This is a genomic window from Allobosea sp. CCNWLY174, from assembly GCF_037120455.1.
Lineage (GTDB): Bacteria > Pseudomonadota > Alphaproteobacteria > Rhizobiales > Beijerinckiaceae > Allobosea > Allobosea lupini.
On the sequence record NZ_JBBBBQ010000001.1, the window covers coordinates 1121634 to 1343093 of the forward strand.

The 221460-nt window shown below is 67.3% G+C and carries 228 protein-coding genes, 1 tRNA gene and 2 pseudogenes (2 of these 231 running past the window's edge); 96 read left to right on the forward strand and 135 right to left on the reverse strand.

Translation table 11 applies throughout. From position 1 onward, the window contains the following. On the forward strand, positions 1–716 hold the 3' portion of the coding sequence (locus V7S63_RS05415) for an MFS transporter (protein ID WP_336529459.1). 610 nt of this gene lie to the left of the window's left edge; 716 of the gene's 1326 nt are visible here — the last part of the coding sequence; its start codon lies beyond the left edge, outside the window; it ends in the stop codon at positions 714–716. Between the two features lie 38 nt (positions 717–754). Here the strand turns inward: V7S63_RS05415 and gltX are convergent, their stop codons facing one another. Beyond that, positions 755–2095 (reverse strand): glutamate--tRNA ligase, encoded by a 1341-nt coding sequence (gene gltX, locus V7S63_RS05420; protein WP_336529460.1) that lies wholly within the window; start codon positions 2093–2095, stop codon positions 755–757. Between the two features lie 138 nt (positions 2096–2233). On the opposite strand from gltX, the gene V7S63_RS05425 reads away from it, so the two are divergent. Then, positions 2234–3013: a peptidoglycan-binding domain-containing protein gene (locus V7S63_RS05425; protein WP_336529461.1), complete on the forward strand. Its 780-nt coding sequence runs from the start codon at positions 2234–2236 to the stop codon at positions 3011–3013. A 161-nt stretch (positions 3014–3174) separates the two neighbouring features. On the opposite strand, the gene V7S63_RS05430 is transcribed toward V7S63_RS05425, so the two are convergent. Both V7S63_RS05430 and V7S63_RS05435 read right to left on the reverse strand, forming a co-directional pair. Next, positions 3175–4914 carry an NAD+ synthase gene (locus tag V7S63_RS05430; protein ID WP_336529462.1) on the reverse strand — a complete coding sequence of 580 codons (1740 nt, stop codon included), beginning with the start codon at positions 4912–4914 and terminating at the stop codon, positions 3175–3177. A 153-nt stretch (positions 4915–5067) separates the two neighbouring features. Continuing rightward, complete coding sequence (locus V7S63_RS05435; RefSeq protein ID WP_199777585.1) at positions 5068–5286, reverse strand: Dabb family protein; 219 nt, start codon at positions 5284–5286, stop codon at positions 5068–5070. Between the two features lie 163 nt (positions 5287–5449). On the opposite strand from V7S63_RS05435, the gene V7S63_RS05440 reads away from it, so the two are divergent. Beyond that, positions 5450–6322, forward strand: coding sequence for an outer membrane protein (locus tag V7S63_RS05440; RefSeq protein ID WP_336529463.1), 873 nt, complete (start codon positions 5450–5452; stop codon positions 6320–6322). Between the two features lie 72 nt (positions 6323–6394). On the opposite strand, the gene V7S63_RS05445 is transcribed toward V7S63_RS05440, so the two are convergent. The 3 genes from V7S63_RS05445 to V7S63_RS05455 form a co-directional block, all read right to left on the reverse strand. Beyond that, positions 6395–7780 carry a class II 3-deoxy-7-phosphoheptulonate synthase gene (locus V7S63_RS05445; protein WP_091830738.1) on the reverse strand — a complete coding sequence of 462 codons (1386 nt, stop codon included), beginning with the start codon at positions 7778–7780 and terminating at the stop codon, positions 6395–6397. Between the two features lie 264 nt (positions 7781–8044). After that, positions 8045–8449: a type II toxin-antitoxin system VapC family toxin gene (locus V7S63_RS05450; protein WP_336529464.1), complete on the reverse strand. Its 405-nt coding sequence runs from the start codon at positions 8447–8449 to the stop codon at positions 8045–8047. Further along, entirely contained in the window at positions 8446–8682 is a 237-nt protein-coding gene (locus tag V7S63_RS05455) for a type II toxin-antitoxin system VapB family antitoxin (RefSeq protein WP_336529465.1), read from the reverse strand. Before V7S63_RS05455 ends, V7S63_RS05450 begins: the two co-directional genes overlap by 4 nt. Positions 8683–8924: 242 nt before the next feature. Between V7S63_RS05455 and V7S63_RS05460 the strand changes: the two genes are divergently transcribed. Then, positions 8925–9962 (forward strand): alpha/beta hydrolase, encoded by a 1038-nt coding sequence (locus V7S63_RS05460; protein ID WP_336529466.1) that lies wholly within the window; start codon positions 8925–8927, stop codon positions 9960–9962. On the opposite strand, the gene V7S63_RS05465 is transcribed toward V7S63_RS05460, so the two are convergent. Then, the gene (locus V7S63_RS05465) at positions 9886–10857 is read right to left on the reverse strand and encodes a LysR family transcriptional regulator (protein ID WP_336529467.1); all 972 of its coding nucleotides are present in this window, start codon (positions 10855–10857) and stop codon (positions 9886–9888) included. The two genes, V7S63_RS05460 and V7S63_RS05465, sit on opposite strands and share 77 nt — an antisense overlap. Before the next feature lie 98 nt (positions 10858–10955). Between V7S63_RS05465 and V7S63_RS05470 the strand changes: the two genes are divergently transcribed. Then, complete coding sequence (locus V7S63_RS05470; RefSeq protein WP_336529468.1) at positions 10956–11171, forward strand: hypothetical protein; 216 nt, start codon at positions 10956–10958, stop codon at positions 11169–11171. A 6-nt stretch (positions 11172–11177) separates the two neighbouring features. On the opposite strand, the gene gor is transcribed toward V7S63_RS05470, so the two are convergent. Then, entirely contained in the window at positions 11178–12551 is a 1374-nt protein-coding gene (gor, locus tag V7S63_RS05475) for a glutathione-disulfide reductase (RefSeq protein ID WP_336529469.1), read from the reverse strand. Further along, positions 12544–13845, reverse strand: coding sequence for an O-antigen ligase family protein (locus tag V7S63_RS05480; RefSeq protein WP_336529470.1), 1302 nt, complete (start codon positions 13843–13845; stop codon positions 12544–12546). The genes gor and V7S63_RS05480 overlap by 8 nt, the downstream gene beginning before the upstream one ends. Positions 13846–14141: 296 nt before the next feature. Here V7S63_RS05480 and V7S63_RS05485 point away from each other — a divergent pair, with 296 nt between their 5' ends. The 4 genes from V7S63_RS05485 (at position 14142) to V7S63_RS05500 (ending at position 18750) form a co-directional block, all read left to right on the forward strand. Then, positions 14142–15104 (forward strand): Bug family tripartite tricarboxylate transporter substrate binding protein, encoded by a 963-nt coding sequence (locus V7S63_RS05485; protein WP_091830755.1) that lies wholly within the window; start codon positions 14142–14144, stop codon positions 15102–15104. 111 nt (positions 15105–15215) lie between these two features. Next, positions 15216–15695 (forward strand): tripartite tricarboxylate transporter TctB family protein, encoded by a 480-nt coding sequence (locus V7S63_RS05490; protein WP_091830757.1) that lies wholly within the window; start codon positions 15216–15218, stop codon positions 15693–15695. A gap of 19 nt (positions 15696–15714) precedes the next feature. Next, positions 15715–17214, forward strand: a complete 1500-nt coding sequence (locus V7S63_RS05495; protein ID WP_091830759.1) for a tripartite tricarboxylate transporter permease — start codon at positions 15715–15717, stop codon at positions 17212–17214. Positions 17215–17322: 108 nt separating this feature from the next. Further along, entirely contained in the window at positions 17323–18750 is a 1428-nt protein-coding gene (locus tag V7S63_RS05500) for an APC family permease (RefSeq protein WP_336529471.1), read from the forward strand. Here V7S63_RS05500 and V7S63_RS28730 read toward each other — a convergent pair. The 5 genes and pseudogenes from V7S63_RS28730 to V7S63_RS05520 all read right to left on the reverse strand — a co-directional run. Beyond that, a pseudogene (locus tag V7S63_RS28730) lies at positions 18735–18800 on the reverse strand (hypothetical protein); the annotation flags it as partial. The gene V7S63_RS05500 and the pseudogene V7S63_RS28730 overlap by 16 nt on opposite strands. 18 nt (positions 18801–18818) lie before the next feature. Then, positions 18819–19310 carry a DUF2059 domain-containing protein gene (locus tag V7S63_RS05505; protein ID WP_167561544.1) on the reverse strand — a complete coding sequence of 164 codons (492 nt, stop codon included), beginning with the start codon at positions 19308–19310 and terminating at the stop codon, positions 18819–18821. A gap of 157 nt (positions 19311–19467) precedes the next feature. Next, positions 19468–20178 carry a ribose-5-phosphate isomerase RpiA gene (rpiA, locus tag V7S63_RS05510; protein WP_336529472.1) on the reverse strand — a complete coding sequence of 237 codons (711 nt, stop codon included), beginning with the start codon at positions 20176–20178 and terminating at the stop codon, positions 19468–19470. After that, positions 20175–21626, reverse strand: coding sequence for an NAD-dependent succinate-semialdehyde dehydrogenase (locus V7S63_RS05515; RefSeq protein WP_336529473.1), 1452 nt, complete (start codon positions 21624–21626; stop codon positions 20175–20177). The genes rpiA and V7S63_RS05515 overlap by 4 nt, the downstream gene beginning before the upstream one ends. Positions 21627–21757: 131 nt before the next feature. Beyond that, positions 21758–22159, reverse strand: coding sequence for a hypothetical protein (locus V7S63_RS05520; RefSeq protein WP_442896415.1), 402 nt, complete (start codon positions 22157–22159; stop codon positions 21758–21760). Between the two features lie 165 nt (positions 22160–22324). Here V7S63_RS05520 and V7S63_RS05525 point away from each other — a divergent pair, with 165 nt between their 5' ends. The 4 genes from V7S63_RS05525 (at position 22325) to V7S63_RS05540 (ending at position 25252) form a co-directional block, all read left to right on the forward strand. Next, positions 22325–23023 (forward strand): HAD family hydrolase, encoded by a 699-nt coding sequence (locus V7S63_RS05525; protein WP_336529474.1) that lies wholly within the window; start codon positions 22325–22327, stop codon positions 23021–23023. Between the two features lie 36 nt (positions 23024–23059). Continuing rightward, positions 23060–23134: transfer RNA gene (locus tag V7S63_RS05530), tRNA-Val, on the forward strand. Positions 23135–23690: 556 nt separating this feature from the next. Then, positions 23691–24437 carry an alpha/beta hydrolase gene (locus V7S63_RS05535; RefSeq protein ID WP_336529475.1) on the forward strand — a complete coding sequence of 249 codons (747 nt, stop codon included), beginning with the start codon at positions 23691–23693 and terminating at the stop codon, positions 24435–24437. 131 nt (positions 24438–24568) lie between these two features. Continuing rightward, positions 24569–25252 (forward strand): lysophospholipid acyltransferase family protein, encoded by a 684-nt coding sequence (locus V7S63_RS05540; protein WP_336529476.1) that lies wholly within the window; start codon positions 24569–24571, stop codon positions 25250–25252. Positions 25253–25277: 25 nt separating this feature from the next. On the opposite strand, the gene V7S63_RS05545 is transcribed toward V7S63_RS05540, so the two are convergent. After that, the gene (locus V7S63_RS05545; protein WP_336529477.1) at positions 25278–25928 is read right to left on the reverse strand and encodes an EipA family protein; all 651 of its coding nucleotides are present in this window, start codon (positions 25926–25928) and stop codon (positions 25278–25280) included. 228 nt (positions 25929–26156) lie between these two features. On the opposite strand from V7S63_RS05545, the gene V7S63_RS05550 reads away from it, so the two are divergent. Next, positions 26157–27494: a HAMP domain-containing sensor histidine kinase gene (locus tag V7S63_RS05550; protein WP_336529478.1), complete on the forward strand. Its 1338-nt coding sequence runs from the start codon at positions 26157–26159 to the stop codon at positions 27492–27494. Positions 27495–27502: 8 nt separating this feature from the next. Here the strand turns inward: V7S63_RS05550 and V7S63_RS05555 are convergent, their stop codons facing one another. From V7S63_RS05555 to V7S63_RS05570, 4 genes are all read right to left on the reverse strand, one after another. Next, the gene (locus V7S63_RS05555; protein WP_336529479.1) at positions 27503–28186 is read right to left on the reverse strand and encodes a response regulator transcription factor; all 684 of its coding nucleotides are present in this window, start codon (positions 28184–28186) and stop codon (positions 27503–27505) included. 198 nt (positions 28187–28384) lie between these two features. Further along, a complete protein-coding gene (locus V7S63_RS05560) occupies positions 28385–29023 on the reverse strand; it encodes an outer membrane protein (RefSeq protein WP_336529480.1) in 639 nt (212 codons plus the stop codon). A 196-nt stretch (positions 29024–29219) separates the two neighbouring features. Beyond that, the gene (locus tag V7S63_RS05565; RefSeq protein ID WP_091830786.1) at positions 29220–29489 is read right to left on the reverse strand and encodes a hypothetical protein; all 270 of its coding nucleotides are present in this window, start codon (positions 29487–29489) and stop codon (positions 29220–29222) included. A gap of 117 nt (positions 29490–29606) precedes the next feature. Continuing rightward, positions 29607–29831, reverse strand: coding sequence for a hypothetical protein (locus tag V7S63_RS05570; protein ID WP_091830788.1), 225 nt, complete (start codon positions 29829–29831; stop codon positions 29607–29609). Between the two features lie 364 nt (positions 29832–30195). Between V7S63_RS05570 and V7S63_RS05575 the strand changes: the two genes are divergently transcribed. Beyond that, a complete protein-coding gene (locus tag V7S63_RS05575; RefSeq protein WP_091832287.1) occupies positions 30196–30774 on the forward strand; it encodes a L,D-transpeptidase in 579 nt (192 codons plus the stop codon). A gap of 182 nt (positions 30775–30956) precedes the next feature. Here V7S63_RS05575 and V7S63_RS05580 read toward each other — a convergent pair whose 3' ends face one another. Together V7S63_RS05580 and V7S63_RS05585 are read right to left on the reverse strand one after the other, a co-directional pair. Continuing rightward, entirely contained in the window at positions 30957–31514 is a 558-nt protein-coding gene (locus V7S63_RS05580; RefSeq protein ID WP_336529481.1) for a lipocalin family protein, read from the reverse strand. Positions 31515–31601: 87 nt separating this feature from the next. Beyond that, the gene (locus V7S63_RS05585) at positions 31602–31970 is read right to left on the reverse strand and encodes a gamma-butyrobetaine hydroxylase family protein (protein WP_091830792.1); all 369 of its coding nucleotides are present in this window, start codon (positions 31968–31970) and stop codon (positions 31602–31604) included. A gap of 277 nt (positions 31971–32247) precedes the next feature. Here V7S63_RS05585 and moaA point away from each other — a divergent pair, with 277 nt between their 5' ends. Next, positions 32248–33249, forward strand: a complete 1002-nt coding sequence (moaA, locus tag V7S63_RS05590; RefSeq protein ID WP_336529669.1) for a GTP 3',8-cyclase MoaA — start codon at positions 32248–32250, stop codon at positions 33247–33249. An 18-nt stretch (positions 33250–33267) separates the two neighbouring features. Here the strand turns inward: moaA and V7S63_RS05595 are convergent, their stop codons facing one another. From V7S63_RS05595 to V7S63_RS05610, 4 genes are read right to left on the reverse strand one after another with little or no spacing between them, the layout of a single operon-like run. Beyond that, a complete protein-coding gene (locus tag V7S63_RS05595; RefSeq protein ID WP_336529482.1) occupies positions 33268–33909 on the reverse strand; it encodes a CDP-alcohol phosphatidyltransferase family protein in 642 nt (213 codons plus the stop codon). After that, positions 33896–34279, reverse strand: a complete 384-nt coding sequence (locus tag V7S63_RS05600) for a hypothetical protein (protein ID WP_442896427.1) — start codon at positions 34277–34279, stop codon at positions 33896–33898. Before V7S63_RS05600 ends, V7S63_RS05595 begins: the two co-directional genes overlap by 14 nt. A gap of 20 nt (positions 34280–34299) precedes the next feature. Further along, positions 34300–35250, reverse strand: a complete 951-nt coding sequence (locus V7S63_RS05605) for a phosphatidate cytidylyltransferase (protein WP_336529484.1) — start codon at positions 35248–35250, stop codon at positions 34300–34302. Further along, positions 35247–35885 (reverse strand): lysophospholipid acyltransferase family protein, encoded by a 639-nt coding sequence (locus V7S63_RS05610; protein WP_100965270.1) that lies wholly within the window; start codon positions 35883–35885, stop codon positions 35247–35249. The genes V7S63_RS05605 and V7S63_RS05610 overlap by 4 nt, the downstream gene beginning before the upstream one ends. Positions 35886–36110: 225 nt before the next feature. Here V7S63_RS05610 and V7S63_RS05615 point away from each other — a divergent pair, with 225 nt between their 5' ends. From V7S63_RS05615 to V7S63_RS05625, 3 genes are read left to right on the forward strand one after another with little or no spacing between them, the layout of a single operon-like run. Next, positions 36111–37292 (forward strand): ABC transporter substrate-binding protein, encoded by a 1182-nt coding sequence (locus V7S63_RS05615; RefSeq protein ID WP_100965271.1) that lies wholly within the window; start codon positions 36111–36113, stop codon positions 37290–37292. Positions 37293–37306: 14 nt separating this feature from the next. Continuing rightward, positions 37307–38329 (forward strand): Gfo/Idh/MocA family protein, encoded by a 1023-nt coding sequence (locus tag V7S63_RS05620; RefSeq protein WP_336529485.1) that lies wholly within the window; start codon positions 37307–37309, stop codon positions 38327–38329. Then, positions 38326–39345: a Gfo/Idh/MocA family protein gene (locus V7S63_RS05625; RefSeq protein WP_336529486.1), complete on the forward strand. Its 1020-nt coding sequence runs from the start codon at positions 38326–38328 to the stop codon at positions 39343–39345. The genes V7S63_RS05620 and V7S63_RS05625 overlap by 4 nt, the downstream gene beginning before the upstream one ends. Here the strand turns inward: V7S63_RS05625 and V7S63_RS05630 are convergent. Next, entirely contained in the window at positions 39330–41090 is a 1761-nt protein-coding gene (locus V7S63_RS05630; protein ID WP_336529487.1) for a methyl-accepting chemotaxis protein, read from the reverse strand. The two genes, V7S63_RS05625 and V7S63_RS05630, sit on opposite strands and share 16 nt — an antisense overlap. A gap of 229 nt (positions 41091–41319) precedes the next feature. Here V7S63_RS05630 and solA point away from each other — a divergent pair, with 229 nt between their 5' ends. The 5 genes from solA to V7S63_RS05655 all read left to right on the forward strand — a co-directional run bounded on the left by solA (position 41320) and on the right by V7S63_RS05655 (position 47131). Next, the gene (gene solA / locus V7S63_RS05635) at positions 41320–42459 is read left to right on the forward strand and encodes an N-methyl-L-tryptophan oxidase (protein WP_336529488.1); all 1140 of its coding nucleotides are present in this window, start codon (positions 41320–41322) and stop codon (positions 42457–42459) included. Between the two features lie 80 nt (positions 42460–42539). Next, the gene (locus V7S63_RS05640) at positions 42540–43442 is read left to right on the forward strand and encodes a DMT family transporter (RefSeq protein WP_336529489.1); all 903 of its coding nucleotides are present in this window, start codon (positions 42540–42542) and stop codon (positions 43440–43442) included. Beyond that, positions 43439–44614, forward strand: a complete 1176-nt coding sequence (locus tag V7S63_RS05645; protein WP_336529490.1) for a multidrug effflux MFS transporter — start codon at positions 43439–43441, stop codon at positions 44612–44614. Before V7S63_RS05640 ends, V7S63_RS05645 begins: the two co-directional genes overlap by 4 nt. Before the next feature lie 109 nt (positions 44615–44723). Then, positions 44724–45323, forward strand: a complete 600-nt coding sequence (locus V7S63_RS05650) for a TRAP transporter small permease subunit (protein WP_167561550.1) — start codon at positions 44724–44726, stop codon at positions 45321–45323. A 143-nt stretch (positions 45324–45466) separates the two neighbouring features. Further along, positions 45467–47131 carry a TRAP transporter large permease gene (locus V7S63_RS05655; RefSeq protein WP_100965325.1) on the forward strand — a complete coding sequence of 555 codons (1665 nt, stop codon included), beginning with the start codon at positions 45467–45469 and terminating at the stop codon, positions 47129–47131. An 80-nt stretch (positions 47132–47211) separates the two neighbouring features. Here V7S63_RS05655 and V7S63_RS05660 read toward each other — a convergent pair whose 3' ends face one another. From V7S63_RS05660 to V7S63_RS05670, 3 genes are all read right to left on the reverse strand, one after another. Beyond that, the gene (locus V7S63_RS05660) at positions 47212–47601 is read right to left on the reverse strand and encodes a porin family protein (protein WP_336529491.1); all 390 of its coding nucleotides are present in this window, start codon (positions 47599–47601) and stop codon (positions 47212–47214) included. A 147-nt stretch (positions 47602–47748) separates the two neighbouring features. Beyond that, complete coding sequence (locus V7S63_RS05665) at positions 47749–48843, reverse strand: TRAP transporter substrate-binding protein (protein WP_091830816.1); 1095 nt, start codon at positions 48841–48843, stop codon at positions 47749–47751. 241 nt (positions 48844–49084) lie between these two features. Beyond that, on the reverse strand, positions 49085–50170 hold the full coding sequence (locus V7S63_RS05670; RefSeq protein ID WP_091830819.1) for a TRAP transporter substrate-binding protein: 1086 nt from the start codon (positions 50168–50170) through the stop codon (positions 49085–49087). Between the two features lie 312 nt (positions 50171–50482). Between V7S63_RS05670 and V7S63_RS05675 the strand changes: the two genes are divergently transcribed. Genes V7S63_RS05675 through V7S63_RS05690 form a run of 4 tightly spaced genes read left to right on the forward strand, consistent with a single transcriptional unit; the run spans position 50483 to position 54102 of the window. Continuing rightward, a complete protein-coding gene (locus V7S63_RS05675) occupies positions 50483–50902 on the forward strand; it encodes a thiol-disulfide oxidoreductase DCC family protein (protein WP_336529492.1) in 420 nt (139 codons plus the stop codon). Next, the gene (locus V7S63_RS05680; protein ID WP_336529493.1) at positions 50899–52581 is read left to right on the forward strand and encodes a DUF4166 domain-containing protein; all 1683 of its coding nucleotides are present in this window, start codon (positions 50899–50901) and stop codon (positions 52579–52581) included. Before V7S63_RS05675 ends, V7S63_RS05680 begins: the two co-directional genes overlap by 4 nt. Further along, positions 52568–53620 (forward strand): agmatinase, encoded by a 1053-nt coding sequence (gene speB, locus V7S63_RS05685; protein ID WP_336529494.1) that lies wholly within the window; start codon positions 52568–52570, stop codon positions 53618–53620. The genes V7S63_RS05680 and speB overlap by 14 nt, the downstream gene beginning before the upstream one ends. Continuing rightward, positions 53617–54102, forward strand: coding sequence for an Lrp/AsnC family transcriptional regulator (locus V7S63_RS05690; RefSeq protein WP_336529495.1), 486 nt, complete (start codon positions 53617–53619; stop codon positions 54100–54102). Before speB ends, V7S63_RS05690 begins: the two co-directional genes overlap by 4 nt. Positions 54103–54117: 15 nt before the next feature. Here the strand turns inward: V7S63_RS05690 and V7S63_RS05695 are convergent, their stop codons facing one another. Next, complete coding sequence (locus V7S63_RS05695; protein WP_336529496.1) at positions 54118–54741, reverse strand: TetR/AcrR family transcriptional regulator; 624 nt, start codon at positions 54739–54741, stop codon at positions 54118–54120. A gap of 74 nt (positions 54742–54815) precedes the next feature. On the opposite strand from V7S63_RS05695, the gene V7S63_RS05700 reads away from it, so the two are divergent. Continuing rightward, positions 54816–55409: an isochorismatase family protein gene (locus V7S63_RS05700; protein ID WP_336529497.1), complete on the forward strand. Its 594-nt coding sequence runs from the start codon at positions 54816–54818 to the stop codon at positions 55407–55409. Positions 55410–55560: 151 nt separating this feature from the next. Beyond that, positions 55561–56790 (forward strand): MFS transporter, encoded by a 1230-nt coding sequence (locus V7S63_RS05705; RefSeq protein WP_336529498.1) that lies wholly within the window; start codon positions 55561–55563, stop codon positions 56788–56790. Between the two features lie 2 nt (positions 56791–56792). Here the strand turns inward: V7S63_RS05705 and V7S63_RS05710 are convergent, their stop codons facing one another. After that, a complete protein-coding gene (locus V7S63_RS05710) occupies positions 56793–57395 on the reverse strand; it encodes a TetR/AcrR family transcriptional regulator (RefSeq protein WP_336529499.1) in 603 nt (200 codons plus the stop codon). 159 nt (positions 57396–57554) lie between these two features. Between V7S63_RS05710 and V7S63_RS05715 the strand changes: the two genes are divergently transcribed. The 4 genes from V7S63_RS05715 (at position 57555) to V7S63_RS05730 (ending at position 60496) form a co-directional block, all read left to right on the forward strand. After that, positions 57555–57761 (forward strand): hypothetical protein, encoded by a 207-nt coding sequence (locus V7S63_RS05715; RefSeq protein ID WP_336529500.1) that lies wholly within the window; start codon positions 57555–57557, stop codon positions 57759–57761. Positions 57762–58223: 462 nt separating this feature from the next. Continuing rightward, on the forward strand, positions 58224–58997 hold the full coding sequence (locus V7S63_RS05720) for a transporter substrate-binding domain-containing protein (RefSeq protein ID WP_336529501.1): 774 nt from the start codon (positions 58224–58226) through the stop codon (positions 58995–58997). A 75-nt stretch (positions 58998–59072) separates the two neighbouring features. After that, on the forward strand, positions 59073–59783 hold the full coding sequence (locus V7S63_RS05725; protein WP_091830844.1) for an ABC transporter permease: 711 nt from the start codon (positions 59073–59075) through the stop codon (positions 59781–59783). Next, positions 59780–60496 (forward strand): ABC transporter permease, encoded by a 717-nt coding sequence (locus tag V7S63_RS05730; protein ID WP_336529502.1) that lies wholly within the window; start codon positions 59780–59782, stop codon positions 60494–60496. The genes V7S63_RS05725 and V7S63_RS05730 overlap by 4 nt, the downstream gene beginning before the upstream one ends. Positions 60497–60508: 12 nt before the next feature. Here the strand turns inward: V7S63_RS05730 and map are convergent, their stop codons facing one another. Next, positions 60509–61261, reverse strand: coding sequence for a type I methionyl aminopeptidase (gene map / locus V7S63_RS05735; RefSeq protein ID WP_336529503.1), 753 nt, complete (start codon positions 61259–61261; stop codon positions 60509–60511). Between the two features lie 162 nt (positions 61262–61423). Here map and V7S63_RS05740 point away from each other — a divergent pair, with 162 nt between their 5' ends. Further along, positions 61424–62290, forward strand: coding sequence for an NAD(P)-dependent oxidoreductase (locus V7S63_RS05740; protein ID WP_336529504.1), 867 nt, complete (start codon positions 61424–61426; stop codon positions 62288–62290). Positions 62291–62293: 3 nt separating this feature from the next. Here V7S63_RS05740 and V7S63_RS05745 read toward each other — a convergent pair whose 3' ends face one another. From V7S63_RS05745 to V7S63_RS05765, 5 genes are read right to left on the reverse strand one after another with little or no spacing between them, the layout of a single operon-like run. After that, positions 62294–62935, reverse strand: a complete 642-nt coding sequence (locus V7S63_RS05745; RefSeq protein ID WP_336529505.1) for a uracil-DNA glycosylase family protein — start codon at positions 62933–62935, stop codon at positions 62294–62296. After that, entirely contained in the window at positions 62932–63396 is a 465-nt protein-coding gene (locus V7S63_RS05750) for a hypothetical protein (RefSeq protein WP_336529506.1), read from the reverse strand. The genes V7S63_RS05745 and V7S63_RS05750 overlap by 4 nt, the downstream gene beginning before the upstream one ends. Then, positions 63393–63866, reverse strand: a complete 474-nt coding sequence (locus tag V7S63_RS05755) for a hypothetical protein (protein WP_336529507.1) — start codon at positions 63864–63866, stop codon at positions 63393–63395. The genes V7S63_RS05750 and V7S63_RS05755 overlap by 4 nt, the downstream gene beginning before the upstream one ends. Continuing rightward, complete coding sequence (locus tag V7S63_RS05760) at positions 63863–64327, reverse strand: hypothetical protein (RefSeq protein ID WP_091830863.1); 465 nt, start codon at positions 64325–64327, stop codon at positions 63863–63865. Before V7S63_RS05760 ends, V7S63_RS05755 begins: the two co-directional genes overlap by 4 nt. Positions 64328–64329: 2 nt before the next feature. Further along, the gene (locus V7S63_RS05765; protein ID WP_091830865.1) at positions 64330–64941 is read right to left on the reverse strand and encodes a glutathione S-transferase family protein; all 612 of its coding nucleotides are present in this window, start codon (positions 64939–64941) and stop codon (positions 64330–64332) included. Positions 64942–65100: 159 nt separating this feature from the next. Between V7S63_RS05765 and V7S63_RS05770 the strand changes: the two genes are divergently transcribed. Then, positions 65101–65250 carry a hypothetical protein gene (locus V7S63_RS05770; RefSeq protein ID WP_158673627.1) on the forward strand — a complete coding sequence of 50 codons (150 nt, stop codon included), beginning with the start codon at positions 65101–65103 and terminating at the stop codon, positions 65248–65250. 16 nt (positions 65251–65266) lie between these two features. Here the strand turns inward: V7S63_RS05770 and V7S63_RS05775 are convergent, their stop codons facing one another. Together V7S63_RS05775 and V7S63_RS05780 are read right to left on the reverse strand one after the other, a co-directional pair. Further along, complete coding sequence (locus V7S63_RS05775) at positions 65267–66187, reverse strand: AEC family transporter (RefSeq protein WP_336529508.1); 921 nt, start codon at positions 66185–66187, stop codon at positions 65267–65269. A gap of 165 nt (positions 66188–66352) precedes the next feature. Next, positions 66353–66802: a thermonuclease family protein gene (locus V7S63_RS05780; RefSeq protein ID WP_336529509.1), complete on the reverse strand. Its 450-nt coding sequence runs from the start codon at positions 66800–66802 to the stop codon at positions 66353–66355. A 189-nt stretch (positions 66803–66991) separates the two neighbouring features. On the opposite strand from V7S63_RS05780, the gene V7S63_RS05785 reads away from it, so the two are divergent. Further along, a complete protein-coding gene (locus V7S63_RS05785) occupies positions 66992–68512 on the forward strand; it encodes a sensor histidine kinase (RefSeq protein ID WP_336529510.1) in 1521 nt (506 codons plus the stop codon). A 20-nt stretch (positions 68513–68532) separates the two neighbouring features. Here V7S63_RS05785 and V7S63_RS05790 read toward each other — a convergent pair whose 3' ends face one another. Further along, the gene (locus V7S63_RS05790; protein WP_336529511.1) at positions 68533–68880 is read right to left on the reverse strand and encodes a winged helix-turn-helix transcriptional regulator; all 348 of its coding nucleotides are present in this window, start codon (positions 68878–68880) and stop codon (positions 68533–68535) included. A 108-nt stretch (positions 68881–68988) separates the two neighbouring features. Between V7S63_RS05790 and V7S63_RS05795 the strand changes: the two genes are divergently transcribed. Further along, entirely contained in the window at positions 68989–69693 is a 705-nt protein-coding gene (locus tag V7S63_RS05795; protein WP_336529512.1) for a glutathione S-transferase family protein, read from the forward strand. Between the two features lie 45 nt (positions 69694–69738). Here V7S63_RS05795 and cobT read toward each other — a convergent pair whose 3' ends face one another. Further along, the gene (gene cobT / locus V7S63_RS05800) at positions 69739–70770 is read right to left on the reverse strand and encodes a nicotinate-nucleotide--dimethylbenzimidazole phosphoribosyltransferase (RefSeq protein ID WP_336529513.1); all 1032 of its coding nucleotides are present in this window, start codon (positions 70768–70770) and stop codon (positions 69739–69741) included. A gap of 107 nt (positions 70771–70877) precedes the next feature. On the opposite strand from cobT, the gene V7S63_RS05805 reads away from it, so the two are divergent. Further along, positions 70878–71726, forward strand: a complete 849-nt coding sequence (locus tag V7S63_RS05805) for an adenosylcobinamide-GDP ribazoletransferase (RefSeq protein ID WP_336529514.1) — start codon at positions 70878–70880, stop codon at positions 71724–71726. Beyond that, positions 71723–71923: a DUF1289 domain-containing protein gene (locus V7S63_RS05810; protein WP_336529515.1), complete on the forward strand. Its 201-nt coding sequence runs from the start codon at positions 71723–71725 to the stop codon at positions 71921–71923. The genes V7S63_RS05805 and V7S63_RS05810 overlap by 4 nt, the downstream gene beginning before the upstream one ends. On the opposite strand, the gene V7S63_RS05815 is transcribed toward V7S63_RS05810, so the two are convergent. From V7S63_RS05815 to dusA, 8 genes are all read right to left on the reverse strand, one after another. Beyond that, the gene (locus tag V7S63_RS05815; RefSeq protein ID WP_336529516.1) at positions 71880–72347 is read right to left on the reverse strand and encodes a GNAT family N-acetyltransferase; all 468 of its coding nucleotides are present in this window, start codon (positions 72345–72347) and stop codon (positions 71880–71882) included. The two genes, V7S63_RS05810 and V7S63_RS05815, sit on opposite strands and share 44 nt — an antisense overlap. 11 nt (positions 72348–72358) lie before the next feature. Continuing rightward, positions 72359–73192 (reverse strand): sulfite exporter TauE/SafE family protein, encoded by an 834-nt coding sequence (locus V7S63_RS05820; RefSeq protein ID WP_091832302.1) that lies wholly within the window; start codon positions 73190–73192, stop codon positions 72359–72361. 165 nt (positions 73193–73357) lie between these two features. Continuing rightward, entirely contained in the window at positions 73358–73864 is a 507-nt protein-coding gene (locus tag V7S63_RS05825) for a DsrE family protein (RefSeq protein WP_336529517.1), read from the reverse strand. 24 nt (positions 73865–73888) lie between these two features. Next, on the reverse strand, positions 73889–74518 hold the full coding sequence (locus V7S63_RS05830; RefSeq protein ID WP_336529518.1) for a hypothetical protein: 630 nt from the start codon (positions 74516–74518) through the stop codon (positions 73889–73891). Next, positions 74515–75549 (reverse strand): TAXI family TRAP transporter solute-binding subunit, encoded by a 1035-nt coding sequence (locus V7S63_RS05835; protein WP_336529519.1) that lies wholly within the window; start codon positions 75547–75549, stop codon positions 74515–74517. The genes V7S63_RS05830 and V7S63_RS05835 overlap by 4 nt, the downstream gene beginning before the upstream one ends. 51 nt (positions 75550–75600) lie before the next feature. Beyond that, a complete protein-coding gene (locus tag V7S63_RS05840; RefSeq protein ID WP_336529520.1) occupies positions 75601–77484 on the reverse strand; it encodes a coiled-coil domain-containing protein in 1884 nt (627 codons plus the stop codon). A gap of 224 nt (positions 77485–77708) precedes the next feature. Next, the gene (locus tag V7S63_RS05845) at positions 77709–78161 is read right to left on the reverse strand and encodes a PaaI family thioesterase (RefSeq protein WP_336529521.1); all 453 of its coding nucleotides are present in this window, start codon (positions 78159–78161) and stop codon (positions 77709–77711) included. 6 nt (positions 78162–78167) lie between these two features. After that, complete coding sequence (dusA, locus tag V7S63_RS05850; RefSeq protein ID WP_442896416.1) at positions 78168–79169, reverse strand: tRNA dihydrouridine(20/20a) synthase DusA; 1002 nt, start codon at positions 79167–79169, stop codon at positions 78168–78170. Between the two features lie 275 nt (positions 79170–79444). Between dusA and V7S63_RS05855 the strand changes: the two genes are divergently transcribed. After that, on the forward strand, positions 79445–79651 hold the full coding sequence (locus tag V7S63_RS05855) for a hypothetical protein (protein ID WP_336529523.1): 207 nt from the start codon (positions 79445–79447) through the stop codon (positions 79649–79651). A 29-nt stretch (positions 79652–79680) separates the two neighbouring features. Here V7S63_RS05855 and V7S63_RS05860 read toward each other — a convergent pair whose 3' ends face one another. After that, on the reverse strand, positions 79681–80070 hold the full coding sequence (locus V7S63_RS05860; protein ID WP_100965307.1) for a DoxX family protein: 390 nt from the start codon (positions 80068–80070) through the stop codon (positions 79681–79683). A gap of 188 nt (positions 80071–80258) precedes the next feature. On the opposite strand from V7S63_RS05860, the gene V7S63_RS05865 reads away from it, so the two are divergent. After that, entirely contained in the window at positions 80259–82319 is a 2061-nt protein-coding gene (locus tag V7S63_RS05865; RefSeq protein WP_336529524.1) for an ATP-dependent helicase, read from the forward strand. Between the two features lie 7 nt (positions 82320–82326). Here the strand turns inward: V7S63_RS05865 and V7S63_RS05870 are convergent, their stop codons facing one another. Genes V7S63_RS05870 through V7S63_RS05890 form a run of 5 tightly spaced genes read right to left on the reverse strand, consistent with a single transcriptional unit; the run spans position 82327 to position 86737 of the window. Then, the gene (locus V7S63_RS05870; protein WP_336529525.1) at positions 82327–83121 is read right to left on the reverse strand and encodes an amino acid ABC transporter ATP-binding protein; all 795 of its coding nucleotides are present in this window, start codon (positions 83119–83121) and stop codon (positions 82327–82329) included. Then, positions 83118–84029: an amino acid ABC transporter permease gene (locus V7S63_RS05875; protein ID WP_336529526.1), complete on the reverse strand. Its 912-nt coding sequence runs from the start codon at positions 84027–84029 to the stop codon at positions 83118–83120. The genes V7S63_RS05870 and V7S63_RS05875 overlap by 4 nt, the downstream gene beginning before the upstream one ends. Positions 84030–84040: 11 nt before the next feature. Then, entirely contained in the window at positions 84041–84931 is an 891-nt protein-coding gene (locus V7S63_RS05880; RefSeq protein ID WP_091830911.1) for an ABC transporter substrate-binding protein, read from the reverse strand. A 52-nt stretch (positions 84932–84983) separates the two neighbouring features. Then, on the reverse strand, positions 84984–85775 hold the full coding sequence (locus V7S63_RS05885) for a deaminated glutathione amidase (RefSeq protein WP_336529527.1): 792 nt from the start codon (positions 85773–85775) through the stop codon (positions 84984–84986). After that, the gene (locus tag V7S63_RS05890) at positions 85775–86737 is read right to left on the reverse strand and encodes a substrate-binding domain-containing protein (protein WP_336529670.1); all 963 of its coding nucleotides are present in this window, start codon (positions 86735–86737) and stop codon (positions 85775–85777) included. The genes V7S63_RS05885 and V7S63_RS05890 overlap by 1 nt, the downstream gene beginning before the upstream one ends. A 114-nt stretch (positions 86738–86851) precedes the next feature. Here V7S63_RS05890 and V7S63_RS05895 point away from each other — a divergent pair, with 114 nt between their 5' ends. Continuing rightward, positions 86852–88189, forward strand: a complete 1338-nt coding sequence (locus V7S63_RS05895) for an aminotransferase-like domain-containing protein (protein ID WP_336529528.1) — start codon at positions 86852–86854, stop codon at positions 88187–88189. Here V7S63_RS05895 and V7S63_RS05900 read toward each other — a convergent pair. The 8 genes from V7S63_RS05900 to V7S63_RS05935 form a co-directional block, all read right to left on the reverse strand. Continuing rightward, positions 88180–88896 (reverse strand): GntR family transcriptional regulator, encoded by a 717-nt coding sequence (locus V7S63_RS05900; protein ID WP_336529529.1) that lies wholly within the window; start codon positions 88894–88896, stop codon positions 88180–88182. The genes V7S63_RS05895 and V7S63_RS05900 overlap by 10 nt on opposite strands. 68 nt (positions 88897–88964) lie before the next feature. Beyond that, a complete protein-coding gene (cobF, locus tag V7S63_RS05905; RefSeq protein ID WP_336529530.1) occupies positions 88965–89726 on the reverse strand; it encodes a precorrin-6A synthase (deacetylating) in 762 nt (253 codons plus the stop codon). Between the two features lie 136 nt (positions 89727–89862). Continuing rightward, positions 89863–91008, reverse strand: a complete 1146-nt coding sequence (locus V7S63_RS05910; RefSeq protein WP_336529531.1) for an amidohydrolase — start codon at positions 91006–91008, stop codon at positions 89863–89865. A gap of 101 nt (positions 91009–91109) precedes the next feature. After that, on the reverse strand, positions 91110–92129 hold the full coding sequence (locus V7S63_RS05915) for a DNA topoisomerase IB (RefSeq protein ID WP_336529532.1): 1020 nt from the start codon (positions 92127–92129) through the stop codon (positions 91110–91112). A 214-nt stretch (positions 92130–92343) separates the two neighbouring features. After that, entirely contained in the window at positions 92344–93174 is an 831-nt protein-coding gene (locus tag V7S63_RS05920; protein WP_091830929.1) for an ABC transporter permease, read from the reverse strand. Positions 93175–93178: 4 nt separating this feature from the next. Then, positions 93179–94078 carry an ABC transporter permease gene (locus tag V7S63_RS05925; protein WP_091830931.1) on the reverse strand — a complete coding sequence of 300 codons (900 nt, stop codon included), beginning with the start codon at positions 94076–94078 and terminating at the stop codon, positions 93179–93181. After that, a complete protein-coding gene (locus tag V7S63_RS05930) occupies positions 94075–95148 on the reverse strand; it encodes an ABC transporter ATP-binding protein (RefSeq protein WP_091830933.1) in 1074 nt (357 codons plus the stop codon). Before V7S63_RS05930 ends, V7S63_RS05925 begins: the two co-directional genes overlap by 4 nt. Before the next feature lie 196 nt (positions 95149–95344). Then, complete coding sequence (locus V7S63_RS05935; protein WP_336529533.1) at positions 95345–96535, reverse strand: extracellular solute-binding protein; 1191 nt, start codon at positions 96533–96535, stop codon at positions 95345–95347. 163 nt (positions 96536–96698) lie between these two features. On the opposite strand from V7S63_RS05935, the gene V7S63_RS05940 reads away from it, so the two are divergent. Genes V7S63_RS05940 through V7S63_RS05950 form a run of 3 tightly spaced genes read left to right on the forward strand, consistent with a single transcriptional unit; the run spans position 96699 to position 99286 of the window. Then, the gene (locus V7S63_RS05940; protein WP_091830938.1) at positions 96699–97394 is read left to right on the forward strand and encodes a GntR family transcriptional regulator; all 696 of its coding nucleotides are present in this window, start codon (positions 96699–96701) and stop codon (positions 97392–97394) included. 38 nt (positions 97395–97432) lie between these two features. Continuing rightward, positions 97433–98629 (forward strand): mannonate dehydratase, encoded by a 1197-nt coding sequence (gene uxuA / locus V7S63_RS05945; protein ID WP_336529534.1) that lies wholly within the window; start codon positions 97433–97435, stop codon positions 98627–98629. A gap of 18 nt (positions 98630–98647) precedes the next feature. Next, positions 98648–99286: a VOC family protein gene (locus V7S63_RS05950; protein ID WP_336529535.1), complete on the forward strand. Its 639-nt coding sequence runs from the start codon at positions 98648–98650 to the stop codon at positions 99284–99286. 15 nt (positions 99287–99301) lie between these two features. On the opposite strand, the gene V7S63_RS05955 is transcribed toward V7S63_RS05950, so the two are convergent. After that, positions 99302–100549, reverse strand: a complete 1248-nt coding sequence (locus V7S63_RS05955; protein WP_336529536.1) for an MFS transporter — start codon at positions 100547–100549, stop codon at positions 99302–99304. 97 nt (positions 100550–100646) lie between these two features. Here V7S63_RS05955 and V7S63_RS05960 point away from each other — a divergent pair, with 97 nt between their 5' ends. Then, positions 100647–101498, forward strand: coding sequence for a LysR family transcriptional regulator (locus V7S63_RS05960; protein WP_336529537.1), 852 nt, complete (start codon positions 100647–100649; stop codon positions 101496–101498). A 9-nt stretch (positions 101499–101507) separates the two neighbouring features. On the opposite strand, the gene V7S63_RS05965 is transcribed toward V7S63_RS05960, so the two are convergent. From V7S63_RS05965 to V7S63_RS05995, 7 genes are all read right to left on the reverse strand, one after another. Continuing rightward, positions 101508–101900 (reverse strand): hypothetical protein, encoded by a 393-nt coding sequence (locus V7S63_RS05965; protein ID WP_336529538.1) that lies wholly within the window; start codon positions 101898–101900, stop codon positions 101508–101510. A gap of 68 nt (positions 101901–101968) precedes the next feature. Then, positions 101969–102121 carry a hypothetical protein gene (locus V7S63_RS05970; RefSeq protein WP_336529539.1) on the reverse strand — a complete coding sequence of 51 codons (153 nt, stop codon included), beginning with the start codon at positions 102119–102121 and terminating at the stop codon, positions 101969–101971. Then, positions 102099–102647 (reverse strand): HupE/UreJ family protein, encoded by a 549-nt coding sequence (locus tag V7S63_RS05975; protein ID WP_336529540.1) that lies wholly within the window; start codon positions 102645–102647, stop codon positions 102099–102101. Before V7S63_RS05975 ends, V7S63_RS05970 begins: the two co-directional genes overlap by 23 nt. Positions 102648–102691: 44 nt before the next feature. Continuing rightward, entirely contained in the window at positions 102692–102916 is a 225-nt protein-coding gene (locus V7S63_RS05980; protein WP_336529541.1) for a hypothetical protein, read from the reverse strand. A 3-nt stretch (positions 102917–102919) separates the two neighbouring features. Continuing rightward, a complete protein-coding gene (locus V7S63_RS05985; protein WP_336529542.1) occupies positions 102920–103357 on the reverse strand; it encodes a DUF3995 domain-containing protein in 438 nt (145 codons plus the stop codon). Between the two features lie 92 nt (positions 103358–103449). Next, positions 103450–104118 (reverse strand): urease accessory protein UreE, encoded by a 669-nt coding sequence (locus tag V7S63_RS05990; protein WP_336529543.1) that lies wholly within the window; start codon positions 104116–104118, stop codon positions 103450–103452. Between the two features lie 23 nt (positions 104119–104141). After that, the gene (locus tag V7S63_RS05995) at positions 104142–104450 is read right to left on the reverse strand and encodes a putative quinol monooxygenase (protein ID WP_100959729.1); all 309 of its coding nucleotides are present in this window, start codon (positions 104448–104450) and stop codon (positions 104142–104144) included. Between the two features lie 149 nt (positions 104451–104599). Here V7S63_RS05995 and V7S63_RS06000 point away from each other — a divergent pair, with 149 nt between their 5' ends. Next, the gene (locus tag V7S63_RS06000) at positions 104600–105643 is read left to right on the forward strand and encodes an amino acid ABC transporter substrate-binding protein (RefSeq protein ID WP_336529544.1); all 1044 of its coding nucleotides are present in this window, start codon (positions 104600–104602) and stop codon (positions 105641–105643) included. Between the two features lie 65 nt (positions 105644–105708). Here the strand turns inward: V7S63_RS06000 and V7S63_RS06005 are convergent, their stop codons facing one another. From V7S63_RS06005 to V7S63_RS06040, 8 genes are all read right to left on the reverse strand, one after another. Beyond that, a complete protein-coding gene (locus V7S63_RS06005; RefSeq protein ID WP_091832311.1) occupies positions 105709–106728 on the reverse strand; it encodes an ABC transporter substrate-binding protein in 1020 nt (339 codons plus the stop codon). 109 nt (positions 106729–106837) lie between these two features. Continuing rightward, positions 106838–107665: a DUF1003 domain-containing protein gene (locus V7S63_RS06010; protein ID WP_091830959.1), complete on the reverse strand. Its 828-nt coding sequence runs from the start codon at positions 107663–107665 to the stop codon at positions 106838–106840. 248 nt (positions 107666–107913) lie between these two features. Beyond that, positions 107914–108249, reverse strand: a complete 336-nt coding sequence (locus V7S63_RS06015; RefSeq protein WP_336529545.1) for a hypothetical protein — start codon at positions 108247–108249, stop codon at positions 107914–107916. Positions 108250–108373: 124 nt separating this feature from the next. Continuing rightward, on the reverse strand, positions 108374–109267 hold the full coding sequence (locus V7S63_RS06020) for a sugar kinase (RefSeq protein WP_336529546.1): 894 nt from the start codon (positions 109265–109267) through the stop codon (positions 108374–108376). A 271-nt stretch (positions 109268–109538) separates the two neighbouring features. Beyond that, positions 109539–110585, reverse strand: a complete 1047-nt coding sequence (locus tag V7S63_RS06025; RefSeq protein ID WP_336529547.1) for an aldose epimerase family protein — start codon at positions 110583–110585, stop codon at positions 109539–109541. A gap of 24 nt (positions 110586–110609) precedes the next feature. Then, complete coding sequence (locus tag V7S63_RS06030) at positions 110610–111020, reverse strand: type II toxin-antitoxin system VapC family toxin (protein WP_091830968.1); 411 nt, start codon at positions 111018–111020, stop codon at positions 110610–110612. After that, the gene (locus tag V7S63_RS06035; protein ID WP_091830970.1) at positions 111020–111265 is read right to left on the reverse strand and encodes a type II toxin-antitoxin system VapB family antitoxin; all 246 of its coding nucleotides are present in this window, start codon (positions 111263–111265) and stop codon (positions 111020–111022) included. The genes V7S63_RS06030 and V7S63_RS06035 overlap by 1 nt, the downstream gene beginning before the upstream one ends. Before the next feature lie 61 nt (positions 111266–111326). Beyond that, complete coding sequence (locus V7S63_RS06040) at positions 111327–111776, reverse strand: VOC family protein (RefSeq protein WP_091830972.1); 450 nt, start codon at positions 111774–111776, stop codon at positions 111327–111329. A 183-nt stretch (positions 111777–111959) separates the two neighbouring features. Between V7S63_RS06040 and V7S63_RS06045 the strand changes: the two genes are divergently transcribed. From V7S63_RS06045 to V7S63_RS06055, 3 genes are all read left to right on the forward strand, one after another. Continuing rightward, positions 111960–113417, forward strand: coding sequence for a cation diffusion facilitator family transporter (locus tag V7S63_RS06045; protein ID WP_336529548.1), 1458 nt, complete (start codon positions 111960–111962; stop codon positions 113415–113417). 60 nt (positions 113418–113477) lie between these two features. After that, the gene (pepN, locus tag V7S63_RS06050) at positions 113478–116117 is read left to right on the forward strand and encodes an aminopeptidase N (protein WP_336529549.1); all 2640 of its coding nucleotides are present in this window, start codon (positions 113478–113480) and stop codon (positions 116115–116117) included. A gap of 305 nt (positions 116118–116422) precedes the next feature. Then, entirely contained in the window at positions 116423–118693 is a 2271-nt protein-coding gene (locus tag V7S63_RS06055) for a PAS domain-containing sensor histidine kinase (protein ID WP_248307379.1), read from the forward strand. 16 nt (positions 118694–118709) lie between these two features. Here the strand turns inward: V7S63_RS06055 and V7S63_RS06060 are convergent, their stop codons facing one another. The 23 genes and pseudogenes from V7S63_RS06060 to V7S63_RS06165 form a co-directional block, all read right to left on the reverse strand. Then, positions 118710–121664 (reverse strand): bifunctional [glutamine synthetase] adenylyltransferase/[glutamine synthetase]-adenylyl-L-tyrosine phosphorylase, encoded by a 2955-nt coding sequence (locus tag V7S63_RS06060; protein WP_336529550.1) that lies wholly within the window; start codon positions 121662–121664, stop codon positions 118710–118712. Between the two features lie 43 nt (positions 121665–121707). After that, the gene (locus V7S63_RS06065; protein ID WP_336529671.1) at positions 121708–123171 is read right to left on the reverse strand and encodes a HAMP domain-containing sensor histidine kinase; all 1464 of its coding nucleotides are present in this window, start codon (positions 123169–123171) and stop codon (positions 121708–121710) included. A 37-nt stretch (positions 123172–123208) separates the two neighbouring features. After that, positions 123209–123892, reverse strand: a complete 684-nt coding sequence (locus V7S63_RS06070; RefSeq protein WP_100959707.1) for a response regulator transcription factor — start codon at positions 123890–123892, stop codon at positions 123209–123211. A 190-nt stretch (positions 123893–124082) separates the two neighbouring features. Beyond that, positions 124083–125321: a trypsin-like peptidase domain-containing protein gene (locus tag V7S63_RS06075; protein WP_100959705.1), complete on the reverse strand. Its 1239-nt coding sequence runs from the start codon at positions 125319–125321 to the stop codon at positions 124083–124085. Positions 125322–125438: 117 nt separating this feature from the next. Beyond that, a complete protein-coding gene (locus V7S63_RS06080) occupies positions 125439–125900 on the reverse strand; it encodes a cytochrome c-type biogenesis protein (protein ID WP_091830985.1) in 462 nt (153 codons plus the stop codon). Positions 125901–125905: 5 nt separating this feature from the next. Then, a complete protein-coding gene (locus tag V7S63_RS06085; RefSeq protein WP_336529551.1) occupies positions 125906–127888 on the reverse strand; it encodes a heme lyase CcmF/NrfE family subunit in 1983 nt (660 codons plus the stop codon). Between the two features lie 10 nt (positions 127889–127898). Continuing rightward, complete coding sequence (gene ccmE, locus V7S63_RS06090; protein ID WP_100959753.1) at positions 127899–128372, reverse strand: cytochrome c maturation protein CcmE; 474 nt, start codon at positions 128370–128372, stop codon at positions 127899–127901. 41 nt (positions 128373–128413) lie between these two features. Then, positions 128414–129517, reverse strand: a complete 1104-nt coding sequence (ccmI, locus tag V7S63_RS06095; RefSeq protein ID WP_336529552.1) for a c-type cytochrome biogenesis protein CcmI — start codon at positions 129515–129517, stop codon at positions 128414–128416. Positions 129518–129593: 76 nt separating this feature from the next. Further along, positions 129594–130970, reverse strand: coding sequence for a sensor histidine kinase (locus V7S63_RS06100; RefSeq protein WP_336529553.1), 1377 nt, complete (start codon positions 130968–130970; stop codon positions 129594–129596). Positions 130971–130977: 7 nt separating this feature from the next. Next, entirely contained in the window at positions 130978–131640 is a 663-nt protein-coding gene (locus tag V7S63_RS06105; RefSeq protein WP_091830995.1) for a response regulator transcription factor, read from the reverse strand. A 46-nt stretch (positions 131641–131686) separates the two neighbouring features. After that, positions 131687–132013 carry a PepSY domain-containing protein gene (locus V7S63_RS06110; RefSeq protein WP_091830998.1) on the reverse strand — a complete coding sequence of 109 codons (327 nt, stop codon included), beginning with the start codon at positions 132011–132013 and terminating at the stop codon, positions 131687–131689. A gap of 52 nt (positions 132014–132065) precedes the next feature. Continuing rightward, a complete protein-coding gene (locus V7S63_RS06115; protein WP_336529554.1) occupies positions 132066–132875 on the reverse strand; it encodes a GTA baseplate fiber-binding domain-containing protein in 810 nt (269 codons plus the stop codon). After that, positions 132838–133215: pseudogene (locus V7S63_RS28735) on the reverse strand (hypothetical protein); the annotation flags it as partial. The pseudogene V7S63_RS28735 and the gene V7S63_RS06115, both read right to left, overlap by 38 nt. Beyond that, a complete protein-coding gene (locus tag V7S63_RS06120; RefSeq protein WP_336529555.1) occupies positions 133215–133661 on the reverse strand; it encodes an NlpC/P60 family protein in 447 nt (148 codons plus the stop codon). The gene V7S63_RS06120 and the pseudogene V7S63_RS28735, both read right to left, overlap by 1 nt. Beyond that, on the reverse strand, positions 133658–134548 hold the full coding sequence (locus V7S63_RS06125) for a DUF2163 domain-containing protein (RefSeq protein ID WP_336529556.1): 891 nt from the start codon (positions 134546–134548) through the stop codon (positions 133658–133660). The genes V7S63_RS06120 and V7S63_RS06125 overlap by 4 nt, the downstream gene beginning before the upstream one ends. Positions 134549–134558: 10 nt before the next feature. Continuing rightward, the gene (locus V7S63_RS06130) at positions 134559–135200 is read right to left on the reverse strand and encodes a DUF2460 domain-containing protein (RefSeq protein WP_336529557.1); all 642 of its coding nucleotides are present in this window, start codon (positions 135198–135200) and stop codon (positions 134559–134561) included. 33 nt (positions 135201–135233) lie between these two features. Beyond that, the gene (locus tag V7S63_RS06135) at positions 135234–135839 is read right to left on the reverse strand and encodes a phage tail tape measure protein (protein ID WP_336529558.1); all 606 of its coding nucleotides are present in this window, start codon (positions 135837–135839) and stop codon (positions 135234–135236) included. A gap of 10 nt (positions 135840–135849) precedes the next feature. Then, on the reverse strand, positions 135850–136071 hold the full coding sequence (locus V7S63_RS06140; protein WP_336529559.1) for a phage tail assembly chaperone: 222 nt from the start codon (positions 136069–136071) through the stop codon (positions 135850–135852). Further along, positions 136068–136421 carry a gene transfer agent family protein gene (locus V7S63_RS06145; RefSeq protein WP_336529560.1) on the reverse strand — a complete coding sequence of 118 codons (354 nt, stop codon included), beginning with the start codon at positions 136419–136421 and terminating at the stop codon, positions 136068–136070. The genes V7S63_RS06140 and V7S63_RS06145 overlap by 4 nt, the downstream gene beginning before the upstream one ends. A gap of 11 nt (positions 136422–136432) precedes the next feature. Beyond that, positions 136433–136843, reverse strand: a complete 411-nt coding sequence (locus V7S63_RS06150; protein ID WP_336529561.1) for a phage major tail protein, TP901-1 family — start codon at positions 136841–136843, stop codon at positions 136433–136435. Positions 136844–136863: 20 nt separating this feature from the next. Continuing rightward, on the reverse strand, positions 136864–137274 hold the full coding sequence (locus V7S63_RS06155) for a DUF3168 domain-containing protein (RefSeq protein ID WP_336529562.1): 411 nt from the start codon (positions 137272–137274) through the stop codon (positions 136864–136866). Beyond that, positions 137271–137615, reverse strand: coding sequence for a phage head closure protein (locus V7S63_RS06160; RefSeq protein ID WP_336529563.1), 345 nt, complete (start codon positions 137613–137615; stop codon positions 137271–137273). Before V7S63_RS06160 ends, V7S63_RS06155 begins: the two co-directional genes overlap by 4 nt. Beyond that, on the reverse strand, positions 137615–138184 hold the full coding sequence (locus tag V7S63_RS06165; RefSeq protein ID WP_336529564.1) for a head-tail connector protein: 570 nt from the start codon (positions 138182–138184) through the stop codon (positions 137615–137617). The genes V7S63_RS06160 and V7S63_RS06165 overlap by 1 nt, the downstream gene beginning before the upstream one ends. Positions 138185–138259: 75 nt before the next feature. Here V7S63_RS06165 and V7S63_RS06170 point away from each other — a divergent pair, with 75 nt between their 5' ends. Together V7S63_RS06170 and V7S63_RS06175 are read left to right on the forward strand one after the other, a co-directional pair. Further along, on the forward strand, positions 138260–139033 hold the full coding sequence (locus tag V7S63_RS06170) for a S1 family peptidase (RefSeq protein ID WP_336529565.1): 774 nt from the start codon (positions 138260–138262) through the stop codon (positions 139031–139033). A 134-nt stretch (positions 139034–139167) separates the two neighbouring features. Then, a complete protein-coding gene (locus V7S63_RS06175; RefSeq protein ID WP_244543726.1) occupies positions 139168–139965 on the forward strand; it encodes a S1 family peptidase in 798 nt (265 codons plus the stop codon). Between the two features lie 18 nt (positions 139966–139983). Here V7S63_RS06175 and V7S63_RS06180 read toward each other — a convergent pair whose 3' ends face one another. From V7S63_RS06180 to V7S63_RS06230, 11 genes are all read right to left on the reverse strand, one after another. Further along, positions 139984–141225, reverse strand: coding sequence for a phage major capsid protein (locus V7S63_RS06180; RefSeq protein ID WP_336529566.1), 1242 nt, complete (start codon positions 141223–141225; stop codon positions 139984–139986). A gap of 37 nt (positions 141226–141262) precedes the next feature. Then, the gene (locus V7S63_RS06185) at positions 141263–141787 is read right to left on the reverse strand and encodes an HK97 family phage prohead protease (protein ID WP_336529567.1); all 525 of its coding nucleotides are present in this window, start codon (positions 141785–141787) and stop codon (positions 141263–141265) included. A gap of 163 nt (positions 141788–141950) precedes the next feature. Continuing rightward, positions 141951–142151, reverse strand: coding sequence for a hypothetical protein (locus V7S63_RS06190; RefSeq protein WP_091831026.1), 201 nt, complete (start codon positions 142149–142151; stop codon positions 141951–141953). After that, positions 142148–143320, reverse strand: a complete 1173-nt coding sequence (locus tag V7S63_RS06195) for a phage portal protein (RefSeq protein ID WP_336529568.1) — start codon at positions 143318–143320, stop codon at positions 142148–142150. The genes V7S63_RS06190 and V7S63_RS06195 overlap by 4 nt, the downstream gene beginning before the upstream one ends. A 32-nt stretch (positions 143321–143352) precedes the next feature. Continuing rightward, entirely contained in the window at positions 143353–144675 is a 1323-nt protein-coding gene (locus tag V7S63_RS06200) for a DNA-packaging protein (RefSeq protein WP_442896418.1), read from the reverse strand. Further along, positions 144578–144994, reverse strand: a complete 417-nt coding sequence (locus V7S63_RS06205) for a hypothetical protein (RefSeq protein ID WP_442896419.1) — start codon at positions 144992–144994, stop codon at positions 144578–144580. The genes V7S63_RS06200 and V7S63_RS06205 overlap by 98 nt, the downstream gene beginning before the upstream one ends. A gap of 151 nt (positions 144995–145145) precedes the next feature. Then, positions 145146–145727, reverse strand: a complete 582-nt coding sequence (locus V7S63_RS06210) for an LOG family protein (RefSeq protein WP_091831033.1) — start codon at positions 145725–145727, stop codon at positions 145146–145148. Continuing rightward, on the reverse strand, positions 145724–147106 hold the full coding sequence (locus V7S63_RS06215) for a M20/M25/M40 family metallo-hydrolase (protein ID WP_336529570.1): 1383 nt from the start codon (positions 147104–147106) through the stop codon (positions 145724–145726). Before V7S63_RS06215 ends, V7S63_RS06210 begins: the two co-directional genes overlap by 4 nt. A 99-nt stretch (positions 147107–147205) precedes the next feature. Next, positions 147206–147502: a type II toxin-antitoxin system RelE/ParE family toxin gene (locus V7S63_RS06220; RefSeq protein ID WP_100959690.1), complete on the reverse strand. Its 297-nt coding sequence runs from the start codon at positions 147500–147502 to the stop codon at positions 147206–147208. Then, positions 147499–147804, reverse strand: a complete 306-nt coding sequence (locus V7S63_RS06225; RefSeq protein ID WP_091831039.1) for a type II toxin-antitoxin system RelB/DinJ family antitoxin — start codon at positions 147802–147804, stop codon at positions 147499–147501. The genes V7S63_RS06220 and V7S63_RS06225 overlap by 4 nt, the downstream gene beginning before the upstream one ends. A gap of 71 nt (positions 147805–147875) precedes the next feature. After that, positions 147876–149411 (reverse strand): helicase HerA-like domain-containing protein, encoded by a 1536-nt coding sequence (locus V7S63_RS06230; protein WP_091831041.1) that lies wholly within the window; start codon positions 149409–149411, stop codon positions 147876–147878. A gap of 150 nt (positions 149412–149561) precedes the next feature. Between V7S63_RS06230 and V7S63_RS06235 the strand changes: the two genes are divergently transcribed. From V7S63_RS06235 to scpA, 4 genes are all read left to right on the forward strand, one after another. After that, on the forward strand, positions 149562–149948 hold the full coding sequence (locus V7S63_RS06235; protein ID WP_100959689.1) for a hypothetical protein: 387 nt from the start codon (positions 149562–149564) through the stop codon (positions 149946–149948). 246 nt (positions 149949–150194) lie between these two features. Further along, positions 150195–152120 (forward strand): methylmalonyl-CoA mutase subunit beta, encoded by a 1926-nt coding sequence (locus V7S63_RS06240; protein ID WP_336529571.1) that lies wholly within the window; start codon positions 150195–150197, stop codon positions 152118–152120. Positions 152121–152122: 2 nt separating this feature from the next. Then, on the forward strand, positions 152123–152944 hold the full coding sequence (gene thiD, locus V7S63_RS06245) for a bifunctional hydroxymethylpyrimidine kinase/phosphomethylpyrimidine kinase (RefSeq protein ID WP_336529572.1): 822 nt from the start codon (positions 152123–152125) through the stop codon (positions 152942–152944). After that, positions 152941–155106 (forward strand): methylmalonyl-CoA mutase, encoded by a 2166-nt coding sequence (scpA, locus tag V7S63_RS06250; RefSeq protein WP_336529573.1) that lies wholly within the window; start codon positions 152941–152943, stop codon positions 155104–155106. The genes thiD and scpA overlap by 4 nt, the downstream gene beginning before the upstream one ends. A gap of 28 nt (positions 155107–155134) precedes the next feature. Here scpA and V7S63_RS06255 read toward each other — a convergent pair whose 3' ends face one another. After that, complete coding sequence (locus V7S63_RS06255; protein WP_100959686.1) at positions 155135–155389, reverse strand: hypothetical protein; 255 nt, start codon at positions 155387–155389, stop codon at positions 155135–155137. Between the two features lie 182 nt (positions 155390–155571). Between V7S63_RS06255 and V7S63_RS06260 the strand changes: the two genes are divergently transcribed. Both V7S63_RS06260 and V7S63_RS06265 read left to right on the forward strand, forming a co-directional pair. Further along, a complete protein-coding gene (locus V7S63_RS06260; protein WP_167561556.1) occupies positions 155572–155865 on the forward strand; it encodes a nucleotidyltransferase domain-containing protein in 294 nt (97 codons plus the stop codon). Next, the gene (locus V7S63_RS06265) at positions 155865–156218 is read left to right on the forward strand and encodes a HepT-like ribonuclease domain-containing protein (protein ID WP_336529574.1); all 354 of its coding nucleotides are present in this window, start codon (positions 155865–155867) and stop codon (positions 156216–156218) included. Before V7S63_RS06260 ends, V7S63_RS06265 begins: the two co-directional genes overlap by 1 nt. A 3-nt stretch (positions 156219–156221) precedes the next feature. Here V7S63_RS06265 and V7S63_RS06270 read toward each other — a convergent pair whose 3' ends face one another. The 4 genes from V7S63_RS06270 to V7S63_RS06285 are packed head-to-tail and all read right to left on the reverse strand — an operon-like array spanning position 156222 to position 160169. Beyond that, the gene (locus V7S63_RS06270; protein ID WP_336529575.1) at positions 156222–157010 is read right to left on the reverse strand and encodes an ABC transporter permease; all 789 of its coding nucleotides are present in this window, start codon (positions 157008–157010) and stop codon (positions 156222–156224) included. After that, positions 157007–157909 carry an ABC transporter permease gene (locus tag V7S63_RS06275; protein WP_336529576.1) on the reverse strand — a complete coding sequence of 301 codons (903 nt, stop codon included), beginning with the start codon at positions 157907–157909 and terminating at the stop codon, positions 157007–157009. Before V7S63_RS06275 ends, V7S63_RS06270 begins: the two co-directional genes overlap by 4 nt. Then, positions 157906–159081 (reverse strand): ABC transporter ATP-binding protein, encoded by a 1176-nt coding sequence (locus V7S63_RS06280; protein ID WP_336529577.1) that lies wholly within the window; start codon positions 159079–159081, stop codon positions 157906–157908. Before V7S63_RS06280 ends, V7S63_RS06275 begins: the two co-directional genes overlap by 4 nt. Then, positions 159078–160169 (reverse strand): polyamine ABC transporter substrate-binding protein, encoded by a 1092-nt coding sequence (locus V7S63_RS06285; RefSeq protein ID WP_336529578.1) that lies wholly within the window; start codon positions 160167–160169, stop codon positions 159078–159080. Before V7S63_RS06285 ends, V7S63_RS06280 begins: the two co-directional genes overlap by 4 nt. Positions 160170–160321: 152 nt before the next feature. Here V7S63_RS06285 and V7S63_RS06290 point away from each other — a divergent pair, with 152 nt between their 5' ends. Beyond that, positions 160322–161059, forward strand: coding sequence for a DUF3750 domain-containing protein (locus tag V7S63_RS06290; RefSeq protein WP_336529579.1), 738 nt, complete (start codon positions 160322–160324; stop codon positions 161057–161059). A gap of 3 nt (positions 161060–161062) precedes the next feature. On the opposite strand, the gene V7S63_RS06295 is transcribed toward V7S63_RS06290, so the two are convergent. Together V7S63_RS06295 and V7S63_RS06300 are read right to left on the reverse strand one after the other, a co-directional pair. Beyond that, entirely contained in the window at positions 161063–161905 is an 843-nt protein-coding gene (locus tag V7S63_RS06295) for a lytic transglycosylase domain-containing protein (RefSeq protein ID WP_336529580.1), read from the reverse strand. Then, a complete protein-coding gene (locus V7S63_RS06300; RefSeq protein WP_336529581.1) occupies positions 161902–163185 on the reverse strand; it encodes a cystathionine gamma-synthase family protein in 1284 nt (427 codons plus the stop codon). The genes V7S63_RS06295 and V7S63_RS06300 overlap by 4 nt, the downstream gene beginning before the upstream one ends. Before the next feature lie 138 nt (positions 163186–163323). Here V7S63_RS06300 and V7S63_RS06305 point away from each other — a divergent pair, with 138 nt between their 5' ends. Further along, positions 163324–163782 (forward strand): Lrp/AsnC family transcriptional regulator, encoded by a 459-nt coding sequence (locus V7S63_RS06305; protein ID WP_336529582.1) that lies wholly within the window; start codon positions 163324–163326, stop codon positions 163780–163782. 144 nt (positions 163783–163926) lie between these two features. After that, positions 163927–166359 carry a penicillin acylase family protein gene (locus V7S63_RS06310; RefSeq protein ID WP_336529583.1) on the forward strand — a complete coding sequence of 811 codons (2433 nt, stop codon included), beginning with the start codon at positions 163927–163929 and terminating at the stop codon, positions 166357–166359. 39 nt (positions 166360–166398) lie between these two features. Here V7S63_RS06310 and V7S63_RS06315 read toward each other — a convergent pair whose 3' ends face one another. Together V7S63_RS06315 and V7S63_RS06320 are read right to left on the reverse strand one after the other, a co-directional pair. Beyond that, a complete protein-coding gene (locus V7S63_RS06315; RefSeq protein ID WP_336529584.1) occupies positions 166399–167400 on the reverse strand; it encodes an alpha/beta hydrolase in 1002 nt (333 codons plus the stop codon). An 82-nt stretch (positions 167401–167482) separates the two neighbouring features. Further along, the gene (locus V7S63_RS06320) at positions 167483–168589 is read right to left on the reverse strand and encodes an alpha/beta hydrolase (RefSeq protein ID WP_336529585.1); all 1107 of its coding nucleotides are present in this window, start codon (positions 168587–168589) and stop codon (positions 167483–167485) included. Positions 168590–168716: 127 nt separating this feature from the next. On the opposite strand from V7S63_RS06320, the gene meaB reads away from it, so the two are divergent. Next, entirely contained in the window at positions 168717–169691 is a 975-nt protein-coding gene (gene meaB / locus V7S63_RS06325) for a methylmalonyl Co-A mutase-associated GTPase MeaB (RefSeq protein WP_336529586.1), read from the forward strand. Between the two features lie 64 nt (positions 169692–169755). Then, positions 169756–171132, forward strand: a complete 1377-nt coding sequence (locus tag V7S63_RS06330; protein WP_336529587.1) for a TIGR03808 family TAT-translocated repetitive protein — start codon at positions 169756–169758, stop codon at positions 171130–171132. On the opposite strand, the gene V7S63_RS06335 is transcribed toward V7S63_RS06330, so the two are convergent. Further along, a complete protein-coding gene (locus V7S63_RS06335; protein WP_336529588.1) occupies positions 171125–172804 on the reverse strand; it encodes a SulP family inorganic anion transporter in 1680 nt (559 codons plus the stop codon). The two genes, V7S63_RS06330 and V7S63_RS06335, sit on opposite strands and share 8 nt — an antisense overlap. A gap of 51 nt (positions 172805–172855) precedes the next feature. Further along, positions 172856–173869, reverse strand: a complete 1014-nt coding sequence (locus V7S63_RS06340) for an asparaginase (RefSeq protein WP_336529589.1) — start codon at positions 173867–173869, stop codon at positions 172856–172858. A 144-nt stretch (positions 173870–174013) separates the two neighbouring features. Here V7S63_RS06340 and V7S63_RS06345 point away from each other — a divergent pair, with 144 nt between their 5' ends. Both V7S63_RS06345 and V7S63_RS06350 read left to right on the forward strand, forming a co-directional pair. Next, positions 174014–174841, forward strand: coding sequence for an alpha/beta hydrolase (locus V7S63_RS06345; protein ID WP_336529590.1), 828 nt, complete (start codon positions 174014–174016; stop codon positions 174839–174841). Between the two features lie 51 nt (positions 174842–174892). Continuing rightward, positions 174893–175129 carry an Lrp/AsnC ligand binding domain-containing protein gene (locus V7S63_RS06350; RefSeq protein ID WP_038361355.1) on the forward strand — a complete coding sequence of 79 codons (237 nt, stop codon included), beginning with the start codon at positions 174893–174895 and terminating at the stop codon, positions 175127–175129. Positions 175130–175132: 3 nt separating this feature from the next. Here V7S63_RS06350 and V7S63_RS06355 read toward each other — a convergent pair whose 3' ends face one another. Further along, the gene (locus tag V7S63_RS06355; protein ID WP_158673279.1) at positions 175133–176089 is read right to left on the reverse strand and encodes a LysR substrate-binding domain-containing protein; all 957 of its coding nucleotides are present in this window, start codon (positions 176087–176089) and stop codon (positions 175133–175135) included. 202 nt (positions 176090–176291) lie between these two features. Between V7S63_RS06355 and V7S63_RS06360 the strand changes: the two genes are divergently transcribed. From V7S63_RS06360 to V7S63_RS06380, 5 genes are all read left to right on the forward strand, one after another. Beyond that, entirely contained in the window at positions 176292–177893 is a 1602-nt protein-coding gene (locus V7S63_RS06360; protein ID WP_336529591.1) for an ABC transporter substrate-binding protein, read from the forward strand. A 146-nt stretch (positions 177894–178039) separates the two neighbouring features. Beyond that, positions 178040–179017: an ABC transporter permease gene (locus tag V7S63_RS06365; RefSeq protein WP_336529592.1), complete on the forward strand. Its 978-nt coding sequence runs from the start codon at positions 178040–178042 to the stop codon at positions 179015–179017. Continuing rightward, positions 179014–179934: an ABC transporter permease gene (locus V7S63_RS06370; RefSeq protein WP_336529593.1), complete on the forward strand. Its 921-nt coding sequence runs from the start codon at positions 179014–179016 to the stop codon at positions 179932–179934. Before V7S63_RS06365 ends, V7S63_RS06370 begins: the two co-directional genes overlap by 4 nt. A gap of 2 nt (positions 179935–179936) precedes the next feature. Further along, positions 179937–180920, forward strand: a complete 984-nt coding sequence (locus V7S63_RS06375; protein WP_336529594.1) for an ABC transporter ATP-binding protein — start codon at positions 179937–179939, stop codon at positions 180918–180920. Next, positions 180917–181933 carry an ABC transporter ATP-binding protein gene (locus V7S63_RS06380; protein ID WP_336529595.1) on the forward strand — a complete coding sequence of 339 codons (1017 nt, stop codon included), beginning with the start codon at positions 180917–180919 and terminating at the stop codon, positions 181931–181933. Before V7S63_RS06375 ends, V7S63_RS06380 begins: the two co-directional genes overlap by 4 nt. A gap of 9 nt (positions 181934–181942) precedes the next feature. Here the strand turns inward: V7S63_RS06380 and V7S63_RS06385 are convergent, their stop codons facing one another. From V7S63_RS06385 to V7S63_RS06395, 3 genes are read right to left on the reverse strand one after another with little or no spacing between them, the layout of a single operon-like run. Next, entirely contained in the window at positions 181943–182329 is a 387-nt protein-coding gene (locus V7S63_RS06385) for an LCCL domain-containing protein (RefSeq protein WP_091831099.1), read from the reverse strand. Next, the gene (locus tag V7S63_RS06390; RefSeq protein ID WP_336529596.1) at positions 182326–183585 is read right to left on the reverse strand and encodes a vWA domain-containing protein; all 1260 of its coding nucleotides are present in this window, start codon (positions 183583–183585) and stop codon (positions 182326–182328) included. Before V7S63_RS06390 ends, V7S63_RS06385 begins: the two co-directional genes overlap by 4 nt. Continuing rightward, positions 183582–184613, reverse strand: coding sequence for an AAA family ATPase (locus V7S63_RS06395; protein ID WP_336529597.1), 1032 nt, complete (start codon positions 184611–184613; stop codon positions 183582–183584). The genes V7S63_RS06390 and V7S63_RS06395 overlap by 4 nt, the downstream gene beginning before the upstream one ends. A gap of 281 nt (positions 184614–184894) precedes the next feature. On the opposite strand from V7S63_RS06395, the gene V7S63_RS06400 reads away from it, so the two are divergent. From V7S63_RS06400 to V7S63_RS06420, 5 genes are all read left to right on the forward strand, one after another. Continuing rightward, on the forward strand, positions 184895–187189 hold the full coding sequence (locus V7S63_RS06400; protein WP_336529598.1) for an NADP-dependent malic enzyme: 2295 nt from the start codon (positions 184895–184897) through the stop codon (positions 187187–187189). Positions 187190–187362: 173 nt separating this feature from the next. Further along, entirely contained in the window at positions 187363–188994 is a 1632-nt protein-coding gene (locus V7S63_RS06405; RefSeq protein ID WP_336529599.1) for a peptide ABC transporter substrate-binding protein, read from the forward strand. A 113-nt stretch (positions 188995–189107) separates the two neighbouring features. Next, entirely contained in the window at positions 189108–190028 is a 921-nt protein-coding gene (locus V7S63_RS06410; RefSeq protein WP_091831109.1) for an ABC transporter permease subunit, read from the forward strand. Between the two features lie 3 nt (positions 190029–190031). After that, positions 190032–191153 (forward strand): ABC transporter permease subunit, encoded by a 1122-nt coding sequence (locus tag V7S63_RS06415; protein WP_336529600.1) that lies wholly within the window; start codon positions 190032–190034, stop codon positions 191151–191153. Between the two features lies 1 nt (position 191154). Next, positions 191155–192750: an ABC transporter ATP-binding protein gene (locus V7S63_RS06420; protein WP_336529601.1), complete on the forward strand. Its 1596-nt coding sequence runs from the start codon at positions 191155–191157 to the stop codon at positions 192748–192750. A gap of 145 nt (positions 192751–192895) precedes the next feature. Here V7S63_RS06420 and V7S63_RS06425 read toward each other — a convergent pair whose 3' ends face one another. After that, the gene (locus V7S63_RS06425; RefSeq protein WP_100959659.1) at positions 192896–194011 is read right to left on the reverse strand and encodes a branched-chain amino acid ABC transporter substrate-binding protein; all 1116 of its coding nucleotides are present in this window, start codon (positions 194009–194011) and stop codon (positions 192896–192898) included. An 81-nt stretch (positions 194012–194092) separates the two neighbouring features. Here V7S63_RS06425 and V7S63_RS06430 point away from each other — a divergent pair, with 81 nt between their 5' ends. Together V7S63_RS06430 and V7S63_RS06435 are read left to right on the forward strand one after the other, a co-directional pair. Further along, complete coding sequence (locus tag V7S63_RS06430; RefSeq protein WP_336529602.1) at positions 194093–194740, forward strand: CGNR zinc finger domain-containing protein; 648 nt, start codon at positions 194093–194095, stop codon at positions 194738–194740. Between the two features lie 103 nt (positions 194741–194843). Then, positions 194844–195701: a D-amino-acid transaminase gene (locus tag V7S63_RS06435; RefSeq protein ID WP_336529603.1), complete on the forward strand. Its 858-nt coding sequence runs from the start codon at positions 194844–194846 to the stop codon at positions 195699–195701. A gap of 19 nt (positions 195702–195720) precedes the next feature. Here the strand turns inward: V7S63_RS06435 and V7S63_RS06440 are convergent, their stop codons facing one another. Both V7S63_RS06440 and guaD read right to left on the reverse strand, forming a co-directional pair. Then, positions 195721–196689 carry a nucleotidyltransferase family protein gene (locus V7S63_RS06440; RefSeq protein ID WP_336529604.1) on the reverse strand — a complete coding sequence of 323 codons (969 nt, stop codon included), beginning with the start codon at positions 196687–196689 and terminating at the stop codon, positions 195721–195723. Positions 196690–196797: 108 nt separating this feature from the next. Beyond that, on the reverse strand, positions 196798–198114 hold the full coding sequence (guaD, locus tag V7S63_RS06445) for a guanine deaminase (protein WP_336529605.1): 1317 nt from the start codon (positions 198112–198114) through the stop codon (positions 196798–196800). A gap of 132 nt (positions 198115–198246) precedes the next feature. Here guaD and xdhA point away from each other — a divergent pair, with 132 nt between their 5' ends. The 14 genes from xdhA (at position 198247) to V7S63_RS06515 (ending at position 213383) form a co-directional block, all read left to right on the forward strand. Then, the gene (gene xdhA, locus V7S63_RS06450) at positions 198247–199719 is read left to right on the forward strand and encodes a xanthine dehydrogenase small subunit (RefSeq protein ID WP_336529606.1); all 1473 of its coding nucleotides are present in this window, start codon (positions 198247–198249) and stop codon (positions 199717–199719) included. Beyond that, positions 199712–202060, forward strand: a complete 2349-nt coding sequence (gene xdhB, locus V7S63_RS06455; protein ID WP_442896421.1) for a xanthine dehydrogenase molybdopterin binding subunit — start codon at positions 199712–199714, stop codon at positions 202058–202060. The genes xdhA and xdhB overlap by 8 nt, the downstream gene beginning before the upstream one ends. Then, on the forward strand, positions 202057–202902 hold the full coding sequence (gene xdhC / locus V7S63_RS06460; RefSeq protein ID WP_336529607.1) for a xanthine dehydrogenase accessory protein XdhC: 846 nt from the start codon (positions 202057–202059) through the stop codon (positions 202900–202902). Before xdhB ends, xdhC begins: the two co-directional genes overlap by 4 nt. After that, positions 202886–204445 (forward strand): ABC transporter ATP-binding protein, encoded by a 1560-nt coding sequence (locus tag V7S63_RS06465; RefSeq protein WP_336529608.1) that lies wholly within the window; start codon positions 202886–202888, stop codon positions 204443–204445. Before xdhC ends, V7S63_RS06465 begins: the two co-directional genes overlap by 17 nt. Beyond that, on the forward strand, positions 204438–205514 hold the full coding sequence (locus V7S63_RS06470; protein WP_336529609.1) for an ABC transporter permease: 1077 nt from the start codon (positions 204438–204440) through the stop codon (positions 205512–205514). Before V7S63_RS06465 ends, V7S63_RS06470 begins: the two co-directional genes overlap by 8 nt. Further along, positions 205511–206434 (forward strand): ABC transporter permease, encoded by a 924-nt coding sequence (locus V7S63_RS06475; protein WP_336529610.1) that lies wholly within the window; start codon positions 205511–205513, stop codon positions 206432–206434. The genes V7S63_RS06470 and V7S63_RS06475 overlap by 4 nt, the downstream gene beginning before the upstream one ends. Positions 206435–206466: 32 nt before the next feature. Continuing rightward, the gene (locus tag V7S63_RS06480; protein WP_336529611.1) at positions 206467–207540 is read left to right on the forward strand and encodes a BMP family ABC transporter substrate-binding protein; all 1074 of its coding nucleotides are present in this window, start codon (positions 206467–206469) and stop codon (positions 207538–207540) included. A gap of 263 nt (positions 207541–207803) precedes the next feature. Further along, positions 207804–208973 (forward strand): ABC transporter substrate-binding protein, encoded by a 1170-nt coding sequence (locus V7S63_RS06485; protein ID WP_100959410.1) that lies wholly within the window; start codon positions 207804–207806, stop codon positions 208971–208973. Between the two features lie 98 nt (positions 208974–209071). Continuing rightward, positions 209072–209998: a branched-chain amino acid ABC transporter permease gene (locus V7S63_RS06490; RefSeq protein ID WP_091831142.1), complete on the forward strand. Its 927-nt coding sequence runs from the start codon at positions 209072–209074 to the stop codon at positions 209996–209998. Positions 209999–210056: 58 nt separating this feature from the next. Then, the gene (locus V7S63_RS06495; protein ID WP_336529612.1) at positions 210057–210986 is read left to right on the forward strand and encodes a branched-chain amino acid ABC transporter permease; all 930 of its coding nucleotides are present in this window, start codon (positions 210057–210059) and stop codon (positions 210984–210986) included. Further along, positions 210979–211728: an ABC transporter ATP-binding protein gene (locus V7S63_RS06500; protein ID WP_336529613.1), complete on the forward strand. Its 750-nt coding sequence runs from the start codon at positions 210979–210981 to the stop codon at positions 211726–211728. The genes V7S63_RS06495 and V7S63_RS06500 overlap by 8 nt, the downstream gene beginning before the upstream one ends. 3 nt (positions 211729–211731) lie before the next feature. Beyond that, the gene (locus V7S63_RS06505) at positions 211732–212430 is read left to right on the forward strand and encodes an ABC transporter ATP-binding protein (protein WP_336529614.1); all 699 of its coding nucleotides are present in this window, start codon (positions 211732–211734) and stop codon (positions 212428–212430) included. Between the two features lie 13 nt (positions 212431–212443). Further along, positions 212444–212902 (forward strand): cupin domain-containing protein, encoded by a 459-nt coding sequence (locus tag V7S63_RS06510; RefSeq protein WP_100959406.1) that lies wholly within the window; start codon positions 212444–212446, stop codon positions 212900–212902. A gap of 100 nt (positions 212903–213002) precedes the next feature. Continuing rightward, complete coding sequence (locus V7S63_RS06515) at positions 213003–213383, forward strand: PilZ domain-containing protein (protein ID WP_100959405.1); 381 nt, start codon at positions 213003–213005, stop codon at positions 213381–213383. Positions 213384–213389: 6 nt separating this feature from the next. Here V7S63_RS06515 and V7S63_RS06520 read toward each other — a convergent pair whose 3' ends face one another. Further along, the gene (locus V7S63_RS06520; RefSeq protein WP_336529615.1) at positions 213390–214631 is read right to left on the reverse strand and encodes a flavin-dependent oxidoreductase; all 1242 of its coding nucleotides are present in this window, start codon (positions 214629–214631) and stop codon (positions 213390–213392) included. Between the two features lie 281 nt (positions 214632–214912). Between V7S63_RS06520 and V7S63_RS06525 the strand changes: the two genes are divergently transcribed. The 3 genes from V7S63_RS06525 to V7S63_RS06535 all read left to right on the forward strand — a co-directional run bounded on the left by V7S63_RS06525 (position 214913) and on the right by V7S63_RS06535 (position 217203). Beyond that, the gene (locus V7S63_RS06525; RefSeq protein ID WP_066468590.1) at positions 214913–215185 is read left to right on the forward strand and encodes an HU family DNA-binding protein; all 273 of its coding nucleotides are present in this window, start codon (positions 214913–214915) and stop codon (positions 215183–215185) included. A gap of 139 nt (positions 215186–215324) precedes the next feature. Then, entirely contained in the window at positions 215325–216500 is a 1176-nt protein-coding gene (locus V7S63_RS06530) for a vWA domain-containing protein (protein WP_336529616.1), read from the forward strand. Positions 216501–216603: 103 nt separating this feature from the next. Continuing rightward, complete coding sequence (locus V7S63_RS06535) at positions 216604–217203, forward strand: hypothetical protein (RefSeq protein ID WP_336529617.1); 600 nt, start codon at positions 216604–216606, stop codon at positions 217201–217203. A gap of 6 nt (positions 217204–217209) precedes the next feature. On the opposite strand, the gene V7S63_RS06540 is transcribed toward V7S63_RS06535, so the two are convergent. The 3 genes from V7S63_RS06540 to V7S63_RS06550 form a co-directional block, all read right to left on the reverse strand. Then, positions 217210–217632, reverse strand: coding sequence for a universal stress protein (locus tag V7S63_RS06540; RefSeq protein ID WP_091831157.1), 423 nt, complete (start codon positions 217630–217632; stop codon positions 217210–217212). A 363-nt stretch (positions 217633–217995) separates the two neighbouring features. Next, positions 217996–218316 carry a 2Fe-2S iron-sulfur cluster-binding protein gene (locus V7S63_RS06545; protein ID WP_091832340.1) on the reverse strand — a complete coding sequence of 107 codons (321 nt, stop codon included), beginning with the start codon at positions 218314–218316 and terminating at the stop codon, positions 217996–217998. Positions 218317–218517: 201 nt separating this feature from the next. After that, entirely contained in the window at positions 218518–218853 is a 336-nt protein-coding gene (locus tag V7S63_RS06550) for an Hpt domain-containing protein (RefSeq protein ID WP_091831159.1), read from the reverse strand. A 261-nt stretch (positions 218854–219114) separates the two neighbouring features. Here V7S63_RS06550 and V7S63_RS06555 point away from each other — a divergent pair, with 261 nt between their 5' ends. Beyond that, on the forward strand, positions 219115–221460 hold the beginning of the coding sequence (locus V7S63_RS06555) for an apolipoprotein A-IV repeat region-like domain-containing protein (RefSeq protein WP_336529618.1). Its footprint extends 4104 nt past the window's final position; 2346 of the gene's 6450 nt are visible here — the first part of the coding sequence; it begins with the start codon at positions 219115–219117; the stop codon falls past the right edge of the window.

Here is a 221460-nt window from a genome sequence, read left to right on the forward strand (position 1 = left end):
TCGTGATCGGCGCGATGCTGGCCGTCACCGCCATGTTCATGCGCCGGCACATGCACGAGACGGAGGCCTTCGCCGAGGCCAACAAGATCAAGAAACAGGAAAGCTCGCTGCGCGGCCTGCTGAAATATCCGCGCGAGGTCGCGATCGTGGTCGGGCTAACGGCGGGCGGCACAGCCGCCTTCTACACCTTCACCACCTATATGCAGACCTTCGTGAAGCAGACCGTCGGCCTTTCCGACATCACCACCACCTATGTGATCGCGGGCTCGCTGATCTTCGCCTCGATCCTGCAGCCGATCTACGGGCTGATCTCCGACCGGATCGGCCGCAAGCCGCTGCTGATCTTCTTCGGCCTCGCCGGGACCCTGCTCACCGTGCCGATCCTGACGACGCTGGCGCAGACCAAGTCGCCATGGGTCGCCTTCCTGCTGATCTCCGGCGCCTGGCTCTTCGTCGCCGGCTACACCTCGATCAACGCGGTGGTGAAGGCGGAACTGTTCCCGACCTCGATCCGCGCCACCGGCGTCGCCGTGCCCTATGCCCTGACCGTCTCGATCTTCGGCGGCACCGCGCCGGCAATCGCCCTGTTCTTCAAGCAGCAGGGCCACGAGCAGTGGTTCTACTACTACCTCTCAGGCGTGATCTTCATCTCGCTGCTGGTCTATTCGACCATGCGCGACACCAAACACGAGACGGCGATGGACCGGCACGCGTGAGGGGCTCGGCTCACGAGCCTTCGCGATGGCGGTACAGCCTACGCCGCTTCGCCTGCGAGTCGCTTCAGCGCCTTTTCGCGCCCGATCAGCGGCAGCAGCGCCGCGAGTTCCGGGCCATGATCGCGGCCGGTCAGCGCCTGGCGTAGCGGCATGAACAGCGCCTTGCCCTTGGCGCCGGTCTCAGCCGCCACGGCCTGCGTCCAGCTCTTCCAGGTCGTGTGATCGAACGGTTCCGCCGGCAGCAGCGAAGCCGCAGCCGCAGCGAATGACGGATCGGCAATCTGCGTCTCGATCGGCCCCTCGATGATCGTCCACCAGTCCCTGGCGTCCGACAGCCGGGCGAGATTGCCGCGCACGGCGAGCCAGAACGGCTCGCTGGCGGGAATGCCGTGCTCTCTCAGCCGCTCCTCGACCGCGGCGAAGTCGAGCTGGTGCAGGGTGCGGGCGGACAGCGTCTCCAGCTCGTGCTCATCGAACTTGGCCGGCGCACGCGAGACATGGGCGAGATCCACCAGCCCGGCGAGTTCGTCGAGGCTCGACACCGGCCGGACCGCCTCCGACGAGCCTGTGAGCACCGCGAGCGCCGCCACCGCCAGCGATTCGATGCCGGATTCACGCAGGCCCCGCAGCGAGAGATGGCCGAGGCGCTTCGACAGCCCCTCGCCGCTCGCGGTGGTCAGCAGGTTGTGATGGCCGAAGGCCGGCAGCGCCCCGCCCAATGCCTGCATGATCTGGATCTGCACGGCCGTGTTGGTGACGTGGTCCTCGCCGCGGATGACATGGGTGATGCCCATGTCGAGATCGTCGACGACCGAGGGCAGCGTATAGGGATAGGTGCCGTCCTCGCGCACGAGCACGGGATCGGAGAGCGAGGCGCAATCGACATGCGAGGGGCCGCGGACGAGATCGTCCCAGCCGACCTCCTCCCAGTCGAGCAGGAAGCGCCAATGCGGCTTGCGGCCTTCCGCTTCGAGCCTGGCGCGCTCCTCGGCCGTCAGCTTCAGGCCGGCGCGGTCGTAGACGGGGGGCAGACCGCGGGCGAGCTGGCGCTTGCGCTTGCGATCGAGCTCGTCGGCGCTCTCATAGCAGGGGTAGAGGCGGCCGGCGGCGCGCAGCTTGTCTGCCGCGCCATCGTAGAGCGCGATCCGTTCAGACTGCTTGACGCTGGCGTCGGGAACGACGCCGAGCCAGGCTAGGTCCTCGGCGATGGCGTCAGCGAACTCCGGCTTCGAGCGCGCCTGGTCGGTATCGTCATAGCGCAGCAGGAAGCGCCCGACATGCCGCTTGGCGAACAGCCAGTTGAACATCAGCGAGCGGGCATTGCCGATGTGGAGATAGCCGGTCGGCGACGGGGCGGTGCGGACGAAAGGAGTGGTCATGACCGGCCGCTTGTCGCGCGGGAACGGCGCGAGGGCAAGGGCATCGCAGAAGCTGGGCTGAAGGAGATCGACAAGCGCCCAGATTGACGCAAGGTTAGATGGCGACGGGGATGTCGATCTCTGCGCTGGGAGGCGAGGATGAGCATCACGGCTTCAGTCGGTCTGGGAGGCAAGAACACCGTTGCGGATACGCGCCTGATCCAGGCGAGCATCAACCCGCATTTCAAGGCGCTGGGCATCGATCTGCTTGAGGTCGACGGCAAATGCGGGCCGCTCACCCGGGGCGCGATCAAGCGCTACCAGCAGGTCTTCCTCAAGATGACGAGCCCGGATTCGCGCGTCGACCCGGGCGGCAAGACTGTCCTGCACATGGCCAATAATCCGGCGCCGGCGGACGTGGTGGTCAGTGCCTCGCGCCTGCCGATCAAGCTCAAGGCCGGCGACTTCCTGCAGGTGCCGGTGGTGATGGACCCGGCCGACGGGACGGTGCAGGACGCCTACACCGCCTTCGAGTACGAGATTTTCGACAAGGGCGCCCGTATGGTCGGGACCGATTTTGCCTTCGGCGTGCCCAATGACATCGAAGTCTGGCCGAATGCGCAGGTCCGGATCGGCGTGACGCTGGACCCGGGCCTGCTCGCTCATGAGCAGTTCCACTACGATGTCGGCTTCGTCGTCTGCCGCGCGCTGGCGCACCAGCTCACCATCGCGCGCGCTCCGACGATCGGCGGGCTGATCACGCAGCTCAACAGCCTCGTCGACCTGCACATCAAGCGCCGCGTCAAGCTGATCCAGCGCCGTTACGACGTCGACACCCAGCATGGCGCCAATGCCAAATACCAGCGCATCTGGCTCGACCGGATGACGGCCTGCATCGCCAATCCGGCAGCGAACCAGATCGGTGGATTCTGGCTGTAGCGGCGAGCGCTCCTTCACTCCACAGCCCTCATCCTGAGGAGCGCTCCGCAGGAGCGCGTCTCGAAGGATGCTCCAGGAGGCTCTCGAACCATCTGGAGCATCCTTCGAGACGCAAGCTGCGCTTGCTCCTCAGGATGAGGGCTGAGGAGAGGCGCAGACTTTCAAAAATCAAAGCTCTCAGCCCCAGCCTTGCCGATGCCCTTGACCAGCGAGCGGTCCGGCTCATGCGCCGGCTCGCCCGGGTCGCGGAAACGGTTGACGATCGGATAGCGCCGATCGCGGCCGAAGTTCTTGCGGGTGACCTTGACGCCCGGCGCCGCCTGCCGGCGCTTGTATTCGGCGAGATAGAGCAGCCGCTCGACCTTCTGCACCGTCTCGAGGTCGTGGCCGCGGGCGACGATGTCGGACAGGCGCATCTCGTGCTCGATCAGGCCGGCGAGGATGTCGTCGAGCACGTCATAGGGCGGCAGCGAATCCTGATCTTTCTGGTTCTCGCGCAGCTCCGCCGAGGGCGGCTTGACGATGATGTTCTCGGGAATCACCTCGCCGTCCGGCCCGAGCGCGCCCGCCGGCTTCCAGCGATTGCGCAAGGCGCTCAGCCTGAAGACCTCGGTCTTGTAGAGGTCCTTGATCGGGTTGTAGCCGCCGTTCATGTCGCCATAGAGCGTGGCGTAGCCGCAGGACATCTCCGACTTGTTGCCGGTCGTCACTACCATCGGCCCGAACTTGTTTGAGATCGACATCAGGAGCGTGCCGCGCACCCGGCTCTGCAGGTTCTCCTCGGTGATGCCGCGATTGGTGCCGGCGAAGAGCTCGGCCAGCGCCGCCTCGAAACCCTCAACGGGATCGGCGATCGGCACGATCTCATAGCGTACGCCAAGCGCGTCGGCGCATGTCTTGGCGTCGTCGAGGCTCTCCTGCGAGGTGAAGCGATAGGGCATCATCACGCAGCGCACGCGCTCCGCGCCCAGCGCATCGACCGCCATGGCGGCGCAGATCGCGGAGTCGATGCCGCCGGAGAGGCCGAGCACGACGCCAGGAAAGCGGTTCTTCTCGACATAGTCGCGCAGGCCCAGCACGCACGCGGCGTAGTCGGCCTCGTCGCCGGCCTCGACCGGGGCGACCTCGCCCGGCAGGCAGCGCCAGCCATCGGGCCCGCGCTCCCAATCCGTGATGCGGATGGCTTCGCGGAAGGCTGGAAGCTGGTGGGCAAAGCTGCGGTCGGCATTGAGGACGAAGGAGGCGCCCTCGAAGACGAGCTCGTCCTGGCCGCCGAGCTGGTTGAGATAGACCATGGGCAGGCCGCTCTCGACGACGCGGGCGACGGCGACGTTGAGCCGCTCCTCGATCACGCCGCGACGGAAGGGCGAGCCATTCGGGACCAGCAGGATCTCGCCGCCGGTCTCGGCGATGCACTCGACGACCTCCTCGCCCCAGATGTCCTCGCAGATCGGAATGCCCAGGCGGACATGGTTGCGGAAGACGACCGGGCCGGGCAGCGGCCCCGGCTCGAACACGCGCTTCTCGTCGAAGACGCCGTAATTGGGCAGATCAACCTTGAAGCGCACCGACTGGATCAGGCCGCCGTCGAGCAGCGCATAGGCGTTGTAGAGCTTGCCGTCCTCGAGCCAGGGCAGTCCGACGAGCACGGCCGGGCCGCCATCGGCAGTCTCGCGGGCGAGGTCTTCGCAGGCCTTGCGGCAGGCGTCCTGGAAGGCCGGCTTCAGCACCAGGTCCTCCGGCGGATAGGCCGAGAGGAAGAGCTCCGGGAACATCACGAGCTCGGCGCCGCCGGCAGCCGCCTCGCGGCGGGCGGCGCGCACCTTCTGCGCATTGCCGGCGACGTCGCCGACGATCGGGTTGAGCTGGGCGAGCGCCAGGCGGAGAGAGGTCGCGGTCATGCTCTGGATGTAGCTTGCGGTCCGCGCGCCAGCAACGGGCCGGCGTCCTGCCCGCCCCTGCGTTTTCGCAAGGACGGGTCAGCTCGGCGCCGAGCGGAAATCGGCGGACCAGCGCCGTTCGCGCAAGGGGTGCACGGCTCGCGTCGTCTCGTCCTATGTCGGATGCGCCCTCCAGGCCGCGAGCGCGGCCTCGTCGGCGAACTCGCCGTAGACGACGATGTCGGCGGCATCGCCGATCGGATCGATCATGGCGTTGGCAGCGACCTCGAAGGCGAGCGCATGCGGGATTTCGCCCAGCCGGTTCAGCAGGCGCCTGGTCCTGTCGAGATCCTCGGCGTGCTTGACCGTGAAGAAAACGATATGCCGGATCATCCGTGCTCCTCCGGCTGCCCTGCCCGGCCTTCGACGCGGGCGATCGGTTTCAGAAGCTGGCGGGATCGGCAATCGCATTAACCCGACATTAGGGTTAACCGCGCATGAATTGTCTCCGGGCCGTTGCAACCGCTGCTTCGGCCGCTGCTCGGAGAGACACGCGATGCGTGCTGCATCAATCGCCGCCCTCGCCCCCGTCATCGCGATGGCCTGCACGCTGGCGCTGCCGCAGGCGGCGCTGGGCGCCGACTATCTCAGGGGCTCGCAGATCGAACAGCCAGTGGAAGCACCGCCGCTGTTCGGTGGAGGCCGCTTCGACTGGTCCGGCTTCTATTTTGGCGGTGGCGCGGGCGTGAGCGAGACCAAGTTCAAGCCGGGCGAAGGCCTGCGCGCCCTGGCGAATTCCGCCTTCCGCAACACCGATCTCGTCGCCGAACGCGACATGGGCTCGTTCATCAACGACCTGCCGGACAAGCGCGACAGCGGCACGCAGTTCTTCGGCATCGCCGGCTACAATTATCTCTTTGACGATGTCGTCCTCGGCCTCGAGGCGGACTACACCCGCTCGGGACACGAATACCGGGTGACCGACTACATCTCCCGGCGCAGCACCATGTCGAGCGGCCGCGTCTATGATTGGGCGATGGCGACCGACCAGGCGGCCAAGCTCAACGACTATGCCACGCTGCGCCTGCGCATGGGCTGGGCCTATGGCCGGATCATGCCTTTCGCGACGATCGGCGCGGCGCTCGGCCGTTTCAACACGACCTCGACGATCGACGCAGATATTCTGATCGTCAACAATGCCAACCAAGCCAATGAAACCCGCAACCGCGGCGACGGCTATCCGCTGCGCGTCGGGAGCGTCCGCAAGAACACCTACGCCTTCGGCCTGTCCGGCGGCGTCGGCGTCGACTGGGCCCTGACCGACAATCTGTTCCTGCGGGCCGAGTACCAGATCGTCCGCTTCGCCGAGGTCGAGGGCACGACGACGACGGTCAACACCGGCCGCATCGCCGCCGCGCTCAAGTTCTGACGGCCGCCATCCTCCACATGACAAGGGCCGCAGCGTTGCTGCGGCCCTCTTTCTTTGGCGGTGCTGCCGGAATCACTCGGCCGCTTCGACCTCGGGCCGGGCCCGGCCGGCGCGCTCGCGCTTGACCAGCTCGGCGACGAGGAAGGCGAGCTCCAGCGCCTGCTCGGCATTGAGGCGCGGATCGCAGACCGTGTGGTAGCGGTCGTTGAGATCGGCGTCGGTCATGCCGCGGGCGCCGCCGGTGCACTCGGTGACGTTCTTGCCGGTCATCTCGAGATGCAGGCCGCCGGCATGCGTGCCTTCAGCCTGATGGACGGCGAAGAAGTTCTTCACCTCGGTCAGGATCAGGTCGAACGGCCGGGTCTTGTAGCCGCTCGCCGCCTTGACCGTGTTGCCGTGCATCGGATCGCAGGACCAGACGACATTGCGCCCTTCCCGCTTGGTGGCGCGCACCAGAGCCGGCAGGTGGTCGAAGACCTTGTCGGCGCCGAAGCGGCCGATCAGGACGAGGCGGCCGGCCTGGTTCTGCGGATCGAGCGCGTCGATCAGCTTGAGCAGCTCGTCCGGCTTGAGCGACGGGCCGCATTTCAGGCCGATCGGGTTCTTGATGCCGCGGAAGTATTCGACATGGGCGTGGTCGAGCTGGCGGGTGCGGTCACCGATCCAGACCATGTGGCCGGAGGTGGCGTACCAGTCGCCGGTGGTCGAGTCGACGCGGGTCAGCGCCTGCTCGTAGCCGAGCAGCAGCGCCTCGTGGCTGGTGTAGAAATCCGTCGTGCGCATCTCGGGATGCGTCTCGGGATCGACGCCGATGGCGCGCATGAAGTCGAGCGACTCGGTGATACGGTCGCCCAGCTCCTGGTAGCGATGCGACTGAGGGCTGTCCTTGACGAAGCCGAGCATCCAGCGATGCGCGTTGTCGAGATTGGCGTAGCCGCCGGTGGCGAAGGCGCGGATCAGGTTGAGCGTCGCCGCAGACTGCCGGTAAGCCTCGATCTGCCGGCGCGGGTCGGGAATCCGCGACTCCGCCGTGAACTCGTTGTCGTTGATGATGTCGCCCTTGTAGCTCGGCAGTTCGACATCGCCGATCTTCTCGTTCGGGGCCGAGCGCGGCTTGGCGAACTGGCCGGCGATGCGGCCGACTTTCACCACCGGCGAGCCACCGGCGAAGGTCAGCACCACCGCCATCTGCAGGAAAAGCCGGAAGAAATCACGGATGTTGTCGGCCGAATGCTCGGCGAAACTCTCAGCGCAATCGCCGCCCTGAAGCAGGAAGGCCTCGCCGGCCGCGACCTTGCTCAACGCCCGCTTGAGCTTGCGCGCCTCGCCCGCAAAAACCAACGGCGGAAAGCCGGCGAGCTGCTGCTCGACCGCCTTCAAGGCTGCCTGATCCGGATATTCCGGCATCTGCTGGACGGGCTTTGCCCTCCAGCTCTCGGGCGTCCACCGCTCGGACATGGGTCTTGCTCCTGATTTCACGCATCGCGCCTGCGTTAACCTCATCTTGGCGCGAACGGCGGCCTATACACCCGCAAGCTGCCTCTGGCCACCGTTACGGCAAGGACGAGAGGCCGCGGCCCGAAAGCACGAATCCCGTCAAGCGCTTGGCGTGGTCGGCTGTCAAACGGATTCCAGGCGTTAAGACGCCGATTCAAGACCTTGCTCTAGCGATTCAGCCGGCTCAGATTTTGAATCATGCGAAGCGGCGGCCACGCTTTACGTTCAGGCCGGCGTGACGTCGGTCCGGCCGAAATCGTCACCCTTGAACAGCAGAGCGGCACGAAGATACTTCGCCGTCGCATAGGAGAAGCAGTCGCCGAGATTGAGGATGCCGGGATAGCCAGGACCGATACCGTAGCGGTCGGCGGCCTCGATGGCGAGAGCGGTGATCCCCATATCGGGCGCGACGGGCTCGATGCCAGCCGACTGCACAAACTCCTGAACGAGAGCCAGGCCTCTCGTTCGCGCCACCGCCTTTCTCCGTGCGACCGCGCAAGCAGCTTCCCAGATCGTCACGGCCGAGGCGAAACGCATCGTCTCGTACGTGTCGAGCCGCTCCGACAGCATCGAAGCGTCGGCCTCCTCCAGCATGATGGAGACGATCGCGGACGCATCGAGGACGATCACCGCCGTTCGCCGCTCAGCTCGTCATAGAAATCCCTGTCGGGCGCCGGCCCCCTGTCCGGCAAGGCTCGCAACTTCTCGTGGAGTGGCCGGAGCTTTTCCCACAGCGTCGGCCCCGCCGCGTCCCGCTCGGCCTTCTCCTTCAGCGCCCGGTGGATGATCTCGGTCACCCCCGTGCCGTGGCGCCGAGCGAGATCACGCGCCAACATCTCGACGGCATCGTTCTTGATGCTCAACCCCATACCCATCCGGGCTGACAGCCCGCCTCATTCTAGAACCGCAGCCAAGCTTTCTAGAATTTAGGATTCACCCTTCTGCCCTGCAAGTCGCAATCATGCTCTATTTGATCCGCTAACCGCATCAATCTCCCCGGCATTTGCATTTCACACCTGGCGGCAAAGGCCATTGTCTGCCTCGCGCGGCGTGTCCGAAGATGGCCGTGCAATCAACAACGCCGGTCGCGGCGATGGGAGGAACCATGAGACGTCACATTCTGGCGGCCGCTTTCGGCCTGGCCTGCGGCCTCGGTGCAGCGCAGGCCCAGCAGGCGCAGGAGCCGATCACGCTGCGCGGCATGGGTTCCTTCCATGTCGGCGGCAAGCTGGTCGAGATCTCGGGCCGGCCGGTCAAGGACGTGGTGTTCACGCCCGGCGGCACGCCCGCCCGCGTCGACCCCAACGGCACCTACCAGACCGGGCAGATGTATGTGCAATACTTCCTGCCGCAGAACGAGAAGGGCTCCGTCCCGCTCCTGCTCTGGCATGGCGGCGGCATGACCGGCGTCAACTACGAATCGACGCCGGACGGCCGCCAGGGCTGGCTCGAATTCTTCCTGCGCAAAGGCTGGTCGGTCTACAATTCCGACGCGGTCGAGCGCGGACGCTCGAGCTGGGCGATGTATCCCGACGTCATCCCCGGCGAGCCGCTGTTCCTGACCACGGCGAACCCGTTCGAGCGCTTCCGCATCGGCGCGGGCGGCGGCTACGACGCCGACCCAGCCAAGCGCAAATATCTGCCGGGCAGCCAGTTCCCGGCCGACGGCTACGACAATTTCGTCAAGCAGATCGTGCCGCGCTGGACCTCGACCGACCAGATGATCATCGACGCCTATATCGCCGAGGTCGACAAGGTCTGCCCCTGCGTGATCTCGTTCCACAGCCAGTCCGGCCAGTTCGGCTTCAAGGTGGCGCAGGCGCGGCCCGACAAGGTCAAGGCGCTGATCGCGGTCGAGCCTGCCGGCATCGGCGATCCGGCCAAGGCGGCGGCGCTGAAGGACATCCCGGTGCTGATGGTCTTCGGCGACTACATCGAGCAGGACGCGCGCTGGCCGACCATCCGCAAGACCGCGACCGATTTCGGCGACAAGATCACCGCGGCCGGTGGCTCGGTCGATGTCGTCAACCTGCCCGCCGTCGGCATCACCGGCAATTCGCACATGCTCATGATGGACAAGAATAATCTGGCTGTCGCGCAGCTGATCCAGGACTGGCTGGCGAAGAAGGGGCTGACGAAATAGGCTCGGGCTCGCGCGCCTGCTCCAGCAGCCAGTCGCGGAACAGGCTGATCTTGCGCGCTGTCCGGCGCCTTGCCGGGTAGGTCAGCCAGTAGTCGTAGCCGCCGGGAAGCATCAGGTCGAAGGGCTGGACCAGCAGCCCTTCGCAAAGCTCGCGCCGGAAGAAGATCGGCGAGCACATGGCCGCGCCATTGCCGGCGAGCGCAGCCGTGACTTCAAGCTGCTGTACGGCGAGGTCGAAGCCCGCCTCCACCGGGGTCGCCTCGGAATTGACCCCCGCGGCAGCGAACCAGCGATCCCAGGCCTCGGTCTTGCCGATGCGCTTCACGTGCAAGAGGTCCGAGGGTTGCGGAGGCCGGCCAAGATCGCGGAACAGATTCGGCCCGCACAGCGGCGTGAACTCGCTCTTCATCAGCCAGTGCGCCTCCAGCCCCGGCCATTGGCCGCTGCCGCGCCGGATGGCCACGTCGCAGTCGTCGGCCTGCGGGTCACTGGGTCCGACCTTCGTGGTCATCCGCACCGCCAGCCCGGGATTGGCGCATTGGAACAGGCCGAGGCGCGGCACCAGCCAATTCGAGGCGATGGTCGGCAGCGCCTGGATCGAGAGCACGCATTCCGCCGTCTGCGTGACCGCGGCAAAGGCCGCGCGCAGGCCGTCAAAGGAATCCATCACCGACGACGCAAGGCGCTCGCCCGCCTCGGTCAAGACGACGCGTCGCGCCTGGCGCTGGAACAGCGGCAGGCCGAGCCGCTCCTCCAGCAGCTTGATCTGATAGCTCACCGCAGCCTGCGTCATGCCGAGCTCGGCCGCGGCGCGGGTGAAGCTGCCATGGCGCGCCGCCGCCTCGAAAGCGCGGATCGCGCTGAGCGGCGGCAGGCCCGTCGCCAGATCATTCATCAGCTGGCCTTATGTATGTCGCGTCGAATCCAGTTTGTCCGCTAGGCCGATCGAGAGCATCCCTTGGCGCAATCGACATCCACCTCGGGAGCCGCGTCATGTCGGCCGAAGTCAGAAGAAATAATGGATATGTCAGCCTTATGCCAGCGCTACGTGCGGTTCTCGCGCGCATTCGCCAGTTCCAGTGCAATCGCGTGGTCGCACTCGACGACCGCCTCGACCAAGAGGGCCTCAGCACCCATATGGCGCGCGACATCGGGCTCAGTGACGCAAGCCTGATTTATGACAGCCGCCGCTCCGATCGGGGCGGCTGAGGCTCGTCAGAGAGCGCTCTTGCGCGGCGTGCGCATGGTGACGAGTTCTTCGGCCGCGCTCGGGTGCAACGCGACGGTGCGGTCGAAATCGGCCTTGGTCGCGCCCATGGTGACGGCGATCGCCACCGACTGGATGATCTCGCCGGCATCGTGGCCGAGGATGTGGACGCCGAGCACCTTGTCGGTCTCCGCGTCGACGACCAGCTTCATGTAGATGCGCTCGTCGCGGCCGGAGATGGTCGCCTTCATCGGCCGGAAGCCGGTCTCGAAGATGCGCAGCTCGCGGCCTGTCGCCAGCGCCTGCTGCTCGGTGAGGCCGACGCTGCCGAGCTCCGGCGTCGTGAACACGGCGGAGGCGACGAGGGCGTGATCGACGGTCCACGGCTTGCCGCCGAAGGTCGAGTCAGCGAAGGCATGGCCCTCGCGGATCGCCACCGGGGTCAGGTTGACGCGATCGGTGACGTCGCCCACAGCCGCGATCGACGGGACATTGGAGAGCGAGCCGGCATCGACCAGGACCTGGCCGATCGGGCCGAGCTTGACGCCGGCGGCTTCGAGGCCAAGCCCAGCCGTGTTCGGGCGGCGGCCGGTCGCGACCAGCACGACATCGGCATCGATCGGTGCGCCATGGGCGCAATGGGCCCGGCGCGTGCCGTCCGGCAGCAATTCGATGCGATCGACCGTGCAGCCGAGGCGCAAGGTGATGCCGGCATGGCCGAGCGCATCGCGCAGCCGGGTGCGCAAATCCTCGTCGAAGCCGCGCAGGACATTGTCGCCGCGATGCAGCAGCGTGACGGCGACGCCGAGCCGGGCGAAGACGCTGGCGAATTCGAGCGCGATATAGCCGCCGCCGATGACCAGCATGCGCCCGGGCAGGCTCGGCAGATGGAAGATCTCGTTCGAGGAGATGCCGAGCTCGCCGCCAGGGATCGGCGGGTCGAAGGCCGGATGGCCGCCAGTGGCGACCAGGATGTGGCGGGCCCGGATCGTCTCACCGCTCTTCTGCAGCTTGACGTCATGCGGCCCGGTGACGACGGCACGCTCCTCGCGGATTTCGACGCCGGCGCCGTCCAGGCCCTTGCGATAGAGGCCGGAGAGCCGCGTCACCTCTCCGGCGACGGCATCGCGCAGGGTCGGCCAGTCGAACTCAGGCTTGCCGACGCTCCAGCCGAAGCCGGCGGCGTCCTCGAACTCGTCGGCGAAGCGACTGGCGTAGACGAAGAGCTTCTTGGGCACGCAGCCGCGGATGACGCAGGTGCCGCCGATGCGGTCCTCCTCGGCGATCATCACGCGGGCACCATGGCCTGCGGCGATGCGGGCGGCGCGCGTGCCACCCGAACCGGCTCCGATGACAAAGAGGTCGACGTCGAACTCAGCCATGATCATCCCCCCGCCGCGAGGCGGCAACTGTCCCAAACCAGAGAATGGCAGCGCCGAGCGCCGCGATCCACCAGCCCTGCCAGGCGCCATGCCCGACAACGGCGATCGAGAAAGCCGCCGTGAACAGGGCCAAGCGCGGCGCCAGCTCGGCCGGCGGCAGGCGCCGCAGTCGCGCGAGCAGCAGCAGCCCGGCGAGCGTCAACACCCCCGCCCCGATCACGCCGGTTTCGGCCCAGGCCTGCAGCGGCATGTCGTGCGGATGGCCGACACCCAGCAGCTCCCGCTCCGCGGCGGGAACCTCAGCCGCGACGGGGTGCTCACGCATGACGGCGGACGTACCGAAGCCGGTGCCGGCAACCGGGCGGACCCAGACGACCTCGCCGAAGCTCTGCCAGATGTCGATGCGCGCCTGTCCGGTCATGCTGTTGAAGCGATCGAGGATCATGGAAGGCAGCCAGCGCTGCGCCGTCACGCCCAGCACGGGAGCGAGCGCCATGGTGCTGACGAAGGCGAGCGCTGCCGCCGTCAGCGCAAGGCGCGGGGCGAGCGCGGCGCAAGCCCAGCACAGCACCAGCACCGCGAGGCCGAGCCGCACCGAGGCGCTTTCTGAACGAACGGCGAAGATGGCGACCACAAGCATGAGCAGCACGGCCAGCAGCCGGTCAGCCCAATGAGCGCCCGGTCGCGACCAGAGCGCGTAGACCGTCGGCACTGCGACGAGGAAGCAGGTGATCGCCGGACGATTGAAGACGAAGGCCATCATCTTGCCGGTGCCCAGCGCGGCACGCTGCGAGAGGCCCGAGGCGAGCTCGATCATCGAAAGGATGGCCGCAGCGAGGATCATCAGGGCGAGCGCGCGCAGGAACAGCGGCGTCGGCCGCCATTGCCCGGAGGTCGCGATCGCCAGCGCGAACACGATCGGCAGGACCAATTCCGCCCAGGCCTGCAGGGAAACGGAGGCCTTGTTGCTCCAGCCGATCGAAACCAGCGCCCAGGCAAGGAATGCGGCGATCGCCAGTGCCAAAGGCGTGGCCAACAGGGCGCGCAGGCGGGCGATGCTTGCCGCGGCCGGCTCGGCCAGCAGTCCCGCCCCCAGGAAAGCCGCGGCGGCAAGGCCCAGCATCAGCGGAGCCGAGCGGTTCGCCAGCCACATGGCGAGCGGCAGCAAGACCAGGCAGACCACACCGGCGATACGAAGAGCCCGAACCGCCGCGGGCTCGCTCGCCCGTGCCGACGGAGCATCGCGCAGAGCATTCGAGGCAGTCGAGCTGGCTGACGGAAAGATCTGACTCATGCGCTGCGGCTTACGCGATGCGGGAAGTGTCGCCTAGAGGCAGAAGGGCAGCCGGACATGCTCCGAACGAGATCGTCCGAACCCGTCCCGAGCTGGTCCAGCCCCACCAGGACCTACGACCTTAGGCGATCTCACCAGCTGCCTCTCGTCGAATTTTCCTGCGTGCACACGCCCCGGAAGCGAAACATCTTGACTTGTGATTATGCAATCAGGCGCAATTGATCCGTGGTCCGATGCGGTGCCACAGGGCGAGCGTCGACAATCGGCGTGCCAAACACGCCACTCGGGAGGTAACAATGCTCACGTCCTTCTTCAAGCGCGGGGCCGTGGCCGCCGTCGCCCTCGCCGGCCTCACCACGGCCGCCTTCGCGCAGATGGAACTGAAGATCATGGCCCCGGCCGCGCCCGGCGGCGGCTGGGACGGCACGGCGCGCTCGATGCAGCAGGCGCTGATGGCTGCAGGCATCTCCAAGAGCGTCCAGGTCAACAACGTCACCGGCGCCGGCGGCACGATCGGCCTCGCCCAGCTCATCGGCGCCAAGGGCGACGGCCACCAGCTGATGGTCAACGGCTTCGTCATGGTCGGCGCCATCCTGCTCAACAAGTCGCCGGTGAACCTGACCCAGGTGACACCGATCGCGCGCCTGACCGCCGAAGCAGAGGTCATCGTCGTTCCGACCGATTCCCCGCTGAAGTCCGCGAAGGACCTCGCCGAGCGCCTCAAGGCCGACCCGGCCAAGGTGACCTGGGCCGGCGGCTCGGCCGGCGGCACCGACCACATCCTGGCGGCTCTGTTCGCCCAGGCTGTCGGCGCAGACGCCAAGAAGATCAACTACATCCCGTTCTCGGGCGGCGGCGAGGCGCTGGCCGCGATGCTCGGCGGGCGCGTCACCGCCGGCGTCTCCGGCTATGGCGAGTTCGAAGGCCAGATCAAGGCCGGCAAGCTGCGCGTGCTCGCCGTCTCCTCGGCCAAGCGCCTCGACAATGCGCCGGACGCGCCGACCCTGAAGGAGCAGGGCATCGATCTCGAGCTGCTGAACTGGCGCTCGGTCGTCGCCCCTCCGGGCCTGTCGGCCGACCAGACCAAGGCGCTGATCGACGCGACCGAGAAGATGGTCAAGTCGAAGGAGTGGCAGGACATTCTCAAGGCCCGCGGCTGGGACGACGCCTATCTCGCCGGCCCGGCGTTCGACAGCTTCCTGAAGGAAGAGATCGCCCGCGTCTCCAAGGTCATGACCGAGGTCGGCCTGGTCAAGTGAGCCGGCCAAGGCACAGCTGAGTGCGGGGCCGGGAAACCGGCCCCCTTTTTTCCTCTCGTTACCACTCGCCCTCCCCGGCTCCGGACATGCCGGGCAACGACGGATCATCCGATGAGCCAGGAGCCTCTCGCGCACCGACCGGACAAACCGGCCCTCCTGGTCGGCGTGCTGCTGCTCGCCGTCGCGGCGATCGTCGGCCATGACGCCTCGACCCAGACGATCACCTCGAATTACGGCCTTGGGCCGACGGCGATGCCCTATGTGATCTGCGGAGGGCTCGTGCTTCTCGGTCTGGCGCATCTGTTCGTCGCCTTCCGGGAGGGCCTGCCCAAGCCTGAGGCCGCCGACAAGAGCGCCCTACTCTGGATCGCGGCGGGCCTTGTCGGCCTGATCGCCTCGATCGGCCTCGGCGGCGGCTTCGTGCTGGCGACCACGCTGATCTTCGCCTGCACCGCCCGCGGCTTCGGCCGCCGCGCCTTCCTCGTCGATGCGGCCATCGGCTTCGTGCTCGGGCTCATCATTTTCCTGGTCTTCGCCAAGCTCCTGACGCTGATCCTGCCGTCAGGGCCGTTCGAGCAGCTCTTCCTCTGACGCCGAAGGCGGGTAAATCATGGACACTCTCCTCTCCCTGCTGAACGGCTTTTCCGTCGCTCTCGCGCCCTCGAAGCTGCTGTTCTGCCTGGTCGGCGTCTTCCTCGGCACCGCCGTCGGCGTATTGCCTGGCATCGGCCCGGCGCTGACCGTCGCGCTGCTGCTGCCGGTCACCTTCAAGCTCGACCCCGCCGGCTCGCTGATCATGTTCGCCGGCATCTATTATGGCGGCATGTATGGCGGCTCGACCACGGCGATCCTGCTCAACGCCCCGGGCGAGAGCGCCTCGCTCGCGACCGCGCTCGAAGGCTCGAAGATGGCGAAGGCCGGCCGCGGCGGTCCGGCGCTCGCAACGTCGGCGATCGGCTCCTTCGTCGCCGGCCTGATCGCCACGATCGGCCTCGCGTTCCTGGCGCCCTGGCTGGTCGAGGTCGCGGTCAAATTCGGGCCGTGGGACTATTTCGCGCTGATGATCGTCGCCTTCGTCACGGTATCGGCGACCTTCGGCGACTCGCCCCTGCGCGGCCTGACCAGCCTGTTCCTCGGCATCACGCTCGGCCTGGTCGGCATCGACAAGCTGACCGGCCAGGCGCGCCTGACCTTCGGCGTGCCGGAGCTGCTCAACGGCATCGAGGTGACGACGCTCGCCGTCGGCCTGTTCGCGGTCGGCGAAGCCTTCTACGTCGCCTCCAAGCGCCTCCGCGAGCCTGAGGAGATCATCCCGATCAAAGGGTCGCTCTGGATGAGCAAGGAGGACTGGAAGCGCTCCTGGGCGCCCTGGCTGCGCGGCACGGCCTTCGGCTTCCCGATCGGCGCGCTGCCGGCCGGCGGCGCCGAGGTGCCGACCTTCCTCAGCTATTCGACCGAGAAGAGGCTGTGCAAATACCCGGAGGAGTTCGGCAAGGGCGCGATCGAGGGCGTCGCCGGTCCCGAGGCCGCCAACAACGCCTCGGCCGCCGGCACGCTGGTGCCGCTCCTGACCCTCGGCCTGCCGACCTCGGCGACCGCCGCGATCATGCTCGCCGGCTTCCAGCAATACGGGCTCAACCCCGGCCCGCTGCTCTTCGCCGAGAAGCCCGACCTGGTCTGGGGCCTGATCGCCTCGCTCTTCGTCGCCAACGTCCTGCTGGTGATCCTGAACCTGCCGCTGATCGGGCTGTGGGTGAAGCTGCTCGCCGTGCCGCAGCCCTGGCTCTATGCCGGCATCCTGGTCTTCGCGACCATGGGCACGCTCGCGGTCAACGGCTCGCCGGTCGAGCTCATGATGCTCTTCGCCTTCGGTTATCTCGGCTACCTGATGCGGCGCTACGACTATCCGGTCGCGCCGATGGTGGTCGGGCTGATCCTCGGGCCGATGGCGGAACAGCAATTGCGCCGCGCCCTGCAGATCAGCCTGGGCGATCCGATGATCCTGCTGGAGAACCCGATCTCGGCCACCCTGCTCGGCATCGCCTTCATCGCCCTCGTCGCGCCCTTCGTGATGAACGGGCTGAACAAGTTCAAGGCGGCAGAGGACTGACCTGCCAGCCGCAGCCGGGGCCGTACGCCTCGGCTGCGCGTGAACAAATATGGCGCGACTGTGTTCTTCTCGTTACCGGGCCTGCGGCCTGTCGAGCGAGAACGACCTATGAGCGACGCTACGCTATCCTCTTCCGCCTTACCGCAAGCCGACGCCGCCGAGCCCAGTCTCCATCGCGTGATGGGGCCTTGGCTGCTGCTGCTCTTCATCGTCGGCGACATTCTCGGCACCGGCATCTATGCACTCACCGGCCAGGTGGCGAAGCAGGTCGGGGGCGTCGTCTGGCTGCCCTTCCTCGTCGCGTTCGTCGTCGCGATGATCACGGCCTTCAGCTATCTCGAACTGGTCACCAAATATCCACGCGCCGCCGGCGCCGCGCTTTATGCGCACAAGGCCTTCGGCGTCCATTTCATCACCTTCATCGTCGCCTTCGCTGTGATGTGCTCAGGGATAACCTCGGCTTCGACGGCCTCGCGCGCCTTCGCCGCCAATATGTCCCAGGCTTTCGGGCTGAACTTCACTGGCGGTATGGGCATCACCCTCATCGGCCTGGCCTTCATGGCGATCGTCGCAGCCGTGAATTTCCGCGGCGTCGGCGAGAGCGTGAAGGCCAATGTCGTGCTGACCTGTGTCGAGCTGACCGGCCTGCTGATCGTGATCTTCGTCGGCCTGTGGGCGATCGCTGCGGGCCAGGGCGACGTCTCGCGGATCACGCAGTTCAAGCCGGCAGGGGACGGCGGCATGTTCTGGCCGGTGATCGCGGCGACCACCCTCGCCTTCTTCGCCATGGTCGGCTTCGAGGACTCGGTGAACATGGCCGAGGAGACCAAGGACCCGACACGGATCTTCCCGAAGATCCTGCTTGCCGGCCTCGTCATCACCGGCGTGATCTACGTGCTGGTCTCGATCTCGGCGATCACACTGGTCGCACCCGAGCAGCTTGGCGAGGGCGAGACGCCATTGCTCAAGGTCGTCGCAGCCGGCGCGCCGAACTTCCCGATCTGGATCTTCGGCTTCATCACCATGTTCGCGGTCGCCAACAGCGCCCTGATCAACATGCTGATGGCGAGCCGGCTGGTCTATGGCATGAGCCGTGAGCGCGTGTTGCCGCCGGCCCTCGGCAAGGTGCATGCGACAAGGCGCACGCCCTATATCGCGATCGGCTTCACCACACTGCTCGCCTTCGCGCTGATCACCTTTGTCGGCGAAGTGCCGGCGCTCGGCGGAACGACGGCGCTGCTGCTGCTCTGCGTCTTCACTGTCGTCAACATCGCCGTGCTGGTGCTGCGCAAGGACACGGTCGAGCACGACCACTTTCGCACTCCGACGCTGCTGCCGGTCCTCGGCGCGCTCTTCTGCGCCTTCTTTGCCGGCCCCTGGACCGGCCGCGACCCGGTCCAATACAAGATCGCCGGCATCCTGATCGGCGTCGGTGTCGTGCTCTGGCTGGTAACGGTGATGGTCAACCGCGCCGCCGGTGTGCAGCCGAGCGATCCGACGATGGAAGACTTCGGCGGGCACGGGCCGGTCAATTGAACATCGGACGAAGAAGGCCGCCGGTAGCACCGGCGGCCCTTTTCAATCAACGTGCAACGGTTGTCGGCTCAGAGCCTGTGGCCGCGCTTGCGCATCTCGGCGTTGAACAGATCGAAAAGTCGGTTGCTGGTCGCCACGGTCCAGGGCTGAAGCAGCGTGTAGACCTCCTCCAGCGCCTGTGCGCGGTTCGCATTGTAGCGCTGACCGACGGGCGAGCTGAAGAAGGCCATGACCTCCTTGAGATCGGCTTCGGGCATCTTGCTGGCGAAGATCCTGCTGGAGGAATCGATCATTTCGTCGCGGCGAAGATCGGCCTCGGCCTTGAGCGCAGTCAGGACCTCTTCCATGTCCTTCTTCAGCTCGGGGCGGGTCGCCAGGCTCTCGCGGACATTCGCGACGAACTCGCTGTAGAGCGACTCGATCGACTGCGACAGGCCGGAGGAGATGACGACCTCGCGCGCAGCCTTGAGATGCTCCGGCGTCAGCGCCTGCTGCGCCAGCGCGGGCACGGCGAACAACGCCAGCGACAGGAACGCGCCTGCCAGGCTGTGACGGATCATGCGGTTACCCCTTCGTCGCTCGCCGGCCATGCGGCGATGTCCATGTGTTCCGGTGCGGCAACGCCCCTCACCGGGAGCAGCCGCCGGCCGCTCTTAGAGCATGTGCAGCCAAAGTGGAAACCACTTTTGCGGCCAAAGCATGCCGCTCGACAAGCGCTCAGCGACGTTCCGCAGCCGGATCGCCGAGGACGCGCACGCCATCACTGCCAGCGAGGAACGCTGCGTTGGCCAGGCCGAGAAAGAGGCCATGCTCGACGACGCCGGGGACCTGGTTCAGTGCCAGCGCCAGCACGTCCGGCAGCTCGATCCGGCCAAGATGCGCGTCGAGGATGTAATGGCCGCCATCGGTCAGCAGCGTCGCACCATCCGTGCGCTTGCGCAGCTTGAGCTCGCCACTCGCCCCCGACGAGGCGATCGCGGCTGCGACGGCCCGGCGCGTCGCCTCCAGCCCGAAAGGCACGACCTCGATCGGCAGCGGGAAGCGGCCGAGCGTCTCGACCTGCTTGCCGGTGTCGGCGATCACGATCATGCGCTTCGACGCGGCGGCGACGATCTTCTCGCGCAGCAGCGCGGCGCCGCCGCCCTTGATCAGCCGCAAGGCGCTGTCGATCTCATCGGCGCCGTCGATGGTGAGGTCGAGCTCGGGCGTCTCGTCCAGCGTCGACATCGGGATCGAGAGGCTCTCCGCTTGTGCCTGCGTCGCCTCCGAGGTTGCGACGCAGATCACCTCGAGCCCCGCCGCAACCTTGGCGCCGAGGCCGTCGACGAAGTGCTTGGCCGTCGAGCCGGTGCCGAGGCCGAGCCGCATGCGCGGGCGCACCAGTTCCAGAGCCGCCAGCGCTGCCGCCTTCTTCAGGTCTTCGCTCACGCGCCGAGCCCACCCATCAGCATGTACTTGATCTCGACGAACTCCTCGATGCCGTGGAGGGAGCCCTCGCGGCCGAGACCCGATTCCTTGACGCCGCCGAAAGGCGCAACCTCGGTGCCGAGGATGGCCGAGTTGATGCCGACCATGCCGTATTCGAGCTCCTCGGCGACGCGGAAGGCCCGGCCGAGATCCCTGGTGTAGAAATACGCCGCGAGGCCGAAGGGCGTGTCGTTCGCCATCGCGACAACCTCGTCCTCGCTGGTGAAGCGATAGATCGGCGCGATCGGCCCGAAGGTCTCTTCATTGGTGACCAGCATCTTGGTGGTGACGCCGGCGAGCACCGTCGGCTCGTAGAAGGTGCGGCCGAGCGCATGGCGGCGGCCGCCGACCATCACCTTGGCGCCGCCCGCGACCGCGTCGGCGACATGGCGCTCGACCTTCTCGACCGCGCGCTCGTTGATCAACGGGCCCTGCACGACGCCGACCTCGACGCCGTTGCCGACCTTCATCTTCGCGACCTCGCCGGCGAATTTGGCGACGAAGTCGTCATGGATGCCGTCCTGGACGAAGAGCCGGTTGGTGCAGACGCAGGTCTGGCCCATGTTGCGGAACTTGGCGATGATCGCGCCCTCGACCGCCTTGTCGAGATCGGCATCGTCGAAGACGATGAAGGGCGCGTTGCCGCCGAGCTCGAGCCCGACCTTCTTCACGGTCGAAGCCGCCTGCTGCATCAGGAGCTTGCCGACCGGAGTCGAGCCGGTGAAACCGATGAAGCGCACCGCCGGATGGGAGGTCATCACGCCGCCGATCGCCTGGGCATCGCCGGTGACGATGTTGAGCACGCCCTTGGGGAAGCCCGCCTGCTCGGCGAGCGCGATCAGCGCCAGCGCGGTCAGCGGGGTGTCCGGCGCCGGCTTGACCACGAAGGTGCAGCCCGCGGCCAGTCCCGGAGCGCATTTGCGCGTGATCATCGCCGCCGGGAAGTTCCAGGGCGTGATCGCAGCGCAGACGCCGACCGGCTGCTTCGCCACGATGATGCGCGAATTCGGGAATGGCGAGGGAATGGTCTCGCCATAGATGCGCTTGGCTTCCTCGGCGTAGAACTCGACGAAGGAGGCGGCATAGGCGACCTCGCCTCTAGCCTCGGCCAGCGGTTTGCCCTGCTCGGCCGTCATGATCTGCGCCAGATCCTCCTGGTTCGCCATGATCAGCTCGAACCATTTGCGCAGGATGAGCGAGCGCTCCTTGGCCGGCTTCTTCGCCCAGGGCTTGAAGGCGCGTGAGGCGGCCTCGACCGCAGCGGTGGTCTCGTCGGCGCCGAAGCGCGGCACCTTGGCCAGAATCTCGCCGGTCGCCGGATTGTCGACCACATCGACGCCCTCGCCGATCCAGGCGCCGTCGACATGGCACTGCGTGCGCAGCAGCGAGGGATCCTTGAGCGTCAGCATGCGAGCCTCCGGCGTGGTGGGTGGGTCGCCGGGGCTCTAGCATGCGGCGCAAGCGCTTGCCGATAGCAAACGCCGCATCGCCGTCGTGAATAAATTGCAGTTACCGTTTCGCCACCAGCCCGGCGGCGACGCTACTTCACCATCGGCGTGCAGACGACCTTGTCGTCGAAGACGTAGCAGACGCTCAGCTCGCCGGTGCGGACATTGGCGCGGAAGATGCCGCCTTCGCGCTCATGGCGCGAGGGAACGAGGACATAGTCGCTCGGCGCCTGCGCACCGGCCCCCTCCCCAGCCGGGAAGCAGACGGTGACACCGACACCGCCCTCCTTGAGCTGGAACTGGCAAGCCCCGACCTCCCCGGTCGCCTTGTCGATTCGATAGACGCGGTTGAGATCGGTCTGCGGCGCAGGCGCGAACTCATAGGGCGCGGCAAGCGCCGCGCCGAAAGCCGGCAAGACGAACAGGCCGGCGCCCAGCGCCCGGGCCCAGGGACGGCCAATGGAGCTTCTGGAACAGCTCGACAGTTTCGGCACCGCTACGCCCCCTTCGACGATTCGTCCGCACCCTACCATGCTGCCGAACCCGTATCACCGCGATTGCAGCGAGGCCACGACGAGATGACGTCGCTGTTGCGCCAGCGCCCTTGCCAACCCGCATCCTCCGGCCTTTATGCGCAGGGCAACGTCACAGGATGGATCATGTCGCTCCCCCCGATCGTCGTCTTCGATCTCGACGGCACCCTCGCCGAGACCGCTCCCGACATCATGCGCACGCTGAACGTCATCCTCGAGCAGGAAGGGCTGGCCGCCCTGCCTGTCGAGCGGGCGCGGGAACTGGTCGGCGCCGGCGCAAGGGCGCTGATCGAGCGTGGCTTCAAGGTCAGCGGCCGGCCGCTCGACCCCGAGACGCTGGAGCAGCTGTTCGAAGGCTTCCTCGGCATCTACGCAGACGGCGTCGCCGGCAACAGCTTCATCCATGAGGGGGTCGTCGCGGCGCTGGACGAGCTCGCGGCCGATGGCTTCGTCTTCGCGGTCTGCACCAACAAGCCGATCCTGCACACCCGCCTCTTCCTCGATCATTTCGGGCTAAGCGAGCGTTTTGCCGCGATAGCCGGGCGCGACAGCTTCCCTTTCTTCAAGCCCGACCCGCGCCATCTCACGCAGACGATCGCCCAGGCCGGCGCCGATCCGGCCCGCGCGGTGATGGTTGGCGATTCGCGCACCGACGTTGACACGGCGCGCGCCGCCGGCATCCCTGTGATCTGCGTGCCATTCGGCTACACCGACGTGCCGGTCGAGGCACTCGCGCCCGACCTGGTGATCCAGCACTTCAGTGAACTGCCGCAGGCAGTGCGGCAACTTACCGACCGCAAGCCGGCCCTCGCTACTCATTCTTGACGGCGGCGGCACACCCCACTAGGAACAGCGCGGTCCGGGCGGCTAGCTCAGCGGTAGAGCACTCCCTTCACACGGGAGGGGTCACAGGTTCGATCCCTGTGCCGCCCACCATTTCCCCACGTTCGAATAGCCCATAGGCGCCATCGCCCTGAGCAAAGGTTGCGCGAGCGATCGAGCTCGCCCGCTCGCCGGAGATATCGGCGAGCCGGAGGATGGTGGCCCCAGTTTGCTGCATCCGCGCCATACTCTCGCGCGTAGATGACAAATGCCTATGCCTAAAAGCCGGAAGCGGCCGGCTCCTGAGATGCCGCTATCGACCGAAATCCCAATCGATCTCGACATCCAACGCAGGCTGAGACGCGATCTCAAACTGACGAGCGAGGAGATCCTGGAAATCGACATCGAGCTCGCGATCGAAGCTGGCCTGCTAAAGAGACCCAAGCCTCGCTGATACGAGGAAGCCCGACCTCGACAGGCGGGCGCCGGCCGTGCCTTTCCGGTTACCGCCGCGCGAGCCGCCCCCTGGCTCCCTGACGAATGGCCATGAAACCGGCTGCACATCTCGTGCAATGTAGCCACCGAATCCTGCGGCAGGCGCAGGCGCGACACGGTGACGGTGGCGCGCACAGTTCTGCGTCGCTTTCAGGTGAATGGGTGACCTAACAACATGATCGGATATCAGCAGCGTGTCCTGCGCGCCCTCGGCGTGCTTGCGATCCTATGGTCGTTCGCAATCCCGTCCCCCGGCCGGGCGGAGGCGCCGATCACGGTGAAGGGCGGCGAGACCATCACGATCGCCGGTGTCCGCAGCATCCTCATCCGCGCTCCGCATCCCAAAGGCAGCGTGATCCTGCTGACCGGCGGCGATGGCCGTCTCGAGGTCGGCAGCGGCGCGCGCCTCGGCAAGGCCGGCGACAACGTCCTGATCCGCAACCGGGATGCCTTCGTCGCGCAGGGCTACAATGTGCTGCTTGCCGAGCTCGGGACGAACCTTCCTGCTGCGGTCGACCATATGGCCGCGATCAAGCGTCCGGTCATCGTGGTCGCCACCAGCATGGGCACGCACCGTGCAGCCCAGGGCCTCGTGGCGGGCGCCATGCCGGACAGGCTCGTCCTGACCTCGGGCCTCCTGAGCAAGGCGTCGGGCTCGGACGACACCGTCCAGACGATACTGGGGACGCCGAACAGGCTGCCGCGCACGCTCGTCCTGCACCACCGAGAGGATCGCTGCCGCTTGACGCTGCCAGCCGGCGTCGCCCCGTTCCAGGCCTGGGCGGGCGGGCGTGTCCAGGTCGAATGGATGAGCGGCGGGCAGACCGACGAGGCCAATCCCTGTCGCTTCAGCGCACATCATGGTTTCGCCGGGCAGGACGACGAGCTCGTCGCCCGCATCGTCAGGTTCATGGTGCGCTGACAGGTCTCGATACTGGCGCGAGCTCTTTTCGCTCGATCGAACGAAACGCGTGCTGCCGCCGCGGGGCCGCGCAATGTTGGAGCAAGCCGACGCGCCGATCCCTCCACGGGAATCACCGTGGAGATCGGATCATGCGATTCGGCACTGGGCAATCTGCGGCGGTCGCCGGCCGCGCCCTGTACGCCTATCTCGCCTTCGTGCAGCGGACGACGCGCTTCAAGCCGGCGCTCCCCGGCATCAGGCCGTGGGAGCGCAGCCGCGAGCCCTTCATCGCCCTGACCTGGCACGGCCAGCAGATGCTGAGCCTGGCGGCGCTCGACGGCGCGGCGGAAGTCGCGATCCTGACCTCGCTGCATTTCGACGGGGCAGTGGTCGCCACGGTGGTGGAGCGCGCGGGCTTCCGCGCCATTCGCGGCTCAGGCGCCCAGAGCCCCCGCAAGATCAAGACCAAGCGCGCCATTCCCGCCTTCTCCGAGATGCGCGAGGCGCTCCGCGAAGGCACCAGCCTCGTGCTCACGGCGGACGTACCGAAGCTCGCGCGCGTCGCCGGCAAGGGGGCCGTCCAGCTCGCGCGGGCCACCGGGCGGCCGATCTACCTCTTCGCGGCGGTGACCAGCGCCCGGGTCGATCTCGACAACTGGGACAGGGCCAGCATCGCGCTGCCCTTCGGCCGCGGCTGCGTGCTCTGGTCGGAGCCGCTCTATGTCCGCCGCGCCGCCGATGAGCGCGAGATGGGCCTGATCGCGCTGGACATCTCGACCCAGCTCGACGAGCTCCATGCCACGGCGCATCGCCTGCTCGACCGGCGCCGCTAGGGCTACGATCCTGCCTATCGGGACTTCAACGACCGGGCGCAGCGCATTCGGCCGGCGTGGCGCAGATCAGGCCAGGCGGGCGCAACTGCTCCTGCGGGCCCGCCGGCTCGATGACGATGCGGCTGAGATCCCCGGAGAAGCGCAAGCCGAGGCCGGACGAGATCAGCACGATCCGCGCCCGGGACGAAGCGAGGATGGTGGCGTTGGCGCCGGCAAGGAAATGCGCGCTGCCGCCGAGGCTGGCATAGGTGCCGAAGACGTCCTCGCGCCGGTCCAGACCGTAGACCAGCATGATCACCCGTCCGTAATCGGCGCCGAGCCCGATGCCGACCGACAGGGCCGACCAGGTCACCGGCGTCGGGATCCCGTCGGAAAAGCGCAACTCGCCGCTGCCATGGCGCCCGCCGAGCACGAAGGAGCCGCTGAGCTCGCCGCCGATGATGTAGGCGTTCGGCTCGCCGAAGAGCGCGAGCGAGCGCTCGATCGGGATACTGACCGTCTTGGACGCCGCGTCGAACACGCTTTCGACCAGCCTGGTGATGTCCTGCCGCGAGGTCGTCGGCAGCTGGCCGGCCCGGACCTCGCCCTTCGTCACCGCCCCCTGCCCGAGCGCGAGGCCGGGCACGAAGGCCAGCAGCACGGCAAGCACGAGACGCGGGCCAGACCAACGCGACATGACGCTCAGCGCATGCATCAGGCCGGCAGCTCCGGAAGAGAGTTGAACGGCAATGGCGATACGGTCCATGCAGAGACAGGAAGGGGCGAGCCCCCGGTCCCGCAAGCCATACCCGCATCGAGGTTCCGTGACGACTCGCAACGCTGCCGCAATCCCGCCCCGAATGCGACCGGCGAGTCGCCTGCGGCTGGCAGAGCGCGAGGCGCGGCATGGCGGAAAGGCCTTGCCATGACCTCCCTGTCGCGCGCCCTCACCATTCGCCTGTCTCTGCTCGGCATCGTCCTGTTCACCGCCTTCATCGGCGCCGTCATCGCGTTTGCCCTGATCACCGAGGATCCCGGCGTCCTGCGCAACGACGTCACCTCCCAAATGATCCAGCAAAGCGCGCGTGCCCCCTCCGGCAGCGCCGTGCAGGTCGAAAAGACTGCGGGATTGTCCCGGATCGAGCGCGCCAGCCCCTCGCTCTGGTATCTCGTCTCCGATGGACGTTCCCTCGTCGAGTATGCGCCAGAGTTGCGGCCGACCCTGCCGATCGACATCCGGCTCGACGGGCCGACCATCGCCGCGCAGATGCGGATCGGCGGCGAGAACGCACTCGCCTTCGACGTCATCGAGAAGGACGGCAGCAGGATCATCGTCGCCACCCGCGGCGGCCAGCCGGGCTGGGATCTGATCCTCGGCTACTATCTGCGGGCGATCGCAGGCTCGGCGCTGGCGATCTCGGTGGTCTTCGGCCTCCTGATCGCCGGCGCGATCGCGATGTCGGTGTCCTATATCGGCGCGCGGCTGCGCAGCGCCGCCGAGGCCGCGGCACGGATCGACCCGAAGGCGCCGCGCGGCCTGCTGCCGACCGAGCAGACCCCGGTCGAGCTGATGCCGCTGACCACGGCGCTCAATGCCGCGCTCGACAAGATCGCCGGCAATATGGAGGTGCAGCGGCGCTTCATGAACAATGTCGCGCATGAACTGCGCACGCCGCTGACCGTGATGCGCGGCCGGATCGACGCGCTGCCGAACGACCAGATGCGGCTTGCGCTCACCACCGACGTCAGCCGGCTGACCACCATCGTCTCGTCGATGCTGCAGCTCGCCCGGCTGCACAGCACCGAATTGCCGTTCGAGGCGATGCAGCTCAACGGCATCGCCCGCGCTGTGCTGGCCGATCTCGCACCGCTGATCCTGAGCAACGGCGCCGATGTCGCACTGGAAGAGGAAGGGGAACGGCGCTCGCTGATCGAGGCCAACGAAGCGACTGTGCGGGCGGCGATCGCCAATCTCGTCGACAACGCGTTGCGGCATGCACGGGCGAAATCGACGATCGTGGTCAGGGTGATCGACGGCGCGGTGCTTGAGGTCGCGGATGACGGGATCGGCATCGAGCCGTCCGATCGCCCGCAGGTGACCGAGCCGTTCAACCGGATGTCGCCGAACTCGACCGGCGCCGGCCTCGGCCTGACCATCGTGCGCGACATCATGGCCGCCCATGGCGGCACGCTGACCATCCTCGGGCGGCCGGGCGGCGGCACTCTGGTGCGTCTCGTCTTCCCGCCGCGGGAGGATGATTGAGGGCTGCGCTACAGCGCCAGCTCCGACACGCGCAGCATGTAGCCGATGCCACGCAGCGAGGTGATCTCGACCCTGGCGCCGGCCTCCTTGAGCTTGCGCCGCAGCCGCGAAATCTGCGCCTCCAGGGTGTTGGATTCGATCAGGTCGTCGAAGCCGTAGACCGCCTCTATCAGGACGTCGCGGGTGACGACACGGCCGATACGCTGGACCAGCGCCTCCAGGATCAGCGCCTCACGCCGGCGCAGATCGAGCATCTCCGAGCCGACGCTGGCGCTGCGTCCTTCGAGGTCGAGCGAGAGATTGCCGGCGGTGATCACCAGCGAGCGCTTGGGATTGCGCCGGCGCAGGATGACGCGCAGGCGCGCCAGCAGCTCCTCCGGCTCGAAGGGCTTGACGAGATAGTCGTCCGCACCGGTGTTCAAGCCTTCGATCACGTCGGCTTTTGCGTCCCGGGCGGTCAGGACGAGGAAGGCGGGTCGCGGCTCGGCGGAATTCAGTGCCTTGACGATCAAGAGGCCGTCGCCGTCAGGCAGGCGCCGGTCGACGATCACGATATCGAACGGGGTCGAGCGCAAGGCGGCAAGCGCCGCATCGATCGTCGTCGTGCGATCGGCGATCAGTCCGGCATTGGTGAGGAGCGAGGACAGGAAGGCCATCAGTTGTGGCTCGTCCTCGACGATCAGGGCGCGCATGAAAAAAGCTGATCAGGGTGCACGGATGGAACGTGATGCCGGAATAGGGGCGAAATATCCAGACGCATCACGCTCCATCCATGCCAGGGCGCAGCCGTTGGAGCCGGATCCGTTCAGGTTGCAGCAACTCGAACGGATCGAAACGGGCTCCAGGGCCGCAGGGTGGACCGGACCGGTTTCCCGGCCGGGATTTCGACGTCAGAAGCGGTGGTTGAGGCCCGCCTTGACGAGATGCTCGTTGACGCCGACGCGTGCGCGGCCGCTGGCGAACTGGAAGTTCTGCTTGCCGAGCGAGATGTAGTTGTATTCGAGCTTGGCGGAGAGATTGTCGGTGATGCCGTATTCGGCGCCGGCGCCGACGACATAGCCGACCTTGCTCTTCTCCTTCGAGACCAGCCCGTCGCTGGCCTTCAGGCTGCCATAGGCGACACCGCCGAGGCCGTAGACCAGCACGCGGTCGAAGGCGATACCGGCGCGGGCCTTGAGGGTGCTGACATAGCGCATGTCGGCGCTGGTGCCGCCGGTGCGCTTGGCGCCCTTGCCGAGACCGTTCATCGAGATGTCAGCCTCGACACCGGTGACGAAGCCGCCCATCTGAAGATTGTAGCCGAGCTGGCCGCCGAGCAGGATCTCGTTGCGGCTCTTCTTGCCGGCCCCCTGGAAGCGATCGAAGGCGCCGCCGGTATGGGCGCCGACATAGATGCCGTTCCAGCTATAGGGCCGCGGCGCCGAATAGGCCGGCCATTCCTGCCCCCGCACGGGACGATCGGCCGCCACGGCCGGGATCGCGAGCAGAGCCGACAGGCCGAGGCCGGCCAACGGGACGAAACGATTCATCAAAGACTCCTTGCGGCGACCTTGAGCCGCCGCCGACGCATCAGGCTTGCGACCCCATGTCCGCGCATCGGACCGGGTCAGCACGGCGCAGATTGCGTGCGAAGATTACGGCAACGTTGCCCGCCTGGCCGTGGAGGCACGGCCGCGTTCGCTCGGAGGGGCCTCAGCCGGAACGGAGTGGCCGGGCAGCGAGCGCTCAGTTTCTCGTGGCTCGGTCCGGGCGCGGCTGCGCATCGTTCGCCCATTCAGCCAGCGGGGCGGTCGCCATGAACTGCTCGATCGCGAGCAGGGCGATGTCGCCGGAATGGCCGGAGCGGCGCAGCCCGAGAATCAGGCGCGCCAGCCATTCGCGATGCGGATTCTCGAAGGGTCCATAGATCGGGCCGACATGCCGCCAGGCCTCGTGAAAGGCTGTTCCCAGGGCAGCGAGCTCTTCAGGCCCGGCATTGAATTGGCAGGCAGGCATGGCGAACCTCCCGTCATTTTGCAGAGCGGACCAGAGCCGGCCCGGCTTTGCAATCGGAAGTTGCCCCTCGACCTGAAGACTAGGCGAACGACCGGTTAACGGCAATCGGACAAGCCATCACAGGCTGCTCACGATCTCGCGCGGATGACGGGCGGCAAAGGCGCGGGCCGACTCGCGGAAAGCCACCCAAGCGGGCAACGGCACGGTGCCGACGTCGTTGCACGCAGGAAGTCGCGGGCGAGTGCACTCGTCGATCGCTGCATCGGGGTCTATGCGCGCCGAGCGACAGAGTGCGCGCGCGATCCGGATGATGCGTTGTTCCTCGTGATCTTCGGGAATCATTGGTCGGCAGGCCTCGATATCGTCGCCCTCATAACGCGACCCTGGCGATGAGGTTCCGCACGCCCGCACACCGTGCCCGATCCAATTCCGGCCGCATTTCGCCCGATGGAACTTTTTCTCGGCGCCGCGCTTTTGTCCGAAAATCGTCCAAATCAACGCAACTGCCAAAGTAGACGCCTACGCCTGTTGCAGCCCCGCAACGGGCGCCTTCAAAGCTTAAGAGGTCGCGTCGATGTGAACGTCGATCGATTGAACGGCAGCCGCCGCTCTGCCAGAGATTTGGGGAATTGTTGACGTTTTTCCGTCACCTTTCCGCATGCTCGCCACCCTGCCCATCATCCTGCAATCCCCTTCCGAGGCCGCAATGCTCCGCTCCTTCCGTTTGGCCCTGATCGCCGGCACGGCCGTCGCGGCCACGGCGACCGCCGCCGTCGCCGAAATCGACCCGCTCACCCGCCAGCCGCTCGTCACCTATGTCGACCCTGCCAAGGCGCAGGCGACCGCGATCCCGCGCGAGGTCGTCTCCTTCGGCGGCACCTACCGCCCCGGCACGATCGTGATCAACACGAGCGAGCGCCGCCTCTATTTCGTCCTGCCCGACGGCAAGGCCGTCCGCTACGGTGTCGGCGTCGGCCGCCCGGGCTTCGACTGGGCCGGCTCGCAGACCATCACCCGCAAGGCCGAGTGGCCCGGCTGGACCCCGCCGGCGCAGATGCTGAAGCGCCGTCCCGACCTGCCGCGCTTCATGCCCGGCGGCCCGGAGAACCCGCTCGGCGCCCGCGCCATGTATCTCGGCTCGACCCTCTACCGCATCCACGGCTCGAACGAGCCGGAGACGATCGGCCAGGCGGTCTCCTCGGGCTGCATCCGCATGCTGAACGAGGACGTGATCGACCTCTACGAGCGCGCCAAGGTCGGCACCCGCGTCGTCGTCGCCCGCTGAGCGGCACCACGCGTCCAGGATTGCGAAAGGCCGGCTTCGTGCCGGCCTTTTTCTTTTTGCATCCGATCAGGCCGGGGCCGTCACAAAGATCCGGACTGCCACCACCGCGGCGAGCAGGAGAACCAAGGACTGCTACAAGTCCTTGGCGATCTTGCCCGCCCTTCTCCATGAGGCAGGCAGGCTCACCGCCGCGGCATCTCGGGAAATTCGAGCTTGGTCACGTCATAGCCCAGCGCTCGGGCGCGCCCGACAAGCCGTGCCCGCTGCGCCTCGCTGATCTGCGGGTCGCGGGAGAAGATATAGAGGTCGCGGAACTCGGGATCGGCCGAGATGAACCAGCTGTAGTCGTTCGCGCGATCGAGCACCCAATAGTCGCGCGTGACCGGAATGAATCCGTAGAGGCGATAGTCGACCCTGAGCTTGGCGTTCGTGCCTGGATCGAGAATACGGCCCGGCCCTCCGATCGTCTTGGGCTCGCCCTCGGGCGTACCCATCCGACAGGAGTCGAGGACGTCGATGCCGCCACCGGCGTCGCGCTTGTATTCCGTCGCACCGGCCACGCAGCCATCGGTGATCGCCATCGGACGACGGGCGATCTCGTGCCACAGACCGCTGTAGAAGCGGCCGACGTCGATCTTTTTCAACGGTTCCGGCGCCTTGTTCGCCGGCCCGCCCATCGCCATGCAACCGGACAGACAAACCGCCAGAACCAAGCCGGCGACGATGACCCTGGCGTTCATAACATCCTCCCTGGTGCGCGTGAGGCGCATTCAGGAGCATCTACGTCCGGGACACGGGTTCGGTTCGCTCGGTTGAGGCGGCGCGCCCTAAACTCTTTTGCCCCGCTCCCGCGACAGGCCCTTCGCCGCCAGATCGTCGAGATACGCCTGGAATTTCGCCTCGCCGTCGCGACCGAGCTCGCGCAGATAGTCCCAGCCATAAATGCCGGTGTCGTGCATGTCGTCGAAGGTCAGCCGAACGGCGTAGTGGCCGACCGGCTCCACCTTCAGGATCTCGACCTCGCGCTTACCCGCCACGGTCTGCTTCTGCGTCGGGCCATGGCCCTGCACCTCGGCCGAGGGGCTCTCCACCCGCAGCAGTTCGGCCGGGAGCGCATGGCTTTCGCCACTCTCGAAGGTGATGTGGAGCGTGCGGCGGTCCTTCGAGAGACGGATCTCGCTCGGCCAGTCTGACATCTTCGTGTTTCTCCGAGCATGTTCCGCAAAAGGGGGAGCCCCTTTTGCGATCAGAACATGCTCAACTTTTTGATTTGGCGCGAATTCTTTTCGTTCGGCCAACCCGGCCGAACGGAAAGCGCGCCGACAGCTTGCGACCATCAGCCGGCTTGACCGCGGGCTTGCCGCCGCCGATGTTCGCTTCCTATATCAGAGCAACGGCAGGCGCACTGCGCCGCAAGACCGCGACCGTCCAAGGATTTCAGCCGCCGTGCTGCAGGACCCCATCAAGCCCTTGATGCGTGCGCCGCTGACCGACCCGTTCGGCCGCGACATCTCCTATCTGCGCATCTCGGTGACGGATCGCTGCGATTTCCGCTGCGTCTACTGCATGTCCGAGGACATGGCTTTCCTGCCGAAGCGCGATCTGCTGACGCTGGAGGAGATCGACCGCGTCGCCAGCGCCTTCGTCTCGCGCGGCACGCGCAAACTGCGCATCACCGGCGGCGAGCCGCTGGTGCGGCGCGACATCATGAACCTGTTCCGCTCGCTCTCGCGCCATCTCGCCTCGGGCGCGCTCGACGAGCTCACTGTGACCACCAATGGCTCGCAGCTCGCCCGCTATGCGCAGGAGCTGGCCGATTGCGGCGTGCGCCGCATCAACGTCTCGATGGACACGCTCGATCCCGAGAAGTTCCGCAGGATCACGCGCTGGGGCGACCTGTCGAAGGTGCTCGCCGGCATCGAGGCGGCGCGTGCCGCCGGCCTGCGCGTCAAGATCAATGCGGTGGCGCTGAAGGGCGTCAACGAGGACGAGATCGAGGGGCTGATGCAGTGGGCCCATGGCCTCGGCATGGACCTGACGCTCATCGAGGTGATGCCGCTCGGTGAGATCGAGCCGGCGAGGCTCGACCAGTTCCTGCCGCTCTCGATGGTGCGGGCCAAGCTGATGGACCGCTACACGCTCGACGACGATCCGTACCGGACCGGCGGCCCGGCGCGCTATGTCCGGGTGCGCGAGACCGGCGGTCTCGTCGGCTTCATCACACCGATGACCCATAATTTCTGCGAGAGCTGCAACCGCGTGCGGCTGACCTGCACCGGCACGCTCTACATGTGCCTCGGCCAGGAAGACGCGGCCGATCTGCGCGCCCCTATCCGCGCCTCCAGCGATGACGCTTTGCTCTACAGAGCGATGGAAGAGGCGATCTCGCGCAAGCCTAAGGGCCACGACTTCGTCATCGACCGGCGCCGTCCGCGCGCCGCGGTTGGCCGGCATATGAGCGTGACCGGAGGCTGAGAGTGAGGCAGGCCCGGCTCAGCGGGCCCGCAATGCCCGCACGATGGTCGCTGCCCGCCTGAGAGTGGTCACGGCAGCGCCTACCGCGATCAGCCAGAGCGCGACGGTCAGCACCTCGTTCTGGCCTCGCCAGAACGGCTCCAGCAGAGAGATCAGCGCCGCCGCTGTGATCATCGCCATGCGGTGCTGCTTGGCCATCGGGCCGGAGAAATCGGCCGGCAGCCCGCAATTGCGGCCGAGCTCGCGGGTATAGGCCGTCAGCACGGCCAAGGCTGCGGCCGCCCAGCCCAGGGCCGGGGCACCGATCCCGTAGCCGACGCCGGCGAGGATCAGGATATCGGCGATCCGGTCGGGGAATTCGTTCCAGAACGGCCCGTCGGCAGACTGCTTGCCGCCTTCTATCGCGACCATGCCGTCGAAGAGATTGCAGAGCAGCCTGAGCTGGCAGAACAGGGCCGCGGCTAGCAGCAGCGCGATGCGCGGCCCGGAAGGTGCCCCGCCCGCTAGCCAGAAGGCGGCGCCGGCGCAGGCCGCCATCGCCATGCTCGCCATCGAGATCTGGTTCGGCGTGATGCCGCTGTCGCTCAGCCGGCGCGCAATCGCCCGGGCCCAGCCGGTGTCGCGGCTCGAGAGCGGCCGCCGGTCGTCACTCTGCGCCATGGTCCGTCGCCTTCCTGCTCCGCCACAGGGAAAGATTGTAGAGTGCCGCATAGCTGGTCGCGACGGTCAGCGGGACTGCGATCGTCCTGGCGATCTCGGGCGTGCCGCCGATCGTATGGATGAGCGTCAGCAGGCTCGCGGAGACGAGCCCCGCGATGACGGGCGGCGCCAGCAGCGCGGCCAGGCCAGTGAAGCGGCTGGCGAGATATTCGATGCCCCGTTTCAGCAGCAGGGTGATGATCGCCGAGAGCGTCCCCTGGATCAGCCCGGCGAGGAGCGGCGCCGGCATCGGATGGGCGCGGTTGGCGAAGGCGGCCCAGCTGCCCATGGCGAGGAAGGCGAAGCCGACATGGACGATGCTGCTCCGCATCAGACGGGCGAGCGGCGAGTTCACGTCGCCGACCAGCCATAGCGGACGAGGTGGAAGAAGATCGGTGCGGAGAACACCACCGAATCGAGCCGGTCGAGGAAGCCGCCATGGCCGGCGATCAGATGACCCCAGTCCTTGATGCCACGATCGCGCTTGATCGCCGACATCACGAGCCCGCCGAAGAAGCCCATCAGCACGATGACCAGCGCCAGAAACGCTGCCTGCAGCGGCGTGAACGGGGTCATCCAGGACAGGGCCGCCCCGACCACCGTCGCGCTGAGCGCGCCACCGACGAAGCCCTCGACCGTCTTCGACGGCGACAACCTGGGCGCGATCTTGGTGCGGCCGAGCAGCTTGCCCCAGACATACTGGAGCACATCGCTCATCTGCACGACGATGACGAGGAAGGCGATCAACAGGACGTTGCGGCCCTGATATCCGGGTATGTCGAGGCTGAGCAGCGCCGGCACATGCGAGATGCAGAAGACGCAGATCATCAGCGCCCATTGCACCTCGGCAATACGCACGAGGAAATGCTCGGTGTCGCCGCGCAGCGAGGCGATGATCGGCATCAACAGGAAAGCGTAGACCGGGATGAAGATCGAGTAGAGGCCGTACCAGTCGATCCAGATCAGATAATACTGCACCGGCAGCACGACGAAGAAGCCGGCCGCCAGCGCCCAATGATCGGCACGGCGCGTGTCGGTCAGTGTGATGAATTCGCGTAGCGCCGCAAACGAGCAGAAACCGAAGAGCAGCGTCACGCCGGCCTTACCGCCGATCAGCGCCAGGCCCATCAGCACGATCATGATCCACCAGGCGCGGATGCGATCGTTCAGGTTCTCGACCACGGCATTCGAGCCGTCCGGCGACAGCCGGCGCTGCAGCAGGTAGCCGATCGCGGAGGCCACGATCAGGACGCCGAGCAGACCGGCCAGCACGGCAACGAGATCGGGATGCGGCATCGTCATGGCGCGCTGGCCTTCGGTGACAAGGCGAGCAGCGCTTTCTCAGCCCTCGCCAGGAAATCCTGCTTGGTCTCGGCCTCGGCAAGAGTTAGCGCCGCGCCGAAGGTGACCGTGCAGACCAGCGGCACCGGCACGAACTCGCCCTTCGGCATGACGCGGTTGAGATTGTCGATCCAGACCGGCACGAGCGCCACGTTCGGGCGCGCCTGCGCCAGATGGAACAGCCCGCTCTTGAACGGCAGCAGCGGCGCATCGGTGGTGTTGCGCGTGCCTTCCGGGAAGACGATGAGAGAGGAGCCAGCATCGAGCGCGTCGCTCATCTGGACGATCGGGTCTGCCGTTCGCGTCGCTGGATCGCGGTCGATCAGGACGGCGTTGAAGACATCGCGGCCGATGAAGCGCCGCAGGCCGCTCTTCAGCCAGTAGTCGCTGCCGGCGACCGGCCGGGTCGAAAAGCGCATGCGGCGTGGCAACACCGTCCAGATCAGGACGAAGTCGCCATGGCTGGCATGGTTGGCGAAGTAGATGCGCTGCTCATCGGTCGGCGCGACACCGTCCCAGCGCCCGCGCACCGCCGTGATGAAGCGGGCGAAGAACAGGATGAGCGCGCCACCTAGGCCAGCTCCGATGTCGCGCATTCCCCACCCGTTTGCCAGCCTGACGATGACGTAGCGTTCATCGCGAACGCTGTCGACATTGCAGGGGTCTGGGGCACATTCGAAAGCCGCCGCTGCCAGGCCCGCCGCCGCTGCTCGCGCCCGACGCAACCCTCCCCCTGCTTTCGTCGCCTCTTGCCGGCGGCGTCTTGTGTACTAGTATACCGGCAAGGCCGCAGCAAAGCAGGCCGGCACAGGGAGGTAGCAATGACCCATCCGACACGGCGCGGCGTGATCGCCGGCGCTTCCAGCCTCGCGGCGCTCTCCGCCGGCGGAGCCTTCGCCCAGAGCGCGCCTGCAAACCCGGTGATGCTCAACATCATCGACGTCGCCGGCAATCTGCAGCTTACCCAAGCTTCGATCGAGAAGTTCGCCAGGGACAATCCGAAGCTGATCTCGCGCCTGAATTTCTCGCGGGCGCCCTCGCCGGAGCTGCCGGCCAAGCTCAAGGCGCAGCAGGACGCCAACCGCGTCGACATCGACATGGTGCTGACCGGGCCGGGCGCGATGTCGGACGGCATCCAGCAGGGCCTGTGGGTCGACGTCTGGAAGTCGCATACGGCGAGCCTGCCCAAGGCCGAGGACATCTATCACGAGCAGGCGCTGATGATGCAGCGCAATTTCGGCCAGAACGAAGGCGTTGCCGTCGTTTATTCGCCGTCCGGCCCGCTGTTCGAATACATGGCCGACAAGGTCAAGACGGTGCCGAAGACGGCCGAGGAGTTCCTCGCCTATGTGAAGGCGAACCCCAACCGCTTCACTTATGCCCGCCCGCTCAACTCCGGCCCCGGCTGGACCTTCCTGCAGGGCATGCCCTACATCCTCGGCGACAGCGATCCGACCGACCCGATGAACGGCTGGGCCAAGACCTGGGCCTATCTCAAGGAGCTCGGCACGGCGATCGACTATTATCCGACCGGCACCGCCGCGACGATGAAGGAGCTCGGCGACGGGACGCGCGACTGCATTGTCTCGACGCTGGGCTGGGACATCAATCCGCGCGCGCTCGGCATCGTGCCGAAAGAGGCGAAGGTCTTCACCATCGCCAACACGCACTGGATCCCCGACACCCAGTTCATGTGCATCCCGAAGGGCGTGGCGGCGGAGAAGATCCCGGTTATCCTGGCGCTGATGTCGCATCTGCTGAAGCCGGAGTCGCAGGCTGCGACCTATGACAAGGGCTATTTCTATCCCGGCCCGGCGATCAAGGGCGTGACCCTGGCGATGGCGCCGAAGGAGAGCCAGGACGTGCTGAAGGAGTTCGGCCGGCCCGAATATGACGGGCTGATCTCAAGCCTGCCGACCCGCCCGCCACTGACACCCGCGCGCCTGGTCGCCGCCTTCCGGCGCTGGGACCAGGAGATCGGCGTCGGCCACGCGCCCAAATAGGATACGCGAGTAAGATGCGCTTTGCTGCCATCGGCCTCGACCACCGCCATATCTACCATATGGTCGGCGGCCTTCTGGAAGCCGGCGCGGACTGCGCCGGCTTCGATCCTGCGACCAGCGATCCGCGCGTGCTCGCCGGCTTCCACGAGCGCTTTCCGCAACTGCGGGAGGCGCAGGCCGAGGCATTGCTCGACGACGCTACGATCGACCTCATCGTCTGCGCCGGCATCCCGTCGGAACGAGCCGGCCTCGCCGTCAGGGCGATGCAGGCCGGCAAGGACGTGATGGTCGACAAGCCGGGCGTGACGACCTTCGAGCAACTCGCCGAGGTCGAGCGCGTCGTCGCGGAAACGGGGCGGATCTTCTCGGTCTGCTTCTCGGAGCGCTTCATCGTCCCGGCCACCATCGTCGCCGGCAAGCTGATCGCGGATGGCGCGATCGGGCGCGTGGTGCAGACGGTCGGCCTCGGCCCGCACCGGCTGAACCGGTCGATCCGGCCGGACTGGTTCTTCGACAAGCGGTGCTTCGGCGGCATCCTCACCGACATCGCCTCGCACCAGATCGACCAGTTCCTGCATTTCACCGGCTCGCCCGATGCCGAGATCGCGGCCTCCGGCACCGGCCATTTCGGCCTGGCCGACCTGCCCGATTTCGAGGATTTCGGCGAGATTCTGCTGCGCAGCGACCGGGCGAACGGCTTTATCCGCGTCGACTGGTTCACCGCTGACGGCCTGCCGACCTGGGGCGACGGGCGGCTCACCATCCTCGGCACCGAAGGGACGATCGAGCTGCGCAAATATGTCGACATCGCCGGCCGGCCCGGGACCGACCATGTCTTCCTGGTCGACAAGGCCGGCACCCGCCATATCGACGCGTCGCGCGAACCATTGACCTATTTCCGCAACCTGATCGCCGACATCGCGGACCGCAGCGAGACCGCGGCGACACAGCGGCACATGTTCACGGTCTGCCGGCTCGCCCTGCATGCGCAGGACCGGGCGGTGCGCCTGCCCGTCAGAGGAACCGAGGCAAAGTGACACGCAAGCTCGGCATCGCCGTCATCGGGCTGGGCCCGGCCGCCCTGCCCCATTCGCGCAGCCTGATCGATCTGGCCGATAGGGTCGATGTCCGGCATGTCGTCAGCCGCTCGCAGGAACGGCTCGACGCTTATCGCGCCCAGTTCCCCTTCCCCGGCACCACCGACATCGACGCGGCCCTGGCTGACGAGGCCGTCGAGGCGGTGATCGTGCTGACGCCGCCGGCGAGCCACCGGGACGTCGGGGCACGCTGCCTGGCGGCCGGCAAGCATGTGCTGGTCGAGAAACCGCTGGAACTCACCGTCGCACGGGGCGAGGAGCTAGTCGCCGCGGCGCGCCGAGCCGGCAAGGCCTTCGGCGTCGTGCTGCAGCACCGCTTCCGGCCGGCGAGCCTGCGGCTCAAGGCGGCGCTGGACGGCGGCGAGCTCGGCACGGTGGAGGCCGGCCTGCTGCAGGTGCCGTGGTGGCGCCCGCAAAGCTACTACGACGAGCCCGGCCGCGGCACTGTGGCCCGCGATGGCGGCGGCGTGCTGCTGACGCAGGCGATCCACTCCTTCGACCTGTTCCGCTCGCTGGTCGGGGTGTCCAAGGTCGTCGCCGCGCAGGTGCGTACCACCTCGCTGCACCGGATGGAGACCGAGGACTATGTCGGAGCGCTCTTGGAGACCGGCAGCGGCGCACCGGCGACGCTGGTGACCACCACTGCCGCCCATCCCGGCCATCCCGAGCGCATCGAGATCATCGGCAGCAAGGGCCATGCAGCGCTGGTCGGCGGGCGTTTGCAGCTCTCCTTCCTCGACGGCCGCTCGGAGGTGGTCGAAGCCGAGGGCAATACCGGCAGCGGCGCCAACATCATGGACTTCCCGCACGACGCCCATCGCGCCGTGATCGCCGACTTCCTCGACGCGATCGAGGCTGGGCGCGATCCTGTCGTGACCGGAGAGGAAGCCCTGACCTCGCAGCGCTGGATCGACGCGATCCTGGCGGCCGGGCGGGCTGATCACGCCATCCGATAGGCCATGCGCACGCCGCCCCAATGGCGGCCGGCGACGCGCACCGGCGCGTCCACCTCGCGCATCAGCTGGATGCCGGCACCGCCCATGTCGCGCTGGTAGGACTGGATGATGAAGGGCCGTGCTGAGCGCGCCGCGGTGATGCCGGCGCGATCGTCGAAGATGCGGCGGTCGCGGCTGTAGGCCGGATCCCAATCCGGGTCGCCGGGCCGCTGCGGCCGCGAATATTCGGGATGATGCACCGGGATATAGCCGTTGCGGTCGATCGGCAGGGTGAACACGAGGCGCGGATCGCTCGCCTTGGCCTGCTCCATCAACGGCGGCAGGATCGCCTGCAGCACTGGCAGCGCCCGGTTGACGAACTGGCGCGGATTGGAGTCCGGAACGGGCAGATAGTCGGTATCGAACAAATCCTCCTCGCTGAGGCGGCTGGTGCGCAGCGCCGATTCGAGCAGAGCGGCGACGCGATGCGCGAATTCCTGCGCCTGCTCGATCAGCGGGCGATAGCCTTCCTCGATCTCGGCGAGGCGTCGATGCAGCGCCGCGTGAGCAGCCTCGTCACCACGCTCGAAGGCGACGTGGAGGCCGAGATCGCTGCGTGCCATCACCCGGCAGGGCAAGGGCGGCACGTTCTCGATCGCGATCGTGCCGCGCATCCGCGGCCTCAGTTCGGAATCGGCAACCGACAGCAGGGCGCCGCCGAAGCCAAGATCGATCGTCTGCCCGGCGACGATGCGCCCGCCGAATTCGAGCCTGACCGGACACTCGGCCGGGAAACGGTCGTGCTGGCGCCGGTCGGCGAAGACGGTGTGACGCAGCGTCGGTACGAAGCGCTCCAGCAACCCCTCCGCCTGGCGCGCGCCTTCGGCAAGCGCCCGCCTGGCATCGATGTTCTCCTGCGCGGCCGCGAGGGCAACGCGGTCGACCTCGCCGACGCGGTCGCGCACCGTCTCGATGAAGCGGGCGGTCGCCTCGGCGCTGCGCGACAATTCCGCCGCCGCCGCCGCCTGCTCGTGCGAGGCCTCGCCGACGGTCGCCATGACCGGATTGACCTCGCCGACGAGACGGAAGGCGTCGGTGACCACTGCGGCCGAGCCCTGCGCCGTCTGGTTCAGCCGATCGACCTGGTTGCGGATATGGTCGACCGCTTCGCGCACGCCGAGCGAGAGCGACTTCACCTCCTGCGCGACGACGCCGAAGCCCTTGCCGGCCTCGCCGGCGCGGGCCGCCTCGATGGTGGCGTTGAGGGCGAGCAGATTGGTCTGGCGGGCGATCTCGGCGATGGCATCGACGATCGAGCGAATCTCGCCGGTCGCAGCCGCGAGCCCGTTGATCATCGCCGTCGCCTCCGCGGCACGTTCGGCGGCGTTGTCGAGCATGTCGCGGGCGCCGGACATCGCCGCTCCGACGCGCTCGGCCGCCTCCGACACCTGCAGCGTCGCCGTCGCCAATGCCGCGGAGTTGTCGCTCGCCTGCAGAGCCGCCTCGCGGAGTTCCGCCATGCCGCCGCGGATCTCGCGGGAACGGATCTCCGAACGCTCGGAACAGTTCTCAGCCTGGTCGAGCCCATCATTCAGACGACGCATCGCCGCGACGACGTCGCTCTCAAGCTCGTTGATCGCCTCGCTGATCGAGGTTTCGGCGGGAACGGGAGGCTGCTGCGGTGTCTCGGCCGCGGCCTGCAACGCAGCCGGCGCGGCAGCGGGGCCGGCACGGCCCAACAGGCGCCAGACGGAACGAGCAAGCATAGGCATTCCCGAGGGCGAGACAGGAAGCCCGAGCATCCGGCAACAGGGTTAACAAACCCCTGCGACAACCGGCGCGTGGCGCGCTTGCCCGACACTTTCCAGCTGCAACCGCCCTGCCCCCGGCGCAGATGCGCTCATCTGCCGGGCAGGATGGACCGCCATCGCCCGCCCGCCTAGATTGCGGGCAGTTTTCAACCGGCGACACAGCCGGGCTCTCCAGGGATGTTCGATGAGTTCATCGCATTACGACGTGATCGTCGCCGGCGTCGGTGCGATGGGCTCTGCCGCCTGCTGGCACCTGGCCAAGCGCGGGCTCAGGGTGCTCGGCCTCGAGCGCTTCGATCTCGGCCATGCCATGGGCTCTTCGCACGGGCTGACGCGGATCATCCGCCTCGCCTATTTCGAGGGCTCGCATTATGTGCCGATCGTCAAGCGCGCCCATCAGCTCTGGCAGGAGACCGGCGACGCCGCCGGGCTGAAGCTGCTGCACGTCACCGGTTCGCTCGATCTTGCACCCGAAGGCCTCGGCCCGGTCGAATCCTCGCTGCAATCCTGCCTCGACCATGATCTCGAGCACGACATGCTCGGCCGCGACGAGATCATGCGCCGCTTCCCCGCCTTCCATGTGCCGGATGGTTATCTCGGCCTCTGGCAGCCGGGCGGCGGCTTCGTCGCCTCGGAAAAGGCGATCTACGCCCATGTCGGGCTGGCGCAGTCGAAAGGCGCGGATATCCGCACCGGCGAGCCGATGCTCGACTGGCAGCCGACCGCCGATGGCGGCGTCACCGTCCGCACCGAGCGTACGACCTATTCGGCCGGGCGGCTGGTGATCACCTCCGGCGGTTGGATCACGGACGCGGTGCCCCAGCTCGCGCGCTCGATGACGACGGTGCGCCAGGCGATCGGCTGGTTCACCACGCGCCGCCCGGAGCTGTTCCGCGAAGGCGCATTTCCCGTGTTCATCCTCAGCGCCGAGGAAGGCACCTTCTACGGCTTCCCGCTCTACGAACATCCCGGCTTCAAGCTCGGCGGCCCGCATTTCGCGCGCGAACCGATGGATCCGCGCGAGCCGGACCGGACGCCGAGCCCCAACCAGGTCAGGCTGATCCGCGAATGCCTGGCGCGCTACCTGCCCGACGCCAATGGCGACCCGCTGACGGTGAAGGGCTGCGTCTACACGGTCTCGCCCGACGAGGACTTCGTCATCGACGCCGTGCCCGGCGTGCCGCAGGCGGTGTTCGCCTCGGCCTGCTCCGGCCACGGCTTCAAATTCGCCAGCGCGATCGGCGAGATCCTGGCGGATCTCGCCACCACCGGCCGCTCCGCCTTCGATCTCTCGCCCTTCTCCCTTTCCCGCTTCGACGCCTGAACCGTCGATCCGCCGCGACGCCTTGCCGTTTGGCCGAGATCGGCCGAGCGGACGATGCGCGAAGCCCGACAGGACCCGCCTTGGCCACCGCCGCCCAGAACCGCCGCGGAATCATCGCCATGCTGGCGGCGATGACGCTCTTCTGCTGCAACGACGCCCTGATGAAGCTCGCGCGCGAAGTCTTCCCGGTCGGCCAGGCGCTGGCACTGCGCACCATCTTCGCCGTCGTGGCGAGTTTGGCGCTGGTCGTATTCATGGGCGACTGGCGCAAGCTCCCGCTCGGGCTGAGGCCGCTGGTGCTGGCGCGCGCCTGCGTCGAGGCGCTGTGCGCGCTGACCTTCATCTGGGCATTGGGCTTGCTACCCCTCGCCAACATCACGGCGATCGTGATGGCCTCGCCTTTGCTCATCGTTCTGCTGGCGGTGCTGCTGCGGATCGAATCCGTCGGCTGGCGCCGGGCCCTGGCGCTGACGGTCGGCTTCATCGGCGTGCTGATCGTGATGCGTCCGAGCGCGGACGGCTTCAACGCAGCCGCGCTGGTCGCCCTTACCGGCGCCGGCTTCGTCGCCATCCGCGATCTGACGACCCGCTTCGTCGGCAGCGACGTGCCATCGACCGTCGTTTCCCTGACCGCGACGGTGACCGTCGGACTGTTGGCATCGGGCATGGGCGCCCTGGAAACCTGGCAATCACCATGGCGAATCGAGCTCGCCTATATCGCAGCCGCTGCGGTCCTGGTCACAGGCGGCGGCCTCAGCGTCATCACCGCCTTCCGCAACACCGATGTCGGCGTCGTCGCGGGCTATCGCTACTCCGTCGTCCCGATCGCGGTGCTGATCGGCTGGCTCGTTTGGGGCGAGACCCCGGACGCCATCTCATACGCCGGGATCGCGCTGATCGTCGGCAGCGGCCTCTACACCCTGCACCGCCAGCGCGCCCGCCCCGATTCGCAGCTGAAACCCGAGGGCGACAAACCGCTATGACAGCGAAGCCTACCCTCACCGTCCTCGTCGCGATCTCGACGCTGCAGCCGATCGCCCTCAACATGCTGGCCCCGGCGACCCCGGCGCTCGCCCGCAACTTCGCCACCAGCTATGCGACGATCCAGCTGACGCTGACCCTGTTCCTGGTCGCGGTCGCACTGACGCAGCTGATCGTCGGGCCGCTTTCCGACCGCTACGGACGCCGGCCCTGCGTGATCGCCGGCACAGCCGTGTTCGCAGTTGGCTCCGTGCTCGGAGCCCTGGCGGACAGCGCGGGCACCCTTCTGTTCGCGCGCGTGCTCGAAGGCGCCGGCTCCGGCACGACGTTCGCCCTGGCACGCGCCATCATCCGCGACACGGCGGGCCGCGACCAGGCGGCTAGGCAGATCGCGACCGTGACCATGGTCATGGTCGTGGCGCCGATGATCACGCCCTATCTCGGCGGCCATATCGAGACCAATTTCGGCTGGCGCATGATCTTCTGGTCGATGGCCGCGGCGGCCGCGATCGTGCTGGTCCTGGTCGGGATACGCCTGCCGGAGACGGCACCGAATGTCGGGGTGCGAACCTCGCTGACGGGCATCTTCCGGGCCTTTCCCGAGCTGGCGCGCGACCGCAGCTTCATCAGGAACGTCGTCGCGCTGGCGATGACCTCGGCCGCCTTCTTCGCCTTCATCGCCGCGGCGCCCTTCATCGTAGTCGAGACGATGGGGCGCGGCTCCGACACTTACGGCGCCTATTTCATCATCAACGCCTTCGGCTACATGGTGGGCAATTTCGCGATGTCCCGATTGGTGCTCCGGCACGGCACGGCGACGATGGCCTGGATCGGCCTGATCATCTCCTTCGTGGCGATCACCGTCGCCTTCGCGATCGCGCTGACGCCATGGTGGACGCCGCTGACGCTGTTCCTGCCGCTCGCCATCAGCGCCATCGGCAACGGATTGACCTTGCCGGGAGCGACCGCCGCGGCGCTTTCGGCGCGGCCCGAGCTCGCCGGATCGGCGGCGGGGCTCGCCGGCGCGATCCAGCTCGGCTCGGGCGCGCTCGCGACCGTGGCGATCAGCTCGCTGGTGGCGCATTGGCCGCCGGCCCTGATGGCGATGATGTGGCTGATGCTCGTCGTCGCTTTGCTTGCGTTGCGCAAGGAACCGCGTAGGCGAAAGGACTGATCCACAGCGCCTTGCGCGGCGCAATGTTGTGCGGCATGTAGCAATCGTATAACCGCCCTTCACAATCTGCATGATGCAGCCGGAATCCACGAGGTCAGGGAGGACTGAGGTGGACGCACCCCTCGCTTTGAGTCGCGCGATCGACACTCTCAACCGCAAGATCGGTCAATGGGTCGCATGGCTGATCCTGCTCGCGGTCATCGTCTCGACCGTGAATGCGATCATCCGCAAGCTGTTCAACGTTTCGTCGAATTCCTGGCTCGAGCTTCAATGGGTGCTGTTCGGCGCGGTGTTCCTGCTCTGCGCCGCCTGGACGCTGCAGGTGAAGGAGCACATCCGCATCGACATCGTGAACAACCTGCTGCCCAAGCGCGTGCAGCAATGGATCGACCTGATCGGCCATCTCCTGTTCCTGCTGCCGTTCTGTGCGCTGATGATCTACCACTCCGGCCCGTTCTTCATGCGCTCCTACCAGGTCAACGAGCAGTCGCTGTCGGCCGGCGGCCTGCCGCAATGGCCGGCCAAGGGACTGGTCATCGTCGGCTTCGTGCTGCTGCTGCTGCAGGGCATCTCGGAAGTGATCAAGCAGATCGCGATCATGCGCGGGAAGCTCGACGACGACGAGACGCTGCGCGGCCATGCCGCTGCCGCCGAGGCCGAGGCCCAGCGCCTGCTCGAGCAGGCCAGGGCCGAAGGCCTCGCCCCGTGAGCCCAGACGCAGCTTTCCGGACCCGCTTCATGACATTCGCCCGCTCCGCCGCGCTGCTGCTCGCGCTCACCGCAGCCGCCTTCCTCAGCCTGCACACCGGCGACGCCCACGCTGCCGGCATCGGCGACTTCCTGCGCGTCAACATGGCGCCGGTGATGTTCGTCGCGCTCGTGCTCTTCCTGCTGCTCGGCTATCCCGTCGCCTTTGCGCTCGCCGCCAACGGCCTGTTCTTCGCCCTGGTCGGCATCGAGCTCGGCCTGTTCCAGGAGAACTTCCTGCAGGCGCTGCCGGAACGCATCTACGGCACGATGAACAACGACGTGCTGCTGGCGATCCCGTTCTTCACCTTCATGGGCCTGGTGCTGGAACGCTCGGGCATGGCGGAGGACCTGCTCGACACGATCGGCCAGCTCTTCGGGCCGATCCGTGGCGGCCTCGCCTACGCCGTCATCTTTGTCGGCGCGCTGCTCGCCGCCACCACCGGCGTCGTCGCGGCGTCCGTCATCTCGATGGGCCTGATCTCGCTGCCGATCATGCTACGCTACGGCTATGACCGGCGTCTCGCCTCGGGCGTGATCGCGGCGTCCGGCACGCTGGCGCAGATCATCCCGCCCTCGCTCGTGCTGATCGTGCTCGCCGACCAGCTCGGCCGCTCGGTCGGCGACATGTACGAAGGCGCCTTCATCCCGGGCCTCGTGCTCTCGGCGCTCTATGCCGGCTATGTCTTCCTGATCACGATGGTGAAGCCGGAACGGGCACCCGGCCTGCCGCCGGAAGCGCAGACGCTGCGCGATGCCGACGGCGTGACGCGGCGGCGCTCGCTGCTGGTGGTGACGATCCTCGCCTTCGCCGTCGCCATTGGCTACATGAAGTACTTCACCAAGGTCGGTGGCGGCGCGGATTTCGTCATCCTGACGATGTCGATCGCAGTCGCGGTCTCCTTCGTGATCGCGCTGGTCAACAAGTACCTTAAGCTCAACCTGCTCTCGCGCATGGCCGAGCAGGTGGTCTTCGTGATGGTGCCGCCGCTGGCGCTGATCTTCCTGGTGCTCGGCACGATCTTCATCGGCGTCGCAACGCCGACCGAAGGCGGCGCGATGGGCGCGGCCGGCGCGATCCTGCTCGCGTGGAGCAAGGGGCGCATGACCTTCAGCCTGCTTCGGCAGGCGACGGAGTCGACGGCGAAGCTCTCGGCCTTCGTGCTGTTCATCCTGGTCGGCGCGCGCGTGTTCTCGCTGACCTTCTACGGCGTCAACGGCCATGTCTGGGTCGAGCACCTGCTCGTCGGGCTGCCCGGCGGCGCGACGGGCTTCCTGATCGTCGTCAACGTGATGGTGTTCCTGCTCGCCTTCTTCCTCGACTTCTTCGAGCTCGCCTTCATCATCGTGCCGCTGCTCGGGCCTGCGGCGGACAAGCTCGGCATCGACCTGATCTGGTTCGGCGTCATCCTCGGCGTGAACATGCAGACCTCGTTCATGCACCCGCCGTTCGGCTTCGCCCTCTTCTTCCTGCGCTCGGTCGCGCCGAAGAACCCCTATCGCGACAAGGTGACGGGCAAGATGATGGAGCCGGTGACGACCGGACAGATCTACTGGGGCGCCGTGCCCTTCGTGGTGATCCAGTGCATCATGGTCGCACTCGTGGTGATCTTCCCGCAGATGGTGATGCACTACAAGAGTTCGGGCATTCAGCTCGACCAGCAGCAGATCAACAAGCAGCTCGACAGCATCAGCATACCGGGGCTCGGCGGTTCCGGCGGATTGCCGGGGCTCGATCTCAACGCTCCGCCGACGCTGAACCTCAAGTGAGGCGTTAAGGCCAGAAACGACGAAGCCCCGGACCGACGATCCGGGGCTTTCGTTTTCAGATGCGAGCGTCGACGCTCAATTCACCAGCGCTGCCAGCCATTGTTCAGGTTGTTGTCGATCCGGCCGCGGCCGCTGATGACGGTGCGAAACTCGCCGACGGAGGTCTGGCTGCGCGCTTCGCCATAGACCATCGCATCGGCGGCGGAACCGTAGCCGCGATTGCCGGAGGTCTTGCCCAATTCGACGCGGACGCCGCCGCCGAGGCGGACGCAGGCCGAGGAGCCTTCGACGCGAACGAAGCCCGGCCCGTATTCCGGGCACGGACGGGCCGCCTGGCTCGATGCAGAGGGCGCAGCCAACGGCTTGGTCTTGGCCGGACCACGACCGGGAAGCGGCTCGCCGATCGACTGGGCGGCTGCGAGCGTGGGCAGGCAGAGCGTCGCGAGAACTATTGCGATTGGCAGCTTCATGAGTGCCTCGATTTGCGTTCGGCGGCAGGATAGCGCTTCGAACAGGGCCGGGCTAGGGCGACGACCACCGAGACGAAAAGCCCCGGCCTCGCGGCCGGGGTTGGCGTGGTGCCGAGTTGGCCGGAGAACCGGCCAGCCGCCCTCTTCTCAGAGCAGGTTGCCCGCGCGGGCGCGGATCAGGAAGTTGTCGTAGGTGTATTCGGCGATCTGGAACCAGAGATATTCGTCGCCGCGGAAGGCCGACATCGCCTCGTAGATCTTCTTGAAGTCGGGATTTTTGGCGTTGGTCTCGGCATAGACCTCCTTGGACGCCTTGAGGCAGGCCTCCATGATCTCCTGCGAGAACGGCCGCAATTGCGCTCCGCCGCCGACCAGGCGCTTCAGCGCCGCCGGGTTGCGGGCATCGTACTTGGCCTGCATGTCGATATTGGCAAGGCCGGCGGCAGTGGTCAGGATCGACTTGTAGATCTTGGGCAGGGCCTCCCACTTCGCGGTGTTCATGAAGAAGTGCAGCGAGGCGCCCCCCTCCCACCAGCCGGGATAATAGTAATAGGGCGCTACCTTGTTGAAGCCGAGCTTCTCGTCATCGGCGGGACCGACCCACTCGGCCGCGTCGATCGTGCCCTTTTCCAGCGCCGGATAGATATCGCCGCCGCCGATCTGCTGCGGCACGACGCCGAGCTTGCTGACGACCTGGCCGGCGAAGCCGCCGATGCGCATCTTCAGGCCCTGGAGATCGGCGACCGTCTTGATCTCCTTGCGGAACCAGCCACCCATCTGACAGCCGGTGTTGCCACCCGGAATCGCGTAGATGTTGTATTTCTTGTAGAACTCGTTGAGCAGGTCCATGCCGCCGCCATGGTAGAACCAGGCGTTCTGCTGGCGGGCGTTGAGGCCGAACGGCACCGCGGTTCCGAAGGCGAAGGTCGGATCCTTGCCGACATAGTAATAGGACGCGGTGTGGCACATCTCGACGGTGCCGTTGGTCACGGCGTCGGCCGCCTGCAGCGCCGGCACGATCTCGCCGGCCGCGAAGACCTGGATCTGGAACTTGCCGTCGGTCGCTTCCGACACGGCCTTCGCCAGCACTTCCGAAGCGCCGTAGATCGTGTCCAACGATTTCGGGAAGGATGAGGTGACGCGCCATTTCACCTCGGGCATGGATTGCGCGATGGCCGGAGCGGCAATGACGCTGGCGGCGCCGCCGGCTCCGGCGACCTTCAGAAACTGACGACGCTTCATGCGGTGTGCTCCTCCCAGAGCTTTCAGGCGCGCCGGTTTTTCCGGTTCGCGCGCAAGAGCTTCAGGAAAGGGCATCTGCCCGGCGAGCGCAAGCATACAACATGGCCCCCATGCAAATTTCGCATAGGTATTTTGTCTAACCCGACTTGGCATCGGCGCACCGACAGTGCAATCGCTCGCGCCAACGAAAAAGCCCGGCCGCAAGGCCGGGCTTCGTTTCCGCTGCCGTGATCGACGGCGATTACTTGCCGCGGTTGCGGACCTGGAAGATGTCGAAGGTCAGCTCTGCCACCTGCCACCAGAGATACTGGTCGCCGCGGAAAGCAACCATCGAATCGATTGCCTTCTTGAAGTCGGCGTTCTTGGCCGAAATCTCGGCATAGAGTTCGTTCGAGGCCTTGAGCGAGGCTTCCATCACGTCCTGCGGGAACGGGCGCAGCTGCGTTCCGGCGCCGACGAGGCGCTTCAGAGCGGCCGGGTTCTGCACATCGTATTTCGCCGCCATCTGGGTGTTGGCGTAGGTGCAGGCGGCGGTCAGCGCGGCCTGGTAGGCCTTGGGCAGCGCATTCCACTTCTCCAGGTTGACGAAGGCGTGGACGCAAGGCCCGCCCTCCCAGAAGCCCGGATAGTAGTAGTAGGGCGCGACCTTCGAGAAGCCGAGCTTCTCGTCGTCATAGGGGCCGACCCACTCGGCACCGTCGATCGTGCCCTTCTCCAGCGCCGGATAGATGTCGCCGCCGCCGATCTGCTGCGGCACGAGGCCGAGCTTCTGCAGGACGGAGCCGGCGATACCGCCGATGCGCATCTTCAGGCCGTTGATGTCGGCGACGCTCTTGATCTCCTTGCGGAACCAACCGCCCATCTGGGCGCCGGTGTTGCCGCAAGGCAGGCCGTAGATGTTGAACTTCTTGTAGAACTCGTTGAACAGCTCGTTGCCGCCACCCTGGAACAGCCAGGCGTTCTGCTGGCGGGCATTGAGGCCGAACGGAACCGAAGCGGCGACCGCGAAGGTCGGATCCTTGCCGACATAGTAGTACGAGACGGTGTGGCACATCTCGACAGTGTTATTGCTGACCGCGTCGGCCGCCTGCAGGGCCGGCACGATCTCGCCGGCGGCGAAGACCTGGATCTGGAACTTGCCGTCGGTCAGGTCGGAAACCATCTTCGCCATGACTTCGGCGCCGCCATAGATGGTGTCGAGCGATTTCGGGAAGCTCGACGCCAGGCGCCACTTCACCTCGGGATTCGACTGCGCAACCGCCGGCATGGCGACAGCGGACACTGCCGCACCGGTACCAGCGACCTGCAGGAATTGACGACGCTTCATATGGGGCATCTCCTCGTTTCGACGTTCATCGCCGCGCCTGGGCAGCAATAGCACCAGCGCAAGCGACATTTGTAGGACGACCTTGGTGTTATGCAGCGGTGATCGGAAGCGGCGGCCCGGGTTGACCCACGGTTAATCGGCTCACCTCGAATCTATACTTGCACAAGATTTGCGCAGCACTCCCCCCAATCGTTGCAAGATCGTCAACTGTCTAAGGTCGCTCGACAATTGCACGCAGAGCATGGCACGGCTGCGCAGGAAGCGCATGAAACTTTTTTCCCGCACGGTCAACCTCTCCCGTAAAGAAGCCCGATGACCAGCATCCCCGCCCCGATCTGGCTCTATGACGGCGTCTGCGTTCTCTGCTCCGGCGGCGTGCGTTACACCCTGCGGCACGAGCGCGACCACGACATCCGCTTCGTCGCGATCCAGTCGCAGGAAGGGCGCGCGCTCGCGCAGGCGCACGGCATCGACCCTGACGAGCCGGACAGCTTCCTCTTCATCGAGAACGGCCTGGCGCTGGCGAAGTCCGAGGGCGTTCTGGCGCTCGCTCGCCATCTGAACGGGCCGGTGCGCCTGCTGCTGCTCGGCCGCGCGCTGCCGAAGCGCTGGCGCGACTGGCTTTACGATCGCTTCGCACGCAATCGCTACCGGCTCTTCGGCCAGAAGACGTCGTGCGACATGCCGGATCCCGCGACGCGCCACCGCTTCACCTTGCCGGACAGTCCATGAGGCGCGTCGTACTGATCGGCGCGACCGGCGTCTTCGGCCGGCGGCTGGCGCGCCATCTCTCGCGCATGGACGGCCTCGATCTGGTGTTGACCTCGCGCAGCGCCGGCAAGGCGCAGACGCTGGCACAGGAGCTGACGGCCGAGGCGAGCGTGCCGGTCAGCGGCACGGGATTGGATCGCGACAAGGATCTGGTCGCCGCGCTCGCCGTATTGCAGCCCTGGCTGGTGATCGACGCCTCCGGACCATTCCAGCAACAGGGCTACGAGGTGCCGACAGCGGCGCTTCTGCTTGGCGCCCATATCGTCGACCTCGCCGATGCGCGCGGCTATCTCGCCGGATACGGGCCGCAGCTGGACGAGATCGCCAGGCAGCGCGGCCTCGTCGCGCTCGCGGGCGCCAGCTCGACGCCGGCGCTGTCGGCTGCGGCGGTGCGGGAATTGAGCGAAGGCTGGCAGCGGCTCGACACGATCGACATCGCGATCACGCCGGGCGGGCGCAGCGAGGTCGGGCCGGCGGTCATCGCTGCGGTCCTGAGCTATGCCGGCCAGCCGGTGCCGGTCTGGCGCGAAGGCGAATTGCAGACGACGTCCGGCTGGGAGACCGGCGAGGTCATCGACATGCCGGGCCTCGGCCCGCGCCGGGTCGCACCGGTCGAGACGGTCGATGCCGAGACGCTCGGTCCCGATTTCGCCGTACGCTCGCGCGTCAGCTTCGCGGCGGGGCTGGAAGCCGGCATCGAGCAATGGGGGCTGGCGCGGCTCGCCTGGATTCGCCGCCGTGGCTGGGTCGCCGATCTCGCGCCGCTGGTGCCCTTTCTCGTCAAGGCGCGTCGGATCACCCGGCTCTGGACCTCGGATCGCGGCGGCATGCGCGTCGCGATCTCCGGCATCGACGGCAAGGGGCGGCCGCGCCGGGCCTATTGGTCGCTGCTGGCGGAGAACGACGATGGCCCACAGGTGCCGACACTGGCAGCCGCCGCCGCGGTGCGCGCCCTCCTCGCTGACGAGATCGCTCCGTGCGCGCGCTCGGCCGCCGAGGTGCTCGACCTCGCCGCGATCGAGGCCGAGATGGCGCCCTATGCGATCAGCACCGGCCAGGATGAGCGCGCCGTCGGCCCTGCCCTGTTCGAGACCGTGCTCGGGGCGCAGGCCTTCGCGATGCTTCCGGCGGCGATCCGGGCCTTCCACGCCAATGACGCCGAGCCGGTCTGGCAGGGTCGGGCCGAAGTCACGCGCGGAAACGGGGCGGTGCTCGACCTGTTCTGCCGGCTCTTCGGACTTCCCACGGCTGGGGTCGGGCTGCCGGTGACAGTCAGCGTCGCGCGTGGCGATTCGTTCGACGAGGGCTGCGAGATCTGGACCCGCAACTTCGCCGGCCAACGCTTCCGGTCGCGCCTGAGCGTCGATAGCAATGGCGAGCTGCGCGAGGCCTTCGGCCCGTTCTCCTTCACGCTTGCCCCCGAGGCAAACCGGGAGGGCCTGGCGCTGCCGATCGCGGCCTGGCGCGTCTTCGGCCTGCGCTTGCCCCGCTTTCTCATGCCCTCGGCCGAGGCTCGCGAGACGGTTGACGCCGATGGCCGCTTCCGGTTCGACGTGAAGCTGTCTTTGCCCTTCTTCGGCCTGCTGGCGCATTATCGCGGCTGGCTCAAACCTCGGGAACCAAGCGATGGACCAGGATAAACTCGCGAAACTCAGGGCGCGCTATGCCGGGGCGAGCGGCGCTGACATCCATGATCCCCGCTTCGCCAAGGTCGCCGCCGGCCAGTTTCAGGGCGACCGGCGCAAATGGCCGTTTTCCGACGTCGCGACCTTCATCAATGCGCCTTACCGGCCGGAGGCCCTGAGCCAGCCCGATCTGGGCGGGCTCGACGTCGCGATCATCGGCCTGCCGATGGACCTCGGCGTCACCAACCGGGCCGGCACCCGGCTCGGCCCGCGCGCGGTGCGCGCCGTCGAGCGCATGGGACCGATGGACCATGTCAACGGCACCGCTCCGTTCAACCTGATCAAGGCGGCCGATATCGGCGACGTGCCGTTCCGCTCGCGCTATTCGCTGGAGAGTTGCCATGAGGACATCGAAGCGACCTTCAAGCAGATCGTGAAGGCCGGCGTCTCGACGCTCGGCGTCGGCGGCGACCATTCGATAACCTATCCGATCCTGAAGGCAGTCGGCGAGAAGCGCCCGGTCGGCATGGTCCATATCGACGCGCATTGCGACACGTCGGGGCCCTATGAAGGATCGAAATTCCACCATGGCGGGCCGTTCCGGCAGGCCGTGCTCGACGGCGTGCTCGATCCCGAGCGCGTCATCCAGATCGGCATCCGTGGCGGCGCCGAATATCTCTGGGAGTTCTCCTACGAGTCGGGCATGACCGTGATCCATGCCGACGAGGTCGACCGCATGGGCCTCGACGCCGTTATCGCCAAGGCGCTCGCCGTGATCGGCGACGGGCCGACCTACGTCTCCTTCGACGTCGATTCGCTCGATCCGGCCTTCGCGCCCGGCACTGGCACGCCCGAGGTCGGCGGCCTCACCCCGCGCGAGGCGCTCGCCATCCTGCGCGGGCTGAAGGGCCGCAACATCGTCGCCGCCGACGTGGTCGAGGTCGCCCCGCAATACGATGCGACCAGCAACACGGCGCAATGCGCGGCGCAGGTGCTGTTCCTCGAGCTCTGCCTGATCGCCGAGGCAAGGGCCGCCGGCAAGGGCAGGCCGTGAAGCGAAAGACGCCTCAGCTCGACGCGATCGATCGACAGATCATCGCGATCCTGCGAGCGGAGGGCCGGATCACCAACCAGGCCCTGTCGGAACGGGTCGGGCTCTCGGCCCGGCCGTGCCTGGAGCGGATGCGCCGGCTCGAGGCCTCGGGGCTGATCGCCGGCTATGGCGCGCGGCTCTCGCCCGAGCTCGCCGGCCACGCCATCATCGCCTTCGCGCAGATCTCGCTGCGCGACCACTCGGTCGGGCGGCGCGAGCGGGTCGAGAAGGTGCTGCGCGCCTGTCCCGACGTGGTCGAGCTCCTGGTGATCAGCGGCGAAGCCGACTATCTCGCCCGCATCGTCGCAAGCTCGCTCGCCGCCTATGAAGAGCTGACCGGCGCCTGGCTCGCCGACAACCAGCTCGGCATCGCCCGGATTGCGACCACCTTCGCGCTCAAGGCGCTGAAGGATTTCGAGGGCTATCCGCTGCTGGAGGAGTAGCAGGCGCCCCTGCCTTCAGCCGCCCTGCCCGGCGAGATGGCGCTTCAGCATGGTGCGCAATTCGGCGATGGCCGGCGCCCGGACGCCCTCATCGTCATCGGCGCGCAGCAGCGCCGCAACCCGGATCAGATGCAGGGTCACCGCGGCGAGAGAAGCGACGCGCGCCTCGGCTATCGGCGGCTCGACCGCCACGAGCAGCGCCGCGATGCGGCCGCGCAGACGGGCGCGGGCCTCCTTCTTGACGGCAGGATCGAGGCTGCGGCGCTCGCCGACGGCAAGAAAGGCGGGGTTCTCTTCAAGATAGGCGACGAAGCGGGCGAAGAGCGCATCGACTGCCGCCTCGACCGGCTGGCCGCGAATCTCTCCCGCGAGCGAGTCGAGCATGCCCGCGAGCGCATCGAGATGGCGGGCATGCAGCGCCGCCGCGACATGCTCCTTGGTCGGGAAGAACTGGTAGAGCGAGCCGATCGAGGCGCCGGCGCGCGCGGCGATCTGCGTCATCGTCGCCGCCTCGTATCCGGCCTCGGCGAAGAGCGCACTGGCGCCGTCGAGCAGCGCCGAGACCCTTTTCAGGCCACGACTGCGCCTCGGCGCCTTGGCGTACTTCTCCGCCGGGGGGCTTGAATTTTGTGAGGACACACTCATAAATCTACAAACATGAGGAAATCCTCATATAAAGGCCCTCTCGGCCGTGCTCCCTGACGGAGATTCCGATGACGCTCCAGCTCGACCCTCGCAAGACCGCCGTCGTCCTCATCGACATGCAGAAGGGAACGCTCGCCTTCCCGCTCGCACCCTATGACCGGACAACCCTGATCGCCAACACGGCCGCGCTCGGGCAGGCCTTCGCCAAGGCCGGCGGCCTGATCGTGACAGTTCGGGTCGCGTTCGCCCCCGACCGCTCCGACCTGCCGCCGCAAACGATCGATCAGCCGATGATGCTGCCACCGGGCGGCTTTCCGCCCGATTGGTCGGAACTCGCCCCCGAGATCGCCGCGCTGCCGGCGGCTGTTCGCGTCACCAAGCGGCACTGGAGCGCCTTCTACGGCACGGAACTCGACCTGCAATTGCGACGGCGGCGGATCGAGACCGTGGTGATCGGCGGCATCGCCACCAATTTCGGCGTCGAATCGACGGCGCGCGACGCCTGGCAGCACGGCTACGACGTAATCGTCGCCGAGGACGCCTCGAGCTCGGTCGGCGCGGAGCTGCACGCCTTCGCCATCGCCTCGACGCTGCCGCGCGTCTCGCGGGTCCGCAGCATCGCGGAGATCATGGCAGCCCTAGTGCCGGCTGTGGCGGCCTGAGCTGATCGTCATGAACTGAGATCATGCCACCTTTGCTCTAGCGCGATCGAGCCGCATTTCGCTTGCGCTCAGCGCATGACGATCACATTATGTTGCAGCGCGGCACGATCTTTCCGTGCTGCAACACAATAATCCATACCCGGATATCGTCATGAGCCTCTCGAGCACGGGAGACGCGTTCGCGCGCCCTGCCCGCTCCACTGCCGCGCCACGCATCGGCCTCACCCTGTTCGCCCTGGCGATGGGCGGCTTCGCCATCGGCACGGCCGAGTTCGCGGTGATGAGCCTGCTGCCCTATTTCTCGGTGGGGCTGGGGATCGACGAGCCGACGGGCGGGCATGTGATCAGCGCCTACGCCGCCGGCGTGGTGGTCGGCGCGCCGATCATCGCGGTGCTGGCGACAAGGCTCTCCCGCCGCACCTTGCTTATCGCGCTGATGGCGGCCTTCGCGCTCGGCAATGGTCTCTCTGCCCTTGCGCCGAGCTATAGCTGGATGCTGCTGTTCCGCTTCCTCAGCGGGCTGCCGCACGGCGCCTATTTCGGCGTCGCGGCGCTGGTCGCGGCCTCGCTGGTGCCGGCAAACCGGCGCGCACTCGCCGTGGCGCGGGTGATGCTCGGACTGACGATCGCGACGATCCTCGGCGTGCCCCTGGCGAACTGGCTTGGCCAGGCGCTCGGCTGGCGCTGGGGTTTTGGAGTCGTCACTGCCCTGGCGCTGACGACAGCGGTCCTGATCGCGCTGTTTGCGCCGAAGGATCGGCCTCAGTTCGGCGCCAGCGCCATGCGCGAGCTCGGGGCACTGCGCCATCGCCAGCTCTGGCTGACGTTGGCGATCGGTGCCGTCGGCTTCGGCGGCCTGTTCGCGGTCTACACCTACATCGCCTCGACGCTGATCGAGGTGACCCAGGTCTCGCCCACGGTGGTACCGGTGGTGCTGGCGATCTTCGGCCTCGGCCTGACTTTCGGGACTTTGGCTGCAGCCTGGTTGGCGGACCGGATGCCGATGGCCTCGATCGCGATCATCCTGCTCTGGACCGCCGGCTCGCTGGCGCTCTTCCCCTTCGCCGCCGGCAATATCTGGGCGATCTGCATGGTCGCCTTCATGATCGGCTGCGGCGGCGGGCTCGGCACGCCCTTGCAGACCCGGCTGATGGATGTCGCGCAGGACGCGCAGACGCTTGCCGCGGCGCTGAACCACAGCGCCTTCAACACCGCCAATGCGCTCGGCCCCTGGCTCGGCGGCATGGCGATCGCCGCCGGCCATGGCTGGACCTCGACCGGCTGGGTCGGCGCGGGCCTTGCGCTCGCGGGCTTCGCGATCTGGCTGGTGACGGCGTGGGATGCGAGGGCACGGCAAGATGCCGTGATCGTCGGTGCCTGATCTCAACGCGACGTCGGGGCCGCGATCAGGCGCATCGCGACAGGAATCGAGGCCTGCCCGGCCTCGAGCTGGTCGGTTAGCACGTAGAACCAGTTGAAGCCGATATAGAGCGCGAGCCTGGCCTCGACCTCTCCTGCCGGAATGTCGCCGCGCGCCGCAGCCGCGGTGAAGAGGCCGCGGACGTCCTGCAACCGCTCCGGCAGGAATTTCTCGCGCAAGGCCGCGAGCGCATGGGGATCGCTCTGGGCCTCCGCCAGCAGCGCCCGGAAAGTGCGCCCGGACGGCGTGCCGCACCAGAAGCTCCAGAGCGCGCTCGTATGAGCGATGAGGTCCTGGGCCAGGTCCCCGCTCGGTACGGCCCTGATGCCCGCCTTCTCGGCGGCATAGACCTCCATCAGCAGATCGGCGCGGTTCTTCCACCAGCGATAGATCGTCGGCTTGCCGGCGCCGGCGCGGCGCGAGACCGCATCGATCGAGAAGCCGGCATAGCCCTCCTCCGCCAGCACGGCGCGAGCGGCAGCGAGGATCGCCGCCTGCGAAGCCGGGTTCCGCCGCGCGCCGATCGAAGCGCGGCGAACCGGAGTTGCGGCTTTTCCGGCCTTCATGATCGCGACCCTTCTTCGTCGGTCCTGCGACAGCGCTTTTGGCCCGCCCGCGGCAAGCACGTTCCCTGCAAGCACGATCTTGCAGCAGACGGCTTGATATCGAAACGGGCCGTATCTATCAATAGCAACGAAACGGAACGTTCCGTTATGGAGATGACCATGACCACCCTCACCCGCAACCCCATTCTCGCCCGCCTGCGCTTCCTGGGAACGCTGATGCTGGGCGCCTATCTGCTGATCAACGCCATACTCGCCCTGCTGGCGCCGCTGACGCTCGGCTGGTCGACCTGGTCGGTGACGGCGCTGGCCGTGCCGCCGATGGTGCTCGGCATGGTCTATCTCGTCATTCCGATCGCCCGGCGCTGAGACGGCCTCCAGCTCCGGCCCGAATCTGTCGCCTTAGCGACAGATTCGGCTGCCACCCACGAGAAGGGCGGCCTGCCTCGGCTGCTTTTGCAACTCTACCCTCGAAGGAACGAGGGAGGACCGCCATGAACGCGACCGTGTTCGAAGGGCACGCCTGTGCACCGAACGGCGCACCGGATTGGCAGCCGAAACGCTGCAACAGCGTCTCCACGTCAGGAGCGCGCTGACCCGAGCGACAAAATCCGTGTGCAGCCGCCTTGCTCCCTGCAGCGTAAATCCGTCGCCACAACCTGTTTTCACCAATAAGAACAGCGCCTTGCCTTGCACCATCCTTGTGCAGGCACGCTCGGAAAAGCTGCAAGAGCCTACTTGCGGCCCGCCCCGATGATCGCACAAGCTGTCGCGCACAAGCCGATGCGGGAACTCGAAACGCCCGGTTGGCCAAACCCAAGGGGAGGTCCCATGAAAGGTTTCGCAAAGTTCTTCGCAGCCGCAGCGCTCACCGTTGCCGGCGCCACAGGGGCGCTCGCCCAGGCGAAGGAATGGAAGGAAGTCCGAATCGGCACGGAGGGCGCCTATCCGCCCTACAACAACCTCAACGCCAAGAAGGAGCTGGAAGGCTTCGAGATCGATTACGGCAACCTTCTCTGCGAGAAGATGAAGGTGAAGTGCACCTGGGTCGTGCAGGATTGGGACGGCATCATCCCGGCGCTGCAGGCGAACAAGTACGACATCATCCTCGCCGGCATGAACGCCACCGAGGAACGAAAGAAGCAGGTCGACTTCACCACGCCTTACAGCAAGACGCCGATCTGGATGATCGGCCCCAAGAGCACCGCTTCCAGCGACATCTCTGCGGCCACCCTAAAGGGCAAGTCGATCGGCGCGCAGGGCTCGACCATCCACGCCAACTATGTCGAGAAGTTCTACAAGGACTCGACCGCGCGCCTCTACCCGACCCAGGAAGAGGCTAATCTCGACCTGCTCAACGGCCGCCTCGACTATATCGTCGCCGACGCGCTCGCCCTCGCCGACTTCCTCAAGGGGCAGGGCAAGGATTGCTGCAAGAAGATCGCCGAGGTGACCCGCGACGACGCGATCCATGGTGCTGGCGTCGCCGGCGCGGTGCGCAAGGCCGATACCGCGCTGAAGGACCTGTTCAACAAGGCGATCGCCGAGACCGTCGCCGACGGCTCGCTGAAGAAGCTCGAGGACAAGTGGTTCAAGTACGAGTGATCTGACACCCGCTGACGCCTGCTCGCCGGCCGCTCCAGGCCGGCGGGCTTTATCCTCTCGCGCGCCGGCTCTCCCATGTTCGACAAATTCGCACTGCTCGGTTTCGGCCCCGGCGGCTGGGGCTGGGCCCTGCTGCAAGGCGCGGCCAACACCATCTCGGTCGCGCTCGCGACCCTGCCCTTCGGCCTGGCGCTCGGCCTGATCATCGCGCTGTGGAAGCGCTCCGACAGCATGCTGCTGCGCTCGCTGGCGACGATCTACACCACCGTCTTCCGCGGCGTGCCCGAGCTACTGACGCTCTACATCATCTATTTCGGCATCCAGGTGCTGGTGCAGAAGGTCTGGACCGGCTTCTCGATCCCGCCCTTCGTCGCCGGCATGGTCGCGCTCGGCATGGTGCTCGCCGCCTTCTCCAGCGAGGTCTGGGTCGGCGCGCTGAACTCGATCCAGAAGGGCCAGCGCGAGGCTGCGGCGGCGCTCGGCCTGTCGAAGGCGCAGGCCTTCCGGCTCGTCGTCTTCCCGCAACTGATCCGCGTCGCCCTGCCCGGCCTCGGCAACAACTGGATGGTGCTGCTGAAGGAGACCTCGCTGATCTCGGTGATCACGCTGCAGGACATCATGTTCATCGCGACGCGCGCCAATGTCGTCACCAAGGAGCCGTTCCTGTTCTTCGGCACAGCGATGATGCTCTATTTCTTCTTCTCGCTGGTCTCGGCCTGGGGCATCGGCAAGCTCGAGCAACGCACCAATCGCGGCTTCGCCGCTTTCGGCGGAGCGACGCGATGACCTGGTGCGAATATCCCGGCTACCTGATCGGCAGCGAGGTCCTGCAGAACTATGGCTGCCGCATGGCCAGCGGCCTCGGCATCACATTCCAGCTGGTCGTGCTCTCGGTCGCGTTAGGCTTCGTGCTGGCGCTCGCCCTCGCCATCGCCAGGCTCTACGGGCCGCGCTGGGCGCAGATCGCGATCAACGGCTACACCACCTTCTTCCGCGGCACGCCGCTGCTCTGCCAGCTCTTCCTGGTCTATTACGGCTTCGGCCAGCTCCGGGTGTTCTGGCAGGATATCGGGCTGTGGTGGTTCTTCCGCGAGCCGTTCTACTGCGCGCTTTTCACCTTCACCATCAACACCGCCGCCTATCAGGCCGAGATTCTGCGCGGCGCGATCCAATCGATCCCGCACGGCCAGTTCGAGGGGGCGCTGGCGCTCGGCCTGCATCGCTGGGCGACCTTGCGCCGCGTGATCCTGCCGCAGGCGATGATCCTGGCGCTGCGTCCGCTCGGCAACGAGCTGATCGTGATGATCAAGGCGAGCGCCATCGCCTCGCTGGTGACGCTGTTCGACCTGATGGGCGCGACGCGCCTCGCCTTCGCCCGCTCCTTCGACCTGTCGATCTACCTCTATGCTGCGCTGATCTATCTCGCGCTGACTGAGATCATCCGGCGCGTCTGGGACCGGATCGAGATCAGGCTGACGCGGCATATGGCGCTGAGGTGAACGGCTGACCGTTCAGCCCGGCAGGGTCAGCACCAGCGGACCGTTCGCGGTCGCGACCACGGTGTGCTCGTACTGGACCGTGGGCGCACGCGGCTCGGAATACAGCGTCCAGCGATCGCCCTCGACATGCTCGGCCCAGTCGGCGCCGAGCGACAGAAACGGCTCGACGGTGAAGACCAGCCCCTTCTGCATGACGCGGCGCTCGGAGCGCTCGGGCCAGGTGGCGATCTCCTTCGGCTCCTCGTGCAGAGAGCGGCCGATGCCGTGGCTGGCCAGGTTTCGCACCAGCGTATAGCCGTTCTTCTGGGCAAAGCGGCCGACAGCCTCGCCGATCCCGGCGACCGGCTTGCCGGCACCGACCTGGCCGAGCCCGGCCCAGAGCGCGCGCTTGCCGTCGCGGCACAGCTTCTCGATGCGGCGATCGACCGGCGGCACCGTGAAGGACGCGCCCGTATCGGAGAAATAGCCCGCCTTCTCAGCAGAGACGTCGATGTTCACGAGGTCGCCCGCCATGATCCGGCGCCCGCCGGGAATGCCGTGGGCGACCTCCTCGTTGATGCTGATGCAGGTGGCGCCCGGGAAGCCGTAGACGGTCTCGGGAGCGGAGCGCGCACCATGCCTTTCGAGCATGTCGCGGCCGATCGCATCGAGCTCGGCCGTGGTGATTCCCGGTTCGAGCGCCTTGCCCATCGCGGCCAGCGTATCGGCGACGATACGGCCGATCTCGCGTAGGGCCTGCAGCTCTTCGTCATTGGTGATGGTCATGGCGGGTTCCTGACCGATTTCGGCGAGGCCGGCAAGGCAGGGCGCGGCAGACTGCCCATGCGCGATCCCTGCAGAATCGCGATCGCTGCTATCGCTTCCCTCGCCTTCCCTGGCGCGCTAAAGCCGCAATGACCTTTCAGACGATTGCAGCGGAGCAACCTCATGGCCAAAGTCGCTTTCCTCGGTCTCGGCGTGATGGGCTATCCCATGGCCGGCCATCTCAAGGCCAAGGGCCATGAGGTCACCGTCTACAACCGCTCGCCGGAGAAGGCGCAGAAATGGGTAGCCCAGCATGGCGGCGTCTACGCACCGACGCCGGCCCAGGCGGCCGAGGGCCAGGAAATCGTCTTCTGTTGCGTCGGCAATGACGACGATCTGCGCTCGGTGACGACGGGCGAAGGCGGTGCCTTCGCCGCGATGGGCAAGGGCACCGTCTTCGTCGACCACACCACCGCTTCCGCCAATGTCGCGCGCGAACTCGCCGCAGCGGCAACCGCGGCCGGCTTCGGCTTCGTCGACGCGCCGGTCTCCGGCGGACAGGCCGGCGCCGAGAACGGGGTGCTGACCGTGATGTGCGGCGGCGACCAGGCGACCTACGCCAAGGTCGAGCCGGTGATCGCCAGCTTCGCCCGGATGTGCAGGCTGATGGGGCCGGCCGGCTCGGGCCAGCTCACCAAGATGGTCAACCAGATCTGCATCGCCGGCCTGGTCCAGGGCCTGTCCGAAGGCGTCCACTTCGCCAAGCGCGCCGGCCTCGATGTCGAGGCGATGCTGGAGGTGATCTCGAAGGGCGCCGCGGGCTCCTGGCAGATGGAGAACCGCGGCAAGACGATGAATGCCGACAAGTTCGATTTCGGCTTCGCCGTCGACTGGATGCGCAAGGACCTCGGCATCGTGCTCGACGAGGCCCGGAACAACGGCGCCCGTCTGCCGGTGACCGCGCTGGTCGACCAGTTCTATGCCGATGTGCAGAAGCTTGGCGGCGGGCGCTGGGATACGTCGAGCCTGCTGAAGCGGCTGGAGCCGTAAGGCTCAGCCGACCAGCCGCGCCACCTCCGCCCGCAGCACCGGCACCAGCTCGGCCTCGAACCAGGGGTTCTTCCGGAGCCAGCCATTGTTGCGCCAGGAGGGGTGCGGCAGCGGCAGGATGCGCGGCCGGCGTTCCCCGGCGAAGATGTTGCGCCAGTCGGCGACGGTCGCCGACAGGTCGGCCGCTGCCTTGCGCCCGAGATGCCAGGCTTGCGCGTAACGGCCGATCACCAGGATAAGCTCGATCTCCGGCAGGCCCGCGAGCACGCGGCTTCGCCAGGCCGGTGCGCATTCACGGCGCGGCGGCAGGTCGCCGCCCTTGCCGTCGAGCCCGGGGAAGCAATGGCCCATCGGCACGATCGCCACGCGAGAAGCATCGTAGAAGCGGGCCTGGTCGAGGCCGAGCCAATCGCGCAGGCGGTCGCCCGAGCGGTCGGTGAAAGGCCTGCCGCTGGCATGGACGCGCGTACCGGGCGCCTGGCTCGCGATCAGGAGGCGCGCGCTCGCTTGCGCCTGGATGACGGGACGCGGCTCGTGCGGCAGGCGCGGCAGATAGACCGGCTCGTCCCGGCAGATGCGGCAGGCGCGCAAGTCGGCGAGGACATCACCGAGCGCTTCAAAGGCGTTGTCTCCCTGCCCGCTCATCGCCCGGCCAGCCGCGCCCGGCCCTTTCGCTGCGAGATCAACCCGTCGCAGTACCAGGCCGGCACCTTGTCGGCGTGCTTCTCGGGATCGCCGGGCCGGACGGTGAATGCGCCTATGATGTCCCCACTAGCGACGCTCCGCGGGACATAGAGCGTGCCGCTGCGTTCGATGGTGAAGCAGTAGGTCTGCCGGGTCTCGATCGGGCCGTAGTAATAGCAGATCGCATCATCCGTCGTGATCCAGCAGGCATCCCGGTTAGGCATGGAGCGATCGCGGTTGTAGCCGCTCACCCGCCCATCGGCGTGATGGAACTCGCTGAAAGTCTCGCCGCTGCTGTAGCGCCCGGTCGCGGTATTGCCCTCGACGAGCTGGCGCATCTGCTCCCCCGTCAACCGCTCGACGGCGAATGCCTCGCTGCCCGCGACCGAGAGCCCGAGCAGCAGCAGCGCCGCACACCTCACTGCGAGGCGAGCCGCGACGACATCGACGGCGGCGGACCTTGCGAGATCAGGCCGTCGCAATGCCAGGCCGGCGCCTTGTCTGCGTGCTTCTCGGGATCGCCCGGTTGGATGGTGGCGATAGCGTTGATGCGGCCGGTTCGATGGGTCTGCAGCACATAGAGCGAGCCGCTGCGCTCGACGGTGAAGCAATAGGTCCGGCGGGATGCGAACGGGCCATAATAGTAGCAGACGGCCTCATCGGTCGTGGTCCAGCAGGCATCGACGTTCTGCACATGCCGGTTGTGCCCGGTCGCACGGCCGTCCTGGTGATGATACTCGCTGAACGGCAAGCCGTTATTGTAGCGGCCGGCAACCGTGTTGCCCTCGAAGAGCTTGCGGATCTCCTGGCCGGTCAGACGCTCGACCGCGAACGCGCTCGTTGCCGAAACGCAGAGCGCCAGCAGCGCCGCGATCCTGCCGGGCCACTTCACCTGGCCGCCACGCGTCGCGACATCAGCGGCCCCTGCGGACCGCGCGAGATCAGCCCGTCGCAATACCAGGGCTTGCCGCCATCGGTGTGGTTGCGCGGATTGGCGAGCTCTATGGTCGCCACCGCGTTGATCCGGCCATTATCGAGATTGCGCAGGATGTAGAGCCGGTCGGTCAGCTCGACCGTGAAGCAGTGCGTCGTCCGCTCCTCCGGCGGGCCATAATAATAGCAGACGGCATCGCCCTTGGTGATCCAGCAGGCGTCGCGATTCTCCTGCCAGCCATTGTTGCCGAGCGCCCGCCCGTCCGGGTCATGAAACTCGGTGAAGAAGCCGCCGCCGGTGTAGCGGCCACTGACCGTATTACCGGTGAAGGCGCGGTTGATCTGCTCGCCAGTCAGCTTCTCCATCGCCGTCGCGGCGAGCGGGACCATCAGAGCAAGCAGGATCAGCGGCAGGCGCATGATCAGACCTTCCAGCTCGGCCTGGCCGAGAGCTCGCCATGCCAGCGCCGGATGTTGGTGAAATCCTCCGGCAGCGGGATGCGGGAAGGCTTCATAAAGTCGATGGCGATGCCGGCGGTGATGTCGGCGACCGTCAGCTCGTCGCCGCAGAGGAAGCGATTGGCGCCGAGCTGCAGGTCGAGCAGCACGAGATGATCGTCGATCTGCTCGCGGCTGGCCTCGGCCCATTCCGGCACCTGGTCCTCGAGCTCGGCCATGGCGGGATGGCTGTGGCGGAACACGGCCGCGACCGCTGTGAACAGGCCGAGCTCGATGCGGCGATTCCACATCTCGATCAGCGCCGCCTCCTTCGGGGCGGCGCCGAACAGGGCCGGCGCCGGGTGCAAGCTCTCGATGTAGCGACAGATCGCGATGGTCTCGGCCAGCGCCGTGCCGTCGTCCAGCAGCAGCACCGGCAGGCGCTGGGACGGGTTGATCCGGGTGAACTCCGGTGTCCGGTGCTCCTTCCTGGCGATGTCGACCGGGATGAGCTCGGGCAAGGGCACGCCCTTCTCGGCGAAGAAGATGCGGACCCGCCGCGGATTGGGCGCGCGCCCGCCATCATAGAGCTTCATGCCCCTCGCCTTTCGCCGTCTCGGACATCGCGGTTTCACGGTGCCGGCGCCACCGTGTCAAGAGTTCAGCCTGCAAAGACGGCGGCAAGACGACAGAACGGCCGAGCCCGGGAACAAAGCCAGGGCGCGGCGATTGATCAGCCAGCAAGAGAAGAGGCAATGCCGCAGGACTGGAGCTTCGTCGTCTGGATCGTCGTCCTCGCCATTCCGGTGGGGCTGATGCTCGCAACCTTCTGGTCGCGCTCGCGTCAGCCCGGTACCGCGCGGCTGGATGGGCCGAGCAGGGACGATCCGCGCGAGCCCATGTGACCGTGCTCCCGAGCGATCACCCGGGCGCAAGCAGGATCAGCGCAAGCGGCACCGCGACCGCGGCCACCACCGTCTGCAGCGCACAGATGCCGGCCATCAGCGGGGCATCGCCGCCGAGCTGGCGCGCCATCACATAGGAGGACGAGGCGGTCGGCAGCGCCTGAAACAGGATGGCGAGGGTCGCCGCCGGGCCGCCGAGGCCGAAGCCCTTCAGCGCCACATACGTCGCGAGCGGCATCAGCACGAACTTGACGGCGGAGGCGACCAGCGCCGGCTTCAGCCCGCGGCCGAGCGCGCCCCAATCGAGCGCCGCGCCAACGCAGAGCAGGCCGATCGGCAGCGAGGCCTGGCCGAGCGCCTTGAGGCAGCCCTCGACGCCAGGCGGCAGGCCAAGGCCGCTGAGCTGGATGGCGATGCCGAGCACGCAGGACATCAGCAGCGGATTGAGCGCAAGGCCCCGCAGGATGCCGCCCAAGGTCGGCTGGGCCGAGCCCCAGCGGGCGAAGACGAGGACGCAGAGCACGTTGACGGTCGGCACGATCGCGGCGTTGGCCACAGCCGCCAGCGGCAATGCGGATGCGCCCAGCATGCTGCCGGCCGCGCTCAGGCCGACATAGTTGTTGAAGCGGATGCCACCCTGGAAAACCGAGGTGAAGGCGGCGTCGCTATAGCCGAGCCAGGGCTTCGCCAGGACCAGCAGCGCCGAGACGGCGACAATCGCGGCGATCAGCGTCAAAGCCAGCTCGGCGACGGGCAGTCCCCTGAGATCAGCCATCGCCAGAGCGTGGATGAAGAGGGCCGGCAGCAGCACATAGTAGCTCAGCCGCTCCGCCTGCGGCCAGAACGCGTCGGGCAGGAAGCGCAGGCGCCGCATGGCGTGGCCGAGCGCGATCAGCAGGGCGATCGGCGCCAGAGCGAGCAGGATCGCGCCGATCATGCCCCGAACTCACAAGCGGGCAACCAAGTGGGCAGCAATGTCATGCGGCAGCGAATCCGGCGCGGGAGCAGGAAGAAGACGATTCTTCTTTAGGTCGCCCTCACCAGAGACGAAACCGCCTGAACTGTCAGCGGGATTGAGGAATCCGCATGGCCCGCCCAGGCTTCAACGCGGATGGCTCCTGCGCCACGCTTCCGGCCGCTCGAAGCTCGTCGCCCAGATGCCGCGGCCGGCCGCCTTCGCCTCGGCCTCCTCGGCCTGATAGGCGCCATAGGAAACCGCGTGGCCCTGGCGTACCAGAGCCGCGTTGATCTCGGCGTCACCCTGGCGGCAGCGCGCCAGTCCGCGGCCATAGCGATCGGCGCGGGAGATCGTGCAGTTGACGTTGCCGAGCGCCAGCATCGCGGCCAGCGCACGCCTGGCCTGCCGGCCGCAGGCAACCTCGCCACCGGTACGATCGCGGCAGGTCTGCCGGTATTCCGGCGCGTCGATTCCGTCCAGGCGCAACTCTTCGCCAAGAAGCCTTATCGAATCGCCATCGATCGCCTCGGCCGCTCCGGCGAGATCGCGCCCCGAGCCGAGACGATACTGCAGGACTGCTCCCGCGATCGCCAAAAGCAGAAGGAATCCAAGGGCTACGACAAAGTCGACGGATCGGCCGACCCGCCGCCAGCCGAACGGTCCGTAGCTGCCTGTCCTGAATCCGAAGCGTGCCATCAGCATAAGCTTAACGATTTCTCGCCAATCATGGCGAGCCGGAGCGCGAAGGTTGCGCTGCCGGACGGGAGCCTTTGACTTCGGATCATGCCGGAACTGACAGCCGAACAGGTGCAGCGCGGCCGCGGACCCGATCCGACCGTGCTGGCGCGCCGCAAGCTGATCAACCGCGAGGTCCGGTCGGCGAGGGAGAAATTGACCTCTTCGACCGGTCTCCAGCGCGCCTTCGACTACGAACTGATCCGCGTCTTTGCGCAGTATCGGCTGAACGGTTCGGCCGGCACGCTGCTGCTCGCCTTGCTGGTCGCGGCGGCCGCCTGCGTCTGGGTGCCGTTCTATGCGGTCTCGGGCTGGCTCTGCCTGGTGGTGCTGACCTCAGCCTTCGCGGCCGTGCTGTGCCGGCGCTTCCTGGCCGAGCCTTCCGCAGCCGCCCGCGTCAGCTTCTGGCGCAAGCTCCTACCTACGGCCGAACTGCTGCACGGTCTGTCCTGGGCCCTGCTGGCCGGCCTTTTCGTCGGCATCGAGGCACCCGGCGCCCGCTTCTTCCTGATGACGGCGCTGCTGATCGTCAGCGCGCTCACGGTGACGCTCGCCGCGACGATCCCGATCGCGGTCTATTTCGGCCTCGCGCCGATCGTCAGCGTGATCATCCTATCCTTCAGCGGCCGCTCCGACATCGACAGCGTCACCATGCTGCTGATGGCGGTCTGCGCACAGCTCTTCTTCATCTTCCTGACCAACCGACTCTATTCGACCTCGGTCGAGACCATCGAGTTCCGGGCCGAGAAGGATGCGCTGATCGCCGAGCTCGAAACCGCCAAGGCCAATTCCGACGAGGCCAGGCGCAAGGCGGAGGAGGCGAACCTCGCCAAGTCGCGCTTCCTGGCGACGATGAGCCACGAGCTGCGCACCCCGCTCAACGCCATCCTCGGCTTCTCCGAGGTGATGAAAAACGAGGTGTTCGGCCCACATACCAATGCCTCCTACAAGGAGTATTCCGGCGACATCCATTCCTCGGGCCAACACCTGCTGACGCTGATCAACGAGATCCTCGACCTCTCTCGCATCGAGGCCGGCAAATACGAGCTCAGCGAGGAGGCGATCAGCCTCGCGGCGATCGCCGACGATGCAGCCCACATGCTCAACCTGCGCGCCAAGGCCAAGAGCCAGACAATCCGCCAGGCTACCGAGCCCGATCTGCCGCGGATCTGGGCCGATGAGCGCGCGATCCGCCAGGCTGTGCTCAACATCATCGCGAACGCGATCAAGTTCACCCCGCAGGGCGGCGAGATCTCGATCAAGGTCGGCTGGACCGCGACCGGCGGGCAATATGTCAGCATCAGCGATACCGGTCCTGGCATTCCCGAGGACGAGATCCCGGTGGTGATGCAGACCTTCGGGCGTGGCTCCCTTGCGATCAAGACCGCCGAGCAGGGCTCGGGCCTCGGCCTGCCGATCGTCAAGGGGCTGATCGACCTGCATGGCGGCGGCTTCCGCATCAAGTCGAGCCCGCGCGCCGGCACGGAAGTCACGATCACGCTGCCCGCCGAGCGGGTGATGGACACGCTGCCGGCCCTGCCGGAGCCGAACGAGCGCTCGGCGGCCTAAGCGCTCCTGCCGCGGAGGCGCTACGCCGCCCGACGCACGCCTGCCGTGCCTTTCCGCTCGACCTCGCCCTCCTCCCACCAGTCGCCAAGCGCGTCGATCAGCGGTACGAGGCGCTGACCAGCGGCGGTCAGCGCGTAATCGACCCGGCGCGGATAGCCGTCGTGGTCGATGCGCCGAACGACCCCGGCCGCTTCCAGCTTGCGCAGTTCCAGCGCGAGCATGCGATGCGAGACGGTCGGATTGTCGCGCCTGAGTTCGCTGAAGCGCTTGGTGCCGTCCTTCAGATAATAGAGCAGCAAGGTCGGCCAGCGGCCGCTCAGCACCCGCATGACGCTCTCGATCGAGCAGTCGGACACGACGTCCTTCATGATCCGTTCCGCGCGTGGTTACAAAAAAGTGCGTAATTTACATGGGGCGGCGAGTGACTAGGTTCCACCCGCTGCGCAGCGTTTCCCAACCAGAATGGAAAACGCAAGATGGAACCGATTCTCGTTTATGGCTACCCGGCCGGCACCTCGATGGGCCTGGTCGCGGCTCTCGAATGGCTTGGCCAGCCCTACAAGCTCAGCCGCGTCGACATGCTCGGCGAGATGCGCGATCCGCCCTACAAGCGGATCAACCAGCGCGTCGAAACGCCGGTCTTGATCACGGATAAAGGCCGGCCGCTGACCGAGACCATGGCGATCGCCGCCTATCTCGAGGCGCGCGACACAGAGCGCAAGATCAGCTTCGATCCGCTCTCGCCCGAAGCCGACCGCATGCACCAGCTGATGGGCTTCCTCAACACCGGCTTTACCGGCGCCTTCACGCCGTTGTGGGTCGCGCTGGAGCTGCCCGAGCCCGATCCGGATTTCGAGGCGGCACTGCGCCGCTTCGGACGCGAGCGCGTGATCGAGCGCCATGACAGGCTGGAAGAAATGCTCGATGGCGGGAACTGGCTGGCCGGCGGCAAGCACAGCCTCGCCGACGGGCTGCTCGCAGGCGTGGCGCGCTGGCTGGAGTACCATGAGGTCGCCAATCTCTCGCGCTGGCCGAAGCTGCAGGCGCTGCGCCAGCGGGTCGAGGCCGATCCGGCGGTGGTCTTCGCGACCGCGCTGGAAAACGGCGATACACCGGCCGGCGGCGGCGCCTTCAAGGGTCATGTGCCGTTGGCCGAGGTGATCGAGCGCTTCGGCGCCTGACACGCGAAAGACGCGCCGGGCCGAGTGTCCGGCGCGTCTTTTTTGTTACTCGCCCTTCTGCGAGACCTGTGCCTGCGCGAAGGTCGCCATGCCGGAATGGACGCCGGCCGCGGCCTTGACCAAGCCGGCCGCGAGCGCGGCGCCCGTCCCTTCGCCGAGCCGCATGTCGAGCGCCAGCAAAGGCTGCTTGCCGAGCTTGACCAGCACCTGCGCATGGGCGCCCTCGGCCGAGAGATGGCCGGCGATGCAGTGGTCGAGCGCGGAGGGATCGAGCGCGTGCAGGATCGCTGCGGCGGCGGTCACGACATAGCCGTCGAGGATCACCGGGATGCGCTGCAGGCGGGCGGCGAGGATCGCGCCGCAGATCGCCGCCATCTCGCGGCCGCCGAAGCGGCGCAGCACTTCGAGCGGATCGTTCAAATGACTGGCGTGAAGCTTCAGCCCGGCCTCGACCGCGGCGATCTTGCGCCTCAGCCCGTCCTCGTCGACGCCGGTGCCGCGGCCGCACCACTGGGCCGCGCCGCCGCCATAGAGCGCGGCGAAGATCGCGGCCGCCGAGGTGGTGTTGCCGATGCCCATCTCACCGAGCGCCAGCAGATCGGCGCCGCCGGCGAGCGCCTCCATGCCGAAGGCCATGGTGGCGACGCAGGCGCGCTCGTCGAGCGCATCTCCTTCGGTGAAATCGCCGGTCGGCAAGTCGAGCGCAAGGTCGAAGACCTTGAAGCCGAGATCATAGGCAGCGCAGATCTGGTTGATCGCGGCGCCACCGGCGGCGAAGTTCTCCAGCATCTGCCGCGTCACGCTCTGTGGAAACGCCGAGACGCCCTGGGCGACAACGCCGTGATTGCCGGCGAAGACGCAGACCAGGGGCCGGTCGACCCGCGGCGGCGCCTTGCCCTGCCAAGCGGCGAGCCATTCGGCGATCTCCTCCAGCCGCCCGAGGCTGCCGGCGGGCTTGGTCAGCTCCTTGTCGCGGGCGCGCACCGTGTTGGCCGCGGCCATGTCGGGGCCGGGCATGTTGGCGATGAGATTGCGGATATCGTCGAAGGGCAGGCCGGAGGCGGGCATCGCAGACATCTGAGGAAGCCGATCTTGAAAACCTGAGGAATCGGGCAGCGCGAGATCGCCGCCGCGCAGCCGCTGCTGCTATAGGCTGGAGCGGACGAAGACAATCCGAGGGCAGCGTGACGCAGACCGACAGCGATGATGCGACGCAGGCAACGGCTCCCACCTGGCCGGGCTGGCTGATCGCGACCGCAACCTGCATCCGCTTCTATTCGCGCCTGCCGGTACCGGCGCTGCCGGGCGAGACCGCGCACACCCTGCCGGATTTCCGGCTGGTGCCGCGCGCCCTGCCCTTCGCGGCGCTGGCAATAGCACTGCCGGCGGCGCTGATCGCGCTGCTGGCGGGCCTTGCCGGCGTCAATGCCCTGCTGACAGCGGCCCTCGCTGTGACTGCCCTCGTCGTGACGACCGGCGCCTTCCACGAGGACGGGCTCGCCGACTCGGCCGATGGGCTGTTTGGCGGGCATACGCCGGAGCGGCGGCTGGAGATCATGAAGGACAGCTGCGTCGGCACCTTCGGGGCGCTGGCGCTCGGCCTGTCGCTGCTGCTGCGGGTGAGCGCGCTCGCGGCGATCCTGCAAGGCGCGGGCGCTTGGGCGGCCGCGGCGGCCGTGCTCGTCGCGGCGCCGTGGTCGCGCGTCGAGGGTCTGCGCATCCTCGCGACGACCCGGCCAACCCGGCGCGACGGCGCCTCCGCCTCGGTCGGACAACCCGATCGATCGGTACTGCCGGTCGCCTATGGCTTGTCGGGTGCGCTCGCCCTGCTGCTGGTCGCAGCCGGCGCTCTCCCCTTTGCTGGCGTCCTGATAGGCCTGGCTCTCTCGGCGCTGACGACTCTCTGGCTGTCACGCACGGCCATCCGTCTGATCGGCGGTCAGACCGGCGACGTCCTCGGCGCGGCGCAGCAGCTCGGCGAGATCGCGATCTATGTCGGTCTCGCCATCATCATCGGCTGGGGCGGGCGATGAGCGCGATCTCGAGCCCCTGCATCAAGATCTGCGTGGTCGATCCCGCGAGCAAGCTTTGCCAAGGCTGCGGGCGGACCCTGCAGGAAATCGCGCAATGGTCGCGGCTCTCGGAGGCGGAGCGGCTCGCCATCATGGCGATGCTGGAAGCGCGCCTCAGCCTTCCGCGAGACGGGCAAGCTCCTCGCCGGTCAGCCTGAAGAAGACCTTCTCCGGGTGCTGCTTGGCGCCGAGGTTCTCGTAGAAGCGCAGCAGGCGCTCATAATCACGCGCCGCCGTCCAGTCGATCCGGCCAAGGCCGCGAGCGAGCGCGAGCCGCGCCAGTTCGGCGAGCAGCGCCCTGCCGGCGCCGAGCCCGCGGGCGGCCTGCGCCACATAGATTTCCTTGAGGAAGCAGCCGGGCCGGAGACCCGGACCGGGGTAGATCGCCGAAAAGGCAGCGAAGCCGACGATTGCGCTGTGGTGCTCGGCAACGAGGAGTTCGGTCCCGGCCGGCCGGTTCGCCAGCCCGCTGCGGATCTCGGCATCGGACGGACAGGGCACACGGTAATGCGCCTGCATCTCAGCCATCAGGCCGGCCAGACCGGGATGATCGGCCTCCTCGCAGGCACGTATGGCGACCATGCCCGCCTCGCTCAGGCGATCAGCGACCAGAAGAAGCGGGCGCAGACCACCAGCAGGAAGATGCCGAAGGCGACCTCCAGCCGGCGCTTCGACAGCCGGTGCGCCAGGCGCGCGCCGATCGGCGCCGTCCAGATCGAGGTCGGAATAAACAGCAGGAAGCCGATGAACGAGACATAGCCGAGCGAGAGCGGCGGCAGGATGTCCATCTTCGGCCAGCCGGCATAAATGTAGCCGAGCGCGCCGGGGATCGAAATCAGTACGCCGAGGCCCGAGGAGGTCGCGACCGCCTGGTGGATCGGCCGGCCGTAGAAGGTCATGAACAGGCTGGAGAGCTGGCCTCCGCCGATGCCCATCAGCGCCGACAGGATGCCGATGACCACGCCATAGATCCGCATCAGGAGGGGACCCGGCATATCGTCGCCGAGCTTCCAGCGGTCGGAGGCGAAGAGCAGGCGCATGGCGCTGGCGAAGGCGACCGCGACGAAGACCGCCTTGAACACATCGGGCGGGGCATAGCGCGCGATCACACTGCCGCCGATCACACCAAGCACGACGGGAACGGCCCAGATCTTGATGATCGAGGTGTCGACCATGCCCTTGGCGAGATGGGCCCGGTAGGAGCGGATCGAGGTCGGGATGATCACCGCCAGCGACGTGCCGACGACAAGCGGCATGCGGACTTCCTCCGGCACGCCGATCACACGGAAGACCTCGTAGAGCACCGGCACGATGACGGCGCCGCCGCCGACGCCGAACAGGCCCGCGAGCAGGCCGGTGACGGCGCCCGCCGCGATCAGCGACACCGCGAGGAAGATCAGGTCGTTCAGGGGAATGCCGGCGATCATCATGCACCCGAGCCAGGACAGGTCGGGCTGCTCTTAGGCCTTTGTCCGGAAAGGGCAAGGTTCAGGCGACAAGGCAGGCATGCGCCGAGGCGACCGCGTCATCGGCACAGCGTCGCGGCAGACTGCGCGGCGGCGCGGTCCCGACGCGCCCGAAACGGATGCCGGTCACGGCCGGACATAGGTCCAGCCCTTCTCCTGCAGCTCCATGACCCGGACGACGCCGGACTTCACCACCGTCGCCTCGGGGATCAAGGCGATCTCCTTGTTCTCGGCCTTGCTCATATTGCCCTGGGTGTTGCCGCAGGCCTTGAAGGAAATGGCCGGCGTGCTCAGGGCGATCGTCGAGATCCGCGCCTTCACCGGCGAGGTGTCGTCGCGCAGCATGTGCAGGCCGGGCCCGAAGGTGACGACCTCGATCTCCACCTTCTCGCCGAGCTCCTGATAGTACTGCGCCACATTGGTCGCGTTGTTGAGCGCGAGATTCATCATCGCGGGATCGTTGGTGTTCACCTGCAGGATGAGCCGGTGCGGCTTCCTGTCGGGCACCGGCGGCTTCGGTGCCTGCACGGCGCTCTGCTTCGTGGCCTGCGCCATCGCGGGCGAGGAGGCGAAGGTGACAGCGAGGCCGGCCAGCAGGGCCGCGCCAAAAGCATCTTTGAACCTTATCGTCATCGGATTCCACCCATGGTTCGAGGACTATTCGCTACGTGGCCTGGCAAGGGTGCGCGGCCATTTGCAGGCTGCGGCGACCCTGTCCCGCGCCGCCTTCAGGCCGACGAGGCTGAAATGCGCGTCATGGACGGCGCCCGCGCGCGTGCCGAGACGGATCGCGATGCTCCCCTCATTGGGGAGCGACAGCAGCAGGCCGACCACATCGCCCCTGAAGGCGACCCCGGTGCCGTAAGACGGCCGGCCCGCCGCGAGTTGCACGGGCTGGCTGTCATCGACGCGATAGGACAGTAAGGAGTCGGCTCCGCTCTCGGATGCGGCCGGCCCGCCAAGGACCAACTCGGTCCGGCCACCGCGGCAGTGAATGGAAAGCTGCTTCAGGGCGCCGTTGGCACCGCCTTCGGCGAAGGCGGTGGCGGTGACGATCGGCGTGTAGTCGATCGGTGACGTGGTCTCGCTGACGATCCAGCCATCGGCGTCTCCCGCGGGACGCCTGGGCACCGTCACAGGCTGCGGCAGCTTGTTCAGGCAGGCAGGCCGCTCCGCCGGATCGAGCAGCGAGCAGGCGCGAAGCTGCGCCATCGGATCGGGCGCCCCCTGTGCGAAGGCGACCTGGCTCGCAACCTCGAAGACGACGGAGAGCATGATCAGCTTCATTGGCTCGCACGTTGCGTCTGCGCCTTGCGATCCAGCCAGTCCTGCGCTGCCGGGAAGCGGTCGAGGCCGGGCACGGTCGCGGCGAGATTGATCGACTTCCATTTCGGGTCGAAGCCCGGTGCCTGCAGCTTCTCGACGCGGCTGAACAGGGTGTCGACAAAGCGCGCGACGCGCTCGTAGCGGTTGGTCTGGGGCGCCCAGTTGAACGCGACCAGCGCGGTCGGCACCGCGATCGTCGAGACCCGCTCGCCCGCCTTGATCAGGCCGGGATATTCGCCGGCCTCCAGCACCGCCGGCAGGTAATAGTCCTCGAACCTGCTGTCATAAGCCACCGGAAGGAACTTGAAGCCGGGCTCGAAGCGTCCGCGGACGAAGGCATCGACCGGCTTCGAGGTGATGAACACCACGCCCGCCATCTCGCCCTTGCGCATCTGTTCGAGCGCGAGCTGATGCGGGATGAAGGTGTTCTCGGCATTGACGCCAAGACGGCTGAAGATCAGCGGCCCCGAATAGGCGGCAGCGGTTCCGAGCGTGTTGAAGTTCACCTTCTTGCCGGCGAGATCCTGCAGGCTCTGGATCTCTGGCCGCACAAAAACATGGAGCTCCGAGGGGAAGAGATTGAGCACATAGGTGATCTTGCGCCGGATCTGCGGCAGCTGGGCCTTGTACTCCTCGAGCGCATCGGAATTGATGATCGCCGTGTCGATGCCGCGCAGATAGAGCAGCGAATTCAGGTTTTCGGTGGCGCCGCGGGTGACGATCGGCAGCACGTGCAGGTTATTCCCGTCGTCGACGACGCGGGCCATCTCGGCTCCGAGGCGAAGCGGCGCGCCCTCCAGCAGGCCCGCTGCAAGACCGACCGTCCAGGCGTTGGCCTTGTCCTGCTCCGTCGCGGCCGGCCGGACCATGCGTCGTGGCTGGCCAGAGCTCGTCTGCAAGGTCTGCGCCTCCAGGCCGGGCGAAGCGAGCATCGGCACGAGCGCCGCCAGCCCGACCAGAAGCAGCAGGGACCGTCTTGAAGGCATCTTCATCCCACACTCTCCTCTGGAACCCACCCGTCGTCCGGCGGCCGACAGCGAGCGCTAGCGCGGCAACGCGTCGACACGATCCTTCGCCTCCTGAATGCCCCCGACCTGTGCCCGCGCATAAAGCTCGCGGGCCCTCGCGATCTCGCCGCGCGTGCCATAGGTGCCCCAGGCGGACAGGATGCGGGGGTCGTAGGTCTCCGCGAGCATGAAGCTCGCCCTGGCACTGCCCATGTCGGCTGCGCGTTCGAGCACGGCCCGGGCGGAGCCGATGTCGCCTTGAGCGAGCAGCGCGCTCGCCCTGGCGATCAGCCGCATCGCCTCGGGGCTGTTGCGAGCTTCTCCGGCCGTCGGCGGCAACGGCGCGCCGGCGGTGATCGCTTGCGCGGGCCTGGGAGGCTCCCTGGCTACGGTCGCAGGCTGCACCGCCGCAGCGCGCAGCGACGCCACTTCCTCCGATACGGTCGCGGTACGGTCCCGTTCCTGCTGGAGCGCCTGACGCAGCTCCGCGATCGTGCCCTCGCTCGCCTGCCTGAGCTTTTCCGTTTCCCCGCGCGCACTTTGCAGCTGCGCCAGCTGGGTTTCGACCTCCCGCTGCGCGGCGGCCAGTTCACCGGCCAGGGCCGCCCGTTGCGCGCGCTCCTGCTCGATGGCCTGGCGATATTGGGCGATGCCGGCTGCCTGCTCCTGTCGCAGCGCCGCAAGCTGCGCTACGGCAGCCGCCTTCTGCCGCTCGAGTTCGAGCCCTTGCGCCGCCCGCGCCGCTTCCGCCTGCCGGAGCTGGCCTGCCTCCTCGCCAGCCTTGCGCAATTGTGCCGCCTGCGCCTCGCTCTCACGCCGCACTGCCGCCAGCTCGGCCACCAGCGCTGAACGTTGCCCACGCTCCTCGTCGAGGGCTTGACGATGCTGCGCCGCAGCCGTGGTCAACGCCTGCCGCACGGCTGCGGCCTGGGCGATGGCAGCTGCCTTCTGCCGCTCCTGCTCCTGGAATTGCACGGCCCTCGCAGCGTCAGCCTGCCGGAGTTGCCCCGCTTCCTCTACGACCTTGCGCAGTTGTGCCGCCGCTTCGCGCTGCGTGGCAGAAAGCTCCTGCGCGAGAGCGGCAGTCTTTTGCCGCTCCTGCTCGAGCGCTTGCATGGCTTTCGCCGCCTCCACCTGCCTGAGCTGGGCCGACTCCTCGCCGACCTTGCGCAACTGCGCCGCCTGCGTCGCCATGTCACGCTGCGCGGCCGACAGTTCCTGTGCCAGAGCGGCCGCCTTCTGCCGCTCCTGCTCCAGCGACTGGGAGCTCGTTGCCGTCGCGAGTTGCTTGAGCTGTTCGAGGTCGTCGCTTGCACTTCGCAGCTGGGCCGTCTGCGCCTGCAATTCGCGCTGCGAAGCTGACAGCTGATCGGCCAGTGCGGCACGCTGCGCGCGCTCGCCATCGAGCGCCTGGCGATGCTGAGCTGCCGCTGCCACCAATTCCTGCCGCGCAACTATGGCTTCCTGCGCCAGTGCAGATGCCTTGTCCTGCTCCTGCCGCAATGATTGTTCGTTCCTGCTGGCGTCACCCTGCAACTGCGCTTTCAGGGCCGCGATGGCGCCGCGGGCCTCGGCCAGCTCCCGCGACATGGCAGCGATGCTGGAGGCCTCGCCGGCGGGCAGGACGAGTGGCGCGCGCTCCTTCAGCTGACCGGGCTCCGGTCGATCCGCGTTGCGCGGGACAAGGAGAAGCAGGACCGCGGCCGCAACCCCGCACGCCAGAGGGGTGAAACGGCGCCGTAGCGGTGCTCGGCTTGGCCGATCGGATTTTCCCGACCTGTCCTGCCGGTTGCTTTGGCCCGGCGCGGCGGGTGGCGCACTTGTCAGCGTCCAGTGAGCGGTATCGATCGTCAGGCCCGCCTCGTCCCTAGCGACGACAGCCTTCCCATCTCCTGATGCGCTTTCGATCGCGTCGCGCATGTGGCTGACGCCTCTTGGTCGGCGGCATGCACCTGGCGAACCGGGCACGAGCGACTTCATTCCGGCCGATGCGAACCTCGGCGCCTCTGCGAAGGACGCCTGCGGGAGTGTCGACCACACCCTCGCCGGCATCGAGCTGACCTCAGATCGGATAGGTCCAGAAGACGGGCAAAGGGGCAGGAGCCTGCCCGAACGGAGTACCCTGCCGAAAGCGACCCGCTCGGCTAGTCGCTGACGCCCTCGCGCGCGACGATCGTCATCAAGGTCGCCGTCAGCATGGCGCAGAGCTTGGGCTTGCCGTCCGTCACCGCGAAGACCTCGGCCATGGCGAGCGTCAGGGTACGGCCGGCCTTGACCACCCGGCCCTTTGCGATCAGCTCGTCGCCGGTGGCGGGCGCCAGCAGATTGATCTTGAACTCGGCGGTGAGGATGCCGCTGCCGGCCGGCATGGTCGTGAGCCCGGCATAGCCGGCGGCGCTGTCGGCGATGGTCGCGACCGCGCCGGCATGGACGAAGCCGTGCTGCTGGGAAAGATGCGGTGACGCCGGCATGGCGATCTCGACCTCGCCCGGCGCGACGCGCACAAGCCGGGCGCCGAGCGTCGTCATCATCGCCTGCCTGGCGAAGCTCGCCTCGATGCGAGCGACGATGGCAGGATCGGTCGCCTGGTCAGCCATCAGCGCTCACTCCGCGGCGATCGCCGCCGGGGCTTCGCGCTCGACATGCGCGATCGCAGCGCGCAGTTCGGCGAGACCCGCTCCCGCCAAGACACAATGCTCGGACAGGTGGCGACGGAACAGGCGCGAGCCGCGCCGGCCGGGGAAGAGCCCGACAAGATGGCGGGTGAAGGCATGCAGGCGCCCGCCCCGTTCGAGATGAGCAGCGATGTAAGGCTCGAGCGCCTCCAGCATCGCGAAGGCGTCCGCGACCGGGGCATCCTCGCCGAAGAGCAGCGGATCGACCGCGAGCAGCACTTCCGGGTTCTGATAGGCCTCGCGGCCGAGCATGACGCCATCGAGATGGGCGAGATGCGGCAGCCATTCGTCGGGATGCCTGATGCCGCCATTGAGCGAGACGATCAGATCGGGATTGGCCGCTTTGAGGCGGTAGGCGCGCCCATAGTCGAGCGGCGGGATCTCGCGGTTCTCCTTGGGCGAGAGCCCCTGCAGCCAGGCCTTGCGGGCATGGACCACGAGCGCATCGACGCCGGCCACGCGCACGGCAGCCGTCAGCGCATCGAGCGCGGCCTCCGGGTCCTGATCATCGACGCCGATGCGGCACTTGACCGTGACGGGCATCGAAACGGCCGCCTTCATCGCCGCCACGCAATCGCCGACCAGCGTCGGCTCGCGCATCAGGCAGGCGCCGAAGGCCCCGCCCTGGACGCGGTCGGAGGGGCAGCCGCAGTTCAGGTTGATCTCGTCATAGCCGAAATCGGCGCCGATCTTGGCGGCCTCTGCCAGCAAGGCCGGATCATTGCCGCCGAGCTGGAGCGCGACCGGGTGCTCGACATCATCGAAGCCGATCAGCCGCTGCCGATCGCCGCGCACCACCGCCTGCGCCGTTACCATCTCGGTATAGAGCCGAGCGCGGCGCGACATCAGGCGATGGACGATCCGGCAATGCCGATCGGTCCAGTCCATCATCGGGGCCACGGAGAAACGGTGGTCTGCTGCGGTCATCATCTACGGTCTGGCGTTGCCGGAACCCTGCTGGCGAGCGCAGCGCCGTAGCAGATTTCCCGCCCTCCATATAGTGCGCCGGCGCTCTACTGGAATGTGAGGTTCGCTTTCGCAACGATCTCGGCATAGACGGCGCGGTCGGCGACGATGCGCGCAGCTAACTCGGCAGGAGTCGAGAAATTCGGCAGGACACCGAGCGTCTTGAGCTGCTCCTGTGCCTTCGGATCTGCCAGCGCCTTGCCCGCGCGGCGTTGAGCTTGGCGACGACCTCGAGATTCATGCCGGCAGGACCTGCGAGCCCGATCCAGGTCCGGATCGTGCCGGAAGCGATCCGGCCGCTCCAAGAGCTGTTCGCGCCGATGGCAGAGCGCTCAGCCGCGCTGATGCGGCAATACAGCGTCGACGAACTGGCGCTGATTGCAGACTTCATTGAGAAGGGCACCGCCCTCGCGCTGGAGCGCGCCAGGCAGCTGGAGGGCGACTAGACCGGCGCTGCCGGGCCCGCCGCCAGCCGCTACGCTCGAACGACCGGAAAAAGGGCGCGCAGCCGCCCGTCGCGGAGCCACAGGCCGCCCCACATGAACAGCCCGAGATAGAGGCTGAAGAGAATATGGCTGAAGAGCGGGCTCCCGGCCCGGATCTGCGTCGCCATCGCCCCGCCGAGCAGGCCCATCATCAGGATCGCACCTAGCAGTGCCGTGCGCGGAACGAGGTAGAGGACGAGGCAGGCCAGCTCGATCAGGCCGATCATGAAGGCATAGCCGGCCGGCCAGCCGAGCTGCGCCATCGTCTCCTCGGCCACCGGCATGCGCAGCAGCTTGGGCGTCACCGACGCGCCCAGCATGAAGAGGGCGAAAAGCCCGGTCAGGACGCGGCCCGTCCAGAGCATGGCATTCTTGGTCATACGCATCTCCCTCGATCCCGGTGCCAGAAAACCTCAGCGCTCGTCATCGCATGACAGGAACGATCCGGCGGTCCGGGCCTTGCCGGGCCTGGCTTCTTGCTGACGCGTGACATGGCCGGTGACGTCATTCGACGTTGCCCCGACCGTGCATGTTATGTTCCCCTTTGCGAGCACAGGTCGAATCACGCATGAACGCGCACGTCTATCTCGACAGCCTCAATCCGGCGCAGCGGCGCGCGGTCTCGCATGGCGGCGATGCGGCCCCTGCCCCGCCGGTGCTGATCATCGCCGGCGCCGGCTCCGGCAAGACCAACACGCTGGCGCACCGCGTCGCCCATCTGCTGGTCTGCGGCGCCGATCCGCGGCGCATCCTCTTGATGACCTTCTCGCGCCGCGCCGCCTCGGAGATGATCCGCCGCGTCGAGCGCATCGCCCGCAAGGTGATGGGCGACGGCGCCGGGGTCGCGGTCGATGCGCTGAACTGGGCCGGCACCTTCCATGGCGTCGGCGCGCGGCTGCTGCGCGACCTCGCCGAGCAGATCGGGCTCGATCCCGCCTTCACCATCCATGATCGGGAGGACGCCGCCGACCTGATGAACCTGGTCCGGCACGAGCTCGGCTTCTCGAAGACCGAGGCGCGCTTCCCGACCAAGGGAACCTGCCTCTCGATCTATTCGCGCTGCGTCAACGCCGAGCAGCCGATCGAGGATGTGCTGCGCCTGTCCTATCCGTGGTGCATCGCCTGGGCTGAGGAGCTGAAGCAGCTCTTCGGATCGTACGTCGAGGCCAAGCAGCAGCAGAACGTGCTCGATTACGACGACCTGCTGCTCTACTGGGCGCAGGCAATGTGTGATGGCGACCTCGCGGCCGATGTCGGGGCACGCTTCGACCACGTCATGGTCGACGAATACCAGGACACCAACCGGCTGCAATCGTCGATCCTGCTGGCGCTGAAGCCCGATGGCCGCGGGCTGACCGTGGTCGGCGACGACGCGCAGTCGATCTATTCCTTCCGCGCCGCGACCGTCCGCAACATCCTCGACTTCCCGCTCGCCTTCTCGCCACCCGCTGAGGTGATCACGCTCGACCAGAACTACCGCTCGACGCAGGCGATCCTCGGCGCCGCCAACGCGGTGATCGACCTGGCTGCCGAGCGCTTCACCAAGAACCTCTGGACCGACCGGGCGACGGGTGCCGCGCCCGAGCTGGTCAATGTCCGGGACGAGGCCGACCAGGCGCGCTTCATCGCCGAACAGGTCCTGGAGAACCGCGAGGCCGGCACGACCCTGAAGCAGCAGGCGGTGCTCTTCCGCGCCTCGCATCATAGCGGCCCGCTCGAGATCGAGCTGACGCGCCGGAACATCCCGTTCGTGAAATTCGGCGGGCTGAAATTCCTCGACGCCGCCCACGTCAAGGACCTGCTCGCGCTGCTGCGCTTCGTCGAGAACCCGCGCGACCGGGTCTCGGCCTTCCGCGTGATGCAGCTCATGCCAGGCGTCGGGCCGACATCGGCCCAGCGTGTCATCGAGCACCTGGCGCAGGCGCCGGACGGGGCGGAAGCTCTTCGCCATGCTCCGGCGCCTGCGCGCGCGGGAGAGGACTGGATCGCCTTCGTCGAGGCGATCGAAGCGCTGCGCTCGGGCATGTCGGGCTGGCCGGCCGAGATCGAGCGGGCAAGGCTCTGGTACGAGCCGCATCTGGAGCGCATCCATGAAGACGCGACGACGCGGCAGGCCGACCTGCTGCAGCTCGAGCAGATCGCCGGTGGCTATCCCTCGCGCGAGCGCTTCCTGACCGAGCTGACGCTCGACCCGCCGGACGCGACCAGCGATCAGGCCGGCGTGCCGCATCTCGACGAGGACTATCTGATCCTCTCGACCATCCATTCGGCCAAGGGGCAGGAATGGAAGTCGGTCTTCGTGATGAACGTCGTCGACGGCTGCATCCCGATCGATCTCGGCACCGGCGCCAAGGACGAGATCGAGGAGGAGCGCCGGCTGCTGTATGTCGCGATGACGCGCGCCAAGGACGATCTGCATCTTATGGTGCCGCAGCGCTTCTTCACGCATGGCCAGTCGTCAACCGGCGACCGGCACGTCTATGCGGCGCGCACGCGCTTCATCCCGAACACGCTGCTGAAGCATTTCCAGCGGCGCGCCTGGCCGCTGGCGGCACAGGCCGGCTCGCGGCCGGTTTCCGCCGGCCCGAAGATCGACGTGCGCGCCAAGATGCGCGGCATGTGGCGCTGAGCTGCCCTCAGGCCGCTTCGCGGATGAAGCGGCTGAGGAAGAGGCGCGTGCGCGGATGGCTCGGATTGGCGAGCACCTCTTCCGGCCTCCCCTGCTCGACGACGAGGCCGCCATCCATGAAGACGACGCGGTCGGCCGCCTCGCGGGCAAAACCGATCTCATGGGTGACGACGATCATGGTCAGGCCCTGGCCGGCGAGATCGCGCATGGTCGTAAGCACCTCGCCGACGAGCTCGGGATCGAGCGCAGAGGTCGGCTCGTCGAACAGCATCAGCTTCGGCCGGATCGCCAGCGCCCGGGCGATGGCGACGCGCTGCTGCTGGCCGCCGGAGAGCTGGCGCGGATAGGCGTTCGCCTTCTCGGTCAGCCCGATGCGGCCGAGCAGCTCCATGGCGTAGTCGGTCGCGTCCTTGCGGCTGTGGCCATGGACGCCGACCGGAGCCTCGATGATGTTCTCCAGCGCCGTCATGTGCGGGAAAAGATTGAATTGCTGGAAGACCATGCCGATCTGGCGGCGTTGCACCGCGATGGCGCGCGGCGACAACTTGATAAGCCGCCCGCCGCTGAGCCGGTAGCCGATCTGCTCGCCGGCGACCATGATCGAGCCGCGATCGATCGCCTCCAGATGGTTGATGCAGCGCAGGAAGGTCGACTTGCCGGAGCCCGACGGGCCGAGCACGACGACGACCTCGCCGGGCATGACGTCGAGATCGATGCCCTTCAGCACCTCGTTGTGGCCGAAGGATTTGTGAACGTTGCGGGCGCTGACCAGCGGCGCGGCCTCTCTAGCGATCCGGCTCATGGGGTTGCCTCCGCGATGACCGGCATGCGCTCCACCGCACCGCGCTCGCCGCGGGCATAGTAGCGCTCGATGAAGCCCTGGCCAATGTTCAGGACGGTGGTGATGACGAGATACCAGATGACCGCGACCATCAGCATCGGGACGACCTCGAAGGTGCGGTTGTAGACCGCCTGCACCGAATACAGCAGGTCGGCCATGGCGATGACGCTGACCAGCGAGGTCGCCTTGATCATGCTGATCAGCTGGTTGCCGGTCGGCGGCACGATCGAGCGCATCGCCTGCGGGATGATCACCCGCCACAGCGCCCTCGCCCGCGTCATTCCGAAGGCGTCGCTCGCCTCGGTCTGGCCCTTGTCGACCGAGAGCAGGCCGCCGCGGATGATCTCGGCCATATAGGCGGCTTCGTTCAGCGAGAGGCCGGCGATCGCCGCCGTCATCGGCGTGATCAGGTCGTTGGTGTGCCAGCTGACCAGCGTCGGCCCGAACGGGATCGATATCGAGATCTCGGGGAAGAGCGTCGAGAGATTGTACCAGAAGATCAGCTGGACCAGCAGCGGCGTGCCGCGGAAGAACCAGATGAAGAGGCCCGCGAAGCCGCTGAACAGCCGGTCGTCCGAGAGCCGCGCGATCGCCAGCAGCAGGCCGATGATGACGCCGATCACCATCGCGACGACGGTGAGCCCGAGCGTGACATAGAGCCCGCGCAGGATCGATTCCGCCGTGAACCACTGCGCCACGACCGGCCAGCCGAAATTCGGGTTCCAGGCGACGATCCAGGCGAAATTGGCGGCGACTGCGAGCACGAAGGCCCAGAGCAGCCAGCGCCCCCATTCGACCGGTCGATGGGCGTTGGCGACGTCGCGCAGCGCCGCCTGTCGGTCCTGCATCGGCTCAGCCGCGCTGCTCATGGCCCGCTCGCTCAGTTCTTCGAGAGGTTGATGCCGGGCTCGCCGATCATGTTGTTCTCGAGCCCCCATTTCTTGAAGATCGCCTCATAGGTGCCGTTCGCCTTCAGCGCCTTGATGCTGGCGAGAAGGACTTCGCCGAGCGGCGAACCCTTCGGCACCACCGCGCCCTGGAACAGGTCCTGGAAGCCGTTGGCCTTGCCGACCGCGGCGAGTTCGAGATCGCCCTTGGCCTGCTGGACGAAATAGGTCAGCGGCGCCTGCGAGGAGAAGAAGCCGTCGGAGCGCCTGGAACGGACCGAGAGGATCGAGGTCGGCTGGTCGGTGAAGGACATCACCTCCAGCGCGGGCTTGCCCTCGGCCGCGCATTTCTCGGCCTGTGCCTTGATCACCTTCTCGGCCGAGCCTGCCGACATCACCGCGATCTTCTTGCCGCAGGTGTCGTCGAGACTGGCGATCGCCTTCGGATTGCCCTTCTGCACGGCGAAGATCACGTATTCGCGGACATAATCGACGAAGTCGTTGGCTTCCTGGCGTGTCTTGAAGTCGCCGATCGGGCCCATGGCGAACTGGTAGCGGCCTGCGGCGATACCGCTCAGCGCCGCGGCGAGCCCGCTCACCGTCGCATGCTCGATCTTGACGCCGAGGAGCTGGCCGATGGCGTCGGAGAGCTCGGCAGCGGCGCCGGTCATGGTCTTGGCGTCGGTGACGATCTCATAAGGCGGGAAGGAGCCGTTGTTGACCGAGATCATCTTGCCGGCCGTGCGGATCGCCTCCGGCAACTTGGCGCGCAGCGCCTCGTCGACCTTCTGCTCGGGGATCTTGATGCTGGCGTCCTGGGCGAAGGCCGGAGCCTGCAGGAGCGCTACGGCCAGGGCGGCGGCTCCAGCGAATTTCACGATCATGGTCATGGCGACGTACCCCTTTTATGGTTGTCAGTAGATCGGCCAGTCGCTCTCAGGCAGCGAGCTCCGGACCGGCGAAGCGACGATTGGCGAGGACCGGCAGCGCGGCGCGCGCTGCGGCGATGCGGGCCGGATCGATGTCAGCATAGATCAGCGCCGGCGCCTCGCCGGCGCGGGCGATGGCGACGCCGAGTGGGTCGACCACCATGCTGGCGCCGATATTTCGCGGGCCGCACTCGCCGGTGGCGACGACGTAACAGGTGTTCTCCAGCGCGCGAGCGGTGACCAGCACATCCCAATGCGCCTCCTTGCCGAGGCCGCGGACCCAGGCGGCCGGCAGCAGCAGCACATCGGCGCCGTCGAGCGCGAGGCGCCGGGCCAATTCCGGGAAGCGCACGTCATAGCAGGTCATCAGCCCGCATTTCAGGCCGGCGATCTCAAGCAGCGGCGGCACCTCGCTGCCGGGCTCGACATTGGTCGATTCCAGTGCCGAGAAGGCGTCGTAGAGATGGAGCTTGCGGTAGGCGCCGACGATCGCGCCATCACGGACCGCGACATGGACGTTGAAGACACGGCCCTTGCCGTTCGGCACGTGGATGCAGAACAGGGTGGTCAGCGCTGAGCCCTTGCTCGCCTCAAGCACGCCCTGCATGAACGGACCGTCGAGCGGCTGCGCCGTCTTCAGCACGATGTCGGGGTCGGTGATGTCGCGGGCCAGGATGCCCTCCGGCAGCAGCAGAAGATCGGCGGCGGCGGCCTTGGCCTCGCCCATCAGGCGGACGGAGGTGGAAAGGTTTTCCTGCCATTCGCGGCTGACGGCGAATTGTCCGAGCGCGGCTTTCATCAGTGGGCTCCTTCCAGCGCGGATGCGGCGGAGAACAGGGTCTCCGGCGTCAAATCGGTCTCGGCGAGCTCTTGAATCCGCAGCTGCTCGATGAATGCGGCGATCATCGTCCGGTTTGCGGCCAGCCCACTCTCGTTCCAGCTCTCGGGCAGATCATGCCCGCTGCGCACCAGCTCGTCGATCAGCCAGGGCGTGGTGTCGGCATAGCGGCGGCGCTTCTCCAGCCAGATGCGCTGGCTCTCGTCGAGCAGATCGCTCAGCGCCTGCGCCAGCCAGGGCTCGCGGGCGGCGAGCTCTGGCTTGAGGCCGATGATGTGCATGCCCGGGACGTAGCCGACCTTGGCGAAGTAGTCGCGCTCGGCGGCGCGGACATCCGGCAGCAGCGCCCTAAAGCGCGAGCCTTTGGAGAAGAAGCCCTTCGGCATGAAGGGCATCAGCACGGCGTCGATCGCGCCCGCTGTGAGCAGATCGAGCAAAGGCGGCTGGCCGGGCAGCGCCTCGATCCGGCCAGGGCGGGCATAGCGCCCGACGCGGTCGATGATCGGATGGTCGGCGGCGAGGCGGCTGACCGCCCAGTAGGCGTCGTCGATGCCGAGCCCGGATTCAGCCATGGCGGCGCGCGTCCAAGTGTTGCCGGAATCCTGCCAGCCGGCGATGCCGATCCTCTTGCCGCGTAGCTCGTCGAAGCGGGTCAGCTTGCTGTCGGCAGCCGTGACGACGCAGCGATGGCGGAAGCCACGCATGATGAAGTTCGGGATGCCGACGACGCCGGTGTCGCCGCGGGCGCGGCCGGTGGTGTAGCGGCTGAACGAGATCTCGCTGGCGTCGAAACGCGGGTCACTGGCGAAATCGTCGGGGAGTGTAGCGAGGCGCTCGATCGTCAGCTCGAAACGGTCGGAAGCGAGGTCGCCGAGCAGCAGCGGCGTGATGAAGTCCCAGTCGCGCAGGGCCAGCCGGATCACAGGTTTCAAACGACAGTCTCACACTGGACAGAAAACCTTGGACGAGGGCCACGATAAATGTTCAATCTAGCTGATCAATCGCTATTACGTTCCTGAACATTCATTTTTGAGTCGATGAACGACGAACCCGACGCCTCCTGGCTGGCCAGCCGTCTGACGCAGCGCACCGCGCGCGGCCTTGCGCTCGACCTCAGCCAGATGATCCGCTCAGGCCTCCTGCCGGTCGGCACGAAGCTGCCGACCGTGCGCGACCTCGCTTTTCGGCTCGGCGTCAGCCCCGGCACGGTCTCGGAGGCCTGGAGCGAATTGAAGCGGCAGAAGATCGTCTCGGGCCGTGGGCGCGGCGGTGCCTGGGTCAGCGGCGACAATGCGACGCCGCGGCCGACGCGGATGGCCAGCGTCGCGAATTTCGGCCCGGGCGCGCTCGATCTCTCGCTGGCAGTCCCGGACGCCAAGCTGATGCCGCCTCTGGCCGAAGCCTTGACGCAGGCGGCGAGCGCGGAGAACCTCAACAGTTACGAGCGCACGCCGATCCTGCCGGCGCTGCGCGACGCCGTCGCGCCGCATTGGCCCTATGCGCCCGCCGCCTTCCTCGCCACCAATGGCGGCTACAACGCCGTCTATTCGGTGCTGCATGCGACGGTGCTGCGCGGCTCCTGCATCGCGATCGAGGACCCGACCGCGATGCGGCTGCTCGACATCATCGAGGACCTCGGTGCCGAGATCCTTGCGGTCGGCCGCGATGCGGAAGGCCCCCTGCCCTCAGAACTCGCAGCCGCGCTGGAACGGCGGCCATCGGCCTTCATCTTCCAGCCGCGCACCCATTCGGTGACCGGCCAGAACGTGAGCCCGGCGCGGCTGGCCGAACTCGGGCGGGTGCTCGCCGGCAGCGACACGCTGGTAATCGAGGATGACGGCATTGGCGACGTCTCGATCCATCCGCCGATCAGCCTGGGCAGGACGATGCCGGAGCGGGTCGTGCATATCCGCTCCTTCTCGAAATCGCTCGGGCCGGACCTGCGGATCGCGGTGCTGTCGGCTCCGGCCATGGTGATCCGGCAGATCCAGTCCTATCGCAGCTTCTCCTCGGGCTGGACCAGCCGGCTGCTCCAAGCGGCGACCGCCTGGTTGCTGACCGATGCAGAGACAGGCCAGAGGGTGGCGCAGGCCCGTGCCATCTACGCCGAGCGACGGCAAGCTCTGGTCGCCTGCCTCGCAAAGCGGGGCCTCGCCATGCCGGAGAGCGACGGCTTATGCATCTGGGTGCCGGTGGAGAACGAGCAGTTCGCGCTGGTGACGCTGGCGGCGCATGGCATCGCGGTGCTGCCCGGCAGCAAATGCGCGGCGAGACCGACCGAGCATGTCCGGGTCGCGACCGCGATCCTGACGCAGGACTATGATCGCGTCGCCGAGGCGCTGATCAAGGCGGCGCAGCGGGGCGATCAGGGCTGACGCAACGCCCTGGTATGGGCCGGCAGCTCCTCGTCCGCGAACAGGTCCGGATGTTCGGCGGCGATGCGGGGCAGCGCGTTCAGGATCTCGCGCAGATGGATGCGCATCGCAGTGGCGGCCATGTCTGAGTCACCGGTCTCGATCGCATCGACAATGGCGTTGTGCTGGGTGATCAGCAGCGGGATCGGCGAGGTACCGGGCAGCGAGAGATAGCGCACCCGGTCGGTCTGGGCGCGGGCGCTCTCGACCACCTTGCCGGCATAGTCGCAATCGACGATCTCGGCGATCGCCTGATGGAAAGCCTCGTCCAATACGGTGAAGCCGGAATAATCGCCGCGTCCGGCGGCGGCAGCCTGCTCGGCGATGAGGCGGCGCAGGCGAGCGACGCCGTCAGGGTCGATCAGCCTGCTCGCAGCCCGCGCCAGAGAGCACTCCACCGCCTCGCGCACGAAGCGGGCATTGGCGACCTCGCGCATCGAGATCTTCATGACGAAGGTGCCGCGGCTCGGCAGGATCTGCACCAGCCCGGCCTCGGACAGCTTGATGAATGCCTCGCGCACAGGCTGGCGGCTGACGCCGAAGCGCCCGGCGATCTCCTTCTCCGACAGCGCCTCGCCGGGCCTGATCTCGCTGACGATGATGGCCTGGCGCAGCGCCGCGACGAGCTGCGGCGCGATCGGATCGCGAAGCCGGAGCGAGATGTCCATGGGCGCAACTCCTCGGCCAGCCCGTGCAGATTATACCGGTATGGTGGCCTAGCGGCAAACGTCGCCGGTCAGCCCTCGTGTCGCCTCAGCAGGTAAGTGTCCATGATCCAGCCATTCTGTGCGCGTGCCGCCTCGCGCCTACGGACGATCTCGTCCGAGATTTCGGCGAGCGGGCCGGAATCCAGAACCTCCTGCGGCGCGCCGAGATAGGCGCCCCACCAGATGTCGAGGCCGGCGGGATCGATCTTGGCGAAAGCCTGCTCGCCGTCGAGCATGACCACTGTGCTGCCGTTCTCGTCGTGAAAGCCGCCTTCGGCGAGCTTGCGGCCGGTGGTGATGGTGACGGGCTCGCCGATCCGGTTCAGCACCAGCCGATGCGCCGCCGCCAGTGCCTGGACCGAGGTGATGCCGGGGATGACGTCGTAGTCGAATACGAGCCCGCGGGCGCGCACGGCCTCGATGATGCGCAAGGTGCTGTCGTAGAGCGACGGATCCCCCCAGACCAGCAGCGCGCCGGTCTGATCCTCGCCGAGCTCGTCGCGGAACAGGCGCTCATAGCTTTCGGCGAGCGCTGCATGCCAGTCGTCGACACTGCCGCGATAGTCATCGCCCGCAGCGGCGCGCTTGGGCACCTTGAGCGGTACGGTGCGCCAGTTGCCATGCTCGATATAGCGCCGGCAGATCTCCTCGCGCAGCTCGCGCAACGCCGATTTCTCGGCGCCCTTGTCCGGCACGAAGACGACATCGACGCTGTTCAGCGCCCGCACCGCCTGGATCGTGACGTGCTCGGGATTGCCGGCGCCGATGCCGATGATCCTGATCCTGCGCATGGGCACCTCTTTTGTGTTCGAGGCGCCGCATAGCACGATCCGACAGGGGCGCGTCATGCTCGGGCTCGACCCGAGCATCTGTTTCAGGAGCTTCTCGGGTCTGCGCTTCGCTACGCCCGAGAATGACGGCCTCCTTCTAACCCAGCAGATTGCGGATCGTGCGCATGAAGACGCGGGCGCCGGGCGCGATCAGGTCATCGGGGAAGTCGTAATCGGGATTGTGCAGCGGCGGCGTGTCCTCGCCGGAGCCGAGCAGGAACATCGCCGATTTCGAGGAACGACCGAACAGGCCGAAATCCTCGGAGCCGCGCTGCGGCGGCGTCTCGCCGCGCGCGATGCCTTCCTCGTCGCAGGCGCGGCGCAGATGCGCCACCGCTTCGGGATGGTTTTCGCAGTGATGGAAGACGTCCTGGTAGTCCATCGAAACGGTGAGCCCGCCGGCCGAGGCGGCCTCGCGTACCAGCGCCTCGGCCTCGGCGCAGAGCGAGCCCATCAGAGAATCGCTTAGCGTGCGCAACGTCGCCCAAAGCTCGGCGCGGCCGGGCGTGATGCCGAAGGCCGGCTCACCCATGCTGGCATGAGTGACGGTTACGAGGCTATAATTGCCCTCGAGCGCGCCGCCCGGGCCGAGCGCAGTCAGCTCCGGCATCAGACGGGCGAGCGCCTTCATCGGCGAGACCGCGTGTTCCGGCGTCGCCGCATGCGAGGTGTGGCCGGTCAGCACGATCTTGAGGCCGCGCGAGGCGCAGTTGGCTGGCCCTTCCGATATCCGGACGGACCCAAGCGGCAGGCCGGGCTTGTTGTGCAGCGAGAAGGAGAAGTCGGGCGCGATCTCCTTGAATTTCGGATCGGCGATCACGGCGGCGGCGCCGGCCCCCGTCTCCTCCGCCGGCTGGAACAGCAGGATCGCGCGCCCGCGCCGCGGCCGCTGCCGGCCGAGGCCGCGCGACAGTGCCGCGACGGTCGCCATATGGCCGTCATGGCCGCAAAGATGGCCCTTGCCCGCCACCTGCGAGGCATGTGGTGCGCCGGAGAGGTCCTCGATCGGCAAGGCATCGAGCTCGCAGCGGATCAGCACGGTTGGGCCGGGCTCGGCACCGTCATAGATCGCGGCGACGCCGTGGCCTCCGAGCTCGGCGACGATGCGGTCCGGTGCACTCGGCGCGAGGAAAGCGACGATCGCTTTTGCCGTCTCGCGCTCGTCGCCCGAGATCTCCGGCGCACGGTGCAGGGCATGGCGCAGCTCGATCAGCTCGACCATGTCGGAATTGGTGAGAAACATGCCTGGCGCTTCCTCGGATGATTTGCTGCGAGCATCACCAGCACGCCCGCAGGTTCAACCCCTGCCGGCGCCCGGCACCGGCAGGCGGCCATGCATCTCACTCACGCCGCCAGCAATCCCAGCGCCCGCTCGATCCGCGAGCAGCCGCCGCGCCCGCGCGCTTTGCGATAGGCGCGGCTGAGGCGGCCGCTGGCATAGGCGTCGACGACGATGGCGTGGACATAACTCTTGCGCACCACGGCCGGCGTGTTCACCAGCCGCTCGGCAATGGCGCGCATGATGTCGGCGAGCTGGCGCTTGCGGCCGCGCTCGCTGGCGGCGATGTCGGTCGAGAGCAGCAGCTCGGCTGCCGCCGCATTGGCGGCGAGCATGCGCAGATCCTTGCTCGACACGGACAGGCCAGCCGCTTCCTTCAGATAGGCGTTGATGTCGGCGGCGTTGATCGCAGCGACCGCGCCGTCCTCGGCCCGGTACTGGAACAGGCGTTTGCCGGGCAATGTCTTCAGCCGCAGCAGAGCGCGCGCAAGCGGGGCGTCGTCGCGGCCGCAGACGATATCCTTGCCGCCCTTGCCGCGGAAGGCGAGAGCGACATGCCTCCCAGTGATGTCGACATGGCGCTTCAGCAAGGTCGAGGCGCCATGGCTGCCATTGGTGCGGGCATAGACCTCGTTGCCGACACGGATATGGCAGCGATCGATGATCGCAGCGGCACAGGCGAGCGCCTTGCGGCGCGACAGGTCCCGGTCCTTGAGATCGGCGGCGATGCGCTCGCGCAGCTTCGGAAGGGCGGCGATCACGTGGCCGAGGCGCTTGAGCTTGCGGCGCTCGCGCACCTTCTCCCAATCGGGATGGTAGCGATGCTGGATACGACCGGCATCATCGCGCCCCGCTGCCTGAAGATGGGCGCGCGGATCGGCGGCGATGCGGACGTCCCGATAGGCCGGAGGAATCGCCAGCGAACGGATGCGGGCGAGCGTCTCCTCGTCGGTAATCCTGCCGCCGTCGGCGTCGCGATAGCCGAAATTGCGGCCGACCCTGACGCGACGGATGGTCAGATCGTCGACGGTCGCGCGGCGCAGTCGGCCGGACGACCTGGCCTTGTTCTCGGGCTTGGCGACCATGACCCTTCTCCGCAACGCGACGAGCAGCGGAGGAATGCGGGAGACGGCGGGAGGTTCCCGCTATAGCTCGATTGAAGAACTCCGGTCGTCCCGGGCGAAGCGGAGCGCAGACCCGGGACCCATTCCGGAACGGTTCAGGAATGGGTCCCGGATCGGCGCCGCTGACGCGGCTTGTCCGGGACGACCCGCTTTGGAAGCGCAAAGGGCAATGCTCTCAGCGTTTCGCCCGCGCCACGATCTGGGTCGGGTTGACGAAGCGCAGCGCGATGATGAGCCAGACCAGCGTCGTCACCATGTAGATCACCGCCATGGCGTCGATCGACTGCACGGCGCGCACGCCGGCGGCGAAGACCGCGTAGTAGAGCGCGACCACCAGCGTCTGGCTGGTCGGACCTGCGGTGAGGAAGGTCAGCTCGAACATCGCGATGGTGCGGACCAGCACGAGCAGCAGCGCGGCGAGGATGCCGGGCATCAGCAGCGGCAGCAGGACATGGATGAAGAGTTTGAAGGTGTTGGCGCCGAAGACGCGGGCCGCCGCCTCGATCTTGGTGTCGATCTGCTCGATGAAGGGGATCATCACCAGGATGACGAAGGGCACGGTCGGCACGAGGTTGGCGAGCACGACGCCCGACATCGAGCCCGCAAGGCCGGTGCGGTAGAGCACCGTCGCGAGCGGGATGCCGAAGGTGATCGGCGGCACCAGCAGCGGCAGCAGGAAGAGCAGCATCACCAGCTTCTTGCCGGGAAAATCGCGCCGCGCCAGCGCATAGGCGGCGGGCACGCCGATCAGCCCCGAGAGGAAGACGACGAGGAAGACGATCTGGAAGGTCACCGTCAGCACGTCGCCGAGCTGGAACTCGCTCCAGGCGGCGCCGTACCAGCGCGTCGTCCAGCCATCGGGCAGCCAGGAGCGCAGCCAGCGCGTCGAGAACGAACTCGTCACCACCGCGGCGATCATGCCGAACAGGTTGACGATAAAGAAGCCGATCAGCGTCCAATTGGCCGCGGCCCAGAGCTTGGTCGAGAGGCGGGTGTCCTTGACCATCGGATCAGCCCTTCCCGCCACCGGCCGGGCCGCGATAGAGCATGCCGCGCAGGCCCAGCACCGCGACGACGATGGCGAGCTGGACCATGCCCATGATCATCGCGACCGCCGAGGCCATCGAGTAGTCGTATTCCTCGAAGGCGGCCTGGTAGGCGGCGATCGAGATCACACGCGTCGGCCCTGCCGGCGCACCGAGCAGCACCGCCGAGGGGAAGACCGAAAAGGCCTGAACGAAGCTGAGGCAGAAAGTGATGGCGAGACCGGGCAGCAGCAGCGGGAAGAGGATGTGCTTGAAGCGCTGCCAGGGCCCGGCGCCGAGGGTCGCTCCGGCCTGCTCCAGCGCCGGATCGACGCCGGTGAGGTAGGACAGCGTCAAAAGGAAGGTGAAGGGGAAGCCGGTGATGACCAGCGAGAGCATGACGCCCCAGTAATTGTGCAGCAGCTTCACCGGCGAGGAGATGATGCCGAATGTCATCAGCGTCCGGTTGAACCAGCCTTGCGGGCCGAGATAGTTCAGCAGGCCTTCCGCGACAAGCACGGTGCCGAGCGTGATCGGGATCACCAGGATGGTGGTGAGCAGGCGCTGGTTCTTCATCAACCTGACGCGGAAGGCGATCGGGATCGCCAGCAGCAGCGTGACGATCGTCACCGGCATGGCAAGCCAGAGCGTGGTCGCGATCGTGTCGTAGAGGAACGAATCCGAGAAGAAGCGCTGGTAGTTCGCCAGCGCGCCGCCGGCCTTGGGATTGAAGGACAGGAACAGCCCGTAGAAGAACGGGTAGATGAACAGCGCCAGCAGGAAGAACACCGCTGGCAGGACGAGCAGGGTCAGCCCGTCGAGGCCGCGCGCGGCGAGGCGCTGCTTGAGCGGGATCTCGGCGGCGTTTGCGGACAGGGTGCTCATGCGCCCTCTCCGAAGACGAGGACGCGATCCGGAGCCGCCGCGAGGCTGATCTCGGTGCCGGGCGCGATGCGGCTATCGGCGAGGAAGGTCAGCGGCGTGTCATCCGCCATGCGGGCGAAGCCGACGAATTCGCGGCCGTGGAACTCGGTCGAAACCACCTTGGCCTTGAGGCCCGGCGCGCCGTCCGCCACCGGATGGAGGTCCTCCGGCCGGATCGAGATATGCGCGCCTTGCCCGGCCGCGACCGGCGATCTAACACGGCCGACGACACCGACTTCACCGACCGTGACCGTCGCCGTCTCCGCGGTGGCGGAGGCTACGCGGCCGGCGACCTTGTTGCGGAAGCCCATGAACTCGGCGACGTCGAGGTGGTCCGGCCGCGAGAACAGGTCCTCGGGACCGCCGACCTGGCGGATCTCGCCATCGCGCATCACCACGATGCGGTCGGCGAGCGAGAGCGCCTCCTCCTGGTCGTGCGTGACGTAGATCGTGGTGGCGCCGAGCGTGTTGTGGATGCGCCTGATCTCGGCGCGCATCTCAAGGCGCAGCTTGGCGTCGAGATTGGAGAGCGGCTCGTCCATCAGCACGAGGGGCGGCTGCACCGCGATGGCGCGGGCGATGGCGACGCGCTGCTGCTGGCCGCCGGAGAGCTGGCCGGGCAGCTTCTCCTCCTGGCCTTGCAGGCGCACCAGCGCGACCGCCTCAGCGACGCGGCGGTCGCTTTCCGCCTTGGCCATGCCGCGCATCTTCAGGCCGAAACCGATGTTCTTCTTCACGCTCATATGCGGGAAGAGCGCATAGCTCTGGAAGACCATCCCGAAGCCGCGCTCTTCAGGGCGCAGTGGATCGATGCGCTTATCGTCGAGCCAGATGCCGCCGCCGGTTGCCGGCAGCAAACCCGCGATCAGGTTCAGCGTCGTCGACTTGCCGCAGCCGGAGGGGCCGAGCAGTGCGATGAACTCGCCCTGCTTGATCGTCAGCGACACGTCCTTGACGGCGTTATGGGTACCAAAATCGCGGCAAAGCCGGTCGAGCCTGAGTTCGCGGAAATTCGCGGCATGTATCGACATGAAGGACCATCGGGTTCGAACGGATGGGCGGCCGGCTGCGGCCGATAACCGATTTCATGGAAAAGCTGGTCATCCCGGACGCAGCGAAGCGGAGATCCGGGATCCAGGCCCGAGCCTATCCGAAGACGGTTCAGGCATGGGTCCCGGGTCGAGCGAAGCTCGCCCGGGACGACAAGGGCGAGTTATTCTCGCAGGCTCACTTGCGCTTGGCGCCGCCGACCTGCTCGTCCCAGATGCGGAAGGCGACGACCATCTTCTCGGGCTCGAGCGGGGTCTCCATCGGGTTCTCGGCGATCAGCTTGTCGTATTCCGGCCGGCCGAACTCGGCGATGGCCTTCTGGCTTGAGGCCGGCGCCATCGAGAGCGGCACGTCCTTCACCGCCGGACCCGGATAGAAATAGCCCTCGTCATAGGTGTAGGCCTGCTGCTGCGGCGTCAGCATGTGACGGATCAGGTCGAGCAGCACGGCGAGCTTCTCGTCCGAGACGCCCTTGGGGATCATCATGTACTGGGCGTCGGTGACCCAGTGGAAACCCTTCAGCGCCTGGATCTTCGCCTCCTTCGGCACGACGCCGAGGACACGCGGGTTGATGTCCCAGCCGGTGGTCGAGACGATGATGTCGCGCGAGCCGTCGCCGAGCTCCTTCATCGTCGCGCCAGTGCCGCCGGGGTAGTATTCGATATTCTCGCCCAGGGCCTTCAGATAGGCCCAGGTCTTGTCCCAGCCCTTGGCCGGATCCTTGGGATCGCTGTCGCCGAGGATATAGGGCAGGCCCATGATCCAGGTACGGCCGGGGCCGGAATTGGCCGGGCGGGCATAGAGGAAGCGGTTCTTGTTCTGCTTCGTCCAGTCGAGCAGCTCCTGCGCCGTGGTCGGCGGGGTCTTGACCTTGTCGGGCATGTATTCGAGTAGCGGGCCGGACGGGTAATAGACCATCGCCATGGCCTGGCCGCGCCCGAGATTGTGCATGGCGAGCGCAGGCTTCAGGTAGATGTCCTCAGGCTTCGGCAGTTCAGAGGCGAAGCGCGGCAGCAGCTCGACCCAGAGCTTCTGGTCGATGCCGGCCGAGAGCACGTCGAGGCCGCCGATGACGAAATCGATGTCGAGGCGGCCGGCGTCCTGCTGCGCCTTAAGCTTGGCGGGCAGCTCCGGCGCGGGCGCCTTGGTGAAGACCATCCGCGAGACGGCCTTGGGGTTGGCCTTGGGGTAGTTTTCAAGCGGCGTCTGGACCAGGGCGAGCGCCCCGCCAACGTCGATGACGCTGATCGTCAGCGGCGACGCCGGCAGCTTGAGCGTTTGAGCGAAGGCTCCGGGCGCGGCCGCGATACCGGCCATGCCAGCGACGCCGCCGAGGAATGTACGGCGATGGATCGTATCCTGGACCATGATCTCCCCTCCCGGCGGCCTTGCCGCCTGCTGTTTCCCCAGCCCGTGAAAAGCGGGCTCTTGCGGCACTTTCAGCACCGGCTTCTACTGAAATCGTGGCTTTCGGAGTTGACGCCTCCGTTCGAGCCGGTATCCTAGTATACTAGTGAACAAGAGCTTGGCAATGGGCATCGCCGCGGCGAGACAGAGCACCGACCAGATCTACCGGGCGTTGCGCGGCGATGTGCTGAACGCGGTCCTGCGCCCGGGCGAGGCGATCTCGGAAGCGCGCATGGCGCTGCAGTTTGGTGTCAGCCGCACGCCGGTGCGCGAGTCTTTCAAGCGGCTGGTCGAGGACGGCTTCCTTGTCGTCGTCCCGCAAGTCGGCACCTTCGTCGCGCCGATCGACCTCGCTGCGGTCTATGACAGCCAGTTCGTGCGCGAGACGCTGGAATGCCGCACGGTGGCTCTGGCGGCAAAAAACATCGACGGGGCCGGGCGGGCCGCCCTCGCCGCTCTCATCGCGCAGCAGGAGCAGGCGCTCGCCGATGGCGACCGGGTCGGCTTCTTCCGCGGTGACGAGGAGTTCCATGCCGAACTGGCGCGGCTTTCCGGCCACTCTTCGGTCTGGGGACTGATCGAAAGCGTCAAGGCGCAGCTCGACCGGGTCCGCTGCCTGTCGCTCGATACCGGCGGCTGGTCGGAGATGATCCTGGGCGAGCACCGCGAGATCGCAGAAGCCGTCAGCGCCGGCGACGAGGCCCGGGCCGAGCGCACCATGCGGGCGCATCTGCGCACCGTCTTCGACGCGATCGAGACGATCGCGCGCGACCATGTCGACGCCTTTGCGGCAAGCGGCGGCCTCAGCAAACCCACCTAAAAAGCCGCGACAGACGGCGCTCCAAAAGGACAGCAACGATGGAACAGACCTGGCGCTGGTTCGGCCCGGACGATGTGGTGACGCTCGCCCAGGCCCGTCAGGCGGGCGCGCGCGGTATCGTCAACGCGCTGCACCAGATCCCCTATGGCGTGGTCTGGAGCGTCGAGGAGATCGAGAAGCGGAAAGCGATCATCGAGGCCGACAAGAGCCTCGGCCTGCGCTGGTCGGTGGTCGAGAGCCTGCCCATCCACGAGGACGTCAAGATCGGCGAAGGCGACCTCGAGACGATCTTCGCCAATTACCGCCAGTCGCTGCGCAACCTCGCCGCCTGCGGCATCGAGGTGGTCTGCTACAACTTCATGCCGGTGCTGGACTGGACCCGAACCGACCTCGCCCAACCCCTCCCCGGCGGCGGCACGGCGCTGCGCTTCAACCTGCACGAATATGTCGTCGTCGACCATTTCATGCTGCAGCGGCCAGGCTCAGACGAAGGCCATCCGGCCGAGGTGATGGACAGGGCCAGGGCCTGGTTCGAGCGCTCCTCGGAGGCCGACCGAACCAGGCTGATGGCCAACATCATGGCGGGTCTGCCCGGCGCCTATGACCGCTACGATGTGCCGGGGCTGAAGCGCATCCTCGCGCGCTATGCCGATATGAGCCATGACGGGCTGCGCGCCAATCTCAAGCGCTTCCTCGAGGCGGTGATCCCGACCGCCGAAGAGGTCGGAATCCGCATGTGCATCCATCCGGACGATCCGCCGCGGCCGCTCTTCGGCCTGCCGCGCATCTGCTCGACCGAGGACGACATCGCCTTCATCCTCGGGGCGGTCGAGAGCCCCTCGAACGGGCTGACCCTCTGCTCCGGCTCGCTCGGCGCCAATCCGAAGAACGATGTGCCGGCCATCGCCCGCCGCTTCGCCGACCGGATCTGGTTCGCGCACCTGCGCAACGTCGCCAAGGACCCGGACGGCTCCTTCATGGAGGCCGAACATCTCGGCGGCGACACCGACATGGTCGCCCTGGTCGACGCGCTGATGGCCGAGCAGACCCGGCGCAAGGCCGCAGGCTGGCGACACTGGCGCATCCCGATGCGGCCCGACCACGGCCATGAACTGCTCGACGACGCCAAGAAGGGTTCGTTCCCCGGCTATCCGGCGGTCGGCCGGCTGCGCGGCCTGGCGGAGCTGCGCGGGGTGATGACGGCGCTGTCGAGCGTCAAGGGTTATGCGAGCTGAGGCGGCGGCGCGGCAGCCATGCTCGCGCTCGACCATCTGACCGTCATCGCGCCGACCCTGACCGAGGGCGTCGCGCACGTGCGCGCCTGCCTCGACCTCGACGTGCCGTTCGGGCAGCGGCACGCCTATATGGGCACTCACAACCACCTGCTCCAGCTCGGTGACGCGACCTATCTGGAGATCGTAGCCCTCGACCCGCAGGGTGAGGAGCCGCCCTGCCCGCGCTGGTTCGGGCTGGGCGATCAGAGACAGGTCCGGGCGGATTGGGATGCCGGAAGGCGCCTGCGCGGCTGGGTGGCGAGGACCGTCGCGATCGACGCGATCATCGCCGGGCGCGAGCATGTCTTCGGCAGAACAGTCGCCTTGCCCTGGGCGGAGCCGTTGTTCGACTTCGCCCTCCCCGAGGACGGCTCGCTTCCGCTAGGCGGCGCCGCTCCGTCGATCATCGACCGGCGCGGCAAACCGCGTTCGATGGCGACGATGGCCGATCTCGGCGCCCGGCTCCTGTCATTCTCCCTGAATCACCCCGACGCGGCCGCGGTCGCCAAGCTCTACGAAGAACTCGATATCGATCGCCCCCCAGCGATCATGCATGGCAGCGAGCTGCGCTATCGCGCGCAGATCGAGACACCGGCCGGCCTGAAGGTGTTGTCCTGAAGCGGTGACACCCGTTCAGGTTCCGGCAAGCTGGGTCCGGCTCCTCAGCAGCGGCAGCGCAGTGACGACGACCGGGACGATCAGGAGCGCCCAGGCGCAGGCATAGCCGAACCGGTCGGCGGCCAGGCCGAAGAGCCAGGGCCCAAGCGCCATGACGATCAGGCACAGCGTCGAAGCGAAGCTCACCGTCGAGGCGATCGAGCTACGCGGGGCCATCTCGGCGATATCGAGCAGATAGAGCGGGAACCAGCCGATTCCGAAGATGCCGAAGAGCACGAGCACGGCTGCCGCCAGAGGCGCGGGCACGCCGGCCGGCAGCGCGGCGAGCGCCGCGGCGGCAGCGGCCCCGAGCAGCGCGGTCACGGCGAAGGACTGGGAGCGCCGCCCGGGCCGCAGCCTGTCACTGAGCCAGGGCAGCAGCACGCGGCCCGGAATGCCGGCCAATTGCGCCAACGCGAACAGGCTCGCCGCACCGAGCATGCCGAGCGCGAGCGCGTCGGCCATGTAGCCGATCGCATGGGCGGTGAAGGTGAACTGGAAGGCCGACATCGCGATGCCGAGGCGCAACACCGGCCAGAACCGTGGATTTTCGCCGACGGTCCGGATCAGCTCGCGCAAGGCCAATGGTGTCTCGCGCTTGGCCTGCGCCGCGCCGCCTTCCTTGTACAAGAGCAGGAACAGCAGCGCCCCGAGCAGCGACACAGCCGCGCTCGACCAGGCGGCCGCAGCCAGGCCGAAGCGCACGGCGAGCAGCGGCAGCAGTGCGGCCGCAATCATCGTGCCCAGGGGCACCGCCGCCTGCCGGAAGCCGGTCGCGAGACCGCGATGCTGCGGTGGAAACCAGCGCATGATCGCCCTTGTCCCACCCGGCTGCACCGCCGCATAGGTGCCGCCCAGAACGCTCATGCAGAGCAGGAGCCCGATCAATTCGCTGGCCAGGGCCGCCGCGACCATCGCGAGGGCCATGCCGACCATGGCGATGCCGACCACGACCCGCTCGCCATGGCGATCGATCGCGCGGCCGAGTGAAACCATCGTCAGGATCTGGGTGCCGTTCATGGCGGTAACGGCGAGCGCGGCAGAAGCCAGCGATATACCGAACGCATCCCGCCAGAACGGAACGAGGATATAGACGCCCTGCGAAACGAAGGACCCCGCCGTCTGCGTCGCGACCGCGACGGTCAGCACGGTCCAGATGTAGGGATCGGTCCCGTCGCGGCTCGCAGCCTCCTCGGGAACTGGGCTCGGGCTGGTCGTCGACATGGGCAGCAGGGCTTTCCTGGAACGCTGCTATCACAGAACACTGTCGACGAAGCGATCGAAACTGTCGCCATTGGTGTTTCAATGATATCATCTTGTTATGGAAACGCGTCCCATACTCGACCCGGAAGCCGTCGAGACCTTCGTCCTCGTAGCGGAGCATCGCTCCTTCACGCGCGCCGCCGGGCTGCTGAACACCACCCAGGCAGCCGCCTCGCTACGCCTGCGCCGGCTTGAGGAGCGGCTGGGCCAGCGCCTGCTCGAACGGACGCCGAGGCGCGTCAGCCTCACCTCCGCCGGAGAACGCTTTCTCGTCCCGGCGCGGGAATTCCTGGCAGCACATCGCCGTGCGACCGACGCGCTGTCATCCGACAACGTTCGTCTTTCCGTCGGCATCACGCATCATCTCGTCGGTCCGGACCTAGCCCGCCTGCTTCAGGCCGCGAGCAAGCGTGATGGCGGCGTGACCCTGAACCTCCGGATCGGTGCGACGCGCACCCTGCTCCAGCGCTACGATGCTGGCGAGATCGATGCGGTCGTCGCGCTGCGCTATGACGAAAGCCGCCGCGATGGCGAAGTGCTGACACTGGCGCAGTTCGGCTGGTTCTGCGCGCCGGATCTCCCGATCTCCCGGGGCCAGCCGCTGCCTCTGGCGGCCCAGCCGGAACCCTGCAAACTGCGCCTGACGGCGGTGGAGGCGCTGGAGGCGGCCGGCATTGCGTGGCGCGAGGCCTTCACCGGCGAGGGCGCCGCGGCGGTCGGCGCCGCCGCGATGGCAGGCCTCGGCGTCGCCCTGCTCGCCCGTCAGGCGGCGCCTGCGAGCCTGAGCGAGGTCGGAACGCAGCTCGATCTTCCCACCGTACCGACCCGGCCGATCATCCTGCATTCGAGCGTCGGCCAGAGCCGGGCCGCGGCGACGCTCAGCGCGATCGCAGCGGCGTTTCGCTCGTGAGCTCATCAGCTATCTCAGCACATAGCCCGCCTCGGTCAGCGGCGCATATTCGTAGCGGCAGTTCCATTCGTAGAGGCCGCACTCCCCGATGCTCAACCGGTTCATGAGCAAAGCCTCCCGCAGCGCCGCACCGCCGGGACGACTGATGCGGATGACGTGAAACCAGAGGCGGTGATAGTTGACCTCGACCAGCTCACGGATGAAGCGGTTATGGGAGCTGCGCCCAAGATCGCGCCCATAGGTTCGGATGCGCTGGTATAGCGTCACCGGCGCCTTGCCGATGTATTTCGGGTAGAAGGTCTCGCGCTGAATGTAGCCGATCTCGTAGACGCCGGGGACTTGCAGGTAGGTTTCATACTCCTTGTAGTCCGAGAGCTTCATCGCGTCCGACCAGCGCGCCATCATCCCCTCCCAGTCGCTGCAAGCTTAAATCCTAGGTTGCAGCACGCCGATCGGCAATCGCAGTTCGGTCAAACCAGGAGGCGCTGATCCGCCAGATGCACCAGCCGCCCGCCGCCAATGGTCGCGACGACGCCCGGCTGCGGCTCCGGCGCGACGAGGATGAGGTCGGCGCGCTTTCCGGAAGCGATGACGCCCGTCTCAACCGGCGAGGAGAGCGACACCCGCAAGCACGAGCCCGCCACCGGCGATCCGCGCAATGAGCGGCGCACGGGTAGCGATCACGCCAGCCAGCATGATGCCGACGAGATGGAGCACCGCCGTCGCGAGGATGAAGCCCAGCGCATAGGCGAGACCGCTGGCGTTCTCCGGCAGCTCGGCGCCATGGGCGAAACCATGGAAGATGGCGAGGATGCCGCAGGCGAGCGTGCCGGCTGCGAGCGGCGGCGACGCCTTCAGTGCGACCGCGGCGCCGAGGATGACCACCGAGAAGGCGATGCCGATCTCGACGCCCGGGAGTGCGCCGCCTGCCATGCCCCAAGCGCCCGCCAGCGCCATCGTGGTGACGAAGGCGGCTGGGTAGGCGATGCGCGCCTTGCCGCCGACCAGCCCGGCCCAGAGGCCGACGGCGACCATGGCCAGCACATGGTCGAGCCCGGTCAGCGGGTGCATCAGGCCATGCATCAAACCATCGACCGGCCCGGCACCGGTATGGGCGAAGGCCGGGGTCGAGGCGAGAGCCAGCAGCATGGCAACAGATCCGATCGCTCGCAGTATCATCATCAATGCCATCCTCAGCTCACGGCCGACGCCTTCAGACCGCCGGCGGTCTCGATGAAGTCGACAACCGGGCCGAGGCGTTCCCCTGCCGCACATTGCGGAAGGCACAGGAACGCTTGCTGTGCATGGTCGTCGACTTTCCGTCCATCGTAGCAAGATCCGCGCCGATATAGCGCCGTCTTGCCGGAGCCGGGCGGCTGCCGATGCCCGCAGCAGCGGATCAAGAGGGAGAAGCTCATCGCTCAGGAGCCTTGCAAAAGCAGTATCGCATAGCCTGCGGCGATCAGCAGGCAGAGCGGTGAATAGTAGCGGCGGTCATTGCTGGCGAAGGGCTCGCGCGGATGCAGCCGCCGCCAGGCCGGCAGGAAGCCAGCGATACCACGGAGCAGGAAGACGGCCGTGATGGCGCAGCCAGCGAGGAATATGAGCAGACGCTGGGTGCCTGCGCTCGGTCCCTGCGCCAGCAGCAGCGGCCAGATCGCCGTTACGGCAATGGCCAGCGCGACCGCCAGGCACAGGCCCGGGGACGGCATGCGCCGCGCGCTCGCATTGCCGATGACGGTCGCGACCAATTCATCCTCGCTCGCCGCAGGCCAGAGACCGCCCCGCCCCCAGTAGGCATGCAGGCCGGCTATCGCGGCCAAGAGCAGTGTCAGCGCGGTGGCGATGGCCAAGATCACGAGCGGACCAGCCGCAGGGCGAGTTCCAACCCGAAGGCACGGCCGTCGAGACCTTGGAGCGCCATGATGTCTGTCCGCGCGCGCTGCAGGACTCAGTGGTCGTGCTTGTGACCTTTGTGGCCGTGCTCGTGGCCGTGATGGCCATGGTCATGCTTGTGGCCGTGGTCGTCATGATGGTGGTGATCATGGCCGCAGCCGCAGGACGCGCCATGCTCGTGCGCATGATGGTGCTCGTGGCCATGGTCGTGGTCGTGGCCAGCATGGGCATGGCCATGGTCATGGCCGTGATGATGATGGCCATGATCATGGCCGCAGGCGTCGCCATGCTCGTGATGATGGACTTCGGGCTCGGGCTGGAACGGCCGCTCGATTTCGCTCATCGCGCAGCCCTGGCCGCGAACCAGCTCGGCGAGCGCCGCATCGCGCTCCACATAGATCGCGTCGGCGGTGACTTCGGCCGAAACATGATGCCCGCCGAGATGCCAGGCGAGACGCGTCAATCGTAGCGGATTCTCGGCGGTGATCGCGATCAGCTTTTCCGCCGCCGCCCTGATCAAGACCAGCGAGCCGTCTTCCAACTTGACGGCATCGCCGTCATTCAGCGCGGTCGGCTTGTCGAGATCGAGCAGGATCTCCCGCCCGCCATCGCCCTTGTGCGCGGCATGGCGAGCATTGCGGCCATGATGGTCGAGGGTGAGGGTCTCGACGACCCGGTCCTGCTTGACCGCGGCCTTGCGGACGACGGAGATGGCGCGCTGCATGGAGAAACCCGTGGCGTGATGGATCAGAGGCGATCGACCGATCGCGGTTCCACCACTTCGATCACCGGAGCAGCGCTGACGCAAGTCCCTGCGATGGCGAGGAAGGCCTGGAGATGGGCCTGCTGCATATGCCGGTCGACATCGGCGCGCTTTTCCCAGCTTTCGACACTGATGAAATGGCCGGGGTCGGCGAGGTTTTCACAAATGTCGTAGCCAAGGCAGCCCTGCTCGCGGCGTGTGGCCGCAATGCAGTCGTGCGCCGCCGCGATGAAGCGTTCGCGCTCGGCCGGAAGAACCCTGGCGCGGGCGATGACGAGGACGGGATCGGACATGCAGGACGGGTCTCCACTGTACGCAAGCGCCAGATACGGCGGAGAACGGCGCCTGGATGCAGGCTCCCGCTCAATTAGCCGCATAAATAACTCTGGCTCGCGCGATGGCAGCGCGGTTAGATCGCTGCGCCTATAATCAGGGGAATCTCATGCTCAGAATTTCAGCACGCCGCGCCCGTAATTTCGGCAGCGCCTTGGCGGGCCTTTGCCTCGCGGCTGCACTTCCGCTGGCTGCCCAGGCGCAGACGACGCTGGAGCGGATCAAGCAACGCGGCCATCTGATCTGCGGCACCAGTCAGGGCGTCGCCGGCTTCTCGCTGCCCGACGCGCAGGGGCAGTGGCGCGGCTTCGACACCGATCTTTGCCGGGCGCTGGCCGCAGCGATCTTCAACGATCAGGAGAAGGCGAAATACATCTCGCTCGCCTCGAAGGACCGGCTGACCGTGCTGCAGAGCGGCGAGATCGACGTGCTGTCGCGCACCACGACCTGGACGCTCGGCCGCGACGCCGGCTTCGGCCTCAACTTCACCGCGATCAACTATTTCGACGGCCAGGGCTTCCTGGTGCGCAAAAGCACCGGCGTGAAGGACCTCAAGGCGCTGAACGGCGCCTCGATCTGCGTCGCGCAGGGCACCACGACCGAGCTCAACCTCGCCGACTATTTCCGCAATCACGGCATGAAGTACGAGGTCATCGCCTATGCCGGCCTCGATGAGACCATCCAGGCCTATGAGGCCGGGCGCTGTGACGCCTACACCACCGACCTGTCGCAGCTGGCGGCGAACCGGATGAAACTCAAGGCCCCGGCCGAGCACGATCTCCTGCCCGAGATGATCTCAAAGGAGCCGCTCGGCCCCTGGGTCCGCCAAGGCGACGACGCCTGGTTCGATATCGTGCGCTGGACCGTCTACGCCCTGCTGAACGCCGAGGAGTTCGGGATTACCCAGGCCAATGTCGACGAAATGGTGAAATCGGCCAATCCCGAGATCAAGCGCCTGCTCGGCAGCGAAGGCAAGTTCGGCGAGAGCCTTGGCCTCACCAACGACTGGGTGGTGCGCATCGTCAAGGCAGTCGGCAATTACGGCGAGAGCTTCGACCGGCATCTCGGCGCCAAGTCGCCGCTCAACCTGCCGCGCGGGATGAACAGGCTGTGGACGCAGGGCGGCCTGCAATACGCGCCGCCGGTGCGGTGACGACCTCTATCGCTTGAAGCGTTTGGTAGCACTGGCTCCGGCCAGTGCTACCAAACGCAGCCGCCTCAGCGCGGCAGCGCCTTCACCTCGTCGTCGAACTTCTTCAGCAGGCGCGAGCGTTCGGCCGGGCTGCCCCAGCGCGGGGTGTCGTAGTCGATCAGCTTGATCTCCTCGAATTTCGGCGCATCGGGCGAGAGCTTGGCGTTCTTGTTCGACGGGATCGAGTTGATCTTGAGCTTCGCGTTGATGTCCTGCGCCTCCGGCGAGAGCGTGAAATCGACGAACTTGCGCGCGGCCTCCGGGTTCTTGCCGCCCTTGATCACCGAGACCGAGCCCGTCTCGTAGCCGGTGCCCTCACAGGGCGCGACGATGCCGATCGGGGCGCCCTGCAGCTTCTGCGTCAGCATGTCGTGCATGAAAGCGATGCCGACCGCCGTCTCGCCGAGCGCCGTCGCCTTGACCGGCGCGATGCCCGACTTGGTGTACTGGCTGATGTTCTTGTGCAGGCTCTTCAGGAACTCGAAGCCCTTCTCCTCGCCGAGGCGCTGGACGGTCGTCGCCAGGAAGACATAGGCCGTGCCGGAGGAGCTGGGATCGGCGACCTGCACCTCGTCCTTGAACTTCGGATCGAGCAGGTCGGCCCAGCATTTCGGCTCGGCCAGCTTCTTGCCCTTCAGGGTCTCGAGATTATAGCCGATCCCGAGCGCACCGAGATAAATCCCTGAGGTGCGGAACTTCGACTGCTCGGCATGGCGCCTGGCCCAGTCGTGCAGCTCGGCCAGTTTCGGCGACTTGTACTCGTCGAGCAGACCCTCATCGGCCGCCTGCAGATGCGGTTCCCCCGGCCCACCCCACCAGACGTCGCCGCGCGGATTGGTCGCCTCGGCCTTGACCTGGGCATAGACCTCCCCGGTCGACTTGCGGACCATCTGGACCTTGATGCCGGTTGCCTTCTCGAAGATCGAGGCGCCCTCGCGGCACTGCTCCTCGAGGATCGAGCAGTAGACGGTAACCTGCCCCTGGGCGGCGGCAGGCGTTGCAAGGGCAGCAAAAGCGGTGCCGGCGAGCACAACGGCGCGAGACAGACGGAACAAGGCAACCTCCCTGGGCGGCGAATTTTGTTAGCCGACACCAGAAAGAGCGCGCATCGACCTGTCAACCGCCCTCTGCTGCCTGATCAGGTTCGAGCAGGCGTCAGGCTGTGGAGTCTGGCTCCGGCAACTCCGCAGGAACTGCTGCCACCACCTTCTTCTTCGTCGCCGGCTTCTTGCGCCGCTTCGGCTTGCGTCTCGGCACTTGCGCCTCCTGCAGCAGTTCGAGCTGGACCTGCTGGATCTCGGCAAGGCGTTGCCATTGCCGCGTGATCAGATGGTCGATCTTCTCATGCAGGTGCCTAACCTCGAGCTCGGCCTTGAGGTTGACCTGGTAGTCATTGAAGGAGCGCAACCGGTCCTTCGCCTCCTGCCGCTTCTGGCTCATCATGATGATCGGCGCCTGGATCGCGGCGATGCAGGACAGCACGAGATTGAGCAGGATGAACGGGTAAGGGTCGAAAGCGCCCGTACCGGCCACGACATTGACCACCATCCAGACCGCCAGCACGACGCCGAAGCTGATCAGGAAGGCCCATGAGCCGCCGAAGCTGGCGAGCCCGTCCGAAAGGCGCTCGCCGAGGGTGCGATGCTCCTCGAAATCGTCCTCGATATTCTCGGCGATCGTATCCTGCCGGGCAATGCTCTCGGCAACCTCGCGGTCGAGATCGGTGTATTCGCCGTGCTCCTCGCGCAGGATCTCCTCGACATAGCGGGTGCGATAGCGCGCCAGCTCCTTGAGGCTGATCAGGCTGTTGTCGTCGAGATCAGGAAAGTCGCGCCGGATATGCTCGACCAGCGAGGGGCGCAGCGTCCCGAGCGCGACCAGGTTCTTGCGGCTGAGCTCGACGCCGCTGATGGCGCAGACGCCACGCTTGAGCTTGCCGGTCTCGTGCGTGGGAAGAGTCGGGAACACAACGTCGTCTTGCATCGCGGCCTGGCCTGGGGATTGTTCGACTCGGGCGGCGGCCGGCACCTGCGGAAGATGAGGACCAGCAGCACCGCATCGTTACGCTGTAACAGGATCGCGTCGCAAATGCGTCGTTCCGGGCTTACCGCGAATTCGCGTTAGGGGCGAGCTTTGCCGCCGCGCGCGCGGCCATGAGGTCGCGGACTGGCGCGGCGGCTTCGGGACAATTGGGGTAGCGCCGCGCTCGACGTGCTCACGCGGCCGCGGCCTCAGGCCTTGACCTTCTCGCCTTCGTCTTCGGCGACTTCGTCTTCATCGTCCTCGGCGACTTCGGCGTCGTCCTCCTCCGCCTCGTCGTCGTTCTCGTCCTCATCCTCGTCGTCGAGGGTGGCGTATTCGTAGGCGAAGACGATCTCGCCCGTCGCCGGGTCGAAGCTGCTCGCGGTCGACTCGTCGAAGGCCTCGATCAGCATCTCGGCATCCTCGGGGCCGTCGACATCGAAGCGGCGGACGGCTTCCTCGCCCTCGCCCTTCAGCGCGAGCTCGATCGCCCAGCCGCGGGAGCCGGTATCATAGACGCATTTCAGTCCCTGGATCGCCAGCATGACGCTCTCCTCAGATTGACCAGGTGCGCGGGAGCGCACCGCCAATCTGATGCCCGAACAGCGTGACGAGGGCGCGACGCGGCACTGACGCATCGACGACACCGGCGATTGAATTGCGGCCCCTTCAGGGATGCGCCGCCAGGAAGCGCTCGACTTCCTCGCGCGTCGGCGTGCCCGCCCGGCCGCCGAAGCGGGTGCACTTGATCGCCGCCACCGCCGAGGCGAAGCGCACCGCCTGACGCTCCCCCTGCCCCTCGGCCAGAGCCAGCGCGAAGGCGCCATGCCAGACGTCGCCGGCGCCAAGCGTGTCGACCGCCTCGATCGGGAAGGCCGGCAAGTGCTCGATCCCGCCATTTTCCATGAAGAGCACGCCGCGCGGGCCGAGCGTCACCGCGAGCCAGTTCTGCGCATCGCGCGCCAAGGCTTCCAGCGCGGCCCTCGGCTCCTGTCCGCCCGAGATCTCGCTCAGAGCCTTCTCGCTGAAGGCGACATGGCTGGCGGTCGTGACCATCTCCGAATGCGTCGGCTGACGGTCGCCGTCGATCACGCCGGGCACGCCGGCCTTGCGGGCCAGCTTCAGCGCGGCGAGCGAGCCCTCGCCCCAGCGCGTGTCGACCAGCACACCGTCACAGCCGGCCGGCAGCACCTCCGGCAGCCAGTCGGGCGAGAGCGGGGTCTTCGGGTCGGTATAGGAGACGACCATGCGCTCGCCCTGGGCATCGATCAGGATCGAGGAGACCGGCGAGCGCAGGCCCGGGAAACGCGGCGAGAGCGAAGTGTCGACACCGTCCTGCTGCAACTGCGCAACGATGGTATCGCCGACAGCGTCATCACCGAGGCGCGTCGCCAGCCAGGCCCTGCCGCCGAGCCGGCCGATCGCGGCCGACCCGCTGCCGGCGCAGCCGCCGCCGGTGACGACGAGATCGCGGGCCCGGTCCTTCTCGCCGGGATTGGGCACGCGCTCGACGCTGTAGACATAGTCGAGCGTCGCGATACCGAGACAGAAGACACCGGCCATGCCGCTAAGAGCTCCTAACAGAATCTGAGGGGGTCTCGACGCCGGCAATTCGTCTGCTCCGCCAGGAGCAGCGAGAAGCCGATACCGTTGGTATCGGCAAGCGTTGCGACGCCGCGGGCGGGCGAATTCCCGGCGCCGAAGGTGGACTTTGGAGGGCCGCCTGCGGCGTCGAACCGACTTGCCGATACCAATGGGTATCGGCTGCGCGCTTCTCCTAGCATCCGTCTCCTCCAAAGCCCATCGAGGCCCCCTCAGATTCTGTTAGGAGCTCTTACGCTCCGAACCTGAATTCGCTGATCTGGCGATAGACTTCGCCGGGGCGCAGCACCGTCGACGGGAAATGCGGGAGATTGGGCGAATCGGGCACATGCTGCGGCTCGAGCGCGATCCCGGCGCAGGCGCCATAGCGGACGCCGTCCAGCCCCGCGACCGGCGTATCCAGCTTGAAGCCGTCATAGACCTGTAGCGCCGGCTCGGTCGTCCAGACCTCCATGGCAAGGCCCGAGCGGCGCGAGCGTAAGGTCGCAGCATGGGCAAGTTCGAGGCCCGTCGCCGCGGCCGGCTCGCGGCGGTCGCGCCGAAGCAGATAGTTATGGTCGTACCAGAAGCGCGAACCATCCGGATTGGCGAAGCGGATCGGCCGGGCTTTGCGGAAATCGAAGGCTGTCCCGGCCACCGAGGCGACTGAGCCGTCGGGGATCAGGTCGGCATCGACCGGCGTGATCAGATTGGCGCGGACCTCGAACTCGTGATCGAGGATGTCCGGGGCGTCGTCGAGACGAAAGTAAGAGTGATGTGCCAGATTGACGATCGTCGGCGCGTCAGTCGTGGCTGATAGCTCGATCCGCAGGGTCGCCGCGCCTATGAGGCTGTAGCGGCAGAAGACGTCGAGCGTGCCGGGATAGCCGGCATCCCCATCGGCTGAGACCAGCGCCAAGGTCGCGCTCGCCTCGTCCTTATGCACCAGCGTCCAGGGCCGCTTGCCGAAGCCCTCGCCGCCGCCATGCAGCGAGTTGCGGCCGTTTTCGTTCAGCGGCGTCTGGTACTCGACGCCATCGAGCACGAAACGGCCGCCGCCAATGCGGTTGGCGAACCGGCCGGCGATCGCGCCCATATGCGGCGAGTGCCTGGGATAGTCGGCGAAATCGGCAAAGCCGAGCACGACGCGCTGGCGCCCGCCATTCGGCAGCGGCACGACGAGATCGCGCAGCACCGCCCCCCATTCCATCACCCGTGCCTCGGCGCCAGCTGGAGAGCGCAGCACGGCCTCGTGGATCGGCGTGCCGTCGTCGAGATGGCCAAACAACGTCTTGGTCAAGGCAGAGCACTCCGAAGCAGGATGTCAGGCTCCGAAGCGGATGCCGTCGATGTCGGTGTGGACGAAATCATTGCCCTTATAGGCGAGTGGCACGCCCGATGCGCGCGCCGCCGCATAGGCGAAACAATCGCCCATATTAAGACGAGCGGGATGGCCGGCGAGATAGTGGTAATGGGCCGCACAGAGGTGGGCAGCCGCGCCGACCGCTGCATCGATCGCGACAACCCGAATTGCCGTCTCTTCAATGAAGTCGCGAACGATCTCATAGGCCTTGTCGATCGAGACCCGCTTGACCGCCGCAATCCTGGTCGAAGCCTCGAATATCGCCAACGGAGAGGTCACGTTTTCGGAGGCCTGCGCCAGGGCCGACCTGAAGGCGATTGCCTCGCGCTCTTCTAGAAGATTGACGACGATAACCGAAGCGTCGAGGAACATCAGGCGTCGCCGTATTCGCGATCCCAGAATTCTTTGTGCGTCAGGCCGTCGTCGATCGTCGGATATTGCGCTAGCCTTTCCTGCGCTCGGCGCGTGGCCGCCTCGATCCTCTCGCGCCGTTCCGCACGCTGCTTCAGCTCGTTGTCCACCGCCAGGCCGATCGCCGCCTGAAGCGAAATCCCGTCCTGACGGGCCAACTCTCTTACCTGCCGGTCGATCTTCTCGTCGCGCACCAGAATGCCCATGCGAGCCTCCCTGATATCACCAGATGATATCAGGGAGCATATCAGCTCGCAATCAGCGCGTTCACCACACCCCGGTGTTCGGCATGCTCGCCCAGGGCTCGGCAGGCGCCTTCGGCTCGCCCTTCTGCAGGATCTCGATCGAGATGTTGTCGGGCGAGCGGACGAAGGCCATGTTGCCGTCGCGCGGCGGCCGGTTGATGGTGATGCCGGCCTTCATCAGCTTGTCGCAGGTCGCGTAGATGTCGTCGACCTCATAGGCGAGATGGCCGAAATTGCGCCCGCCGGTGTAGACCTCAGGATCCCAGTTATAGGTCAGCTCCAGCGTCGGGCGGCCGCGGCTGCCCTGCTCCTTGACAGTGGCCGCATCGTCGGGCGCGGCGAGGAAGACCAAAGTGAAGCGGCCCTTCTCGTTCTCGATCCGGCGGGTTTCGATGAGGCCGAACTTGGTCACGTAGAAATCGAGGGCGGCATCGAGGTCGGTGACGCGGACCATGGTGTGGAGATAGCGCATCGTTTGTCTCCCGGGGTTGATCTGGTTGATGGATCGGGCCAAACCGGCGCCATTCCAAGCATGTCCCGCAAAAGTGTCAGCCACTTTTGCGACAAGAACATGCTCAACTCATAATTTGCGTCATGTCAGCCCGGTTGATCACAATCGGGCTGACATGACGCCTGGGGCTCGCGCGGACCTATCATGAGCGAAACGCAGGATCGCACGCCGAACCCGGCCGGCTCGGTGTCGCCCACCGAGGTCTCCCGGGTCAAGCAGAAGGCCGCGACGCTGTCGGTGATCGCCAGCGTCGTGCTGACGCTCGCCAAGTTCGGTGCGGCGATCCTCTCAGGCTCGCTCGCCCTGATGACCGACGCGCTGCAGGGGCTGATCGACATCGGCTCGACCATGTTCACCTGGTTCGCGGTGCGCGCCGCCGACAAGCCGGCCGATGACGAGCACCATTACGGCCACGGCAAGTTCGAGGCGCTGGCGGCGCTGCTGGAGACCGCGATCCTGTTCGGGCTCTCGGGGGCGATCCTGTGGGAGGCGGCCAACCGGCTGTGGAGCGGCAGCGAACCGCATGTCGCGGTGACGCCGCTGGTCATCGGCGTGCTGCTGTTCTCGCTGATGGTCGACGCGACGCGCTGGCGTACGCTGACCATGGTCGCCAAGGAGACCCGCAGCGAGGCGCTCGCGGCCGAGGCGCTGCACTTCGCCACCGATTTCGTCGGCACGGCGCTCGTCCTGCTCGGCCTGATCCTGACGCGGATGGGCGTGCCGATGGCCGACAGCGCGACCGCTCTCGCTCTCGCCGTCTTCATGATCGCCACGGCCGTGAAGCTCGGGCGGCGCACGGTCGACACGCTGATCGACGCGGCGCCGAAGGGTGTCGCCGAGCGCCTGCGCGACGCGGCACAGGGCGTTGCCGGCGTCGTCAATGTCGAATGGCTGCGGCTGCGGCCGGCCGGCGGCGTGGTGCAGGGCGAGATCGGCATCCAGGTCTCGCGGACCCTGCCACTCGACCGTGTGACGGCGATCAAGGATGACCTGCTGCGGGCCCTCGTCGCGGTCGAGCCGGATTCCGCGCTGACCGTCACCGCCAACCCTGTCCAGGTCGACGACGAGACGGCGCTGGAGCGCGTGCTCCTGATCGCGCTGAAGATGAAGGTGCCAGTGCACCATGTCAGCGTCCACACGATCGGCGGGCGGCTCGCCGTCTCGCTCGACATGGAGGTCGACGCGCTTCTCCCTCTCGGCGAAGCCCACGAGGTCGCCACGCGGCTGGAGAACGCGATCCGCGCCGAATTCGGCGGCGAGACCGAGGTCGACACCCATATCGAGCCGATGGAGACCGGCCAGCCTTCCGGACATAACGCGCCCTGGGAGGTGGTCGAGGCGATCGGCAAGGCGATCGCGCAGGAGGCGGCCGAGGCCGGCGGCCCGGTCCGCGACATCCACAGCGTCCGCGTGCGCGAGACCCGCAACGGTCTGGTGGTGAACTACCATTGCCGGGCCGATGGCGCGCTCGACGTCGCCGCCGTGCATCGCGCCGTCGACAAGATCGAGCGCAAGGTTCGCGAGGCCCGGCCGGATGTCTGCCGTTTGGTCAGCCATGCCGAGCCGGCCATCACGTCAGACAAGCCACTCGCCCTGTCCTGACGGCTTCCGCCGCGGTCCCGGGCCCCGTAGACAAGAGCGACTGAAGGAAGCGAACCTGCCATGCGCGCCGAAGACGCCCCGCTGATCCGCCTCGAGGACTACCGCCCCTCCGACTGGCTGATCGACACCGTCGATCTCGACATCGTCCTCGATCCGACGCGGACCAAAGTGCGCTCCCAGCTGCAGCTGCGGCCGAACCCGGCCGGCCATGCGGGCGCGCCGCTGGTGCTCGACGGCGACGAGCTGGCACCGGATTCGATCCTGCTCGACGAGGTCCCGCTCGATCCGGCCCTGTATTCCCTCTCGCCGCAGGGGCTGACGATCCACGCGCCGCCGACGCGGGCGTTTTCGCTCAGGGTCGAGACGACGCTCGACCCCGGCGCCAACACCAAGCTGATGGGGCTCTACCGCTCGAGCGGCGTCTACTGCACGCAATGCGAGGCGGACGGCTTCCGCCGCATCACCTATTTCCTCGATCGTCCCGACGTGATGAGCGTCTACACGGTCCGGCTCGAGGCGAGGAAAGCCGAGGCGCCGGTGCTGCTCTCCAACGGCAACCTCGTCGCCGCGGCCGAGCTGCCCGGCGGCGAGCGGCATTTCGCCGTCTGGCATGATCCGCATCCGAAGCCGGCCTATCTCTTCGCGCTGGTCGGCGGCAAGCTCGACCATGTCCGGCAGCCTTACGTCACGGCCGATGGCCGCAAGGTCGAGCTTGCGGTCTATGTCGAGCCGGGCAAGGCCGGGCGCGCCGGCTGGGCGCTGGACAGCCTCGTGCGCTGCATGCGCTGGGACGAGCGCGTCTTCGGCCGCAACTACGATCTCGACGTGTTCAACGTCGTCGCCGTGTCCGACTTCAACATGGGCGCGATGGAGAACAAGGGCCTCAACATCTTCAACGACAAGTATGTCCTCGCCGACCCGCTGACGGCGAGCGATGGCGACTATGCCTCGATCGAGGCGATCATCGCGCACGAGTACTTCCACAACTGGACTGGCAACCGCATCACCTGCCGCGACTGGTTCCAGCTCTGCCTGAAGGAAGGGCTCACCGTCTTCCGCGACCAGGAATTCTCCTCCGACGAGCGCTCGCGCCCGGTGAAGCGCATCGCCGATGTGCGCACGCTGCGCTCGACGCAGTTCTCCGAGGACGCCGGCCCGCTCGCCCATCCGGTCCGGCCGCGCGCCTACAAGGAGATCAACAACTTCTACACGCCGACGGTCTACGAGAAGGGCGCCGAGCTGATCCGCATGCTCAAGGTGCTGATCGGCGAGGACGCCTTCGCGCGCGGCATGGACCTCTATTTCGAGCGCTGCGACGGCACGGCCGCGACGATCGAGGAATTCCTCGACTGCTTCGTCGAGGCCTCCGGCCAGGATCTCGCCCATTTCGCCGGGTGGTACGAGCAGGCGGGCACGCCGACCGTGGTCGCCTCCGGCAGATACGATGCGCAGGCGAAGAGCTACACGCTGCAGCTGGCGCAATCGACGCCGGCGACTCCCGGCCAGTCCGAGAAGAGGCCGGTGGTCATCCCCGTCGCGCTCGGCCTCGTCGGCAAGGGCGGCGACCTGCCGCTCGCCAGCACCTCGCCGGCGCTGAAGGCCGGCGGCGTGGTGGTGCTCGACCAGCCCTCGCTGTCCGTGACCTTCACCGACCTGCCGGAGGCGCCGACGCCGTCGCTGCTGCGCGGCTTCTCGGCCCCTGTCCGGCTCGAGCTCGACCTCGGCGACAGCGAGCTGCTGCGACTGTTCAGCGCCGACAGCGATTCCTTCAATCGCTGGCAGGCGCTGCAGACGGTCGCGACACGGGCGCTGGTGCGCGCCGGCAAGGGCGACGGCTCCGCGCTGGATACGACCGCGACCGACCTCGCCAAGGCGCTCTCCGAATTCCTCGCCGGCCCGGCACTGGCCGACCCAGCCTTCGCTGCGCAGGTGCTGCGCTTGCCTGCCCCGGCCGACATCGCCCGCGAGATCGGCCGTGATGTCGATCCGGATTTCGTGCATGGCGCCCATCGCCGGCTTTCCGCCGCGATCGGTGCCGCACTCGCAAGCGAGCTTGCGGCCCTGCGCGGCAGCCTCGCGGAGCGCGGCCCCTATTCGCCGGCGGCGGCTCCGGCGGGGCGGCGCGCCCTCCGCAACGAAGCGCTCGGCCTGATCGCTCTGGGCGCTCCCGCCGAGGGCGCGCGGCTTTCGCTGGCCCAATTCGCCGAAGCCGACAACCTGACCGACCGGCTCGCAGCCCTCGCCGCGATGACGCTGATCCCCGGCACCGAACGCGAGGAGCTGATCACGCGCTTCGGCGAACTCTATGCCCGCGAGCCGCTGGTGCTGGACAAATGGCTGATGGCTCAGGCGCTGATCGCCGAAGACGGTACGCTCGCCCGCGTGAAGGGGCTGATGAACCACTCCGCCTTCTCGCTCGGCAATCCGAACCGGGTGCGTGGCCTGATCGGCGGCTTCGCGGCGAACCTGACCCAGTTCAACCGCGCCGATGGCGAGGGCTACGCCTTCATCGCCGACATCGTCATCGCGCTCGACCGAACCAACCCGCAGGTCGCCTCGCGCCTGCTCGGCTCGTTCAAGAGCTGGCGCATGCTGGAGGCGGGGCGCCGGGCCAAGGCGGAGGCGGCTTTGCGCATGGTGCAGACGACGCCCAACCTGTCGCGCGACGTCGCCGACATAGCCGCTCGCTCGCTGGGTTGAATGGGGTGCCTCGGAGAGCTTCTGTGCCCCCTTCGAGGCCTCTACACCCTCGCCAGAATCGCCCGTTAACCGCCTGCTCAGCCAAAGGTTAACGAAGTCCTGCGCGCGCAGGATTCAACCGATTCGCCGCTACAACCAGCGCGCGCAAAACAACGGGCAGGGCGTAGTTTCCGCTAGACAAAGCGAGTCCCGCGGATTCAACTGACTGTGATTCGGGGATGCGGCACGTCTCTCGATCTTACTGTCGGTACATCGCTTTCCGAAGGGGGACGGGCATGACGCGTGCAGACGCGGCTTGCGCACACGTGCGCGCAAATTCAGTTCTGGGCGTAGCACGATCCCTGACACATCCGCTCTATAAGCGCTTCGAGCAGCTGGAGCCGACGTTCCGGAAAGTCATTCCGGCGCTCGTCGCGGGCTTCGTCCTGCTCCTTGCCCTGGGCGCCTACGTCCAGACCTCGGCCCTGCGCGATGATGCCATCGACGATGCCGCGACCGACCTGGAAGCACTCGCCGCGTTGCTTGTGCGCGAACTCGATCTAGCCTCGAAAGACGACAAGCGCCCTGACGGCGTCCTCGCTCCCCTGTCGACCAAGCATATCGCCGGCCGCGGCCGCATCGTCTATGTCAGCGACGCTGGCGGGCGACTGGTCGCCGGTGAGCCAGCGATCGGCGCCAGCGAGCGCAGCCTGGTCGACGTGCTCGGCCCGGGGCAGGCCTTGACCGTCTTCGCCGATCGCGCCGGCGTGATGCCGATCACGCTGCCCGGCGGCGTCGAGGCGCTCGCCACCGTTCGCAACCTCGCCGCCCCGCTCGGCCAGGTCGCGGTGCTGCATCCGGTGAAGCGCGCGCTCTCGACCTGGGACGAGCGCCGGCGCTCCATCCTCGTCCTGTTCGGCTCGGCGGCGATCGTGCTCGCGGGCATCACCGCCGCCTTCGTGCTGCAATCGCGCCGGGCCCGCGCCGCCGACGAGGATTGCGACTGCGTGCGCGACCGCATCGACACAGCACTGAGCCGTGGCCATTGCGGCCTGTGGGACTGGGACCTCGCCAAGGGCCGGATGTACTGGTCGGATTCGATGTACGCCATGCTTGGCTACGATCGCGCCGGCGAGTTCATGTCCTTCGGCGAGGTCAATGCTTTCATCCACCCCGAGGATGCCGACCTCTATGGCCTGGCCGATGCGGTCAGCCGCGGCGAGACCGACCATCTCGACCAGGAATTCCGCGTCCGCAACGCCTCGGGGGAATGGGTCTGGCTGAAGGCAAGGGCCGAGCTCGTCACCGATCGCCGAACCCATGCCCAACACCTCGTCGGCATCGTCGTCGACATCTCCGAGCAGCGCCGCATGGCCGCCCGCACCGCCACCGCCGATGCCCGCCTGCGCGACGCGGTCGAAGCGATCTCGGAAGCCTTCGTGCTCTGGGACGCCGAACAGAAGCTCGTGCTCTGCAATGCCAAGTACCAGCAGCTGCACATGCTGTCGCCGGAGCTGGTGCGCGCCGGCACGACCTACGAACAGATCATGAGCCACAGCGCCCAGCCGAGCATCGATCGCGAGCCGGTCCGCAGCGTGCGCGCCGGCTCCGGCAGCCATTCCTACGAGGCGAAGCTGTCGGACGGGCGCTGGCTGCAGATCAACGGCCGCCGCACCAAGGATGGCGGCTCGGTGTCGGTCGGCACCGACATCACCATGCTGAAACAGCAGGAGGAGCGCCTGACCCGCTCCGAGCACGAACTGCTCAAGACCGTCACCGACGTCAAGGCCTCGCGCCAGAAGCTCGAAGCGCAGGCGCAGCAGCTCGCCGAGCTGGCCGAGCTCTATCTCGAGCAGAAGGCCGCCGCCGAAAGCGCCAACCGCGCCAAGTCGGAATTCCTCGCCAATATGAGCCATGAGCTGCGCACGCCGCTCAATGCCATCCTCGGCTTCTCCGAGATCATGGATGACGGGCTGTTCGGCCCGCTCGGCTCCGAGCGCTATGTCGAATATGTCCGCGACATCCGCTCCAGCGGCGGCTATCTGCTCGCTGTGATCAACGACATTCTGAACATGGCGCGGATCGAGGCCGGCAAGATCGAGCTCGAAAAGACCGACGTTGCACTCGACCTCGTGGTCGGCGAGGCGATCAGCTGCCACCGCGAGGAGATCACGCGCAAGCGGCTCTCCCTCACCAGCGATCTCGGCAGCGAGATGCGCCTCGAGGCCGATGCGCACGCCCTCTTCCAGATCGTCGGCAACCTCGTCGACAACGCCATCAAGTTCACGCCCGAGGGCGGCCGGATCGCGGTCCGGGTCAAGCCGGCACCCAATGCGCTCAACCTCTATGTCGAGGACAGCGGCATCGGCATTCCGCGCGAGAAGATCGGCCGGATCGGGCGCCCGTTCGAGCAGGTCGAGGGCGATCTCATCCGCAGCCATGGCGGCTCGGGCCTCGGCCTCGCCATAGCCCGCTCGCTCGCCGAGCTGCATGGTGGCTCGCTGCGTGTCCGCTCGATCATGGGTTCAGGCACGATCGTGATGGTCCACCTGCCGTTGAAGGGCCCGGCGAACGCGGAGCTCGAACAGGCGGCCTGAGGAGAGCGCCCTGCGCTCAGGCCTTCTGCGCGGCGCCCAATATCTGCTTGAACAGGCCACGGACCATCGCCCGGCGCTCGTCGAGCTCCGCTTTCAGCACCTTGGCATCCGGCAGGCCGACCGCCGTCGCGATCCGGCGCAGGACGCGCTCCGGCACCGCCTTGGCATCGAAATCCTCTTCCATCGCGAAACGCTGCCAGAGCTGGACGTCGCCGATGAAGCGTGCCGCAGCCGCGAGCCGCTCGGCCTCCCCGGCGGCGATGACGCCGGTGTCGCGCGCCGCCGCGAAGACCCCCGAGGTCGTGCGGGCGAGGAGCTGCGGATGGTCGTGGCCATGAGCGAGCACCAGGAACTGGGCCAGGAAGTCGAGATCGGTCAGCCCGCCGGCGGCGAGCTTCAGATCCCAAGCGTCGTTCTCGCCCTTCTCCTTGGCGATGAGCGCCCGCATCTCGGTAACGGCGGCGGCGACCTTGGCCGGCTGGCGCTTGCGCAGCAGGATCTCGCGGATCGCGGCTTCGACCTTGTCCCGCAAGCCGGCATCGCCGGCGACGACGCGGGCGCGGGTCAGCGCCATCTCCTCCCAGATTTCGGCTTCGCCCTGATGATAGGCGGTAAAGCCGCCGAACTGCGTTGCCGCAGGGCTCTTGTTGCCGGCGGGCCGCAAGCGCATGTCGACCTGGTAGAGCGTGCCGCGCCGCGTCGGCACGGTCAGCGCCGCGACAAGTCTCTGGGTGAAGCGGACATGCCACGTCACTGGATCGAGCGGGCGCTTGCCGTCACTGGCCTCGGCGTCCTCCGGACGGTCGTAGAGCAGCATCAGGTCGAGATCGGATGACGGGGTGAGCTCGCCGGCTCCCAATCGCCCCATGCCGAGCACGACCGCCTCCGCGCCTTCGACGAGACCATGATCGGCGGCGAAGGCGGCGCGGGTATCGTCGAAAGCGACGCGGATACTGGCAGCAGCCGCCGCGGCATAGCCCTGCGCCGCCTGTTCGGCATTGATCACGCCGGAGAGCAGCCGGGCTCCGACCAGAAAATTCTCCTGCCGGACGGCGTCGCGCATGCGATCGAGCCCGTCCTCGACGCTGGGCGGCGGCGTGCCGACCATGGCACGTACGCGCTGCGCCACACGCTCGGCATCGTGGCGCGGGGCGCTGAAGGCGGGGTCGATCACCGCATCGAGCACATGCGGATAGAGCGCCGCGACCTTGGCGAGACGCGGCGCGCTGCCGAGAATCTCCGCGAAGAGCTGCAGCAGGGCTTCATGCGAGCGCAGCAGCGTCAAAAGCTCGACCGCAGCCGGCATGCGCACGAAGGCGTTGTCGAGATGGGCGAGCGCGCCATCCGGGTCGGTGGTGCGGCCGAGCGCGACGAGCAGCGCCGGCGTCAGCTCGGTCAGCACCTCGCGGGCGCGGGCGCTGGTGACGGCGGCGCGGCGGCCGAAATGCCAGCCGCGCACCGTCTCGGCTGCGGCCGCAGGCTGGCGAAAGCCGAGCTTGCCCAATGTCGCCAGCGTCTCCGGATCGTTCTCGGTACCGGTGAAGGAGAGAGAGCCGGCTTCACTGGCGAGGCTGGGCGCGTCCTCGAACAGCAGGGCATAATGGCCCTCGACGCGCCTCGCATGCGCCTCCAGATCCTTGCCGAGGGCCTTGGCCGAGGGATAGCCGCAGAAGCGGGCGAAGGCGTCGAGATCGGCGGCGTCCGTCGGCAGGGTCTGGGTCTGCTCGTCATGGCGCATCTGAAGCCGGTGCTCGACGGTGCGCAGCCAGCAATAGGATTCCGTCAGCTCGTCGCGGGCCTGTGGGCTGATCCAGTTCTCCTTCGTCAACTCGCCGAGCATGTCGAGCGTGCGCGGCCCGCGCAGCGCCGGGCGCCTGCCGCCGAAGACGAGCTGCTGGGTCTGGACGAAGAACTCGATCTCGCGGATGCCGCCGCGGCCGAGCTTGACGTTGTGGCCTGGCAGGCTGAGCGTCTCGAAGCCCTTCACCGACTGGATCTGGCGCTTCATCGCATGGATGTCGGCGATGGCGGCGAAGTCGAAATATTTGCGCCAGATGAATGGAGCGAGATCGGCGATGAAGCGGCGGCCGAGCTCGATATCGCCGGCGACCGGCCTCGCCTTGATCATCGCGGCGCGTTCCCAATTCTGGCCGACCGTCTCGTAGTAAGCGTAAGCCGTCGGCAGCGCGACGGCGACATGGGTCGAGCCGGGATCAGGCCGCAGGCGCAGATCGACGCGGAAGACATAGCCGTCCGGCGTGCGCTCCTGGATGATGCGGGCGATCTGCTGCGTCAGCTTGACGAAGAAGCTCGTGGGCTCGCCGACGCCGGCGGCCTCGGCCATCTCCGGATCGAAGAAGACGACGATATCGATGTCGGAGGAGTAGTTCAGCTCGCCGGCGCCATGCTTGCCGAGCGCCAGCACGACAAGCCCGGAGCCCTTGCCGGGCTCATTGGTGTCGGGAAGCTCGATCCGGCCGAGACCGCCGGCCTGATGCAGCGCGTGCTCGCTGGCAAGCTTCACCGCCATGTCGGCGGTGGCACTGAGCGCGGCGGTGACCGTCTCGACCGGCCAGATGCCGCCGATATCGGCGAGCGCCAGCAGGAGCGCCATCGCCTGACGAAAGCGGCGCAACTCGCGCATCAGGTCGGCGGTCGCGGTTTCCGGCGTGGCGAAGGCGGCGATATCGGCGAGCAGCGCGTCGCGGCGCTCGCCAGGATCGGTCGTCAGCGAGGCGAGGAGCCCCTCCGGATCGCGCCGCATGATCTGGGTCAGGAAAGGCGAGTGCGCGAGAATACCGGCAACGAGCGCGGCCGAGTCGTCATGACCCGTCAGATGGGCGGCGAGTCGTTTACCAGCCTCGGCATCGAACAGGCGCTCGATCAGCTCCTCGCGCCAGAGCGCCTCGATCTTGCCGCGCGCCGGCAGGACGGGCGCCGCCTTCAGGCGTTGGCATAAGGGCTCGCCCACACTGACCTCCGCGTCGACCGGCTGAGCGAGCCTTAGCCCTTCGTCATGCCGACTGGAACCCTGCCCCGTCAGACTGCGATGTCGAGCCTTGAGGCACCTCCGCGGCAGAGCTGTCCACAGGAGGAGGACTGGCCGGCAGCGACATCACGACATCGAGCCCTGGCGCATTGTCCGACAGGCGGATTGCACCGCCATGCAGACGCGCGACGGCAGAGGCCAAGGCGAGCCCAAGTCCGAAGCCCGGCTTGCTGCGGCTCTGATCGAGCCGGACGAAGCGCTCCAGTACACGGCCGCGATCAGCCTCGGGGATGCCGGCACCGTGATCGGCGACACCGAGCTCGACCATGTCGCCGACACGCCGCGCCGTCACCACGACCGTCGCCGGCGCATCGCCCTCCGGCTTGCCGTATTTCAGCGCGTTGTCGATCAGATTGGCCAACGTCTGGCCGATCAGCTCGCGATTGCCGGTGAGCGACAGCCCGGGCTCGACGGAAGCCGACAAAGTAAGGCCCGCCTCCTCCGCCAGCGGCTCGTAGAGTTCGGAGAGCCCGTCGACGATCTCGGCAAGATCGAGCGGGGCCATGCTGTCGCTGATCTGGCGGGTCTCGAGCCGAGCGATCATCAGCAAGGCGTTGAAGACGCGGATCAGCCCATCGGCTTCCTCGATCGCGCCGTCGAGCGCGCTGCGCAGCTGCTCGGGCGACTGCGCCGTGCGCAGCGCCTCCTCGGCACGGTTGCGCAGGCGGGTCAGCGGCGTCTTGAGGTCGTGGGCGATGTTGTCCGAGACCTGCTGCATCCCGCTCATCAGCTCGCCGATGCGGTCGAGCATGGCATTGAGGTTCCCGGCCAGCCGGTCGAGCTCGTCGCCGGTGCCGGCGATGGCAAGCCGGCCCTTGAGATCGCCGGCCATGATCGAGCGGGCAGTGTCGTTCATGCCGTCGATGCGCTTCAGCACCCGCCGCGCCACGAACCAGCCGGCGAAGCAACCGAGCACGACGACGAGCAGGACCGACCAGGCTGCGGCGCGCTTGATCACGACGCGCAGGCGTTCGCGCTCCTCGACATCGCGCCCGACCAGCAGGCGAAAGCCGGCCGGCAGCATGAAGACGCGGACGATGGCGTGATTGGTCTGGTCCAGCGTTTCCGAGGAGCGCGCGTATTCGATCTCGCTCTCGCCCTGGCGGTCGAGCGTGCCCGGCGGCAAGGCCTCGATATTGCCAGCGATGCGCTCGCCCAGCGGCGTAGTGACGAGATAGAGCGAGGCGCCGGGCCCGCGCGAGCGCCGCTCGATGACCTGGACGAGCCGCCTGATGCCGCCGAGGCGCTGCTGCTCGGCCAGCCCCTGGATCTCGGCATCGATGGTCGAGCGGATCTGGTCGTCGAGCAGATTCTTGGCGTTCCAGGCGACATAGCCCAGCACGAAGGTGGCGAAGATCGCGAAGACGACGAGATAGATCGCCGTCAGCTTGAAGGCCGTCGTGCGGACAAGATGCGGCAGGAAGCGCAGGCGACCGGCCGGCTGCTGCCCTTCGGCCGCCTGGCCATCAGCGAGCTGTGTCACGGACCATGTATCCCGCACCGCGGATGGTGTGGATCATCGGGTGCTCGAAGCCCTTGTCGACCTTGGCGCGCAGGCGCGAGACATGAACGTCGATGACATTGGTCTGCGGATCGAAGTGATAGTCCCAGACGTTCTCGAGCAGCATGGTACGGGTCACCACCTGGCCGGCATGCTTCATCAGATATTCGAGCAGGCGGAACTCACGCGGCTGCAGCGCGATCTCCTCGCCGGCGCGGGTGACGCGGTGCGCCAGCCGGTCGAGCAGCAGATCGCCGACGCGATAGGTGGTCGGCTCGGAGGCCGGCGCGCCACGACGGCGCGAGAGCACCTCGACCCGGGCGAGCAGCTCGGAAAAAGCATAGGGCTTGGGAAGATAATCGTCGCCGCCGGCGCGCAGGCCTTTCACCCGGTCGTCGACCTGGGCGAGTGCGGACAGGATCAGCACCGGCGTGGTCTCGCCCTGCTCGCGCAGGGAGCGGATCACCGAGAGCCCGTCCATGCGCGGCAGCATGCGGTCGACCACGAGCACGTCATAGCCGCCGCCCTGCGCCATGGCATAGCCCTCGAGACCATCGGGGGCATGGTCGGCGACATGGCCGGCCTCGCGAAAGGCCTTGACCAGATAGGCTGCCGCTTCGGCGTCGTCTTCAACGATCAGGAGTCGCATGGCGACACGCTACCTCAACACAAGGAAAAGCGGCAGGCCGGAGGTGACGATCCGACCTGCCGCCGTGACGGCTGGCATTCCCGGCAGGGGGCGACGTGACAACCGGGAGAAACCATCCGCCCGGAACATGCTCTTGCAAGGTGGACTGACGCTACGCGCCCGAGCATGCCCCGATTTGGATAGTCCCCGGTCAGGCCGCCGGCTGGCGGCCGACCTCGAACGAGACCTCGCGCTCCTTGCCGTCGCGCCAGATGGTCAGGCTGGTCTTGGCGCCCGGTGCGAAGGTGGCGATTTTCTTCGACAGCTCGCGCGCATCGGCGATCTTCTCGCCGTTGACCGCGAGGATGGTATCGCCGCGCTTGAGGCCGGCCTTGGCAGCGGGGCCATTGGGCTGCGCCTCGGCGATCAGGGCGCCCTTGGCATCCTTCAGGCCGATCGCGTCGGCGACTTCGGCGGTGACCGGCTGGATCTGCACGCCGATGAAGCCGCGGGCGACCGAGCCATGCTCCTTGAGCTGCTCGACGACACTCTGGACCGTGGCGGCAGGGATCGCGAAGGCGATGCCGACATTGCCGCCGGAGGGCGAGTAGATCGCGGTGTTGACGCCGATGACCTCACCCTTCTGGTTGAAGGTCGGGCCGCCGGAATTGCCGCGATTCACCGCCGCATCGATCTGCAGGAAGTCGTCATAGGGACCGGAGCCGATATCGCGCCCCTGGGCCGAGACGATGCCCGCGGTCACGGTGCCGCCGAGGCCGAATGGATTGCCGACCGCCAGCACCCACTCGCCGATGCGCGGCTTGCCGCTGGCGAGCTGGACGAACGGATAGTTGCCGGACTCGTTGACCTTGAGCAAAGCGAGATCGGTGCGCGGATCGGTGCCGATCACCTTGGCCGAGAGCGTCTTGCCGGCATCGGTGACGAGCTGGACCTCGGCCGCGTTGGCGACGACATGGTTGTTGGTCACGACATAGCCGTCCTGGCTGATGAAGAAGCCCGAGCCCTGCGAGAGCTGCACGCGCGGCTGTTGCTGCTGCGGCCCACGCGGGCCCATGCCCTCCTCGCCGAAGCGACGGAAGAAGCGCTCGAGCGGATGACCGGGAGGCAGGCCTTCGACGCCGGCCGGGCCGTCTTCATCGTTGGCGCTGGCGACGACCTTGGCCTTGACGCGGACGGAGACGACGGCGGGCTTGACCCGGTCGACGACGTCGGCGAACGACGGGAGCTGCGTCTGCTGTAGGCCAGAGAGCTGGACCGGCTGCGCATTGGCGGCGCCGTGGGTATTGAGGAAATTGTCGGCGAGGCCGGCCATCAGGCCGATGCTCAGCGTCGCGGCGCCGGCAACGATCGCGCCGCGCTTCAGGATCGAGCGGGCGGTGGCCGGCGAGCGGGTCGTGGTGTCGGGGGTGTTGTTCTCTTGGGCGGTCATGGGTCTCACCTCGATGCGGGAGGCAGGGCCTTCCCTGCTTCGTGAGATGGACCATGACGGGCGGCGCCTTACCTGGATTTCGCCCGACGATGACAGTTTCGTAAGGTTGGCGCGCCGTCAGCCGCGGTCGTCGCGCAGGAGATCGTCGAGCCGGCGCTGTTCCTCGGCCGTCAGCGTCACACCAGCCGGTGCCGCAGCGAGATTGCGACGACGCCAGAGGAAGATAGCGCCGAACAAAACGATCACAAAGGGCGCGGCCCACAGCGCGATCGTGCGCGCGTTCATCGGCGGGCGCAGCAGAACGAAATCGCCATAGCGCGCCACGACGAAATCCATCACCGCGCCGTCGCTGTCGCCGGCGGTGAGCCGCTCGCGCACCAGGACACGCAGATCCTTGGCGAGCGGCGCGTCGGAATCGTCGATCGACTGGTTCTGGCAGACCAGGCAGCGCAGGCCGGAGGAAATCTGCCGCGCGCGCTGCTCCAGCGCCGGGTTCTTCAGGACCTCGTCAGGCTGCACGGCGATGGCCGGCGCTGCAAGGGCCAGCGATCCGACGAGGAGGAGCGGAAGCGCGCGCATCGGGCTCACTCGGCCGGCTGCGGAAGCGCGGACGGTGCCGGCACGCGCCGCGGCGCGGCCAGCCGGAAGCGCCGGTCGGTCAGCGAAAGCGCGCCGCCCGCCGCCATCACCAGCGCGCCGATCCAGATCAGGAGGATCAGCGGCTTGTCATGCAGTTTGACCGCAATGGCGCCGCTGGCGTCGGGCTCGCCCAGGCTGATATAGGCCTGCCCGAGTCCCACGGTGCGGATGCCGGCCTCGGTCGTCGGCATGGCGCGCGCCGTATAGATGCGCTTCATCGCCTCGACCGGCTTCAGCTCGCGGCCGTCGGCGACGATGCGGAAGCGGGCCGCATCCTCGCGATAATTCGGGCCGGTGCGTGGCGTCACCGCCTCCAGCGTCACGGTGTAGCGGCCGCTGGTCAGGCTTTCGCCGACCTTCAGCATGCCGATCGCCTCGGTGCCCCAGGCCACGGCGGCGATGCCGATCACGCTGATGCCGACGCCGGCATGGCCGAGGGCCGTGCCCCAGGCCGAACGCGGCAGGCCCTTCGCGCGCGACAGAATTGCCGATGCGCCGCTGGCGCGGCCGACGACGCGTTCGCCGACCTCCCAGAACGCTCCGACGACCAGGAAGACGCCGAGCCCGATGCCGAGCGGCGCAAGTACGGGACCGCCTCGCACGAAGGCGAAGATCGCCAGCGTGGTGACGACGCCGAGGCCGAAGGCCACCTGGGCGCGCTGGGCGGCGCCGAGCAGATCGCCGCGCTTCCAGGCCAGGGTCTGGCCGATCGGCAGCAGCAGCAGGAGCGGCACCAGCAGCGGCACGAAGGTAGCGTTGAAGAAGGGCGGGCCGACCGAGATCTTGTCGCCGGTGACCATCTCCAGCACGAGCGGGTAGAGCGTGCCGATGAAAACGGTGGCGCAGGCTGTCGCCAGGAAGAGGTTGTTGACGACGAGGGCGCTCTCCCGCGAGACCGGCGCGAACAGGCCGCCCTGCTTCAGGAGCGGCGCGCGCCAGGCAAAAAGCGCCAGCGAGCCGCCGATGAAGGCGATCAGGATGCCGAGGATGAACAGGCCGCGCTGCGGGTCGCTCGCGAAGGAGTGCACCGAGGTCAGCACGCCCGAGCGGACGATGAAGGTGCCGAGCAGCGAGAGCGAGAAGGTCAGGATCGCGAGCAGGATCGTCCAGACCTTGAGCGCGTCGCGCTTCTCCATCACCACGGTCGAATGGATCAGCGCCGTGCCGGCAAGCCAGGGCATCAGCGAGGCGTTCTCGACCGGGTCCCAGAACCACCAGCCACCCCAGCCGAGCTCGTAATAGGCCCAGTAGGAGCCCATGGCGATGCCGAGCGTCAGGAATGTCCAGGCCAAAAGGGTCCAGGGCCGGACGGCGCGGGCCCAGACCGCGTCAATCTTGCCCTCGATCAGCGCCGCGACGGCGAAAGCATAGGTGATCGAGAAGCCGACATAGCCGACATAGAGCAGCGGCGGATGGATCGCGAGGCCGAGGTCCTGCAGGATCGGGTTGAGGTCCTGACCCTCTCCCGGCGCCGGGACCAGCCGGCGGAACGGGTTCGAGGTCAGCAGCGTGAAGGCGAGGAAGGCGACGCTGACGCTGCCTTGCGCCGCGAGCGTGCCGGCCCGCAGCTTCGGCGGCAGCGAACGGCGCGACAGCGCGACCAGCGCGCCGAACAGCACGAGGATGAGGACCCAGAGCAGCATCGAGCCCTCATGGTTCCCCCAGACGGAAGTCAGCTTGTAGATCAGCGGCTGCGTCGAGTGCGAGTTGGCAGCGACGTTCTCGACCGAAAAGTCGGACGTCACATAGGACGCCATCAGGCAGCCGAAGGAAACCGCGACCAACAGGAAACTGGCGATCGCGGCCGCGGGACCGACCGATGCCAGGGCCGGATCGTTCCGGGCCACGCCCCAGAGCGGCACGATCGTCTGGACGACCGCGACGCCGAGCGCCAATGCCAGGGCGAAATGACCGATCTCGACGAACACAGGCGCAGCCCTATTTCGTGGCCGGCGCTGCGGGCGCGCCGGGCTTGGTTTCGCCGGGCTGCCAATGGCCCTGCTTCTTCAGCGCGTCGGCGACCTCGCGCGGCATATAGGTCTCGTCATGCTTGGCGAGCACGGAATCGGCGCGGAACCGGCCCGCCCCTTCGAGCACGCCTTCGGTGACAACGCCCTGCCCTTCGCGGAAGAGATCGGGCAGCAGGCCGGTATAGCTGACCATTGTCCGGGTCTTGCCATCTGTCACGGCGAAGCTGACGCGCTGGTTGGCACCACGCTCGACCGAGCCGGTCTCGACCAGGCCGCCGAGGCGCAGGCGTGTGCCGGGCGTGAGGCCCTTCTCGACGATCTCGGTCGGGCCATAGAAGAAGACGATCGAATCCCGCAGCGCATAGGCGACGAGGCCGGCCGCAAGACCAAGAACGACGCCGGCCGAGGCGATCACCACGAGGCGACGCTGCTTGCGGGTCAGGCGCTTGCGGGACGGCGTGGCGGGGATACCGGCCTGGACGGTCATCGCGACGCCTCCTGCAGGCCGAGTTCGCTGCGCAGGCCGTCAAGGGCGGACGCCGCCGACTGATCGGAACTCAGGCGCTGGCGCGCTGTAGAGAGCGATCTCTGCGCCGCCGCGCGATCTCCCAGGACGGCCTGCGAGCGGATCAGCCGAGACCAGTCGGCGAGGCTGCCGCCGCCTTCGGCGAGCCGCGCGGCGAGGCCGTCGACCATTCCGCGGATCGCACCCATACGCTCGGCTTCAGGCAGGCTGGCGATCGCGTCGGACGGTGGGGAGGAACGTTCCAGTCCTTCGAGGCGAGCCCGGACGGTCGCCGTCCAGGGGGCATCGGCCGGCGCGTCGGCGAGCAGAGCCTTGAGCGACGCGATCGCGGCCGGCACCTGCCCATCCTGCTCCTGCGCGATCGCCAAGAAGAAGCGGGCGCGCGGATTGGCCGGATCGAGCTTCAACGCCTCGGCGAGGCTTTCACGTGCAGCCGCCGTGACGACGCCGCCGGCAGCGAGAATCTGCGCCTCGGCCTGGCCGCCAAGCCGCTCGGTCGTCGCACCGTCGTAGCGGACAGCATTGGCGAAGGCCTTCGCGGCATCCTCGAAGCGGCCCTGGCGAAGGTAGACCGGGGCGAGCACGTTCCAGCCCTTGCCGTCGGTGGGGTTGGCGGCGAGATGCGCCTCGATCCGTGCCAGCGCCAGCTCGAAATCCTGTGCCGGATTGCCCTGCATGCGCGCCGCGAGCGGCTGATCGGGAAGCGTCGGCGAGCCATAGGCGCCATAGACCAGCAGGGCCAGCAGGGGTACGCAGGACAGCGCGATGGCGGACGCTGCGCGGCGCCGACGCAGCGCCGGCTCGCTCTCTCCTGCGGGAACGGTCTCCGATGCCGTCTCGCGCAGAAGCCTGCGCGCGGCTTCGGCCTTGGCCGCCTCGGCCTCGGCGGCACCGATCAGCTTCCGGCCAAGATCGCGATCGATCTCGGCGAGTTGGGCCCGGTAAAGCGCGGTCGCTCCGGCCGTGTCGGCGGAGAGTGCCGGCGCCCGGCGGCCGAGCGGCCAGAGCACCGCCATGACCGCAGCCCCCGTCATGGCCGCGAAGATGATCCAGATCAGCATTCGCCGTTCATAACCGTTCGAAGGTGCCTGTTCATGTCCGAAGATGGCGACAAAGGGTCACGCGGGCAATGCGACGTCAGACCGCCGGCAGGACGAGACGGGCGCGGAGGCCACCGAGCGGCGAACGCTCCAGCGAGAGACCGCCGCCATAAAGCTTGGCGAGATCGACCACGATCGAAAGGCCAAGTCCCGAGCCCGGCGTCGTCTCGTCGAGCCTTCGGCCGCGCTTGAGGACCTCGGCCATCGCCTCGTCGGGCAGGCCGGGCCCGTCATCGTCGATCAGCAGCACGAGGCGCCCTTCCGGTGCCTGCGCTTCCGGTACCAGGCTGACCTGGACTTCGGTACGCGCCCATTTGAAGGCGTTGTCGAGGAGATTGCCGAGCATCTCCTCGAAATCCTGCTTTTCGCCGCGAAAGCGGACGCTGGCGGGCACGGTGTGGCTGCCCTCGATCGCCCTGCCCTGCGCAATCTTCTCGAAAGTACGGATCAGCGCGTCGAGCGAGGGAGAAATCTCGCAGATACCGCCGAGCGCGCCCGACAAGGCCGCGGCCCGGGCCCGGTCGAGATAGTACTGGACCTGGTCGCGCATGATCGCGGTCTGATGGCGGACTGTCTGGGCAAGCACGCCCTGGCTGGCTTCGGCCTCGTTCTGCATCACGCTGAGCGGCGTCTTGAGGGCGTGGGCGAGATTGCCGACCTGGGTGCGGGCGCGCTCCAGGATCTCGCGATTGGCATCGATGAGCTGGTTGAGCTCACCCGCAAGCGGCGCGAGATCAGGCGGATAGCGTCCGGCGATACGGGTGCTCTCGCCGGTGCGCACTGTGCCGACGGCCGAGCGCAGACGCGCCAGTGGACGCAGGCCGAAGCGCACTTGGGCGATCGTCGAGGCGACAAGGGCGAGCCCGAGGAAGAGGAAGGTCAGCGTCAGGGCGAAGCGGAAATCGCGGATATCGCCCTCGATCTCGTCGGCGGGCGCGGCGACCCCTACGGTGAAGCGGCCATCCTCGCCGACATCGATCTCCCGTTCGAGCACGCGCAGACGCCGCTCGTCCGGCCCCGAGATATAGCTCTCGCGCAGGCCGCGCGCATTGGGCTGCAGGTTCTGATCGAGCAGCTTCGGCAATTGCCCGCCGACCAGCGAGCGCGAGGTGCGCACGCTCGGACGCTCGCCGTCGAGCCGGATGATCTGCCAGTACCAGCCGGAAAGCGGCAGGTCGAACCGCGGCTCGCCGAGATCGCCGATCGCCTGGCGCTCGGCCTCGGGTGGCGCGGCGAGGTCGGCGACCAGTTCCTTGATGTAGACGCTGAGGCGCTCGTCGAAGCCGCGCTCGGCCGTCCGCCGATAGAAGGTCGTAAGGCCGAAGCCGGCGAGGATCAGCACCAGCGCGCAACAGATCGCAGCCGAAATGAAGAGCCGCGCGCCGAGCGAGAAGCGCTGCCGCGTGACCGGCATGGCGCCCTCAGGCTTTCGCGGCAGCGATATAGCCGAGGCCGCGTACGGTCTCGATGACGTCGACGCCGAGCTTCTTGCGCAGGCGGCCGACAAAGACCTCGATCGTGTTGGAATCGCGGTCGAAATCCTGGTCGTAGAGATGCTCTACCAGCTCGGTGCGCGAGACCACGCGGCCCTGATGATGCATCAGATAGGCAAGCAACCGGTACTCGTGCGAGGTGAGCTTGACCGGGTTGCCGTCGACGACGACGCGGCTGGCGCGGGTGTCGAGGCGAACAGGGCCACAGATCAGCTCGGCCGTGGCATGACCGGCCGCACGGCGCAGCAGCGCGCGAACGCGAGCCAGCAGTTCCTCGATGTGGAAGGGCTTAACGACATAGTCGTCGGCGCCGGCGTCGAAACCGGAGACCTTGTCGCTCCAGCGGTCGCGCGCCGTCAGGATCAGCACCGGCATGGTTTTGCCCGCCCGGCGCCACCCCTGCAGCACGGCGACGCCGTCGACCTTGGGCAAGCCGAGATCGAGGATCACCGCGTCATAAGGCTCGGTCTCGCCGAGATAGAGGCCTTCCTCACCGTCGAGCGCCTTGTCGACGGCATAGCCGGCATTCTCCAGCGCATTGACGATCTGGCGGTTGAGGTCCTTGTCGTCCTCGACGACGAGCAATCGCACGGCGGCTTTTCTCCGATTGGCGGATCAGGAACGGGAAATAGCGGAACTAGCGGATATCCGCCACCTTGCCGGAGGCGCCGTCGAGCGTGACCCGGGCGACGCGGCCGTCGCGCTTCATCGTCGTCACCACATAGACGAACTCGTCGCCCTGGCGGCAGAGCCTGATCCGCAGGACTTCGCCAGGCGCCGCCTCGCGGGCATGGCGGGAGGCCACCGCCGGCTGCATGACCTTGCCGTCCGACACCGCCTCGCGCGTTTCCTGAGCTGACAGGCACGCGATTGGCGGCGCCGCATCGACCGGTTCCACCGGCGAGGCAGTCGCGGTCACAAGCGCGAGAATCGCGACGTTGGGGTCGAGCAGCATCATCGCCATTGGGCTAGCCCGGCATGCGTGAATGCGCCATGAACATCGGCGTGAGGCTAGCTCAGCGCACGGCGATGTGTCCACGCCGGGAAAGGCCGACACCCGCAACAATGCTGAGTTGCACCAATTCGACGTCCAGCACAGCCTGGACGCTGCCGAAATCGGCGAGTTCCTGGGCGGTTTCATAGAGCATCGTCGGTGCGCCGACATCGATGATCCTGATGACCTCGTCGCCGGCGCGTATCGTGACGCGATAGCGCTCGATCTCCTCGCCCAGCGGGACCTCGACCGCTTCCCAGGAATCGCCGCCGACGCGGCTGCGCCGAACCCAGCTCAAGGCGACGCCGGACGGCAGGCGCCTGGCGCGCGGGCGCACCGGGGCAAGTGGCCGCAGCGCTGCTGTTCCGACAGTAGCGGAGAGCTCGCGCATCGAGGCCGACGCGACATCGGCATTGGGCGGCCCGATCCGGTAGCGCAGATGCCGGCCGACATCGTCGAGGCTCGTGGTCAGTGCGACCGCCGCGCCGTCGAGGACAACCACGCGCGCTCCAGCCGCCAATGTCCGTGCCGCCGCTACCTCCGAACCGCCGAGCCCACGCACCATCTGCGACAGCCGGAATGTCCGTGCGCCGATCAGTTCGACCCGCGCCGCCGTCACGATCTCGACCTGCCCGGCAGGATCGATGAAGGCGAGCGCGTTGGCGCCGGCGAGCGCCTCTTCCGCTGCGACCGAGGCAAGACCACCGCCCCGCAGGCGGACATCGACGAAGGCATGCCGATCGGTCCGCCAGAGGGGACCGGGCCTCAGTGTGGTCAAGGTCTCGCCCATGATCGACGGCCAGATTGCCGTAGTAGCTGTAAGTGGTCTCATAGGTCTTCTGCGCCTTCTGCCCGCCCTTGCCTCCGGCCTTGGTGCGGGTGACAGTGGTCGTCACCTCCTCCTCGAAGCGCGTCGCCCAGATCAGCTGACCGCCCAGCCTGGCCCGACCATAGATGCGCGGGATCGGCGCGCCCTCGTTCGAAGCGAGGCCGTCGATCTCCTTGAGGCGCGGGCCTTCGACGATGCGCGTGCCGCCGCCCCCGCCAAAGAGGCTCTGGTCGAGGCTCGCACCGGCGATCGCGCCGAGCGAACGGCCGATCATGGCACCGAACGGGCCGCCGACGGCGGCGCCCAGTACCGAGCCGGCGACCTGCAGAACAAGCGTGGCCATCAGACGTCGAGCTCCGGAAAGGCGAAGGCATGGCTGAGATGGCGCCGCCACCAGCCGGTGAAGGCGGTCTCGCCGACTGCGGCGCCGTCATGGGCGTGCAGGATGCGGTCCGGCTCGGTCAGGACGGCGCAATGCGCCGCCGGCAGATGCGCCCGCCAGCGGAAGAGCAGCACGTCGCCGGGACGGGCCTCCTCCGGCTTGACCGGGATCAGATGACGCTCCGCAGCCTCTGCCAGCGTCTCGCCCGAGCCCTGCTGTGCCCAATAAGGCGAATAAGGCGGCGTCGGCTCCGGCTCGCTGCCGTAGAGATCGCGCCAGACGCCACGCACCAGGCCGAGGCAATCGCAGCCGACTCCGCGGAGCGAGGCCTGATGGTGGTAGGGCGTGCCGAGCCAGCCACGCGCCGTTGCGATGACACGCGCCCGCGTTGCATCCGCGCCGGTCATCGGAACAGGCTCCCGCCATCGAACGGCCCCGCGCCGGGGTCGCCTGCCCCCGTGCCGCCGATGATGAAATCGTTGCCCGGCAGATGCGGGAAACCGCGGAAATTGACGCCGTTGCCGAATTTGTCACGGCAGGTGGCGAAACGCTTGTCGCAGCCGGGGAGTGCCGTGAAGAGATCACCGACAGCGATCGGGCGCGGCGCCGCCTGCCAGAGTTGCAGGATGACGGCGCCGTCGGCATTGCGATGGCTGCGGATCTCCGTGGAAAAGCCTGCGTTCTGACCCGCTTCGAAAACCAGCCGCCCCCCGCTGAAGCGCCCATCCTGAAAACCGCCCAGAACTGGCGCCGTGATCGTGAGCCGACCATCGGTCACCGAGACCGTTCCAAGCCCCGGAAGCGCAAGGACGCCGCAGCGGGCATCGCCGAGATCGGCGGAGCAGCCTGCGGTGTAGAGCCGGCCGCGCTCCTCGTCGAAAGCCTTGCCGAGACCTCGGACCTCCGCGGTGAAATTGCTGTCGCTGCGTTTCACCTCACCGACGAAACCGGTCTCCAGCAAGGTACGCTGGCTCGGATCGGCCCAATTCACCAGCCAGAGCGCGACGCGGGCATCGTCATAGAGGCCGCGCGACAGGTCCTCCTCGCTGAGGCCGCTCGCCGCCAGGGCTCCGATCACCTCGCCGCCACCGGTCGCAAAGCCGAGTTCCGAGCTGGCTTCTGCGGCTTCCAGGCCGGCGTTCGCTCGAAACAGGATGCTGTCGAAGGAGAGATCGCGATCGTGATCGGTGAAGCCAAGCACTGCGCCGTCGCGGCGCGTCAGGCTCCAGCACCGGCACAGCGTGGTCGCCTCGCCGGCGACATGCGCGGCGAGCCCGGGGGATAATGTCCGCATGGCGAAGCCTTCAGTCGGCGATCTCGACGATCGGGATTCTGGGGATGTCGCCGGCCTCGAAAGCCGACAGGTCGACCTCGATCGCATCGGTGTCGAAGCGAACGGGAGTGTCGAAGGCAAAGCCGGCACTCACGACAGAGCCAGCCGGCGGAGCATGGCCGACGGCGAAAGTGATCAGCCCGCTCGCGTGGTCGCAGGAGACGACCGCCGGCTGCGGCTTCGCAACGCCGTCTACGGCGATCAGCACCGTCCCCGCGACCGGCTTGGTGATGCGGCGGACATAGGGCGCGTGCAAGCCGCCATAGAGCTTGCAGAGCTGGAAGACCCGTGTGGCGCCGTCGCCGATGCCGATCTGCTGGTCGCTCGCCGCAGGGCTCGCCGACGGGGCGCAACTCTTCCAGTCGAGCCGGTCGCGCCAGCGGAACCCATAGAGCCGCCCGCGCCGCTCCTCGAAGAAGGCGACGACCTCGGCCAGGGCATCGAGCGTGCGGATGCCGAAGCCGGCATCGTAGCGCCGTCGGGAATGGGCCCAGCGGCTGTTGCGGACCTCGCGGCCCGAAGCCAGCGTCACCACCTGGGTCAGCCGCTCCGGCCCGCCGCGTGCGCCGCGCGCGATCCCCGTAGGAAAGCGCACCTCATGGAAGCCGCTCATGACGCCTCTCCCTGTCCTGTCATGCTGCGGGTGTCAGAGCGCGCGGTTGCCGCGCGCCACGGCCCGCGCGATCGCCGCCGAGACCTGCGCCTCGGAACGGCGGAAGCTGTCGGCATCGGGCGTCGAGACCTGGACGGTGACGCTGACTGGGCGCCGATCGCCGCCACCGCCGGCCCGCACGCCGAGCTTGCCATCGGGGCCGCGCGACAGCGGCATGATCGCCTCGGCCCCGCGTTCTCCCATCAGCCCGAGCCCGCGCCCCATCGCAAAGTAGGAGGGTGACGCGACAACGCCGCCATCGGCAAAGAAGGAGACCGGCGCACTGCCGCCACCGCCGCCCGCACCGCCGGTGAAGAGCCCTGCCAGGCTGTTGACGCCGGAACCGAGCCAGCTCGAGATCGTGTTCTGCAGCGGCTTCAGCGCCGATTTCAGTAGGCTCTGGCTCAGCGAGGTGCCGATGCTGCGCAGCACGTCCTCGAAGCGCTTGCCCTCGATGATCCCGCTGGCGAACGCATTGGTGATCGACTTGCCGAAGGCCTGCGCCGACTTGCTCAGGCTCTGGGTCAGCGTGTTGAGGGAGCGCAGGCCACCGACGTCGAGGGAGGAGGGATAAGAGGAAGAATCGTCTTCGTCAGCCATCTGAGCACCTTCACTCGTCGTTGCGGGAAGCGGGGTCTGGATGAGCCCGCATCAGGGCATCCAGCGTGGTACGTGACGGCGGCTCGCCTGCCTCGGCAGGCCGATGGGCCTCGACCGCGGCAAGAATCTCGCGCGGGCTCGCCGCCCAGAAGGCATCCGGTGTCCAGCACAGGCGCCCGAGACCGAAGGCCATCACCTCGCGCCAGGGGAAGGGAGCCGCCGGAGCCCTCAAGCCACCGGCGGCGACGGAGGGCGGACCTCGGCCCCTTCAGCTGCTGGCGCGAAGGTGACGTCGAGCAGGGCGATCGCGGCGGCGATGGCGCCGTTGAGCCCGCCGTCGAAGGGGAGCGCCGCGACCTCGTCCGTGGCCAGCGTGCCGCCGGCGCCGCGCAAGCCCGCAGCAAGAATGCGCGTGATGTCGCGGGCCGAGAGCCGGCCAGCCGCAAAGCGCTCACCCAATGCCGGCAGGTTCTCGACCGAGAACGCATCCTCGAGCTCGGCGAGCGCGCCGAGGGTGAGCCGCATCGGCAGCGCCCGCCCCTCGACCATCAGGGCGACCTCGCCCCTGTAGCGATTGACCATGCGCCCTCTCCTCAGGCGAGCGTGAAGGAGAGCTGCCCCGCCGATTCCAGCGACAGCTCGAAGGTGACCTCGGCGGCATGGTCGCCCCGATATTCGAGCGTCGAGAGCTGGAACGGCCCGGTGATCACGCCGAAATCCGGCACGATCACCTGCCATTCGCGGATGGCGCCGTCGAAGAAGATCTGGCGCACCAGCGCATCCGAGGCCTCGTCCTTGAAGATGCCGGCGCCGCTGATGCTGGCGCGGCGCATGCCGGCCCCGGCCAGCAATTCGCGCCAGCGCCCGGCCGACTCGGCATGGGTGACGTCGACCGCCTCGGCGTTGAAGGCGATCTGGCGGGCGCGGAGGCCCGCCACGGTGACGAAGCTGCCGCCGGCATCGGCGGCCTTGAGCAAGAGGTCCTTGCCTTTCTGGGCAGGCATGGGCGGTCCTTTCTTGGAGGTCAGAGCGCTTCGGTGACGGCCCGGAAGGTCAGCGTCACCGTCGGCAGATGGGTCTTGGGATCGCGGGCGAGCTTGGAGGACAGCCAGGTCAGGTTGGCCAGCCGGTGGCCCTCCGGCACGAGCACTGCGCCTTCGAGGCTCGCGACTATGCGTGCCGCTGCCTCGAGCGCTTTGCGCGAGGAGGCGCTCTCCCCGGCCCAGACGACGAGCGAAAGCTTCTGCTCGCAGCCACGATCGCTCCCGGTCGACCAATCCTCGGCCGTGACCTCGCCATGGACGACGTAGAGCCCGCTCGCGGCGCGCGGCGGCTCGTCATGGATGCGGCCGGCCCCGATCAGCGCCGTCAGCTCGGCGTCAACGGAGAGATGCGCATGGATGGCGCGCCGCAGCGGCAGGATGGCGTCGCTCATCCGCGGACCTCCTCGACCAGGCAGATCAGGCGCCGGCGGCCGCCATCGGGATCGCCGACCGCGCGGATGTCGAAGACCTGGCCGCCATCCCGCAGGCGCTGGCCGGCATCGACGCCGACACGCCAGCGCAGGGTGATGCGGTGGCTTACCGCCTGCTCGGGCCGCTCGCCGCGCCAGCGTTCATTCCCCGAAAGCCATTCGACCTGGGCCCAGACCGCAGCGACGGTTTCGAAGGCGATGAGCCGCCCGCCTGCGCCGTCCGGCGTCTCGACAGGCGCCTCCAGCAGCAGGCGACGGCGCAAGGCACCGACAGAGCGGCCTTTGCCGATCTCCCTGGTCATCACAGCCTCACGCGGCGGAACGGGGCGACCAGCGCAGCGATCTCGGCCGGCAGCCGCATCGCATCGCGGCTGACCACGTCGCCGCGATGCTCGAACCAGCGGCAGGCCAACCGAAGCACCGCCTGTCGCAGCGGCGCCGGCACCGTGTCACGCGTCGGGCCGAAGCCGGCGACGAGATCGATCTCGATCGCAGCATGGGCACGGCCGGGTGCCGGGACCGGACCTGCAATCCTGATCAGCGGCGGGTCGGAGCCTTCGGCCAGCGTCAGCGAAGACGATACAACAGCTTCTGAAGGACCACTCGCGGGATAGACGCGTGCCACCGTGAGGCTGCGCACCGGCGAGAGCGGTAAGCGGATATCGCCACCCTGCGGCCAGGCGTCGAGGGCGATGCGCCAGACCTGCTCGATCAGCAGACGGCCGGACGCCGCCTCGACCATGAGTCTGGCCGCCGTGATCAAAGTGCCGAGCAGTTCGTCCTCGTCAGCGGTGAGGATGCGCAGGAAATCCTTGGCTTCCGACAGCGAGACCGGCTCGATGGCCGGCGGCGTCAGGGCAATCGGCGTCATGGCCTCTCCTCTTTTCCGGTTTGATCGGCGCCGCCGATGCGCTATCGAGCCCGGCCCGACAGCGGAGACGGCTCGATGCGTGTCAGAACGGCGATTGGACTGATGGCCCTGACGGCGGCATTTGCCGCGACCCGGCCGGCCTCGGCCGTGGTCGGTGGGCGCGAGGGCGGGCCTGTCGCCGGCGCGACCGTGATGGTTCTCAATGCGCGCGGCGGCGTCTGCACCGGCATCGTGCTGTCACGCCGCGCCATCCTTACCGCCGCCCATTGCGCCGACTCCCGCGTCGATCTGCGCGTCCACTGGCGCGAAGGCGGCGAGCCGATGCTGGTCGAGCCGGCGGCGATCGCGCTGCACCCCGAGTTCAACGCCAAATCCGTCACGAACCGGCAGCGCTCGATCGACCTTGCCCTGGTCAGGCTCGGCGCGCCTTTGCCGGCGCGCTTCTCGTCCGCGACGCTCGTCGATGGCGGCCTACCGCGCGCCGGCTCGCCGGTGACGTTGTCAGGCTATGGCGTCGCCCGCGAGGGCGATGCGAAGACGACCGGCACTTATCGCTCGGCCGCACTCGCCACCGTTGAGCCCTACGGCCCCGGCAAGATCCTGCTGTGGGCGTCAGACCCTGCGACCGGCGGCAAGCGGCCGGGCGCCGGCGCCTGCCAGGGCGATTCAGGTGGACCGATCGTCGCAGGCTCGGACGGCGTCGTCGCCGTCTCCAGCTGGTCGACCGGCCCGTCCGGCAAGCAATGCGGCCTGCTCAGCCAGGGCGTGCTGGTCGCTCCGCAACGCGGCTGGATCGACCGGACGCTGGCCGGCTGGGGCGAGAGCGCCGACTGGACCCGCACACCTTGATAGGCGGCGCTGCGAAGAGCACTGGACTGCGCCGCAGCAAACCCTAGACTGGCACCATGGCAATGATGGCCTCGACCATGACCTCTTCGAAGCGCGCCGCGACTGTCGCAATCGCTTTTTGCGCGGGCCTGCAGATGACTGCGCCGGCCCAAGCGGTGATCGGCGGCGTACAGTCGCGGGCCGTCGACGGCGTGCGCGCCTCGACCTTGCGGGTCGAGACCAGCCGCGGCGAGCTCTGCTCGGGCGCTGCGATCTCCTCCGAACTCGTGCTCACCGCGGCGCATTGTCTGATGACCGGCGGATCGGTCCGCGTGATCAGCCTCGACAAGCGCTTCCGCAACCGCACGCATGCCGTCGCGGCCGTACTGCCGCACCCGACCTTCGTGCCCGGCACGACGCCACGCACCCAGCCGGGTGCGGACCTCGCGCTGCTGCGCCTCGCCACGCCGCTGCCGGCCGACATCCAGCCGCTGACGCTCGGCAGCGGCCTGTGGCAGGGCGAGACCGTGACCATGGCCGGCTTCGGCCTCGCCTCGGAGACGAACAAGAAGTCCGCGCGCACGCTGCGCGAAGTCACCCTGGTCAACGCCGGCAACTACACTACCGCCAACACGGTCAAGGTCGCGGTCGATACCGAGAACCGTGGCGAGATCCTCGGTGCCGGCGCCTGCCGCGGCGATTCCGGCGGGCCGGTCTTGCGTGGCCCGCCCGGATCGCGCGATCTCGTCGGCATCGTTTCCTGGTCGAGCGGGCCGCTGAGCTCCCGCGTCAAGATGATCTGCGGCGGCTTCACCGCGATCACCCCGATCAACGATCATCGCGCCTGGATCGCCGAGGCGAGCGAACGCCTCCTCAACTACGGCGACGAGCCGCGCCAGGCGGGCGAGAACGCACGCCCGAGCGCGAGCTACAGCTGGTGGTTCGGCCGCTGACGCAGCCGAAACGGGCGCTCAGGCCGAGAACTTCAGCCCCTTGATCGCAGCGAAGTCCTGCACGCCGCCGCCGACGCGCTTGGTCGTGTAGAACAGCACATGCGGCTTGGCGGAATAGGGATCGCGCAGGATGCGCACGCCCGCCCGGTCGACGACGAGATAACCGCGGCGGAAGTCGCCGAACGCGATCGAGACCGAGTCCGTCGCGACGTTCGGCATGTCCTCGGCCTCCACGACCGGGAAGCCGAGCAACGTCGCCTGGGCGCCCGCCGCGGCCGGCGGCTGCCAGAGATACTGGCCGGTCGAGTCCTTGAACTTGCGCACCGCGGCCTGCGTCTTGCGGTTCATCACGAAGCTGGCGTTCTGGCGATAGCCCGCCTTCAGCGCATAGACGAGATCGACCAGGATGTCGGACGGGTTGGAGGCAGCGAATGCCCCGGCGACACCGGTTTTGAGCGTGCCGATATTGCCCCAGCTCCAGCTTGTATCCGCAACCGTCGGATAGGCGAGGAAGCCCTTGGGCTTGTCGACGCCGTCGCCGGTGACGAAGGCGGCGCCTTCCTGTTCGGCGAAGGCGCTCTCGACCTCCTCGGCGATCCACTGGTCGATGTCGACGATGGCGTCGTCGAGCAGGGTCTGCGTCGCCGCCGGCATGGCGTAGAGCTCCATCGCCGGGAAGGACAACTCGGCCAGGGTCGGCGTGCCGGTCTGCGGACGCGCCGGCGTCTCCGCCACCCAGCCGGAAGCCGGGCCGGTGGTCGAGAACGCCTTCTTGTAGGTGCCGGAGGAGATGGTGCGCACCGTGGCGATCGAACGGATCGGCGAGACGGTGGCCAGGCGGCGCAGGATCTCGCCCTCGACCGTGGACGGCGCGAGATAGCCGCCATCCGGGCCGGAACCGGCCGAGAGCGCCTTCGCCTCCAGCCGCTTCAGCCCCGTGGCCTCACCATGGCGGACGTAAGCCGCGAAGGCGGCCTTGTGCTCGGCGACGGCCGGATCGCGCTCCTCGCTCGCACCCAAGGCCGGGCGGCGGCTGTCAAGGCTCAGCCGGTCGAGCCGGCGGCGGGTCTCGTCGAGCGCATCATCGAGGCGAGCGAGCTTCTCGCCCGTCAGCACGTCGCCGCCCATGCGGGTTTCGAGCTCGGCCAGGCGCTCGTCATTGGTGGCGCGGTAGGCCTCCAGCGTATAGCGCAGATCGTCATAGATGGCGGCGGTCTCGCCGGTCGCCTTGGTCTCGGGAGCCTTGTTCAGCGCAGTCATGGAATCTCCTGTGGTTCAAGCGGCTTCAGGTTAATCTTCAGGGAAAGGCGGCACGGCAGGGGGTGCGCAACGCCTTGACGGCGCTGACCCTTGCCTGCGGCAGCATCGGGAAGGTGACGAGCGAGATCTCCCAGAGATCGACCCTCTCCAGCCGGCGCAAGCCGCTGCGCGGCTCGTTGCGAGCGCGCTGCGAGCGGAAGCCGATCGAGAGCCCGTCGACGGCGCCGTCGCGCATCAGCGCATGCAGCTCGCGGGCCCGCGCCACGGCGAGCGAAAGGCGGCCGCGGACATAAAGGCCGCGCGAATCCTCGCGCAGCTCGAGCCAGCGGCCGATCGGCTGTGTCGGATCATGCTGCCAGAGCATCCGGATGCCGCCGGCGCCGCGGCGGGCCAAGCTGTCGCGGAAGGCGCCGGGCTCGACCACGTCCTTGCCGAGATCGGCGATGCGGAACAGGCTGGCATAGCCCTCGAAAGCACCGTCCGGCTCGATCCGGGCCAGCGGCTGCGCCAGAAACTTGGCTTCGCGCGCCAGTGCGGGATAGCGGGGCGTAACGGCTGTCATCGCACCCCTCCCCGCCCGCCGCGACCATTCGTATCGAGCTGTCCCAGCGTCTCGAAGAAGCGGCCGAATACCTCGCGCGGCTGGCGGCCGGGGCGCGGCGCGGCCGCGCCCGATCTCACGGTTGCCGGAGCTGGCCTGGGCGGCGCTTTGCCACCGGTCTTGCTCATGAATCCCCTCCTTCATAGCGGGCGTTGAACCGGGCGAGTTCGCGGACGAACTCGTCGAAGCGCCGGTTGGCGGCGATCAGCTCGCGCAGGGAAAACAGCGCGAGCCCCGAGGCGCAGAAGGCCCAGAGCAGCAGGGCGAGATGGCCAAGATCGCCGCGTGCGACGATCCCTGCCGCGGCTGCGTCGAACGCGTTCACGACGGCACCTCCCGGCGGCCATAGCCGACTGCCTCGCGCTGCTCGTCCTCGCTGAGGAAGCCGGCAGCGGAGACCCGCCGCCAGAGCGATTCCCGCTCGTCCGCCAGCGCCTCGACCGCATCGAGATCGGGCTCGAGCACGAGCGCATCGCCGAAGGCGGGGCCAAGCCATTGCGCCAGCGACTGCGCCGTGCGCCTGACCAGCGGGATCAGCGTCTGGCGCCAGAAGGCGCGGTTGGCCTCGGCGAAATTGGCATGGGTGTTGTCGCCAGGCAGGCCGAGCAGCAAGGGCGGCACCCCGAAGGCGAGCGCGATCTCGCGCGCAGCGACGCCCTTGGCGGCGACGAAGTCGAGCTCGGCCGGCGACAGCGACAGCGGCTTCCAGTCGAGCCCGCCTTCGAGGAGCAGCGGGCGCCCGGCATTGCGCGCTCCCTGGAAACCGTCTTCCAGCTCCTGCTTCAGCCGCTCGAACTGCGCCTCGGTCAGCGTGCCGCCTTCCGGCCCGTCATAGACCAGGGCGCCGGACGGCCTTGCCGCGTTGTCGAGCAGCGCCTTGTGCCAGGCGCCGGCGGCGTTGTGGACGTCGAGCGAGCAGGCGGCTGCCTCGATCGGCGAGAGGCCGTAATGGTCGTCGACCGGATGGAACAGCGACAGATGCAGGATCGGGGGCAGCGCGCCCTCGTCCTGGCGGAAACGGATGGTCTGCGCGCCAACCGTATAGTCATAGGCCTCGGGCCAGCCGTCACGGCCGGGCACCACCCGCATCCGGTCGGGCCGGAGCGCATAGAGCTCGCGCGGCTCGCGGCCGATGCTCGCCGCCTCGACATAGGCATTCCCGGCGACGAGCAGATGGCCGTAGAGCATCTCGCGGAAGGCGATGCCGCCCTGGCGCGGATTGGGCCGCTCGATCAGCGCCAGCGCCGGGTGCTCCGGCATCTCGCGCCCATCGACTTTGGCGATGAGCTGGGTCTGCGCCGCCGCCTCGGCGATCAATCGGACGCAGCGATGCACCACCGGATTGCGCTGATAGCCCTCGCGCGCGAGGGCGCCATAGTCGCGCGGCGTCCAGACCGGGCGGCCGGCCTCGTGCAGGGCGATCAGCGGCCCGACACGCGAGCGCTTCTGTTCCGGCGCGGCGAGGCCGCGCAGGTTGCGAAGGAAATTGAGCATGGGTTTCTCGCTTTGGTTGCGACGGTGGGGTGCTAGAGCCCCCTCACCCGCGGCCGGCCCTTCGGCCCGAGCATCAGATGCGTCAGCGCCCAGACCAGCGCGTCGAGCCGATCGGGCGAGCGACCGGAGCTCAGCCCGGTCGGGCCGAAATCGCACATTTCGTCTTCCAGCGCCGGAAAGGCGCCAGCGTGCCGTACTCGGCCCTGCGCATAGAGCGCGGCCACCGGCTCGGCGCGCAGGAATTTTCCGCGCGAGGCCCTAACCGGCGTCACCGGGACGCCGGGATCGACCTCCCGGATGACGCTTGTCGCCATCTCGCCGCCCTGGTTGACCTCGACGACCAGCGCGTCGGCCTCCAGCCGGCGATAGAGCGCGACGGCGGCTTGCGCCCATTCATGCGGCCTGGCGCCGGCGAGCGTTGCATCCGCCAGTACATGGCCGAGGCCGTCGCGATCGATGCCGGCCGCGACGAGCCCACAGCTATCGGCCCGCTTCGACGAGGAGGCCGGCGGATCGATCGCCACGACGATCCGCGCCAGCGGCGGCTCCTCGCGCTCGCGGCATTCCTCGATCAGCGCCCGGCTCCAGAGCGCATCGGCGCTTTCCTCGACGATCTCGCCTTCCAATTCCTGCCGGCCGAGCCGCGTGCCGCCATAGGCCTGATGCACGCTATCGAGGAAGCTCTGCGCCAGGTTGAAGCGGTTGGCCCGGGTCGCCGCCCGGCTGATGGCGACTCTGGGATCATCGAGCAGGCGCTTGATCAGCGGCAGCGGCCGCGGCGTCGTCGTCACCACCTGACGCGGCTGGCTCCCGAGCCTCAGGCCGAGTTGCAGCATGTCCCAGGTCTCCTGAAGGTTCGGCCATTTCGCCAGTTCGTCGGACCAGGCGGCGCCGAATTGCGGCCCGCGCAGTCCTTCCGGATCCTCGGCGGTGAAGACCTGCGCGATCGCGCCATTGCCCCATTCGAGCCGGCGCCGCGATGGCGACCAGACCGGCTTCTCCCAGCGGTGATGGATCGCCAGCAACCCGGAGACGCCCTCGATCATCACGTCGCGGACTTGAGCTTGTGTCTCGCCGACGAGGGCGATGCGGCCGACGGGCTCTATGGCGAAAGGCGATCGCCCCAGAGCCATGCCGCGCACCCACTCGGCACCGGTTCGTGTCTTGCCGGCACCGCGGCCACCCATGACCAGCCAACTGAACCAATCGCCTTGCGGCGGAAGTTGATCCGGGCGCGCCCAGCGAGCCCAGTCCCACTCATAGATCTTCAGCAGCTCCGCTCCGAACGTCTGCAGCCCCCGCTGCCCGGCCCATATCCGGATGCTCAGCGGCAAGGCCAACCAAGCGTCGAGCAAGCTCGCTTCTGAGTTCTTCGACCCTGCGCAATCCTTCGGCGGGACTGGGCTCATCCTCGGACTTTCCTTCCTCCCCCGCTGCGGCAGAATCCAACGCGACCAGCTCGCGCACGGTGCGAGCCAGGGTCGCCAGCGTCTTGGCGTCCGCCTCGCTCGCGGCGGCGCCGGCCGGCAGTTCGGCCAGATGCGCCTCATGCGCTTCGAGCTGCGTCTGCGCCGCCTTCCAGAGCTTGCCGATCACGGCCTTGCGGCCACGCGGTGCAGGCTTGCGCTTCGCCGCCGGCCGAACCGGGGCGGTCTCGTCACTCTCGTCGGTCATCGGAACCCTCGGCTCGGCCCGGACATGTAAAAGCCGCCGGCTGGGAGCGCGGCGGCTTCGTTCGTCTCAGGCACACTTCGTGAGCGTTCCTGATCTCTACCCGATCAGCGTCACAATGTCAAGGACAAAATTCCTATCCTACGGAATGCAATCAGACCTCCGTCTTCTCCACCCATTTGATCTGGGTCTGCGGCTTGTAGGCCTCCATCTTGTCGAGCAGGGCGGCCGGATCGGTCTCCATCATCGCCATGTCGCGATGGGCCTGCCACATGAAGCCGGCCTTGGTGGTGTTGTCGAGGAAGACGCCGAGCGCGTCGTAAAAGCCGTCGATGTTGAGGAAGCCGAGCGGCTTGCCGTGGATGCCGAGCTGGCTCCAGGTCCAGATCTCGAAAATCTCCTCGAAGGTACCGATGCCGCCGGACATGGCGATGAAACCGTCGGAAAGCTCGGCCATGCGAGCCTTGCGGATGTGCATGGTCTCGACCACCTCGAGCCGGGTCAGCTTGTTGTGGCCGACCTCCTTCTCGCGCAGGGCGCGGGGAATCACGCCATGGACCTCGCCGCCGGCTTCGAGCGCGGCATTAGCGACGATGCCCATCAGGCCGACGGCGCCACCGCCATAGACCAGCGTCAGGCCGCGCCGGGCGATGGCCGTGCCCATGGCGCGGGCGCCCTCGGCATGGACGGGATCATGGCCCGGGCTCGAGCCGCAGAAGACACAGACCGATTTCATGAGGCGAGTTCTTGCAAGATGCGGGCCCAGGAGCGCTGGCCCTTATGGAAGGAGGAGAGGTCGTATTTCTCGTTCGGCGAATGGACGCGGTCGTCGTCCAGGCCGAAGCCGACGAACAGCGTATCGAGCCCGAGCGTGCGCTTGAAGTCGCCACCGACGGGGATCGAGCCGCCGCTGCCGATCGAGACGACGCGGCCGCCCCATTCCTCGGCCAGCGCCTTGCGCGCCTTCTGCAGGACGGGTGAATCGACCGGCACGGCCAGCGCCGGCGAGCCGGAATGGCTGATGAACTCGGCGGACACATCCTCCGGCAGGCGCTCACGCACGAACTGGTGGAAGGCCGCCGCGATCTTCTCCGGGTCCTGGTCGCCGACGAGGCGGAAGGAAACCTTGGCCGAGGCCTTGGCCGGGATGACGGTCTTCGAGCCCTCGCCGGTATAGCCGCCCCAGATGCCGTTGACGTCGCAGGTCGGGCGCGACTGGATCTGCTCGATCAGCATGCGGCCCTTCTCGCCGACCGAATGCTTCAGCCCGATCTGGCCGAGGAATTCCTTCTCGGTCAGGTTGAGATCGGCCCATTCGGCCTTCTGCGCATTGGTCGGCTCGTGCACGCCGTCATAGAAGCCAGGGATGGTGATCCGGCCGGTCTCGTCATGGATCTCGGCGACGATCTTGGTCAGCACATGGATCGGGTTGGCGGCGGCACCGCCGAACAGGCCTGAATGAAGGTCGCGGTCGGCGGCGCTCAGGCGCACCTCCTGATAGACCATGCCGCGCAGGGTCGAGGTGATCAGCGGCGTGACGCGGTCCCACATGCCGGTGTCGCAGACCAGCGCGAAATCGGCCTTCAGCTCGGCGGCATTGGCCTTGATGAAGCCCGGCAGGTTGACCGAGCCGGATTCCTCCTCGCCCTCGACCAGGATGGTGAGACCGATCGGCAGGTCGCCGGTCTCGGCGAGCGTGGCCCGGATCGCCTCGATGAAGGTCATCACCTGCCCCTTGTCGTCGCAGGCGCCGCGCGCGAGGATCGCTTTGCGCCCCGGCTCGATCTCCTTGACGACCGGCTTGAACGGATCGTTGTCCCACAGCTCCAGCGGATCGACCGGCTGGACGTCGTAATGGCCGTAGAACAGCGCATGCGGCGCGCCGGGCTTCGGGCGATGCGCCAGCACGACGGGATGGCCGCCAGTCTCGCGCAGCTCGGCCTTGAAGCCGAGGCCTTCCAGATCAAGGCGCAGCCATTCGGCTGCCTGGCGCGTCTGCGCATTGAAGGCCGGATCGGTCCCGATCGACGGGATTTCGAGCCAGGACGACAAGCGGACCAGCGAAGCGTCGAGATCGGCATCGAGGCGGGAGAGGACTGCGGGAAGCTGGGACATGGCGCTCACTGGAGGCTGATTCCGGTGGCGCCATCATGCCCAGTCGCGCGCCGGATGCCAGCCGTCCGTGCGCATGGCGGCGTGCATCGTGAAGGCGTCCTACGCCTCATCCATGTCATCAGGCCACATCCGGGCACCGTGCAGGACGCGAAGAATGCGGATCTTGTCGGCAGTCACCGCATAGACCGCGATATAGGGCGTGCGCGGAACAATCAGTTCGCGGGTGCCGGCGACCCTGCCCGGCCTGCCACTTTCTGGAAACCGAAGCAGCCGACGCGCCGCAGAGGCAATCCGTTCATCGACCTCCGCAGCTGCCTTCGGACTATCGGCTTCGATATAGCTGAAGATCTCGTCACGATCGGCCAGGGCGAATGGCGCCCAGACCAGCCTGCTCACGCCTTGCCACCAGCTTTGCGATAGGCGGCCGCGCGCCGCTCTGCGAAGCGGGCTTCGGCCTCGGCGTCATCGATGTCGGAGCGTTCATCCGCCAGGGCCTGCAGCACCTTCGCGCGGAACCAGGCATCATGTGCATCGCTGGTGCTGACGAGCTCGAGCGGCAATGCGCCCTCGTTCGCCGTGCGGGTCAGCAGAATGCGCACAGCATCCGAGACGGTGAGCCCCATCCCTTCAAGGACCGCCGTCGCGCGGTCCTTCACGTCGGCGTCGATACGCGCCTGCACCAAGGCATTCGAGGCCATGCTAAAACTCCCTTCAGGAGCAAAATGTAATGCACCTGAATGACAATTACCAGATGCGGCAATTGTGCTCGCTACCGCCGCCCGCCGGTGAGGCTCCCGAGCACGCCGCGCAGGATCGCGTTGCCGACCTGGCGGCCGATCGAGGTCGCGGCCGAGCGCGCCGCCGAGGTTATGATCTTCTCGGCCATGCTCTGCGGCAGCGGCCCGCCGCGGCTGCCCGGGCCGGTCTTCGGGCGCTCCTTCGGGCCGCCGAGCCAGCCGCCGATCGTGTCGAGGATGCCGCCGCCACCGTCCGTGGAGGCCTCGACCGGCGAGCCCTCGGCATTCATCCCCTTGCGCTTCATCAGCGCCTCATAGGCCGACTCCCGGTCGACCATGGTGTCGTATTTGCCGGTGAAGCCGGAGTCGCGCATGCATTGCGCCCGCTCCTGCGGCGTGATCGGACCGACCTGCGCCATCGGCGGGGCGATCAGGCAGCGCTCGACCATGGTCGGCGAGCCCTTGCCCTCCAGCGTCGAGACCAGGGCCTCGCCGACGGCGAGCTGGGTGATCGCCTGCTCGGTGTTGATCTTGGGGTTCTGCCGGAAGGTCTCGGCGGCAGCCCGAACCGCCTTCTGGTCGCGCGGGGTGAAGGCGCGCAGCGCGTGCTGGACGCGGTTGCCGAGCTGGGCCAGCACAGTGTCGGGGATGTCGAGCGGGTTCTGGGTGACGAAGTAGACGCCGACGCCCTTGGAGCGGATCAGGCGCACGACCTGCTCGACCGCGGTCAGCAGTGCCTTGGGCGCGCCGTTGAAGAGCAGATGCGCCTCGTCGAAGAAGAAGACGAGCTTGGGCTTGTCGAGGTCGCCGACTTCTGGCAGCTGCTCGAACAGTTCAGAGAGCAGCCAGAGCAGGAAGGTGGCGTAGAGCCTGGGATTGGCCATCAGCTTGTCGGCGGCCATGATGTTGACGATGCCGCGGCCGTCGCGGTCGGTCTTCATCAGGTCGTTGATGTCGAGCGCCGGCTCGCCGAAGAACAGGTCGCCCTTCTGGTTCTCCAGCACGAGCAGAGCGCGCTGGATCGTGCCGACCGAGGCGGAGGTGACGTTGCCGTATTTGGTCGTCAGCTCCTGGGCGTTCTCGGCGATGAAGGCGAGGATCGCGCGCAGGTCCTTGAGGTCGAGCAGCAGCAGCTTCTGTTCGTCGGCAATGCGGAAGGCGATGTTAAGCACGCCTTCCTGGGTGTCGTTGAGGTCGAGCAGGCGCGCCAGCAGCAGCGGGCCCATCTCGGAGATCGTGGCACGGACCGGGTGGCCCTGCTCGCCGAATACGTCCCAGAACACGGTGGTAAACTGATCGGGCTCGTATTTCAGCCCGAGCTCCTCGGCGCGCTTGACGAAGGGCGGCTTAGAATTGCCGGGCGCGGCGATGCCGGACAGGTCACCCTTGATGTCCGCGGCGAAGACCGGCACCCCGTGCCTGGCAAAACCTTCCGCCAGAACCTGCAATGTCACGGTCTTGCCGGTGCCGGTCGCGCCGGTCACCAGCCCGTGGCGGTTGGCGAGCTTGAGCAGCAGCACCTCCGGCTTCTCGCTCTTGCCGATCAGGATCGTGCCGTCATCCGCCATGGTCGCGCCTGTTCCGTTGCCATAAGGTCGTAGACAGGGTGTAGCGAACCGAAACGTTGGGCGGAAGCATGAAGATCGCTTCCATCCGAGATAGTTTATGTGTAAACTATCTTGAGAGCACCAGCAAGCTCGTCATAAGAGGACCGCACGATGGAAGAACTGATCTCCCGCATCATGGCCGCTTCCGGCCTCGACGAGTCGCTGGCGAAGAAGGCGATCGGCATCATCCTCGCGTTCCTGCAGAAGGAAGGTCCCGCGGCCGAGATCGGCCAGCTAATGGCGGCGCTGCCGGGTGCGCAGGAGCTGGCCGAGGCCGAAGGCGGCGCCAAGGGCGGCCTGATGGGCGCGATCGGCGGCCTGATGGGCGGTGGCGGCGGCGTGATGGCGCTCGGCGGCCAGCTGATGGGGGCCGGCCTGTCGATGGGCCAGATCCAGAGCGTCTCGAAGGAGATGTTCGCGGTCGGTCGCGAGAAGGCAGGCGAGGACACCATGGGCGCGATCGTCGGCGCCATCCCGGGCCTCGGCCAGTTCGTCTGAGCCGACCCGACCCTCACGAATTTCCGGAACGCCGCCCTACCGGGTGGCGTTTTCGTTTGCGGGCATAGGAGTTCGCTGTCGCGGGGTTGCGCATTTCGGCACGGCTTTCCGACCAAGGGGGCATTTGCGTTCGCGCCGAGCCATGGCAATCAGGACTTCGCGGTTGCACAATGGGCCGCCAACTGGCGTGTGCTTCATCGCCCGACAGGAATGGCGGGAGGAACGCGTGCAAGGAGTTCGCTGCTGATGACCTCGACAGTCCTCGCCGATCTGCCCTTCATGGACGCATTCGCCACCCCGGGCGAAGCGCAGTGGCGCGCCGCTGTCGACAAGGTACTGAAGGGCGCCGATTTCGAGAAGAAGCTGGTCGGGCGGACGGCGGATGGTGTCCGGATCGAACCGCTTTACGAAGCCGCGGCAGAGGGAGGCGCACGCCCCTTACGCGCCGAGGCTGGGCGCTGGCGCGTCGCGGCCCGCATCGATCACCCTGATACGGCTGAAGCAGCAAGGCTCGCCCTCGCCGAGCTGGAAGGTGGCGCCGATTCCCTCAGCCTGAGTTTCGCCGGTGCCCCCGCGGCGCGCGGCTTCGGGCTCAACGCGACCTCTGTAGATGCTCTCGACGCCACCCTCGACGGTGTCATGCTCGATCTCGTCCGCTTGCGCCTCGACCCGGCTCCCGGTGGCCGCAAGCATGCGTTGCTGCTGGCTGATCTTGTCGACAAGCGTGGCCACGCACCCTCCTCGCTCCAGATCGATTTCGGCATGGAGCCGATCGGCGTGCTCGCCAGCTCCGGTTCACTCGCGGTGCCATTGTCTGAGCTCGGCAAGCGCATCACGGAGACGATCGGCAATCTGAAGGCGCGCGGTTTCACCGGCCCCTTCCTCGCCGCCGACGGCCGCACCTGGCACGAGGCCGGCGCGACCGAAGCGCAGGAACTCGGCGCCGTCCTGGCGACAGCCGTGACCTATCTGCGCCTGCTGGAAGCGCAGGGCATACCGCTCGCCGAGGCGCGCGACGCCATCTCCTTCACCCTTGTTGCTGATGCCGACGAGTTCGTCACAGTCGCCAAGCTGCGGGCCGCGCGCCTGCTCTGGGACCGGGTGCAGCGCGCCTGCGGACTTGAACCCAAACCCGTCTTCATTCATGCCGAGACGGCCTGGCGCTCGCTGACCCGGCGCGATCCATGGGTGAATCTGCTGCGTGGCACGATCGCCGGCTTCTCGGCGGGCGTCGGCGGCGCCGATTCGATCGGCGTCCAGCCCTTCACCGCCGCGCTCGGCCTGCCCGACGGTTTCGCCCGCCGCATCGCCCGCAACACCCAGCTGATTCTGCTCGAAGAAGCCAATCTCTGGCGTGTCGCCGATCCGGCGGCCGGCGCCGGCGGCTTCGAGGCGCTGACGCAGGCGCTCTGCGAGCAGGGCTGGCGCAAATTCCAGGACCTCGAAGCGGAAAGCACCGAGGGTCTGACTGGCATCGTCGGCGCACTCGCCAACGGCCATATCCAGAAAGGGCTGGCGCGCGAGCGCGACGCCCGGGCAAAGGCGATTGCGACGCGGCGCGAGCCGATCACCGGCACGAGCGAGTTCCCGAACCTGTCGGAAGCCCCGGTCGCGGTACTGGCGCCGCCGCCGGCTGCCGCCCCCAGCAAAGACGCGAGCGGTGATGCGATCATCGTCGAGGCCCTGCCGAGCATCCGCCTGGCCGAGCCGTTCGAGGCGCTGCGCGCCAGCGCCGACATCGCGGAAGCCGCCGGCGAGCGGCCGAAGGCGTTCCTCGCGACGCTGGGCCCGATCGCAGGGTTCACCGCCCGCGCCGGCTTCGCCCGCAACCTGTTAGAGGCTGGCGGCATCGCAGCGCCTTCCGGCGACGGCTTCGCCAAGACCGGCACGACCGATCTCGACGCACTCGTCGCGGCCTTTCGTGCGTCCGGGGCGAAGCTCGCCTGCCTGTGTGGCTCCGATGAGACCTATGCCGCCGAGGCTATCCCCGCCGCCATGGCACTGACGGCTGCAGGCGCCACGGCCTGGCTTGCCGGCCGCCCGGGTGAGCAGGAAACGGCGCTGCGCGAGGCCGGGGTGACGAACTTCATCTTCGCCGGCTGCGACGCCATCGCCGTGCTGCAGGATGCGCTGGCGATCGCCATATCCCCAGTCAGCACGAGCAAGGGATAGGCATGCCGATCGCCCTCACCATCGCCGGCTCCGACTCCAGCGGCGGCGCCGGCATCCAGGCCGACCTCAAGACCTTCGCCGCGCACCAGGTCTATGGCGCCAGCGTTATCGTCGCGCTGACCGCGCAGAACACCACCGCCGTGACCGCGATCCATCCGGTACCGGCCGATTTCGTCGCCGCGCAGGTCGACGCCGTCTTCGACGACCTTTCGGTCGATGCGGTCAAGATCGGCATGCTCGCGACTGCCGAACTGATCGAGACCGTCGCCGATGGACTGGAGCGCCATAACGCGAAGAACATCGTGCTCGACCCGGTGATGATCGCAGCCTCCGGCGGACGCCTGCTGCGCGAAGACGCGATCGAGGCGCTGAAGCGCCGCCTGCTGCCGCTCTGCACGATCGTCACGCCGAACCTGCCCGAGGCGGCGGCACTGCTCGATACTGCCATGGCTGAGACCGAGGACGCCGCGGCTGAGCAGGCCGAGGCACTGCTGGCGCTCGGCCCGGCCAATGTGCTGGTCAAGGGCGGCCACGGCAGCGGCGACGATAGCGTCGACATCCTGATCGGCAAGGATGGCCGGCGCGAGCGACTGGTCGCGCCGCGCATCGCCACAAAGAACACGCATGGTACCGGCTGTACGCTGTCGTCGGCGATCGCCTCGGGCCTCGCCCATGGCATCGCCCTCAACGAGGCGGTGGCGCTGGCGAAACGCTACATCTCGGCCGCGATCGCGGCCTCGGACGCGGTCAAGGTTGGCCGCGGCCACGGACCGGTGCATCATTTCCACCATTGGTGGGACAGACCAGACGGGAGCAAGCCATGACCGCGATCCCGGATTTCACGAAGCTCGCCTTCGCCGACGGTGCGGCCGGCGCGACCGCCCCCCAGGCCGCAGGCGAACTCTGGCAAACCCCGGAAGACATTCCGGTCAAGCCGCTCTACACCGCCGCCGACCGCGACGGCCTGCCCTTTGTCAACACGCTGCCGGGCATCGCGCCCTATCTGCGCGGTCCCTACCCGACCATGTATGTCAATCAGCCCTGGACGATCCGGCAATATGCCGGCTTCTCCACGGCCGAGGATTCGAATGCCTTCTATCGGCGAAATCTCGCCGCCGGCCAGAAGGGCCTTTCGGTCGCTTTCGATCTCGCCACCCATCGCGGCTATGACAGCGACCATCCGCGCGTCGGCGGCGATGTCGGCATGGCCGGCGTTGCGATCGACTCGATCTACGACATGCGCACGCTGTTCTCCGGCATCCCGCTCGACCAGATGAGCGTGTCGATGACGATGAACGGCGCGGTGCTGCCGGTGCTGGCGCTCTACATTGTCGCGGCCGAGGAACAGGGCGTGCCGGCGGCCAAGCTCTCGGGGACTATCCAGAACGACATCCTCAAGGAGTTCATGGTCCGCAACACCTATATCTACCCGCCTTCGCCCTCGATGCGGATCATCGGCGACATCTTCGCCTACACCTCGGCGAACATGCCGAAGTTCAACTCGATCTCGATCTCCGGCTACCACATGCAGGAGGCCGGAGCGACGCAGGACCTCGAGCTCGGTTACACCCTCGCCGACGGGGTCGAATATATCCGCGCCGGGCAACGGGCAGGGTTAGGCGTCGACGTCTTCGCGCCGCGGCTCTCCTTCTTCTGGGCCATCGGCATGAACTTCTTCATGGAGGTGGCGAAGCTGCGGGCCGCCAGGCTGATCTGGGCCAAGCTGGTCAAGGATTTCGGGGCGCAGAACGAGAAATCCCTCCCCTTGCGCACCCATTGCCAGACCTCGGGCTGGTCGCTGACCGCGCAGGACGTGTTCAACAATGTGCCGCGCACGATGATCGAGGCGATGGCGGCGACGCAGGGCCATACCCAGTCGCTGCACACCAACGCGCTCGACGAGGCCCTGGCGCTGCCGACCGACTTCTCCGCCCGCATCGCCCGCAACACCCAGATCGTGCTGCAGCAGGAGAGCGGCACCAACCGGATCATCGATCCCTGGGGCGGCTCCTATTATGTCGAACGATTGACCGCCGAGCTCGCCGCCAAGGCCTGGGGCCATATCCAGGAAGTCGAGAAGCTGGGCGGCATGGCCAAGGCGATCGAGGCCGGCATCCCCAAGCTCAGGATCGAAGAGGCCGCCGCCAAGACGCAGGCGCGCATCGACGGCCGCCAGCAATCGATCATCGGCGTCAATATCTTCAAGCCCGAGAACGAGGCGGCGATTGACGTCCTCAAGGTCGACAATGCCTCGGTCCGCGCCCAGCAACTCGACAAGCTCCGGCGGCTTATGGCGGAGCGCAACGAGGCCGAGACGCAAGCCGCCCTCACCGCGCTGACCAATGGCGCGCAGGGCGACGGCAACCTCCTCGACCTCGCCGTCAAGGCGGCACGGGCCAAGGCCACAGTGGGAGAAATCTCGCTGGCGATGGAGAAGGTCTTCGGGCGCCATCGCGCCGAGATCAAGGCAATCTCGGGCGTCTACAAGCGGGAGGTCGGCGAGATGAACCCTGCCGTGACGCGCGTGCAGCTGATGTGCGAGGCCTTCGAGGAAGCGGACGGGCGCCGCCCGCGCATCCTCGTCGCCAAGATGGGCCAGGACGGGCACGATCGCGGCCAGAAGGTGATCGCCTCGGCCTTCGCCGATCTCGGCTTCGACGTCGATATCGGCCCGCTCTTCGCCACTCCGGAGGAGGCGGCACGTCAGGCAGTCGAGAACGACGTCCACATCGTCGGCGTATCCTCGCTGGCAGCCGGGCATCTGACTCTGGTGCCCGAACTCAAGGCTGCGCTCGCCAAGGCCGGCCGGCCCGATATCATGATCGTCGTCGGCGGCGTGATCCCGCCGCAGGATTTCGACGCCCTGATCGCGGCCGGCGCCAGCGCGATCTTCCCGCCGGGCACCGTCATCGCCGATGCGGCCGAGAAGCTGCTGGAAGAGCTCAACCAGCGCCTCGGCTACACGCAGAAGAGCGCGGCGGAGTGACGCGCCGCGCTCCGCTGGGTTTCAAAGGTCACCAGCCACCGCGCCAGCGGTAATAGTGGCGCGGCGGGGGCGGCGGGCCGTAGAAGCGCGGGCCCTCGTAATAGCGCCGCCAGCGCGGCACGCCCCAGTAGCCATAGGCCGGCGGCGCACGCCAGCCATAGCCGGGGCCGTCATAATAGGCCTGCTGGATCAGGACGCCGGCCTCGGCCTTGCTGGGCGATGCCGCGCTGATCCCGAGCGCGGCGGCAGCGATGAGGCCGGCAGAAGCGAGAGTGCGAAACATCGTGATGTCTCCTTGTGCCCGAGCGGAAAGGCTTCCCGCTCTGGCAGGCACTATCGTGCTCTCGGGCTGAACCGGCTTTGAGCGGGACGTTCAGCGGGCGTTTAGCTCAGCGGTTCCGCGAATGACCGAAACCATTTAAACTTGGGAGCGAGCGAGCAACCGGTATCGGCAGCAACGCGATGATGAGTCAGGACGAGATCAAACGGCGAATTCTGGCGATGCAGTCGGAACTGCAGGCCCGCGGTGTCAGCCATATCGCGCTCTTCGGCTCGCGCGCCCGAGGCGATGCCAGGCCCGACAGCGATGTCGACCTGATGATCGATGTCGATGATCCCCGTTTTTCGATCATCGATCTTGTGGGTGTCGAACAGGATTTGTCGGAGCATATAGGCCTGCCAGTCCAGATCACATTACGACGAAGCTTATCGGAACGACTGGCAAGGGCGACGCGCGATGAGCGGATAGAGCTGTTCTAGTGGCGTCAACCGTCGGCGACCGGATCAGCCACATCAAGGATGCAATCGCAAATATCCGTGCCATGCGCCAGACGAACGGCGATGAGCAGATCAAGCGCGACCCCATCCTACGTGCGGCCCTTGAACGCTTCTTTGAGATCATCAGTGAAGCGAGCCGCCATGTTCCGGCTGAATGGCGCGTCGCCCACCCGCATATCCCCTGGAGGCAGATCGCAGGCATCGGCAATATCTTGCGTCACGCTTATGATGGCATCGACGTGGATACTCTGCTCAACGCCACCACCACCGATCTCGATGTGCTGGAACAGGCTTTGGATGCGTTCCTTGCTGCGAGCGGTACCTCATCGGAATAGCGCTCACCGCCCGGCCAGTGCGTCCCGCTTGATCAGCAAGGAGGCGCCGATCACCGCGACCGCCACCGCCGCGATCATGATCGTGCAGGCGGCGTTGATCTCGGGCGTCACTCCGAGGCGGATCGCCGAATAGAGCCGCATCGGCAGCGTCGTCGCGCCCGGCCCGGTAGTGAAGCTCGCGATGACGAGATCGTCGAGCGAGAGCGTGAAGGCAAGCATCCAGGCAGCGGCGACGGCCGGCCAGATCAGCGGCAGCGTCACGGTCCGGAACGTTTCCGTCGGCGTCGCACCGAGATCACGCGCAGCTTCTTCCAAAGAGCGGTCGAAGCCGGCAAGCCGCGCCTGCACGACGATGCAGGCGAAGCCCAGGCTGAAGGTCGCGTGAGCGATGACGACGGTCCAGTAACCGCGCTCGACATCGCCGGCGACGAAGAGCAACAGCAGCGACAGGCCGGTGATCACTTCGGGCATGACCAATGGCGCCATCACCATGCCGGAGAAGAGCATGCGCCCCGCGAAGACCCGGTAGCGCGCCAGCGCCAGCGCCGCCAGCGTCCCGAGGACTGTCGCCAGAGTCGCCGAGACCAGCGCGACGCGGATCGTCAGCCAGGCCGCGTCGAGCAAGGGTTCGTTGCGCAGCAGCGCGCCATACCAATGCGTCGAGAAGCCGCCCCAGACCGTCACCAGCCGCGAGGCGTTGAAGGAATAGGCGATCAGCGCGACGATCGGCAGATAGAGAAAGGCGAAGCCGGCGAGGAGCGCGGCCAGATGGAAGGCTCCAAAGCGCCTCATTGGGTCGCTCCGCGCGCCCGCTGCAGCAGCATCAGCGGCAGGACGAGGACGACGAGCAACACGATCGCCACCGCCGAAGCCAGCGGCCAGTCGCGGTTGGAGAAGAACTCGTTCCAGAGCACCTTGCCGACCATCAGTGTGTCGGAGCCCCCGAGCAGATCGGGGATGACGAACTCGCCGATCGCCGGGATGAAGACCAGGGCCGAGCCGGCAAGGATGCCGGGGATCGAGAGCGGCAGTGTCACGGTCAGGAAAGTGGTCAGCGGCTTCGCGCCGAGATCGGAGGCCGCTTCCAGCAAGGTGCCGTCGAGCTTCTGCAAGGTAGAGAACAGCGGCAGCACCATGAAGGGCAGGTAGGAATAGACCATGCCGATCAGCACCGCGGCGTCGGTGTTGAGCAGGCGCAGGGGTTCAGCCGTCAGCCCGATCCCCATCAGCGCCATGTCGAGCAGGCCGTCAGGCCTGAGGATGCCGATCCACGCATAGACGCGGATCAGGAACGAGGTCCAGAACGGCAGGATGACGAGGACGAGCAGCATGCCCTGCCAACGCTTGGGAGCAAGCGCCATCGCATAGGCGAGCGGGTAGCCGATCGCGAGCGCGATCAGCGTCGTCAGCGCCGCGATGCGCAGCGAAGACAGATAGCTCTGCCAGTAGAGCGGGTCGTCGCCAAGCAGGCGGAAGTTCTCGAGATCGAGCGCGCCAAGGAACTCGCCGAGCTGGCCGATGCCGGGGAAATGCGGCGCATAGGGGGGCTGGTCGGTCGCGGCGTCGGACAACGCGATCCGGAGCACGATGACGAAAGGCGCCAGGAAGAAGGCGATGAGCCAGAGATAGGGGATGGCCGCGACCAGCAGGCCGCGCCCCGTTCCGCTGGCTCGGGGGACCGGCGTGCTCACGACACCAGCACCATGCCGGCCTCGACGTCCCAGGAGAGCCAGACCTTGTCTTCCCAGGCGAAGGGCCGCTCGATCCGCCGCGTGCGGTTGGTGAGCGAGACCTTGAAGAGCTTGCCCTCGTCGCCACCGACCATGACCTGGACCATGGTCATGTCGCCGAGATAGCCGATATCCCAGATCTCGCCGGCGACCTTGTTGACGCCCTGCGCGGGCTCGTCGTGGCTGAGCGCGATCTTCTCGGGGCGCAGGCCGACGGTGAGCGCATCGCCAGGCCGGCAGCTCGGCGCATCCTCGTCGAGCTCGATCACCCCGGCAGGACCGCTCTCCAGCGTGACGAGATCGCCTTCGACAGCCGCGACCTTGCCCTCGATCAGATTGATGTCGCCGACGAACTCGGCGACGAAGCGGCTGGAAGGCGCCTCGTAGATCAGGTCCGGCGGCGCGATCTGCAGCAGCCGGCCATGGTCCATCACCGCCATGCGGTCGGCCATGGTCATGGCCTCGTCCTGGTCGTGCGTCACGACCATGAAGGTCAGGCCGAGATCGGCCTGCAGGTCCATCAGCTCGTATTGCGTCTCTTCGCGCAGCTTCTTGTCGAGTGCGCCGAGCGGCTCGTCGAGCAGCAGCAGCTTGGGCTGCTTGACCAAAGCGCGGGCGAGCGCGACGCGCTGGCGCTGGCCGCCGGAGAGCTGGTCCGGCCGGCGATTCTCCATGCCTTTCAAGCGGACGCGGCCCAGCATGGTCTCGACGCGCTGGGCGATCTCGGCCTTGGGCAGGCCTTCGCGCTTCAGCCCATAGGCGATGTTGTCGCCGACACTGAGATGCGGGAACAGCGCATAGGACTGGAACATCATGTTGACCGGCCGCTGGTGCGGCGGCACCGCGGTGATGTCGACGCCATCAAGCAGGATCTCGCCCGCGTCGGGCTGCTCGAAGCCGGCGAGCATGCGCATCAGCGTGGTCTTGCCGCAGCCAGACGGCCCCAGCAGCGCGAAGAACTCGCGCTGGTGGATCGCAAGCGAGAGCCGGTCGACCGCGGTCACCGTGCCGAAGCGCTTGGTGACGTTCCTGAACTCGACCAGCGGTTTCGCCGCCGGGTCGTTCCAGGGCTGGAAGTCGCGCCGGACGCTGCCCGGCGAGGCGCGCCTTCCACCCGCCTCCGGCCTGCTCACCTGCCGCTCTTGACGCGGGTCCACAGCCGGTTGACCACCCGCTGCGTCTTCTGGTCGTAGGGCGTGATCGTGTAGAGGCGGCTCATCACCGCGTCAGTCGGATAGATGCCAGGATTGTCGCGAACCTCGGCCGAGAGCAGCGGCTTGGCCGCGAGATTGCCGTTGGCGTACTGGATGAAGTCCGAGTTCTTCGCCGCCATCTCCGGCCGGTTGACGAAGTCGATGAACTGCAGCGCCGCATCCTGGTTGCCGGCATCCTTCGGGATCACGAAGGAATCGAACCACATCAGCGCGCCTTCCTTCGGGATCACATAATTGATCTCGACCTTGTTCTTGGCCTCGACCGCGCGCTTCTTCGCCTGCAGCACGTCACCGGAATAGCCGACCGCCAGGCAGATATCGCCGTTGGCGAGCGCGTTGATGTACTCCGACGAATGGAACTTCTGGATGTGCGGGCGGATCTTGCGCAGCAACTCGCCGGCTTTTTCGAGATCGGCCTCCTTCTTCGAATCGGGATCGAGCCCGAGATAGCGCAGGGCCGCCGGGAACATCTCCTCGACCGCGTCGAGCACATGCACCCCGCAATTGGAGAGCTTCTTCAGCTTCTCCGGATCGAAGACGATGCTCCAGCTGTCGATCACGGCATCGTTGCCGAGCCGTTCCTTCACCTTGGCGACGTTGTAGCCGATCCCGGTGGTGCCCCACATGTAGTTCACGGCGAACTTGTTGCCGGGATCGTATTTGGCCAGACGCTGCTTGATCTCCGGCCAGGCGTGCTTGAGGTTCGGCACCTTGGCGGTGTCGATCGGCGTATAGAGTCCGATCGGAATATGGCGTGGCAGGAAGGAAGCGGTGACGACGACGAGGTCGTAGCCGGTCTTGCCGGCAAGCAGCTTGGTCTCGACCGTCTCCATCTGGTCGAAGGTGTCGTAGACGACGGTGATGCCGGTCTCTTTCTTGAAGGCGTCGAGCACCTCCGGATTGACGTAGTCCGACCAGTTGAAGATGCGCAGTTCCTTGTCCTGCGCCCTAGCCGGGCTGGCCGCCAGAACGAGCCCGAAAGCCACCGCAGCGGCCACTCTATGCATAACCGACGTCAACGTGCGCAATCTGCCCCTCCTTTGATTTCGCGGCTGCACGCTAGCAGCTTGCGACGAAGCCTCAACCTCGATTTCGTGATCGGTGACGCGCCGTCGCGCCTTGTTGCCGCCCCGCCTCGCCCCCTATTTTCAGCAGAAGAATGATCCGGCGCTTTTTCCTCTTTTTCGCGGTCTTCTTCCTCCTGCCGCTCGGCACGCATGCCGCCTGGTGGCAATGGCAGTCGCGCGCGCCCGACTGGGCCCGCGCCGACTGGTCGAGCGCCGCGCTGCTGCCGGCGCCCGCTATCGAGCCGGAGGCGACGATCCACATCTTCGCTGCCCGCGTCGGACGTTGGCGCGGCGTCTTCGCCCATCACTCCTGGGTCGTGGTCAAGGAAAAGAACGCCCCCGCCTATACCCGCTTCGACGTCGTCGGCTGGGGCAACCCCGTGCGCGTCAACGTTCGCGTCGCCGATGGACGCTGGTACGGCAATGTCCCGGAGCTGGTCGGCGAGATCAAAGGGCAGGCAGCCGAGGCGCTGATCCCGCGCATCCGCGACGCCGTGAAGAGCTATAGCTACAGCGAGTATGGTTCCTATGCCGCCTGGCCTGGGCCGAACTCGAACAGCTTCGTCCAGCACATCCTTTCCCAAGTGCCGGAGCTTGGCCGTGCCCTGCCGCCGACCGCGATCGGCAAGGACTGGCGCGAAGGCGGCCTCTATGCCGGCCTCACGCCAAGTCGCACCGGGCTGCAAGCCTCGCTCTACGGGCTCGCGGGGGTCACCTTCGGCTGGGTCGAGGGCGTCGAGATCAACCTGCTCGGGCTGGTGGCGGGCTTCGACCTGCAGCGGCCGGCGCTCAAGCTGCCTGGCTGGGGTCGGGTGGGATTCTCGGCCTGACGGTCAATTCCGCAACACCAGACACGCCCCACCGGCCTGCCGCAACCGATTGCAGGTCAATGTCGCCTCGCGCAGGCTCTGCGCCGGAAGCCTGACCCGGTAGAAGCGGCCCCTGCCCCGTCCCGGCACGGCCGAGCCCAGGATCATGGTGGGCTTGCCTGACAGCAGCGAAGCGAAGCGCGCGGCGACACGCTGATAGGAGGCGATGGCCCGCGCCTTCGAGGTGTTGCCGGCGAGCTGCACGCCGAACGGCCCATAGGCGCCCTCGACCAGCACGGCCGGCGTCGTGATGCGGATCGAAGCCACCGTGGTGAGGCAATCGGTCTCCTCGCGCGTCGCCGGCGGCGGCGTTTCGCCTGCGCCCAATCGCCATTCCTCGACGGGGCGGCCGGTGATGAAACGGACATAGGCCTGCGTCTCATAGGGCAGCATGCCGCCACGCTCGACCCAGCGCGCGACACGGTTCGGCCCGCCGTTGTAGGCGGCAGCGGCAAGGCCGAGATTGCCGAACTGGTTCTTCAGCGCCGCGAGGAAGGCGGCCGAATGCGGGATCGCCGCCTCCGGATCGAACGGGTCGGCAAGGCCGCGCTCATTCGCCGTGCCCGGCATGAACTGGGCGATGCCCTGCGCCCCGGCCGGGCTGACGACGTTCGGCCGGAAACTGCTCTCGCGCCAGATCAGGCGCGTGAAGAAGGCGACCGGCAGGCCATGCGTCTTCGCGGCGCCTTCGATCAGGCGGCAGATGGTCTGGGCCACACTCTCGGTCTGCGGCTCGGCCAAAGCCGGGCCGCCGAGCAGCGTGGCGGCGAGCGCCGCGACGAGGATGCGGCGCCGCCCTGCCCTCACGCGGCGTCGAGCGCCTGGGCGAGATCCGAGATCAGGTCCTCGATATTCTCGATGCCGACCGAGATGCGGATCAGTGCGTCGGTGAGGCCGATCTCCTCACGCAGTTCCCGGGCGACGCCGGAATGGGTCATCGCGGCGGGATGCGAGACCAGCGTCTCGGTGCCCCCTAAGCTGACCGCGAGCTTCATGATCTGCAGGTTATCGAGCACGGCGAAGGCTTCCTTCTCGCCACCCTTGACGTCGAAGGCGAACGTCGAGCCGGGCTGGGTGCATTGCCGGTCGAACACGGCCTTGCGCGGGTCGCCCTCCGCGAGATCGCCGAGATAATGGACCTTAGCGATCTTCGGATGCTTGCGCAGATAGTCGGCGACCTTGCGGCCATTCTCGTTGGCGCGATGCATGCGGATGTCGAGCGTCTCGAGCGAGCGCATCAGCATCCAGCAGGAGTTCGGATCGAGCTGCGTGCCGAGCGAGCCGCGCCAGCTCTTCACCTGCCGCACCAGCGCCTTCGAGCCGCTGATCGAGCCGCCGACGAGATCGCTGTGGCCGCCGACATATTTGGTCAGCGACAGCAGGGTCAGGTCGGCACCGTGCTTCAGCGGCTTCTGGAAGATCGGGCCAAGCATGGTGTTATCGACCACGACCGGCGGACGATGCCCCTGCGACGTCTCCAGCTCGTCGGCGATCGCCTTGCAAGCCGAGAGATCGACGAGGCCGTTGGTTGGGTTGGCCGGGGTCTCGACAAGGATCATCGCGACCCGGCCCTTGGCAGCGGCGTCCTGCGCGACCTTGCGCATCTGGGCGACATCGACGCCGTCGGTGAAGCCGAAGGGCGTGACGCCGAAGGCACCCATCTGGTTCTTCAGCAGCGTCTCGGTGCCGCCATAGAGCGGTCGGCTGTGGACGATGGTGTCGCCCGGTCGCAGGAACGCGAAGCAGGTCGTCGCGATCGCCGCCATACCGCTGGCGAAGACGGCGCAGGCTTCCGCCTCGTCCCAGATCGCCAGGCGATCCTCTAGGATCTCCATGTTGGGATGGTTAAAGCGCGAATAGACCAGGCCCGACTTCTCGCCCGGCTTGAGCTGGCGGCGGCCGGAGGTCAGGTCGAAGAAGTCCTTGCCCTGCTGAGCGTTCTCGAAGACGAAGGTCGAGGTCAGGAAGACCGGCGGCTTGAGCGCGCCTTCCGACATGGCCGGCGAATAGCCATAGCCCATCATCAGCGTCTCGGGGTGGAGCCGGCGGTTGGCGATCCGGTCCTTGTGGTAATTGTCGTCGCTCATGACTGCCTCCTCGCCGGCCGATACGGCCTGGTGACGCGAGCCTAGGACGATCCTAAGGCCATTGCATGAACGATCACCCGTGCTCTAGAGCAAGATTTTGCAGCTTCCTGCTCGAAGATCAGCGCGAAGGAGCAGATCATGCTCGATACGATCGACCGCCGCATGCTCACCCTGCTGCAGGAGGATGGCCGCATCACCAATCAGGACCTCTCCGAGAAGGTCGGCCTGTCGCCGACGCCCTGCCTGCGCCGGCTGAAGCGACTGGAAGAGACCGGCGTCATCAGGGGCTATTCGGCGATCGTCGACCCCAAGGCCTATGGCCTGCCCTTCAGCGTCTTCGTCTCGGTCCGGCTCAGCCAGCAGAACACGGAGCAGATCGCCGAGTTCGAGAAGGCGGTCGAGACCTGGCCCGAGGTCGCGGAGTGCTATCTGATGACCGGCAGCCAGGACTATCTGCTGCGCGTGCTGACCGACGGCATCGAGGGCTATGAGCGCTTCCTCAAGCAGAAGATGACACGGCTGAAATGCGTCCAGTCGGTCGAATCCAACTTCGCCCTGGCCACGATCAAGAAGCGCGTCGGCCTGCCGCCGCTGTAGCCGGGCACGCGCAAGGAACGATCCAGATCACATGCCGACGCGGCAGGGCCGCCATGTGGCCAGGAGCGGTGGCCGGCCTCCACTCTCCCCCTAAGCTCCCCCGGCAAGGCCCGTCGCCAAAGACGGGCCGCACGGAGGAACACCATGAGCAGAGCAGATCGCGCCCACGGCGCAGCGTCGCTGTTTGCCATTGCCGCCGTCACCATCGCCGGATGCCTGCCCGCGAAGGCCGAGCTGTCCAGCGCCGTGAAGCGCTCCGAACAGACGGTCGCCGGGCTGCAGGGGCCGGCCGAGCTGATCCTCGATCAATGGGGCGTGGCGCACATCTATGCCGCCTCGTCCCGCGATGCCCTCTTCCTGCAAGGCTACAATGCGGCGCGCGACCGGCTCTGGCAGATCGATCTCTGGCGCAAGCGCGGGCTCGGGCTGCTGGCCAAGGATTTCGGCCCGTCCTATGTCGCGCAGGACCGCGCCGCCCGGCTCTTCCTCTATCGCGGCAAGATGGACAAGGAATGGGCCGCCTATGGCCCTAACGCCAAGGCCTATACCGACGCCTTCGTCGCCGGCATCAATGCCCGCGTCGACGAGGTGCGGGCCGGCAAGCAGCCGCTGCCGCTCGATTTCCGCGTCTCCGGCACCTTGCCGGATCGCTGGAGCGCCGAGGATGTGGTGCGCATCCGCAGCCACGGCCTGACCCGCAATGTGCTATCCGAGGTGGTGCGGGCTCGCGTCGCCTGCGCCGCCGGCATCGAGGCCGACCGCTTCCGGCGCGTGCTGGAACCGAGCGTGAAGACCACGGTGCCCGATGGGCTCGATCCCTGCGCGATCAAGCCTGATATCCTCGACGACTACAATCTGGCGACCCGCGACGTCACCTTCGCCGCGCCCGGCGAGAAGCGCGCTGCGCTCGACCGCGACGCCATCTTCGCCGCGGCCGGCGACAGCGTCTCGACCATAGGCTCGAACAACTGGACGATCGCCGCCAGCCGCACCGCGACCGGCCGGCCGATCCTGGCCAACGATCCGCACCGCGCCCATGGCGTGCCGTCGCTGCGCTATGTCGTGCATCTCAACGCGCCGGGTCTTTCGGTGATCGGCGCCGGCGAGCCGGCCCTGCCCGGCATCTCGATCGGCCACAACGGCGAGATCGCCTTCGGCCTGACGATCTTCGCGATCGACCAGGAGGACCTCTACGTCTACGAGACCAACCCGGCCAATCCGAACCAGTATCGCTATGGCAGCGGCTGGGAGGAGATGAGGACCGTCAGCGAGACGATCGAGGTCAAGGGCGAGGCGCCGCGCCAGATCGAGCTCAAATTCACCCGCCACGGCCCGGTCATGAAGGCCGAGCCCGAAGAGAAGCGCGCCTTCGCCATCCGCACGGTCTGGTTCGAGCCGGGAACCTCGGCCTATTTCAACTCGGCCGAATACATGACGGCGAAGGACTGGCCTGGCTTCAAGAAGGCGATGGCCGAATGGGGCGCGCCCTCCGAGAACCAGGTCTATGCCGACAACAAGGGCAATATCGGCTGGATCGTCGGCGGGCGCGCGCCGCAGCGGCCGAACCATGACGGCCTGATGCCGGTGCCTGGCGATGGCCGCTATGAGTGGACCGGCTTCCTCAAGGCCGGCGAATTGCCCGAGGTCTACAACCCGACCGAGGGCTTCTTCGCCACCGCCAACGAGATGAACATCCCGAAGGACAATCCGCTGCTGGCCAAGCGCATCGGCTACGAATGGTCCGATCCCTCGCGGATCAACCGGATCAAGGCCGTGCTCGGCACCGAGAACAAGGTGACGCTCGCCGACGCGATGGCCCTGCAGAACGACGACAATTCCGAGAATGCCCGCAAGCTCGCCGCACTGCTGGCACCGCTGTCGTCGGACGATCCGGTCACGGCCGAAGGCCTGAAGCTGATCAAGGGCTGGAACCAGGAGATCGCGGTCGACAGCGCTGCTGCTGCTTTGTCCGAGGTCTGGATGAGCAAGCATCTCGGGCGCGCCCTGACGGCCAAGGCAGTACCTGAGAAGGCGCGCATCGTCATTGGCCCGCTCGATGTCGCGGCGGTGGTCGCTTATCTCGAAGCGCCCGACAACGCGCTCGGCACCGACCCGAAGGCAGCGCGCAATGCCTTGCTGCTCGAGACGCTGAAAGCGGCGATGGAGGAGTTGCGGCAGACGCTCGGCCCGGACACGGCGACATGGAACTGGGGCAAGATTCACTACGCCCAGTTCGATCATGCCCTGTCGCCGCTCGCCGGCGGCCCGGATCGGGCACAGCTCAATGTCGGCCGGCTCGCCATGGGCGGCTCGGCCTTCAGCCCGCGCGCGGCCTCCTACCGCATCTCCGACTTCAGGGTGATCGCAGGCGCCTCGTTCCGCATGGTGCTGGATGTCGGCAACTGGGACGACAGCCGCTTCATCAATACGCCGGGCCAGTCGGGCGACGCCTACAGCCCGCATTATCGCGATCTCGCCCCGCTCTGGGCTGCCGGCGATTATGCGCCGCTGCTCTATTCGCGCGAGGCGATCGAAAAGGCGGCGCGCTCGGTCATCGCGCTCAAGCCGGCCGGCTGACGCGGCAAGACCCAGGGACGGAGGCTCCCGCCTCCGTTCTCAGGAGCGCGCCCGGTCGATGGCGCGGCGTACGACCTGCGTCACTTCGCTGTTCGACAGGAAGAGGTCGTGGCGCAGCAGGCTCCAGCCGCGGCCGGCCGTGTCGGCGACGCGCACGCCGAGCTGCTCCAGCCGCTCGCGATCGGCGGCGCCGGCGCGGGCGACGCCGCCGGCGATGCGCGAGGAGATCGCCAGCGCCTTGTCGCCGGGATCGATGATCACGGTCATGCGCTGGGCGATCGGCCCGAGCCGCGGCACAGTTTGCTCGAAAGCGTCGATGTCGACATCGGGCGAGGCCAGCACGACGGCCCCGATCCGGTCGGACAGCCCCTCGAAATCACGGAGCTCGCGCAGACCTTCCATGGTCAGGAAGCTGCCCATCGAATGCGCGACGATGTTGATCCGCCCGATCGTCGGGTTGGCGACCAGCGCCTTCAGCGTCTGGACGAAGCCGTCACGCGACCAGAGCGCACTTTCGCGATCATAGGCATAGGCGAGCAGGCCGCCGCCGGACGGCCAGGTGAACAGCGCCGTGCGCCCCTCGAAGGCGAGCGCATGCGAAAGCTGGCCGGCGCTGCGTGCGGCCGATTCGAAGGTCTCGTTGAAGCCGTGGACGTAGAGCAGCACGTCGCGGCCGGTCGCAGCGTCCGAGAAGGCGCGGGCGGCATCGCTCGCACTGCGCCGGGTCACGCCGAGCACGGCCCAGTCACCGCTGACGACGGAGCTCACCTGCGCAGCGACGCCGCGGCCTGGCGCCGACAGCCTGACCTCGGCGAAGGTCAGCCCGGTGCCGCGCTCCGAGCCGAAATAGGGTGCGCGATCGCCCATCGGCTTGCGGGTGGTCGCAACCAGAAGCTGCGGCTCCTTGCCGAAGCTGGACGAATCCGCCGGCCCGACGAAAGGCGAGACGGAGGCTTCGCTCTGCGCGCAACCGGCCAGTCCCGCCCCGAGCAGGGCGACGAAGGAGCGGCGTGAAACGGCGTATCGCGAAGGCGAGGTCACTGGCGAGGTCCAGGATTGGGGGCGTGCGGACCTTCTGGCCGCCAACCCTTAAGGCCTGATCAACGCGGCCAGAATTGGGCAGTCATTTGTCGCGCGCGGCGAAGGATGGCGAGGCCTTTGAGTCGAGCCCAAGCATGCTGCCGCTCATGCTGCCATCGAGACCATCGTCGCCGAGCCGCTTGCCGATCATTTGAACGATGCGCGGTGTCGTCGCGAACTTGCCGTGATTGTAGTCGTCGCTGCTGCGGTCTTTCGAGAGATCGATGATCGTCGCCCCGGCCTTGCGCAGATCGGCGACGACGTCGGTATCCTTCTCCGAGATCGCCCCGAGCCTGGCCTTGTCCCCGGCGAACTGGCGCGAGAAGTCGAGTGCGCGATCGTCCGAGGAGACGAAGACGGTCACCGGCCGCCTGATCGTGGCGAGTTGGGTCTTGAACACGTCGAGATCGATGTCGGGCGCCGCAAGCATGACGTTGCGCAGCTTGCCGCCGAAGCTGCCGTCGCCGCGGATCGCCGCCTGGCGCAGGGTCTCGGCCGTCAGCAGCGTCCCCATCGAATGCGCGAGGATGTCGAAACGATTGGCGCCGAGGTCACGAGCGATCACGCGCAGGCCGGTCTCGAGCGCATCGCGCGAGAAGTCGGCGCTGTCGCGATCATAGGGATAGGCGAGCACCCGGGCACGCGAAGGCCAGGTAAACAGCACAGGTACGCCCTTGAAGCCGGAATCGGTGACGATCTGGGCGAAGCGAAATGCGGCGTCGGCGAAATTGGTGTTGAAGCCGTGGACGAAGACCAGCACCTCGCGCTCGCTTGGCGGGCGCCGGGCGACCTCCGCCCGCACCTGCTTCAGGATTTCCGGCTCGGTCAGCCGCTCGACGGCGCTGACGGTGAAATGGCTTGCCGGATCGCCGGCGCTGGTGACGCTGCCCGGCAACTCGACCTGGCCGACCTGATGGGCGCGCGGAACGCTGATATCGAGCCGGGCGAAGCCGACCGAAGGGCTGCGCTCCCCGCTGAAATATTCGGGCTGCCCGGTCGTGGCGCGCGAGGTCGCGACGAAGATGCGGACCGTACCGACGGTGTCCTCGGGCTTCGCCGCCGAAACCACCAGAACACGCGGCGGGCCACCGCAGGCGGCGAGCACGAGCGAAAACAGTGAGACGAGAACGACAAACCGCAAGCCGGACACGCGACAGGCTCTCCGCACCCCGCGGGACTCGTCTCACCCTCCTCGCCGCTTGGCAAGAGTGGGGATGACGGCCTGGGCCGCCGAAAGCCTCGCTTCCGTTGCGGGCGCTCGCTTGCTACCAGCGGGCATGGTCGATCTCACGGCGCTCGGCGATGCGATTCTCAAGGGCGAGCGCGCCGCGCTGGCACGGGCGATCACGCTCGCGGAAAGCCGGCGCGCCGACCATCGCGAACAGGCGCAGGCCCTGCTCTCGCGACTGCTGCCACATACTGGCAAAGCGATCCGGGTCGGCATCACCGGCGTTCCTGGCGTCGGCAAGTCGACGACGATCGACGCGCTCGGCAGCTATCTGACCGGCCAGGGCCACAAGGTCGCTGTGCTCGCGGTCGATCCGTCATCGACACGCAGCGGCGGCTCGATCCTCGGCGACAAGACCCGGATGGCCCAGCTCGCCATCGACCCGAACGCCTATATCCGCCCCTCGCCCTCCTCCGGGACGCTGGGCGGCGTCGCAGCCAAGACGCGCGAGACCATGCTGCTCTGCGAAGCCGCCGGCTTCGACGTCATCCTGGTCGAGACGGTCGGCGTCGGCCAGTCGGAGACGGCGGTGGCCGACCTCACCGATTTCTTCCTGGTGCTGATGCTGCCCAATGCCGGCGACGAATTGCAGGGCATCAAGAAGGGCATCATCGAGCTCGCCGACATGCTGGCGGTCAACAAGGCCGATGGCGAGGGCGCGACCGGCGCGCGCGCCGCAGCCGCGCAATACAAGGCGGCGCTGCACATCCTCGCGCCGGCCTCGCCACTCTGGTCGACGCCGGTGGTGACGATCTCCGGCCTGACCGGCGCCGGGCTCGATGCACTCTGGGCCAAGATCGAGGAGCACCGCGCCCGTTTCGAGGCCAAGGGGCTGATCGCGGAGAAGCGCCGGCGGCAGGACGTCAAATGGATGTGGGCGATGGTGCAGGACCGGCTGCAAGCCAAGCTCCGGCACGATCCGGCGCTGAAGGCGCGCACGCCAAAGCTGGAAGCGGCCGTCGCCGCCGGCGAGATGGCGCCGACCGCCGCCGCCGCCGAGATCGCCGGAGCGCTCGGCTTGTAATCGGCAGTCGTGCCAGAGGTCGCGGCATGTCTCTTGAAGGCTCTGCGGCATGATGGAGGCTTCGATGACGCTTTCGCGCCGCGCCTGGCTGCGGACGGCCCTTTTCGGCACGCTCGGAGCCTCCGCGGGTCCCGTGATGGCACAGGCGCCGCGCCCGAGCACGCCAGCTCCGCTCGGCATGCTCGGGCTCGAGGCGGCACAGTTCGGCTTGCGCCCCGGCTCCGCCGAGGATCAGTCGCGTGCTCTCCAGGCCGCGCTGGTCGAGGCGGTGAAGCGCGATGCGCCGCTGATCGTCGCGCCCGGCCGCTATCGCATCGCCAATGTCGTGCTGCCGGAGAACGCCCGGGTGATCGGCGTTCCCGGCGCGACGCAATTTATCGCGGCGCAGGCCGGGCCGATGCTGGTGGCGCGGCGGATCAAGCGGGCCGCCATCGCCGGAATCATGCTGGACGGGCTCGACATCAAGCTTGGCCAGCGGATCGGCCTGCTCAATGCCGAGGAGGTGCTCGATCTCGCGCTGTCCGACTGCGAGTTCGCCAATGCCGGCTCGGTCGGGCTGACGCTCAACCGCACGGCCGCGCGCATCGAGCGCAACCGCTTCCGTTCGATGCGGGATTCGGCGCTGTTCTCGCTCGATTCGCGTGGGCTCTCGATCGAGGCCAACACGGTCGAGGATTGCGGCAACAACGGCATCCAGCTCTGGCGCAGCCAGGCCGGTGACGATCAGAGCCTCATTCGCGGCAACCGGCTCAACCGCATCCGCAGCGATGCCGGCGGCGACGGTCCGAACGGCAACGGCATCAGCCTCTTCCGCGCCGGCGGCGTCGTGATCGAAGGCAACACGCTGCGCGACTGTGCGCTGACCTTCATCCGCAACAATTCCGGCTCGAACGTGCAGATCCTCGGCAATCAGGGCCGGCGCTGCGGCGAGACGGCGCTCTACTCGGAATTCGCCTTCGAGGGCGCGATCATCGCCAACAACCTGATCGAGGACTGCGCACAGGGCGCCAGCGTCACCAATCTCGATCATGGCGGACGGCTCGCGGTCGTCGCCAACAACATCATCCGGAACGCCCAGAAGGGGCTGGCGCCGAAGGGCAAGGAGCCTGTCGGCGGCTCGGGCCTGCATGTCGAGGCGGAGGCGGCCGTCACCGGCAACGTCATCGAGAACGCCAGCGATGTCGGCATCACGCTCGGCTGGTCCTGGGCGATGCGCAACCTCGTCGCCACCGGCAACGTCATCAGGCGAACCGGCATCGGCATCACGGTTTCGCTCGTTCCCAAAGAGCGCAATGCGCTGATCGCCAACAATGTGATCAGCGAGGCGAAGCTCGGCGCGGTCGTCGGCACCGAATTCGGCAAGGCGGTGACGGGCGACCTGACCAAGGGCGAGGACAAGCGCGCCGCCGGCATCCGGGTCGAGGGCAATTCGGTCAGCTGACGCTCGCGGCCCTCATTGGCCCCAGTGCCATCACCGCCTCCTCCACGCTGTGGAACACGTGCTCCGCCCCGATCTCGGCGGTCACGCCGAAATCCCGCAAGGCCTGGAGCGCGCGCACCGACTCGGCCCGGGCGATGGCGAAGGTTCCGCCCTGCGTCCGGCAGGCCGCCGCCACGGCCAACAAGCCTTGCGCCGCCGTATAATCGATGGCCGGGATGCCGCCGGCATCAAGGACGAGCAAGGTCGGCCTGCGCTCGGCCAGTAGCGCCAGCACGCCGCGCCGGAAGATCTCGGCATTGGCAAAGAGCAGCGGCGCCGGGAAGGCGATCACGAGCACACCATCGACCTGCTCGACCTGGTGGCCGGGCTCAGGCGGCCACCAGATCGTCGTGCCGGGGATGCGCAACTGCTCGATCGGCTCGCTGCGCGTCGTCATCCAGACCCCGTGCAGCAGCGACAGGCCGATCCCGACGGCGACGCCCGTCTCCACAGGCAGCCAGACGATCGCAATGGCCGTGAGCACGACGAGCGCAAATTCGGAGCGGGACTGACCGGCGATCCGCCGGATGACCTCCACCCGGACGATGCGCTGCGCCACGAAGAGCAGCACGCCGGCCAGCGCCGCCACCGGCACCTGTGCCAGAAGCGAACCGCCCGCGACCGCAAGCGCCAGCACGATCAGCGCCGCCGTCGCCGCGGCGAGCTGCGAGCGCCCGCCGCTTTCGGCCACCACCGCCGTCCTTGGCGGGCTCGCATTGACCGGAAAGGTGCTGGCCAGCCCGGCGAAGAGGTTCGCGGCGCCAAGGCCGATGAAATCCCGGTCGACCTTCGGCTCGGCACCATCCGGATCGCGAAAGGAGCGGCTGACGGTGGCCGTCTGCATCATCACCACCAGCGCGATGACCAGGGCGAGTGGAACGAGGCTGCGGATATCGGCCCAGTCGAGTTCGGGTGGCGCCAAGCTCGGCCAGCCCGTGGGCAAGGCGCCGAGCACCGCGACGCCGTGCGTCTCCAGCCGAAAGAGTACAACCGCCGCCGTTGCTCCCGCCAGCCCCAACAGCGCCCCTGGCACGCGTGGCGCGTGGCGCTCGCACAGATCTACCATTGCGAATGTCGCGACACCGATCGCCGGCGAGATCGGGTTGATTCCGCCAAGTCCGCGCCAAAGCGCTGCGAACTGGTCGGCGATGTGATGGCCGCCGCCGGGAATGCCGAGCAGGCCGGGGAGCTGGGATACGGCGATGTGGACGGCGATGCCGGCGAGGAAGCCGGTCAGCACCGGCACGGACAACAGATCCGCGATCCAGCCGAGCCGGAGCAGGCCGGCGACGATGAGTGTCGAACCGACCAGCAGGGCGAGCAGGGTCGCAGAACCCGCCGGGATAGCTCCGCCCGCCGCCAATGCCGCGAGCCCGCTGACGAAGATCGGAGTGATCGTCGAATCGGCGCCGGCCGTCAGCAGGCGGCTTGCGCCGAACACGACGAAGCCGAGCGTCGCTGCGACGAAGGCATAGAAGCCGACCTGCGGCTCGAAACCGCCGAGCCGCGCCGTCGCCATCTGCTCGGGGATGGTGATCGCCGCCAGCGTCAGCCCGGCAAGCAGGTCGCGGCCGAAGGCGCCGGCGCGGCCGGGCGCAGAAGCATTCTCATCTGGTGTTGGAGCAGGCGGCATCGCGCGGGACCGGAAGCGGGCGGCGACCCTCGCGCCGGCACGCCTTCGCCGTCAAGCACGCGACCGCAGCGCCTCCGCAGCACGGACACGACCCACCTCGATGCCGTTCCAGTTCTTCATGATCGTCTCGCGGAAGGGCGCGAAAGCCGCTTCATCGCCGCCCTGCCGCGGCAGGAAGCGCTCGACCAGCGCGGCCATCGCGATCTCGGTGGCGCGGCCGGCGCCGTCATCGCATTTCAGCGCGATGCCGTAGCCGAGCTCGGGCAGCGTGCCGCAATAGACGCCTTCGGCCCCGGTCTTGATGAAGGCGCGGGCGCCGAAGACTTCCATGAAGCGGGTGTCGAAGCGTCCGGTGCCGGCGACCATGAACGGGTTGGCGGCGACCGCCTCGCGGATGCGCCGCGCCGCCTCTGCCCGCCTGGGGCCGAAGCCATTGCCGGTGCCGAAGCGGGCGAAGCCGAGCGCCAGCGCCTTCAGCGGCACGGCATAGGTCGGGATCGAGCAGCCGTCTGTGCCGGAGAGTTCGGCCTTGTGCGCGGCGCCGGTCACCTCCTCCAGCGCGGCGCGAACCGCCTGCTGGACTGGATGCGTGCCCTTCACATAGCCGGCCGGGTCCTCGTCGAGGCCGCAGGACAGGCAGATGAAGCCGGCATGCTTGCCGGAGCAGTTGTTGTTGAGCGCGCTCGGCTCGCGCCCCGCCTGGGCGAGCGCTCGCGCAGCCGCCTCGCCCATCGGCCAATGCGCACCGCATTCCAGGCAGCCCGCGTCGCGGCCGGCCTTCTTCAGCATCGCCAACGAGGTTTCGGCATGGCGCTCCTCGCCGGAATGCGAAGACACCGCGAGGGCGATCTCGGCCGGGGTCAGGCCGTAACGGTCGGCGGCGCCGCTCTCGAGCAGCGGCAGGGCCTGCAGCGCCTTGACCGCCGAGCGCGGAAAGACGGGATGCTCGACGTCGCCCAGCGAGAAGACCACCGCCCCGTCGGCATCGACGACGATCGCCGCGCCGCGGTGGCGCGATTCGACCGTGCTGCCACGGGTGACTTCGGCGAGAACGGGATTGTCCATGGTGGGCTCCGGCGCGATCGAGGCTGCGTCTTGTCGCGTTTGTCGCAGCCCCTGTCAAAAGACCTCGACCGGCCGGGTGCGCATGGCGCAAACTGGTTCCAAACCGAGCCGCCAGCTCCGGCCGCGGCACAGCAAGATCAGGACATGATGTCAGTCGATTACGAGACCGAATACAACAACCGCGCCCGTGTTCCCGAGCACCCCGGCATCATCGCCGGCTGGGCCCGCGACGCCGCCGCCTATCGCGAGGTCGCAGTCAGCGAGCGCGGCGTCCGCTATGGCGAGGGCCCGCGCCAGACATACGATCTGTTCAAGCCGGAAGACGTGAAGAGCCAGGCGATCGTGCTCTTCATCCATGGCGGCTACTGGCAGGCGCTCGATCCGAGCCACTTCTCGCACATGGCGCGCGGATTGAACCTGCGCGGTGTCCCCGTCGCCGTCGTTGGCTACGACCTCTGCCCGCAGGTCGAGGTCGGCCATATCGTCTGGGAGCTGCAGCAGGCTGCCGCGACGATCTGGCTGCGCTACAATCTGCCGGTGGTCGCGGTGGGGCATTCGGCCGGTGGCCAGCTTTCCGCCTGCCTGCTGGCGACGGGCTGGAAGAATGTCGATCCGATGCTTCCCGAGCAGATCGTGCCGGCTGCCTACGGCATCTCCGGCCTCTACAATCTGAAGCCGCTGACGGAGACCAGCATCAACAAGGCGCTCGGGCTGACGCTGGAGGGCGCCGAGCGCGAAAGCCCGCTGTTCTGGCCGGCGCCGTCCGGGCTCGTCATGGACGCGGTCGTCGGCGGGACCGAGAGCGCCGAATACCTCAGGCAGAGCCGCAGGTTGACCGATATCTGGGGCCTGGAAGGCGTGCGCACGCGCTATGAGGAGTTCGACGGCGCCAACCATTTCACGGTGATTGCCGGCCTCGCCGATCCTGACAGCGCCATGACGCGCCGCATCGCCGAACTCGCAGGCGCTTGACCCGATCGCAGCAGGCACTATCCAGAGGCGACAGGATTCCGGAGCCAAGCGATGCAGACCTTCTTCGTCGAGATCAAATGCAAGCTCGGCAAGACCTATGAGGTCGCCAGCGAACTCGCCGACCGCGAGATCGCTTCGGAGATCTACTCGACCGCCGGCAATTACGACATCCTCGCCAAGTTCCATGTCGCGGCCGATGTCGATATCGGCCATTTCGTTGCCCAGAAGGTCCAGTCGATCCCCGAGATCGCCGACACCCACACGATCATCACCTTCAAGGCGTTCTGAGCGCTACCTGATCGGCATGGTCAGGCCGTCCTCCGGCTGCATCGCAATCAGTAGATCGGCAAAGCGGCGCGCTGCCGGCGCGACCGAGCCGGCGGATGGAAACAGCAGCATCGTGCGATAGGCGATGGCCGGCGCGAAGCGGCGGGCGACCAGCCCGCGCAGGCCGCCGAGCGTCAGTGGAAACGGGTTCAGCAAGGCAAGGCCGACGCGCTGCCTGACCATCTCCGCGACGAAAACAGCCGCCGTCCCCTCTCCGACCAAACGGAGCGCCACGCCGGCATCGGCAAAAGCCTGCTCCACCTTGATGCGCTCGGGAAAGCGCCGCGCCAGGGCGATGATCGGCTCGTCGGCAAGGTCTTGCGGGCTCAGCACCTCGCGATCCGCGAGCGGGTGCTCCTCCGGCATCAGGACATGCGCGACGGCCTCGCGGATCGCTTCGCCGTGGATGCCGATATGCGAGGCCGACATGTCGACCAATCCCAGGTCGACCGCCCTGTCGGCAACTTGGGAGATCACTGTCGAGCTGGTGTCGATCTCGACATTCGCCACGACATCGGGCTCCTGCCGGCGGAATTCCGCCAGAACCGGCGGCAGGACGAACTGAGCCAGGGTCGGCGGGGTCGCGATGCGCAACACGCTGGCCTGGACGGCTTGCCCGGGCCAGCTGTTCAGCCTTTCGAGCGCCGCGAAGATCGGCTGCGCCTCTGCGTCGAGCGCAAAGGCATCTGCAGTGGGCACAAGCCTGCCGCCTTCGCGCGCGAACAGCGGGCGGCCGACATGGGCTTCCAGCGCGGCGAGCGCCCGCGACACGGCAGGCTGCGAAATCCCGAGCATCTGCGCTGCCGCCACCGTCTTGCGGGTGGCGATCATCGCCTGCAGCACTTCGAGTTCGCGCAGGCTCGGAGGACGGCGCCCGCTGGTCGATGCCGGCGGGCGGGCGGATCTTGCCGTGCTCGCCATGGTCCTGCCCACCCTATCCGCGCCTCGCATCCATCTATGCAGTCAGATTATATATTTCCACAAGCCGTATAATTTACAGGTATAAGAAATCGTTCTACAAACCCGGCCGGGCGAGAAGAGGGGCAGACCGGCCAATCCGGCGACTCGCCACCCGCGGCTCAGTTGTTAAAGATGGCGCCCCACAGCCATCGGGAGGTTCGGAATGAAAACGTTCAGCGCCAAGGGGCTGAAAGCTCTCAAGCTCGCCATTGTGGCAGCTCCGGTCATCGGCATCGCCGGCATCGCATCGGCTCAGGAGCTGAAGATCGGCCTGTCGGCCGAGCTCAGCTCGCTCGACCCGCACTACCATAACCTCACCCCCAACAACATGCTGGCGCGGCACATCTACGAGCCGCTGGTCGGGCAGGACGAGAAGCAGCAGCTGAAGCCGGGGCTCGCCGAGAGCTGGAAGGCGATCGACGACACGACCTGGGAATTCAAGCTGCGCAAGAACGTCACGTTCCATGACGGCTCGCCGTTCACGGCGGACGACGTGATCGCCACCATGCAGCGTGCCCCGAACGTGCCGAAGAGCCCGTCGAGCTTCAACGCCTATGTCCGCGGCAAGGAATTCACCAAGGTCGACGACCACACCATCCGGATCAAGACCACGGAGCCGGCTCCGCTGGTCCCGACCGACCTCTCGACCTTCGGCGTCATCTCGGCCAAGTGCAAGGACACGACCACCGAGGACTTCAACCTCGGCAAATGCGCCGCCGGCGGCACCGGCCCGTACAAGCAGGCCGAGTATGTCGCGGGCGACCGCGTCGTGCTGACCCCTAACGAGACCTACTGGGGCGGCAAGGAGCCGTGGTCGAAGGTCACCTTCAGGATGATCACCTCGGCGCCGACCCGCGTCGCGGCGCTGCTCGCCGGCGATCTCGACGTGATCGAGAACGTGCCGACCTCGGACGTCGCCCGCCTCAAGGGCGATGCCAAGCTCAACGTCTCGAGCACGGTCTCGAACCGGGTGATCTATTTCCACATGGATCACTTCCGCGAGGTCTCGCCCTTCATCAAGGGCAAGGACGGCTCGGAGATCAAGAACCCGCTGCGCAACCTCAAGGTCCGCCAGGCGCTGTCGATGGCTATCAACCGCCCGGGCATCGTCGAGCGCATCATGGAGAAGGAGGCGATCCCCGCCGGCCAGCTCCTGCCCGACGGCTTCTTCGGCACCTCCAAGAAGCTGAAGCCGGTCGCCTTCGACCTCAATGGCGCCAAGAAGCTGCTCGCGGAGGCCGGTTACCCGAACGGCTTCAAGATGAAGCTGCACGGGCCGACCAACCGCTATCTCAACGACACCAAGATCATCGAAGCCGTCGCGCAGATGTTCTCGCGCCTCGGCATCGAGACCGAGGTCGAGACGCTGCCGTCGGCGAACTTCTTCACCCGCGCCTCGCAGGGCGGCCAGGGCAATGTGCCGGAGTTCTCCTTCATCCTGGTCGGCTGGGGCGCCGGCACCGGTGAATCCTCGGATTCGCTGAAGGCGCTGCTCGCCACCTTCGATCCGAAGAAGGGCATGGGCGCGACCAATCGCGGCCGCTACTCCAACCCGGCCTTCGACGCCAAGCTGGACGAGGCCCTGCGCACCGTCGACGACGCCAAGCGCGACGCCGCTCTGGCGGAGGCGATGGAGATCAGCATGAACGATGTCGGCCTGATCCCGACGCATTACCAGCTGAACACCTGGGCCTCGCGCAAGGGCGTCAAGGTGCAGGCCCGCACCGACGAGTACACGCTCGCGACCGGCATTCGTAAGGACTGACCGGGCCCGTCGATCCGGTCCGGACCGGCTTGAAGCCCGATCCGGACCGCGCGACACTCTTTTCTTGTTGAAATGCGAAGACGTCACCCCGTCGGCCCCGCCGAATGGGGTGATGTTCCGCACTCCGCTCCGGAAGGCACCGGACCATGCTGGCATTCGTCCTGCGCCGCCTGGCGCAAGCTCTCTTCGTCATCGCGGCGATGCTCGTGATCGTCTTCTTCGGCGTGAATGTCGTCGGCGATCCCATCTACATGCTGATCTCGCCCGAGATGGACCAGCAGCAGATCGCCGAGACGGCGCGCGCGCTCGGGCTCGACCGGCCGATCTGGGAACAGTTCCTGGTCTTCCTGAAGAACGCCGCCCAGGGCGATCTCGGCCGCTCCTTCGTCCATGGCGAATCCGCGATCAAGCTGATCCTCAGCCGCATGCCGGCGACGCTGGAGCTCGCCTTCGTCGCGCTGGCGATGGCGGTCGTGATCGGCCTGCCGCTCGGCCTCTATGCCGGCCTGAAGCCGGAGAGCCGGCTGTCGCGCTTCATCATGGCGGTCTCGATCCTCGGCTTCTCGCTGCCGACCTTCTGGGTCGGCCTGATGCTGATCCTGACCTTCGCGGTCGGCCTCGGCTGGCTTCCGGCGACCGGGCGCGGGCCGACGGTCTCGATCCTCGGCTTCGAGACCTCGCTGCTGTCGCTCCAGGGCTGGAAGCATGTCGCCCTGCCGGCGTTCAACCTGGCGCTGCTCAAGATCTCGCTGGTCATCCGCCTGGCGCGGGCCGGCGCACGCGAGGCGGCGTTGATGGACTACGTCAAGTTCGCCCGGGCCAAGGGCCTGTCGCAGAGCCGGATCATCGGCGTCCACATCCTCAAGAACATCATGATCCCGATCGTCACCGTGCTCGGTCTGGAGTTCGGCTCGCTCGTCGCCTTCTCGGTGGTGACCGAGACGATCTTCGCCTGGCCGGGCATGGGCCGCCTGCTGCTGGAGGCGATCACCCGGCTCGATCGGCCGGTGATCGTCGCCTATGTCATGGTCGTCGTCGTGCTGTTCGTCACCATCAACCTCCTGGTCGACCTGGTCTATTCGGCGCTCGACCCACGCGTACGCCTGACGGAGGCGACATCATGAGCGACGCCGCTTTGCCCACTGCCGCACCGCCCGTCGAGGCCAAGGAGGAGACGCCGTTCCGGCGCTTCGTCCGCTCCTTCATCGAGGACCGGCTTGCGCTGTTCGGGCTCGCCCTCTTCATCCTGATCGTGCTGCTCGCCCTCGCCGCCCCGCTGATCGCGCCGCAGAACCCCTATGACCTCGCCAGCGTCGACGTGATGGATTCGCGCCAGCCGCCAGGCTCGGTCTCGGGCGAGGGCTTCACCATGTGGCTCGGCTCGGACGGCGTCGGTCGCGACCTGCTCTCGGGCATCCTCTACGGCCTGCGCATTTCGCTGATGGTCGGCGCCTTCTCCGGCATCCTGGCGGCGAGCCTCGGCGCGGCGATCGGCCTGATCGCCGCCTATGCCGGCGGGCGCACCGAGAACGCGATCATGCGCCTGGTCGACCTTCAGCTTTCCCTGCCCTCGGTGCTGGTCGCACTGATCCTGGTCGCGGGCCTCGGCAAGGGCGTCGACAAGATCATCATCGCGCTGGTGATGGTGCAGTGGGCCTACTACGCCCGCACCGTGCGCGGCTCGGCCCTGGTCGAGCGGCGCAAGGAGTATGTCGAGGCGGCGCAGTCGCTGGGCTTGTCGCATGCCCGCACCGTCTTCCGCCACATCCTGCCCAACTGCCTGGCGCCCGTGATCGTCATCGTCACCGTGCAAACGGCCCATGCGATCTCGCTGGAGGCGACGCTGTCCTTCCTCGGCGTCGGCCTGCCGCAGACCGAGCCCTCGCTCGGCGTGCTGATCGCCAACGGCTTCCAGTACATGCTCTCGGGCAGCTACTGGATCTCGGTCTTCCCCGGCTTTGCGCTGCTGATGACGATCGTCTCGATCAACCTGGTCGGCGACCGCCTGCGCGACGTGCTCAACCCGCGACTGGAGAAGTGAGCATGGCGCCAGTTCTCGAAGTCACCAACCTCAAGACCCATTTCTTCACCCGCGCCGGCACGGTGAAATCGGTCGACGGCGTCTCCTTCCATGTCGACCGCGGCGAGGTGCTCGGCCTCGTCGGCGAATCCGGCTCGGGCAAATCGGTCACCGGCTTTTCGGTGATGGGCCTGATCGACCCCCCCGGCAAGATCGTCGAGGGCTCGATCAGGCTCAACGGCAAGGAGCTGGTCGGGCTCGACGAGGAGGGCTTCCGCAAGGTCCGCGGCCGCGAGGTCGCGATGATCTTCCAGGACCCGATGATGACGCTGAACCCGGTCCTGCGCGTCGATACGCAGATGATCGAGGCCGTCACCGCCCATGACAAGGTTTCGCACAAGGCGGCGCGCGAGCGCGCCCGCGACGCGCTCGCCAAGGTCGGCATCCCCTCACCCGAGGAGCGGCTCAACGCCTATCCCCACCAATTCTCCGGCGGCATGCGCCAGCGTGTCGCGATCGCGATCGCCCTGCTGCACCGCCCGCCCCTGATCATCTGCGACGAGCCGACCACCGCGCTCGACGTCACCATCCAGAGCCAGATCCTGGCGGAGATGCAGTCGCTCTGCGCCGATACCGGCACGGCTTTGGTCTGGATCACCCATGATCTCGGCGTCGTCGCCGGCCTCGCCGACCGGATCGCGGTGATGTATGCTGGCCGCATCGTCGAGACCGGCGCTGTCGATCCGGTGCTCGACACACCCCTCCACCCCTATACCAACGGTCTGCTCGGTTCGCTGCCGGCCGAGGGCGAGCCCGGCGCGCCCTTGCGCCAGATCAGAGGCTCGACGCCGTCGCTGGCGCGCCTGCCGCAAGGCTGTGCCTTCGCAGCCCGCTGTGATTACGCGCAGGCCGACTGCCACGCCAGCGCGCCCGACGTCACCCCGTTCGCGGGCGAGCGCGGGGTGCGCTGCCACCATCCGCTGAACCTCGCCGGAGTCGCGGCATGAGCACGCCGATCCTCACCCTCGAAGGCGTCTCGAAGCGCTTCACCAAGCCACTCGACGCCGCCTCGAAATTCGCCAACCTGCTCGGCGCCAACTACAGCGAGCAGACCGTCCACGCCGTCGACAGCGTCGACCTCTCGATCCGCCAGGGCGAGGTCGTCGGGCTCGTCGGCGAGTCCGGTTGCGGCAAGTCGACCCTCGGGCGCGTCGTCGCCGGCGTTCATCATGCCAGCTCCGGCCGCGTCTCCTGGCGCGGCCGCTATACCGACAAGATGTCGTCGGAGGAGCGCAAGGCGGCGACGCTCGCGATCCAGATGATCTTCCAGGACCCGATGTCCTCGCTCAACCCGCGCCTGCGCGTCACCGACATCGTCGGCGAGGCGCCCGTCGTGCACAGGCTGGTGCCGAAGGCGCAGCAGGACGCCTATGTCGCCGAGATGCTCGACCGGGTCGGCCTCGACTCGACCTATCGCCGCCGCTACCCGCACCAGTTCTCAGGCGGACAGCGCGCCCGCATCGGCATTGCCAGGGCGCTTGCGGTCAAGCCGCAGTTCCTCGTCTGCGACGAGAGCGTCGCCGCACTGGATGTATCGATTCAGGCCCAGGTCCTGAATCTTTTCATGAAGCTGCGCGACGAACTTAACCTGACTTATCTTTTCATTAGCCATGATCTCTCGGTGGTCCGCCACCTCTCCGACCGCGTCGTAATCATGTATCTCGGCCGCGTCGTCGAGGCGGCGCCGGCAAGCGAATTGTTCAAGGGCCCGCAGCACCCTTACGCGCAGGCGCTCCTCGCCAACGTCCCGACGATCAGCGCCCGCAAGAAGCGCTTCGCTCCGCTGAAGGGCGAGATCCCCTCGCCGCTGCATCCGCCCTCCGGCTGCCATTTCCACCCGCGCTGCCCGCAGGCGGGGCCGCGCTGCAGGGCCGAGCGCCCGGCACTGAAGGAGATCGCGACGGGCCATGTCGCCGCCTGCCATCTGCACGATGGCGGCGTCGGCGCGCTGGCGGCCTGAGGGCTCCCTTTAGAGTGGTGAGAGCTGCCAGGCATACTGATAGCGCCCGTATTGGGTGCTGGTGACGCCGTTGCGCTGCGTGCCGGGGAACTCCTCCGGCGGCGTCACCACCGTCACCCTGAAGACGCCTGTCTTGCCCGGCTTCAGCAGGCCCATATGGACGGCGGCCGCGCCGATCGTCGAATCGCCGCTGTAGACATCGGTGCCCCAGAGCTGGCCTTCCAGAACGCCCGTGACGCGGAAATAGTAGACGGCGCCGACCTTCTCGCAGAGCCCGTGCATGTTGGTCGGCGCATCCGAGGCGATGGAGTTCTGCTCCAGCAGCGTCTTGAGCTGCCGGCGCGACAGCTTTCCGCGCTTGTCGAAATAGGCGACGAGATCCTGAACCACCTTCACGATGCGCCTCCCGCTTGCATGACGACGACCCGCCCATAGGCGGGCTGAAACGAGGATGAAGCTTTCGGCAAGGCCCACAGCACCGCGTAAGGGACAGCCTCGTTGGGGTAGGTGATGTCGCCGTCGGTGATGACGATAGCCGAGGTCACGCGTGGATCGTCCGCCAAGGCGTCGAGCGCCGGCGTCAGGTCGCTGCCGCCATAGCCACTGATCTGGTAGTCGGCGAGCGCCGCCGGCGAGAGCACTTCGTCGGAGGTGACGACGGTGTCGCACTGAACGACGCGGATCTCGTCGACCCCGGCCGCATCGCAGAAATCGGCGATGGCGCCCAGTGCCTTCGGAATGTCGTCGCTCATCGAGGCGCTAGTGTCGAGGATGACGTTCAGCATCCAGGAATGGCGTTTACGGCCGGGCATCACGACGTCGCCGTAGTCGTTGCCGCGGCGGGACGCACGATTGAAGGTGCGCTCGCCGGGCGCCGCGCCTTCGAGCCAGGCCTGCAGCGCGATATGCCAGGGCGTGTGGAAGAAACCGCGCTGCGCCAGCACGCTTTGCTGCTGGCCGCCCGGGCTGTCGCCCCTGCCGCGCAGGGCCCCCATCGCCTTTGCCAGCACCATGCCGCGGGCCGCAAGATCGCGGACCGCCCGCGCCCGCTCGGCCTGGTCGGCGCTGTCCTCGGGGAAAAGCTCGCGCTCGCGCCGGGCGTCGAGCGCATCGCCCATCGCCCCGGGAGGCGCCTGACGCGCCGCGCCGAGCACTTGCTCGACGGTGACGGCCTGCCCCTCCCAGACTTGAGTCCGCGAGGACATGTAGCTGCCGGTGCGGCGCATCTCCAGCACGATGTCCTCGGCCGAGCGCTCACGTGCGCCCTGCATATCGAGCCCGCCAGCCGGGATCTTGGTGGTGCCGAGCGCATGCCGCAGCATGTCGTTGATGATGTAGTCGTGGGCATAATTGAACTCGAGCGTGGCGCTGCCGCGGGCCCTGTCATGGGTCCGCAGCGCCAGGTGCAGGAGTTCGTGGGCGAGCACGAAGACGAGATCGTCGCCGGAGAGCCTGGCGGTGAAGGACGGGTTCGCCAGCAGCCGGCCGGAGGCGAAGACCCCCATGGTCGGCACGCGCTCGTCGATCTCGACGCGCACGGCGGCGGCAAGCCCGGCCAGATGGGGGAACGGCACCGTCACCAGCCGCAGGCCCCGCATGATCCGCGCATGGGTGGCGCGGTTGGCAACCGAAAGATCGGGCGCCGTGCTCATGCCGCAACCTTCCGCAGGAGGTCGTACATGGCCCGGTCCGCGCCGAGCGCCCCCCAGACCTCCACCATGTCGTTGAGCACGAGCAGCTGATGCTCCTGCGACAGGCTGCGCAGGAAGCGGTTGATCACCACCGACTTCATGCCTTCCGCGCGCCCGTCCCTGACGAACTGGCGGATGCAATCGAGGATGAACCAGCGGGCGGAATCCCCCTTGGGCAGCAGCTCGGGCTTGCGCAGATAATCCTCGAGCGGGCGCACTGCACCGATCGAATCCTCGGCGAGCGCGCAGAATACCACGGCGTCTTCCGGCGAGAGCCGGCCGAAGGCGAGCGCGCGCCGCAAGTCATTGCTGAGGAAGCCGGCCTTCTCGGCCATGTCGAGCGCTCGTGACAGCAATGTCCAGGCGCGCGGTGTCGAGAACGGCACAGGCTCGGCCGGCACCGGCCGCATCAGTGCATCGGGGATCGTCCCGATGAAGCTGCGAATCTCGCTCCGCACGCCGGCACGCTGGGCCCAGGCGAGCCAATCTGCGGTATCGACGCGCAATTGCAGGATGGTGACACGGTTGACCAGTGCCGAGCTCATCGCCCGCACCAATGCGCGGTCCTGCAGCCGGTTGCCGGCGGCGACGACCCATGTGCCCTTCGGCAGGGCATGCTCACCGAGCCGCCGCTCCAGCAGCAGCGAATAGAATGCCTTCTGGACATCGGGCGAGCAGGCCGGCAACTCGTCAAGGAACAGGCAGAACGGCTCCGGCTTCTCCGGCAGCAATACGCGCGGCGGGCAGAAGACCGAGCGCTCGCCGACGATGCGCGGAATGCCGCTGACGTCCTCGGGAGCGATCTGGGTGCCGAGCAGCGAGCGACAGGGCAGTCCCGCCTCACGCGCGGCTTCATAGACCAGCTCCGACTTGCCGAGTCCGGGCGGCGAGAGCAGCAGGAAGCTCTGCTCATGCGCCATGCACTGGATCAGCTGCTTGGCCTGTCGCAGCGAGACGACTTCCTCGAAGGCGGAACGCGTCGCTTCCATCAACCCCTCCCAAAAGCGCCCCGTAAGGATCAGATCCACGGGTCCGGCGAGAGGTAGTCTGCAACAGCCGAGGCCGTTGAAATCATTATTTCTTCGTAATGTTTAGTTTTGTTTCACGGCCCACTAGGTTCCACGATTCTGGCGCTCCTGCCGCACTTGCCGGCGAGGCGCGGCCCTGTTTTCCCGACGGCACAAGTCTTTCGCCACCCGCTCCGGCTTGACGCCCACCCGTTTCCGCGCGACCTCCTCAACTCGCAACGGTAGCGCAGAGGAAGCGTGGGATGGCTAAGAGCACCTTGTCGGCGGACCTTCGTTCGGGCGCGCTCGTCTACCACCGCCTTCCCAAGCCGGGTAAGCTGGAGATCCAGGCGACCAAGCCGCTGGGCAACCAGCGCGACCTGGCGCTGGCCTATTCGCCCGGCGTCGCCGCCGCCTGCGAGGCGATCGTCGAGGATCCGGCTGAGGCTGCCGAACTCACCTCGCGCCAGAACCTCGTCGCCGTCATCACCAACGGCACTGCCGTGCTCGGCCTCGGCGACATCGGGCCGCTCGCCTCGAAGCCCGTGATGGAGGGCAAGGCCGTCCTCTTCAAGAAATTCGCCGGGATCGACTGCTTCGACATCGAGGTCGAGCAGAAGAACATCGAGAAATTCGTCGAGGTCGTCGCCGCGCTTGAGCCGACCTTCGGCGGTATCAATCTCGAGGACATCAAGGGCCCCGAATGCTTCGAGATCGAGGAGCAGCTCAAGGCCCGGATGAACATTCCGGTCTTCCATGACGACCAGCATGGCACCGCGATCATCGTCAGCGCCGCCGTCCTGAACGGGCTCGACCTAGCCGGCAAGAAGATCGGCGACGTCAAGATCGTCGTGTCCGGCGCCGGCGCGGCCGCGCTGGCCTGCCTCAACCTGCTCGTCTCGCTCGGCGCCCGCACCCAGAACATCTGGGTCACCGACCTCGACGGCGTGGTCTACAAGGGCCGCAATACCCTGATGGACCGCTGGAAGGAGGTCTACGCGCAGGAGACGCAGGCGCGTACGCTCGCCGAAGTCATCCCCGGTGCCGACATCTTCCTCGGTCTGTCCGCCGCCGGCGTGCTGAAGCCGGAGATGGCCAAGGAGATGGCGCAAAAGCCGCTGATCCTGGCGCTCGCCAACCCCTATCCGGAGATCATGCCGGAGGAGGCGCTGGCCGTCCGGCCGGACGCGATGATCTGTACCGGCCGCTCGGATTATCCGAACCAGGTCAACAACGTCCTGTGCTTCCCCTACATCTTCCGCGGCGCACTCGACGTGCAGGCGACGACGATCAACGAGCCGATGAAGCTCGCGGCGGTGCGTGCCATCGCTGCACTCGCCCGCGAGGCGACCTCGGACGTGGCGGCACGCGCTTATGGCGGTGAGGCCTCGACCTTCGGCGCGAACTCGCTGATCCCCAACCCGTTCGATCCGCGCCTGATCCTGCGCATCGCGCCGGCGGTGGCCGAGGCGGCGATGGCGACCGGCGTCGCCAAGAAGCCGCTGATCGACCTGGAAGCCTATCGCGAAGATCTCTCCCGCTTCGTCTTCCGCTCCGGCTTCCTGATGAAGCCGCTCTTTGCCAAGGCGAAGGCCGACCCCAAGCGCGTGATCTATGCCGAGGGCGAGGACGAGCGCGTGCTGCGCGCCGCCCAGATCGCGATCGAGGAAGGCATGGCGATCCCGATCCTGATCGGCCGCCCCTCGGTGATCGAGACCCGCGTCAAGCGCTTCGGCCTGACGATCCGGCCGGGCATCGATTGCGAGCTGGTCAACCCCGAGGACGACCCGCGCTATCGCGACTACGTCCAGACCTATCTCGACATCGCCGGCCGGCGCGGCATCACACCAGAGGCGGCCCGCGCGCTGGTGCGTACCAACAACACCGTGATCGCGGCGCTCGCTGTGGCGCGGGGCGAGGCCGATGCGATGATCACCGGGCTGGAGGGGCGCTTCCTGTCGCGGCTGCGCCATATCCGCGACATCATCGGGCTCGAGCCAGGCGTCTGCGACATCGCGGCGATGACGCTGATCATCACCAGCAAGGGCGCGTTCTTCCTCGCCGACACCCATGTGAAGCACGACCCCACTGCGGAAGAGATCGCCGACATGACGATCCTCGCGGCTGGCCATGTCGAGCGCTTCGGCATCACCCCGAAGATCGCCCTGCTCTCGCATTCCGACTTCGGCGCGGCCGACACGCCGTCCTCGATCAAGATGCGCAAGGCGGTGAAGCTGATCCAGGAGCGGGCGCCGGAGCTGGAATGCGACGGCGAGATGGAGGCCGACACCGCGCTTCTCGCCGCGATCCGCGACCGGGTGCTGCCGTCCTCGAAGCTGAAGGGCGTCGCCAACGTCCTGATCTTCCCCAATCTCGATGCAGCCAACATCGCCTACCAGTTCGCCAAGGTGCTGGCCGATGCGCTGCCTGTCGGCCCCATCCTGATCGGCGCCGCCAAGCCGGTGCACATCCTCACCGGCTCGGTCACGGCACGCGGCGTCGTCAACATGACCGCCGTCGCCGTCGCCGAGGCGCAAGGACGGGCCGCCGCAGGCTAACCTTGCGCCAGTTCCCGTTGAAGCTGTTTCTGAGCCAGCTTTCGAAAGCGGCTCAGAGACTTAAGCCGAACGGTTGATACCGGCTTTTCGCTCTTGGCGGGCGGCGCGCGATAGGCTCATACTTCGATTCAGGAGCGGGAAAGGGGCCCGTCCGAATCGTTCGGAGAGCGCTCATGTGTGAGATCCACCGTCAGTCCGGTTTCAGGCGCGCCATCCGGCCGCTCGCGCTGGCGAGCGGCCTTTTTCTTGCGCTCGCAGGCTTTGCCGGCGCCGCCATGGCGCAGGTCGTGTTCCATCGCGGCAATGACGGCGATCCCGAGACGCTCGATTCGCACAAGACCTCGACGGTCAGCGAAGCCCATCTCCTGCGCGATCTCTCCGAAGGCCTGGTGATCCACCACATCAACGGCGAGGTCGTTCCTGGCGTCGCCGAGAGCTGGACGATGGCGCCGGACGGCAAGAGCTACAGCTTCAAGCTGCGCGCCAACGCCAAATGGTCGAATGGCGACCCGGTCACGGCGAATGATTTCGTCTTCTCGTTCCGGCGCATGGTCAATCCGGAGACCGGCGCGAAATACGCCAATATCCTCTACCCGATCCTCAACGCCGAGAAGATCAACAAGGCAAGCGAAGGCGCCAAGCTCGAGGATCTCGGCGTCAAGGCGGTCGACGAGCGCACGCTCGAGATTTCGCTGGAGCGGCCCACCCCCTATTTCCTGGAATTGCTGACGCACCAGACCGGCCTGCCGGTCCATGTGCCGTCCGTCCAGAAATTCGGCAAGGACTTCGTCAAGCCGGAGAACTGGGTCTCGAACGGCGCCTACACGCTGAAGGAATTCGTGCCGAACTCGCATATCCGGCTGGAGAAGAACAAGGCCTTCCACGACGCGGCGAACGTGAAGATCGACACGGTGATCTACTATCCGACGCCCGACTTCTCCGCCGCCGCCCGCCGCTTCCAGGCCGGCGAATTGCAGATGACATCCGACATTCCGGCCGATCAGGTCCAGCAGCTTCGCGAGAAGCTCGGCAAGGAGCAGGTCCGGATTTCGCCCTATCTCGGCACCTATTTCCTGATCATCAACACCGCCAAGAAGCCGTTCGACGACATCCGGGTGCGGCGCGCGCTGTCGCTGGTGATCGATCGCGAATTCATCGCCGAGGAGATCTGGGGCGGCACCATGCTGCCGGCCTATGGCGTGATCCCGCCGAACATCGGCAATTACGGCGAGCGCGCCGAAGCCGACTTCAAGGGCGCCTCCCCGCTCGACCGAGAGGACGAGGCGAAGAAGCTGCTTGCCGCTGCCGGCTTCGGGCCCGGCGTGCCGCTCAAGGTCCAGCTGCGCTACAATACCACCGACAACAACCGCCGCACCGTCATCGCCATCGCCGAGCAGTGGAAGGCGATCGGCGTCGAGACCAGCTTCATCAACACCGACGGCAAGACCCACTTCGCCCTGCTTCGCGACGGCGGCGACTTCGACATCGCCCGCTATGGCTGGATCGGCGATTATTCCGATCCGCAGAACTTCCTGTTCCTGTTCCAGAGCGACAATACCGGCTTCAATTCCGGGAAGTACAACAACCCGACATTCGACGCGCTGATGAAACAGGGCGCCGAAGAGGTCGACATCGCCAAGCGCGCCGCGATCCTGCGCGAGGCGGACGCGATCCTCGCGGCCGACGTGCCGTGGATTCCGGTGCTCTACTATTCCTCGAAGAACCTGGTCTCGCCGAAGGTGCAGGGCTTCCAGCAGAATCTGCGCGGCGCGCTGCCGACGCGGTTCATGAGCCTGAAGCCGTGATTCCAAACGCGTCATGGCCGGGCTTGCCCCGGCCATCTCAGGCCGAAGCGGGTGACCGCCAGCGATAATGAGATGTTCGGGTCGAGCCCGAGCATGACGTAGGGACCAGCCCTGTGCTCACCTACATCCTGCGCCGCCTTGCCGCCGCGATCCCGACCCTGTTCGTGATCGTGACGCTGTCGTTCTTCCTGATGCGCGTCGCGCCGGGCGGGCCGTTCGATCTCGAGCAGCCGCTCGAAGCCAAGGTGATGGAGAACCTGCGGCGCATCTACAAGCTCGACCAGCCGCTGTTCCAGCAATACCTGACCTATTTGGCCGCCCTGCTGCGCGGCGATTTCGGCCCGTCCTTCTATTTCCGCGACTTCTCGATCGCCGAACTGTTCGCGCAGGGGCTGCCGGTCTCGATGCGGCTCGGAGCCTGTGCGCTGCTGCTCGCGCTGGCGATCGGCGGCCCGCTGGGCGCGCTCGCGGCCTTTCGCCAGAATGGCGCGGCCGACCATGCGGTGATCGGCTTCGCCACCGCCGGCATCACCATCCCCAATTTCGTCGTCGCGCCCATCCTGCAGATCGTCTTCGGGCTGAGCCTCGCCTGGCTGCCGGTCGGCGGCTGGAACGGCGGCGCCTTCCGCAACACCGTGCTGCCGATCGTGACGCTCGCCCTCCCCCAGATCGCCGTCATCGCCCGGATGACGCGCGCGGCGATGATCGAGACTTTGCGCGCCAACCATATCCGTACGCTTCGGGCCCAGGGCCTCTCGACCACGACCATCGCGCTGCATGCGGCGCGCGGCGCGGCGCTGCCGGTCGTCTCCTATCTCGGGCCGGCCGCGGCGAGCCTGCTCACCGGCTCGGTCGTGGTCGAGACGATCTTCGGCATCCCCGGGATCGGGCGCTATTTCGTCGAGGGTGCGCTCAATCGCGACTACACGCTGGTGATGGGCACGGTCGTCGTGGTCGCGATCTTCGTGCTGCTCTTCAACCTCGTGGTCGACGTGCTCTATGCGCTGCTCGACCCGCGCGTCAGGCTGGAGTGAGCGATGAGCGACACGACCACCTGTGCCCCGCCGCCCGCCGGCCGCTCGCTCTGGCAGGACGCCCGCATCCGCCTGTTGCGCAATCGCGCTGCGGTGGCGAGCCTCGTCGCACTGGCGCTGATGATGCTGGCCTGCCTCGTCGGACCGCTGCTGACCGGCCACCCTTACGACCGGGTCTACCAGGACTATGTCCGTGTCCCCGGCAGCCTCTCTGCCTATCCCAAGGCGGAGGCCTTGCCCGGCGCTGTCCAGCGCATCGCCACGCGGATCAGGGCGACGCCGAGCGAGATCGTCGCGCAGGGTGATCGCGTCAGGCTGGTACTGACCGCGCAGCGGCCGATCGACCAGCGCCTGCTGGTCTATTTCGACCGCTCCGACCAGTTCGGCACGCCGGTCATCACCGCCAATGAGCAGGAAGGCCGCCGGCTCAGCCTCGAAGTCCCGATCGAGCGGCAATACTTCCTGTTCGGTACCGACTCCAATGGCCGCGACCTGCTGACCCGCACGCTGATCGCCGGCCGGGTCTCGCTCGCGATCGGCCTGCTCGCCACCGGCGTCGCATTGATCATCGGCGTCGCCTATGGCGCGACCGCAGGCTATCTCGGCGGGCGCATCGACATGGTGATGATGCGCATCGTCGACGTGCTCTATTCGCTGCCGTTCATCTTCTTCGTCATCCTCCTCGTCGTCTTCTTCGGCCGGAACTTCATCCTGATGTTCCTAGCCGTGGGCGCGATCGAATGGCTCGACATGGCGCGCATCGTCCGGGGCCAGGCGCTCTCGATCCGGCGGCAGGACTATGTGCTGGCGGCCGAGGCGCTCGGCGTCTCGACCGGCGGCATCCTCAGGCGCCACGTCATCCCCAATACGCTCGGGCCGGTCATCGTCTATGTCACCCTGCTGGTGCCGAAGGTCATCCTGCTGGAGAGCTTCCTGTCCTTCCTCGGCCTTGGCGTGCAGGAGCCGATGACGAGTTGGGGCGTGCTGATCTCGGATGGCGCGCGCGCCATCCAGGCGACGCCGTGGATGCTGATCTTCCCTGCCGCCTTCCTGGTGACGACGCTGTTTGCGCTCAACTTCCTCGGCGACGGCCTGCGCGACGCGCTCGACCCGCGGGATCGCTGAGATGGCCGACGAACCCATCCTGTCCATCCGCGACCTCAAGGTCCGCTTCCGCACCAATGACGGCCCGTGCGAGGCCGTGCGCGGCATCGACCTCGATGTCGGCCCGGGCGAGTTCGTCGCGGTCGTCGGCGAATCCGGCTCCGGCAAGAGCCAGAGCGTGATGGCGGCGATGGGCCTCCTCGCCAGCAACGGCGAGGTCTCCGGCGCGATCCGCTATCGCGAGGTCGATCTTCTCACGCTGCCGCCGTCGGTCCTGAACAGCTATCGCGGCCGCAAGCTCGCGATGATCTTTCAGGAGCCGATGACCTCGCTCGATCCGCTGTTCCGGATCGGAGCGCAGATGACGGCGCCTCTGCGCAAGCATCAGGGCCTGTCGCGCAAGGCGGCGCGGGCGCGGGCCCTCGAACTGCTGAAGCTGGTGCGCATCCCGCACCCGGAGCGCCGACTCGATTCCTATCCGCACGAACTCTCGGGCGGGCAACGCCAGCGCGTGATGATCGCGATGGCGCTCGCCAACGATCCCGACATCCTGATCGCCGACGAGCCGACGACGGCGCTCGACGTCACCATCGAGGCCGAGATCCTCGCGCTGATCGCCGAGCTCCGGCAGCGGCTGCGCATGGCGGTGATCCTGATCAGCCACGATCTCGGCCTCGTCCGGAACTATGCCGAGCGCGTCTATGTGATGAAGGCCGGCGAAGTCGTCGAGAGCGGCCCGGTAAAGGCGATTTTCGATACGCCGCGGCACCCCTACACCAAGGCGCTGCTCGCGGCCGAACCGCATGGGCGCAAGGCACCTCCGCCGCAGGATGCGCCGATCCTGCTCGAAGCCCGCGACGTGCGCGTGTCTTTCGACCTCTCGCGCGGCTTCCTGAAGCGCGAGAAGGCGACGCTGCATGCCGTCGACGGCGTCGACCTGACGCTGCGGCGCGGCCAGACGATCGGTATCGTCGGCGAATCCGGCTCGGGCAAGTCGACGCTCGGCCGCGCCTTGCTCAAGCTGCTGCCCTCCTCCGGGATGGTCCGCTTCGAGGATCGGGCGCTGACCTCGCTCGACCGCGCCGCGATGCGGCCGCTGCGCCGCGGCCTGCAGGTCGTCTTCCAGGACCCGTTCGGCTCGCTGTCGCCGCGCCTCACCGTCGGCGAGATCATCACCGAAGGTTTGCTGGCGCACGAGCCCGCTCTGTCGCGCGCCGAGCGCGAGCGGCGGGCCGCGGCGGCGCTCACAGAGGTCTGTCTCGACCCTGCCCTGCGCAATCGCTATCCGCACGAATTCTCCGGCGGCCAGCGCCAGCGCATCGCCATCGCCCGCGCCATGATCCTGCACCCGGCGCTGGTGGTGCTGGACGAGCCGACCTCGGCGCTCGACCGCACGGTGCAGCAGAGCATCGTCGCCCTGCTCAAGGAGCTCCAAGCGGCGCACGATCTGTCCTATCTCTTCATCAGCCACGACCTCGCGGTCGTCCGTGCCATGGCCGACGAGATCATGGTCATGAAGGATGGCAGGGTGGTCGAGCGCGGGCCGACGGAGGCGATCTTCGAGGCGCCGCAGCAGGACTATACCCGACGCCTCATCGCCGCCGCGCTGAAGCACTGACACGAAAAACGCCGCCTCGCTGGAGCGAAGCGGCGCCCTATCGATGTCCGGCCAGGGGAGGCCACCGACACCGGCTAGAGGAGTATCCTCATCGCATTTTCGTCACGCGAACCGGTACCCGCTTCGCTCGAATATGCTCTGGCTATCAGTTCTCGACATAGCTGATCTTGCCGTCCGCACCCTTCTTCCAGGTGTAGACGGTGTAGTCGAGATTGGTGCGGTCGCCCTTCTTGTCATAGGACATGTCGCCGAGCACGGTCTTGAACGTCATGCCCGAATGCATCGCGGCGGCAACCTTCTTCGGATCGAGCGATTTCGCCTGCTCGGCCGCCTGCTTCATGATCTGGACCGCGGCGTAGGAGTAGAGCGTGTAGGCCTCCGGGTTGATGCCCTTGGCCTCGAAGCGCTTGACGACCTCGGCCGCCACGGGCCGCTTGCGCGGATCGGGCGGGAAGGTCATCAGCGTGCCTTCGGTGCCCGGGCCACCGATCACGGCGTATTCGTCGGACGTGATGCCGTCGGCGCCCATAGCCACCGTCGTCAGGCCCTGGTCGCGCATCTGGCGGACGATCAGGCCGAGCTCGGTGTGTAGTCCGCCCCAATAGAGCAGGTCTGCCTTGGCCGATTTGATCTTCGAGACCAGCGCCGAGAAGTCCTTCTCGCCGGTGTTGACGCCTTCGTAGAGCACTTCCTTGATGCCGGCGGCGTGCAGACCCTTGCGGGTCTCTTCGGCGAGTCCCTGACCATAGGTCGTCTTGTCATGGACGACGACGATGACCTTGCCCTTGAAGGTCTTGGCGATATGGCCGGAGGCGACGACGCCCTGCTGGTCGTCGCGGCCGCAGGTGCGGAACACGTTCCACAGGCCGCGCTCGGTGATCTTCGGATTGGTGGCCGACGGGCTGATCATCAGCATGCCGTTCTCGGCGTAGACCTCGGATGCCGGCATCGTCACGCCGGAGTTGAAGTGGCCGACAACCCATTTGACGCCGTCGCCGACGAACTTGTTGGCCACCGAGACGCCCTGCTTGGGATCGCCGACGTCATCCCCGCTCGAAATCACGATCTGCTGGCCAAGGATGCCGCCGGCCGCATTGATGTCGGCCACGGCCTGCTCGGCCCCGTTCTTCAATTGCGCACCGAAGGCGGCGCTGGCGCCGGTCATCGGACCGGCGACGCCGAGCTTGATCTGCGCCAGCGCTGCGCCATGCGACATCGCGAATGCGCCTGCGGCGAGCATCGCGATCAGATTGGTCCTCATATCCGTTCTCCTCCACGGTCCGAGCCGTGGCCGGACGCTACGTCGCTTGCATTAACCTGTAAATCTGAGATAGCTGGTTACATGACGACTGATCGTACCGGCGGCCCCAGCCGCGCCAGCTCCTTGCCGCTCGTCGCAAGCGAGCTCGCCTTCGACTTCACCAACACCACCTCGGATCGCGGCGGGCCCAGCCAGCTCGAGCATCTGCGCGAGGGGCGCGACGTCGTGCTCTGGGCGCGGCATGCCAAGGTGATCAGCGACAGCGACCGCGATGCGTCACTGGCCGCGGTCGAGGCGGACGCCGATCTGGCGGCGCGCCTGCTCGCCGAGGCACTGGATCTGCGCGACACGATCTATCGGATCGGCGCCGCGATCAGCCGCCGCCAGCCGCCGGCGGAGGAAGACCGTATGCAACTCGCAGCCATCCACGCGCATTGCCTCGCCAGCGCCAGGCTGTCTCCGTTCGGCGACGGCTTCGTCTGGCGCTGGGACGCCAGCCAGACCCTGAGCGAGGCCATCCGCGGGCCGATCGCACTGTCGGCTCTGACCGTGCTGACCCAGCAGAACCTCGCCCGCATCAAGCAATGCGAGGGCGACCATTGCGGCTGGCTGTTCTTCGACACCACCAAGAACCGGCTGCGGCGCTGGTGCGAGATGTCGGTCTGCGGCAACCGCGCCAAGGTCCGCGCCTTCCGCCAGCGCCATTTCGAGGCGAAGACGGCTGGCTAGCGCCGCCCTGCATCAGGCGCCGGTCGGCAAGCCGGCATGATATCTCGCCTCGCGCGCCGGGCTCGGCTAGGAAGGTCCGTCCTTCCCGCATGAGACCATCCCCATGAGCCGCACCGTCTACGTCAATGGCGCCTATCTTCCCGAGGAAGAGGCGACGATCTCGATCTTCGACCGCGGCTTCATCTTCGGCGACGGCATCTACGAGGTCTCGGCCGTGCTCGGCGGCAAGCTGGTCGATTGCGAGGCGCATCTGGCGCGGCTCGAACGCTCGGCCGGCGAGATCGGGCTCGACCTGCCCTGCTCGCGAGCCGAGCTCATTGCCATCCATCGGGAGCTCATCGCCCGCAACAGCCTGGACGAAGGCAGCATCTATCTGCAGGTCTCGCGCGGCGCCGCCGATCGCGACTTTCCCTTCCCCAAGGGCGTCAAGGCGTCCCTGGTCCTGTTCACGCAGGCGCGCCAGTTCGCCAATACGCCGCTGGCGAAGACCGGCATCAAGGTCGTCAGCACGCCGGACCTGCGCTGGGCTCGCCGCGACATCAAGAGCGTCAATTTGCTCGCGCCGGTGCTGGCCAAGCAGTTCGCGGCCGAAAACGGCGCGCAGGAGGCCTGGATGATCGAGGATGGCGTCGTCACCGAAGGCGCCTCGTCGACCGCCTGGATCGTCAAGGGCAAGACGCTGATCTCGCGCCCGCTCTCGCACAAGGTGCTGCCGGGCATCACCCGCACGGCCGTGCTCGCCTTTCTGGCCGAGAGCGGCTTCACCTTCGAGGAGCGCGAATTCACGCTGGAGGAAGCGCTCGACGCCGAGGAGGCCTTCATCACCTCGGCGACCAGCCTGGTCATGCCGGTGACGACGATCGACGGCCACAGCATCCACAACGGCGCGCCGGGGCCCGCGACGATCCGCCTGCGCGAGATCTATCTCGACCACGCGCGCAAGGGCGGCGTGCTGGGCTGAAAGGTCGTAATGGCGGCGCTCACAGCGTCGCCAGTTGCTGCTCCAGACCGTCGATGCGCGCCATGGCAGAAGCGAGGCGCTCGCGCCAGCGTGGTCCGCGCGCCAACGCATCGGTGTAAGCCTCCCGCAATTCGTCAGGCCGATCGCGGGCGAGAATGTCGATCAGCATGGCGGCCTGGCGCCGATCCTTCACCGCCTTGAGGCTGTCCGGGCCGCCCTGCCGGCGGTCCGAGACGATCAGCTTGTGAATGGCGAAGCGCTCGGGGCGCGGAATCTGGACCAGAACGCCGCCACGATAGGTGACGGCGGCCTTGATCGGCTCGGCGATCAGATAATTGAGGTAGTGCAGGGACTGTGCGTGGACGCCGAGAGCCGGCAGTTGCCGCGGCTCCTCGCGCTCGGTGAAAGCGGGCGTGAGAAACTCGACCAGCGTTTCGCTACGGCTCTGCCTCCAGCGCCAGGCACGACGCTCGTCGAGCACCGGCGCAGGTGCGAACGAAAACCCCGCCAGCAGGCGCGGAAGCGCCTCCTCGACTGCGTCATCGAGTGCCAGCGACAGGCGCTCGAAGCTGGCTATGTCGATGTCATTGGTCTGCGCCGCCTGTTCGAGGCCGAAACGGACGCCGAGTTCGCCTTCATAGAGCCGAAAGGCAACCGTCCCGACCAACGTGCCACCCAGGCGGAAGACACCGGTCTTCGCCATTGCCGCAAGCAGACTGCCTGTCCCGGCGTCGACACCAAGAAACCCCTCGGCGCGCAGAATCCTGATCAGCCGGGTCCGATTGGCCTGCGCAGCAGCAATCTGCTCGCGAAGCGCTGGAACCTGCGCGAGGCGTAGCCGAAGCCCCTCACTGTCTTCACCGATATAGGATTTCTTCACCTCGGAGCCGACGCGATAACTGTCGTACCAGTAGACCCTTCCGTTCCGCTCCACACGCGTCGGCGTCCCACGAACTGCCGACACCGCCTCGTCGAGCAGCGAGCGCATCAGATCGTGATAGGCCGCATGGACCAGCGGAGAGTGATAGGCTACAGGCGTCATCCGTGTTCAACGAAATAGATTTTCGTTGAACAATACCTCGTGTTCAACGAAATTTCAATTCGTTGAACAATGGGACAACCGCTCCCCCGCGACATAGGTCGACACTACATTCCGCTCGTCGCCGAGCGTGACCAGCACGAAGAGCTCCTCGCCTAGATCGCGCACCGTCTCCAGCCGATGGGCCATCACCCGCGTCGCGGCGGGATCGAGCACGACGACATCCGCCTCGTGGCCCGGCTCGAACGAGCCGATCAGATGATCCAGGCCCAGCGTCGCGGCATTGCCCAGCGTGATCGCATGCAGCGCCTCGAAGGCCGAGAGCGACTGCCCCTGCAGCTGCAGTATCTTGTAGGCCTCGGCCATGGTCCGGAGCATCGAATAGGAGGTGCCGCCGCCGATATCCGTGGCGACCGCGACCTTGACGCCCTCATGCCGCGCTCTTTGCCAATCGAACAGGCCGGAGCCGAGAAAGAGATTTGAGGTCGGGCAGAAGACGGCGATCGCGCCATGCTGGGCGAAAGCCCGCCATTCGCGTTTGGTCATATGGATGCAGTGGCCGAGCAGGCTCTTCTTCCCCAAGAGGCCGTAGTCCTCGTAGATGCCGGCATAGTCGGCGGCATCGGGATAGAGCTCCCTGGCGAAGGCGATCTCGGCCCGGTTCTCGTTGATATGGGTCTGGACGAAGCAGTCCGGATGCTCCGCGACCAGCTTCTGAGAGGCCGCCATCTGCTCCGGCGTCGAGGTCACGGCGAAACGCGGGGTGATCGCATAGAGCTGGCGGCCCTTGCCATGCCAGCGCGCTATCAGTTCCTTGCTGTCGGCATAGCCGCTCTCGGCCGTGTCGGTCAGCGCCGGCGGCGCGTTGCGGTCCATCATCACCTTGCCGGCGATCATGCGGGTGTTGCGCCGATGCGATTCGGCGAAGAAGGCGTCGGCCGATTGCTTGTGCACCGAGCAGTAGATCGCAGCTGTGGTGGTGCCGCTGGCCAGCAATTCGTCGAGCAGGAAGCCAGAGAGCTTCTCGGCATGGCCCTGCTGGGCCAGCTTCTGCTCCTCGACGAAGGTGTATTTGTTCAGCCACTCCATGAGTTGCGCGCCATAGGAGGCGATCACCTGCGTTTGCGGCATGTGGATATGGGCATCGATGAAGCCCGGCATGATCAGATGCGGACGATGATCGGTGATGGGAGCGCCGGCCGGCAGCGTCGGCAGCATCTCGCTCGCCTCGCCAGCAGCCTTGATCAGGCCGCCTTCGATGACGAGCAGGCCGTCCTCGACATAGCGATGCGCGGCCTCGCCGATCGCATGCGGATCGTCGACGAACCAGAGAAGCCGGCCGCGCAGGGCCGAGATCGCACCGTCTTTGCTCAAGGCTCGCCGCTCCGGCTCAAATCGCGATCATATCTGCACCAAATCAAAGCTTCCGGCCAAGCCGCGAACGTGCCTAATCTTGGGGCATGAACCCGATTTGCCAGCGGCCGGACCGCCATGCACCGAACCGCCATGCGTGAGACCGTGCGTTTCCTGCTCGGCGACGAGCCGGTCGAGATCGCCTCCTGCGATCCGACCCGCACCGTGCTCGACTGGCTGAGACTCGACCGCCGCCGCACCGGCACCAAGGAAGGCTGTGCCGAGGGCGATTGCGGCGCCTGCACCATCGTGGTCGGCCGGCTCGATGGCGACCGTCTGCGCTACGAGGCGATCAACGCCTGCATCCGCTTCCTGCCGACCCTCGATGGATGCCATGTCCTGACCGTCGAGCACCTCAAAGGTTCGGACGGGGCCCTTCACCCGGTGCAGCAGGCGATGGTCGACTGCCATGGCTCGCAATGCGGCTTCTGTACGCCGGGCTTCGTGATGTCGCTGCTGGCGCTCTGGCTGAACGAGCGGTCACCGTCGGTGCAGCGGATCGAGGATGCGCTCGCAGGAAACCTATGCCGCTGCACCGGCTACGAGCCGATCATCGCTGCCGCGCAGCGCATGGATAGTGCCGAGCGCGAGCAGGATCGTTTCGTCGCTGGGATGCCCGCTGTCATCGCCCGGCTGAAGGCGCTCGCGGATGACGAAACGATCTCGATCGGCGATGGTGAACGCCATTTCTACGCCCCCGCCAATGTCGCGGCACTGGCCGAACTCGTCAGCGCCCATCCGCAGGCGACACTCGTCGCCGGAGCGACCGATGTCGGCCTGTGGGTCACCAAGGGCATGCGCCGGCTCGATCCGGTGATCTACCTTGGCCGCATCGACGAATTGCGCGCGATCTCGGACGAAGGCGATCATCTTCGCTTCGGCGCGATGGCGAACCAGGTCACGGTGCGCGAGGCGCTCGCCGGCATCTCGCCGCAGCTCGACGAGATGCTGCGCCGCTTCGGCGGCGAGCAGGTGCGCAATGCCGGCACGATCGGCGGCAACATCGCCAACGGCTCGCCGATCGGCGACCTGCCGCCGGCCCTGATCGCCCTCGGCGCGACCTTGGTGCTGCGCAAGGACAGCGAGCGCCGCGAGCTACCCCTCGAAGCCTTCTTCCTCCACTATCGCAAGCAGGACCGGCAGCCGGGCGAATTCGTCGAGGCCGTGCTGGTACCGAAACTGCCTGTGGGAGCACTTTTCCATATCTCGAAGATCTCGAAGCGCTTCGACGAGGACATTTCTGCGGTGTGCGGCGCCTTCTATATGACGCTGGAAGCCGGGCGCGTCAGCGACGCGCGCCTCGCCTATGGCGGCATGGCCGGCATCCCGAAGCGAGCGAAAATCGCTGAGGCCGCGCTGCTCGGCCGTTCCTGGGACGAGACCGCAGTCACCGCCGCAATCGCCGCGCTGGCTGAGGATTTCACGCCGCTGACCGACATGCGGGCTTCGGCCGCTTACCGGCTCAAGGTCGCCGGCAACCTGCTGCGACGCTTCCTGATCGAGACGACGGCGCCCGAGACATCGACCCGCGTCGCCGGCCTGCTGGCGGAGGCTGCCCATGGCTGACGCGCGCAAGCGGCTCGACGCCATGGCGACACGGTCGATCGTCGGCTCGCCGCTGAAGCATGATTCAGCCGAGAAGCATGTCGCCGGCGAAGCGCTCTATATAGACGACATCGCCGAGCCCGCCGGCCTCGCCCATGCCTGCCTCGGCCTCTCGACCATTGCCCATGGCAAGCTGGTCGCGCTCGACCTGTCGGTTGTCGCGGCGGCGCCCGGTGTGCTCGCGGTGCTCACCGCCAACGACATCCCCGGCGCGAACGACATCTCCTCGACGCACAAGCACGACGAGCCGGTGTTCGCGACGAGCGACATCCTGCATCACGGCCAGCCGCTCTTTGCGGTCATTGCCGAGACGCGCCAGCAGGCCCGCCATGCCGCGCTGCTGGCCAAGGCGTCCTACGATGAGGCGCCTCCCCTGCTCGACGTCGCCGCCGCCCGCGCTGCCGGCTCCGAACTCGTCACCGAGCCGCTCAAGCTCGAACGCGGCGATGTCGCCTCCGCCCTCGCCGCCAGCCCGCGCCGGCTGAAGGGCTCGATGGCGATCGGCGGGCAGGACCATTTCTACCTGGAAAGCCAGATCTCCCTCGCCATCCCCGGCGAGGACGAGGACATGCTGGTACTGTGCTCGACCCAGCATCCGAGCGAAGTCCAGCACATGGTCGCCAACGTCCTTGGCGTGGGCGCGCATGCGGTCACCATCGAGGTCAGGCGCATGGGCGGCGGCTTCGGCGGCAAGGAGACGCAGGCCAATCTCTTCGCCTGCGTCGCGGCGCTCGCCGCCCGCAAGCTGAAGCGGCCGGTGAAGCTCAGGCCAGACCGCGACGACGACATGGTCATCACCGGCAAGCGCCACGACTTCGTCGTCGATTACGAGGTCGGCTTCGACGATGACGGCCGCATCCATGCGGTCGATGCGGTCTATGCCGCGCGCTGCGGCTGGAACGCCGATCTCTCCGGCCCGGTCACGGACCGCGCGCTGTTCCACATGGACAACTGCTCTTTCTATCCGGCGGTGCGGGCCCTTTCCGAGCCCCTGCGCACGAACACGGTTTCGAACACCGCCTTCCGCGGCTTCGGCGGGCCGCAGGGCATGGTCGGGGCCGAGCGCTTCATCGAGGAAGTCGCCTATGCCACCGGGCTCGATCCGCTGGAGGTGAGGAAGCGCAACCTCTATGGCGGCGAAGGCCGCGAGATCACGCCCTATCACCAGCAGGTCGAGGACATGATCGCCGCCGAGGTGATCGAAGACCTCGAACATTCCTGCGACTACCGCGCCCGCCAGGACGCAATCCGCGCCTTCAACCGGACGAGCCCGGTGATCAAGCGCGGCATCGCGCTGACCCCGGTCAAGTTCGGAATCTCCTTCACCGCGACCTGGTACAATCAGGCCGGCGCGCTGGTCCACGTCTACACCGACGGCACGGTGGCGCTGAACCATGGCGGCACCGAAATGGGCCAGGGGCTCTACCAGAAGGTGGCGCAAGTGGTGGCGCAGGCCTTCGGCATCGGGCTGGAGCAGATCAAGATCACCGCGACGACCACCGGCAAGGTTCCGAACACCTCGGCAACGGCCGCCTCCTCAGGCTCGGACCTCAACGGCATGGCGGCGCTCGACGCCTGCGAGACGATCAAGCAGCGGCTCATCGCCTTCGCCTGTGAGCACTGGCAGGAAAAGCCGGAGGCGATCGCCTTCCTGCCCGGCAGAGTGCAGGTCGGTGCGCGCGAGATCGCGTTCGTCGAGCTGGTCAAGGCGGCCTATATGGCGCGCGTCCAGCTCTCGGCCACCGGCTTCTATGCGACGCCAAAAATCCATTGGGACCGCAAGGCCGGTCGCGGCCACCCGTTCTACTACTTCGCCTATGGCGCGGCCGCGGCCGAAGTCGCGATCGACACCCTGACGGGCGAGTACAAGGTCGAACGCGTCGACATCCTGCACGACTGCGGCAATTCGCTGAACCCGGCGATCGACAAGGGCCAGATCGAGGGCGGCTTCGTCCAGGGCATGGGCTGGCTGACCACCGAGGAGCTGGTCTGGGACGAGAAGGGGCGGCTCAGGACGCACGCGCCTTCGACCTACAAGATCCCGGTCGCCTCCGATCGTCCGCGGATCTTCAACGTCGCGCTCTTGGAGAAGGCGCCCAATCGCGAGCACACCATCCATCGTTCCAAGGCGGTGGGCGAGCCGCCGCTGATGCTGGCGATCAGCGTGCTGCACGCGCTCTCCGATGCGGTGGCGAGCGTCGGCGACCATCGGGTCTGCCCGCAGCTCGACGCGCCAGCCACGCCGGAGCGCGTGCTCGACGCGGTCGACAGGGTAAGGGCGCAGGCGGAGGCGGTACGATGACCCCCGCCAACTTCCTCGCCGCTAGCCTCACCGAAGGCGCCGTCATCGTCCGCATCACGGAGGCCCAGGGCTCGACCCCGCGCGAGGCCGGCGCGACGATGATCGTCAGCGCCCGCAGCAGCGCCGGCACCATCGGCGGCGGCCAGCTCGAATTCCACTGCATCGACCTCGCCCGCATCATGCTCGACAGCGGCGGCCCGCAGCAGTTGATCGATATCCCACTCGGCCCGCAAATGGGCCAGTGCTGCGGCGGGCGCGTGCGGGTGGCGATGGAGCCGGCGGCCGCCGCCCATCTGGAAGCGCTGAGGCAGGCCGAGGCGAAAGCAGCGGCCGAGCGACCGCAGGTGCTGATCTTCGGCGCCGGCCACACCGGCAAGGCGCTGGCCCGCAGCCTCGCTTTACTCCCGGTCGCGGCGACCCTGATCGACGATCGGCCCGGCCAGTTCGGCGAGGTGCCCGAGACCGTGGCCTGCCTGCAACTCGACGATCCCGAGACCGCGCTGGCCGCTGCGCGGCCGGGCTCTGCCTTCGTCGTCCTGACGCATAGCCATGCGCTCGATTATAGACTGGCCGAGGCGGCGCTGCTGCGCGGCGACGCGGCCTATGTCGGCATGATCGGCTCGGGCACGAAGCGCGCCCGCTTCGAGGCCAGCTTTCGCCGCCGCCATCCCGGCAGCAAGGCACTGGGTAGGCTCACCTGCCCGATCGGCGGATCGGATGTGCATGACAAGCGTCCGGAGGTGATCGCCGCCTTGACGAGTGCCGAGCTGGTGCGTTGCTTGCTTGGCGACACAGCCATGAAACGAGCGAGGCCACGGAACCGCCATGACGCAGCCGCCTGACCAGACGGCACCTTCGCGCCTGGCGCTCGCCCATGTCTCGAAGAGCTTTCCGGGCGTGAAGGCCAATCAGGACATCAGCCTTTCGGTCCGCCCCGGCGAGATCCATGCCCTGCTCGGCGAGAACGGCGCCGGCAAATCGACCCTGGTCAAGATCATCTATGGCGTGCAGCGCGCCGACGAGGGGCAGATCAGCTTCGACGGCCGCCCGGTCGAGATCGCCTCGCCCAAGGCGGCGCGCAAGTTCGGCATCGGCATGGTCTTCCAGCATTTCTCGCTGTTCGACGGCATGACCGTGCTGGAGAACATCGCGCTCGGCCTCGACGAGACCGTCCCGGCCGAGGAGCTGAAGGCGCGGATCAAGGCGATCCTCGACAGCTATTCTTTGCCGCTCGACCCGGACCGCGAGGTGCATACGCTCTCGGTCGGCGAGCGCCAGCGCATCGAGATCGTGCGCTGCCTGCTGCAGAAGCCGAAGCTTTTGATCATGGACGAGCCGACCTCGGTGCTGACGCCGCAGGAGGTCGAGCGCCTGTTCGAGACGCTGCGCCAGATCGCCAGCGAGGGCTGCTCGATCCTCTACATCAGCCACAAGCTGCACGAGATCAAAGCGCTGTGCGAGGCCGCCACCATCCTGCGCGGCGGCAAGGTCGTCGCGACCTGCGATCCGCGTGTCGAAACGACGCGACGCATGGCCGAACTGATGATCGGCGCGGAGCTGAAGAGCATCGAGCGGCCGGCTGGTGACGGTAAGGCCGGTGCGGCCCGGCTTTCGGTCGAGAAGCTCGACATGCCGGGCGAGCCGCCTTTCGGCACAAGCCTGAAGGCCATCTCCTTCTCCGCCCAGGCCGGCGAGATCCTCGGCATCGCCGGCGTCGCCGGCAATGGCCAGGCCGAATTGCTGATGGCGCTTTCGGGCGAGCATCTCGCCTCCCGCAATGAGGCGATCCGGCTCGACGGCCAGCCGATCGGCCTGGCCGATGCCGGCGCCCGCCGCGCCGCCGGCCTCGCCTGCGTGCCCGAAGAGCGCAACGGCCACGCCGCCGTGCCCGAGTTCTCGCTTGCGGAGAACGTCGTGCTGACTGCGCGCCATCGCCTGCCCCTCGCGCCATCGGGCGTGATCCGGCAAGGGCCGGTCGAGGCTTATGCGAAGGATGTCATCGCCCGCTTCGATGTCCGGACAACCGGCGCGGCGGCGCTCGCTGGCTCGCTCTCCGGCGGCAACCTGCAGAAATTCATCATGGGCCGCGAAATCGGGCAGCGCCCCGACGTGCTGGTGGTCGCGCAGCCGACCTGGGGCGTCGATGCCGGCGCTGCCGCCGCAATCCGGCAGGCACTGGTCGACCTCGCCGCGCAGGGCTCGGCCATCGTGGTGATCTCGCAGGATCTGGACGAGTTGCTCGAGCTCTCCGACCGGCTCTGTGTGATCAACGAAGGGCGACTGTCGCAGGCGCGGCCGGTCGCGGGCCTGAAGCTCGAAGAGATCGGCCTGCTGATGGGCGGCGTCCATGGCGAAAGCCATCAGGTGGAGCCGGCGCATGCTTGAATGGCGGCGCCGGCGCGAGCCCAGCAAGGCGATGCTGTATCTCAGCCCGCTGATCGCGATCGGGCTCACCATGCTGACCGGCATGCTGGTCTTCGGCGCGATCGGCTATGACGGCCTGCGCGCGGTCACGGCGATCTTCATCACGCCGCTGATCGAGCCGCAGCGCTGGGCCGATCTCGGCGTCAAGGCGGCGCCGCTCATCATGATCGCGCTCGGCCTCGCCATCGGCTTTCGCGCCAATGTCTGGAACATCGGCGCCGAGGGGCAGTATGTCATGGGTGCGATCGCCGGCACCGGCGTTGCGCTCCTGACCCATGACATGACTGGCTGGTGGATTTTGCCGGCGATGGCGCTCGCCGGCATCCTGGGCGGCGCGGCCTATGCGGCGCTCCCCGCCTTGCTCAAGGTGCGCCTCCAGGTCAGCGAAATCCTGACCAGCCTGATGCTGACCTATGTCGCGGTGCAGCTCCTCTATTACCTCGTGCGCGGCCCGTGGAAGGACCCGGACGGCTTCAATTTCCCGCAGACCAAGATGTTCAGCGCCAGCCAGACGCTGCCGGCGGTCGCGGAAGGCTCGCTCGTCCATTTCGGCGTGCCGCTCGCGATCCTGCTGGCGCTGGTCGCCTGGTTCGTGATGGCTAAGACCGTCGCCGGCTATGCCGTGCGCGTCGTCGGCCGTGCGCCGGCGGCCGCCCGCCATGGCGGCTTCGATGCGGACCGCGTCACCTGGGCGGCGCTGCTGGCCGGCGGAGGCCTCGCAGGTTTGGCGGGCTTGTTCGAGGCCGCCGGTCCGTTCGGCCAGCTCACGCCGCAATTCCCGGTCGGCTACGGCTTCACCGCGATCATCGTCGCCTTCCTGGGCCGTCTCTCGCCCATTGGCATCGTCTTCGGCGCGCTGGTGCTGGCGGTGACCTATGTCGGTGGCGAGATCGCCCAGAGCACGGTGCGCCTGCCCTCGGCCGCCACCGGGATGTTCCAGGCGTTGCTGCTGTTTTTCCTGCTCGCGACCGATGTGCTGGTGCGCTACCGGCTCGCCTGGAAGGCGCGCCCGGCGAGGAGCGCGCCATGACCGCCGCCATCCTCGTCTCGATCTTCATGACGCTCGCCGCCGCGGCGACGCCGATCCTGCTCGCGGCCTTGGGCGAGATCGTCACCGAGAAGGCCGGCGTGCTCAATCTCGGCGTCGAGGGCATGATGCTGTGCGGAGCCGTCGCGGGCTTTGCGGTGGCCTATTCCACCGGCAGCGTCCCGCTCGGCTTGCTGGCGGCGACGCTGGCGGGCGTCGCCGCGGCGATGATCTTCGCGCTGCTGACGCTGGGGCTCGGCTCGAACCAGGTCGCGACCGGCCTCGCGCTGACGATCTTCGGCATCGGCGCCTCCTCGCTGATCGGGGCCGGCTTCGTCGGCCGCACGATCACGCGGCTCGGCCCGCTCTTCCCGGCCGACTACGCCGCCCATCCCTGGCTGCGGCTCGTCTTCGGCCATGACGCTATCGTCTACCTCTCGCTCGCGCTCGTCCTCGCCGTCAGCCTGTTCCTGCGCCGGACCAAGGCCGGGCTGATCCTGCGGGCCGTCGGCGAGAATGCCGATTCCGCCCATGCGATCGGCTATCGCGTGCTGGCGATCCGCACCGCCGCGACCGCCTTCGGCGGGGGGCTGGCCGGGCTCGGCGGCGCCTATTTTTCACTGGCGCTGACGCCGATGTGGGCCGACCGCCTGACCGCCGGCCGTGGCTGGATCGCGCTCGCCCTTGTCGTCTTCGCCGCCTGGAAGCCGGGCCGGCTGCTGATCGGCGCCTATCTTTTCGGCGCGGTCGCGACCTTCGAATTGCAGGCCAAGGCGGCCGGCCTCAGCTTCATCGCGCCCGAGGTGCTGGCGATGACCCCCTACCTTGCGACGATTGTGGTTCTGACCATGATGTCGCTAGGACGGAGAACCGGCGGGCGCGACGCGCCCGCCTGCCTCGGCAAGCCTTTCCCGGCGCCCTGATCGCGCCGCAACCGACAACGGGGAGCACCATCATGTCGACCATCATCACCCGCCGCACCCTTCTCGCCGGCGCGGCCGCCAGCGCGACCCTGCCGCTGGCCGGTGCGCGCGCCCAGGCGCCGTTCGGCGTCGGCTTCGTCTATGTCGGCCCGGTCGGCGATCATGGCTGGACCTGGACCCATGACCAAGGCCGCAAGGCGGTCGAGGCCGCCTATGGCAACAAGGTCAAGACCAGCTTCATCGAGAACGTCGCCGAAGGCCCGGATGCGGCGCGCGCCATCCGCCAGCTCGCCCAGGCCGGCGACCAGCTGATCTTCACGACCTCCTTCGGTTTCATGAACCCGACCATCCAGGTCGCCAAGCAGTTCCCGAAAATCAAGTTCGAGCACGCCACCGGCTATCAGCGCGCCGAGAACGTCGCGACCTACAATGCCCGCTTCTACGAGGGCCGCGCCGTGATCGGCACCATCGCCGGGCATATGTCGAAGTCCGGACAGGCCGGCTACATCGCCTCCTTCCCGATTCCCGAGGTGGTGATGGGCATCAACGCCTTCCATCTCGCCGCCAAGAAGGTGAACCCGAACTTCAAGACCAAGGTGATCTGGGCCTCGACCTGGTACGACCCGGCCAAGGAAGCCGATGCCGCCAAGGCGCTGATCGACCAGGGCTGCGACGTGATCACCCAGCACACCGATTCTGCGGCGGCGCTGCAGGCGGCCGAGCAACGCGGCGTCTTCGCCTTCGGCCAGGCCTCGGACATGAAGGCCTTCGCTCCCAAGGCCCATCTCTCGGCGATCGTCGACGACTGGTCGGGCTACTACGTCAAGCGCGTCAAGGAGGCGATGGACGGGACCTGGAAGAGCGGCGACGTCTGGGGCGGCATCAAGGACGGCATGGTCAAGCTCGCGCCCTATAACGACGCCGTCACGCCGGCGGCGCGCGCCGCTGCGGACGAGGTCCAGAAGGGCATCGTCGCCGGCACGCTCCATCCCTTCACCGGCGAGCTCAAGGACCAGAAGGGCACGCTGCGGCTCAAGGCCGGCGAGACCGCCAGCGACGAGATCCTCTCGAAGATGGACTGGTACGTCGACGGCGTGCAGGCGTAAGCGAAGGACGCGTCATGCTCGGGCTTGACCCGAGCATCTCTTGCAGGAGGAGGCTCCTCTCAGCGCCTCCTCGTCCTGAGATTCTCGGGTCTGAGCTTCGCTCCGCCCGAGAATGACGCTCTCCAGCTGCGAACAAAAATTACCCGCAGGACCCCCCTTGCAGATATTTTAAGCTTGAAACAATATGGCTGCCGACACCACCGGACAGGGATGGGGAACCCCGCCGGCGGTCGCATCTGCCACGTCCCGGGAGGACATCGGACATGACGCTCAAATTCACTCTGTCGCTTAGCGCCGGCGTGCTCGCACTCGGGCTCGCTACCGCCCAGGCGCAGGAGCCCTTGAAGATCGGCGTGGTCAGCGTGCTGACCGGCCCGGCGGCCGCGCTCGGCCAGCAGGTCCGCGACGGCTTCCAGCTCGCCGTCGACCAGAACGGCGGCAAGCTCGGCGGCGTGCCGGTGCAGATCACCGTGATCGACGACGAGCTCAAGCCCGACGTCGCGGTCGGCAAGGTCCGCAGCTTCGTCGAAGGCGGCAAGGTCGACTTCGTCGTCGGCCCGGTGTTCTCGAACATCCTCGGCGCGATCGCCAAGCCGGTGCTGGATTCCGGCGCGATCCTGATCAGCCCGAATGCCGGCCCCTCGACCATGGCCGGCAAGGCCTGCCACCAGAACTTCTTCGTGACCTCGTACCAGAACGACCAGGTCCACGAGGTGCTGGGCAAATACGCGCAGGACCAGAATTACAAGAAGGCCTACATCATCGCGCCGAACTACCAGGCCGGTAAGGACTCGCTCGCCGGCTTCAAGCGCTACTTCAAGGGCGAGGTCCTCGACGAGGTCTATGTGCCGCTGACCGCGCTCGACTTCTCGGCCGAGCTCGCCAAGATCGCCTCGGCCAAGCCCGACGTGGTCTTCGCCTTCCTGCCCGGCGGCCTCGGCGTCAATTTCGTCAAGCAGTGGTCGCAGGCCGGCCTCACCGGCAAGGTGCCCTTCCTCTCCGCCTTCACGGTCGACGAGTCGACCCTGCCGGCGCAGCAGGATGCGGCGGTCGGCATGTTCGGCGGAATGACCTGGGCTCCGAACATGGACAACCCGCAGACGAAGAAGTTCGTCTCGGCCTATGAAGCCGCGTACAAGATCGTGCCCGGCTCCTATGCCCAGCAGTCCTATGACGCGGCGCAATTGATCGATTCGGCGGTCAAGGCCGCCGGCGGCACAGGCGACAAGGACAAGCTGCGCGCCGCGATCAAGAAGGCCGACTTCACCTCGCTGCGCGGCAAGTTCAAGTTCAACACCAACGGCTACCCGATCCAGGACTTCTATCTGGTCAAGGTTGCCAAGCGGGCGGACGGCAAGTTCCAGACCGAGATCGCCCAGAAGGTGTTCGAGGACTATGCCGACCCGCACGCGAAGGATTGCGCGCTGAAGTGACGCGAAGCGTCATCCTCGGGCGAAGCACAGCTTCGCCCCGAGGATCTCCTTCCACGAGATGCTCGGGTCAAGCCCGAGCATGACGGGATAGCTTTGCCATGACCACCGGCCTCCTCATCGTCCAGATCCTGAACGGGCTGCAGTTCGGCATCCTGTTGTTTCTGGTGGCCGCAGGGCTGACGCTGGTCTTCGGCGTGATGGACTTCATCAACCTGGCGCATGGCGTGCAGTACATGCTCGGCGCCTATCTCGCCGTGACCTTCGTCGCGCTGACGGGCTCCTTCGTGCTCGGCCTCGTGCTGGCGCTGGCGGCGGCGCTGGTCTTCGGCCTCGCGCTCGAATTCCTGGTCTTCCGCCATCTCTACGAGCGCGACCATCTCGACCAGGTGCTGGCGACCTTCGGCCTGATCCTCCTGCTCAACCAGGGCGTCAAGATGATCTGGGGCGCCGCCCCCCTCTCCGTGCCGCTGCCGGCCTTCCTGACCGGCAATGTCGCGCTGATGGACGGCATCCTTTACCCGACCTACCGCTTCGCCCTGATCGGATCCGGTCTCGCGGTCGGCGCCCTGCTCTGGTTCATCGTCGAGAAGACGCGCACCGGCATGCTTCTGCGCGCCGGCGCCTCGAACGCCCCGATGGTCTCGGCGCTCGGCGTCGACATCCGCAAGCTGTTCATGATCGTCTTCGCCTTCGGCACCATGCTGGCGGGCTTCGCCGGGGCGATGGCGGCGCCGATCCTCTCGGTCGAGCCCGGCATGGGCGACACTGTGCTGATCCTTGCCTTCGTCGTCATCGTCATCGGCGGCATCGGCTCGATCCGCGGCGCCTTTGTAGCCGCGCTGATCGTCGGCCTCGTCGACACGCTCGGCCGTTCCTTCATGAATGACCTGCTCCGCCTGTTCATGAGCGCCCCATCGGCGCGGGCGACTGGCGCGGCGCTGTCCTCGATGCTGATCTACCTCCTGATGGCGGTGGTGCTGTTCGTGCGGCCGGAAGGCCTGCTGCCGGCGCGAGGCCGGACATGAGCTCGGCGACGACGACAGCCGAGGTCACCAGCGTCGCGCCGCCGCGCGAGCGCGCAAGGTGCTGCTGCCTGCCATATTGTTCCTGCTGCTGGCGCTGGCGCCGCTCGCCGTCTCGCTCGGCATGCCGGCCGGCTGGCTCGCTTTGCTGACGCGGGCGCTGATCTTCGCCATCGCCGCGCTCTCGCTCGACCTCATCCTCGGTGTCGGCGGCCTCGTCTCCTTCGGCCATGCCGCCTTCCTTGGCATCGGCGCCTATGTCACCGGCATCATGATCACCGAGGGCAGGAGCGAGGCACTCGTGATCCTGCCGGTGATCCTCGCCGTCTGCGCCCTGTTCGGCGCGATCACCGGCGCGATCTGCCTGCGCACGCGCGGCGTCGCCTTCATCATGATCACCCTCGCCTTCGGCCAGATGGTCTATTTCCTGGCGCAGGCGCTCTCGGCCTATGGCGGCGATGACGGGCTGACGCTCTACGAAAAGAGCACGTTCCTCGGCTTCAACCCGTTCGCGAGCCGGATCTCGTTCTACTACAGCGTGCTGATCGCGCTCGCCGGCGCCTATCTGCTGGTGCGCGGCCTCGTGGCCTCGCGCTTCGGCAGGGTGCTGCGGGCAGCGCGCGAGAACCCGACGCGCGTCAGCGTCACCGGCTTCGATGTCAACAAGGTGCGCCTCGTCGCCTATGTGATCAGCGGCATGCTTGCCGGACTCGCCGGCTTCTTCCTCGCCAACCACACCGAGTTCGTCAGCCCGGCCTTCATGTCCTGGCAGCGTTCGGGCGAACTGATCTTCATGGCGGTGCTCGGCGGCGTCGGCTCGCTGCACGGCGCGATCATCGGCGCGATCGCCTATCTGATCGCCGAGGATGCGCTGTCGCATGTGACCGAGCATTGGCGCGCCATCTTCGGGCCGATGATCATCCTCTTCGTGCTGTTCACCCGCGGCGGCATCGTCGGGATGCTGCGCAAGCTGGGTGGGCGCCATGGCTGAACCGGTCCTCGTCCTCGAGGCGTTGAGCAAATCCTTCGGCGCGCTGAAGGTCACCGATGGCGTCAGCCTCGCCGTGGCGCCTGGCGAGTTGCACGCGCTGATCGGCCCGAACGGCGCGGGCAAGACGACGCTCGTCCACCAGATCTCCGGCATGCTGACGCCGGACGACGGCACGATCCGCTTCCGCGGCGAGGACGTCACCTCGTTCAACGCCGAGAAACGGGCTCGCCACGGCCTGGCGCGGACCTTCCAGATCACCTCGACCATCGCCTCGCTCTCGGCGCTGGAGAATGTCGCGCTGGGCGTGCAGGCCAAGGCGAGCCACCCGCTCTCCTTCTTCCGCAACGCGGCGAGCGACGAGCGCCTGAACCGCCCTGCCCGCGCCGCGCTGGATGCGGTCGGCCTCTCCGAGCGCGCCCATGTCCCGGCCGGCAGCCTGTCGCATGGCGAGAAGCGGGCGCTGGAGATCGCCATGGCGTTGGCGCTGGAGCCGGCTGCGATCCTGCTCGACGAGCCGCTCGCCGGCGTCGGCAAGGAGGAAGGCGAGCGCCTGATCGCGCTGCTCAGGAGCCTGAAGGGCCGCTACGCCATGCTGCTGGTCGAGCACGACATGGAGGCGGTGTTCGCGCTCGCCGATACTGTCACCGTCCTGGTCTATGGCCGCGTCATCGCCTCGGGCGACCCTGTGACCGTCAGGGCCGATCCGGCGGTGCGCGAAGCCTATCTCGGCGAGGAGGGCTAGTCCGTGCTCACCGTCGAAAACCTCGATGCCGGCTATGGCGAGGCGCAGATCCTGTTCGGCGTCGACCTTGCGGTCGGGGCCGGCGAGGTCGTGACCCTGCTCGGCCGCAACGGCATGGGCAAGACCACGACGGTGCGCGCCATCATGGGGCTGATCCGGCCGCGCGCGGGGCGCGTCAGCTTCGGCGGGATCGACCTCACCGGCAGTGCCCCCTTTCGCCTGGCGCAGGCCGGAATCGGCCTCGTCCCCGAAGGCCGCCAGATCTTCCCGACGCTCTCGGTCGAGGAAAACCTGATCGCCACCGCCGCCAGCCGCTTCGGCCCGGCCCGCTGGACGCTTGAGCGCGTCTACGCCTTCCTGCCGCGGCTCAAAGAGCGCAAGGCCAATCGCGGCAACCAGCTCTCCGGCGGCGAGCAGCAGATGCTGGCGATCGGTCGCGCGCTGATGACCAATCCCAAGCTCGTCATCCTCGACGAGGCGACCGAAGGTCTGGCGCCGATCATCCGGCAGGAGATCTGGTCCTGCCTCGCCGCGCTGAAGGCCGAGGGCGAGTCGATCCTCGTGATCGACAAGAATGTCGACGCGCTGGCGAAGATTGCCGACCGGCATGTCGTGCTGGAAAAGGGCCGCGTCGCCTGGCGCGGCAGCAGCGACGACCTGCGCAGCGACAGCGCGGTCAAGGACCGCTTCCTGCATCTTTGAAGGAGAGCAGACGATGAAACCGCTCACAGCCGGCGTGACCAGGGCCAATGAGGGGATCGACGCGATCTCCTGGAACATCCTCGGCCAGACTTATGTGCCGAAGATGCTGAGCGAGGACAGCTTCTCCTGGCACGCCACCTTCCCGCCCGGCACCTTCGTGCCGCCGCACATCCATCCGACCCAGGACGAGTTCATCTACATGCTCGAGGGAAGGCTCGACCTCGTGCTCGACGGCCAGGAATCGCATGCCCTGCCCGGCGACCTGATCAAGCTGCCGCGCAACGTCCCGCACGGGCTGTTCAACAAGAGCGATGCGCCGGTGAAATGCCTGTTCTGGGTCGCACCCACGGGGCGCCTCTACGACCTGTTCTGGGCGATCCATTCGATGAAGGAGCAGAACCCGGCGGAGGTCGTCGCCCTGTCGGCGCGTTACGAGATCGACTTCCTGCCGCCTCCGCCCGACGGCGCCTGAACGACCAGCCGCGCAGTTAAGGTTAAAAAATACTTGCTGCTGCAACCATGAGCATTAGCGGGCATGGTCTCAACCTGAGCTTGAACCAGGGCCAGGGCCAATGTCCGCTGCAACGCCGTTCTCCGAACGCCGCCGCTCGGTCCGCAACCGGACTCTGATCGGCGGCAAGGTCATCTTCAACCAGCGCCAGTCGACGCTGGACTGCACGATCCGCAACCTGTCGGAAGACGGCGCTCTCCTGGTGTTCCCGGACAGCATCGCCCTGCCGGAGCTGTTCGAGCTCTATTTGCCGGTGAAGCGGGAAAGCCGGATGGTGCGCAGCCGCTGGCGCGACGCCGAGCGCATCGGCGTCTCCTTCGCCGCTGCCGCGAAGCAGGACGATGCGCCGGTACCGCTCGACCTGATGCGGCGCCTGCGCCAGCTAGAGCAGGAAAACACGGCGCTGAAGGCACGCATCGTCGAGTTGACGGAAGGCGCCTGAGTTTCCTCAGCCCTTCGCCGGCTGCGCGACCGGGAGCACGGTCTTGCCGGCATAGGCCTTCACGATCTGCTCGCGCTTGCCATAGGGCAGGACGCGCTCGACATCGTCGAAGCCGTTGGGCGCGAGCGCCTCAACCGCATCGATGACGCGCTCGGGACCACCGCCGCGGTTCATCGCGACGATCTCCGCCGTCGCCGGCAGGCGCAGAGCCTCATAGGCGGCGAGCGCATGGCGCGGATGCTCGGCCTTGACCAGCAGGTCGGCGAGGCAGCGCGCATCGAGGATCGCCTGCGAAGCGCCGTTCGAACCGACCGGGTACATCGGATGGGCGGCGTCGCCGAGCAGCGTCACCCGGCCATGGCTCCAGCGCGGCAGCGGATCGCGGTCGCACATCGGGTATTCCCAGAAGGTGCCGCTCGCCTGGATCAAGGCGAGGATGTCGACGCCGGGCACGGTGAAACGCCGGGCGAAAGGCAGCACGTCCTCGAGCCGCCCAGCCTTGGACCAGGCATCCTTCGGCGGCGGCTTGGCAGGATCACCGGTACGGATGTTGACGACCCAGTTGGTCAGGCGCGTCCCCGGGTTCTTGCCCTCGGCAATCGGATAGAGCACCAGCTTGCCGGCCATGCCGCCGGCGATGATCATGCTCTCGCCATCGAGGAAGGCAGGCCAGTCGCAGGCGCCGCGCCACATCTGGACGCCGTTCCAGCGCGGCCCGCCCTGGTTCGGGAAGTAGTGCGCGCGCACTGTCGAATGGATGCCGTCGGCGCCGATCAGGATATCGGCGCGCGCCGTCTCGCCGCCCTCGCCCAGCCTGGCGTCGGCGAAATGCGCGGTCACCCCGCCCTCGTCCTGCAGGAAGCCCTGCAGACGGCGGCCGGTACGGATCGCATCCGGCCCCAGACGCTCGACCACGGCGTCCCGGATCACGCCCTGAAGCCGGCCGCGATGGATCGAGAACTGCGGCACCGGAGCGCCCGCGTGCAGGCCGCGGAGCTCGCGCCAGACGGTCTGGCCGAAGCGGTTCATGTAGACCAGTTCGCGCGTCCGGATCGCCACGGCATCGAGGGCCGGGAGCAGGCCGAGCTCGGCCAGCTCTCGAATCGCGTGCGGCAGCGTGTTGATTCCGACGCCGACCTCGCGGATCTCGCTCGCCTGCTCGTAGACTGTCGCGGCGATGCCGCGCGTGTGCAGCATCAGGGCCAGGGACAGCCCCCCGATGCCGCCGCCGATGATGATGGCCTTCATGCCGCGTTCCGCTCCCCCGAATTATTTCAAGCTTCAAATAACCCGAGGCGATTTGTCAATCGCTCCACAAAGCTGGTGAAAACCGCCCCAATTTCGCGGCTTTTGACAGGAACGAAGCCGATTGCTGTGCGTATGTACGGCCGATGCCGTCGTGTTTCGCCGGCAAGCATGCCAAATGGCGGGTTCGTGCGCGAGAGCGCGTCGATTCGCCGCGTTGCGCCCGTACCCGTTGGGATTCGGCGCAGCGTCAATTTTAACAACATTGGTCTCAGGAGGTTTTCATGACCAAGAACGAACTGATCGCCGCGATCGCGGACGAGACGGGCAAGACCAAGGCCGATGTCTCGGCCATTCTCGGCTCGCTCGCTGGCGTGGTCGCCAAGACGCTGAAGTCGGGCGGCGACGTCACGCTCGGCGGCATCGGCAAGCTGGCGGCCGCCAAGCGTGAGGCCCGGGAGGCCCGCAACCCGTCGACCGGCGCGACCATCAAGGTTCCGGCCAAGACGGTCGTGAAGTTCAAGGTCACCAAGGATCTGGCCGACGCCGTCGCCTGAGCCTTGCTAGACAGCGGCGGCTCCCACACCGCGTGTGGAGGCCGCTTGACCGATCAGCCTGCGCCGCAAGCTGATCGGTTAAACGGCCTTACGAGCCGCCGCAGCTTGACCTTGAGACGCTGCTAGCCACAGTAGCGCGATGTTCCTCCGCCTCTTCACCGATCTGCGCGCCGCCAAGGTCCCGGTCACCTTGCGCGAGTATCTTGCGCTGCTGGAGGGCGTCGAGGCCGAACTCGCCGAGTATCGCGTCGACGAGTTCTACTATCTCGCCCGTGCCTGCCTGGTGAAGGACGAGCGCCATCTCGACCGTTTCGACCGCGTCTTCGCCGAGGTCTTCAAGGGCGTCGAGACCCTGGGCGAGGCCTTCGAGCAGGTCGGCATTCCTGAAGAGTGGCTGCGCAAGCTCGCCGAGAAATTCCTCACCGACGAGGAGAAGGCCCAGATCGAGGCCCTCGGCTGGGAGAAGCTGCTGGAGACTCTCAAGGCACGCCTCGCCGAGCAGAAGGGCCGGCATCAGGGCGGCTCGAAATGGATCGGCACGGCCGGTACCTCGCCTTATGGCGCCTATGGCTACAACCCGGAAGGCGTGCGCATCGGCCAGGACAAGAACCGCAATTTCCGGGCGGTGAAGGTCTGGGACAAGCGCGAGTTCAAGGATTTCGACGACACGCGCGAGCTCGGCGTGCGCAATTTGCGGATCGCGCTGCGCCGCCTGCGCAAATTCGCCCGCACCGGCGCGGCCGAGGAGCTCGACCTCGACCAGACCATCACCGAAACCGCCAAGCACGGCTATCTCGACGTCAAGCTTCGGCCCGAGCGGCACAATGCGGTCAAGGTCCTGCTCTTCCTCGATGTCGGCGGCTCGATGGACTGGCATATCGAGCTGGCCGAAGAGCTGTTCTCGGCAGCGCGGGCCGAATTCAAGCATTTCGAGCATTTCTACTTCCACAATTGCCCCTATGAGCGGGTCTGGAAGGAGAACCGGCGCCGGCACGACCAGGTGATCCCGACCTTTGACGTGCTGCGCACCTACCCGGCCGATTATCGCCTCGTCTTCGTCGGCGATGCCTCGATGAGCCCCTATGAGATCGCCATGCCGGGCGGCTCGGTCGAGCATTGGAACGAGGAGGCCGGCGAGGTCTGGATGCGGCGGCTGACCGAGCGCTTCCCGAAATCGGTCTGGCTCAATCCGGTGCAGCAGAACCTCTGGGGCTACACCCAGTCGATCCGTCAGATCGGCGGGTTGATGGGCGGCCGAATGTTCCCGCTGACGCTCGACGGCCTCGATGGGGCGATGAAGGCGCTGACGCGCTAGACGCATGGCTCGTCATGCTCTGGCTCGACCCGAGCATGTTTTTCAGGAGATTCTCGAGGCTGCGCTTTGCTCCGCCTGAGAATGACGGCTAGAGCTTGCCGCCATGAGCCTCGCCGACGACGACACCACCCTGCCCTTCTGGCGCCAGCGACCGAAGCCGATCGGCTTCGAGATCGCCTATCGGCTCAAGGGCGACATGCTGGAGATCGATTCGACCCGCAAGGTCGACCAGGTCAGGCTCTCGGCCGTCGAGCAGGTGCGCTTCATCTATGCGCCCAGCAACGTCTCGTCGAAAGGCTTCCGGACCCAGTTGCGTCTGAGCGATGGCCGGACGATCAGCTTCGGCAACCTGTCCTGGCGCTCACTCACCGACATCGACCGCGACGATGCGCGCTATCATGCCTTCGTCACGGCGCTGTCGACCGCGATCGTGCGTGCGAATCCCAAGGCGCGCTTCCTCGCCGGCAAGCCCTATCTGCTCTGGCTGGCACTGGTTATCGCCGGCGGCGGCGCCATGCTGATGCTGACCTTCTTCAGCCTGCGTGCCTTGCAGCAGGGCGCGACCGCCGCAGCGGGGCTCGGGCTCGTGCTCGCGGCGGCCTCGTTCTGGCAGGTCTGGCCGATGATCCGGCTCAACCAGCCGAGAGACCTCGCGAGCGGCGAGGTCCCCGACGATCTCGTCCCGGGCCGCCTTGCGGCCTGAAGCTCCCTACCTGACCACCAGCACGGAGCACTTCGCCCGGCGCACAATGGTCGAGGCATTCGAGCCGATCACATAGGCGAGCATGCCGGGCTCGTGCGAGCCGATGACGATCAGGTCGGCACCGCTGGCATCTGCCTCGGCCAGCACCTCGCCATGGACCGAGCCAACCAGGACCTTGGCCGAGACGCGCTCGGCCGGCAGGTTCACCTTGGCGGCGATCTCGGCGAGCTTGGCCTCGGACTCGGATTGCTGGCCGGCGTCGAAATCGGCCGGCACGAATTCCATGTAGGTGATCGGAACAAGCGAGCGGACATAGATCAGCCTGATCGAGCCTTCGGACTGGGTGGCGAACCCCTCGGCCGCGGCGATGGCCGGTCCTGCCAGCTCGGCCTCGGCGAGATCGACCGGGACCAGAATCGATTTGTACATCGCATCCTCCTCCGGCGTGGCCCGCCCGGCCTGATGGTCGAACGATCGGAACCGACGCCTGCACACTATGTCGGAGCACGATCCCGCAAGGGAAGAGCGTCGCGTCGTCGCGATGGGCTCCGGCGTCCGACAGCGCGATCATGACCGGAGCGAACGCGGCCGTCCTTGCGGTCGATCAAATGGGCCGAAGAGCGCGCGAGCCCTCTCCGGGAACGGGGAAGGATCTGCGAGGGGCAGCGCTCAGGCTGGTCAGATGGGGCGTAAGGCCCCTCTCCATGTCTCTCCCCGTTCCGGGCGAGAGCCCGTCGCGATTCCTTGTCCATCGCTGCGATGGTCAGGAAAGACGGCGTGCTTCGTGAAAATTCAGCCCTGACGCGCCGGTGTGCGCACCACGAGGCCGTCGAGATCGTCCCGCACCCTGATCTGGCAGGACAGGCGCGACGTCGGGCGCACGTCGAAGGCGAAGTCGAGCATGTCCTCCTCCATCGGCTCGGCGTGGCCGGCCTTCTCGGCCCAGGCCTCGTCGACATAGACATGACAGGTGGCACAGGCGCAGGCGCCGCCGCATTCGGCCTCGATGCCCGGCACGCCGTTGCGGACTGCGACCTCCATCACGGTCGACCCCGTCTCGCCCTCGACCGTGCGGCTGGTGCCCTGGGCGTCGATGTAAGTGATCTTCGGCATCGTGAACTCCGGCCGCCTGGCGACGGCTGCGCGGCTGGCGCGGTCGGGAGGAACCGGCCGGGCTTCCTGGCGGGCCACGGGCAGGTTCGCGAAAGGGACATCGTCCGCGAGCGGGGAGCCCACCGACATCGCATCTCTAGAAGATTTCGAAAGCGCGCGAAACGGCGATCTCCGCCGTGCCGCCCCTGCCGTCCTGCGGCGTCAGGCCGCGCAGTCGAGCCGGGAGATCACGGCGCGCGCCTCGGCCGCGGCGAGCGTCAGCGCGTCCAGCGCATCCTCGCGCGGCGCGGCATCGGCCTTTGTCAGCTGCTGCTCGATCAGGTCGGCGGCCTCGGCCACCTGCCAGGCGCCGATGGCGCGGGCAGCTCCCTTCAAGGTATGGGCGGCATCGCGGCCGACACTGGCGTCTCCGGCATGGATGGCGCGCAGCTGGCGAGCGCATTGCTGGGCGAACAGCGTCAGCAGCTCGCGCTCCAGCTCGGCATCGCCGCCGCTCTGGCGGGCGAGATGCACGAGATCGATGGCAGTCTGGGGCATGGGGAACTCGGTTCTTGTCTAAGCCGCGGAACTCGCGCAGCCTTCTGACCCCTCATGAAGCGCCGTTATGGTGAATGAGGCGTTAACGACGTTTGTGAATCAGACGGTCAAACGGGTTTCAATCCCTGCTTGCCTCAACTACCCTTCGAGACAGTAAACGATGGGCGTCGTGTCGCTAGTAGGATCCGGCTGGAGGCTGCCGGTTCCTGCTCTGCGGCGGACAGTGGCGCCCATCGCAAGTGGCGTAGCGAGGCGGCATTCATGACCCGGCAGAACAAGCTCCAGGATCCGACCGAAGCGGCAATGTCGGCGATCGAGGAGGCGCTGAGGCTCGATCCGTCGAAGACCGAGGGCCAGTCTTCGGCCGAACCGAGGCTGCCCTCGACCGGGGAGAACGAGCTCAAGATCGAGCTGCCTCGGGTCGAAAGCGCTCCGGCCAGTGCCGACGCCGTATCCGAACCGCTTCCCGCGCCCTCCCGCCCGGCCATCGCGCCGGACACCAGCCGCGTCGCCAATGACGACCGCCGCGACTCCTCTTCACTCGTCCAGGCCTTCGCCGTCCGCCCCTCCGGCAGGCCCTATTGGCTGGCCGTCCTGGCAGCTTTCGTCTGGCTCGGCGGTATCGGCTTCACGCTCGTCAGCCGATACGGCTCGTTCACCGAGGGCCTGCCGGCCGGCATGGCCGCCTGGGGACCCGGGCAGTGGGCCCTGCTCGCCTTCGGCGCCGGCACGCCGGTGGTCTTCTTCTTCGTGCTGGCGGCGCTCTATCGCCGCACGCAGGAGATGCGGCTGGTCTCGCGCGCAATGACCGAGGTCGCGCTGCGCCTGGCCGAGCCGGAAGTCGTCGCGACGGATTCCGTCCTGTCGCTGAGCCAGACTATCCGCCGCGAGGTCGCCGCCATGGGCGACGGCATCGAGCGCGCGGTTGCCCGCGCCGGCGAGCTCGAGACCATCGTTCGCGGCGAGATCGCGACGCTGGAACGCGCCTATGCCGACAACGAGATCCGGCTGCGCTCCCTCATCGATGAGCTGGTGACCCAGCGCGAATCCGTCGTCGGCAATGCCGAGCGGGTGAAGTTTGCGATCTCAGGCGCGCATGAGAGCATCACCAAGGACCTGGAAACCGCCAGCCGCTCGATCGCCGAGGCTGTTGCCGAGGCGGGCGAGCGCGTCACCTCGCGCCTGACCGACAAGGGCGACCAGATCACGCTGGCCCTGGGCCATGCCGGCGAGCGCATGGTCGACGAGATCAGCGGCCGCGGCAACGACTTGGTCGAGCGCCTGCAGTCGACGTCGCACGACGTCAGCGAGCGCATGACCGCCGCCAGCCAGTCGGTCACCGCCGTGCTCGACAACCGCGCCCAGGAGATCGCCGGTTCGCTGGAGCGCACCGGCGCCGTCCTCACGGAGGGCCTGACCGCCGGCGCCCGCGACGTCACCCGCGCCATCAGCGAGACCGGCGCGCAGGTCGTCGAGTCGCTGGCGAGTCGCGCCGAGGCCGTCAACGAGACGCTGCGCTCGACCGGCGACACCCTCGCCGAGGAGATCAGCCAGCGCGGCGCGACCGTCGCCGAGCGCTTCGAGCAAAGCGGGCGCACGCTGGTCGACCTGTTCGACACGCAGAGCACCAGCCTGACCCAGCGCCTGACCGAGACCGGCGAGAGCCTGCGTACGTCGATCAGCAGCGAGGGCGAGAGCGTCACCACGCGCTTGGCCGAGGTCGGCCGCGGCGTGCACATGCTGCTCGGCAAGCAGAACGAGCTCGTCGTCAGCCGCATCCAGGAGGCCGGCGACACCGTTCACGGCCTGATCGCCAGCCAGGGCGAGACGCTGGTCGAAAAGCTCGAAGGCACCGTCCAGACCGTCGACAACCTGCTGCGCGAGAAGACCGATTCGATCACCCTGCGCTTCGACGAGGCCGGCAAGGGTCTGCACAACCTGATCGGCGAGCGCGGCGAGGAACTGACCGCCCGTATCTCCGCCGTCGGCGCGACCGTGCACAGCCTGTTCTCGGAAGAGGCGAGCAGCCTCGTCACCCGCCTCTCCGACGTCGGCCATGAGGTCCGCAGCACGATCGGCGAGCAGGGCGACCATCTGGTCGGCCGTCTGGCCGAGACCGGCCAGCGCCTGCAGGAAGCGATCAGCGAGCGCGGCGACGGGCTGGTGCTGCGCATGGCCGAGATCGGCCAGGGAGTCGAGCATGCGATCGGCGAGCGTGCCGACAGCATCGTCAATCGCGTGGCCGATGCCGGCCGCAGCGTCGAGGCCATGATCGGCGAGCGCGGCGACGGTCTCGTCTCCCGGCTGTCCGAGACCACCTATGAGATCGAGCAGACGCTTGGCGGCCGCGCCGACGGCATCGTCGCGCGCATCGCCGATGCCAGCCGCGGCATCGAGAGCGTGATCGGCGAGCGTGGCGACGGCCTCGTCGCCAAGCTGTCGGAGACCACCGAGGAGATTCACCGGACGCTCGGCGACCGCGCCGAGGGCATCGTCGCCCGCGTCGCCCATGCCGGCCGCGACGTCGAATCGGCGATCGGCGAGCGTGGCGACGGGCTGATCGCCCGCCTGTCCGAGGTCGCGCGCGAGGTCCATGCCACGATCGGC

Coding starts and splice junctions, on each gene's coding strand:
- gltX (WP_336529460.1), bottom strand. CDS start 2,095: ATGACCACTCCTTTCGTCCGCACCGCCCCGTCGCCGACCGGCTATCTC.
- V7S63_RS05425 (WP_336529461.1), top strand. CDS start 2,234: ATGAGCATCACGGCTTCAGTCGGTCTGGGAGGCAAGAACACCGTTGCG.
- V7S63_RS05430 (WP_336529462.1), bottom strand. CDS start 4,914: ATGACCGCGACCTCTCTCCGCCTGGCGCTCGCCCAGCTCAACCCGATC.
- V7S63_RS05435 (WP_199777585.1), bottom strand. CDS start 5,286: ATGATCCGGCATATCGTTTTCTTCACGGTCAAGCACGCCGAGGATCTC.
- V7S63_RS05440 (WP_336529463.1), top strand. CDS start 5,450: ATGCGTGCTGCATCAATCGCCGCCCTCGCCCCCGTCATCGCGATGGCC.
- V7S63_RS05445 (WP_091830738.1), bottom strand. CDS start 7,780: ATGTCCGAGCGGTGGACGCCCGAGAGCTGGAGGGCAAAGCCCGTCCAG.
- V7S63_RS05460 (WP_336529466.1), top strand. CDS start 8,925: ATGAGACGTCACATTCTGGCGGCCGCTTTCGGCCTGGCCTGCGGCCTC.
- V7S63_RS05465 (WP_336529467.1), bottom strand. CDS start 10,857: ATGAATGATCTGGCGACGGGCCTGCCGCCGCTCAGCGCGATCCGCGCT.
- V7S63_RS05470 (WP_336529468.1), top strand. CDS start 10,956: ATGTCGGCCGAAGTCAGAAGAAATAATGGATATGTCAGCCTTATGCCA.
- gor (WP_336529469.1), bottom strand. CDS start 12,551: ATGGCTGAGTTCGACGTCGACCTCTTTGTCATCGGAGCCGGTTCGGGT.
- V7S63_RS05480 (WP_336529470.1), bottom strand. CDS start 13,845: ATGAGTCAGATCTTTCCGTCAGCCAGCTCGACTGCCTCGAATGCTCTG.
- V7S63_RS05485 (WP_091830755.1), top strand. CDS start 14,142: ATGCTCACGTCCTTCTTCAAGCGCGGGGCCGTGGCCGCCGTCGCCCTC.
- V7S63_RS05490 (WP_091830757.1), top strand. CDS start 15,216: ATGAGCCAGGAGCCTCTCGCGCACCGACCGGACAAACCGGCCCTCCTG.
- V7S63_RS05495 (WP_091830759.1), top strand. CDS start 15,715: ATGGACACTCTCCTCTCCCTGCTGAACGGCTTTTCCGTCGCTCTCGCG.
- V7S63_RS05500 (WP_336529471.1), top strand. CDS start 17,323: ATGAGCGACGCTACGCTATCCTCTTCCGCCTTACCGCAAGCCGACGCC.
- V7S63_RS05505 (WP_167561544.1), bottom strand. CDS start 19,310: ATGATCCGTCACAGCCTGGCAGGCGCGTTCCTGTCGCTGGCGTTGTTC.
- V7S63_RS05515 (WP_336529473.1), bottom strand. CDS start 21,626: ATGCTGACGCTCAAGGATCCCTCGCTGCTGCGCACGCAGTGCCATGTC.
- V7S63_RS05525 (WP_336529474.1), top strand. CDS start 22,325: ATGTCGCTCCCCCCGATCGTCGTCTTCGATCTCGACGGCACCCTCGCC.
- V7S63_RS05535 (WP_336529475.1), top strand. CDS start 23,691: ATGATCGGATATCAGCAGCGTGTCCTGCGCGCCCTCGGCGTGCTTGCG.
- V7S63_RS05540 (WP_336529476.1), top strand. CDS start 24,569: ATGCGATTCGGCACTGGGCAATCTGCGGCGGTCGCCGGCCGCGCCCTG.
- V7S63_RS05545 (WP_336529477.1), bottom strand. CDS start 25,928: ATGTCGCGTTGGTCTGGCCCGCGTCTCGTGCTTGCCGTGCTGCTGGCC.
- V7S63_RS05550 (WP_336529478.1), top strand. CDS start 26,157: ATGACCTCCCTGTCGCGCGCCCTCACCATTCGCCTGTCTCTGCTCGGC.
- V7S63_RS05555 (WP_336529479.1), bottom strand. CDS start 28,186: ATGCGCGCCCTGATCGTCGAGGACGAGCCACAACTGATGGCCTTCCTG.
- V7S63_RS05560 (WP_336529480.1), bottom strand. CDS start 29,023: ATGAATCGTTTCGTCCCGTTGGCCGGCCTCGGCCTGTCGGCTCTGCTC.
- V7S63_RS05565 (WP_091830786.1), bottom strand. CDS start 29,489: ATGCCTGCCTGCCAATTCAATGCCGGGCCTGAAGAGCTCGCTGCCCTG.
- V7S63_RS05570 (WP_091830788.1), bottom strand. CDS start 29,831: ATGATTCCCGAAGATCACGAGGAACAACGCATCATCCGGATCGCGCGC.
- V7S63_RS05575 (WP_091832287.1), top strand. CDS start 30,196: ATGCTCCGCTCCTTCCGTTTGGCCCTGATCGCCGGCACGGCCGTCGCG.
- V7S63_RS05580 (WP_336529481.1), bottom strand. CDS start 31,514: ATGAACGCCAGGGTCATCGTCGCCGGCTTGGTTCTGGCGGTTTGTCTG.
- V7S63_RS05585 (WP_091830792.1), bottom strand. CDS start 31,970: ATGTCAGACTGGCCGAGCGAGATCCGTCTCTCGAAGGACCGCCGCACG.
- moaA (WP_336529669.1), top strand. CDS start 32,248: ATGCGTGCGCCGCTGACCGACCCGTTCGGCCGCGACATCTCCTATCTG.
- V7S63_RS05595 (WP_336529482.1), bottom strand. CDS start 33,909: ATGGCGCAGAGTGACGACCGGCGGCCGCTCTCGAGCCGCGACACCGGC.
- V7S63_RS05600 (WP_442896427.1), bottom strand. CDS start 34,279: ATGCGGAGCAGCATCGTCCATGTCGGCTTCGCCTTCCTCGCCATGGGC.
- V7S63_RS05605 (WP_336529484.1), bottom strand. CDS start 35,250: ATGACGATGCCGCATCCCGATCTCGTTGCCGTGCTGGCCGGTCTGCTC.
- V7S63_RS05610 (WP_100965270.1), bottom strand. CDS start 35,885: ATGCGCGACATCGGAGCTGGCCTAGGTGGCGCGCTCATCCTGTTCTTC.
- V7S63_RS05615 (WP_100965271.1), top strand. CDS start 36,111: ATGACCCATCCGACACGGCGCGGCGTGATCGCCGGCGCTTCCAGCCTC.
- V7S63_RS05620 (WP_336529485.1), top strand. CDS start 37,307: ATGCGCTTTGCTGCCATCGGCCTCGACCACCGCCATATCTACCATATG.
- V7S63_RS05630 (WP_336529487.1), bottom strand. CDS start 41,090: ATGCTTGCTCGTTCCGTCTGGCGCCTGTTGGGCCGTGCCGGCCCCGCT.
- solA (WP_336529488.1), top strand. CDS start 41,320: ATGAGTTCATCGCATTACGACGTGATCGTCGCCGGCGTCGGTGCGATG.
- V7S63_RS05645 (WP_336529490.1), top strand. CDS start 43,439: ATGACAGCGAAGCCTACCCTCACCGTCCTCGTCGCGATCTCGACGCTG.
- V7S63_RS05655 (WP_100965325.1), top strand. CDS start 45,467: ATGGCGCCGGTGATGTTCGTCGCGCTCGTGCTCTTCCTGCTGCTCGGC.
- V7S63_RS05660 (WP_336529491.1), bottom strand. CDS start 47,601: ATGAAGCTGCCAATCGCAATAGTTCTCGCGACGCTCTGCCTGCCCACG.
- V7S63_RS05665 (WP_091830816.1), bottom strand. CDS start 48,843: ATGAAGCGTCGTCAGTTTCTGAAGGTCGCCGGAGCCGGCGGCGCCGCC.
- V7S63_RS05670 (WP_091830819.1), bottom strand. CDS start 50,170: ATGAAGCGTCGTCAATTCCTGCAGGTCGCTGGTACCGGTGCGGCAGTG.
- V7S63_RS05675 (WP_336529492.1), top strand. CDS start 50,483: ATGACCAGCATCCCCGCCCCGATCTGGCTCTATGACGGCGTCTGCGTT.
- V7S63_RS05680 (WP_336529493.1), top strand. CDS start 50,899: ATGAGGCGCGTCGTACTGATCGGCGCGACCGGCGTCTTCGGCCGGCGG.
- speB (WP_336529494.1), top strand. CDS start 52,568: ATGGACCAGGATAAACTCGCGAAACTCAGGGCGCGCTATGCCGGGGCG.
- V7S63_RS05700 (WP_336529497.1), top strand. CDS start 54,816: ATGACGCTCCAGCTCGACCCTCGCAAGACCGCCGTCGTCCTCATCGAC.
- V7S63_RS05705 (WP_336529498.1), top strand. CDS start 55,561: ATGAGCCTCTCGAGCACGGGAGACGCGTTCGCGCGCCCTGCCCGCTCC.
- V7S63_RS05710 (WP_336529499.1), bottom strand. CDS start 57,395: ATGAAGGCCGGAAAAGCCGCAACTCCGGTTCGCCGCGCTTCGATCGGC.
- V7S63_RS05715 (WP_336529500.1), top strand. CDS start 57,555: ATGACCACCCTCACCCGCAACCCCATTCTCGCCCGCCTGCGCTTCCTG.
- V7S63_RS05720 (WP_336529501.1), top strand. CDS start 58,224: ATGAAAGGTTTCGCAAAGTTCTTCGCAGCCGCAGCGCTCACCGTTGCC.
- V7S63_RS05725 (WP_091830844.1), top strand. CDS start 59,073: ATGTTCGACAAATTCGCACTGCTCGGTTTCGGCCCCGGCGGCTGGGGC.
- V7S63_RS05730 (WP_336529502.1), top strand. CDS start 59,780: ATGACCTGGTGCGAATATCCCGGCTACCTGATCGGCAGCGAGGTCCTG.
- map (WP_336529503.1), bottom strand. CDS start 61,261: ATGACCATCACCAATGACGAAGAGCTGCAGGCCCTACGCGAGATCGGC.
- V7S63_RS05740 (WP_336529504.1), top strand. CDS start 61,424: ATGGCCAAAGTCGCTTTCCTCGGTCTCGGCGTGATGGGCTATCCCATG.
- V7S63_RS05745 (WP_336529505.1), bottom strand. CDS start 62,935: ATGAGCGGGCAGGGAGACAACGCCTTTGAAGCGCTCGGTGATGTCCTC.
- V7S63_RS05760 (WP_091830863.1), bottom strand. CDS start 64,327: ATGCGCCTGCCGCTGATCCTGCTTGCTCTGATGGTCCCGCTCGCCGCG.
- V7S63_RS05765 (WP_091830865.1), bottom strand. CDS start 64,941: ATGAAGCTCTATGATGGCGGGCGCGCGCCCAATCCGCGGCGGGTCCGC.
- V7S63_RS05770 (WP_158673627.1), top strand. CDS start 65,101: ATGCCGCAGGACTGGAGCTTCGTCGTCTGGATCGTCGTCCTCGCCATT.
- V7S63_RS05775 (WP_336529508.1), bottom strand. CDS start 66,187: ATGATCGGCGCGATCCTGCTCGCTCTGGCGCCGATCGCCCTGCTGATC.
- V7S63_RS05785 (WP_336529510.1), top strand. CDS start 66,992: ATGCCGGAACTGACAGCCGAACAGGTGCAGCGCGGCCGCGGACCCGAT.
- V7S63_RS05790 (WP_336529511.1), bottom strand. CDS start 68,880: ATGAAGGACGTCGTGTCCGACTGCTCGATCGAGAGCGTCATGCGGGTG.
- V7S63_RS05795 (WP_336529512.1), top strand. CDS start 68,989: ATGGAACCGATTCTCGTTTATGGCTACCCGGCCGGCACCTCGATGGGC.
- cobT (WP_336529513.1), bottom strand. CDS start 70,770: ATGTCTGCGATGCCCGCCTCCGGCCTGCCCTTCGACGATATCCGCAAT.
- V7S63_RS05810 (WP_336529515.1), top strand. CDS start 71,723: ATGAGCGCGATCTCGAGCCCCTGCATCAAGATCTGCGTGGTCGATCCC.
- V7S63_RS05815 (WP_336529516.1), bottom strand. CDS start 72,347: ATGGTCGCCATACGTGCCTGCGAGGAGGCCGATCATCCCGGTCTGGCC.
- V7S63_RS05820 (WP_091832302.1), bottom strand. CDS start 73,192: ATGATCGCCGGCATTCCCCTGAACGACCTGATCTTCCTCGCGGTGTCG.
- V7S63_RS05825 (WP_336529517.1), bottom strand. CDS start 73,864: ATGACGATAAGGTTCAAAGATGCTTTTGGCGCGGCCCTGCTGGCCGGC.
- V7S63_RS05830 (WP_336529518.1), bottom strand. CDS start 74,518: ATGAAGCTGATCATGCTCTCCGTCGTCTTCGAGGTTGCGAGCCAGGTC.
- V7S63_RS05835 (WP_336529519.1), bottom strand. CDS start 75,549: ATGAAGATGCCTTCAAGACGGTCCCTGCTGCTTCTGGTCGGGCTGGCG.
- V7S63_RS05840 (WP_336529520.1), bottom strand. CDS start 77,484: ATGCGCGACGCGATCGAAAGCGCATCAGGAGATGGGAAGGCTGTCGTC.
- V7S63_RS05845 (WP_336529521.1), bottom strand. CDS start 78,161: ATGGCTGACCAGGCGACCGATCCTGCCATCGTCGCTCGCATCGAGGCG.
- dusA (WP_442896416.1), bottom strand. CDS start 79,169: ATGATGACCGCAGCAGACCACCGTTTCTCCGTGGCCCCGATGATGGAC.
- V7S63_RS05855 (WP_336529523.1), top strand. CDS start 79,445: ATGCCGGCAGGACCTGCGAGCCCGATCCAGGTCCGGATCGTGCCGGAA.
- V7S63_RS05860 (WP_100965307.1), bottom strand. CDS start 80,070: ATGACCAAGAATGCCATGCTCTGGACGGGCCGCGTCCTGACCGGGCTT.
- V7S63_RS05865 (WP_336529524.1), top strand. CDS start 80,259: ATGAACGCGCACGTCTATCTCGACAGCCTCAATCCGGCGCAGCGGCGC.
- V7S63_RS05870 (WP_336529525.1), bottom strand. CDS start 83,121: ATGAGCCGGATCGCTAGAGAGGCCGCGCCGCTGGTCAGCGCCCGCAAC.
- V7S63_RS05875 (WP_336529526.1), bottom strand. CDS start 84,029: ATGAGCAGCGCGGCTGAGCCGATGCAGGACCGACAGGCGGCGCTGCGC.
- V7S63_RS05880 (WP_091830911.1), bottom strand. CDS start 84,931: ATGATCGTGAAATTCGCTGGAGCCGCCGCCCTGGCCGTAGCGCTCCTG.
- V7S63_RS05885 (WP_336529527.1), bottom strand. CDS start 85,775: ATGAAAGCCGCGCTCGGACAATTCGCCGTCAGCCGCGAATGGCAGGAA.
- V7S63_RS05895 (WP_336529528.1), top strand. CDS start 86,852: ATGAACGACGAACCCGACGCCTCCTGGCTGGCCAGCCGTCTGACGCAG.
- V7S63_RS05900 (WP_336529529.1), bottom strand. CDS start 88,896: ATGGACATCTCGCTCCGGCTTCGCGATCCGATCGCGCCGCAGCTCGTC.
- cobF (WP_336529530.1), bottom strand. CDS start 89,726: ATGCGCAGGATCAGGATCATCGGCATCGGCGCCGGCAATCCCGAGCAC.
- V7S63_RS05910 (WP_336529531.1), bottom strand. CDS start 91,008: ATGTTTCTCACCAATTCCGACATGGTCGAGCTGATCGAGCTGCGCCAT.
- V7S63_RS05915 (WP_336529532.1), bottom strand. CDS start 92,129: ATGGTCGCCAAGCCCGAGAACAAGGCCAGGTCGTCCGGCCGACTGCGC.
- V7S63_RS05920 (WP_091830929.1), bottom strand. CDS start 93,174: ATGGTCAAGGACACCCGCCTCTCGACCAAGCTCTGGGCCGCGGCCAAT.
- V7S63_RS05925 (WP_091830931.1), bottom strand. CDS start 94,078: ATGAGCACCCTGTCCGCAAACGCCGCCGAGATCCCGCTCAAGCAGCGC.
- V7S63_RS05930 (WP_091830933.1), bottom strand. CDS start 95,148: ATGTCGATACATGCCGCGAATTTCCGCGAACTCAGGCTCGACCGGCTT.
- V7S63_RS05935 (WP_336529533.1), bottom strand. CDS start 96,535: ATGGTCCAGGATACGATCCATCGCCGTACATTCCTCGGCGGCGTCGCT.
- V7S63_RS05940 (WP_091830938.1), top strand. CDS start 96,699: ATGGGCATCGCCGCGGCGAGACAGAGCACCGACCAGATCTACCGGGCG.
- uxuA (WP_336529534.1), top strand. CDS start 97,433: ATGGAACAGACCTGGCGCTGGTTCGGCCCGGACGATGTGGTGACGCTC.
- V7S63_RS05950 (WP_336529535.1), top strand. CDS start 98,648: ATGCTCGCGCTCGACCATCTGACCGTCATCGCGCCGACCCTGACCGAG.
- V7S63_RS05955 (WP_336529536.1), bottom strand. CDS start 100,549: ATGTCGACGACCAGCCCGAGCCCAGTTCCCGAGGAGGCTGCGAGCCGC.
- V7S63_RS05960 (WP_336529537.1), top strand. CDS start 100,647: ATGGAAACGCGTCCCATACTCGACCCGGAAGCCGTCGAGACCTTCGTC.
- V7S63_RS05965 (WP_336529538.1), bottom strand. CDS start 101,900: ATGGCGCGCTGGTCGGACGCGATGAAGCTCTCGGACTACAAGGAGTAT.
- V7S63_RS05975 (WP_336529540.1), bottom strand. CDS start 102,647: ATGCTGCTGGCTCTCGCCTCGACCCCGGCCTTCGCCCATACCGGTGCC.
- V7S63_RS05980 (WP_336529541.1), bottom strand. CDS start 102,916: ATGAGCTTCTCCCTCTTGATCCGCTGCTGCGGGCATCGGCAGCCGCCC.
- V7S63_RS05990 (WP_336529543.1), bottom strand. CDS start 104,118: ATGCAGCGCGCCATCTCCGTCGTCCGCAAGGCCGCGGTCAAGCAGGAC.
- V7S63_RS05995 (WP_100959729.1), bottom strand. CDS start 104,450: ATGTCCGATCCCGTCCTCGTCATCGCCCGCGCCAGGGTTCTTCCGGCC.
- V7S63_RS06000 (WP_336529544.1), top strand. CDS start 104,600: ATGCTCAGAATTTCAGCACGCCGCGCCCGTAATTTCGGCAGCGCCTTG.
- V7S63_RS06010 (WP_091830959.1), bottom strand. CDS start 107,665: ATGCAAGACGACGTTGTGTTCCCGACTCTTCCCACGCACGAGACCGGC.
- V7S63_RS06015 (WP_336529545.1), bottom strand. CDS start 108,249: ATGCTGGCGATCCAGGGACTGAAATGCGTCTATGATACCGGCTCCCGC.
- V7S63_RS06020 (WP_336529546.1), bottom strand. CDS start 109,267: ATGGCCGGTGTCTTCTGTCTCGGTATCGCGACGCTCGACTATGTCTAC.
- V7S63_RS06030 (WP_091830968.1), bottom strand. CDS start 111,020: ATGTTCCTCGACGCTTCGGTTATCGTCGTCAATCTTCTAGAAGAGCGC.
- V7S63_RS06035 (WP_091830970.1), bottom strand. CDS start 111,265: ATGGGCATTCTGGTGCGCGACGAGAAGATCGACCGGCAGGTAAGAGAG.
- V7S63_RS06040 (WP_091830972.1), bottom strand. CDS start 111,776: ATGCGCTATCTCCACACCATGGTCCGCGTCACCGACCTCGATGCCGCC.
- V7S63_RS06045 (WP_336529548.1), top strand. CDS start 111,960: ATGAGCGAAACGCAGGATCGCACGCCGAACCCGGCCGGCTCGGTGTCG.
- pepN (WP_336529549.1), top strand. CDS start 113,478: ATGCGCGCCGAAGACGCCCCGCTGATCCGCCTCGAGGACTACCGCCCC.
- V7S63_RS06070 (WP_100959707.1), bottom strand. CDS start 123,892: ATGCGACTCCTGATCGTTGAAGACGACGCCGAAGCGGCAGCCTATCTG.
- V7S63_RS06075 (WP_100959705.1), bottom strand. CDS start 125,321: ATGACCGCCCAAGAGAACAACACCCCCGACACCACGACCCGCTCGCCG.
- V7S63_RS06080 (WP_091830985.1), bottom strand. CDS start 125,900: ATGCGCGCGCTTCCGCTCCTCCTCGTCGGATCGCTGGCCCTTGCAGCG.
- ccmI (WP_336529552.1), bottom strand. CDS start 129,517: ATGCTGATCTGGATCATCTTCGCGGCCATGACGGGGGCTGCGGTCATG.
- V7S63_RS06100 (WP_336529553.1), bottom strand. CDS start 130,970: ATGCCGGTCACGCGGCAGCGCTTCTCGCTCGGCGCGCGGCTCTTCATT.
- V7S63_RS06110 (WP_091830998.1), bottom strand. CDS start 132,013: ATGGCGATGATGCTGCTCGACCCCAACGTCGCGATTCTCGCGCTTGTG.
- V7S63_RS06115 (WP_336529554.1), bottom strand. CDS start 132,875: ATGAGACCACTTACAGCTACTACGGCAATCTGGCCGTCGATCATGGGC.
- V7S63_RS06120 (WP_336529555.1), bottom strand. CDS start 133,661: ATGACCGGCGCGGATGCAACGCGGGCGCGTGTCATCGCAACGGCGCGT.
- V7S63_RS06125 (WP_336529556.1), bottom strand. CDS start 134,548: ATGCGGACATTATCCCCCGGGCTCGCCGCGCATGTCGCCGGCGAGGCG.
- V7S63_RS06130 (WP_336529557.1), bottom strand. CDS start 135,200: ATGAGCGGCTTCCATGAGGTGCGCTTTCCTACGGGGATCGCGCGCGGC.
- V7S63_RS06135 (WP_336529558.1), bottom strand. CDS start 135,839: ATGGCTGACGAAGACGATTCTTCCTCTTATCCCTCCTCCCTCGACGTC.
- V7S63_RS06145 (WP_336529560.1), bottom strand. CDS start 136,421: ATGGTCAATCGCTACAGGGGCGAGGTCGCCCTGATGGTCGAGGGGCGG.
- V7S63_RS06150 (WP_336529561.1), bottom strand. CDS start 136,843: ATGCCTGCCCAGAAAGGCAAGGACCTCTTGCTCAAGGCCGCCGATGCC.
- V7S63_RS06155 (WP_336529562.1), bottom strand. CDS start 137,274: ATGAGCGACGCCATCCTGCCGCTGCGGCGCGCCATCCATGCGCATCTC.
- V7S63_RS06160 (WP_336529563.1), bottom strand. CDS start 137,615: ATGACCAGGGAGATCGGCAAAGGCCGCTCTGTCGGTGCCTTGCGCCGT.
- V7S63_RS06165 (WP_336529564.1), bottom strand. CDS start 138,184: ATGACGCCGATTGCCCTGACGCCGCCGGCCATCGAGCCGGTCTCGCTG.
- V7S63_RS06170 (WP_336529565.1), top strand. CDS start 138,260: ATGCGTGTCAGAACGGCGATTGGACTGATGGCCCTGACGGCGGCATTT.
- V7S63_RS06175 (WP_244543726.1), top strand. CDS start 139,168: ATGACTGCGCCGGCCCAAGCGGTGATCGGCGGCGTACAGTCGCGGGCC.
- V7S63_RS06180 (WP_336529566.1), bottom strand. CDS start 141,225: ATGACTGCGCTGAACAAGGCTCCCGAGACCAAGGCGACCGGCGAGACC.
- V7S63_RS06185 (WP_336529567.1), bottom strand. CDS start 141,787: ATGACAGCCGTTACGCCCCGCTATCCCGCACTGGCGCGCGAAGCCAAG.
- V7S63_RS06195 (WP_336529568.1), bottom strand. CDS start 143,320: ATGCTCAATTTCCTTCGCAACCTGCGCGGCCTCGCCGCGCCGGAACAG.
- V7S63_RS06205 (WP_442896419.1), bottom strand. CDS start 144,994: ATGACCGACGAGAGTGACGAGACCGCCCCGGTTCGGCCGGCGGCGAAG.
- V7S63_RS06210 (WP_091831033.1), bottom strand. CDS start 145,727: ATGAAATCGGTCTGTGTCTTCTGCGGCTCGAGCCCGGGCCATGATCCC.
- V7S63_RS06215 (WP_336529570.1), bottom strand. CDS start 147,106: ATGTCCCAGCTTCCCGCAGTCCTCTCCCGCCTCGATGCCGATCTCGAC.
- V7S63_RS06225 (WP_091831039.1), bottom strand. CDS start 147,804: ATGGCCTCGAATGCCTTGGTGCAGGCGCGTATCGACGCCGACGTGAAG.
- V7S63_RS06230 (WP_091831041.1), bottom strand. CDS start 149,411: ATGGCGGATGACGGCACGATCCTGATCGGCAAGAGCGAGAAGCCGGAG.
- V7S63_RS06235 (WP_100959689.1), top strand. CDS start 149,562: ATGGAAGAACTGATCTCCCGCATCATGGCCGCTTCCGGCCTCGACGAG.
- V7S63_RS06240 (WP_336529571.1), top strand. CDS start 150,195: ATGACCTCGACAGTCCTCGCCGATCTGCCCTTCATGGACGCATTCGCC.
- thiD (WP_336529572.1), top strand. CDS start 152,123: ATGCCGATCGCCCTCACCATCGCCGGCTCCGACTCCAGCGGCGGCGCC.
- scpA (WP_336529573.1), top strand. CDS start 152,941: ATGACCGCGATCCCGGATTTCACGAAGCTCGCCTTCGCCGACGGTGCG.
- V7S63_RS06255 (WP_100959686.1), bottom strand. CDS start 155,389: ATGTTTCGCACTCTCGCTTCTGCCGGCCTCATCGCTGCCGCCGCGCTC.
- V7S63_RS06260 (WP_167561556.1), top strand. CDS start 155,572: ATGAGTCAGGACGAGATCAAACGGCGAATTCTGGCGATGCAGTCGGAA.
- V7S63_RS06270 (WP_336529575.1), bottom strand. CDS start 157,010: ATGAGGCGCTTTGGAGCCTTCCATCTGGCCGCGCTCCTCGCCGGCTTC.
- V7S63_RS06285 (WP_336529578.1), bottom strand. CDS start 160,169: ATGCATAGAGTGGCCGCTGCGGTGGCTTTCGGGCTCGTTCTGGCGGCC.
- V7S63_RS06290 (WP_336529579.1), top strand. CDS start 160,322: ATGATCCGGCGCTTTTTCCTCTTTTTCGCGGTCTTCTTCCTCCTGCCG.
- V7S63_RS06300 (WP_336529581.1), bottom strand. CDS start 163,185: ATGAGCGACGACAATTACCACAAGGACCGGATCGCCAACCGCCGGCTC.
- V7S63_RS06305 (WP_336529582.1), top strand. CDS start 163,324: ATGCTCGATACGATCGACCGCCGCATGCTCACCCTGCTGCAGGAGGAT.
- V7S63_RS06310 (WP_336529583.1), top strand. CDS start 163,927: ATGAGCAGAGCAGATCGCGCCCACGGCGCAGCGTCGCTGTTTGCCATT.
- meaB (WP_336529586.1), top strand. CDS start 168,717: ATGGTCGATCTCACGGCGCTCGGCGATGCGATTCTCAAGGGCGAGCGC.
- V7S63_RS06330 (WP_336529587.1), top strand. CDS start 169,756: ATGACGCTTTCGCGCCGCGCCTGGCTGCGGACGGCCCTTTTCGGCACG.
- V7S63_RS06335 (WP_336529588.1), bottom strand. CDS start 172,804: ATGCCGCCTGCTCCAACACCAGATGAGAATGCTTCTGCGCCCGGCCGC.
- V7S63_RS06340 (WP_336529589.1), bottom strand. CDS start 173,869: ATGGACAATCCCGTTCTCGCCGAAGTCACCCGTGGCAGCACGGTCGAA.
- V7S63_RS06345 (WP_336529590.1), top strand. CDS start 174,014: ATGATGTCAGTCGATTACGAGACCGAATACAACAACCGCGCCCGTGTT.
- V7S63_RS06350 (WP_038361355.1), top strand. CDS start 174,893: ATGCAGACCTTCTTCGTCGAGATCAAATGCAAGCTCGGCAAGACCTAT.
- V7S63_RS06355 (WP_158673279.1), bottom strand. CDS start 176,089: ATGGCGAGCACGGCAAGATCCGCCCGCCCGCCGGCATCGACCAGCGGG.
- V7S63_RS06360 (WP_336529591.1), top strand. CDS start 176,292: ATGAAAACGTTCAGCGCCAAGGGGCTGAAAGCTCTCAAGCTCGCCATT.
- V7S63_RS06365 (WP_336529592.1), top strand. CDS start 178,040: ATGCTGGCATTCGTCCTGCGCCGCCTGGCGCAAGCTCTCTTCGTCATC.
- V7S63_RS06370 (WP_336529593.1), top strand. CDS start 179,014: ATGAGCGACGCCGCTTTGCCCACTGCCGCACCGCCCGTCGAGGCCAAG.
- V7S63_RS06375 (WP_336529594.1), top strand. CDS start 179,937: ATGGCGCCAGTTCTCGAAGTCACCAACCTCAAGACCCATTTCTTCACC.
- V7S63_RS06380 (WP_336529595.1), top strand. CDS start 180,917: ATGAGCACGCCGATCCTCACCCTCGAAGGCGTCTCGAAGCGCTTCACC.
- V7S63_RS06390 (WP_336529596.1), bottom strand. CDS start 183,585: ATGAGCACGGCGCCCGATCTTTCGGTTGCCAACCGCGCCACCCATGCG.
- V7S63_RS06395 (WP_336529597.1), bottom strand. CDS start 184,613: ATGGAAGCGACGCGTTCCGCCTTCGAGGAAGTCGTCTCGCTGCGACAG.
- V7S63_RS06400 (WP_336529598.1), top strand. CDS start 184,895: ATGGCTAAGAGCACCTTGTCGGCGGACCTTCGTTCGGGCGCGCTCGTC.
- V7S63_RS06405 (WP_336529599.1), top strand. CDS start 187,363: ATGTGTGAGATCCACCGTCAGTCCGGTTTCAGGCGCGCCATCCGGCCG.
- V7S63_RS06415 (WP_336529600.1), top strand. CDS start 190,032: ATGAGCGACACGACCACCTGTGCCCCGCCGCCCGCCGGCCGCTCGCTC.
- V7S63_RS06420 (WP_336529601.1), top strand. CDS start 191,155: ATGGCCGACGAACCCATCCTGTCCATCCGCGACCTCAAGGTCCGCTTC.
- V7S63_RS06425 (WP_100959659.1), bottom strand. CDS start 194,011: ATGAGGACCAATCTGATCGCGATGCTCGCCGCAGGCGCATTCGCGATG.
- V7S63_RS06430 (WP_336529602.1), top strand. CDS start 194,093: ATGACGACTGATCGTACCGGCGGCCCCAGCCGCGCCAGCTCCTTGCCG.
- V7S63_RS06435 (WP_336529603.1), top strand. CDS start 194,844: ATGAGCCGCACCGTCTACGTCAATGGCGCCTATCTTCCCGAGGAAGAG.
- V7S63_RS06440 (WP_336529604.1), bottom strand. CDS start 196,689: ATGCGCTCGCTGCTCGACGAGGCGGTGTCGGCAGTTCGTGGGACGCCG.
- xdhA (WP_336529606.1), top strand. CDS start 198,247: ATGCGTGAGACCGTGCGTTTCCTGCTCGGCGACGAGCCGGTCGAGATC.
- xdhB (WP_442896421.1), top strand. CDS start 199,712: ATGGCTGACGCGCGCAAGCGGCTCGACGCCATGGCGACACGGTCGATC.
- xdhC (WP_336529607.1), top strand. CDS start 202,057: ATGACCCCCGCCAACTTCCTCGCCGCTAGCCTCACCGAAGGCGCCGTC.
- V7S63_RS06465 (WP_336529608.1), top strand. CDS start 202,886: ATGACGCAGCCGCCTGACCAGACGGCACCTTCGCGCCTGGCGCTCGCC.
- V7S63_RS06470 (WP_336529609.1), top strand. CDS start 204,438: ATGCTTGAATGGCGGCGCCGGCGCGAGCCCAGCAAGGCGATGCTGTAT.
- V7S63_RS06475 (WP_336529610.1), top strand. CDS start 205,511: ATGACCGCCGCCATCCTCGTCTCGATCTTCATGACGCTCGCCGCCGCG.
- V7S63_RS06480 (WP_336529611.1), top strand. CDS start 206,467: ATGTCGACCATCATCACCCGCCGCACCCTTCTCGCCGGCGCGGCCGCC.
- V7S63_RS06485 (WP_100959410.1), top strand. CDS start 207,804: ATGACGCTCAAATTCACTCTGTCGCTTAGCGCCGGCGTGCTCGCACTC.
- V7S63_RS06490 (WP_091831142.1), top strand. CDS start 209,072: ATGACCACCGGCCTCCTCATCGTCCAGATCCTGAACGGGCTGCAGTTC.
- V7S63_RS06500 (WP_336529613.1), top strand. CDS start 210,979: ATGGCTGAACCGGTCCTCGTCCTCGAGGCGTTGAGCAAATCCTTCGGC.
- V7S63_RS06510 (WP_100959406.1), top strand. CDS start 212,444: ATGAAACCGCTCACAGCCGGCGTGACCAGGGCCAATGAGGGGATCGAC.
- V7S63_RS06515 (WP_100959405.1), top strand. CDS start 213,003: ATGTCCGCTGCAACGCCGTTCTCCGAACGCCGCCGCTCGGTCCGCAAC.
- V7S63_RS06520 (WP_336529615.1), bottom strand. CDS start 214,631: ATGAAGGCCATCATCATCGGCGGCGGCATCGGGGGGCTGTCCCTGGCC.
- V7S63_RS06525 (WP_066468590.1), top strand. CDS start 214,913: ATGACCAAGAACGAACTGATCGCCGCGATCGCGGACGAGACGGGCAAG.
- V7S63_RS06530 (WP_336529616.1), top strand. CDS start 215,325: ATGTTCCTCCGCCTCTTCACCGATCTGCGCGCCGCCAAGGTCCCGGTC.
- V7S63_RS06535 (WP_336529617.1), top strand. CDS start 216,604: ATGAGCCTCGCCGACGACGACACCACCCTGCCCTTCTGGCGCCAGCGA.
- V7S63_RS06540 (WP_091831157.1), bottom strand. CDS start 217,632: ATGTACAAATCGATTCTGGTCCCGGTCGATCTCGCCGAGGCCGAGCTG.
- V7S63_RS06545 (WP_091832340.1), bottom strand. CDS start 218,316: ATGCCGAAGATCACTTACATCGACGCCCAGGGCACCAGCCGCACGGTC.
- V7S63_RS06550 (WP_091831159.1), bottom strand. CDS start 218,853: ATGCCCCAGACTGCCATCGATCTCGTGCATCTCGCCCGCCAGAGCGGC.